Origin of the sequence: Bradyrhizobium arachidis (assembly GCF_015291705.1) — a bacterium.
In the GTDB taxonomy this organism is placed as follows: domain Bacteria; phylum Pseudomonadota; class Alphaproteobacteria; order Rhizobiales; family Xanthobacteraceae; genus Bradyrhizobium; species Bradyrhizobium arachidis.
The window spans coordinates 4,440,245-4,665,053 of record NZ_CP030050.1 but is presented as its reverse complement, the minus strand read 5'-3'; the positions used below and the strand labels follow the sequence as shown (position 1 = coordinate 4,665,053).

The following is a 224,809-nucleotide window of genomic DNA, read 5'->3' as shown; positions in this document are numbered from 1 at the left end:
CTCGCCCATCACGAAGCCATCGCGGTCCTTGTCGTAGGGACGCGAGGCCTTCTCGGGCGTGTCGTTGAAGCTGGTCGACAGTGCACGCGCGGCATTGAAGCCGGCAATGCCGATGCGGCTGATCGGCGATTCGGCGCCGCCTGCGACCATCACGTCGGCATCGCCCAGCGCGATCAGGCGGGCGGCATCGCCGACCGCATGCGCGCCGGTCGAGCAGGCCGTGACCACGGAATGGTTCGGTCCCTTCAGCCCGTGGGCGATCGAGACGTAGCCGGAGGCGAGATTGATCAGGCGGCCCGGAATGAAGAACGGCGACACCCGGCGCGGTCCGCGCTCCTTCAAGAGGATCGCGGTGTCGGCGATGCCGTTGAGGCCACCGATGCCGGACCCGATCATGGTGCCGGTCGCGCACTTGTCCTCTTCGGTCTCGGGATGCCAGTTGGCATCGTCGAGCGCCTGGCCGGCCGCGGCCATGCCGAAGATGATGAAGTCGTCGACCTTGCGCTGGTCCTTCGGCTCCATCCATTTGTCGGGATTGAAGGTGTCGTTGCTGCCGTCGCCGCGCACGACGGTGCAAGCGTATTTGGTCTGCAGATCGGAGACATCGAAGCTCTCGATCGGCCGCGCACCGCTCTCACCGTTGAGGATGCGTTTCCAGGTCGGCTCGACGCCGCAGCCGAGTGGCGAGACCATGCCGAGACCCGTGACGACAACCCGCCTCATATCCGAAAACTCCGCATCGAAAGATTCACGGCCAATAACAAGAAACCGGCTGACCGCTGGCAAGCGGCCCGTCCGGTTTCAATGTTGTCCCCGCGAAAATGAAGAGCCTTAGCTCTTCGCGTTCTTCTCGAGAAACTTCGTGGCGTCGCCGACGGTGAGAATCGTCTCCGCGGCGTCGTCCGGAATCTCGCAACCAAATTCTTCTTCGAACGCCATCACCAGCTCGACGGTGTCCAGACTGTCGGCGCCGAGGTCGTCGATGAAGCTCGCGTTGTCGACAACCTTCTCGGGCTCAACACCAAGGTGTTCGACCACGATCTTCTTAACCCGCTCGCCAATGTCACTCATTGCTTAACCTCGTGTTGTTCCCTGTAGACCCGACCCCCCGGGACGATACGAGCCGTCGTGGTCGTGTTACTGCCTTCGCTTACGAACTTTGATTTGGCCCCATCCAAACCGATGCTGGGCCCGGCGAACGACGGCCAAGGCACCGCATCGCCAATATACAGGGTTTCAAAAACCTGCAATGGCGTTCTTTGCCCATCCGTTGAAGGTCCGGTTATCATACTTCAACTGCCTTGACTACAAGCCTCATTTCGCTCCGGAAACGGCCGTTTGCCGCATCCCGCACCGCCCGCGTGGGCAGTGCGGGACGAGGGTTTCAGATCATGGCCATGCCGCCATTGACGTGGATGGTCTGGCCGGTGACGTAGGCTGCTTCGTTCGAACTCAGGTAAACGGCGGCGGCCGCAATGTCCTCGGGCGTCCCGAGGCGAGCAGCCGGAACCTTGGTCAGAATCGTCTCTCGCTGCTTGTCGTTGAGCGCGTCGGTCATCGGCGTCTTGATGAAGCCGGGCGCGATGCAGTTCGCGGTCACGCCGCGCTTGGCGTATTCGGCGCCCAGCGTCTTGATCATGCCGATCAGGCCAGCCTTGGACGCGGTGTAGTTGCCCTGTCCGGGATTGCCGGTGACGCCGACCACCGAGGTGATGGCGATGATGCGGCCGAAGCGCTTACGCATCATCAATTTGGTCGCGGCGCGCGCCAGGCGGAAGGTCGCGGTCAGATTGACGTTGATGACCTCCTCCCAGTCCTCATCGCGGAGCTGGACGAAGAGATTGTCGCGGGTGATGCCGGCATTGGCGATCAGGATGTCGACCTGCCCCATCGCAGCTTCGGCGGCAGGCACCAGCGCCTCGACCTCGTCGGCCTTGGAGAGGTTGCAGGGCAATACATGGGTGCGCTCGCCGAGCTTGCCGGCAAGCTCATCCAGCACTTCCTTCCGCGTCCCCGAAATCGCAACGGTGGCGCCCTGCGCATGCAGCGCCTGCGCGATCGCGCCGCCGATGCCGCCGGTCGCGCCGGTGACGAGCGCCTTCTTGCCAGTCAGATCGAACATCGAAAACTCCTCCAAAGCACGATCCGGAAAAGTGCGTAGCGGTTTTCCGGCAAGATCGTGCGCAACCTTAAGCCTGCTTCGCAGCGGCCAATGCATCCTTGGCGGCGGCAATGTCGTTGGGACCGCCGACCGCAACGCCAACGGCACCGTCGGCAATGCGCTTGACGAGTCCGGTCAGAACCTTGCCCGCGCCGATCTCGAAGAAGCGCGTGACGCCCTGCCCTGCCATATAGGCAACCGACTCGCGCCAGCGCACCGTGCCGGTGACCTGCTCGATCAGGCGGCGACGGATCTCGTCGGGATCGGTGATGGCGCTCGCCAGCACGTTCGACACCAGGGGCGCAGCCGGCGCCGTGATCGTGACCTTGGCCAGCGCCTCGGCCATGGCGTCGGCGGCAGGCTGCATCAGCTTGCAGTGGAACGGCGCGGACACCGGCAGCAACATGGCGCGCTTGGCGCCCTTGGTCTTGGCGATCTCGACGGCGCGGTCGACCGCAGCCTTGTCGCCGGAGACCACCACCTGGCCGCCGCCATTGTCGTTGGCCGCCTGGCAGACCTGCCCCTGCGCAGCCTCGCCCGCGACCTCAATGGCCGCCTCATAGTCGAGGCCAAGCAGCGCGGCCATCGCGCCAACGCCGACAGGAACGGCTTTTTGCATTGCGAGACCGCGGGTGCGAAGCAGCCGCGCGGTGTCGGGGACCGTCAGGCTGCCAGCCGCGGCCAGCGCCGAATATTCACCGAGCGAGTGGCCGGCGACGAAGGCCGCATCCCGCCCGACGGAAAACCCGGCTTCGGCCTCCAGCACGCGCAGGGTGGCGATCGACACCGCCATCAGCGCCGGCTGGGCGTTCTCGGTGAGCTGGAGGGTTTCGGCCGGGCCATCCCAGATGGTCGTCGTCAGCTTCTCGCCAAGCGCGGCATCGACCTCGTCGAACACGGCGCGCGCCACCGGAAACGCATCGGCCAGGGCCTTGCCCATGCCAACGGCCTGGGACCCCTGCCCCGGAAATGTGAATGCTGCCGTCATCGGCGCTCCCTGCTTGTCGGGCGTGATCACTTGCGAGAACCGGCAGCCGATTACGCGCGGCCTTGGGCCATGGTTCCGGATCACGCTCCAAAGGGGGCCGTAGACCCGTCTAGGGCCGGAATGTCAAGCCAAGATAGGAATTTCGGCCGGCATTCACCTGGGGATGCGGCCCCTAGAATCCACCATTGGTCTGGTTGGCATCGACCGCCGCCCCCGCCTGCGCGCGGCGCGCGCTGTTGACCAGCTGACCCGGACGGTCGTCCCGGTCGGGTTTCGCGGTCGCGAGCCGCAGCACCGCGGCGTAGCCGGGCTGCACCTCCATGCGGCCGGCATGCCGGCTCGCGGTCAGCAGGCGATGCACCTTCGGCAGATAGTAGCAGGGCACGTAGAACAGCAGATGATGCTCGAGGTGATAGTTGACGTAGTACGGCGCGATGAACAGGCGCTCGAGGAAGTTTGCATGCGTGGTGCGGGTGTTGCGCAGGGGATCGCTGCTGTCAGGCACGACGGCGTGCTCGGCGATGTTGCGGATGCGGGTGATGACCATCATCCAGGTCAGCAGCGGCACCAGCCATAGCAGCGGATAGGCCCACCACACGCCGGCCGTCGCGCACGCCGCAAACATCGCGGCGTTGACGAGGCATTGCGGGCCGAGCTTCTCCCAGAAATGCGCGGCGCGCTGGCGCCACGGCCAATCCTTCGGTCCCAGCGCGTTGAGGAGTTGCGCCTTGCGCTGCTGATAGCCGGTCTGCCCGGTGATGTCGCGAATGAACTTGCGACGATAGCTGAGCTTCGTGATGGGAAACGGCGCCGACAGCACGAGATCAGGATCGTCCTCCTGCTGCGTGCGCGCGTGGTGCTGGAGATGATAGCGCCGATAGCTGCGCGTCTCGGCAAAGAGCGGATAGGCGCAGAGCCACTGGCTCAGCGCCAGATTGGTCCTCTCGTCGGCAGACAGGCAGCCATGCGCGCCGTCATGCATGAGGATCGCAAGGCCCAGCTGGCGCGAGCCGATAATCGCGACCGCGAAGATGTAAGTGAGCGGATTGGGCCACCACGCCACGAGCGCAATCGCACCGATGATAAGCGCCCAGGCGTGCGCGATCAGCGCGACGCCCTTCCACGTCACGCGCTGGCGCACGTCGGCAAGTTGATCGTCGGTCAGGAAATCGCGGGCACGCATGCGAAGTGCGGTCATGGACTAGCCCTCTTCGTTGGAATTGCCGAATGCACCGCGCTCGTCGACGAGACGCAGGCGCGCGGTGTCGTTTGTCGATTTTGCCTGCTCGCCGAGCACGCGCAGCATCTCGGCGCAGAGCGCGTCGGGCGAGCGGCCCATCGCGTAGCCTTCGAGGATGACGCCGATGGCGACGGCCCAGAACCGCCGCGAGCTTTCGTCGGGCGCACGCAATGAACGCCAGCCGTGGCGGGCAACCTGGCCCGCATAGGCGCGCGTGCCTTCGCTGTGCAGGCGCTCGATGGTGCGCTCGACCAAAGGCGCGAGATCCTGGCGCCGCCGCGTCAGTGTCAGGGCTTCGGCGAAGAAGGCGATCGAATCGCTTGCCGTCACGGTCTCGGCGAGCGCGTAGGTGTATTCCGCCGGCGTGCGGGCCTTCTGAGCAGCCTGCTCGGTCGCGCGCGCGAGATACAGGAGATCGCGGCAGGCGCATTCGACGAACAGCGCCTCCTTGGTGCGGAAGTAATAGGTGATCTGGCTCGGGAACGCGTTCGCGGCCTCCGCGATGTCGGTGATCGAGGCTCCTGACAGCCCCCGCTCCCGGAACAGCGGGCTCGCCGCGTCCAGGAGGAGCGACCGCATCTTGCGGCCGGCCGAGCGTGTCGCGCGCACCGCGTGCTTGGGGTCGCCGGCCGCCTCTATCGGTTCAGGGACAGACTTTTTGGCCATGAAAATCTCTCGCTCGATTTATTTGTATGACATACAAACAAATAATTCAAGCCGGAATGTGGTATGCGGAGGTGGGTTAGACCGGAACCGCACCGGAACCATCCGGGCCGAAAAGGTGACCGGCAACCTTGCAAAGCCGGCCAAAATCCGTATAAGCGCGCCATCCGCAGACCCCGGCCGGGAGCTGAACGGACGGTCTCAGCAAATCATTCGTGATTTTGGTGTGGCAGGGCCAGTCGGCCCGTCGTCCCGTGTTTCCGCCTTCTGAGCTTCATCCCAGAGTCCTTTCCGAAGGCCTCTTAAGGGCTTGACGCCGGGCGATGCGCCAACACGAGGAAAGGACCATCATGGCTCTCTATGAGCATGTCTTTCTCGCGCGTCAGGACGCGAGCACGCAGCAGGTCGAAGAGCTGACTGCGCAGATGACCGGGATCGTCGAAGGTCTCGGCGGCAAGGTCACCAAGACCGAGAATTGGGGCGTTCGCTCCCTCACCTACCGCATGAACAAGAACCGCAAGGCGCACTTCGTGCTGCTCAACATCGACGCGCCGGCTGCGGCGATCGCCGAGATCGAGCGCCAGGAGCGCATCAGCGAAGACGTGATCCGCTATCTCAGCGTTCGCGTCGAGGAGCTTGAGGAAGGCCCGTCCGCGATGATGCGCAAGGCCGATCGCGATCGCGAGCGTGATGACCGTGGCGGCGGCTTCCGTGACCGCGAAGGTGGCGGCTTCCGTGGCGACCGCGAGGGTGGTTTCCGTGGCGGCGATCGCGACGGCGGCTTCCGCGGTGATCGCGGCCCGCGCCGTCCGCGCGAAGAAGCTGAAACCACGACGGATGGGGAGTAAGATCAATGGCTGAAGCTGGTGCACGCCGTCCGTTTTTCCGTCGTCGCAAGAGCTGCCCGTTCACGGGCGCCAATGCGCCGAAGATCGACTACAAGGACTCCAAGCTGTTGATGCGTTACGTCTCCGAGCGCGGCAAGATCGTGCCGAGCCGCATCACCGCCGTGTCCGCGAAGAAGCAGCGTGAGCTCGCCCGCGCCATCAAGCGCGCGCGGTTCCTGGGCCTCCTGCCCTACGTCATTCGCTAAGACGAATTCGGCCGGCGGCGCCACCGCCGCCGGTCGCACTCTTTGATCTCATAAGGCTTCCGGGTCGTCCGGTCGCCGATGGTTGGGGCGAGACGCCTCTAACCGCTCGAAGGGAGCGGGACAGCTGATGATGGCCTTTGGACTGATAGCCCTGATCGCCGGCGCTGCGTCGGCCCTGATGTTCGCCTCGATCGTGTCGGGCGCGCTGATCTCGCTCGTCCTGGTTTGCCTTGCTCCCCTGCCGCTCATGCTGGCTGCGATCGCCTGGGGCCCGCTCTGCGGCGCGATTGGCGGTCTCGCCGCCATGCTCGTCATCGGCGGTGCGCTCAGCATGCCTCTGGCCCTGGGTTACGGTCTTGCGATCGCGTTGCCGGCCTGGTGGCTCGGGCATCTCGCCATGCTTGGACGGTCCGTCACTGGCGGTACGACGGTGGCCGATGCGGCTGCCGTCGAGGTCGAATGGTATCCGCTCGGGCGTATCCTGCTGTGGATCGCGGCACTGGCGACGCTTCTCACCGCAGGATCTCTGCTGTCGCTCGGGACTGACGCGTCGGCAATCGGCGACGCGATGCGCCGCGGCTTCGCCAGGATCTTCTCGCTGGTGGGCGATACGACCGTCACTGAGAGCGATCCCCGCGTCAGCCTGATGGTCGCCGTGACGCCGGTTCTGGTTGCGGCCTCGCAGATGACGACGCTCACCCTCAATCTCTGGCTTGCCGCGAAAGTCGCGGCTGTTTCAGGCAAGCTGCATCGGCCCTGGCCGGACCTCAGCAGCACGAGCTTGCCACCAATGACGCTCGTGGCGCTCTGTGTCGCGCTTGCCTTCAGCTTCTCCGGCGGAATGGCCGGCATCCTGGGTGTCATCGTCACGACCGTGCTGATGGTGGCCTATGCGCTGATCGGCCTTGCCGTTCTGCACACCATCACACGCGACCTCGCCAATCGCGGATTCTGGCTCGCTGCTGCATACGCCATCATCTTCATGTTCAGCGTGAGCCTCGTCCTGCTGACCGCCCTCGGCCTCGCGGACGCGGTGTTCGGCTTCCGCGAGCGCTACTTGCGCAGTCGCCAGCCGCCGCCTTTGCCGACCCCTTAAGTCCACCCCTGTAACCCAGAACTCAAACAGCACTTCAAAAGGAGAACGAATATGGAAGTCATTCTGCTGGAACGCGTCAACAAGCTCGGCCAGATGGGCGAAGTCGTGAAGGTTCGCGACGGCTATGCCCGCAATTTCCTGCTCAAGCGCGGCAAGGCGCTGCGCGCCACCGCCGACAACCGCGCCAAGTACGATGGCATGAAGGCTGATCTCGAGGCCCGCAACCTCGCCTCGAAGGCCGAGGCGTCCAAGGTCGCCGAGAAGATCGAGGGCAAGAACATCATCGTGATCCGTCAGGCGTCGGAAGCCGGTCAGCTGTTCGGCTCGGTCACGGTGCGTGACGTCGTCATGGCGTTCGAAGCCGACGGCGTTTCGCTGGCCCGCCCGCAGGTGCAGCTCGATGCGCCGATCAAGACCATCGGCAAGCACTCGATCACCGTCGCCGTCCACCCCGAGGTCGAGGTCGAGGTCACCGTCACGGTTGCACGCAGCCAGGACGAGGCCGAGCGCATCAACCGCGGCGAGGACATCTCGACCCGCAACGAGGACCGCGATGCGGCCGCCGAGGCGATTGCCGCCGCCGGCGAGTTCTTCGATCCGGAAGCCCAGCACGACGAGGCCGAGCCGGCCCCGGCTGCGGAAGAGAAGTAAGCAACAACTCGTCATGCGCGGGCTTGACCCGCGCATCCATCGAAAGAGTTTTGCTCAAGCGATGGATTGCCGGGTCAAGCCCGGCAATGACGGCGGAGAGTGGATCAGCCCGGTCGCCTCAGGCGGCCGGGCTTTTCGTTTTGGCGGCGACATCCTCGCTGAGCATCGCGATCGAGGCGAGCGCCGTTGCCGTATGCTTCTCGACGCCGTCGCTGACACAGAACACGTCGGCGGCGACCACCGAGACCTGGCGGCCCGGCTTGATCACCCTCGCCCGGCAGATCAGCTTGTCGCCGACTGCAGGCGACAACAAATTCAGCTTGTATTCAGCCGTCAGCGCCGGCTGGCCGCGCGACGTCGCCGCGGCGATGGTCGTGGCGTTGTCGACCAGGAAGGCGGTGACGCCGCCGTGAAAGAAGCCGTGCTGCTGCAGCAGCTCCGGCCGGCGGTCCACGGCAATCGTGCAGGTGCCGCGCGACAATTCGGACAGCTCGGCGCCGACCAGATTCATAAAACCCTGCCGGCCGACATTGGCGTGGATGCGCGCGGCGATCGGCTCAAATTCGGGATCTGCTTCGGCTCGCATGAGGCCTCTCCTTAGTCCTGGTTGATGCGCTCGGGTGGCACCAGCGCACGGATGGCGCAGGCGATCAGCGCATCGGCCTCGCCGCGGGGATCGGTGCGATCGCGCCCCGACAGGAAGGCGCGGCAAAAGATCTGTGCCGGCCCGATGAGCTGGCTCACGAACATCACCGGCGTCATCGGCAGCAGCTCGCCGCCGGCGACCAGCGGCGCGCGCCAGCGCTCGATGGCTTCGGCAAGGCGTGCATTCTGCGCCCGCTGGGCGTCGCGCACGCCCTCGCCCCATTCGCTGCGCGAGATCTCGAACAGGTAGCGCGCCTCGCGCCGGCTGGTGACGACCCAGTCGAGATGCGCGCGGATCAGCCGATCGATGCCCTGCCTGGCGTCAGGCTCGGGATCGAGCGCGGCCAGCACCGCGGCGTGATAGTGCCCGAGCACCTCCAGGAACAGCGCGCCGGCGAGCTCCTTCTTCGAGCCGAAGACATGGAAGAAGCTGCCATTCGACGCGCGCGCGCGGGCACGGATCGCGGCGACCGTCGCAGCTTCGAAGCCGACGCGGTCGAACACGAACAACCCGGCCGCCAACAGGTCATCACGCACACCCGCCGCCATCCGCGCCTCCTAGAGCTATACTCTAGAGCAACACTCTAATCGCGGTCAAGACAATGCGGACGTCGCGATGACGCGACCTCCGCAGATCGATCGGGAATTTCAGCTGTATTAGCGCGAGATCGGCGGCGCTGGCGTGCCGGAGGATTCCGCCGGCGGCGCCGCAGCAGTCGCAGGCGATGCCGCCTCCTGCGGCTTGGAGGCAGGTTCAGGACTCGCGGGCCTGGGAGCCGCCTCTTCCACCGGCTTGGGCGCGGCCGGTTCAGCGGGCTTCGCCGCGGCGGCAGGCGGAGCTGGAGTCACCTGCGGCACCGGATCGGGCCGAAGCGCCGGTGCGTCGCCGCCACGCGGCTTGACCTTGGCACTCTCAGGCTTTGGCTCGGCGGCTTTCTCCGACGCCTTGCCGTCGGGCTTGGTGTCAGGCTCGACCTTGCTGCTCTCCGGCTTGGACTCGGGCCTCGGCTCGCTCTTCTTCTCTTCAGTGGTGGGCGCAGCTGCGTCGACCTTCGGTGCTTCCTCGATCCCGGGCTTGCTGCGACGCTTGCCCTTGCGGCCCTCGGGCAATGCCTGTCCCTCAGGCTTCGCGCCCTCCTCGTTCGGACGCGCCGCGCGCTTCTGCCGACCCTCGGCAGGCGGAGCCGCGCCCTCGCCCTCCGGCTTGGCCGCTTCCTGGGAGCGCTGGCGGCGGCCCTGATGCTCCGGCGACTGGCCCGGCGCGGTGTTGGCGTCCTTCTCCTTGGCGCCGTCCTTCTTGCCGTCCTTGGCCTGGTAGCGGGTATCGGTGGCGCCGTTGGAGACGAGGTAGGAGGCGAGGATGCCCGCCATGTCCGAGCTCGTGGTGTAGTGCTGGCGCAAGAAGCCCGGCAGCGAGCCGGGCGCGACGGACTTCAACAGGCCGCGCGGGCTCTTGTGGCACGCATTGCAGGTCTGCGCGAAGATCTGGGACGGACTTTTGCCGGCCTCGAGGTTCGTCGCCTGCGCAAGAACGGTATCGGTCGCGCCGAAGCCGATCAGAAGCAATACCGTCGCGAGGCTGAGCGCTCGGCTCGACATTCCCATCATCTCCATTGAATTCCGAGAGGTGCAGCCGGCGGCGGGCGCGGCGGCGGGTCACCTTTTAGCGGATTGAGCCGCGAATGGAAGCAGGCCCCACCCGCAAGGATGTGGTTAAGCGGTTTTGGAATATCGGCTTTGAACCCGGCGCAATAGTGCGGCCGGAACATCCTCCCCATGTTTTACATGCAAACGCATAGGAACCAGAGCGGGACCTGAGCGTCAGATGTGAAGACCGGGTTAGTCGCATCTCTTCGGGTTCGCTCGAGAGGAAGGTGTCGATGGACCGATTGTTGCGTAGATTCCTGTCTCATTTCATCCGCCGCGGGTCGCTGAAGGTGACCAGCGCAAGCGGATCGAAGTTCACCTTTGGCGACGGCTCGGGCGAGCCGGTCGCGGTGCGTTTCGTCACCGCCGAGGCCGAGCGGAAAATCCTCATCAATCCCGAGCTCGGGCTTGGCGAGGCCTATATGGACGGCGAGTTCGTCGTCGAGCGCGGCACCATAGCTGATGCGCTCGCGATCCTGCTCGATCAACCCGACCTATTGCCGCAGTGGGCAAAACCCTGGTGGCACCTGCGCTATCTGACGCGGCACCTGAAGCAGTTCAATCCGCGCTCGCGCGCCCGCAGCAACGTTGCACATCATTACGATCTCGACGCGCGGCTCTATTCGCTCTTCCTCGATGCCGACAAGCAATATAGCTGCGCCTATTTCGAGACGCAGGACGCCACGCTCGACGATGCGCAGCTCGCCAAGAAGCGGCACATTGCCGCAAAGCTGGTCGTTGGAAGCGGCCAGCGCGTGCTCGACATCGGCTCCGGCTGGGGCGGGCTCGGGCTCTACCTCGCCGAGATCGCCGGCGCCGACGTCACCGGCGTCACGCTGTCGACCGAGCAGCTGCAGATTGCCAATACGCGTGCGGCCGAGAAAGGCCTGAGCCGATCGGCGCGCTTCCTGCTCGAGGACTACCGCGACATCGACGGGCCGTTCGACCGCATCGTGTCGGTTGGCATGTTCGAGCATGTCGGCGCGAGGTTCTACGACACCTATTTCCAGCGCTGCGCCGAGCTCCTGAGCGAGGACGGCGTCATGCTCCTGCACTCGATCGGGCGGTCGCAAGGGCCGGACTCGACCAATCCCTGGATCGCCAAATACATCTTCCCGGGCGGCTACATCCCCGCTTTGTCGGAGGTGCTGCCGGCGATCGAGCGCGCTGGTCTGCTGGTCTGCGACATCGAGATCCTGCGCCTGCATTATGCCGATACGCTGAAGGCCTGGCGGGAGCGCTTCATGGCGCGGCGCGAGGAGGCCGTGCAGCTCTACGACGAACGCTTCGCGCTGATGTGGGAGTTTTACCTGGCAGCGTGCGAGATGACGTTCCGCAAGCAGGCCATGATGAACTTCCAGATCCAGCTCACCAAGCGCCAAGGCGTGGTGCCGATCACCCGGGACTACATCACACGCGAGGAAGCCCGCCTGCGGGCGATCGAAAGTGGCGCCAAGCCCAGGCTGAAGCTGGCCGGTGAATGAGTTTTGGTGAATGAGTTCTAGTGACGCAGGGTTGAGACCGGCGAGGACCGGAGAGAGGCCGCTAACGTCAGTTGCGCCCGCAGTTCCGCGATGATCTCGGGTGCGACCGGCTGGCGGCGGATGTCGGGGCGTTCGGCGTGCTGCATGGCGGCGATCAGGCCTGACAGCCAGAGCCGGCTACCGGCCTCGCTTCGCCACTGATGGTGCTGCCGTTCTGGCCGCATCGCTTGCCTCTCCCTGATGGCGGGTCAAAGATAACCCCCTGCCCGCCTGCCTGTTCCGGCTCTACCCCGAAAGAATCCGGGGAGATGTGATCTGTTTCACATAAGTCTGGTCGGGTCCGGCCTAGACCGTCGCCATGAGCAAAGAGACCCGAACCTCATTCGACGTGCAGGACGACCTCCGCACCGATTACGCCCTGATCGCCACCGGCGTCGGAGCGGCCCTGGTTGCGCTGGTGTACCTCCTGCTGGTTTGAACCCGAGCCGAAGGCTCCCGGCCAGCCGCGTTCGGTACGCGTCTGAATAGGTCTGCGCCCTCTCCCATAAGGTTCACGTCATCCGGATTTTTCCGTGGCGCGGCTGCGACTGCCGCCGGGCGGGGCGGAGTTCCGCAAAATCCGTCAAGCACGGCGCATGCTGCGGCCGCTAATCATCCACCGCTTTTAAGATCGGTTGATAGCGGCGAGCTTTCGCTTCCGCTTTGGGCCGCGGCGGCGCTTTATCCCGGGCCCCGCATCCGCCCAAGAAAATTGCTAAGCACGTCCGACCATGGCCCTGACTGATTCGAACGTCCTCAAACTCGCGCCCGAGCCCGGAACGCCCGCCTATCGGAGCGCGCCGCACAATATCGAGGCGGAACAGAGCCTTCTGGGCGCGATCCTGGTCAACAACGATGCCTTCTACCGCGTCTCCGACTTCCTGGAGGCGAAGCATTTCTTCGAGCCGCTGCACCAGACCATCTTCGAGACCGCCGGCAGCCTGATCCGGATGGGCAAGATCGCGACGCCCGTGACGCTGAAGACGTTCCTGCCCGCCGACACTGACGTTGGCGGCATGACCATCGGGCAATATCTGGCGCGGCTCGCGGCCGAAGCCACCACCATCATCAATGCTCAGGACTATGGCCGCACCGTCTACGACCTGTCGCTCAGGCGCGACCTGATCGGTATCGGCGAGGACATGGTCAATGTCGCCTATGACGCGCCGGTCGACTTCCAGCCGCGGGCGCAGATCGAGGACGCCGAGCGAAAGCTTTACGAGCTCGCCGAATCCGGCCGCTACGATGGCGGCTTCCAGAAATTCTCGCAGGCACTGGCTGTCGCGGTCGATCTCGCTGCAAAGGCGTTCCAGCGCGACGGCAAGCTGTCCGGCATCTCGACGGGCATGCGCGACCTCGACACCAAGATGGGCGGCCTGCAGCACTCCGACCTCATCATCGTCGCGGGCCGTCCCGGCATGGGCAAGACCTCGCTGGCGACCAACATTGCCTACAATGTCGCACGAGCCTACGTCCCGGAACTCCAGGCCGACGGCACCACGAAGGCCGCCAATGGCGGCGTCATCGGCTTCTTCTCCTGCGAAATGTCGGCCGACCAGCTCGCCACGCGTATCGTGGCCGAGCGCACCGGCGTTCCCTCCTCCCACATCCGCCGCGGCGGCATCTCGGAAGCCGATTTCGACAAGATCCGGGAGGTCTCGATCGAGCTGCAATCGCTGCCGTTCTATGTCGACGCGACCGGCGGCCTGTCGATCGCGCAGTTGATGGCACGCGCGCGCCGGCTGAAGCGCCAGAAGGGCCTCGATCTGCTCGTGATCGACTACATCCAGCTGCTCTCGGGCTCGGGCAAGCGCGCCAGCGACAGCCGCGTGCAGGAAATCACGGAGATCACGACCAGCCTCAAGGCGCTGGCCAAGGAGCTCAACGTTCCCGTGATCGCGCTGTCCCAGCTCTCGCGCCAGGTCGAATCCCGCGACGACAAGCGGCCGCAGCTCTCCGACTTGCGTGAATCCGGATCAATCGAGCAGGACGCCGACGTCGTCCTGTTCGTTTATCGCGAGGAATATTACCTCGCGATGAAGGAGCCCCGCCCAGGCACGCCTGAGCATGAGAAGTGGCAGCTAGACATGAGTCTTGCGCACGGAAAAGCCGAGGTCATCATCGGCAAGCAGCGCCACGGCCCGACAGGCACCGTCGATTTGGCGTTCGAAGCCTCGGTCACGCGGTTCGGCGACCTCGCGCCTGACAGTCAGCTGCCGGCTCGCGGCGGCAACGACTACTGAGTTCCTTGAACCGGACCTGCCTCTTGCGTAAAACGGCGCCATGACAATGGCGTCCGACCCGAAAATGATCCCGCAATCAGGCCTTCTCTCCGCGGAGGCCAACCAGGCTGCCGCGCTCGCAGCCTATGGCGGCGTGCTCACCGTCGATCTCGACGCGATCATTGCCAATTGGCGCAAGCTCGAGAAGACGGCGGTGCCGGCCGAATGCTCGGCGGTGATCAAGGCCGACGCCTATGGCTGCGGCGCCGAACAGGTTGCGCGCGCCCTGAGCAAGGCCGGCTGCAAGACCTTCTTCGTCGCCACCATCGAGGAAGCGCGCAAGGTGCGGGAAGCCGTGCCGGAGGCCGCGCTCTACGTGCTCGGCGGCTACTTCCAGAACACCGGCGAGCACTACGCCAACATCAACTGCCGGCCTGTCATCGGCGATCTCAACGAGCTCGCCGAATGGGACGTGTTCTGCCGCCGCACCGGCTGGAGCGGCGGCGTCGCTGTTCACTTCGACACCGGGATGAACCGGCTCGGACTGACGCTGTCAGAAGCGCAGGCCATCATCCCCCGCATCAATGCCGGCGACCACGGCATCACGCTGGTGATGAGTCATCTGGTCTCGGCCGAGCAGCTCAACAGCCCGGTCAACGCAAAACAGCTCGCGGCCTTCCGCGGCATCGCCAGCGAATTCTCCGGCGTGCCGGCGGCGCTCGCCAATTCCTCCGGCATCTTCCTCGGCGCTCCCTTCCAGTTCGACATGGTGCGGCCGGGCGCGGCGCTCTACGGCGTCAATCCGACGCCGGAGGCCGACAATCCGATGCAGCCGGTCGTGGATCTCAAGGCGCGCATCGTGCAGGTCCGCAATGTCGAGCGCGGCGACAGCGTCGGCTATGGCGGCACCTGGACCGCGCGGCGGCCGACGAAACTGGCGATCGTCGCGGTCGGTTATGCCGACGGTTATTTCCGCGCCGCTAGCTCCAATGACGGCACCCGGGGCGCCGAGGTGATCGTGGCGGGCAAGCGCTGCCCGGTCGCGGGCCGCGTCTCCATGGACCTGATCGCGATCGACATCACCGATCTGCCGCCGAACGCGGCGCGGCGCGGCCACATGGTGACGCTGCTCGGCGAAGGCATCACCGTCGACGAACTCGCGCATCATTTCGGCACGATCGGTTATGAGGTGCTGACCAGCCTCGGCCACCGCTATGCCCGCGTCTACAAGGGCGGCAACGTGGTGGAGCCGCTGACAAAGCCCGAGCCCGCGCCGACGACCGAGCAGCCGCCCTCGGCGCCGCCGATCGAGCAGCCGACAAGTCCGCCGCCACTGCCGAGCTAACAAACGCGCGCTCGTGCCCCGGACGCAGCGCAGTGCGCCGCCTTTCGCGGCGTCGTGTGCTGCAGAGCCCGGGCCCATCTCTCAACGGGGTACCGTGTCGCTTTCTGGGTCCCGGCTCGCGCTACGCGCGTCCGGGACACGAGAGTTACTTCTTCCGGCTGTCGAGCGCCGCCTTGCAGGTGGCGCTGAGCTGATCGCGCTTGGCCTCGAGGCAGGCGATGACCTTGCCGCCGCCCGGCGCGATGCCGGCGCAGAATTTGTCATAGTCCGCCTTGCACGCACCGCGCGGATCGGACGATTGTGCCGAAGCGACGCCGGAGAACGCGACGGCGAGGACGATGGCGGCAAAGCTCAACTTGGACATTGTATCTCCGGTGACGGAAGGCAGGAGCCGGTAGCTCTACATGAAGATTGCGACATTCAACATCAACAACATCAACCGCCGCCTGCCCAATCTGTTGGCCTGGATGCGCGCAGCGAAGCCCGATGTCGTCGCGCTTCAGGAATTGAAGGCAAGTGATGGCGAATTTCCGGCGGCCGCGATCGAAAAGGCCGGCTATGGCGCAGTGTGGTGTGGGCAGAAAACCTGGAACGGCGTCGCCATCCTCGCCCGCAACGCCGAGCCAGTGCTGACGCGCGACCGCCTGCCGGGAAAAGCGGGGGATTATGAAGCCCGCTATATCGAGGCCGCGGTGCGCGGGATCATCGTCACGAGCATTTACTTGCCCAACGGCAATCCGCAGCCGGGTCCGAAATTCGACTACAAGCTCGACTGGTTCGCACGGCTCAAGCGCCACGCCAAAACCTTCATCAAGCAGGATCTGCCCGTGGTGCTCGCCGGCGACTACAATGTCGCGCCGACGGAGATCGACATCTATCCGACCCGCTCATGGGACAAGGATGCCCTGATCCAGCCGAAGAGCCGCGCGGCCTTTGCCTCGCTCATCGCGCAAGGCTGGTGCGATGCGATCCGCGAACTGCATCCGGACAGGCGCATCTACACGTTCTGGGATTACAAGCGAAACCGCTGGCCGCGCGATGCGGGCCTGCGGCTCGATCATCTCCTCCTCAGCCCTGCGCTCGTCTCACGCATGGCGAAGGCCGGTGTCGACAAGAAGGTGCGCGGCGAGGAAGGTGCGAGCGATCATGCGCCGGCGTGGGTGGTGCTGAAATAAGCGAGGTGCTGTAGGGTGGGCAAAGGCGCGCCAGCGCCGTGCCCACCATCAAGCATTGGTGGGCACGCTTCGCTTTGCCCACCCTACGAGATCTCGCCAGGTTAGCGGCCGTAATAATCCTGCACCGTGTCCCACGCCGCCTTCTGCAGCAGCTCCACCGTCGGCGCATCAAGCCCCATCGTGTAGGAATTGCCGACCGGCGAGCGTCCCGTCAGCGCGGCCAGTGTCACGCAGGTTGCGAGATACGTGCCGGCGGGACTCGGATGCCGTTTGTCGGGCGCATAGAGATTGAGCTCGGGCTGGATCTTGCGGACGCGGGCGAAGGCAAGACCTGCGGGAATGACCAGCGCATCGTTGGCATTGCCGGCGCTCGTGTAGGCCTCGGCCAGCGCCTCCGTCATCTCAGGCTTGTCGGCGTAGGCCCAGGACATGAAAAACACCGGCCGCATGCCATGGGCACGGACGATCTCGCTGTCCTTGCTGGCGAAGGTCGTGAACGCGTCCTTCAGCTGCGGATGGATCGGGCACTGGCTGCAATCCATCATCACGACGGCGTCGTACTGCTTGCCCGGCTTGTTGAAGACCACGTTGTTCTGGTCGTCGAAGGAATACGCACCGAGACCGCCGGGTCGCAGCAGATTGTCCATGTCGTGCCAGTCGAGGCCGGAGCCGCCGATCGTCGCCATGGTGTTGCGATAGGCCGCCTTGTTCTCGGCATCGGCTGCCCGCTCCATGAAGGAGAGATGCCCGGGCATGCCGTTGTTGTAATAGAAGAAGCTGTTGCCGACGAACAGCGCGGCCTTGGGGAAGTCTGGCCCGAGCGAGGTGACCTTCGGCTTGGTCTGTGCCTGCGCATTGAGGCCGGCCACAACGGCCAGACACATTGCGAGCATTGCTCGCGCAATAAGACGCATCATGGCTTCCTCCCTTTTTCTCGGGCCGGAACCAGATCAGCTTTTCAAGACGGCCTCAAGGGGACGGACGTGCAGCAGATATGCGCAAGCCTCCGTGCTCAATGCTCACCACAAATTCTTACCGTCGATCATGTTGACCGGCACGGCGTCGAGATCGAAATCGTCGAACAGGCGCGCATTGACCGCGACCTTGGGATTGTCGAAATCGGGCTTGCCGCTCGACTAGTCCGGCGACTCCGAATAGGTGCCGCAGCCGCAACTCGCGCAGAAATGATGTTTGACCGTGCGGCTGCCCCAGAGATAGGTCGCGACGTTGTCAGCCGGTGACAGCAGGCGAAACTGCGCCGGCGTGTAATAGGCCCACAGCGCGCCGCGCTTGGCGCAAAGCGAGCAGGTGCAGCGGGTGACGCTGACGGGCGCCTCCGTCACCTCGAATACCGTCTCACCGCAATGACAGCTTGCCTCGATCGGCATGACCCGCTCCCCGTTTTGTCAGGAGATGGTCGTAGCCGGCCCCTGCTGCCAACATGCTGTCAGCAGCAAACCCTGCCCGGAAAGTTCAGTTGGCGGACAGCCGCTTGGCGTTCGCGGCCACATGCTCGCGGTAACGCTGGATGATGGCCGCCGGCGTTGCCCCAGCGAGCAGGTTGGCTGCCGCCTCGAAGGCCGCGGCGATCTTCTCGCTCACCATCAGCACGGCCTCCTGCCCGGCCGCCTCATCGCCATGGCTGAGCTTCTCGCAGCGCAGCCGCACCACTTCGCTCGCCTCAAATGCGAGCATCGCGCCGGCGTACCAGGGAAAGCCGTTGTCGGATCCGCCGAGCACCGCATGGCGGTCGAGCGCGGAGAAGGAGTGGTGATCGGGCATCGCGGACCTCAAATTCTTTGAGCGAACGCTCCGATCAATACGCTTCAAATTCTAAGGATCAGGCCGGGGAACCGGTCGGATTGGGCAGGCCTGAGACATCAGCCATTAACCAAGGCCCTTGACGCCATCGCTCTGGTTAGCCTACTGGTCTGACCAAGATCAGACCAAAGCGAGACGGGGATGGAGCTCAAGCGCGCCACCGAAGGCGAAAAAGGGTTCGAGAAGGTGTTCGCCTTCTTGCGCGAGCGCCTGCTTGCGGGCTCGCTCAAGCCCGGCGACCGCCTGATCTCCGAGCGCGAGCTCGCAACCCTGCTTGGCGTCAGCCGGCCAATCGTCCGCGAGGCGCTGCGCGCCCTGACGGTGCTCGGCATCGTCGAGATCCGCGACCGCATCGGCACCGTCGTGACCCGGCCGGACGTTTCGGTGCTGAACGACTTCTTCACCTTCGCGCTGGCCCAGCAAGCGGACATGCTCGACGACGTCATGCAGGCGCGCGTCGCGATCGAATGCCAGGCGATCCGCCTCGCCTGCGAGCGAGCCAACATTGCCGATTTCGAGCGCCTGCAGCGCGCACTCGCGAAGATCGGCGAGACGATCGACGAAGCCGATGCCGGCGGCATGGCCGACTTCGAATTCCACCGCGCTATCGTCGTGGCGTCACATTCGGAAACGCTTTCCGTTTTGCACAGCTCGATGGCGGGCCTGTTGACGCATTCGCATCGCAGCCGCCGCGAGCTGGTGCAGGCCTTCCCGTCGATGAAAAACTATCTGATCGACGACCACCGCCGCATCTTCGAAGCGGTGATCGCGCGCGATCCCGAGCGGGCGGATACGACGCTGCGCAAGCATTTTGCCATCGGCGACGAATACCGGCGGCGCGCCATCGTCGGCGACATCGACAAGAGCGCCTCAGGCTGATCGCGGACAAGCCAAGAAACTTACCAAAAAACGGATCGATAACATGGGACGGAACGACAAGGGCAATGTGGGCTTCATCGGCATCGGCACGATGGGCCGCGAGATGGTGCGCAACCTGCTGATGGCCGGCCACGAGGTTCGCACCTTCGATCTCAATGAGACTGCATTGGCCGACAGCGCCAAGGAGGGTGCGGTTCGCGCTAAGAGCCCCGCCGATGCCGCTGAAGGTGCCGACATCGTCATCACCATGCTGCCCGACACACCGCATGTCGAGGCGACCATTTACGGCGAACAAGGCCTGCTCAAATCTCCCCCGCCCGGCAAGCTGATCGTCGACATGAGCACGATCTCGCCGGTCGCGGTCCGCAAAATCCACGCCGACCTGCAGAAGGTCAGTGTCGGCTTCATCGACGCACCGGTCTCGGGGGGCCCCGTCGGCGCCAAGAACGCCGCGCTCTCGATCATGGCTGGCGGCGATGCTGACGCGTTCGCCAAGGCCGAGCCGTTCTTCCGTGCGATGGGCACGACCATCACGCATGTCGGCGCATCCGGCGCCGGACAAACGGTCAAGCTCTGCAATCAGCTGATCTGCGGCATCAACATCCAGGCGATCTGCGAGGCGCTGGCACTGGGGCGCGCCTCGGGCATTGATCTCAATCTGCTGCGCCGGGTGCTGCTTGGCGGCTCCGCCGCCTCCTGGATGCTCGACAAGCTCGGCCCTTCGATGATCGCGGGCGACGTCTCCGCCGGCTTCCGCATCGATCTGCAGCTCAAGGACCTACGCCTGGTGCAGGAGCACGCGCAGGCTCTCAACGTGCCCCTGCCCGGCACCGCGCTGGTCACCAGCCAATATGTCGACGCCCGCGCCCATGGCGAAGGCAGCAACGGCAACCAGGCGCTGTTCCGCGTCTACGACCGCATGACCAACCAGACGACCGGTTGAAGCTGATACGATGAGCCTCCAACTCGACTTTCCCGCAGTGATGGAGCGTTGGCCAAGTTTCCTGGCTGGCGCTGCGCTGACGCTCGAGTTGGCTTTCTTCGCGACCCTGCTCGGCGCTCTGATCGGCACGCTCGCAGCTGTCGGCCGCGGCTCGCGGAGCTCGTTGATCGCCGGAGCGTGCAAAGTTTACGTCGAGGCGATCCGCAACACGCCGCTGCTGGTGCAGATCTTCCTGGTCTATTTCGGCCTTGCCAGCCTGGGCCTGAAATTCTCCGCCTTCACGGTGGCGGTGGCGGCGCTGACCATCAATGTCGGGGCCTACACCGCCGAGATCATGCGCGCCGGCTTCGAGGCGATCCCGCGCGGACAGATCGAGGCGGCCGAAGGCCTGGCGCTGTCGCGCCTGCAGATCTACTGGCACATCATCCTGCTGCCGGCCGTCGAGAAGGTCTATCCGGCCCTGACCAGCCAGTTCGTGCTGCTGATGCTGGCCTCCTCGGTGTGCTCGCAGATCTCGGCGGAGGAGCTCACGGCCGTCGCCAACTACATCCAGTCGGACACCTATCGCGCGTTCGAGACCTACATCATCGTCGCCGTGCTCTACGTCATCCTGTCGCTGGTGATGCGCGCGGGCTTCTGGGGCCTCGGCCTCGTGCTGTTTCCGCGCCGTCGCCGGCTCGGCACGCCGCTGTGAGATGACCATGGGCGGACATCTCAACATCAATCATCTGATATTCCTCGGCCAGGGCGCGCTGTGGACCATTGGCCTCTCGGTGATCGCGCTCATCGGCGGCGGCATCGTCGGCTTCGTGATCGCGCTGGCGCGGATCTCACCGCTCAAACCGGTGCGGATCGCCAGCGCCGTCTATGTCCAGCTCGTCCAGGGCACGCCGCTGCTCGTCATCCTGTTCCTCGGCTATTTCGGCCTTGCCGCGATCGGCCTCAAGGTCTCGCCGCTCACGGCCGCCGGCGCATCGCTGACGCTCTATGTCGCCGCCTATCTCGGCGAGATCTGGCGCGGCTGCATCCAGTCTGTGCCGAAGCCGCAATGGGAGGCAGCCGAGGGCCTCGCGCTGACCCGGACCCAGCGCATGATCAAGGTGATCCTGCCCCAGGCGATCCGCATCGCGACGCCGCCGACCGTCGGCTTCATGGTGCAGATCATCAAGAACACCTCGCTCGCCTCCGTCGTCGGCTTCGTCGAGCTGATGCGCTCGGGCCAGATCGTCAACAACTCGCTGTTCGAGCCGTTCGCCATCTACGCCATCATCGCCGTCACCTATTTCGCCATGTGCTATCCGCTGTCGCTGTTCAGCCAGAGGCTGGAGCGGCGGATGGGGCGCGGCAGGTCCAACCTCGCACCGGCCTGACATGCAGCAAAACGCCCTCTCCTCCGAACCAATCGTGTCGCTCCGCGACGTGCAGAAGAGCTTTGGGCCGCTCCGGGTGCTCGACGGCGTCTCCTTCGCCGTCGAGCGCGGCGAGGTGCTGGCACTGATCGGCCGCTCCGGCTCCGGCAAGAGCACGGCGCTGCGCTGCATCGACCGCTTCGAGAAGGTCGATGGCGGCGAGATCGTCGTGTGCGGACATCGGGTCGACCGTCCCGACGTCGACCTGCGCGCGCTGCGCCAGGACGTCGGCATCGTGTTCCAGAGCTATAATCTGTTTCCGCACCTCACGATCGAGCAGAACATCACGCTTGCCCCCTGCGCGGTGAAGGGCATGGCTTCTGCGCAGGCCAGGGACCTCGCGCGGAAAGTGCTGGCGCAGGTCGGGCTCGAGGAGAAGCTGCATGCCTATCCCGAACAGCTCTCCGGCGGTCAGCAGCAGCGCGCGGCCATTGCTCGCTCGCTGGCGATGCAGCCGAAGGTCATGCTGTTCGACGAGGTCACCTCCGCGCTCGATCCCGAGCTTACCGCCGAAGTGCTGAAGGTGATCGAACAATTGGCGGCGGATGGCATGACCATGGTGATGGTCACCCACGAGATGGGCTTTGCCAAGGGAATCGCCGACCGCATCGTGTTCATGCATCGCGGCAAGGTCCACGAGACCGGACCCGCCTCGATCCTGACGTCGCCGACCACCCCCGAACTCACGCAATTCGTGGGGACGGGAAACTTAAAATCATAACAGGGAGAGGAGAACCAAGAATGACAAACAAGGCGTTGCTGGGCACCGCCGCGGCTTTGTGCGGCCTCATCATGATGGCGGCCACGCCGGCATCGGCCGACCTGCTCGACGACATCACGCAGGCAAAGAAGATCCGCATCTCGACCGATCTCGCCATCCCGCCTTCTGGCATGATGGATTCGAGCATGAATCCGACCGGCTCCGACGTCGAAGTCGCCCAGCTGCTCGCCAAGGACTGGGGGCTCGAGCTCGAATTCATCCAGACCACCGGTGCGACCCGCATCCCCAACGTCCTCACCGGCAAGGCCGACATCATCATCTCGACCCTGTCGGTGACGGCCGAGCGCGCCAAGGTCATCGACTTCACCAAGCGCTATGCGACGCTGCAATCCGACGTCGGCTGCCTGAAGTCGTCGACCGTGAAGGACTGGCCGGACCTGAAGGACAAGTCCATCGGCGTCTCGCGCGGCACCACGCAGGACACCACCCTGTCCAACATGAAGGACAAGGACCTCAAGATCGCTCGCTACGACGACGACGCCACCATGGTGACCGCGGCCGTGTCCGGCCAGGTCGACTGCGTCGCCTCGTCGGCGACGATCATCAACCAGATCGGCGTGAAGAACCCCTCGCGCGTGTTCGAGTCCCGGATTCCGCTGGCGACCTTCGACCTCGCGATCGGCCTGAAGAAGGGCGAGCAGCGGCTGATGGACAAGCTCAACGCCTGGATCACCGAGAACGTCAAGAACGGCAAGCTCAACGCGATCTACAGGAAATTCCACGGCGTCGAGCTGCCGCCGGACATGCGCAGCTGAACCAGAGAGACTCCGTGACAGCCGCTGTTCGGCTGTCACGGCCAATACAAAATCAAGAAGGACATCACATGCGTCTCGTCATCGGATCCGACCACGCCGGCTGGCCGCTCAAGCAGACCGTCATCGACCACATCCGCAAGCTCGGCCACGACATCGTCGACGTCGGCTCTTATGACGACAAGCCGGTGGACTTCCCCGACATCGCGCGGGCCGTGGCGCAGAAGGTGACCTCGGGCGAAGCCGCACGCGGCATCATGGTGTGCGGCACCGGCGTCGGCGCCTCGATCGCCGCCAACAAGATGAAGGGCATCCGCGCCGCGGTCTGCCACGACGTCCACTCCGCCCATCAGAGCGTCGAGCATGACGACGTCAACGTCATGTGCATCGGCGCGCAGATCGTCGGCGCCTGGCTCGCCGTAGACCTCGTCTCATCCTATCTCTCGGCCGAATTCTCCACCGACGAGGATTTCCGCCGCCGCGTCGAGAAGCTGCGCGTCATGGACGAGCAAGGCTGACGTCCCCTCATGATCCTGGTGTTCGGGTCGCTCAACATCGATCTGGTCGCGCAGGTCCCGGTCATTCCCGGCGCCGGACGGACGGTGCTCGCGCCGTCCTACCAAACGCATTTCGGCGGCAAGGGCGCCAACCAGGCCGTCGCCGCCGCACGGATTGCGGGGCCGGGACAGGTCCGCATGGCGGGCTGCGTCGGCCGGGACGGGTTCGGCGACAGCGCGATCGAGAACCTCAAGTCAAACGGTGTCGACACCGGTCTCATCGTCAGGGCCGACGAGCCGACCGGCTGCGCCTTCATCACGGTCGATCAGGCCGGCGAGAATGCGATCACGGTGGCGAGCGGCGCCAACATGGCCGCGAATGCCGCAGACCTGCCCGCCGCGCTGTTTGGCACTGACGTGGTGCTGGTGCTTCAGATGGAGGTGCCCTTTGCACAGGCGCTGCAAGCCGCGTGGCGAACGACATCGGCCTCCGGCACCGTCATCTGGAACCTCGCGCCTGTCCCGGACAAGATGACGCGCGAGATGGTGTCCGACCTTCTCGGCATCACCGACTATCTCCTCCTCAACGAGCACGAGGCCATGGACGCCGCAGTCGCCATCGGCCTCGCGCCGTCCGGTTACGAAGCTGCAGCCACGGACCTGGCCAGGACGGGTGACCTCACCTGCATCGTCACCGCCGGCGCTCAGGGCGCCTTGGCTGTGGCAGCGGACGGAACCCGTTTGCACGCGCCCGCCCCGCGCATCACGCCAGTGGACACGACCGGGGCCGGCGACACTTTTGTCGGCGCGTTTGCGGCGATGGTCCACGAGGAGGTTCCACTGCAAACCGCGCTCCAGGTCGGATGCGAAGCGGCGGCCCAGAAGTGCCTCGTGCCGGGCGCTCAGGCTGGCATGCCGATGCGGGCGAAGATTCCGTCTCTCGCTTAGCGTCGTCCGCGGCTACAGTGCTCCGATTCCCGGAGCCCCCGCCCTTGGCCTTTCTTTTCGTCCTCACCGTCGGCCTGATCGCCGGCACCATCTCAGGCATCGTCGGCACGGGGTCGTCGATCATGCTGATGCCGGTGCTGGTCTATGCCTACGGGCCGAAGGAGGCGGTGCCGATCATGGCGGTCGCCTCCGTGATGGCGAACTTTTCGCGGATCCTGGCGTGGTGGCGCGAGGTCGACTGGCGAGCCTGCATGGCCTATTCGGTGACGGGAATTCCGGCCGCCGCGCTCGGCGCGCGCACGCTGCTGGCGCTGCCCTCGCATGCCGTGGATCTCGCCATCGGCAGTTTCCTGATTGCGATGGTACCGGTGCGGCACGCCCTGGCGCGGCATGACCTCAAGGCCAATCTCTGGCATCTCGCGATCGGCGGCGCGGTCATCGGCTATCTCACCGGCATCGTGGTCTCGACCGGTCCGCTCAGCGTGCCGCTGTTCCTGTTCTACGGCCTGTCCAAGGGCGCCTTCCTCGCCACCGAAGCGGCCTCCTCGCTCGGCCTTTACTTTGCGAAGTCCGTGACCTTCGAACGGTTCGGCGCGCTCACCAGTGACGTCTTCATCAAGGGCCTGATCGCCGGCGCCTCGCTGATGTCAGGCGCCTTCATCGCCAAGCGTTTCGTGCTGCACCTGAAGCCCGAGATGTTCCGCCTTCTGATGGACGCGATCATGATCGCGGCCGGGCTCTCGATGCTCTGGAACGCGGCGCAGTCGTAAGCAGCCCTCAGGCGGCAAATTCCGGCGCGATCGACGGGCTCTCCGCAATGACACGCCTCTCGGGCACGGCTTGTCCCTCGATCCATTGCAGCACGGCCTCGAGCGGCTGTGGCCGGTGATAGAGATAGCCCTGCCCCAGCGTCACGCCCATCTCGCGCATCGCCTGCGCCTGCTCGGCCCGCTCGATGCCTTCGGCGACGAGCGTCAGCCCCAGCGTGCCGGCGAGCGATGCAATGACGCCGACGATCGCCTTGTCTTCCGCACTATCAGGGATCTCGCTGATGAAGGCCTTGTCGATCTTGACCTTGTCCAGCGGGAAGCGCCTGAGATGTGCGAGCGAGCTGTAGCCGGTGCCGAAATCGTCCAGCGCGATGGTGGCACCTAAGCGCCGCAACCGGTGCAGCGTCTCGGAGGCGCTGGCGATGTTGTTGATCAGCGAGCCCTCGGTGATCTCGAGCTCCAGCGACGATGGCGCGACATCGAAGCGCGCGCAGGTGGCGCGCAGCTCGGCGGCGAGCGAATGGTCGGCGAGCTCGGACGGCGGCAGGTTGATCGCGATCCGGATCTGCGGCTTGCGAGCGGCGGCCAGAAGCTGCAGCGCCCGGCAGGCATCGGTCAGCACATAGCGCGTCAGCCGCGCATTGTTGCCGCTGCGCTCGATCAGCGGCAGGAATTCGCCGGGGCCGATCACGCCATGTTCAGGGTGGCGCCAGCGGATGAGCGCCTCGAGCCCGACGACGGCCTGGCTCTCGAGGTCGACCTGGCTTTGATACCAGACCTCGAACTGCCCCTCGGCGAAGCCTGCGGGAACGGCGAGTTCGAGATCCCTGCGGCGGCGATAGTCGCGCTGAAGCGCTTCGTCCAGCACGGCGACGGTGCCGGGCGCCTTGCTCTTGGCATGGTAGAGCGCAATGTCGGCAAGCGCCGGCAAATGCGACAATTCGGGGTCGCCGGCGCGGCGCACGGCAAGGCCGATGCTGGCGCGCGGCACCACCTGCTTGTCGTGCAGCCGGATTGGCTCGGAGATCGCGTCCAGCAATTGGCGCGCAAACGCCTGCGCGGTCGCCTGGTTGCTGACCTCGGGACGGATCACGACGAACTCGTCGCCGCCGAGCCGCGCCACCCAGTCTTGCGGCTCGACTGCCGTACGAAGGCGCTCGGAGATGTGGACCAGGAACTTGTCGCCGGCATCGTGGCCAAAGGTGTCGTTGATGCCCTTGAAGTCGTCGAGATCGATGAAGCAGAACGCGATCAGCGAGTCCGGCGAACCGGCATCCTTGCTCAGCGTCACCAGGTGCTCGGACAGCGAGCGGCGATTGGGCAGGCCCGTCAGCGGATCGTGCGCGGCCATGTGCCCGAGCCGGTCGAGCGCGCCCGCCGTCGTGTGCTGCATGGCATTGAAGGCGCGGGCGAGCTGGCCGAATTCATTGGAGGATTTGACCTCCGCCGGATAGGCGCGGCCGTCCTGCTTGCTGCGCTGGATCGCCGACATCATCGCCGCCAGCGGCTTGCCGATGAAGATGTTGGCGGAGATCCGCATCGCGATCAGGGTGGCAAGCGTTGCGAGCAGGCCAACGACCAGCAGCAGCACCAGTCGGCTGCCTGCATCCGCATACAGCGCCGCATGCGAATAGGCGATCGCGATACGGCCGGCCTGCACCGACATGTTGCCGTTGCTGTAGCGGATCGGACGCGAGACCTCCGCAACCCCCTGCTCCGAGGGACGCGCCACCACGCGGGCAATCGCAACGCCGGTGTCGTCATAGACGGCTGCCGCCGCGATGGTCTCGTCGTGCATGATCTCGTTCAGAACGCCCGTGACCTGGTCGTAACGCATCTTCCAGAGCGGCTCGGCGATCAGCTCGGCCCGGCTCTCGGCGACGCGGGCAATGCGGGCGTCGAGCTGCCGGATCTGCGACCAGAAGCTCGAAGCCTGGACGCCGGCGGAGGCGAGCAATTGCACCAGCAGCAGAACCGGCACGGTGGCCCAGATCATCGCGCGGACGACCGAGCGCAGACGCGGCGGCACGGCCTGCGCTCTGCGGTCCGGATCGGTCATGTCGTCTTCGTTTCGCATCAATCAGCGGTGCCTTCCAGCGGCGCCAGCGACGAGATCAGCGCGTCGATCGAGAAGTCATACTGGCCACAGCGTCCAGGCTTCGCCCTGAACCGCGTGAAGTCGATGCGGTCGAAGGCGCGCACTCTGATGAGGTCGCCGACCGAAGCCAGATTGTTGCGCGTGATCGCAGATGTCTTGACCTCGACGTGCGGCGACGCGGCCGCAAAATCGCAGCCATCGGCGTAGTCGCGCAGGAGAACGATCGACCAGCCGCCGAGCAGGAAATGGCCGCCGTCGCTCAGGAGCAGGCGGCCCGCCTTGATCTCGCGCAGCGCGTCGTCGGACCAGTTGAGGCCGGCCACCTGGATGTTCCGGCCGGGCGTGAGGCCCGCAGCGATCGCCGCGCGCAGCGCGCCGAGCGCCATCGGATCGTTTCCGGCCCAGATGCCGGCCGGCCTGATCTCCTTGCGCGAGGCCCAGCCCAGATAGTTCGCTGTGACTTGCTCGGCCTCGGACTGCGTCCAGTTGGCGAACAGCATCCGGTCCACCACGACATCGGGCGCAGCCTCGACGGCGAGCTTGAGGCCGGCATTGCGGGCGATCGAGGACGGGGTGATCTCGTCACCGCCGATGCCGAGAATGTGGATCTTGCCGTCCGGGCTCTGCCATTTCTCGGCACGCGCGGTGGCGATCAGCGCGTTCGCCATCCGCGCCCCCGCGGTCTGAAGATCGGTCGTGATATCGCCGAGCCAGGTCTTGAGCTTCTGGCGCGGCGGGCCAAGGCGGGCCGCGTCATCGCCGATCAGCGTGTTCGAGAGCAGCAGCGTCTTGACGCCGGCGGCCTCGGCCGCCTCCAGGATCGGAACGGCGGCGGATTCCTCGTTCGAGAGGATGAGGAAATCGGGCTTGTCGGCGCGCGCGACCACGCCGAACCCCAGTTCCTGCATGGTGCGGTAATTCCGCTCGCTGGTCAGCACCTCGATATGCGCGTCGAGCTTGCGGCCGGCAGCCTGCATGGTCTGCGCGACCATGTCCCAATAGACCTCGCCGGTCTTGCCGGGGTTGACGAAAACGATGTTGAGACGCTTGGCGTCCGCCGCGACAGCACCGCCAGGCGGCATGAGAACGCCGCAGGCCATGCCCATCGCGAGCAATATGCGCAAGACCACAGTCATTTGTTTCGCCACCCCGTCTTGGTTCCGAAACTGGACTTGCGTCCGCTAACATTTGGCAAAGTCCGGCCTGGAGCCGCAGCGCAGAGCTAACAAAGGGTGTATCGAACGCGTTGAATTGCCATATTCGGGGGCGGCAGGGTTCGCTCTCTGCCCTCCGTTCCGTGCTATCAGCAGACCCGAAACCCCTCCGACTCGCTGTCCCCATGGCCAAGAACACGCTTTCCTTCGTCTGCCAGAACTGCGGCGCGGCCTATAACCGCTGGCAGGGCAAGTGCGAGTCTTGCGGCGAGTGGAATACGCTCGCGGAAGAAGACACCAGCGGCAGCGTCCCGGTGTCGATCCGCTCCAAGCGCAAGGGCCGGACGTTCGCCCTGGAGAGCCTTGCCGGCAAGAGCCCGGACGCGCCGCGCCTGTCGTCTGGGATGACTGAGCTCGACCGCGTCACCGGCGGCGGCTTCGTCCGCGGCTCAGTGCTCTTGGTCGGCGGCGATCCCGGTATCGGCAAGTCGACGCTGTTGACGCAGGCGACCAGCATGATGGCGCGCGCCGGCCACCGCATCGTCTACATCTCCGGCGAAGAAGCCATCGCCCAGGTGCGCCTGCGCGCCGAGCGGCTCGGGCTGTCGGATGCGCCGGTGCAGCTCGCGGCAGAAACATCGGTGGAAGACATCGTCTCGACGCTGTCGGAAGGCGCTGTCCCCCGGCTGATCGTGATCGACTCGATCCAGACCATGTGGACCGACACGGTGGAATCCGCGCCCGGCACGGTGACGCAGGTGCGCGCCTCGGCGCAGGCCCTCATTCGTTTCGCGAAGAAGACCGGCGCTGCCATCATCCTGGTCGGCCACGTCACCAAGGACGGCCAGATCGCGGGCCCTCGCGTCGTCGAGCACATGGTCGATGCCGTGATGTCGTTCGAGGGCGAAGGCTCGCAACAATTCCGCATCCTGCGCGCGGTGAAGAACCGTTTCGGCCCGACCGACGAGATCGGCGTGTTCGAGATGACCGGCCTTGGCCTGCGCGAAGTCACCAACCCCTCCGAGCTGTTCCTGTCCGAGCGTGACCTCGGCACGCCCGGCACCGCAGTCTTTGCGGGCATCGAGGGCACGAGGCCCGTCCTGGTCGAATTGCAGGCGCTTGTGGCCCCGACCTCACTCGGCACCCCACGGCGCGCCGTGGTCGGCTGGGACCAGAGCCGGCTCTCCATGGTGCTGGCGGTGCTGGAGGCCCATTGCGGGGTCAAGCTGTCCGGCCACGACGTCTATCTGAACGTCGCGGGCGGCCTGCGCATCCACGAGCCGGCGGCCGACATGGCCGCCGCGGCCGCGCTGGTATCGTCCCTGGTTAATGCGCAGTTACCCACCGATGCCGTCTATTTCGGCGAAATTTCGCTCTCCGGCGTGATCCGTCCGGTGGCACAGACCCCGGCCCGGCTCAAGGAAGCCGTCAAGCTCGGCTTCAAGCGCGCCGTACTGCCCGAATCGGCCCGGGGCGGCGATGCCGGCGGTGACGCCGGATTGTCGCTGAACGCGGTCAACAGCCTCACGACGCTGGTGGCCGAAATCGCCGCCAAGGGCTCCCGCCGCGGCGATCAGAGCGTTCCGGCGGAGAAAAATGCCACACCGGCAAGATTCCGCCGTGGAGAGGGTTAGCTGGAGGTGACGTTCCCCGCCCCCGCCGCTATACAGCCGTCACAAAAGCAGCATGGGATTGCGTGGTTGCGGCCTTGCCGGGAATGCCGTCTGGCCCTCACTTAGGGCCACGGCCAAGCACCGATTCGCTGAGCACCTTTGAAGTACGAGCGGACCAGACCAGCCGATGCCAGTAACACTCCTCGACCTGATCCTGCTCGGTGTGATGCTGATCTCGGGCCTGCTCGCCATGGTCCGCGGTTTCATGCGCGAAATCCTGTCGATCGCAGCCTGGGGCACCGCGGCGATCGTGACGCTGTACTCGTTCTCGAAGCTGCTGCCGACGGCCAAGACCTATTTCAACAACGACACGGTGGCGAGCGTGGTGGTGGTTGCCGGCGTGTTCGTCGGCACCCTGGTCATCGTTTCCGTGATCACGGTCCGGATCTCCGACATGATCCTGGATTCGCGCATTGGCGCGCTGGACCGTACCCTGGGGTTCCTGTTTGGCCTCGCTCGCGGGCTTTTGATCGTCGTGGTCGCGTTCCTGTTCTTCACCTGGCTGGTGCCGGACAAGCAGCGCCCCGACTGGGTCACGGGGGCCAAGTCCCGCGTGGTGCTCCAGGGAACCGGCGACTGGCTGATGTCCCTCTTGCCTGATGACCCCGAGAACACCATCTTGAAGAGATTCAAGAAAAACAAACCAGATGATGATCAAGCTGATTCCGAGCAGCAGCCTTCGGGCAGTGGCGACGGATACAGTAAACCGGCTCGTGACAGTTTGAAGAAGCTGATCGAGAAACCTGCGGCGCGTTGATTAGGCCCTAAAGAGAGGCGCGGACGAGATGCGACACCCTGACCAGGACGCCCACACTGAACTCGATCCCGGCTCCGCCGCGCTAGAGCTTCAGGACGACCTGGAGGGAGATACGCTTCGCGAGGAATGCGGCGTATTCGGCATCTATGGACATCCGGACGCCGCCGCCATCACCGCACTGGGCCTCCATGCCCTCCAGCACCGCGGCCAGGAAGCCGCCGGCATCGTCTCCTATGACGGCAGCCGCTTTCACTCGGAACGCCGCCTCGGTCTCGTCGGCGACACCTTCTCCCGCCGCGAGGTGATCGAGCGCCTGCCCGGCAACATGGCAGTCGGCCATGTCCGCTATTCCACCACCGGCGCCACCATCCTGCGCAACGTGCAGCCGCTGTTCGCCGAGCTCAATGCCGGCGGTCTCGCGGTCGCCCACAACGGCAACCTCACCAACGGCCTGACGCTGCGCCGCGAGCTCGTGAAGCACGGCGCGATGATGCAGTCGACCACCGACACCGAGGTGATCCTGCATCTGGTCGCGCGCTCCAAGCGCGCCCGCTTCATCGAGCGCTATATTGACGCGCTGCGCGAGATCGAGGGCGCCTATGCGCTGGTCTCGCTGACCAACAAGAAGCTGGTCGGCGCGCGCGACCCGCGCGGCATCCGCCCGCTGGTGCTCGGCGAGCTCGACGGCTGCCCGATCCTGACCTCGGAGACCTGCGCGCTCGACATCATCGGCGCGCGCTTCATCCGCGACATCGAGCCGGGCGAAGTCATCGTGTTCGACGAGAACGGCCAGGACATCCACAAGCCGTTCCCGCCGATGGCGCCGCGCCCCTGCATCTTCGAATACATCTATTTCTCCCGGCCGGATTCCATCGTCCACGGCCGCTCGGTCTACGAGGTGCGCAAGGCCTTCGGCGCGCAGCTCGCGCGCGAGAGCCACGTGCCGATCGACGTCGTCGTGCCGGTGCCGGATTCCGGCGTGCCCGCCGCGGTCGGCTACAGCCAGCATTCCGGCGTGCCGTTCGAGCTCGGCATCATCCGCAACCACTATGTCGGCCGCACCTTCATCCAGCCGACGCAGGCGATCCGCGAGTCCGGCGTGCGCATGAAGCACTCGGCCAATCGCGCCGCGATCGAAGGCAAGCGCATCATCCTGATCGACGACTCCCTGGTGCGCGGCACGACCTCGAAGAAGATCGTGCGCATGATGCGCGATGCCGGCGCCAAGGAAGTGCATTTCCGCCTTGCTTCGCCGCCGATCCTCTACCCCGACTACTACGGCATCGACCTGCCCGATCGCGGCGGCCTCCTGGCCGCGACGCATTCGCTGGAGGAGATGCGCGAGATCATCGGTGCCGACTCGCTCGCCTTCCTGTCGATCGACGGCATGTACCGCGCCATGGGCGAGCCCGGCCGCGACCCCGCCAATCCGAAATTCTCGGACCATTGCTTCACCGGGGCCTATCCGACCCACCTCACCGACCAGACCCAGACCGAGCCGCAGCCGCGGCAATTGTCGCTGCTGGCGGAGGCGAGCTGACGCTGAAAGCGTCATCCCGGGGCGATGCGAAGCATCGAACCCGGGATCTCGAGATTCCGGGTCTGGTGCTTCGCACCATCCCGGAATGACAGGTGCGGATGGGGGCTTGTCCCGGCCGTTCACGCCTGTAAAACCCCGCCATGACAAAGCCCCTCGCCAACCACATCGCTCTCGTCACCGGCGCCTCGCGCGGCATCGGTTACGCCACCGCCAAGGCGCTGGCCAAAGCCGGCGCGCATATCGTGGCGACGGCGCGCACGCAGGGCGGGCTGGAAGAGCTTGACGACGAGATCCGGAAGCTGGGCGGCAGCGCCACGCTGGTGCCGCTCAACCTCACCGATTCCGACGGCATCGCGCGGTTAGGCGCTGGCCTGCACGAGCGCTACGGCAAGCTCGACATCCTCGTCGGCAATGCCGGCGTGCTCGGCCCCTCCTCGCCCATCGGCCATATCGAGCTGAAGACCTTCAACGACGTCATGGCCGTCAACGTCTCCGCCAACTTCCAGCTGATCCGCTGCATGGAGCCGCTGCTCAGGCAATCCGATGCCGGCCGCGCCGTGTTCATCACCTCGGGCGCCGCCAACAAGGCAACCGCCTATGTCAGCCCCTACGCCGCCTCCAAGGCCGCGCTGGAAACGCTGGCGCGCGCCTGGGCGCAGGAGACCGCGAACACGCCTATCCGCATCAACCTGTTCAATCCCGGGCCGATCCGTACCCGCATGCGCGCCACCCTGATGCCCGGCGAAGACCCTGAGACGCTCGACACACCCGAGCAGGTCGCCGAATTCATCGTGCCGCTATGCGCCCCCGACTGGACCGAGACCGGCAAGTTCTACGACTACAAAACCCGCACCCTGATGAGCTTCCGCCCGCCGGCCTGATTGACTCAAGTGCCTCCCCGCGATTGACTGCCCGCGCCTAGACGGCAGCAAGCCGCAGGCCAAAAAAGGGAGGTCGCCATGACACCATGGCATCGCGCAGGGCTTTCGCGTGCGCTCGCAAATGTCTCTCACGCTTTTTCCATCCTGATCGCAGCCATTGCGTTCGTTCTTCCGGGCGTTGCGATTGCCGGCGATGTCCCGACCTTCGCGGTCGATCCCTCCTGGCCAAAGCAGCTGCCGAACAACTGGATCCTCGGCCAGGTCGGCGGCATCACCGTCGATTGGCAGGGCCACATCTGGGTCATCCATCGCCCGCGCTCGCTCACCGACGATGAGAAAGGCGCGAGCCTCAATCCGCCGCGCTCCAAGTGCTGCGTCTCGGCGCCGCCCGTGCTCGAGTTCGACAGCGACGGCAACCTCCTGCGCTCATGGGGCGGTCCGGGCGAAGGCTATGAATGGGTCGGCCGCGAGCACGGCATCGAGGTCGACGAACGCGGCTTCGTCTGGGTCGGCGGCAATGCCGACAACGACAACGCGATCCTGAAGTTCACGCTGGACGGCAAGTTCGTCGCGCAGATAGGCAAGATCGCGCCGAGCCTCGGCAGCAACGACACGACGCAGCTCGGCAAGCCCGCCGAAACCGCGCTCGACAAGGAGGCGAACGAGATCTACGTCGCCGACGGTTACGGCAACCGCCGCGTCATCGTGTTCGATGCGACGACGCTCGCCTACAAGCGGCACTGGGGCGCCTACGGCAACAAGCCCGATGACGCCAAGCAGGCGGCGTACGATCCCAAGGCGCCGGTGTCGCAGCAATTCGGCAACCCCGTCCATTGCGTGAAGCTCGCGAATGACGGCCTCGTCTATGTCTGCGATCGCATCAACAACCGTATCCAGGTGTTCAAGAAGGACGGCACCTTCGTGAAGGAGTTCTTCTTCGAGAAGAACACGCTCGGCAATGGCGCGGTGTGGGACATCGCGATCTGGCCCGATCCGAAGCAGACTTATCTGCTCAGCGCCGACGGCGAGAACAACGAGATCAGGGTCATCAAGCGCGACGACGGCAGTGTCGTCGGCAGCTTCGGCCATAACGGCCGCAATGCCGGGCAATTCCACTGGGTGCATGCGATGGCGGTCGACGCCAAGGGTAACGTCTATACCGCCGAGGTCGATACCGGAAAACGCATCCAGAAATTCAAGCTGACCTCGGACGCGCTCAAATAGCGTCTCAACGCATTTTGCCCAAAAGTTAACCGACGGATGACGCTACGACGCAGCGTCATCCGGCTTTAGGCGCATTGCCGGGACCTGCGGGACACGGTAGAGCGATCAGCCGGAACAAGGCTCCGCAAGAGAGCCGTCCGCATATTTGACAATGGAGGAAACCTTTTATGACGACGACGTTCGCGCGCCGCTCCGCGGCCCTTCTGGCCTGCGCCGCTTTCGGTTTTGCCACATCCGCCTACGCCCAGGACAAGACTGTCACGATCGGCGTGCTCAATGACATGTCCAGTCTCTACGCCGACATCGGTGGCCCCAACTCCGTGGTGGCAGTCAAGATGGCGGTGGAGGATTCCGGCCTGGCTGCCAAGGGCTGGAAGATCGAAGTCGTCAGCGGCGACCACCAGAACAAGCCGGACATCGGCGTGAACATCGCGCGGCAGTGGATCGACACCCAGAAGGTCGACATGATCACCGACACGCCGAACTCCGGAGTAGCTCTGGCGGTCAGCAACGTCGCCAAGGAAAAGAACGTCGTCCTGCTCAACAATGGCGGCGCCAGCGCCGACCTCACCGGCAAGGCGTGCAACGCCAACACCATCTCCTACACCTACGACACCTACATGCTCGCCAACGGCACCGGCAAGGCGCTGACCAAGGCCGGCGGCGACACCTGGTTCTTCCTGACCGCCGACTATGCGTTCGGCGCCGCGCTCGAGCGTGACACCAGCGCGGTCGTCACCGCGAATGGCGGCAAGGTGCTCGGTGGTGTCAAGCATCCGCTCAACACGTCCGACTTCTCCTCGTTCCTGCTGCAGGCGCAGAACTCCAAGGCGAAGATCGTCGGGCTCGCCAATGCCGGCGGCGACACCACCAACTCGATCAAGCAGGCGGCCGAGTTCGGCATCGTCGAAGGCGGCCAGAAGCTCGCCGCGCTCCTGCTGTTCATCAACGACGTTCACTCGCTCGGCCTCAAGACCGCGCACGGCCTCACCTTCACCGAATCGTTCTACTGGGACCTCAACGAGGGCACGCGCGCCTTCTCGAAGCGTTTCCAGGATAAAACCGCCAACAAGGCGATGCCGTCGATGACGCAGGCCGGCAACTATGCCGGCGTGCTGCATTACCTCAAGGCACTCGAAGCGCTCGGCGGCAACCCGCATGACGGCGCCAAGGTCGTCGCCAAGATGAAGGAAATCCCGACCGACGATCCGCTGTTCGGCAAGGGCCCGCTGCGCGAGGACGGCCGCCGCATCATCCCGGCCTATCTGTTCGAGGTGAAGAAGCCGGAGGAGTCGAAGGGGCCGTGGGACTATTACAAACTGGTCGCGACCATCTCGGCTGAAGACGCGGCCAAGCCGCTCAAGGACAGCGAGTGCCCGCTGGTGAAGAAATAGCCCAATCGACGCTGCCGTAGGGTGGGCAAAGGCGCGTAAGCGCCGTGCCCACCTTCTCTACGCGACTACGCGAAGTGGTGGGCACGCTTCGCTTTGCCCACCCTACGGGACCGTCTTCGTGGCATTCAGCGCCCGCATCGCAATCATCACGCACACCACCATCAGCGCCGCCGCCAACAGAAATGGTGCTCCGGGCAGATGCAGCGGCGCGCTGGCGCCGATGAAGTAGGAGAACGTCAGCGTGAACAGGAACGGGCCGACGAGCTGCGAGACACTCTGCACGCTCGCGGTTGCGCCCTGCAGCTGGCCCTGCTGATCGGGCGCGACCAGCCGTGTCATCAACGATTGCATGGCGGCGCCCGAAATGCCCCATAGCGACATCACGGGAATGCCGATCCAGAACAACGGCCCGGTCGGCGCGGCGCCGAAGATCACGAAGCCGATCGCGCCACAGCACAGGCCGAGCACCAGCGCTTTGCGCTCGCCAAGCACGCCCACGATCGGGCCGATGGCGAGCCCCTGCACCACCATGGCGCAGATGCCGACCATCGCGAGCGTCAATCCGACCGTCTTGGAATCCCAGCCGTAGCGATAGGTCGCATACAGCACGAAGGTCGAGGGCAGCACGACATGCGCGACCTGCGCGATGAAATTGACGATCGACAGTCCGGCCAGCGCCGCATTGGACCGCAGCAGATGCAGCGCTCCGACCGGATTGGCGCTTCTCCAATGGAACGGCGCGCGCTTCTCGGGCACCAGGGATTCCGGCAGGACGAACAGCCCGTAGAGCGCATTGGCGAAGCTCAGGGCCGCCGCCGCCCAGAACGGCAGCCGCGGATCGATATCGCCGAGCAGGCCGCCGAGCGCCGGACCGAGGATGAAACCGGCGCCGAAGGCAGCGCCAATCCTGCCGAAGATTGCCGCGCGGCGCTCTGGCGGCGTGATGTCGGCGATATAGGCAAACGCGGTCGAGATGCTGGCCGACGTGATGCCGGAGATGACGCGGCCGATGAACAGCCAGGTCAGGGACGGCGCCAGCGCCATCAGCACATAATCGGCGGCGAGCCCGAAATTCGACAACAGCACCACCGGTCGCCGCCCGAAGCGATCGGAGAGTGCGCCGAGCACCGGCGAGAACACGAACTGCATCAGCGCCCAGGCGGTGCCGAACAGGCCGAAGATGCGGGCCGCATGCGCGGTGTCGTTGTCGACGAAGCCCTCGATCAGCTTTGGCAGGACCGGCATGATCACGCCGAGCGCGACCATGTCCAAGAGGATGGTGACGAAGATGAAGGCGACCGCGCCGCGCCGGACCGGCGCTGTGCCCTGCGCCACCGCCTCGCCGGCGCCGTCGCTCATGACGGCCGCTTGCGCTTGTGCGCGAAGGGATTGGCTTTCTCGCGCAGGGTGATGCGCACCGGCGTGCCCGGCAGCTCGAACGTCTCGCGCATGGAATTGGTCAAATAGCGCAGATAGGACTGCGGCACGGCATCGGCGCGCGAGCAGAACAGCACGAAGCTCGGCGGACGCGCCTTGTTCTGCGTGATGTAGTTCAGCTTCAGCCTGCGGCCGGACACCGCGGGCGGCGGATTGGCCTGGATCGCCTGCTCGAACCAGCGATTGAGCGCCGAGGTCGGCACGCGCCTGTTCCAGACCGCATAGGCGTCCTGGATCGCCTGCATCAGGCGGTCGATGCCCTCACCCATCAGGCCGGAAACGGCGACGATCGGCACGCCCTTGACCTGCGGCAGCCAGTGATCGGCATCGCGGCGCAGGCCCGAGATCGCGCCGCCGCCCTTGGTCTCCATCAGGTCCCATTTGTTGACGGCGAGCACGACGGCGCGGCCCTCGCGCTCGATCAGATCGGCGATGCGCAGGTCCTGCTCCTCGAAGCGGTTCTGCGAGTCCATCATCAACACGACGACTTCGGCAAAGCGCACCGCGCGCAGCGCATCCGCGACCGAGAGCTTTTCCAGCTTCTCCTCGATGCGCGAGCGCCGGCGTAGACCCGCGGTATCGAACACGCGGAATTCGCGGCCCTTCCAGTTGATCTCGACCGCGATCGAATCGCGCGTGGTGCCGGCCTCCGGGCTGGTCAACAAACGTTCTTCGCCGAGCAGATGGTTGATCAGCGTCGACTTGCCAGCATTGGGCCGGCCGACGATGGCGACCCGGATCGGGCGCGTCGCGGCTTCTTCTTCCGAGAGCGGCGCGTCGTCCTCATCCTCATCTTCCTCGACAGGCTCCGGCATCAACTTGGCAAGCTCGTCGTAAAGCTCGCCCATGCCCTCGCCATGCTCGGCGGAGATCTGGATGGGATCGCCCAGACCAAGCGCGAACGCTTCCATCGCACCGGCATCGCCATGCTTGCCTTCGCTCTTGTTGGCGACGAGCACCACCGGCTTGTTGGCCTTGCGGGCGAAATCGGCGAAGGCGCGATCGGTGGGCGTGAGGCCGATGCGGGCGTCGATCACGAAGAACAGCGCGTCGGCCTGCGCGATCGCGGTCTCGGTCTGCTCCTGCATCCGCGCGGTCAGCGAACCCTTGGCACCCTCGTCGAGGCCGGCGGTATCGATGATGGTGAACTGGAGGTCGCCGAGCCTGGCCTCACCCTCGCGGCGGTCACGGGTGACGCCCGGCAGATCATCGACGAGCGCGAGCTTCTGTCCGACCAGGCGGTTGAACAGCGTCGACTTGCCGACATTGGGCCGGCCGATGATGGCGATCGTGAAGGACATCGGTCATTCGTGCGCTGCCGGGGCTGCGCCTGTCAATGCAATGGAGGTAATTGTTTGAGCATGATCTTTTCGGAAAACCGCTTCACACTTTTCCGGATCATGCTCTAGCGCGAGAAGCTGCCGCTCGGCAGCGGCGCCGGGAAGCCACCCTGCGACTGCTGCTGCGTGGTCTGGGCCGATTGTGCCGGCTGCTGTTGAACGGTCTGGTCCGGTGGCGGCGCGGTGGTGCGCTTGCGGACGATTTTCTGCTTGGGCGGGGGCGCGGCGGTGGGCGGCGCAGCTTCCGGCTGGGCCTCGCCATCGACCTCGCCGGCGGGCGCCTCAGCCGGTGCGGCCGCGGCCGCGGCCGCCGGATGCTTGCTCTTCTTCGCCTTGGCGCCCTTGGCCGGTTCGGGCGGCGGCGGCTCGGTCGGCAAGGCCGCAACGGCACCCGCGTTCGGATCGGGCTGTTGCTGGGCGCCCTTGTACAGCTCCTTCGGGACGCCCTGCTCGAGGCCCGGGACACCTTCCGGGAACACCGGTTTGCGGTCACCCGGCAGCTTCTTCTTGGTGTCGAGGAAGTCGAGCATGTCGCTTGGATCGAAGCTGGAGCAGCCGCCCAGGACACCTGTGAAGGCGATCAGGACGGCGGCTGCGATCAAGCGTGGCGTGCGGCGCATCTTGTGTCTCGTTACGTCAGAGGTCCGTCGTCAGCTTTTGGCGACGGGCGGCAGCAGAGCCTGGAGCGCCTCGGCGCGCGAGCGCAGGCCGGGCGGCGTTTCGCCGTCTTCGGCAATCGTATCGAGCCATTTGCGCGCGGCGGTCGCGTCGTTGTTGCGCCAGGCCGACAGCGCCAGCATCTCGCGCGCGCTGTGGCGGAACGTCGATTTGGGCGCGGCCGAAGCCTCCAGCCGCTGCTGCATGTCGGCGTAGGACGCGCTGTCGAGCAGCAAGCCGGCGGCGCGAATCTTGGCCAGATCCTGCCACTCGCCACCCACACTGCGGTCGGCGGCGATGTCGTCATACATCTTCGCGGCTGCCTTGGGATCGCGGGGGGCGGCCTCGGCCGCGGCGCGCAGTCTCGACAGGGTGCGATAGCCCGACGGCGCCTTGGCGGCGAGCTCGGTGAAGGCGGCTTCGGCCTCGGCGTGCTTGTTCTGGTCGGACAGCTCGACAGCCTTCTCGAAGGCGGCGCCGGCCTCGGCGGCCTTCTTGGCCTCCAGGTACTGATAGCCGCGCCAGCCGCCGACGGCGGCCACGATGAGCACCATCAGGGCGATGAAGTAGATCGAATATTTATCCCACAGCTTCTTGAGCTGTTCGCGACGTACTTCCTCGTCGACTTCGTCAAATAATTCAGACACTTATGCCAATCCCATGCCCGTCCGGGTGCGCGCGCCAGTGCGTCCGCGTCAGGAATCCCGTCCCCGTGTGGCGGCGAGGTACCCTAACGATATGGCGGTGGCAAGGCAAAGCCAGCCCGATCAAGGCGTTAACTACCCCGCAGGAGCCCGGAAGACCGCCTGCCCGGCTCAGGCTCCCGGGAGCTCCCGCAGCTGCCGCTTCAGCACCTTGCCATTGGCATTGCGCGGCAGCGGCTCGGCGGTGATCGCCATGGTCTCGGGGACCTTGTAGTCGGACAGCCGTTCCGCGCACCAGGCCCGCAAGGCGTCGGCAGCCACGGGCGCGCGTGTCACCACGACGGCATGGACGCGCTCGCCCAGCACCGGGCACGCTTTGGCGATGATCGCGCTCTCGACCACCGCGGGGTGGCCGGCCAGCACAGACTCGACCTCGGCGGAATAGATCTTCAGCCCGCCGCGGTTGATCATGTCCTTCTGCCGGTCGAACACGCGGACGAAGCCTTCGGCGTCGACCGAGCCGAGATCGCCGGAGTGCCAGAATCCGGCGGTGAAGCTCTCCGCCGTCGCCTTCGGATTGTTCCAGTAACCTTTGATGACCGAGGCGCTCTGGATCCAGAGCTCGCCGATCTCGCCGGGCGGCAGCTCGCGCCCGTCCGTCCCCATCGCGACGATGCGCGCACCGGGGCACGGCAGGCCGACGCTATCGATGTGGCTCGCGGTCAGCTCGCCCGGCATGATCGTCGACGGCGACGTCGTCTCAGTGGCGCCGTAGCAGTTCGCAAGCTTCAGACCGGGGATCGTCGCCTTGAGCTTCTCGATGGTCGCGACCGGCATCGGCGCGCCGCCGAAGCCGCCGATGCGCCAGCTCGAGAGATCATAGCTGTCGAAATCGGGCTGGAGCAGGCAGAGATTGTACATCGCCGGCACCATCACCGTGTAGGTGACGCGCTCGCGCGCGGCGAGCTTGAGATACTCTGCGGCCTTGAACTCCGGCATGATGATCAGCGCGCCGCCGCAGCGGATCATCGTCGTGATGTTGGCGACGACGCCGGTGACATGGCCGAGCGGCACCGCCGCGATCGAACGGTCCGTTTCCGTCAATTGCAGGCAGGACACGAACACCATCGAGGAATGCACGATGTTGCAATGGGCGAGCATCGCGCCCTTCGGCTTGCCCGTCGTGCCCGAGGTGTAGAGGATCATCGCGGTGTCCTCTTCGCCCAGCTCGACAGGCGCCGGTGCCGGAGGATTGTCCGCCAGCATGCCAAAACGCGACAGGGCCGGATCGCTGTCGATGGCGATGCGGTGGATCACATCGGGGACATCCGATGCATCGGGCAGCCGGTCGGCAAGTCCTGCCTCATGGATCAGGATCCTGGCGCCGCAGTCGGCGAGCACATAGGCGATCTCGGGTTTCTGCTGGCGCGTGCTCAGCAGCACCGTGACGAGGCCCTCATGCGCGGCGGCAAACAGCAGCAGCGGAAACTCGATGCGGTTGCCGAGCAGGATCGCAACGCGATCGCCGCGTTGCAGGCCGAGCTTGCGGAAACCCGCCGCGATCCGCGCGGCCTGCTCTACCGCCTGCCGCCAGCTCAGGCGGACGTCGCCTGCGATCAGCGCTTCGCCAGCGGCATTGCGTGCGCAGGCGTCCGCAATCATGGCCCACAAGCTCGCCGGACGGTCGCAGAACGCCGGCACCGCCCGATCGCCAAAGCGCGCCTCGAGACGCATCGGCGGGATCTGAGATTGCCACCAGTCCATCGGAATGCCTCGGCTTGTTGCTCTTGTTATCTTCCGCGCACGGACGTGCAGGCCGTGTCTTGTGCCGATCGGCTACACCCCCACGACGGGAACACCGATCACCACCGGATGGAACGCAAACGCCAGAGCCAGATAGGCAACGACGCCCACAGCAACAGCGATCAGATCGTTGGTGACGCCGCCCACCGGGATCGGCGGCCCGCCAGCGTCCTTGCGATGCTTGAGCGAAATGCGGTCATACACCGCCCAGCCCAGGAACGAGCCGAACAGGATGATGGAGCCGAGATCGCCATTGGCGAGCAGATGCGCTGCCGCCCACAGTTTGATGCCCGCCAGCATCGGATGCTTCAGCGTCGCATAAATGCGGCCGCGCAGGTAGGAGGCGACCACCAGGATGACCGCGGGCAGCATCAGCGCGAGGGTTATGTGCTTGAGCGCCTTCGGCGGATACCAGACGTCGATCCAGCCGGAGCTACGATAATGGGCAAAGCCCCAGATGATCAGCGCCAGCCCCGCAAGCGAAACGACGGAGTAAAGGAGCTTGTAGGTCCCCTCGCCCAGCCTCACGATGGCTTGCGCGCGCGCCTCGCGTTTCGTGGTGAAAACATGGGCCGCGAAAAACAGCACCAGCCCCAGGATCATGACCAGCAGACCCACGACATCCTCCCCTCGTCCAACGCCCCCGCCCATGGCGTATCATCGATTGGCCGCCGGTCGCAACTGACGCGCTATTTGCCGAGCTCCCGATTGTCGACGTAGCGGATCGCGATCGGCCGGCCCGCCAGCGCGCCGCCGAGGCCGCTGGTAAATTTCAGCGGCAGACAGGCTTTCAGCGATGAATTGATCGCGTTGAGGTAGGTCGTTCGGATGTCGGCGGGGACGCCCGCGGTCGCGTATGTCAGGCGCGGCGGGCCGATCAGGCCGCCGGCCTTGTTGAAGCTGAAGCGCACCGACATCTGCATGCCCGCCCGCGCATTATCGGAGGGCGGCAACCAGCAGCTGCGCAGCTCGGCGAAGAGGTCGCCGATCGTGTCGAGGTCGTGATCCGGCCTTTGATATTTGGCGCGATCGGCGTCGGACGGAACGCTCTCGACCGTGAGCTGGAGATTCTGGCCGTACGGATAGTCGATCTCGGGAATGCAGGGGCCGGGCTCGAGCGGGCTGCAATAAGACGGCGTACAGGGCCGGCCGTCGAGCACGCTGCACGGCTCGTGCGAAAACGGGATCGGATTGATCTGGCGCGGCCGCGCGTCGGCGGCGATCGTCGACATCGCCAGCAGGAACAGAACGAGGATGCCGCGCCACATGATGCGAGCTCGCGATGTCACACGAGTTGAAGGTGGCATTGCCTCTGACAAGGTCAAGCCTGCGGACGTTCACATGCTTGCGTTCGAGCACGCTGTCGTCGCCCGGCTTGACCGGGCGACCCAGTACGCCGTGACGGCAATGATTGAATCGATGGGCTGCGGCGTACTGGATTCCCCGCCTTCGCGGGGAATGACAGTGGGGCGTTTGGCCAGTGGCGCGCGACGGCGCCCTACCCCTTCTTCTTGACGTCCTTGACGTTGGTGAACTCGATGCCCTCGGCGCGCTCCCTGGTGTAGCCGAGATAGAACTCGTTCCGCGCCAGGTACACGGGATCGCCGTCGACATCATCGGCGATACTGGACGTGTTGGCGGCGATGAAGGTATCGAGCTTCTTGCGGTCCTCGGAGGAGACCCAGCGCGCGAGCTGGAACTCGCTGACCTCGAACTCGACCGGCAGCGAATATTCGGCTTCGAGGCGCGCCTTCAGCACATCGAGCTGCAGCGCGCCGACCACGCCGACCAGTGCCGGCGCGCCGTCGCGCGGGCGGAACACCTGGACCACGCCCTCCTCCGACATCTGCTGGAGCGCTTCCTTCAGCTTCTTCGCCTTCATGGCGTCGGTGAGCCGCACGCGGCGAACGATTTCCGGAGCGAAGCTCGGCACGCCCACGAAGTTGAAATCCTCGCCCTCGGTCAAGGTATCGCCGATGCGCAGCGTGCCGTGATTGGGAATGCCAACGACGTCGCCGGCAAAGGCCTCGTCCGCGACCGAACGGTCCTGAGCGAAGAAGAATTGCGGGCTCGACAGCGGCATGCTCTTGCCGGTGCGCACCAGCTTCGCCTTCATGCCGCGGCTGAGCTTGCCGGAACAGAGGCGCGCGAAGGCGATGCGGTCGCGGTGGTTCGGATCCATGTTGGCCTGGATCTTGAACACGAAGGCGCTCATGCGCGGATCTGTCGCCTCGACCTTGCGCTGGTCGCTGTCCTGCGCGCGCGGCTCGGGCGCGAACTTGCCGAGTCCTTCCAGGAGGTCGCCGACGCCGAAATTGCGCAGCGCGCTGCCGAAATAGACCGGCGTCAGATGGCCCTCGCGGAACGCTTCCAGCTCGAACGGCTTTGAGGCTTCCGTGACGAGCTCGAGCTCGTCCTTCACCGCGGAGGCGTCGAGATTGGCGTTGAGCTTGGCGAGTTCGGCGATCTCGATCTGCTGCGCCGCGCCAGTCTTGGCGCCGCCGCCTTCGAGCAGGCGGACGCCGCCATTGATGACGTCGTAGGTGCCAAGGAAGTCGCGGCCGCGGCCGACCGGCCAGGTCATCGGCGTGGTGTCGAGCGCCAGCGTCTTCTCGATCTCGTCGAGCAGCTCGAACACGTCGCGGCTCTCGCGGTCCATCTTGTTGATGAAGGTGATGATCGGGATGTCGCGCAACCGGCACACCTCGAACAGCTTGCGCGTGCGCGCCTCGATACCCTTGGCAGCGTCGATCACCATGACGGCGGAATCGACCGCGGTGAGCGTGCGATAGGTGTCTTCCGAAAAGTCCTCGTGGCCCGGCGTGTCCAACAGGTTGAACACGAGGCCCTCGAACTCGAAGGTCATGACCGAGGTCACGACCGAGATGCCGCGCTCGCGCTCGATCTTCATCCAGTCCGAGCGCGTGTTGCGACGCTCGCCCTTGGCCTTGACCTGGCCGGCGAGGTTGATGGCGCCGCCGAACAGAAGGAGCTTTTCGGTCAGCGTGGTCTTGCCGGCGTCAGGGTGGGAGATGATCGCAAAGGTCCGTCGTCGCGCCACTTCAGCGGCAAGCGGGGAACGGGCCGGCGATTCGGCTGAGGTGGTGGCGATGTCGGACATGGCGGGAGCGTTTGGCAGGGAAAATGGGCCTGATCAAGCCTGATTTGGTGATTGCGGAGCTCTTCGGCCAGCCCCATATCGCCATTTGGGAGGGACGGCCCTCCTTTTCACAATCAATCGCCAGCGGGGACGACCCTGCCTTGAATGGAGGGTCGTCATGGCCTGGAGCATCCTGTTCGTCGCCGGTCTTCTCGAGATCACGTGGGCGATCGGGCTGAAATACACCGAGGGTTTCACCAGGCTTGTTCCCTCCGTCGTCACGCTCGCGGCGATGGCCGGCAGCGTCATCCTGCTGGGACTTGCCCTCAAATCGCTGCCCGTCGGCACCGCCTATGCGGTCTGGACCGGGATCGGCGCGGTCGGCACCGCCACGCTCGGCATGTTCCTGTTTGGCGAGCCCGCCACCGCCTTCCGCCTCGCCAGCATCGGGCTGATCGTTGCCGGCATCGTCGGGCTGAAGCTCGTCACCTGAAGAGCTGGACCGCCCACCAGCTCAGCGCAGCGACGATCGCGGAGGCCGGGATCGTGATCACCCAGGCATAGACGATCGAGCTCGCCACGTTCCAGCGCACCGCAGAGACGCGGCGGGCCGCGCCGACGCCGACGATGGCGCCGGTGATGGTGTGGGTGGTCGAGACGGGAACGCCGAGGAAGGTCGCCATGAACAGGGTCGCGGCGCCCCCGGTCTCCGCGCAAAACCCCTGCATCGGCGTCAGCTTGGTGATGCGCAGCCCCATGGTGCGGACGATGCGCCAGCCACCCATCAGCGTGCCCAGCGCCATCGCCGCCTGGCACGACAGCACCACCCAGAACGGCACCGAGAATTCGGTGCCGAGATGGCCCTGCGAATAGAGCAGTACGGCAATGATGCCCATGGTCTTCTGCGCGTCGTTGCCGCCATGGCCGAGCGAATAGAGCGAGGCGGAGGCGAATTGCAGGATGCGGAAGGCGCGATCGACCGCGAACGGCGTCGAGCGCACCGAGAGCCAGGACACGATCGCAACCAACAACATCGCGAGAACGAAGCCGACCAACGGCGACAGCACGATCGCCAGCACCGTCTTGGAGAGACCGCTCCACACCGCCGCCGAAATCCCCGCCTTGGCCATGCCGCCCCCGACGAGGCCGCCGATCAGCGCATGCGACGAGGAGGACGGGATGCCGAGCGCCCAGGTCACGAGGTTCCAGACGATGGCGCCGATGAGAGCCGCGAAGATCACCTGGGCATCGACGATCGAGGGATCGATGATGCCGGTGCCGATGGTCTGGGCGACATGCAGGCCAAACACCATGAAGGCGATGAAATTGAAGAAGGCGGCCCAGAGCACGGCGAACTGCGGCCGCAGCACGCGGGTCGACACGATGGTCGCGATCGAATTGGCGGCGTCGTGCAGGCCGTTCAGGAAATCGAACAGCAGTGCGACGGCGATCAGTCCGACCAGGACGGGAAGACCCAACGCGGCATCCACGGCGGCCCTGCCTTACTCTTCGCGCATGATCTGAGCGGAAAACCGCTGCACACTTTTCCGGATCATGCGCTAGACCTGCTCGATGACGATGCTGTTGATCTCGTTCGCGACGTCGTCGAAGCGATCGGCCACCTTTTCGAGGTGGTCGTAGATCTCGACGCCGACGATGAAATCCATCGCGCTGCCATCGCGATGCTTGAGGAACAATTCCTTCAGCCCGATGTCGTGGAGGTCATCGACGCGCCCCTCGAGCTTCGTCAGCTCCTCCGTGATGGCGGTCAGCATCGCGACGTTCGGCCCGATCGATTGCAACAGCGGCAGTGCGCGTCCGACCAGATTGGCGCATTCGATCAGAAGCCCGCCGATCTCGCGCATCGGCGGCTCGAAGGCGCGGACCTCAAACAGCATCACCGCCTTTGCGGTCTGCTGCATCTGGTCGATGGCGTCGTCCATCGAGGTGATGAGGTTCTTGATGTCGCCGCGATCGAACGGCGTGATGAACGTGCGTCGCACCGCCGTCAGCACCTCGCGGGTAACGTTGTCGGCCTCGTTCTCGAACTGGCTGACCCGCTGGCAATAGACCGGCGTCTCCTCGCCGCCATTGAGCACGCCCTGGAGCGCAAACGCGCCCTGAATCACAGTCTGGGCATGGCGGTCGAACAGTTCGAAAAAGCGCTCTTCCCTGGGAAGCAGAGCGCGAAACCAACGCATCATGGGGTCGCTACCGGCTCGAAATGGCCCGGCCCGAACGAGCCGTCACAAAACTGTCATAGACCATTTCGACGCCGCGCGCGTGTCTTCTCACGCCCGCGGCGCCGGATCATCCACCGCTTTAGCGTACCAATGAAATTGATGCGATATCAATGATTTAGAGCGAGCGCCGGAAGTAATGGGCGATTTCGCCAATGACGCCGCGGCGGAAGGTGAGCACGCAGATCACGAAGATCGAGCCCTGAATCACTGTCACCCACTGGCCGAAGCCCGCCAGGTATTGCTGCATGGCGATGATCGCGAAGGCACCAACCACCGGGCCGAAGATGGTGCCGAGACCGCCGACCAGCGTCATCAGCACGACTTCGCCCGACATCGACCAGTGCACGTCCGTGAGCGAGGCGTTCTGGGCCACGAACACCTTCAGCGATCCGGCAAAGCCCGCCAGCGTCCCGGACAGCACGAACGCCAGGAACTTGTACTGGTCGGTGCGATAGCCGAGCGAGATCGCGCGCGGCTCGTTCTCGCGGATCGACTTCAGCACCTCGCCGAATGGCGAGTTGATGATGCGGTAGATCAGCAGGAAGCCGGCGAGGAAGCCGACCAGCACAACGTAATAGAGCACCGTCGGCTTCGACAGATCGAGCACGCCGAACATGCGTCCCTGCGGAATGCCCTGGATGCCGTCCTCACCATGGGTGAACGGCGCCTGGAGATAGATGAAGTACAAGAGCTGCGACAGCGCCAGCGTGATCATCGAGAAGTAGATGCCCTGGCGGCGGATCGAGATGTATCCGGTAATGATCGAGAGCCCGAACGCCGCCGCGATACCGACGAGGATGCCGAGCTCCGGCGGCAGCGCCCACACCTTCAGTGCATGCGCGCTGCAATACCCGGCCGTGCCCAGAAACATCGCGTGTCCGAACGACAGCAGTCCGCCGTAGCCGATCAGCAGGTTGAAGGCGCAGGCCAGCAGCGCGAAGCACAGCGCCTGCATCACGAAGAACGGATAGACCCCTGTGAAGGGCACCGACGCCAGCAGCAGCGCCATCACCACGAAGACGATCATCTCGTCGCGCACCGCGCGCGGGGTTACCGAAAGCGTGTCGTCCGTCAAGGCTGTCATCTCAGGCCGCCCTTCCCGTCAATCCCGTTGGCTTCACCAAGAGCACCAGCACCATCAGCACGAACACGACGGTGTTGGAGGCCTCGGGGTAGAAATATTTGGTCAGGCCCTCGATCACACCGAGCGCGAAGCCCGTGATGATGGAGCCCATGATCGATCCCATGCCGCCGATCACGACCACCGCGAACACCACGATGATGAGGTCGGCGCCCATCAGCGGCCGCACCTGGTTGATCGGCGCCGAAAGCACGCCGGCGAGCGCGGCAAGGCCGACGCCGAGACCGTAGGTCAGCGTGATCATGCGCGGCACGTTGATGCCGAAGGCGCGCACCAGCGTCGGATTCTCGGTGGCGGCGCGCAGGTAAGCGCCGAGCCGCGTCTTCTCGATCAGGAACCAGGTGGCCAGACACACCACCAGCGAGAAGATGACCACCCAGCCGCGATAGACGGGCAAGAACATGAAGCCGAGATTCATGCCGCCCTTGAGCTGGTCCGGAATGGCGTAAGGCAGGCCGGAGGAGCCGAAATAGTTCTGGAACACGCCCTGCACGATCAGCGCGATGCCGAAGGTCAGGAGCAGGCCGTAGAGGTGATCGAGCCCGGTCAGCCATTGCAGCATGGTCCGTTCCAGGATCATGCCGAAGATGCCGACGATGATGGGGGCCAGCAGCAAGGCCCACCAGTAATTGATGCCGCCGAGGTTGAGCAGGAAGTAGGCGACGAAGGCGCCCATCATGTAGAGCGCGCCATGGGCGAAATTGATGATGTTGAGCATGCCGAAGATCACGGCAAGCCCGAGACTGAGCAGCGCGTAGAACGAGCCGTTGATCAGTCCCACCAGTAGCTGAGCGTAAAGAGCCTGCATCGATCCCGCACCCGGTCCCTTCGGCGTTCCCCTGAAAGTCGCCCGCAGGCCATTAAGGCCTGCGGGCCGTTATCTTACTTCTTCAACAGCGCGCACTTGCTCTCGGAGAGCGGCGTGAAGGCCTGGTCGCCCGGCACCGTGCCGACGAGCTTGTAGAAGTCCCACGGTCCCTTGGATTCGGAGGGCTTCTTCACCTCGAACAGATAGGCGTTGTGGATGGTGCGGCCATTGGGCTGGATCTCGCCCTTGCCGAACAGATCGTCCTCGGTCGGCATCGACTTCATCTTCTCGACGACCTTGACGCCGTCATGCGAATTGCCGCCGAGCGCTTCCAGCGCCTTGAGGTAGTGGCGCACGCCCGCATAGACGCCCGCCTGCACCATGGTCGGCGGAGCGTTGTTCTTCATCTTGTCGGCGAACCGCTTGGAGAAGGCACGGGTCTTGTCGTCCATGTCCCAATAGAAGGTCTCGGTGAAGTTGAGGCCCTGCGCAGTCTCGAGGCCGATCGCCTTGACGTCGGTGAGGAACAACAGCAGCGCCGCGAGCTTCTGGCCGCCCTTGACGATGCCGAATTCGGCCGCCTGCTTGATCGAGTTGGTGGTGTCGCCGCCGGCATTGGCAAGGCCGATGATCTTGGCCTTGGAGGCTTGGGCCTGGAGCAGGAAGGACGAGAAGTCCGGCGTGTTCAGCGGATGCTTGACGCCGCCGACGACCTTGCCGCCGTTGGCGGTGATGACGGCGGTGGTGTCGCGCTCGAGCGCTGCGCCGAACGCGTAGTCGGCGGTCAGGAAGAACCAGGTGTCGCCACCGGCCTTCACCAGCGCCTGGCCCGTGGTGTGGGCCAGCATGTAGGTGTCGTAGGTCCAGTGCACGGTGTTGGGCGAGCACTGCGCGTTGGTGAGGTCGGAGGTCGCAGCACCCGAGTTGATGTAGACGCCGTTCTTCTCCTTGACGACGTTGTTGACGGCGAGCGCCACGCCTGAATTCGGCACGTCGACGATGACGTCGACCTTGTCGACGTCGAACCACTGCCGCGCGATCGCGGTGCCGATGTCGGGCTTGTTCTGGTGATCGCCGGAGATGATGTCGATCTTCCAGCCCTTCGCCGCAAGACCAGAATCTTCAACGGCCATCTGCGCGGCGAGCGTCGAGCCGGGACCGCCGAGATCGGCATAGAGGCCCGACTGATCGGACAGCGCGCCGATCTTGACGGTCTTGTCCTGCGCAAATGCGACGCCTGTTGCGGCGAAGGTGAGCGCGGTGGTCAGCAGCAATGACGCAATCGACCTGGTCTTCATGCAACGTTCCTTTTGAATTTTTCTCGTTGGCCGTTCTTCGGTTTGAGCACGATCTCTTCGGAAAACCGCTACACACTTTGTGCTAACGCGGCTCTCCCCATCCTGATCATGCTCTAGACACCGAGATAGGTGTGGAGCTTGTCCATGTTGGCGGCAAGCTCCGAATTGGAAAATCCGTCAATGATCTTGCCGTGTTCGACCACGTAGTAGCGGTCGGCGACGGTGGAGGCGAAGCGGAAGTTTTGCTCGACGAGGAGGATCGTAAACCCCTCCTTCTTGAGCCGCGCAATGGTGTGACCGATCTGCTGGATGATGACGGGCGCAAGACCTTCCGTCGGCTCGTCCAGCATCAGGAAGCTCGCGCCGGTGCGCAGGATGCGCGCGATCGCGAGCATCTGCTGCTCGCCGCCGGACAGCTTGGTGCCCTGGCTGTTCAGCCGCTCCTTCAGGTTCGGAAACAGATCGAATATCTGCTCGAGCGGCAGTCCGCCGGCGCGGACCACCGGCGGCAGCAACAAATTCTCCCGCACGTCGAGGCTGGAGAATATCCCCCGCTCTTCCGGACAGAACGCGATGCCCATGCGGGCGATCTTGTCGGAGGTCGCGCGGATGATGTCCTGGTTGTTGAATTTGATCGAGCCGGCGCGCTTGCCGATGATGCCCATGATCGACTTCAGCGTGGTGGTCTTGCCGGCGCCGTTGCGCCCGAGCAGGGTGACCACCTCGCCGGCATTCACGTCGAAGTTGATCCCGTGCAGGATGTGGGACTCGCCGTACCAGGCTTCGAGGTTGCGGACCTGGAGGATGTTGCCGCCGGTTGCGGCCTTTGCCGGAGCTTCGGCCATCGCAGTCTCAGGCATGACCGGCTCCCAGATAGGCTTCCTTGACGCGCTCGTCCTTGGTGAGCTCGGCATAATGGCCCTGCGCCAGTACCTGCCCGCGCGTCAGCACGGTGATGATGTCGGAAAGGTTGGCGACGACGCTCAAATTATGCTCGACCATCAGGATGGTGTATTTCGCGGAGATGCGCTTGATCAGCGCCGCGATCTTGTCGATGTCCTCGTGGCCCATGCCGGCCATCGGCTCGTCCAGCAACATCATCTCGGGGTCGAGCGCGAGCGTGGTTGCGATCTCAAGTGCGCGCTTGCGCCCATAGGGCATCTCGACCGCGGGCGTATTGGCAAACTCGCTGAGGCCGACATCGTTCAACAGCTCGCGGGCGCGGTCGTTGAAGCGGTTGAGCACGGACTTCGAGCGCCAGAAATCGAACGAGGAGCCGTGCTGGCGCTGGAGCGCGACTCGGACGTTCTCCAGTGCGGTGAGATGCGGAAATACCGCCGAGATCTGGAACGAACGAACGAGGCCCATGCGGGCCACGTCGGCCGGCGCCATCGCGGTGATGTCCTGGCCCTTGTACAGGATTTTCCCGGCAGACGGTTTCAGGAACTTGGTCAAAAGATTGAAGCACGTCGTCTTGCCGGCACCGTTCGGGCCGATCAGCGCGTGAATGCTCCCACGGCGGACTTTGAGCGCAACATCGCGGACGGCGAAGAAGCCCGCGAACTCCTTGGTCAAGCCTTCCGTTTCGAGAATGAACTCATCGGCCAAACAGATTTCCCCCTGCCCGCACGACGCGCTGGTCGCGCGTGGCTGTCCTTGTTTACTTCGGCTTTCCGGAGGCCTTGGAGCCTGTCCCGGAACGCCGCCTCCGGGCGCGGAATATGCCGGAGGTGACGGGGGTTAGTCAAGGCGGAAAGCTGAGCAGATCAGGCCTCCGGCTAAGATACAAATGCTCCCTTAGTCGGAGATGTTTTGATGCCGCCTGCCCGGCCTCCCGGTTCGCGAAAGCTCCGGTCATCAAGCCGTCGTTAACGGTCTTTCGTTCCCCGCGCCAGCCTTCATAGAAAATTTTCCCGCAACATGGATCATGTGCGGGCTTTTACATGCCGGGAATATTGTTTTGGATTTCTCAAGTGCTGCTCCCTCCGTCGTCAAGTCGATCCGGCAGCGTGATCTCCTGAACACGTGGCTGCGACTTTATGCGCGCGAGCAGATGGTGCCGGCAATCTGGGAGTATCAGCCGGCCAGACTCGAGGACGAGCTGTCCGATCTCATCTATTACACGGTGGACAGCTCAGCTCCGACGCCGCGGCTGACCATCCAGAGCGAAGGCACTCGCATCTCGCGCGCCTACGGACATACCGGCAAGGGCGTTCTGCTCGACGACTATATCGGGCCACGACTCGTGCCGTTCGTGATGCCGATCTATTACGAATGCGTCGCGCGCGGACTTCCGGTCTACAGCGTTGCCGATGTCGACGACATCTACGGCCGCGTCGTAGCCTATGAGCGCCTGCTGCTGCCGTTCCAGACCGACGGCAAGATCTGCCACGTCATCGCCTCGCTCAAGACCTTCTGCGAGGACGGCGGCTTCGAGATCAAGAATCTGATGCGCGGAAATGACGCGCTGCCACGCCCGAAGCTGCGCGCGGTGATCGACTGCGACCTGTTTCATCGTGCCCCCGGCCGCATCGCGGCGGCCGACGTGGTCGAGTTCGTCGATCAGCCCGGCGTCACCACCGAGATCATCGAGCTGAACTGACGCCCAGAGAGATCGGGCGTCGACCTATTTGGTCTTGACGTCCTTGGCATAGATGTCCGGCTTGAAGCCGACCAGCAGCTTGCCGCCGATCTCCAGCACCGGCCGCTTGATCATCGATGGTTGCGCTAGCATCAACGCCAGCGCCTTCTTCTCGGTGAGGCCTTCCTTGTCGGAATCGGGCAACTTCTTGAAAGTCGTGCCGGCGCGATTGAGCAGCGTCTCCCAGCCGACCTTGTCGCTCCACTGCTTGAGCTTGTCCTTCTCGACGCCCACCATCTTGTAGTCATGGAATTCATACGCGACGCCGTGGGTATCGAGCCAGGCGCGCGCCTTCTTCATGGTGTCGCAGTTCTTGATGCCATAGATGATGTTGGGCAAGACGTCCCCCGCGCATGCGTCGTATCGTGACCACGGCGTTGTACGAAACTCCGCGTCGCGCCACAATATTGCGAACGACGCCAACTCGCCCAACGGACATCCTATGCACGTCACCCACGATTCCGCAGCGGCCGCCTCGCCGACCATCGACTTCAACAGCTTCCTCGCGGTCGACATCCGTGTCGGCACCATCGTCGACGCAAAGCCGTTCCCGGAGGCGCGCAAGCCGGCCTTTCGGCTGTGGATCGATTTCGGACCTGTGATTGGCGTGCGCAAGAGCTCGGCGCAGATCACCGAAAACCACCCGCTCGAGACGCTGGTCGGACAACAGGTCGCAGCCGTCGTCAATTTCCCGCCGCGCCAGATCGGGCCGGTCGTCTCCGAAGTGCTGACGCTCGGTTTCCCTGATGCCGACGGCAAGGTGGTGCTGGTGCAGCCGAGCAAGCCAGTGCCGAACGGCGGGCGGCTGTTTTAGCAGCCGGGCCAGGTCGTCGACTCTCCGCGTTCGCAACCGAATAATCCTCCTCTTTTCCCGGCTCTGGCGGGTCGGACTTGACCAAAATGCAGCTTGGCAATAAAGATGACTGATCGATCGTTTTTTTATTTTGATCGACCTTTTTTGGATCAAACCCCGCCGACAGCTAAAACGATCGATCAGTCAGTTATTTACGGACGGTCAAGATGCCCAAGATCAGCGACAAGCAGCGCGAAGGCCGGCGGCAGCAGATTCTGGAGGCTGCCCTCGCCTGCTTCGCCGAGGACGGTTTCCACCAGACCGGCATGGCCGACATCGTGAAGCGGTCGGGGCTGAGCCACGGCGCGGTCTATCTCTACTTCCAGAGCAAGGACGATCTGATCGAGGCGCTGGCCGACGACCGGCATCGCCGCGAGGCCGTTCTCAACTCTGTCGCGCAAGGATCGGGCGATCCGATCGAGGGCCTGCGCGCGCTGGTGCGCGTCTACGCGCAATGGCTCACCGACCCTGCCGGCGAAGCGCGGCGACGCGTCGGCATCCATGGCTGGGCCGAAGCGCTGCGCAACCGCCGCGTCCGTATCAGCGTCGTCGAAGGCATCGACATGCCGCGTGCCCTGATCGTGGCACTGGTCGAACGCGGCCAGCACGACGGGCTGATCAAGCGCGATCTCGGCGCCGACGCGATCGCGCGTGTGCTGATCGCAATCTTCCAGGGCTTTGTGCTGCAGAAGTGCTGGGGCGAGGATTTTGACGTCGAGGCCTGCATGGCGGCCGTTGCTGGCGTGATCGATGGCTTCCGCACCACGAAGCCGGACGTGAAGCGACGGACCAGAGCATGACCGATGTCCTGGATTCATGAACTCCTCGCCGGCGCCGGCGTCGGTCTGGTCGCAGGGTTGGCATCGGGCTTCACCGGCACGAGCCCGGGTGGCGGCCTCGTGATCTTCTCCGTGCTGCTGCTCGGGGCCGAGCAACACGTTGCCCAGGGCACATCGCTGATCACGCAAATCCCCCCAACCGGCCTCGCCGGCGCGCGCCGCTACTGGCAGAGCGGCAATCGCAGTCCGCTGCAATGGATCATTTGGATCGGCGCTGGATTTCTGGTCGGCGGCGTGGGCGGCGGCTATGCCGCGGCGTCGGTTTCGGACTCTGTTCTGCAATGGACTTACGTGGTCTATCTCGTCGCGTTGATCGCGCTTTTGATCCTGCGCCGCGAGCGCAAGGACGACGGCATCAAGGCCGGTGACGGCAATGAACTGCCCTGGCTGCCACTGCTCCTCATCGGCATGCTCGCCGGATTTTCCTCCGGCTTCATGGGCATCGGCGGCGGGCTCGCGATCACCGTCGGCCTCGCCGCGGGCCTGCGCGTGTCGCAACATCAGGCGCAACTTGTCAGCCTGATTTTCTCGGTGATCCCGACCAACATTCCGGCAGCCTGGATCTACTGGAGCAAAGGGCTGATGGTCGGCTGGCCGGCCATCATCGGCATCGTTGCCGGCCTGTGGATCGGCACCGACCTCGGCGCGCGCATGGCCAACGGCGTCAGCAAATCGGCGCTGCGCCGGGCCATGATCGCCCTCGTCTCGCTGATGGCGCTCTACATGGCGTACAAGGCGCTGAGCTGACCTCACGGCCGCTTCGGAATGTTCAGCCCGCGCTGCACCGCCGGGCGCGCCAGCCCGCGTTCAAGCCAGGCGCCGACCGACTTGAATTGATTGAACTCGACGAGATCGCCGGCGCCGTAAAAGCCGATGAGATTGCGCACCCAGCCCAGCATGGAGATGTCGGCGATGGTGTAATCATCGTCCATGAACCACTGCCGGCCGGAGAGATGCGTCTCCATCACGTCAAGCAGACGCTTGGCCTCGCTGACGTAACGATCGCGCGGTCGCTTGTCCTCAAAATCCTTGCCGGCGAATTTGTGGAAGAAGCCGACTTGGCCGAACATCGGCCCGATGCCGCCCATCTGAAAATGCACCCACTGAATGGTCTGGTAGCGGCGCGCGGCGTCCTGCGGCAGCAGCTTGCCGGTCTTCTCCGCGAGATATTGCAGGATGGCACCGGACTCGAACAGCGGCAGCGGCCTGCCGCCGGGGCCATTGGGATCGAGGATCGCCGGGATCTTGCCGTTCGGATTGAGCGAGAGAAACTCCGCCGTCTTCTGGTCGTCCTTGCCGAAGTCGACGAGATGCACCTCGTATGGCAGCCCAATCTCCTCCAGCATGATCGAGACCTTGACGCCGTTCGGCGTCGGCAGCGAATAGAGCTGGAGCAGCTCGGGATGCTCGGCCGGCCAGCGCTTGGTGATGGGAAAGGCGGACAGATCGGACATCGGGACCCCGGCTGCGTTCGTGAGACGCCGCCTAATCTAGGCGAGACGGCGAACGGCGCAAGGCCGGGCAGTTGGCCGGATCATAATGGTCGGAGCAAATGGCTGGTTGCGTACACCACGTCGTGCTGCGCGCGCCGCTCGATGAAGAGCTGCCCGGTGACGAGAAGCGCCCCGGTGAAGACGAGCGCGAGCATCGCGGTCGCGAATTGACTGGCATCATTCATCGCGAGGAATTCTCCATAATCGGTTCGCACAGGGAACGCGGTCCGACCACAGACAGTTCCTATATGCGTCAAATAAATTGCCGCTTTTTCCCGATCGATGGCCGTGCCGCGAGGCGTCTCAATAATTGATCTCCATCCGCAACCCGCGCGGATCGACCTCCTCGCCACCCACACGCTGCGTGCTGTCGCGTGCCGCGACCGCACAGGCGCAGGCGTCGATCAGATCGTCACGGCCGATGCCGGTGCCATGCCGCTGCGTCAGCCATTTTGGCAGGCGGGTGAAGCCGCGTTGCGCCAGGAGCGCGATGCGTTGCTCGCGGCCTTCCGCAGATGTCTTCCTGGCAAGCCGCACGCGGCCAGCGAGATTCCAGAAAATCAATTCCGGATGCGCTTCGCCGATCGCCGCCTGCCGCGCCGGCGTGATGATCGCATCGACGTCCCTGATCTTGTCCCTGATGTTCCAGAGCTGCGCCGACACACCCCTGCCCTTGCCCTCATGCTCCCAGTAGTGGCGATTGGCCGTCGCCATGTCGGGAAACGTCCAGAGGTCACGGCGCGCGCCGAGAAACACGGCGGGGCCAACGAGCTCGCGTGCGCGCAAATCGCAGGCCCGGTAGCCGCTCGGCTTCAATCCGATCGGCATGTCGATCATCGCGCGCGCATGCGGCATCGCGAGCAACCGCGTCAGACCGGGTGAGTAATCGAAGCCGTGCTCGCCGCGCTCGTCGATCCAGGCTGCGACCCAGCCAAAGCGAAACCCGTCGAGGCCGAGATAGTTGGACACGTCATACCGAATGAATTCGCGGTCAGCCTCCGACGGCCTGATAGGCCAGGCGCTTGAATTCGAAGAAGAACGGATTCCAGAAACCCATGTAGCGCTGGGCCATCAGCACGCCGGCGGTGTTGGCCTCCGGGCAGATCCACCAATGAGTGCCGGCGAGGCCGCCCCATTGGAATTCGCCAACGGAATTTGGCGGATCAAAGGGCGTCGGCGCGAAGGTGACAGCGCCGCCGAGACCAAAGCCCTTGCCGGGGATCGGCCCGAGATTGGCAAAGCGGATGGTCTGCCCCGATGGCAACTGGTTCGTCATCATGAGCCGCAGCGTGTCGGGCTTGAGCAGCGCATCCGAGCCCGGCAGCAGCGCGCGGACCAGCGCCAGCATGTCAGGCAAGGTCGAGACCAGACCACCGCCGCCCGACAGCCGCGGGAACGGCTGCCGATAGGCCTGCGGGTAAGGCAGATTGTCGGCCCGCGTCAGGCCCGGCTTCATGGGATCGAGCACGTCGGCGCCGTTGTAGAGCGCCACCAGCCTGCCCTGCTGCGCCTCCGGCACATGGAAGCCGGTATCGGTCATGCCCAGGGCATCGAAAATGCGCGCCTTAAGGAAGGCATCGAGGGATTTGCCCGACACCACCTCCACGACGCGGCCGAGCACGTCGGTCGCCACCGAATATTCCCAACCAGCGCCGGGATGATAGGACAGCGGCAGATCGGCGAGCTTGTCGATCATGTCGGCGAGCGGCGTCAGCGGATTGAGCACGCGCGCTTCGTTATAGCCCTTGAACAGCACCGTACCGGGATCGAAGATGCCGTAGCTGAGGCCGGAGGTATGGGTCAGAAGCTGGCGGATCGTGATCGGACTTTTTGCCGGCTCGACATCGGCAAGGCTCGTCGCGCCCTGCTTGAGCACCTTGCGGTTGCCAAGCTGCGGCAGGCATTTCTCGATCGGGTCATCGAGCCCGATGCGGCCTTCCTCGACCAGCAGCATGATCGCGCAGGTGACGAAGATCTTGGTGTTGGAAAACGCACGGAAGATGTGGTCGGGACGCAACACAGTGTTCGCCTCGCGATCGGCGAAGCCGACGCACTGCTGGTCGACGACCTCCCGGCCGCGCAGCACCGCCCAGGATACTCCGGGAATGATCTCCTGATCGACGTAGCGCTGCATCGCAGTCCGCGCGGCGGAAAAATCGGGTGTCCTGGCGTCCATGTGTCCCCCCAATGATGGTTGGGGATGGATATAGCGCGCTTTCGCTGGAAATGAAGACCGCCCCTGAAGGGCGATCATCCCTGCTTCATCAGCGCGGTGACGTGGAGCTGTCGCCGGATGCGCATGCCCTGCCGCTGGTACAGCGCGATGGCCGAGGTGTTGTTCGAAAACACGTGCAGGAACGGAATCTCGCCGCGCGCCTCGATCCGGCGCGCGACCGCCGCAAGCAGCGCCTGCGCATAGCCGCGCCCGCGATAGTCGGGATGCACGCAGACGGCCGTCATCTCCACGAACTTTCCCGGCTTCATCCGCTCGCCGGTCATCGCGACCAGCTCGTTGCCGGCGCGGATGCCGAGGAATGTGCCGAGCTGGTGCGTCCGCGCGGCGAAAGGCCCGGGCTTGGTCAGTTCCGTCAGTGCCATCATGGCGGGAACGTCAGCAGCTCCCAGCGTGACGATCTCGGCATCGCGCAGCGGGCTGTCGGCGGGCGAGCCGATCATCTGCTCGCCGGTCTCGGCGAGCACGACCTTGAAGCCGGCGGGAACGTCGACCGGCTCGGGCGTGAACAGCGCGGCGACCTGCGAGCCCGACATCAAATCACCGAGCGCGGCGAAGCTCGCTTCCGACATGTCCACCATGTCGGCGAACGGCGTCATGTCCTGGGGATAGCGCAGCGCGCGCGCACCGCCCTCCGCCAGATGCTTCTGGCTCGTCGTCAGCGCGCTCCAGATCGGGCGATCCAGCAGCGCCTCATCGCGGTCAGACACCGGACCCTAGTCCTTGTCGAAGCTGACGATGACGGCGGCATTGGCGATGAGGATGGGGTCGTTGGCCACTTCCGTGGCCGAGGGAATCTCCAGCCCGCCCTTGACCGCGGTGACGGTCACGGTGCCGTAAGGCAGCTCCTTGGCAACGGCCTCCTTGTCCACGGCCTCCGGATTGGGCACGCCGATCGTGACATCGACGAACATGTCGTTCGCGGTCTTGCCGATCATCCGGAAAAACCCGAGGCTCGAATGCCGGATGGCATCGGACACCGCGCGCTTCGCTGCCTTGGTGGCGTCCCTGCCGTGAACGTCGACGCCCATGCCCATCTCGGTAACGCAGCGAACACGTGTCATGTTCATTCCTGTCAGTGCTGGAGTTCAGAGGGGCTGACCTTCTGCGATCCGCGCCTCCCGCACAAGCGCCTTTTCGCGCAGGAAATATGCACTGCGGTCCTCCTCCTGCGCGTTCACGACCGCGCGAATGCGCAGCAAATCCTTGCGCGCGACGAGGCCCACCACACGATGACTAGCGCGATCGACCACCGGCAAACGCCCGAGATCGGAGGCCACCATGAGATCGGCGACCCGGCCCAGCACGTCGTCGGGATGTGCCACCACGGCCGATGTGTCCGAGACGACGTCGTCGAGCGTTGCGGCGTGGTGATCGCCCTCGGTGCGCCAGCGCAGCACGTCAGCACGGGTCACCATGCCGGTGAGCCGTCCGTCGGCGGCGACCACGGGATAGGATTTGTGACGGCGCTGATCCGAGGTGAAGAACGTGACCGCTTCGTCGATAGGCATGTCGACGGGCAGCGTGTCGACTTTCGTGACCATGACATCGGCGGTGCGCATCAGCTCGAACGGATCGATCGCGTATTCGCGGGTGATGTGCTGGCCGCGGCGCGCGATCTTCTCGGTCAGGATCGATCGCTTCAGCAACAGCACCGTGACGGCGTGCGCCGCCCCGGTCGCCGCCAGCAACGGCAGCAGCATGTCGATATTGCCGGTCAGCTCGATGGCGAACATCACGCCGGTCAGCGGCGAGCGCATCGTGCCGCCCATCATCGCGGCCATGCCGACCAGCGCCCAGAATGATGCGCCACCGGGAAGCACAAGTCCCTCCATCCAGCCCGCCGTGCCGCCGAGGATGAGCAGCGGCGCCAGCACGCCGCCTGATGTGCCCGAACTCAGTGCGATCACCCAGATCGCGGATTTCACCAGCAAGAGCCGGATCGCCTCGTCGCGCACCATGTGGCCGGAGAGCAGATCGGCGATGACGTCATAGCCGACGCCAAGCGCGCGCGGATCAATGAGACCGCCGAGGCCAACGACGAGGCCGCCGAGCATCGGCCACCACATCCAGTGCACCGGCAGATGGTCGAACAGGTCTTCGATGGCGTAGAGCAGCCGCGTCATCAGTCCGGATTGCAGGCCGGCAACGACGCCGACGCCGATCGCGGCAGCCAGCCCCCACCATGGCAGGTCCGGCCGTTCCGCGAATGGAAACAATGGCCCTGCCCCGAACAACAACGGACGCCAGGCGGCCGAGATCACAGCGCCGGTCACCACAGGCAGGAAGCTGCGCGGTTTCCATTCGAACAGCAATAGCTCGACGGCGAGCAGGACCGCCGCGATCGGCGTGCCGAAGATCGCCGTCATCCCGGCCGCCGCGCCCGCGACCAGCAGCGTCTTGCGCTCAGCGGCGGTGAGATGAAAACACTGCGCGAAGATCGAGCCGATCGCTCCGCCGGTCATGATGATCGGCCCCTCGGCGCCGAACGGCCCGCCGCTTCCGATCGACACCGCCGAGGACAGCGGCTTCAGGATCGCGACCTTCGGCTGCATCCGGCTGCCGCCGATCAGGATCGCCTCGATCGCCTCGGGGATGCCGTGGCCGCGGATCTTCTCCGATCCGAACCGCGCCATCAGGCCGATGACGAGACCGCCGAGCGCCGGTGCCAGCACCATCCAGAGCCCCGGATGGGCGTTCGCCAGCGAGACGTTCTCGGTGCTGACATGGCCGAACCAGACCAGGTTGGTCACGAGCGCGATCAGCTTCAGCAGCACCCAGGCGGCCCCTGCCCCAAGGCTGCCGACCACCAGGGCCATGCCGATCAGGACCAGCACACGGCGGTCGGCGGTGAAGTCTCCGGGCTTGCCGCGAGGACGCGGGAGCCCGCCGGTGATGTCCAGGGTCTGGCGCATGAATTGCTCTATTCGGGAGGATTGCTCGCGCCAGCCAATATATCGTGGCACGATATATATCAAGGAATGGCAGGTATTCGCCGGCCTCTAGATCGGGCAGACCCTAAATCCCGGAAAGTGAGGCAAAAATCCCGTTGTGGCACATCCTTCGAGACGCCCGCTTTGCGGGCTCCTCAGGATGAGGTTCGTGTTCGTGGCGAGATGTCAAACCCTCATGGTGAGGAGCCCGCAAAGCGGGCGTCTCGAACCATGGAAGGCCGAGTCCCTCGCGGCCTACTTCTCCCGCGCCCGCAGCTCGTCGACGAGCACGCGCACGTTCTCCGAATAGTCGACCGGGATCGAGACCAGATGCACGCCGCCCGCCTTGAAGGCGGCGTCCAGCGTCGGACCAAAGCTGTCGATGCTCTCGATCCGATGTCCCTTCGCGCCATAGGCCTTGGCGTAGAGGACAAAATCCGGATTGCCGAACGTCATGCCGTAATCGGCGAAATGATCGACGGCCTGCTTCCAGCGGATCATGCCGTAGGCGTTGTCCTCGAGCACCAGCACGACCAGATTGAGCTTGAGGCGGACGGCCGTCTCCATCTCCTGGCTGTTCATCATGAAGCCGCCGTCGCCGGCGACCGCGAGCACGCGGCGGTCGGGATAGAGCATGGCCGCCATCATCGCCGACGGCAGGCCGGCGCCCATGGTCGCCAGCGCGTTGTCGAGCAGCAGCGTGTTGGCGACGCGGGTGCGGTAGTTGCGCGCGAACCAGATCTTGTACATGCCGTTGTCGAGCGCGACGATGCCGTTCTCGGGGATGACCTGGCGGATGTCGTGCACGATGCGCTGCGGCGTCGGCGGCCAGCGCGCCTCGGTGGCACGGTCGGCGATGTGATTGAGAATCTCTTCGCGGAGCGGCAGCAACGCCGCCGCCTGCGGCAGCTTGCCTTCGAGCCGATCGGCGAGCAGCTCCAGGCTCGGGCCGACATCGCCGACGACCTCGGCATCCGGAAAATAGACCAGCTCGACACTCGCCGGCGTGTAGCTGACGTGAATGACCTTCGGCCCCGACGGCCCCATGATGAAGGGCGGCTTCTCGACGGGGTCGTGGCCGATCGCGACGATCAGGTCGGCGGCGTCGATGGCGTCGTGGACGTAGTCGCGTTCGGACAGCGCCGCAGTGCCCATGTAGAGATTGGTGCCGCCGGGCACGGTGCCCTTCCCCATCTGCGTGGTGAAGAAGGGAATGCCAGTCCGCCGCACGAAGCTGGCGATGCCGTGGGTCGAACGCGGCCGGCTGGTAGCAGCGCCCATCATCACCAGCGGGCGCTTTGCTGCCAAGATCATCTCGGCGGCACGGTCGAGCGCGCCGCGATGGGCGACCGGGATCTCGATCGGATGAACCGGGATTACGGGGGCCGCAGGCACTTCGTCGCCGGCGATGTCCTCGGGCAATTCGAGATGCACCGGTCCGGGCCGCTCCTCCATCGCCACGCGAAACGCGTCGCGCACCACGGTCGGGATCGAGGAGGCGCTGACGATCTGCCGCGACAGTTTTGTCAGCGGCTTCATGGTCGCGACCACGTCCACGATCTGGAAGCGCGCCTGCCGGCTGCTCATGATCGGCTTCTGGCCGGTGATCAGGATCATCGGCATCCCGCCGAGATGCGCGTAGGCCGCGCCGGTGGACAGGTTGAGCGCGCCGGGGCCGAGGGTCGAGAGACACACGCCGGGCTTGCCGGTCAGCCGCCCATGCGTCGCGGCCATGAAGGCGGCGGCCTGCTCGTGGCGGGTGAGGATCAACTGGATCTTCGAGGTGCGGAGCGATTCGACGAGATCGAGATTTTCCTCGCCGGGCACGCCAAAAATGCGATCGACACCCTCGTTCTCCAGCGCCGCGACAAACAGGTCCGATCCCTTCACTTTTTGGTCCTGCTTGCTCATGTCGCCTCCGCTTGCTGCTGTGCTCCCGTGTTCCACGGAAGCGATCGCATGGTAGCGGTCTGGGGCATATGCACAACTCACAATGAAGCGTGATCCGTCTTGCGTCGTGCATTCCTGCACGCGCTTCGCAGGATGGGTAGAGCGAAGCGAAACCCATCAACGCTTTCTCCGCGCCGAACCATGATGGGTTTCGCAAGTGCTCTACCCATCCTACGGCCTCCCAGACACGCCTTCGCATCCCCGCGGCGCATTTCGCCCGAGCTTTGCCTCGATGCCTCACCCTCAATTGAAAGAGGGCGCAGGGAAGACCGGGTGCCGGCCGGGCACCCACGGTCCACTGTGCGAAAGGTGGCAACAAAGATCTGCACAGCGGCATACAGGTGAAGCCAAACATCCGGCCTTCCCTGCGCAGTGGTTGGAACGGCTTATGTCGTGCTCTCCCCGGGGAGCGATGCACTATTGCCCCCGTCGCCTTGCGGATGGCTGATGCGCGTATCCGGTTGGACAGCACACATCACCGCAAGACTTGACGCACAGACCCCGGGCGCCAGGACCACACGATTTTGCCGTACGTGAACCACATCTGTCGCAGGCGCGAGGTCTTCGCTCACGGTTGCCCGCCCTGCGAAGCTTTTCGCGCCGATGTGGCCCACGCCCACCGCCGCCCGGCCCACGTTTGTGACGATCGCGATACGCCCCTCTTCCTTGGGCCGGGTTGCCGCGACACATACGCCGTTTCCGAATTTCGGTAAAGTGGAATGTTTTTGGCGCGCGGCGTTGACCGATGGTTTGGGTGTTTTGCCCGACGGGCAACGCAATATCTCGTAGCCCTAGGTCTTGCAGCCCCTCACAGCTTCGCCGCGGCAAAGATGCCGGATATCCAGTCGAGAAAGACGCGCAGGCGCAGCGCTAGCTGACGATTTTGCGGATAGAGCGCGGAGAGCGGCGTCGGCGACGGCGGATAATCGGCGAGCACCTCGACCAGCGCGCCGCTGGCGAGATCATCGGCGAAGCGATAGCGGGGCGCCTGCGCAAGGCCGAAGCCGAGCCGCACGAGATCGGCCATGGTGTCGGAATTGTTCACGCGCACCCGGCTCGGCAGCACGACATGACGCAGCGCGCCGGCGACGGAAAATTCCAGCGGCAGCACGTCGCCGGTGCGCGAAGAGAGGAAGGCGACCATCTGATGCCCGTCGAGCGCATCCGGCGTCGCCGGCATGCCGTGGCGTGCGAGATAGGCCGGGCTCGCCACCGTGATCTCCGCGACCGTGCCGAGACGGCGCAGGATCATGCCGCTGTCGTCGGGCTGGCCCGACCGGATCACGCAATCGATGCCTTCGCGCACGAGATCGACCAAGCGGTCGCCCTGCCCGATCTGCAATTCGAGCTGCGGATGGCGCGCCAGGAATTCCGGCAGATGCGGCAGGATGAAGGTGCGGGTCAGCAAGGGATGCGCGTCGATGCGGAGCAGGCCGCGGGGTTGCGCATCCCGCATCGCGGCTTCCGCCTCCTCGACCTCGGCGAGGATGGCGACGCAGCGGCGATAAAAATCCTCGCCGTCGAGCGTCGGCGTGACGTGCCGCGTCGTCCGCTCCAGCAGGCGCGCACCGAGGCGCGCTTCGAGCCCGCGCAAGACCTCGCTCGCCGTTGAGCGGGGAATGCCGAGGTCGGCAGCCGCAGCCGTAAAGCTCTGGCGCTCGACGAGGCGGACGAACAGGCGCATGGCGTCAAAGCGGTCCATGGTCGATTGTTCACCACAACCGACAAGTGATGGCAAGTATTGGGTGATTATCCGGTCACAGCGACCAGCTATTCTCGCCCTCATCAACATCGAGGAGAGCCGCCATGACCAACCAACATCAGCGCTCCGCCATCGTCACCGGAGGCTCCCGCGGCATCGGCGCGGCGATCGCCCGCCGGCTGGCGCAGGACGGGATTGCGGTTGCGATCAACTATGCCAGCGGCCGCGATGCCGCCGATGCGCTCGTGGCCGAGATCGAGGCCGCAGACGGACGCGCCATCGCCGTGCAGGCAGACCTCGCCGATCCGGCAACGCCGGCGCGGCTGTTCGATGCGGCCGAGCAGGCCTTCGGCGGCGTCGACATCCTCGTCAACAATGCCGGCATCATGGAGCTCGGCCCGCTCGCCGAGGTGACCGACGAAGCGTTCGCGCGACAGACGTCGATCAACCTCGACAGCGTGTTCCGCTCCTTGCGCGAAGCAGCGCGGCGGCTGCGCGAGGGCGGCCGCATCGTCAGCTTCTCCTCCAGCGTCATCGGCCTCTACCAGCCCGGCTACGGCGTCTACGCCGCGACCAAGGCCGCGATCGAAGCCATGACGCACATCCTCGCCAAGGAGCTCGGCGGCCGGCAGATCACCGTCAACGCTGTCGCGCCCGGCCCGGTCGAAACCCGGCTGTTCCTGGAGGGCAAGAGCGAGCAGCAGGTGCGCGCCATCGCCGCCATGAACCCGTTCGGCCGCCTCGGCCAGCCCGACGACATCGCAGGCATCGTCGCCTTCCTCGCCGGCCGCGACAGCGGCTGGGTCAACGGCCAGATCATCCGCGCCAATGGCGGCGTGATCTGACCACCACACACAAAAGAGAGAACCATCATGCCGTTCGTCAACATCAAGATCCCGCAGGCCGCGCTGTCGCGGAGCCAGAAGACGGAGATCGTGCATAACCTCACCGCGCTGTTCGTCCATTATTTCGGCGAAGCGGCGCGGCCGCACACGATGGTGCTGATCGAGGAGGTGCCCGACGGCGGCTACGGCCGCGCCGACGAGGTGTTCGTGGTTCCCGAGGCGTATCGCGCCGGCGACGTCGTTACTTCAGCTTCAGACTGAGCTCGGTGCCGCCCTTGAGCGGCAGCGTCATCGAGACGAAGCCGTTCTCGGGATCGCGGATGAAGTCGAGATAATCAGGTTCGGCGTTGTCGTTCATGACATAGCGGCCGACCTGAAGCTGCGGCACCACGATCTCGATCACCTCGCGCGCGAGCGAGGGACCTCCTTCGCCCGGCCAGCCGTCGATCAGGACAAAGTCGACGGGGCCGCCGAGATCGCGCAGCGTCTGCCGCGAATCGCCTTGTCGGATCTCGGCATAGTCGGCAAGACCCGCCTCGGCGAGATTGCGCCTCGCGGTCTCGACCTTGGCCGGCACGATCTCCGAGCCGATCACGGTGCCGCCGCCATTGTCGCGGATGGCGGCCGCGAAATACAGCGTGGACATGCCGACCGATGTCGCGAACTCCGCCACGCGCTTGGCGCGCAGGCCGCGGCAAAGCAGGTAGATCAGTTCGCCCTGCTCGGGATGGATCGAAAAGCCCTGCTCGGCATAGGCGTGGGGATCGCGGCTGCCAGAGGCGCCGCGCGGCCCGCCGCCCGATGGCCGCTGCCGCGCGCCTTGCAGGCGCGCGATGACGGCGTTGACGCGCGGGTCCTGGATTGGGCTGTGAGGCCGATCGTTCATCTGCGGCCTCACTTGCCGAGGATTTCCGCCGCGGCACGATCCAGGATCGCAGCGATCCGGCGTGCTTCGGCGGAGTCGCTGCCGTGCTTGGTGCGCAGCGCGCGCTTGAGATTGTGGCGGGCACGGTGCAATTCGTCCGAGGCATCCGCGTCGAGATCGCTGATGCCGGCAAAGGCCTCGCGCACCTCGTCCATGCGGCGTCCGATCCGCGACAGCGCCTGAAGGATGGCGTCAGCGGTCGCGCGGTTCTCGGCCAGATGCGCCTCGCCCTGCGGCGTGATGCTGTAGAGCTTTCGGCCGCCATCCTGCTCGACGCGCGCGTGGCCGACCTCCTCAAGATAGGTCAGCGCCGGATAGATCACGCCCGGGCTCGGCGTGTAGAAGCCGTCGGAGCGCTCCTCGATGATCTTGATCAGCTCGTATCCGTGCCCGGGATTTTCGGCGAGCAGCGCCAGGATGACGAGCTGGAGGTCCTGCGAGGACAGCCGCCGCGCGCCGGGGAAATCATCCCCGCCGCGCCCGAAAAAACCGTGCCCGCCGCGGCCGAAGCGCCGACCGCCGCCATGCCGGCCCATGGCGAAGTGGGCGAAGTGCCCGAAGTGGAAATCTCTGTGGTCTCGTCCGTGGCGCATATCGTACGTCCTTTTGTAAAACATATCTTACGATATAGTTTGCGATAGTCCAGCCGCAACCCACAAATCCGTGATCGGCCGCCGCAACGCGCCGGTCCCGCCGAGGCCGGCGTGGCCGCTCGCGATTACTCCGCGGCTTGGCTGTGAGGAACGCCCTGCTCGACCTCGAGCTGGAGAATGTCGTTGAAGCGGTTGAAGGCACCGCAGAGCGCGATGCGCCAGGTCAACTCGACGATCTGGGCTTCTGAAAAATGCGCACGAAGACGGCCGAAGATCTCGTCGCGCGTCCTGTTCCAGTTGTTGGTGACGGCGATGGAATATTCGACGACGAGCTTGTCGAGTTCATCGAGCTCGGGATGATCCTTGTAGTCGAGAAGGTGAGCGGCGCCCTGCTCCGAAACGCCCTGTACCGCCAGCTTTGGCGCGTGGTGCGAGACGCAGTAATCGCATTTGTTGAGCAGCGAGACCGTGACCAGTGCCAGCTCGAGATGGCGCTTCGATATGTTGCCTTCCTCGGCGAGATCGACCAGCAGCGACCACATGTGCTTGAAGATCGGCGCGCGGTGGGCCATGACGCCGGCCTGGTTCTCGAACGCACCGTAGGTCGTCATCTTGTCCCACAGCGGCCTCAGCATCTCCGGCAGATCGTCCCTGGCCTTGATTGAAACGCGCGACATGGCAATTCATCCTTCGTTGGAACGCGCATCCTGCCATAACGGCTCGCCTCGCGTATCGGACGCGATCGCATGACACCCAGGACATTTGAAGCACGCTGCCTCCGCCTGCCCGCCGTCACCAGGGTGGTGCAGTGGGAAGGCACGTCCGTGTTCAAGGTTGGCGGCAAGATGTTCGCGCTCGGCGGCGGCTTTGCCGCGCGCTCCGGCGGCTACATGTTCAAGGTCTCGAACATGGCCTACGCGATGCTGATCGAGCATGGCCTGGCACGCCCGGCGCCTTATCTGGCGCGGGCGAAATGGGTGCAGCTCGTCAGCAACAACGCGCTGCCGGATGCCGAGCTCGCGGCGTATCTGGCGCAGGCCCATGCCTTGATCGTCGCAAGGCTCTCGAAGAAGCTGCGCAAGGAGCTTGGGCTTGCGTCGCCGCAGACCGGGCCCGCATGACGATCTCCGCGTGCAGCCGACCGGCCACGCCCGGCGACATTGAGCTTTCATCCTTCCCCGATATACTGACCATCGTGGATTCGAATTAGGAAGCCGGCGTGGCGATTGATCTGAAGGCGGTCGAGCAACTCGCTACCGATCAATCTTCGCTCAAGGCGGCCGCCGGACTCGCCAAGCCTGCCAAATGGTCCGGCGTCGGCGGAAGCCAGGATGGCGCGCTGATCTGGGGTGAATGCGCAGGCTCCGGCGCCAACCCGTACCGGGTGATGGCCGATCTCCGCGACCTCGGCAACAAGTGCACCTGCCCGTCGCGCAAATTCCCCTGCAAGCATGTGCTCGGCCTGTTGTGGCTGAACGCGGAATCGATCGTGCCGTTTGCGCCCGCCGAGACGCCGGCCTGGGTCAGCGACTGGCTGGGCCGCCGGCGCGGCACATCCGCCGCCAAACCGGCAGGCGCCGCCGCTCCGGCCGGCGAGAAGGATTTGCGCGCCGCGCGCACTGCCGAACCTGAAGCCGCCGAAGACCCGAAGGATGCAGCACGGCGCGAGGCACAGGCAGCCAAACGCAACGAGGAGACCGAGCGCGCCATCCTCGATGCGCTTGACGCACTCGAGCAATGGATCGGCGATCAACTCCGCCTGGGCTTGTCCGGCTTCATCGACGATGCGACCGCGCGATGCCGGCGCATCGCCGCGCGGCTGGTCGACGGCAAGGCCGCGGTGCTGGCCGGACGGATCGACGAATTGCCGGCGCGCCTGCTTGCGCTTGCCGCAGGCGACCGTCCGCGCGGCGCGGTCGTTGAGCTTGGCAAGCTGGTTCTCTTGGCCCGCGCCTTCCGCGCGGCGCCACGCGATGCCGAGATCCGGCGCGCTGTCGCATCGTCGGAGACACGCGAGACGGTGCTGGCCGATCCGCAAGCGCCGCACGTGAACGGACACTGGGAAGTGCTGGCTGAGCAAGTGCAGACGCGGCGCGACGGTCTGGTTTCGCAAACCACATGGCTGCTCAATCTCGGCGCGGCCGGGCCACGATTTGCGATGCTGCTCGACTTCTTCCCGGCGAGTGCCGGACGGCGCGGCTCGGTGTTTACGCCCGGCGAACGCTTCCAGGCGGAACTCGTCTTCTATCCGTCGCAGCAGCCGCTGCGCGCCCTGCTGGTGCGGCGCGACGCTGCGGAGGAGACCCTCACGCACGAATGGCCCGCGCCGGATGAGACGCTCTCCCACGCATTGACGCGCCCTCTGCTGGCAGAGCCCTGGACAATCGATGTTCCGCTGCTGCTGCCGCAGGGACGGATCGCGCGCGATGATGCTGGGCACGCATGGTGGCGCTCTGCGGACGGCACCGACACCTTGCCTATCACCGGCAGCGCGGCGGGTTTGCTGGCCGGCACAGAGCTGACGCGCACAGCTGCGATCTGGTCGGGCAATCGCCTCACGATCCTCGCCGCGCAGACCCCCTGGGGCAGGATCGCCGGCCATGACTGAAGCGATCAGAGCTGAAGCGATCACAGCCGAAGCGATCTTCGAGGCCATGGGCGCGGTCGTGACGCGCTGGACCATGGGCTCGGCCGCCGCATCCGCCGCGTCGTTCTGGAACGCCGAGCTTGGCGACGATCCCGTCGAGGCCGAGCTGCGACTGCTCGCTTTGTCGGGGCAGTTCCTCGGTGCGACCGTGACGACCGAGCCGTCGTCGGCGCTGCGCGTATTGCCCGACATTCCCGCGCTCGCGCTGCCGACTGTGCCAGAGACATTGCGGCCGCTGGTGCGCCGGATCCTTGCGGCGAGCAAGGATGCGGCTTCCAGAACCGAAACCGTCCATTTCCTCGCCGCGCGCGGCTGGACGACGCATCCTGCCGACTGGATGCCGGACGCGAACGACGATGATGCGCCCGACGTCTATGCCGCCTGGCGCGATTGGGCCGCATTCACCGCAGCGGGTGCGACGACGCGGCGACAGACCGGCGACCAGCTCACCGCGGAGAATTGGGAAGACTTCTGGCCGGCCGCGCGCAAGGCCGCATTGATCGGGCTCAGGCGGCGCGATCCATCTGCGGCACGGGTGCTGCTCGAAGCAAAACTCGGCGGCGAGAATGCCGATGCGCGGCTGCGCCTGTTGTCGCTGCTGTCGGAGCGATTGTCCGGCGACGACGCTGCCTTTCTCGAGGAGCTCGCGGCCAGCGATCGCGCGCCGAAGATCAAGGCGCTTGCAACATCCATGCTTGCACGTCTCGGACATGGTCCTGCGGCGGGCGAGGATGTTGCGGAGCTCGCCGGCTTCTTCTCGGTGAAGATGAAGGGGCTGCTGCGCCGCTCCCACGTGATCCACATCGAAACTCCGAAGACACCGGCGCAGTGGCAGCGGCGGAAAGCCCTGCTCGACGGCACCGATCTGATGTCATTCTCGGGCACGCTCGGTCTCAGCCCGCAGGATCTGATCGCCGCGTGGGACTGGAACGTGGACCCGGCAGCCGACGCGGGGCTGATCAAGTTGATTTTGGAGACCGGTACCGATGCGCAGCTCGAGCAGGCAGCCGGAATCGTCAGCCAACACGATGCAACCGGTCTCATCGTGGCGCTCGCACCCCGACTTGCGCCCGCCGAGCGGGCGAGGTTTGCGGCAGCGGGTTTGCGCACACACGGCATCGGCTTCGAGATGGCGCAGGTGATCGCCGGCGCTGCCGCGCGCCTCGACGATCCGCTGTCGGCGCCTGCCGGCGCCAAGCTGCTGGCCGAGCTTCAGCGCGATGATGCAAAGCCGTCCGATCATGTTGCGGAACTTCATGCGCTGGGGTTGCTGGCCTCGCGCACGGCGGCGCAGCAGACCCTGCAGCGCCTGACCGGCGCAGGCCTGCTGCAGGGCGACCCGCGCCTCGACACGCTGCGGCTCAACGCCGCTTTGGACGATGATGGAGAAAACCCATGAGCGAGAAACTGCGGTTGCCCGCCGAGGAAAGCTTTGCGGCCGAGCTGAAGGCGCTTGCGGCCGGCGACGGCCATCGTCCGCCGGGCTGGGCCCTGTCGCCGCGCCAGGTCGTGACCTATCTGATGGGCGGCAAGGCAGCCGACGGCACGGCGATCACGCCCAAATATGTCGGCGACAAGCGGCTGATCGAGACCGCCGTCGCGACGCTGGCAACCGACCGCGCGCTGCTGCTGCTCGGCGTACCCGGCACGGCCAAGTCGTGGGTCTCCGAGCATCTTGCCGCCGGCATCACCGGCGACTCCACGCTCGTGATCCAGTGCACCGCCGGGACCGACGAGAACCAGATCCGCTATGGCTGGAATTACGCCCAGTTGCTCGCTCACGGGCCGAGCCGCGACGCGCTGGTGCCGACTCCGCTGATGCGCGCGATGGAGGGCGGCAAGCTCTGCCGGTTCGAGGAGCTGACGCGGATGGGCAGCGACGTGCAGGATACGCTGATCACCGTGCTGTCCGAGAAGATGATGCCGATCCCGGAGCTCAACACCGCCGTCTATGCGCAGCGTGGCTTCAACATCATCGCGACCGCCAACAATCGCGACAAGGGCGTCAACGAGCTGTCCTCCGCGCTCAAGCGCCGCTTCAACGTCGTCGTGCTGCCGCTGCCCGACAGCGCTGCGGAAGAAGTGTCGATCGTCGTCAAGCGCGTCAGTGAGATGGCGCAGAACCTCGATCTGCCGGCACCGAAGAACGTCGCCGAAGAAGTCGCGCGAGTGGTCGCGATCTTCCGCGAGCTGCGTTCGGGCTCGACCGAGGACGGCAAGGTCGCGCTGAAATCTCCGTCCGGCGGCCTGTCGACAGCCGAGGCGATCGCGGTCATGGTCGGTGGCATCAGCCAGGCGACCTTCTTCAACGACGGCAAGCTGACGCCGGAAACGCTGGCCAGCAACATGATCGGCGCGGTGGTCAAGGATCCTGTACAGGATACGGCCGTGCTCGGCGAATATCTCGAGACCGTGCTGAAGAAGAAGCGCGGCTTTGAAGGCTATTACGCCTCGCTGACCGATCTGATCTGACACCATGGCCGGCGATGTTCACCTGTTCGGCATCCGGCACCATGGGCCCGGATCGGCCCGGCGGCTGGTGGAAGCGCTCGATGCGCTGAAGCCGATCGCGGTGCTGATCGAAGGGCCGTCGGATGCTTCCGAGCTGCTGCCCATGCTTGCCGACCCTGATATGGTGACGCCGGTGGCGCTACTGACCTATGCCGAAGACAATCCGGCAAATGCGAGCTTCTTTCCCTTTGCGGAGTATTCGCCGGAATATCAGGCCACGCGCTGGGCGGTGCGTCACCGCGCAGCACTGCGGTTCATCGACCTGCCGGCATCCGACCGGCTGGGCGTCGCGGCAAGCGAGATCGCGGAGGAGACCGCGACGAAGGCCGATGACGATCCCATCAGCTATGACCCGATCGGGGCACTCGCGACCGCCGCCGGCTATGACGACGGCGAGTCCTGGTGGTCCGATGTCATCGAGGAAAATCCCGCATCGGGGCCCGTGTTCACCGCCGTTGCGGATGCGATGACGGCATTGCGCGCCGAGGCAAAACTGCTCACCGCCCGAGAGGCCGCGCGCGAAGCCCATATGCGGATCGAGATCGCCAAGGCAACGAAGGAGTACGGTGGTGCTATCGCGGTCGTCTGCGGCGCCTGGCACGTGCCGGCGCTGGCCGAGCGTCGCAGCCTTGCGGCCGACCGCGAAGTGCTCAAGGCCCGGCCGAAGACGAAGATCAAGGCGACCTGGGCGCCGTGGACGGCCCCGCGCCTGTCGCGCGCGAGCGGCTATGGCGCGGGCGTGGTCGCGCCCGGCTGGTGCGCGCATCTCTGGGATACCCGCGACGGCGACCGGGCCTCCCTTTGGCTCGCCAAGGTAACGCGCGTGCTACGCGAGCGCGGTCATTTCGTCTCGACTGCTTCGGTGATCGAGGCGCAGCGTCTTGGCGTCGCGCTCGCGGCACTACGCGAGCGGCCCTCGCCCGGATTCGAGGAGCTGCGCGAGGCAGCGATCGCCTGCCTGTGCAACGGCGAGCGCGCCATGTGGAACGACGTCGCGGCCGAGCTCCTGGTCGGCGCGGGTGTCGGATCGATCCCGTCGGCGACACCGCTGGCGCCGCTCCTGGAAGATCTCCAGCGCCAGCAAAAGGCAACGCGGCTGAAGCCGGAAGCGCTCGAGCGGCCGCTGACGCTCGATCTGCGCAGCGAAAGCGGGCTGATGCGTTCAACGCTGCTGCATCGTCTGGGCGCGCTCGATGTGCCATGGGGACGATTGACGGACGCTGGCCGCAGCCGCGGCACGTTCCGCGAGAACTGGCAATTGCGCTGGGAGCCCGAATTCGCGGTGCGGCTGGTCGAGAACCTGCTCTATGGCTCCACCATCGCGGAAGCAGCCGCCGGCCGCCTGATCGAGGCGATGGGCAAGGAGGCGGACCTCGGCGCCCTCGCGAGCCTTGTGCGCAACGCCATGATCGCCGATCTGCCGCGCGCCACCGAGTCCGGCATCGCTGCCCTAGAGACCAAGGCAGCCCTCACCAGCGACGGCCAGTCGCTGCTCGGCGCACTGCCGCCGATGGCCGACATCCTGCGCTACGGCGAGGCGCGCGCCGGCACCGTCGAGCATCTGAAGGCCCTGATGCCGCGGATCGTGGTGCAGGCAGCGCTCGCTTTGCCCTACGCCGCGCGCAACCTGGACGTTCCGGCAGCAAGCAAGCTGCGCGGTGCCATCCTCGCAGCCGATGCCGCGATTCAACTGGCCCAGCTCGAAGCTGACATCGTCGCCAAATGGCGCGAGGCGTTGACGGCCGTTCTGCACGATGACCAGACCACCCGGCTGATTGCCGGCACCGCCGCGCGGTTGCTCTATGAAGCCGAGTTGCTGGCCGCCGATCACACCACCGACCTGCTCGCGCGAATGCTGTCGCCCGGCACGCCGGTTCCCGAGGCCGCGGGTTTCTTCGAAGGCTTCTTCGAGGGCGCAGGTCAGCGGCTGATCCACGACGCGGCGTTGCGCGGCGCGGTGGACGGCTGGCTGCTGTCACTCGACGATGAAGCCTTTACCGGCAGCCTGCCGCTGTTCCGCCGAGTCTTCTCGGCACTGGACCGCAACGAGCGCAGGCGCTTGATGGATGCCTTGTTTGCGCGGAGCGCTGGTGGCGCGAAGGGATATCGGCTCATCCCGGATGCGGCAGCCATCTGGCCGCAGCACGCGGCCCGCGTGATTGCACTGCTCAACTCCGGAGCTCCACGATGAGCCAGACAGACGAGCGCAACCGCCGCTGGACGCTGGCTCTCGGCGTCGATGTCGACGACGCGGGAAACACGATCACGCTGTCAGACAGCGATCGCCGCATGTCGGAGGCCCTGACCGCGCTCTACGGCAACGGCGACGACGCGCCGAAGAAAGGCCGCGGCGGTCTCGGTGGCTCGGCACCGCGCGTCGCCAAGTGGCTCGGCGATATCAGGGAGTTCTTCCCTGCCCCCGTGGTGCAGGTGATCCAGAAAGACGCCTTCGAGCGCAAAGGACTGCGCCAGATGCTGCTCGAGCCCGAATTTCTCGCAACCGTCGAAGCGGACGTGAACCTGATCGCAGACCTCGTCGCGCTGCGCGTCGTGATGCCGGAGAAGACCAAGGACACCGCACGAATTGTGATCGCAAAGGTGGTGGCCGAGCTGATGGAGCGGCTCGAGCGGCGCACAGCTGACGCGATCCGCGGCGCGCTGAACCGTTCGCTGCGCACCAATCGCCCGCGCTTCGCCGACATCGACTGGCCGCGCACCATCAAGGCCAATCTGCGCCATTACCAGCCGGAGCATCGCACCGTGGTACCGGAACGGCTGATCGGATTCCTGCGCCAGCAACGCCGCATCGTCGATCTCGACGAGGTGATGCTGTGCGTCGACCAATCGGGATCGATGGCAACCTCCGTCGTCTATGCTTCGATCTTCGCGGCGGTCATGGCCTCGCTGCCGGTGGTCGCGACCAAGCTCGTCTGCTTCGACACCGCGATCGTGGACCTGACGGAAGAGCTCGCCGATCCCGTCGAAGTGCTGTTCGGCGTCCAGCTCGGCGGCGGCACCGACATCAACAGCGCGGTCGCCTACTGCGAGGAGCGCATCGAGCGGCCGTCCAAGGCGCATCTGATCCTGATCACTGACCTCTACGAAGGCGGCAATGCGGATGCGCTGGTTGACCGGCTGGCCCGGCTTGCAACGCGCGGGATCAACGTGATCGTGCTTCTGGCCCTGACCGACACCGGCCGCCCCTCGTACGACCCCGTACTGTCTGCGAGGGTCGCCAGCCTCGGCATTCCCGTCTTTGCCTGCACGCCGGATCAGTTTCCAGATCTGATGGCGACAGCGCTGAAGCGCGAGGACATCGCCGACTGGGCCGCCGACCGGGATATCAAGCTGATCCGGCCCGTAAGCTGATGTGAAGACGACGCAAAGCCTCTCCAGAACGTGATGGGATGATCCTCATCCTCCCACTGGCGCCATGCTGCACCGCAACTAGCTCAATGGAAAGTCCATTCCAGATGGAGACCTTCCATGACCAAATCCAGCACGGCATCCGCCAAAACCCATCGCTATGAGCTCATGCATGGCGAAGACGCCGACTTCGTCGCCTATCAACGCCGGCGCGAAGACGGCAAGTGGCAGACCTTCGCGACGTGGATGATTCCGCGCGCGCCCTGCTAGATCGGGGACGCGCTCGTCTTTCATCCTCGCGTCGGAGGCGGCATTCGCCTCGGGCCGCCCTCACCTGGCGCGTTAATTAGCGCTTCTTTGCGTCGTCCGCTTGCGTCGCGCGCAGTAGATTGTCGCGCAAGCGGCTCACCGTCTGCTGCACCACTGGAAACTCGTCGCCGAGGCCGGTCGCCTCGATCAGGGACCCGCCGAGATCCTGCTCAATCAGCTTGCGCCCCGCCGGCGTTAGGCTCAGGCGCACCTGCCGTTCGTCGGCGGGATCGCGGTGCCGCTTGATCAGCCCCATCTGCTCGAGCTTCTTCAGGATCGGCGTCAGCGTGTTGGATTCCAGAAACAGCTTCTCGCCGAGCGCGCTGACGGTCAGCTCGTCCTGGTCCGACAGCGCCACCATCGCGATGTACTGGGTGTAGGTCAGCCCGACCTTGTCCAGCAGCGGCTTGTAGGCGCGGCCGAAGGCGAGATTGGCCGAATAGACCGCAAAGCACAGGAAATTCGACAGTTTTCGCCGCTTTTCTGCGGCTTTGGGGGTACGGGCCACGGGGAACCTCCGCAATTCGTGATCTCGCAACCCATATAAATCGCATCCGATTAAATCGGAAGAGCTTGACCGGTCCGGGCATCGGGTTTATTTCAACGCGTATCCGATTAGATCGGATCCGATCTATATTGACCCGAAAGGAATTCCGCCATGTCGACCGCTGCCAAGCTCCTCTTCACCGGCAAGACCCACGTCACCTCCGGCTCCGACGGTACCGCGCACTCCAGCGACGGGTCGCTCGACATCAAGCTGGCGCAGCCGCATCCCGCCGCCGAAAACCTGTTCGCCGCCGCCTGGTCGGCCTGCTACCTCGGTGCGCTCGGGCTCGCCGCCGCGCAGCGCAAGGTCAAGCTGCCGAGCGAGCCCTCGGTCGACACCACGATCGACCTCAACAATGCGAACGGCGCCTTCTTCCTGCGCGCCCGGCTCGATGTCAGCGTACCCGGCGTCGACCACACGGTTGCGCAGGAGCTGATCGAGGCCGCGCACGGCATCTGCCCCTACTCCAAGGCAGTTCACGGCAACATCGAAGTGACGACGACACTCGTCTGACACACCACGACGCGGCCCGGCCTGCGCCGGCCGGGCCCGCGCGGTTCAATTCATCCCGTCAACATCAGGAGCCGACCATGGGCCATCGCCTTTCCTCAGCCGTGCGTGTCCTTGCCAGCGCGGCTGTGCTCACCGCCAATCTTCTCACCCTGCCCGCGGCGGCGCAGCCGTCCGGCGTCACGCGCACGGATTTGCAGCGCCACGATCTCAGCGCGTCCGGTCGCGAGGCTGTGCAGGTCCGCGTCGACCTCGCCCCCGGCGTGGCGTTCGGACGGCACACCCATCCGGGCGAAGAGATCATCTACGTGCTGGCGGGCGCCATCGAATACGATGTCGAGGGCAAGCCGCCGGTGACCTTGAAGGCCGGCGACGTGCTGTTCATCCCGGCCGGCACGGTGCATGCCGCGAAGAACGTCGGCGCGGTGCCTGCGAGCGAGCTTGCGACCTATATCGTCGCGAAGGACAAGCCGCTGCTGACGCTGACAAAGTAACTCCGATTGACTGGAAAACGATATCTGACTAAAGTCAGATATCATGCTCGACCCCGTCTCACGCGTCCGCCGCTTCAACCGTGCCGTCACCTCCGCCGTCGGCGCCCTCGACACCTCGTTCCTGGGTCGCGGGCGCGCGCTCGGGGCCGCACGCGTGCTCAACGCAATCGGGCACGGGCGTTCGGATGTCGCTGAGATCCGCGACTATCTCGGCCTCGATTCCGGGCTCATGAGCCGGCTGCTGCGCAGCCTCGAGGACGAGGGACTGGTCGAGACCAATGCCCACGCGGACGATGCACGCCGGCGCGTCGCCACACTGACGCGCGCGGGCCGGCGCGAGTTCGCAGCATATGAAGCGCTGTCGAACACGCAGGCCGAGGGCTTCCTCGCCCGGCATTCGCAGCGCGAGGCGCTGCTCGCGGCGATGGACCTGATCGCCTCAGCCCTGACGCAGGAGCGCGTCACGCTGGACGAGATGGATCCGCAGAGCCAGGAGGCGCGCTACTGCCTCGGCGAGTACTATGCCGAGCTCGGCCGCCGCTTCAAGCAGGGCTTTGATGTCTCGCTGTCGCGCGATCCCGACGCAAAAGACATGCGCCGCCCGCACGGCAGCTTCATCGTCGCGATGTCGGACACGCTGCCGATCGGCTGCGTCGGCCTGAAGGGAACCGATCATGGCTACGCCGAGATCAAGCGTCTCTGGGTTGCCCCCGCTGCGCGCGGTTTGGGGCTCGGCCGGCGCTTGATGGACGCAGCCGAGGCCACAGCGTGCGAGCTCGGCATCGCGCTGCTGCGGTTAGATACCAACAGCGCGCTGCCCGAGGCCGGCCAGCTCTACCGCACCACCGGCTGGCGCGAGATCCCGCGTTTCAACGACGATCCCTATCCGGACCTGTTCTTCGAGAAGCGGCTTTAGGTCGTCCGCGTCGGGCGCACCACGATCTCGTTGACGTCGACGTCTTCGGGCTGCTCGATCGCAAAGCGTACCGCGCGGGCGATCGCGCCCGGCTGGAGCGCAATGGCCCGATAGGTCTTCATCGCCTCGGCGGCTGCGAGATCGGTGATGGTGCTGGCGAGCTCGCTTTCGACCACGCCGGGATGGATGCAGGTGACGCGGATGTTGCCGTGCTCCTGCCGCAAGCCATCCGAGATCGCCCGCACCGCGTATTTGGTGGCGCAATAGACCGCCGCGGTTGGCGATACGCTCAGCGCGCCGATCGAGGCGATGTTGATCACATGACCCGAACCGCGCGCCACCATCTCAGGCAGCACGGCCGCGATGCCGTACAGCACGCCCTTGATGTTGACGTCGACCATCCGGTCCCACTCCTCGACCTTCAGCGAAGCCATCAGCGACAGCGGCATGACGCCGGCATTGTTGATGATGACGTCCACCCGCCCCCAGACGCCGCGCGCGGCATTGGCAAAGGCGGCGACGCTGGCGCGGTCGGTCACATCGAGCGGATGCGCGAGCGCCGTTCCACCCGCAGCGTTCAGCTCGGCTGCGAGATCCTTCAGACGATCAACGCGACGCGCACCCAGCAAGACCTTTGCGCCGGCCGCGGCGAGTTCGCGGGCGATGCCTGCACCGATGCCGCTGGAGGCGCCGGTGATGAGAACGACTTTATCGACGGGCATGTGGTCCTTCCTCGTGATTAATGGCGCCGAAGATGGACCGGAGCCACCGTCGTGATAAGACGACGATCCCTAACCAGTCCGGCAAGCTCATCTAACCAATGGAACCTGACCTCAACGCCCTCGCCGTCTTCGCGCTGGTTGCCGAAGAGCGGAGCTTTCGGGCTGCCGCCGACCGTCTCGGCGTGACGCGTTCGGCCGTGAGCCAGACCATCCAGCGGCTGGAGCAAACCCTCGGCATCGCGCTCGTGCAGCGCACGACGCGCAGCGTCAGCCTGACCGAGGCCGGCGAGCGGCTGCATGCGGAAATCGCCCCTGCCCTCGCCGACATGCGCGCCGCGCTCGGCAACACCGAAGCATTGCAGGGACAGCCGCGCGGACTCTTGCGGCTCGCGGTCTCCTCGATTGCCGAGCATTTCCTATCGGGGCCTTTTCTTGCCGGCTTCACCGCTGCCCACCCCGACGTGCAGCTCGACGTCACCGTGACCGATGCGGAGTTCGACATCGTCGCCGCCGGCTATGACGCCGGCGTCCGCCTCGGCGAGGTGATCGAGCAGGACATGATCGCGGTGCCGATCGCCGGCGACGAACGCCAGCTCGCGGTCTGCGCGCCGTCCTTCCGCGACCGCTTCGGCGTTCCCTCGCACCCGTCCGAGCTTCCATCCTTTCGCTGCATCGGCTGGCGTCCGGCGCCGAACGTCGTGCCCTATCGCTGGGAGTTTGCGGAAGGCGGCAAGGAGTTCAGCGTCGCGGTCGCGCCCGAGATCACCACCAACGACATGGCGCTGATGATCAAGCTGGCGGTGGCCGGTGCCGGCATCACCTTCGGCATGGAGGCGAGCTTTCGCCCTGCGATCGCACGCGGCGAGCTGGTGCCGATCCTGGAGGACTATTGCCCGTTCTTCGCCGGCTTCTATCTCTATTATCCGAGCCGCCGCAACCTTGCGCCAAAGCTGCGCGCGCTGATCGAGCACGTGCAGCGGCGCGCGTGAGCCGAAGGAATGTGCCATGACCGGAGCCGACCTCGCAGGCATCTACCGCGCCTACATCGGCTGCCTGAACCGGCAGGACTGGCCGGCGCTCGGGCAGTTCGTGCATGACGACGTCGCCCACAACGCGCGACCGCTCGGGCTCTCCGGTTATCGCGCGATGCTTGAGCAGGATTTTCGGGAGATCCCAGATCTGCGATTCAACATCGAGATGCTGATCTCCGATCCGCCTCGCATCGCTGCCCGGCTGAAGTTCGATTGCACGCCGGTCGGGACGTTCCTCGGGTTCGCCGTCAATGGCAGGCGCGTGTCCTTTTGCGAGAACGTGTTCTACGAATTTCGCGACGGAAAGATTCGGCAGGTCTGGTCGGTGATCGACAAGACGGCGATCGAGGCGCAGCTCTGACGCTGCGCCTCGACGGTCGCCATCACGCCGCCGCCGGCGCCGCCTCGCCTTGCGGCTTGGCAAAGGGGCGGAACGTCATCGCCATCAGGAACGCACCTAGGCCCATCGCCCAGGAGGCGATGTAGAGCCAGGCGTAACTGGAGAACGCGTCGTAGATCAGGCCGCCGGCCAGCGGGCCGGTCGCCATGCCGAGGCTGCCGGCCATCGCGGTGCCGCCGATCACGGTGCCCATCATCCGCAGCGGAAAGTTTTCGCGGGCGAGCACGGCATAGAGCGGCATCGTGCCGGCATAGATGAATCCGAACACGGCGCCGACCGCGTAGAACGTCGCGAGCTGATGCGCGAAGACATAGGCGAGCGCGCCGAACGCCTGGAGCAGCAGCCCCGAGACCAGCACGCGCTTGGCGCCGAAGCGGTCACCCATCAGGCCGAAGGCGATGCGGCCGCCCATGCCGGCAAGCCCCTCGACGCTGTAGATCGTCACCGCCGCGATCAGCGGGATGCCGCAGCTCACGGCATAGGACACGGTGTGGATGATCGGGCCGGAATGGGTGGCGCAGCAGAAGAAATTGGTCGCGAGCAGGATCAGGAACTGCGGCGAGCGCAGCGCCTCGGCCATCGACATCTCCGCCTGCGCGGTCCCCTCACCCATCGGCGCCGCCGCGGCCTGCGCGAGCGCAGGCGGACGGCGCACCAGCAGCGAGACCGGGATCATGATGGCGCCGACCACCAGCGCCACGATCTGCATCGAGGTGCGCCAGTCATGGCCGGAGACGAGCCAGGCCGCGAAGGGCGACATCGTCATCGGCGCCATGCCCATGCCGGCCGATACCAGCGACACCGCGAGGCTGCGGTGCGTGTCGAACCAGCCGGTGACGGTCGCCATCATCGGCGCGAAGATCGCGGCGCAGGAGGCCCCGACCAGGAGGCCGAACACGAACTGGAACACGACGAGCGAGGTCGCGTGGCTCGCGGCAAACAGGCTCAGCGCCAGCACCGTCGATCCCGTCAGCACCACCGGACGCGGCCCGAACCTGTCCGTCGCCGTGCCCCAGGCCATGCTGGTGCAGGCCATCGCCAGAAAGCCGATCGTCATCGCGCTGGAGATGCCGGTCACCGACCAGCCGGTGTCCTTGGTGATCGGCTGCAGGAACACCGGCAGCGAGAACATGCCGCCGATCGCGACGCAGCCGAGCAAGCCGCCGGCGGCGACGATCACCCAGCGATAGGAGGAAGCGTTCATTTTGGTCTCCCGTCAGATCTGTCTGGGTGGAAGACGAATGGGAACCGCGCGGGCCGACAGAGTAGCGCGATTTTTTGCGGCAGGCTCTCTGGCGGCGCGAATTTCGCCCCCGCACATCAAAAATGTCGAAAACAACCCCATGCACAGTAGCCGGCCGCAGCGGGATCAATGACTTACGAGACCCATCGCTTGCGATGGCCAAGAATCGCTATGCATCGCGATGCCAGCAAGCAATTTGACACGTCGGGCAAAACACCGGCATGATGTCATCATCCCGCCAGCATAGTCGCAGCACGTTTGGACGCCCGCCGATCATGGCGCGCAGTTGCCGATCCATGCGCGTTCGATGCACTGATTTTGAACGGACCTTTCACATGCCAAAGATCGACATCGCCACCGTGCCGGCCCGCAACGGCTCGGGCTATCCGGCACCCTTCGACGCGCCATGCGCCGAGCGCATCCGCAAGAGGCTCGGCAATGCCGGGGGCCTGTCGGATTTCGGCGTCAACCTGATGCGCCTGCCGCCGGGCAACTGGTCCAGCCAGCGGCACTGGCATTCGCATGAGGACGAGTTCGTCTACGTGCTCGAAGGCGAGGTGGTGCTGGTCGAGGACGAAGGCGAAACCGTGCTGCGCGCAGGCGACTGCGCCGCCTTCCCGAAAGGCAGCGGCAACGGCCATCACATGATCAACCGCTCGGATGCGGTGGCGGTCTATCTCGAAGTCGGCTCGCGCGCGCCCGACGACCTCACGACCTGCTCCGACATCGACATGATGAGCGCCAATGCCGACGGCCGCTTCGTGCACAAGGACGGCACGCCCTATCCGGACTAGGGCGCGCACCTGTAAACGTGACTCATGAGCGGACTAATAGCGTGATCTCACGCAGGCAACGCTCCGGGCATAAGCCGACCCAAACCACCTGCCTCGTTTCACAACGGAGCGCCAAAGCCTATCTTGCGGCAAGCCATCCACAAGCGATGCAAATCATCGTCCGATGGAGCGTCCGAATGGTCCATGCCGGTTTCGATGCAGTCTTTCTTCAGTGCTCTGTATTGCGGCGATCCGTAGAAATAGAGACCTACAAGCATTGCGAGGGCCAAGCCTACCCCCATCATGGCGCGCCGCATTAGACTTCGCCGTCAGTCATGAGCTTCCTCGTCGTAGCTTCGTGAAGAACCGTCAGCGCGGACCGCTTGCAACTCCAAGGCCGGGAAAGTGGCGGCCTTCTGAATACGGTCCTCCACCCATATGCAATCACACGGGTAATTCTGGCGATTGGGCAGCCATAAATGTTCTGGCCACACCCGCTCAATCATCATGATCGGGCCGCCGCTCTTGTGGACTACGAGGTTTCCGGGTCTGAGGCGCACGAAGACGAACCTACTCGAATTGCATCAACGCGATCTTTCCTCGGTGAGCCAGCAACTGCGGCGTTCGCTTAGGGCATTGGCAACCATGTGTGTCCGCTAAGGGTCGGAAGCAGTCCTCAACCCGACCCGCGGCAGGTCAGCTGAGAGCTACAAGCGGACGTCATCCGTCCTGAGGGTTGGGTTTACCGGGCTCGAAAGTAATGGACACTGCACGCGCCCGGATCAAGCCGCTAAGGCCGTAGCAGGGCTCAAGCGCGATCTCGATGGCCGATAATGCCGCCTTCGAACCGAGGCGAGTGCTTTCGCGATGGCATTCGAAACCACCACCATATGAGTGATTTTCGTTGAATGAGTTCGGCAAACTCAAGCTTTGGCAGCGCGCAGTATGGAAGGCAGCCCGCTGCCAAATCCGACCAGACCACTATTAGCCGGAGACAGACGGCTCTCGCATGGGGGGCATCCGCCACACGAGAACCGCCGAGCCCCGCAGCATTTGAACTTATGTCCAATCTTTACCGCGCAACGCATCCGGCCTTACGCCAAGCAGGTCGATGGTTTCGTTGCCGTACTGCAGGAGGGTTCCACCGTGATGGTCGTAAGATAGCGACAGGAAAGCACGGTTGAGGAGTTGCAGCTGATCGACCTTAGGATCGAAGTCGGTGATGACCGCGCTGTTGTGGGCCGCCGTGATGTCATGGTTGAACATTGTCCTGTGACCACGTGGTGCCAACAGGCAGTCCTCCGGGTTTACGAGGTCCTCAAGGTTGAACACAAAAGTATCAGCGCCGGCACCGCCGGTCATCGTCATGTGGCCAGGTGCTGCCACCAATGTGTCGTCCAGGTTTCCGCCCGTCAGTGTATCCTCACCTGGAGATCCGACTATGAGTTGAGCCTGACCGCTCACTGCATCGGCCCCGGTCGGATCCACCCCGCCAAGCGCGCCGGAGTGCCGCTCTGTTGATATGAACGCATCGGCCTGCATGGCGGTCGTGCCTGTCGTATCGCGTTTGATGATGTCCGAGAGGGTGGTCGATTTGATCTCCTGCAGTGTTTGCGGATCAAAGCCCTGGTTCTCGAAATAGAGCCGGTCCCCGTCGCGTAATGCCGTGAACTGGTCAGCGATAATCTTGCCGAAGGTCGGACCGATTGCGGCCCCCGACGTGTGAGCCTCTGCCAGACCGCCTGTCCAAAGATCGATGGCATCGACCGTTCCGTAGGCCTGCCTCAGTGCTGAAGCCGTGTCCGAATCCGAGGTGATCTGGTTGAAGCTTGTGTAGGGAGCAAGCCCCAAAGCCGCCCGCGTTTCGTTCAATGTTCCGAGGCCTAGATCGTGAGCGCGCTGAATGTTGGTAGCGGCCAGATCGACAGCATCCGGAGGATCACTCAGGAGGCTTCTGAGATCCTCTATGATATGTGTGTCGAGCGGTTGCGCGATATCGCTGGAAAGATGTCGCAACAATCCATCGGCACCGCCATTGGCAGCGAACGCCGCCGGTGATTCGAAGAAGGTGTCCGCCAGCGATTGTTCCGAGGTGGTCGCGCCCAGATTGTTAATGCCATTGATGTCGCTCGAGACGATAGAGTGTCCGAAGCGATAGGCCGCACCTTCAAACTCCTCAGTGATGCTGGCGTTAACGTTCGGATCGTAACCGTGATAGGCCGGAATGGCAGCCGATCCCAACAAATGCGGCAGGAACTCATTATATGTGATGTTGACCATTTCCGCGGTGGTGATCGCCTTGGCGGTCTCGTACAAGCGGTCGCCGCTCCAGTGCGGGTGCTCTTGGTGCAGTTTATCGACTTGGTAATTGTGTTCACGGACAAACAAAGTCTGCAGAGCAGTCAGATCGGGATTCTCTTGCGCCCGCACATCCCCCGCCGCAAAGGCGGGTCCCTGCGCGGTCATAACGATGGGCAGATTGTCGCCGGCCGATACCTTCATGTGACCATCCGCGGTGCGAAGGCTGGCTGCAGTCGCGGTGTCGGAACCATACACTTGGGAGCCATCAAGCCAGCCGGTCACCGTGTTAATGGCAGTTGCGGGGTGTCCGAGCACTCCGGTCGCCGGATCGATCGCCACCCGCGTCAAAGGAATTACGGTGCCTTGAGGTAGGCTGTCACCCGCCGGCACGGGTATTGAAATATCCGCTGTATTGGTTCCGCTCTTTTCCAGGTCGAGGTCATGATCGACAAACTGACCCCATGCGTACATCATCCCGGATAGCGCCACGCCGTTGACCTCAAGATGCGTGTCGGGACCGTTCGCCACCGCGATGTTACTGATTTCGCGTGGGTTTGGACCAGGCTGCATGGCGTCAAAGCCGTCGGCGAAATTTGCCGGCCCCACGCGCGCAAAGTCTGTGTTTGCCTGATTTAGGGCCGCGTCGGAAAGATTGTTATTTGAACCGTCGATAGTACGGAATCGGAGCGCCATGGGTACCCTCCCTGAGAGCAAAGTCCCCAGCTTGCGCTATAAACTGCTTGATTCATTGTGTTGCTCGTGCGGTTGTTAAGCGACAATGTGAAAGCATTTTCGGGGATTCTTGGGCGGTACCACAATTTTTGTGACCTATCCGGTTGTCCGATTCCGAACGCGCGCGTCTGCAATGGCCCTCAACGCAGCATTAAAAGCGGCCATCATCACATGTCTCACATGGGTCAGAATGCGAACAACTCAGAGCGAGTAAATCTAATCCGCTCAAGCTCACAAAGCGGATCTCAATGGGGAGCGTTGCAACTTCGCTGACGGGCCATAAGCGGATAACCGATCAGCTTTCCGATTTTGGTCGCCCAACCAATTTGATGCCACCGGGATTTTCGACCGATGCTAGTCCTCTTATCCTGTTGAACTCTTCGCGAAACTGGTTTCCGGCTTCTGTCCATCTCCCAAAGCGAGTATTGATGTTTTCCATCAAACCAAAAAGCCGCAAGCGCTTCAATTGCATGTCAAAATCGGCGGCCTAGATCGCTGCGTGCTTGCTTCCGCTCCACGCCGGATAGCCGACGTTCGGATGAGCACCGAACACAGACAGCCTCGGACCAACTCCAGCCCGCGGCGGCCCAGCCGCCCGTCAGGAACGAACCGGCTGTCCGATTCCAAGAAGATTGCCTTCGCTGTCGCGGAACCACGCGCCTCGCTCACCGATACCCTTGCTGGGATAATTCCCGGCGATCTCGGCGATGCCATCAACGGTCTTCAGACCGGGCAAATCATATTCCTCGAACTTAACTCCCCGCGCGCGAAGCTCGCGCACGGTTGCATCGATATCCTCCACCTCCCAGCCCATCTGCGTGTGCGTGCCGGATTGCACTCCGGCCGAGATGAATATCGCAAACTCACCGGTTGCGCAGACGTAGCGCAGTCCACCTTCGCGCTGTTCAACCGGATCGAGGCCGAGTTTTTCGGAATAGAACGCACGTGCCCGATCCAGATCCTTGGCAGGAAGACGGGTAGCCACCTTCGCTTTCCCCAGCATGCTTCTCTCCTTCTGGATTCAACAAGGGTCGGGCGCGACTCAAGCTTCGCGTTACGAACCCCCGCGCCCTAGTTCTCCAGCCCCTGCCTCCCGATCCAGTCGTTGACCAGTTTCGCGACATCGTCCGAGTTGCGGTCCATCATCAGCATGTGGGTGTTGCCCTTGATGCCCATCTTGGGCAACTCGAACGTATCGACCTTGCCGCCCGCAGCGGCGATCGCCTGTCCCCATTTGGTCGGGTTGACCACCAGCTTCGACCATACCGGGACCTTGTCGAGGAAATCGCCCCACACGATCAGATGTGGCACGCCCTTGAGCTTCGCGGCATCCGCCTTGGTGGGATCAGGTGCGCCTGACGGCTCGATCGTGATCAGCGCCTTGACCTTGTCGGGCGCATTGAGCGCCGCGGTGAAGCCGAAATTGCCGCCCTGGCTGTGAACGATGACGATGCACGGGCAGACCTTCTGCACCAGCGCGTCATAGGCTTTTTGCGTGGCGGCGTCGTTGGTGGCCCAGCGCGGGATGCCCTGCTTGGCGAACTGGTCGAATGCCTCGATCGGGAATTGCTCGCCCTCGAACGCCTCGCGCTTGCCGCCGACCTCGTAGCTCGGCCCGATCCGGAACAGCTCCCAGGCCTCCTTCTTCGGCCGGAAGAACGGCTCGCTCTTGAAGATCTCAGGGTAGCGCGCCCAGGAGGCGCGGCCGCGCTCGACCGCATCGGACACGTAGACGTCATAGCCGGCATTGAGGAAGAACTGCTGCCAGCCCGGCTTGCCGTCGGGCTTGGTTTCCCAGGTGACGCCGGAGAGACCGCCGCCATGCCAGAGCAGCAGCGGCAGCTTCGATTTCGGCTGCGCGAGCCTGACGAACTGGACATACATCTGCTCGACCTCGAACTCGCCGTTCGGATCGACCTTGATCGGCGGCGCGCCGGGCGAGAACACGATCTCCTTGGATGGAAGTCCGTTCAGCGTCTCGGTGTGCCCGCCGATGTGGAAGCTGCCGACCTCCTTGACGAGATAATCGGCTGCAGCCGGCGTTGCCGCGGTGATGGTTGCCGCCAGTGCGATTGCGATCGTGCGCATGAAGTTGTCCTCCGCTTCCCGCTCTTGTTGTTGGCGGCAACGTTAGGCCACGCGACGATGCAGGGCAATTGCCAGACCGCGATTTGACTCGCCCGGCAAAAAACAGCGGGATGATGTCATCATCCCGCCGACGCCATCGCATCATCCCAGCTGTGCCCTTCTGGCGCGCCATGCGCTGACGGTGAGCCAGACGGCCGAGACCAGAAAATAGACCGCACCGACCGCGGCATAACCCGTGACAGTCGCGATCGATGGCGACATCGGCGTCGTGGCCTGGAAGATGAAGAACGCGCCAGCGAGCGCCGACTGGCCGCCACTGAGCACCATGGCCCATTGCGCGCCAAAACTTTTCCAGCGCCGCACGGCTGTCCCCAGCTGGAGCAATCCGGACAAGATCGCCCAGGCGCCGAACACGCCCAGGACCCAGTTCATGCTCATCTGCAACGCCAAGAGGACCGCGATCGCGGTCGCAAGGCTGACCACGACGTTCAGCATCTGCGTGCGGTTTTGATCGAGCCCGCCGCTGCGCAGGCCATCCACAAAGTTGGCCACGGCGTCCCATGCCGGATAGAGCACGAGCAAGACGCCGGCGATCGCGGCAGACGACGGTCCGACCGCAAACGCGGCAACGACCCAGGCGACGGAGAACGCCGCTCGCAGGAAGTAGTATTGCTTCAGCCATTGCTCGCGGTCGGCACGAACCAGATCCAGTTGATGTTGCACCATTGCAGTCGCTCCTTTACCTACTAGTTGGTAGTTTCCGTGCGCAGCAAGACGCCCTCACCCCGCTCGCCCTCGGGGTGCTGTGATCGTCTCGCCGGTGTCTTCAGTGCCTGGTCGAGAGCCGCTCCAGCAGCGGGCCGGTGATCACACCGAACATCTTTGGATCGCCGTAAGCGCGTGCCGACAGCATCGCGCCGTGAATAGTCGCCATGAATCCTTCAGCTTCGACCTTGGCTGAGTTGGACAGATGAAGCCGCCCCTTCCGCTTGCCGCGCTCCATCACCGATGTCAGCCAGGACGCGAGCGCACGGAAGTGCGCGCGGACTTCGAGCGCCACCTCCTCCGGCAGGATCGGAAGCTCGCTGGCCAGCAGCGCACAGACGCAGAATGGCGCCGTCGCGTCCGTGATGCACGCCTCCCAGTACCCGACGTAGCTCTTGAGCTGGTCGCGCGGATCCGGGATGTTGCGCTCCAGGGCAGCCAGTCCGGCCTCCGCTTCTTCGCGGTAACGCGACACGAGGGTGCGGACCAGATCGACCTTGCTGGCGAAATGGTGGTGGATGCTCGGCTTGCGGATGCCGACGACATCGGCGATGTCGGCATAGCTGAAGCCGTTATAGCCGCCCGCGATGATCAGGCTGCGCGCGCAGGCCAGGATGTCGTCGGCGGTCGAGGAAACGTTGGTCATGGCGGATAAACTACCTTCCAGTTGGTAGAGCGTCAAGAATGGGGTGCTTCAACCATCCGTGAGTGCTAAAGCGCGATGAGATTGGGATGAATCGTCATCGCGCTTTAGGTTGTCGTTTGAGCATGATCTCCGCGCAAACGCGTTCCGCGTTTGTCGCGAGGGAAAACCGCTGCGCACTTTCCGGATCATGCTCTAGGAGCCCTGCATGACCATTCGTCCGATCGTCCGTTATCCCGACCGCCGCCTCACAGTCCCTGCCCGCCCCGTCACCGCGTTCGACGAGGCCTTGCGCGAGCTTGCCGGCGATTTGCTCGAGACGATGCGCGCCGCGCCGGGCATCGGCATCACCGCCCCGCATATCGGCGTGCCCCTGCGCGTCGTCGTGCTCGAGCTCGACGCCACAGCGGGGCCTCAGACTTACGTCAATCCGGCGATCGAATGGGCCTCGCCCGAGATGATCATGCACAAGGAAGGCAGCGTCTCGATGCCCGGCGTCAACGACGAGGTGCAGCGCCACGCCCGCGTGCGGATCAGCTATTGGGATCTCGACGGCAACATGCAGACCGAGGAGTCCGAAGCCTTGCGCGCCGTCTGCCACCAGCACGAGATCGACCAGCTCGACGGCATGTTCTGGATCCAGCGGCTATCGCGGCTGAAGCGCGAGCGGCTGGTGAAGAAGTTCGAGAAGCTGTCGCGGGGTTCATAGGGCCTACCGAACCGTGCCGATCCCCGCCAGGATCAGATCGATACCGGCGAGAAACTGCGCGCGATCGTCGTGGTCGCGCAGCTGCGCCGCCATCTGTCGCACGAATGGATACTTCGCGGGATCGAGTGCCTCCCACTGCGCGGCGACGGAGGCGAGAAAGGCGGACCGATCTGTATCAGGGGCATGAACGCGTGCGTTGGCGGCATTCTGCCCGGCAACGCCGAGAATGTAGTGCACGAGCGCCGACGCCGAATCGAACTGGGCGGCCGGGGGCACACCGAGCGCCTGGAGCCGTCCGCCGATGCTCTCGATGATCTCCAGCATCGCGGGCCGCCACGGCTCGCGGAAGAGCTGCGCGCCGACCCAGGGATGGACATCGATCGCGTCGAACACGCCGAGCGCGACCGACCGGATTGCCTCGCGCGGCCGGGCGCCACCGCCCACCTCGGACATGACACGCGCGATGACCTCGTCGGTCGCCGCCGCAAGCAGCTCGCTCTTGTCGGCGACGTGCCAATAGATCGCGCCGCTTCCTGTTGCGAGATGCGCAGCGAGCGCACGGACGGTCAGGGCTCCCTCGCCGCCGGCGTCGAGAATTTCGATTGCGGCCGCGATGATCCGCTCCCGCGACAGAGCGTCAGTGCGCCGTTCAACTCGGTGAGTCTTCTTCGCCATCAACGGCACCTTGACATGACTGGAACAGCGTTCCAATACTATGGAACGGTGTTCCATAAACATTCGTAAAGGACCCCGATGACGCCCCCCGTCACGATCGTCGGCGCAGGCCTCGGCGGCCTCACCCTCGCCCGCGTGCTGCACCTGCATGGCATTCTCGTCACTCTCTACGAAGCCGAGGCTTCCGCGATGGCGCGGACGCAAGGCGGGATGCTCGACATCCACGACGACAGCGGACAGCTCGCGCTGAAGGCGGCAGGACTGTTCGAGGAATTCCGCAGCCTCATTCACGAAGGCGGACAGGCCTCTCGCGTGCTCGACCAGCACGGCAAAGTGCTGCTCGACGAGCCCGACGATGGCACGGGCGGACGGCCCGAGGTGCGTCGCGGCGCCCTGCGGCGCATGCTTCTGGACTCCCTGCCCGCGGAAACGATCCGATGGGGCAAGAAGCTCGCGAGCGTCGCCGCGCATGGCGACGGACGGCATGAGCTGACATTCGCAGACGGGTCGCACGTGAGCACCGAACTGCTTGTGGGCGCAGATGGCGCCTGGTCGAAGGTCCGGGCGCTGCTGTCGAGCGCGACGCCGGATTATGTCGGCACGTCGTTCATCGAGACCTATCTGCGCGATGCCGACGCGCAGCACGCTGCGTCAGCCGAGGCCGTCGGCGGCGGCGGAATGTTTGCGAACGCACCCGGCAAGGGCATCTTCGCGCATCGCGAGCCCGACAGCGTGCTGCACGCCTACATCGCGCTGAACCGCCCGGCTGAATGGTTCACCGCGATCGATTTCACCGATGCTCCTGGCGCGACGGCGCACATCGCGGCTGAATTCGAGGGCTGGGCGCCGGCGCTCACGGCGTTGATGACCGATGCCGACACGCCGCCGGTGCTACGCATGCTCCACACACTCCCGAACGACCATCGCTGGGACCGCGCGCGTGGGGTGACGCTGCTCGGCGATGCCGCGCATTTGATGTCACCGGCCGGCGACGGCGCGAACCTCGCGATGCTCGATGGTGCGGAGCTCGGCAAGGCCATCGCCGCGCACCCCGCCGACATCGAAGCGGCGCTGGCAACTTACGAAGCCGCGCTATTCCCCCGCAGCCAGTCAGCCGCGATAGGCGCGCACCAGATCCTGGAGCTCTGCCTCGGCGACCGCGCGCCGCACAGCCTGGTGGACTTCTTCACCGGGATGCGGGAGAGGATGCCGGAATGATCCATTCTCGTGATGATGACCGGCATGACCCGCGCACCGGCCATGATCGCAACATGCTTTCCCTGTGAAGGAGCGATGGTAGGTTTCGCTTCGCTCTACCCATCCTACATGGCGAACTACTTGGCGAAGCTCACGCCCTCTTCCCGCCCCGCTTGGTGATCGGCGCGTTGCGACGCTCGCGTTTTCCGCGCGCGATCTCGGTCGCCAGGGCATCCAGCTTCGGCTCCCAGAAATTCCTGAACTGGCCGATCCACGCATCCACCGCGCGAAGCCCGGCAATGTCGACCGAATAGAGCCGTCGCTGCGCCTCCGCGCGGACGATGGCAAAGCCGCTCTCGCGCAGCACCTTGAGGTGCTGCGACACGGCCGCCTGCGTGATGCCGAACTCGGCCCCGATCACCTCAACGACCTCGCCGGACGCCATTTCGCCTGATACCAGCAGCTCGAGGATGCGGCGGCGCACGGGATCGGCGAGGACCTCGAAGGCGTGCATCAGCTTCCTGTGCCCGGATGGGCGATGCCGGGCGGCATCTCGCCGCGATAGAACGCGATGGTGCGATCCGAGCGCTGCTTCGCTTCGGCCGGATCGACACCGCTTGCGACATGCGCCGCGCGCCAGTACTCGCCGCTCATCGTCATGAAGTCCTTGCCCGCGGGAGAGCCCATCCATGCCTCGGCCGTCTCGTGGTCGACCGACGCCCCGGTCGCAACATATCGCTCGAGCCCCGCAAGGGCGAGGTCCCAGCCGATCCCCACCGCGCCCGGACCGAACTGATTCCAATGATCCTCGATGATCGCGGTGTGCTCAAGCGTCAAACGCGCCTGGCCCCGTTCGGCTGCGAGCTGGACGTCGATCCAGCTCACCCCGCCGCCGAATTCCCATGTCGCTGCAAAGTGGCTCGGCGGCGTGCACGCGGTGATGGTGCCGCCGGCATTGCCCTTGAGCTGATACCGTCCGCCAATCTTGAGATCGCCCTCGACCGGCAGGAACCAGCGCGGAATACGCTCCCGGCTGGTCACGGCGTCCCAGAGATCGTCGACGCTGGTGTCGTACAGGCGCGTCAGCGTCACCGCACTCGCCGCCTTGCCATCTTTCTCGAAATTCCTCACCGAACGCGTCACAAGCCCCAACACCCGGGCGACGTCGATCTCCATTGCGAGCCTCCTTGCCGTTTGCGCAGGACGATGAATATCGGCTCACACTAATATAAGTCAATACTGATATTTAGGAGACCGTAGGATGGGTAGGACCGTAGGATGGGTAGAGCGAAGCGAAACCCATCGCTTTCCCCGTGGAGGAGCGATGATGGGTTTCGCTGCGCTCTACCCATCCTACAAGCTCGGCGTTCGGCAGCTACTTCAGCGGCAGGAACAGCTCGGCGACCGTCTCGTGCTCCGGCACGTCAGGGAAGAAGCTCAGCCGCTGGCAATAGAGCGGGAAGTCGCGCGCTTCCTCGCCGCTGGCCGGAAGCCAGTCGCGATAGAGATAGAGCGCGGCGGGCTCCAGATTGTCGGTGTAGCCGACGACGCGCAGCACGGCGCAGCGTCCGCCGGGGATCTCGCCGGCCTTGATGTCTTCGCCATTCGCCACGATCGGCTGATCGGTCCCGGCACAGAGGTCCGCGCTGTAATCGGCCGGCTGCGCCGGTCGCCGTTCGGATCGCCAGACATTGAAGGTCGGGCTCGTGCTGGGGTGCAGGCCCGCGGACTTGCGCCAGGCGATGAAGCGCTGGATGGTGGTGCCGAGCATCGCCGGGTCGCCGCGGTGTTCCATGATCGCCACCTTGATGGTGGGCACGTCGCGGATCGTCACGTCGTCAGGGGTAAAGGTCGTCTGCATGAGCTTGCTCCTCGCAATATCGAGAGGCCCGAAGGCCGCAAGCCACGGTTCCCACACCGGCGATTTCCGGAACGAAGACGGCGACTGCCCGAACCGTTGCCGAAAGGCGCGGGCGAAGGCATCCGGTGCATCGTAGCCGGCGTCCATCGCGATGTCAGTGACGCTCAGGGCGTCGCTGTAAGCCAGCCGGTAGGAAGCGCGCTTCATACGGGCGAGCTGGACATAGCGATGCACCGACAACCCGAAGGTTGCCGAAAACTGCCGGTGGAAATGGAATTTCGAGAAGGCCGCAACGCAGCTGAGGCTGTCCAGGTCCAGATCCGTGTCGAGATGCCGGTCGATATGCTCCAGCACCCTGCGCATCCGAGCCTGATAGTTTTGCAGCGCCGCCGTCATCGTCCCTCCTCCGTGGCGGGTGCAGTTAGCCGGTGACGGCCCTGGCGTGCTCGACCGATCTTGCGGTTTGGTACCCCTACCCGCCCGCCATCAACTCCTTCGCCAGCGCCATGTACGCCGGCAGCGTCACCGGATCGTTGGCGGCGTTGCCCGCCGTGGGGTGCGAGGCGTAGCGTGCGATCACCATCTCGGCCTTGGGATCGACATAGATGCCCTGGCCGTGAACGCCGCGCGCCATATAGGCGCCGTGGGCGTTGTGCGTGACCCACCATTGATTGCGATAGGAGGCGCCGGGCAGCGTGGTGTAGCCGGCCGGCTTGAACTTTTCGGGATCGCCGCCGCGCGCGATGTCCTCGACCACCTGCGACGGCACGATCTGCCGGCCGTTGAAGCGACCGTGGTTGCGCATGGTCTCGCCGAAGCGGGCGAGATCGCGGAGCGTCGTGGACAGACCACCGCCGCCGCTCTCGGTGCCGATGCGGTCGACGTGATAATGCGCATCCTCCTCGGCGCCGATCCGGGTCCAGATCCGCTCGGAGAGCAGGTCCGACAGCGTCATGCCGCTGGCGCGCCTGACGATCCAGGCGAGCACGTCGGTGTTGACGGTCTTGTAGGCAAAGGCCTTGCCGTGCTCGCCCTGCTTCTTCTGCGCGACGAGGAAATCGAAAATGGTGGTCGGGCCATCATAATCAGCCGGGATCGGCGCCATGCCGTTGGCGCGCCGCAGGCCCCAGACGTGCGAGTTCTTGTCGGTGTAGACTTCGGTGTATTCGAGCCCCGTGGTCATATCCATGACCTCGTGCACGCGCGCGTCGCCAAACCCGCTCGCCTTCAGCTCCGGCACATAGTCGGTGACCGGCGCCTGCGGATCGATCCGGCCCTCCGCGACCAGCATGCCCGCGAGCACGCCGGTGAACGACTTCGTCACCGACATCGCGATATGCGGCTTGTGCGGCTTCAGCGCGCCAAAATAGCGCTCATAGATCAGCCTGCCTCGATGCAGCACCGCGATGCCGTCGGTGTACGTCTCCTCCAGCATTTTTGCGAAGGTCATGGGCCGGCCGTCCATCGTGGTTGAGGCTGAGCCGCCGATGTCATGGTCCACGCGCGGCAGCACGGATGCAGGCCCTGCCCCACGCCAGACATTCACCGTCGGCACCAGCTGACGCACATTGCTCCACGCCCAGCGCAGCTCGGGGAAGCTGCGGAACGAGCCGTTCTGGAAGGTGATGGTGCGGTCGGGAGATGGCGGGAAGCCGCGCATCCAGCCGAGGGTTTCGGGGTCGGTCTCGGTCGCGGTGGCGGGCGCTTGGGTCGCAGCAGACATGATCACGGGCTCCGGAGGGAATGCCGATGTCGTAGCATAGGAGAGCACGAGGTTAGATCCTGCGTTTGTGCAAGGGGACCTGCACGACGATCAGAGGCGACGTGAGAGCGGCTTGCGGGCGGATGCAGCGGCAGTAAGACCTGACGGAGCGACCCGATGACCGATAGCGCGACGGCGAACCTTCCTTCGAGAGACTTCGGAACAACGGCGAGGTTTTACGGAGCTTGGGCTTCGAACAGACCTGGCGCGACGATGAGTGGATGATCCTGAAGCGGGGCGATCTGACGCTGGCGTTCTTCCCGCATGCCGATCTCGCCCCTGCGACGAGCTGGTTCAGCTGTTGTCTCCGGTTGGATGACGTCAACGCATTCTTCGAGGCCGTTTTCGCCGCCGGTGTGCCCGAAATGACGACCGGCTGACGTTCACAGCTGGCGTGCAATCAATCGGAGACTTTCGCGTCCGAACCGCGCAGTTGACCTTGCCTTCTATCGAGGCGTTGAGCGGTCCGGTAGCGGCCGGGCGACATGCCATGATGTCGATGAAAGAGTTTTGAGAACGCCGCCGCTGTCTCGTAACCGACCTGGCTCGCGATCCGTGCGATGGGCTCATCGGTGGTTTCGAGCAGGAATGCCGCTTCCGCCATCCGGCGTTCGATCACGTAACGGTGCATGGACTGGCCGACGAGCTTGGTGAAGCGGGCCGAAAATACCGAGCGGCCGAGCCCCACGCGTTGCCCGAGGTCGCTCAGCGTCCAGGGCCGCTCCGGGTTTTCGTGGATCAATCTGAGCGCCGGTCCGATATGCGGGTCCGATATGGCCCCGAGCCAGCCGCCCTGTCCGGGACTGAGAGACGCGATCCAGCTTCGGAGCACCTCGACAAACAGCACTTCCGTCAAGCGTGAAAGCGCGACGCGCTGGCCAGGACGCTCGAGCGCGGACTCACTCACCATGCGGCGCAGGATGGCTTCGAGCCAGCCCCCGTCCGCCGTCGGCTTCAGCAGAAGCACGGGCGGAAGTAATTCCAGCACGCTGTCGAACGAGGGCCGCGACACGGTGAAATTGCCGCAGATCATGGTCGAGGACGGCTTTGCACGGCCGCCGTGACGAACGACGCCCAGACGTGCTGACGATCGATCGAGGTCCACGATCTGCAAAGGCTTGGCCCGGCGATCCGAATAAAACCCATGGGGCTCGCCGCGCGTGATCACGACAAAGTCGCCCTCTGTCATCTGGATTTCCTGTCCCTGTTCGAGCGCGAGGGTCGCCGAGCCCCGGCTGAGATAGTGAAACAGGGCATAGGGGCGCGCCGGCAGCTCCAGATTCCAGGGATGGCCGAGCTCGAAATGAAACAGCAACGTCCCGCCGAGACGAACGCGATCGAGCACCTGGGCGAGGATGTCCATGACGCCGAAGTTAGTCCGGTGGACGATCGGACACAACATCCGGACGATTGATCCCTATAGTCCGAGAGGACCGCAAACTAGTTCATGTCGCGGCGGGCCGACGTCACGGGCAGCAACCATTTCGCCAACGGCGGATGGAAAAGACCGCGACCTAGCTGGAAACGCCTGTCCATTCCCTCAGGACTCATTCCGTCCGACATGCCAACAGGAACGATCAATGCTAAATTTCCTCCTCTCAGCCGTCACCGTACTCCTGGCCGGAACGACATTGGCCGGCTCCGCTTCTTCCGCCGAACTGCCCAAGGGAGCAGCCCACAACATCGTGCTCGTGCACGGCGCTTTCGTGGACCAGACGAGCTGGCAGCCCGTTGCCGACATTCTCACGAAGAAGGGCTACAACGTCACGCTCGTCGAAAATCCGCTCACCTCGCTCACAGCTGACGTCGATGCCACCAAGCAGGCGCTCGCGAAACAGGACGGCAAGACCGTGCTGGTCGGCCATTCCTGGGGCGGCGTGGTGATCACGCAAGCCGGCAATGATCCCAAGGTCTCGGCGCTGGTCTACGTCTCCGCCTTCGCGCCCGATGTCGGCGAATCCCTGGCATCGCTGTCAAAGGCCGGCCCGCCGACCGAAGGCGGCAACGCGATCCATCCCGACGCGAAGGGCAATCTGTACATCGATCCCAAGGTGTTTCCGTCGGCGGTCGCGGCTGACCTTCCGCCGGAGATCGCCGAGCACCTGGCCAAATCGCAGCTTCCATTGAGTGTCGCTGCGTTCGAGGCTCCCGTGACCATTGCGGCCTGGCGTGACAAGCCGACCTTCGATGTCATCACCACGAAGGACAAGGTCATCGCGCCCGAGGCCCAGAAGTCGTTCGCAGCCAGGATGAAGGCTCAGGTGACGGACGTTGCCGGCAGCCATGCCTCGCTCGTCGTCCATGCCAAGGAAGTCGCCGAGGTCATCGAAAAGGCAACGCTCGTGAAATGACGATGCCGCTCCCGGCACCTTTCACGCCGGGAGCGCGCACGTTCTCTTCGGGCAAATGCGGAACGCCCAGACCGCGATCACGAAAAGCTGGCGAAGCCGCAGAAGCGCGAGCGCCGTACTGGAGAAGGCCTCGGTCACTGCGCCACGCCGATCCCCCACCCAATTATCTCATGCCAAGCATCCGGAGGATGACATGACTAAACGCGACATCGCGAGCCAGGACGCCACTACGCTCGAAACGGCGCCAACCCGTTACATTGAAGGCCACGGAATCCGCTTCGCGTATCGCCGTCTCGGCCCCGCGACCGGAACTCCGCTGGTTCTTCTGCAGCACTTCTCGGGCAACATCGACGCTTGGGACCCCGCCGTCGTCAACGCGCTGGCCACCGATCGCCCCGTGATCGCCTTTGACAACGCCGGGGTCGGCCGCTCGACCGGTCAAACGCCCGACAACGTCGAGGCGATGGCGCGCGACGCCATCAATTTCGTCGACTTGCTCGACCTCTCCAAAGTGGACCTGCTCGGCTTTTCCCTCGGCGGCTGCGTCGCTCAGCAGATCGCTGCCGAGCACGGACAGCTGGTCCGCAAGCTCATACTCGTCGGTACTGCGCCGAAAGGTGGCGAGGAACACCTGTTGGCGGTTCTGCAGGACGCATTCTCCAAAACCGATGCGCCGGACCCACGGCTGCCGCTATTTTTCACGACTTCACCTGCCAGCCAGTCCTCCGGCCTTGCCTTCCTGAAAAGAGCAAAGGTCCGTCAGGACGATCGGGACACCGATAACGGCAGCGCTGTCACCGATCCGCAGGCCAAGGCGCTGATCACCTGGTGCGCCACACCCGACCCCGGACACGCCATCCTGCGCGCCATCCGCCAACCCACTCTTGTGGTCAGCGGCAGCCACGACACCATGCTCCCCGCGAGCAACGCCTACGCAATGTCTAGGGAACTCAGCAATGCTCAGCTGGTCCTCTATCCCGATTCAGGGCACGGCGCGCTGTTTCAGCACCACGAGATGTTCGTCAGCCACGTCCGGACTTTCCTGGATGCCCAACCCGTGGCCGCATGACACGAGGCGCGCTCCGACGGGATCAGGCGCACCTTATCCATGAGAGTTGTTACAGAGGACAAAATGACAATCGCCAAAATCGAAGTGGATCGCTTCAGCCTCACGAGCTCAAAATCATTCGACACTATTGTGGCGGCGCTCAAATCGGCAGTCGGGCAACCCAACATGATCGAATTTTTCAAGGAAACGAGGGCGACAAATTCCTTCCCGGATTTGGAGCGCGTTGTACGAAGCGGCCTCGGCCGAACGGACCTTATGCTCTTCGCGGAATTTGACCTGGGCGACATTCTGCGTCGCGAAGCCGGATCCAAGACGCCTAAAATCATACGGCTAGTGATCGGCAATCCACTCATCATGAAGGAAATGGTCAAGCACGTGCCCGATTCTGGATCTTACGCTCCGGTCACAGTGCTCATCGATGAGCGCCCCGATGGCGTGCACATCTCTTACGACAAAATGGAGAGCTTTCTGCTGCCTTATGGCAATTCGGACGCACTCTCCGTCGCCCGAAATCTCGACGCGAAAATCACAACCTTGCTCCGAGAATGCGCAAGCTGAGTGCCATCGAAGGCAGCGCTCGCGAAGTGACGAACCTGCTCCCGTCGCCCTGGCGTCGGGAGCAGCCCCACGTTTGCCCGGAGGACAATGGTAGGTCGCTTGCAAGATGACCTTCCTACGCACCGGCGTTAAAGGCCAGTAGATCGTAGGATGGGTGGAGCGCAGCGATACCCATCAATTTCGTTTTGCAAGCGCGATGGGTTTCGCTGCGCTCCACCCATCCTACGGGCTTACTGCTTGAAGCAATGCTCGCGGTGCCACTTCAAAAAATGCGGATGAGGTCGATCCGACGGCCTTCTTGGCTCAAGTGCACGACCGGTCTTGTTGATGACCGATCGAACTCCTTCCAGATCGTTTGTCTGGCGTGAGATCAAGATTTCCAGATCATCGGCCAAGCTGATCAAACCACGATCGAACATCCAATGGGCGGTACCGGACAAAGCGATCCCGTTACTCACGATGTCCGGCCCGCTTGCTTCGACAGGGCGAATGTGCGCCGCCGCGACTTCCGCACGCCCCATTCCGTTGATGAGCTTCAGCCCGGTTATGGCGCAGCGCTCGTCGTAGGCGCGCAGTACGATCCGGCGAAAAACGCGATCGCGCAGAACTCTGGATACTGTAAGGCTGACGCGATCTCGTTGCTGCTCAAATATGAACGGCGCCTGTTCCTCGTTGAGTTGGGACAATCGAACATCGCTATCAACTCGGGGCAGTAGCGGCGCGCCTTCTGCGAACCCGAGTTGAGATATTCTATTAAAATCGTCTGGCGAGATTGGGCGGACCGCCGCCTGAGCGCGTCCCGAAATGCGCCCCTGCTCGTTCAAGACGCCGCGTTCAACGGGACCAGTTGCGCTGTTGAAAGGAACAGGATTCGCAAAATCGAGGTAGCTTCCTGGCTCAATCAGCGCGAGATACATTCCCGGAGCACCTGGGTCGGGAACGACCTGCTGAACCCGAGCAATCGCAAAGTAGCCGCGCGTCTCGGCTACCTTGCTCGGTTCGTAATAGATAATCCAATCGCCGATGCAGGCTTGAACGCGCCGCAGGTACTGACTTGGAAACTGGTATCGTTCAGCTGGGCTGTCATCGTAGATCGAGTCCAATCGATGGATGAATACCCCCAATCCCATAATAGTGCCGGCGTCTTTCCAAGAAGTAACTGCCCAACTCAGCTCATAAGATGGGCGTAGAGCGAAACGAAAGCTATCAGTTTTTTCATTCGACGCGCGATGGGTTTCGCTCCGCTCTACCCATCCTACGCACTGCTTCATTATTGCCAAATACGTTGTTATCTTTTGTCGAAAGAAACTTCGACTGACCAGTTAACCGAGGCCCGCTCGAATGAACAGCTTGAACAATCTGGAGTGCGTGACCCTCTTCGTTGACGATCTCGCGCGCACGAGGACATTCTACGAGACCGTGTTCGATGCGAGGCCAATCTATTCCGATGCCGTATGCAGCGTGATCGGGCTCGGTGGCGTCATGATCAACTTGCTCCAGGAGACGCAGGCGCTGCAGCTCGTGGAGCCGGTGGTGCCGGCTGCTTCAAGCGCCGGACCTCGCATGCTCATGACCATTCGCGTCGCCGATGTCGATGAAGCGTGCGCGAGGCTTCGGCAAAGCGGCGTAGACCTGGTGAACGGCCCCATCGATCGTCCCTGGGGTCGTCGCACCGCCGCCTTTTCCGACCCATCCGGTCATATGTGGGAGATCGCGCAGGAGATCCCCTCCTAGAATCCGCCGGCCAAAGCGGTTCTCACGGGCGACTAGCGGAGCGATGGCATCAATGGGGTCAATCGACCAATAGCGCCGAGATCCCCTACTCCCACTCAATCGTCCCGGGCGGCTTGCTGGTCACGTCGTACACCACCCGGTTCACGCCCTTCACCTCGTTGATGATGCGCGTGGCGGTCTCGCCTAAGAACTTCATGTCGAACTGGTAGAAGTCCGCGGTCATGCCGTCGGTGGAGGTGACGGCGCGCAGGCCAACCACATAATCGTAAGTGCGGCCGTCGCCCATGACGCCGACGGTCTTCACCGGGAGCAGCACCGCAAAGGCCTGCCAGATCTCGTCGTAGAGGCCGTGCTTGCGGATCTGGTCGATGTAGACGGCATCGGCCTTGCGCAGGATGTCGAGCTTGTCTCTGGTGATGTCGCCGGGGCAGCGGATGGCGAGGCCCGGGCCCGGGAACGGGTGGCGGCCGACGAAGATTTCGGGAAGACCCAGCTCGCGCCCGAGCTTGCGCACCTCGTCCTTGAACAGCTCGCGCAAGGGCTCGACGAGCTTCATGTTCATGCGCTCAGGCAAACCGCCGACATTGTGGTGCGACTTGATCGTCACCGAAGGTCCGCCGGTGAAGGAAACGCTCTCGATCACGTCGGGGTAGAGCGTGCCTTGCGCGAGGAAGTCGGCGCCGCCGATCTTCTTGGCTTCAGCCTCGAACACCTCGATGAAGAGGCGGCCGATGGTCTTGCGCTTCTTCTCGGGGTCGGTGACGCCTTCGAGCTCGCCCAAGAACTGCTTTGACGCATCCACGTGCACGAGCGGGATGTTGTAGTGGTGGCGGAACAGGTCGACGACGGTCTTGGCTTCATCGAGGCGCAAGAGGCCGTGATCGACGAACACGCAGGTGAGCTGGTCGCCGATGGCCTCGTGGATCAAGACGGCCGCGACGGCGGAGTCGACGCCGCCGGAGAGGCCGCAGATCACCTTGCCCTTGCCAACCTGCTGGCGGATTTTTGCGATCTCCTCCTCGCGGAAGGCGCGCATGGTCCAGTCGCCGGTGAGGCCAGCGATCTTGCGGACGAAATTGCGGATCAGCTTGGCGCCGTCTGGCGTGTGCACCACTTCGGGGTGGAACATCAGGCCGTAGTACTTGCGCTTCTCGTCCTGGATGATCGCGAACGGCGCGTTCGGCGACGTGCCGGCGACCGAGAAGCCCGGCGGCATCTTGGTGATGCGGTCGCCATGGCTCATCCAGACCTGGTTCTTGCTGCCCGATGACCAGACGTCCGCGAACAGCTGGCTCTGCGCCTTCACCTCGACATCGGCGCGGCCGAATTCGCGGTGATGGCCGCCCTCGACCTCGCCCCCGAGCTGCGCCGCCATGGTCATCTGGCCGTAGCAGATGCCCATCACGGGCACGCCGGAATCGAAGATGGCCTGCGGGGCGCGGGGCGAGCCGGCCTCGTGCACCGATTCAGGGCCGCCGGAGAGGATCACCGCTTTCGGCTTCATCTCGGCGAAGGCGGCTTCGGCCTTGTTGAACGGGACGATCTCGCAATAGACGCCGTCCTCGCGCACGCGACGCGCGATCAGCTGCGTCACCTGGCTGCCGAAGTCGACGATGAGAATCTTGTCGTGCGCCGAGGCCACCGAGGGCGTCGACGCGGAGCGGTCGTTCTGTGCTGCTGTCATGGCAAGCAGATACGCGACCACGCCTCTGCCCGCAACCGCGCTGGCTCGCGCGCCCACATGCTTCTTTGGGCATGGACAAATCGATATAGGTAAGTATTATTGACCTAATTGCCCCACTCCTCAAACTGGGGCCAACCAGGGAGATCGCCATGTCACAGCATCATCAGCCGTCAGCGCTCGCCGCGCTCGGCCGGACCTGGGTCGAGGCCTGGAACGCACGCGACCTCGAGCGGGTGCTCACGCTCTATGACGAGGCGGCCGTGATGACCTCGGACCGCATCCCGGCGATGGGGTTCGATGCCAGCGGCACCGTGCGGGGCAAGGAAAGCTTGCGGGCCTATTGGGGCAAGGCGCTCGCCCTGCTGCCGGAGCTGCATTTCTCGCTGATCGATGTCTTCGTCAGCCCTGATAGCGTGGTGGTGTTTTACGAGAACGAGCGCGGGAAGAAGATCTGCGAATATCTGCGGGTGAATGATGCCGGGCTGATCGTGCAGGGGTCGGCGAACCATTTGGCGCATTAGTCGCTGCTCTTTTGGCACGGCGATTTCACGTTTTCCCCGTCATCCCCGCGCGAGCGCATAGCGCTCGTCGCTGGAGGTGCGAGGCATGGGACGCAACGCGTCCCATGGGGAGCCTCGAAGGATGCACGGCCCGGATGCAGCCGGGCTGTCGCCCTTCGAGGGCCGCTGAAGAAGCGGCCACCTCAGGGGGACGGTCAGAGAGTCGGGCGCGCTGCTTCAACAAAGCACTCGTAGGGTGGGCAAAGGCGCGCTTGCGCTGTGCCCATCACGTCTTCCATCATTGCGGAAAGACACCGTGGGCACGCTTCGCTTTGCCCACCCTACGAATTACTGGAATCCAAGGACCGTCCTTCCATGAAACTCCCCGCCTCCCCGTTCACCGTCACCGACTGGAGCAAGGTCGAGGCCACCGTGCATCCCGGCGAGACCGGGCAAGCGCTCTGGCGCACGCTCAACATCGGCGATTTGCGCGTGCGGATGGTCGAGTATTCGCCGGGCTATCTTGCCGATCATTGGTGCGACCGCGGCCACGTGCTCTACGTGCTCAAGGGCGAGCTCGACTCGGAGTTGCGCGACGGGCGCAAATTCAAGCTCACGGCGGGGATGAGCTACCAGGTTTCCGATTTCGGCGATGCCGCGCACCGGTCCTCGACGGCGGTGGGTGCGACGCTCTTCATCGTCGATTGAGACGCGCGAAAACGGCCAATTTGCACCGCAAAATAGCAAAGTCCGCGGACGTGCCGGTTCACGGGTGGTGCCTTGAAGAAGTCTAATTATCTCGCTATATTGTGATCATCGATACTTGGCCGAACGACTGGGCCGCTTCGCCTCGTCTAAGACAGGCGCGCACGCTTCAGATGATTTCTCCAAAACATCGACTCATCAGGGCTATGGGCGCAGCGTTGCGTACCGGCCCACGTGCGTACCGTCTCTAACTAACTAAAGGAAATTTCCCATGGCTATGGGCACCGTGAAGTGGTTCAACACCCAAAAGGGTTATGGTTTCATCCAGCCGGACGACGGCCAGAAGGACGTTTTCGTCCACATCAGCGCCGTCGAGCGCGCTGGCCTCTCCTCCCTCAACGAAGGCCAGAAGGTCTCGTTCGACATCGTCGCCGACCGCCGCAGCGGCAAGTCGTCGGCTGACAATCTCCGCGTCGGCTAATCGCCAGCGCACGCTCTGACCGCGGACGTACCGGCAGAGCACTAGAACTCGAAAGCCCCGCGACCGGGATCCGGTCCGCGGGGCTTTTGTTTTCCCTGTCATTCCGGGGCTCGCGAAGCGAGAGCCCGGAATCCATGGACCCGCGGAGACCGCCGCACGATGGATTCCGGGCTCGCGCTACGCGCGCCCCGGAATGACAACGTTGATCATCCCGTTTTTCGCAGCACCGACACAAAAAAGCCGTCCGTGCCCGTGCGCCGCGGCGTCATCAGCCAGCCCTCGGCCGACTGCAGCGCGGCCTCGGCAAAGGCCTCAGCCTTGTCCCAGAGCACGCTGGCGGTCTGCTCGGGCGGAACGACCGCAAACTCTGGATGGCGTTCAACGAACGCCCTGACCTGCTCGCCATTCTCCTCCGCCAGCACCGAGCAGGTGATGTAGGCGATGCGGCCGCCCTGCTTCACCAGGGGAACCGCACGCTCCAGCACCTCGGCCTGGTCGCGCAGACGAATCTCCAGCGCGCCCGGCCGCATGCGCCATTTGGCGTCGGGGTTGCGGCGCCAGGTTCCGGTTCCCGTGCAGGGCGCGTCGATCACGACGAGGTCGGCGCTGGCTTGGATGTCCGAGAGCGGATCGGCCTCGCCCTTGGGCGTGCGGACATCGGCATTGTGGACCCCAGCGCGCGACAGCCGCTCGTGGATCGGCACGAGCTGGCGTTTGTCGCGATCCGTGGCAATGAGGCGGCCCTTGCCCTGCATCAGGGCGGCGAGCGCCAGCGTCTTGCCGCCGGCGCCAGCGCAGAGATCGATCACCTGCTCGCCCGGTTTTGCCGCGGTGAACTGGGCCGCAAGCTGCGATCCCTCATCCTGAACTTCAACGCCGCCCTTGATGAAATCCTCCTCCGCCTGGATGCCGGGATTGCGCGCATCGGCCGAAAGCTCGATGCGCAAACCCGTTGCCGACCACGGCGCAGGCTTCGCGTGAAGATGAGCCAGCGCGCGCAGCACCTTGTCGCGATTGGATTTTAACGTGTTGACGCGCAGATCGAGCGGCGCCCGGCTCGCCATCGCGGCTGCCTCCGCGGCGCGGTCCTCGCCGAACACTTTTGCAAGGTGCGGGTCGAGCCACTCGGGATAGTCGCCGACGACCGCAGGCGGGGCGTCCTTGAGGGAGCGCGAGGCCAGCGCGGCCTGCTCGGCATCGGTCAGCGGCGTCGGCGCAAAGCGGCTGCCGTCGAACATCGCGGCCATGGTGGCCGAGTCCATGTCGCGTTCGAGGCGGAGCATGCCGATCAGCCTGGCACGCGCGGTGTCGGCGTCCATGAGATAGGCGCTCGAGGCGTATCGGCGCAGCACGTCCCAGACGAGGCCGGCGATCGCGGCGCGGTCGCCGGAGCCGGCGAAGCGGTGCGCGGTGCCCCACTCCTTCAGCGCCTTGGCCGCGGGCACGCGGTCCTTCTCGATGGTGTCGATCAGTTCAATGGCTGCGGACAGCCGGGCGGCGGGAGTCATTTGAATCTTTCAGTTCAGGATTGAATGTCTTTGCGCATGATCTTGTCGGAAAACCGGTCTTCCACTTTGCGCCAACGCGGCCCTCCGGGTCCGGATCGTGCGGGCACCTAGATCAGCAACAGCATCTTCAGCGCGAAATAGATCCACATCGCCAGCAGCACCAGCACGCCGGCGAGCCAGATCGTGGAGCGCCGGCCGAGGTCGTTCGAAGAGACGAAAACGCCGGCATGGACAAAGCGCGTCACCACGAACACCCAGGACATCAGCACGATGAAGAGATCGGCGTGCCGGAGCGGCAGCGCCAGCGCGATCAGCGCGTAGAACAGCACCGGCAGCTCGAACTGGTTGCGATAGCAATTGGCGATCTGTGTGGTGCCCTTGGGCCAGTTCGGCTCGCCCAGCGCAATGTCGCGGATTTTGGTCTCGCCCGAGACCAGCGATTGCCGGCGCGCCAGCGCCATGCCGATCAGCAGCGCGAAGGTGAGACCGACCTGCACGAAGACAGGCAGCAAGACCATTTGAATGGACATCGGAACTTTCCCGTAGAGCGGAGGGCCGCGGACCGTCATTAGCCGCGACTTCTGGCGCTGACAATCAACGAGTTGAACCGGCGTTCCCGATGAGGCGACCAACCACCGATTGTTAAAGCGATTTCGTCCCGTTTGGGCACAAGGCGAGAGACCGCCATGACTACCCCGTTCAACCAGATCGCCGGCTTGATCACCTCATGGGGTGAATCCGCGGACGGCCAGCTCGGCATCCTGATGTCGGCGCTGGCAGGTGTCGCCGCGGCGCTCGCGGTTGCGCTGGCGATGACGGTGTATTTCCGCCTCTCCTACCGGACCTGGCGCGACGTCGCCAAGCATGGCCTGGCGACGCTTGCCGCCATCGCCCTCGTCGCCTTTGCCGCCTACGACATGCGCCACGCGGCGCTGGCCTATCTCGGCCTCAATCCGTCGAAGCCCGCGGTCGAGTTCGAGATCCGGATGCCCCGGGAGACGCTGACGACGGCATCCGACAGCCAGATCGAGCTGCACACCGACCGCAACCAGACGCTGGCGCTGGTCGACGGCGTGCGCGACCTCACCGACGGACGCGCGGTGCTGCGCGGCGCGGTTGCGCTCAACCACCGCACGGCCGACCGCGTGCTGGTCGTGAACCTGCCCGGCAGAGGCATCTTCGAATTCCGCCTCCGCCTGCCCGCAGAGCCGCATCGCTCCGCAGAATTCGGCCCCTGGCACCTCGTCGATAGCGTCGCCTCGACGGTCGCCGGCAACGTCGCTCCGCAGGACGCCTACACGATCCGCTACCGCGTGCTCTGATCATGCTCCGAACGACATATTGCGTCCTCGCCGCGCTTGCTCTCGCCACACTGCTTTGCCCGCGTATGCCGGTGATCGCCGCGCCGGCCGACATCGCCACCTGCGATCGGCTGGCCGCCCATCCCACCGACCCGGACAGGCCTGCCGACGTGAAAGGCAATCTCGAGATCGCCGATGCCGACATCGCCGCCGCGCTGAAGGCCTGCACGGCGGCCGCTACGTCGGCGGATGCTCCGCGCCGCATCTGGATGGAGCTCGGCCGCGCCTACGAGTTCGCCCGGCAGCCGGCGCAGGCGGCAGGCGCCTATCGCAAGGCGGCCGACGCCGGCAGCTCGTCCGCAATGGCCGGGCTCGGCGCGCTCTTGCTCAACGGCAACGGCATCAAGAAGAACATCGCCGAAGGACGGGCACTGACCGAGAAGGCGGCGAATGCCGGCGATGTCGAAGGCATGATCAATCTCGGCTCGCTCTACGGCGGCGCTGTCGGCGGAAAGACCGATTTCGCGATGGCACGCAAATGGTACGCCAGGGCGATCGAAGCAAATTCCAGCGAGGCCATGTATCAGCTGGGCTTGATGACGCAGGACGGCGATGGCGGCCCGAAGGACGATGTCGCGGCCAGGGCGCTGTTCGAAAAGGCGGCCGCGCTCGATCACGCCGACGCGCTGGAGCGGTTAGGCGCCTATGCCGAAGCCGGCCGCGCGGGCGAGAAGGATGCCAAGGCCGCGATCGACTATTACAAGCGCGCTGCCGCGCTGGGCAACGAAGATGCCGGCAAGGCGCTGGAACGGCTGCGCTGTCCGTTCGGCATCAGGGATCGCGACGGCAAATCCGTCGGACGGATTTGTTTTGACGGCTGATGAGGGGACAGCGTGTTTTAAACTTTGTTCGTTGCGATGCATGCGTGCGCCGTCATCGTTTCGACGCGTGACGATCTGTATGCTCATCGCATGTCCGAATTTCGCCTGACGCAGATTTCCGACACGCATCTTGGCCAGCGCTTTCCAGGCCTGATCGCCAACTTCCAGGCGATCAGCGCGCACATCGACGCTGACAGGCCCGATCTCGTCGTCAACACCGGCGACGTCTCCTTCGACGGGCCGAGCAGCCGCGACGATGTCGCATTCGCCAAGAGCCTGCACGCCGCCCTGCCCGTCGCCTGCCGCTATCTGCCCGGCAATCACGACATCGGCGACAATCCGACCGCGATCGGGCCTGCGCCGAAACCGCCGGTCGCGGAAGCGCATCGCCGGCAATTCTGCGACATCATCGGCGAAGACCATTGGTCGTTCGAAGCGGCCGGCTGGCGCTTCATCGGTCTCAACTCGCTGGTGATGAATTCAGGGCTCGCCTTCGAGGCCCAGCAGTTCGACTGGCTCGCCTCCGAGATCGCGCGCGTCAATGGCAGGCCGGTCGCGCTGTTCCTGCACAAGCCCGTGTTTCTCCACCTGCCCGACGACCCCGAGACGCCGGAGACCTCGATCCGCTACGTGCCGCAGCCGGCGCGTGCGCGTCTGATCGAGATGTTTGCACATGTCGACCTGCGCCTGATCGCCAGCGGCCACGTGCACCAGCGCCGCGACTTCACCTATCGTCATACGCGCCACGTCTGGGCGCCTTCGGCCGGCTTCAGGATCAACGATGCACGCCAGGACCGCATCGCGATCAAGGAAGTTGGACTCGTGGAATATCGCTTCCGGCCCGACAGTGTTGAGGTCCGCCACGTCCGCGCAGCGGGCCAGGTCGATATCGACATTGAGGAGCTGTTCGCCCAGATGGGCGGCGAGCACTAGCCCAATTCGCGGGCACTAATCCCTATCAAAATACCTCATTGCATCCTGAGTGAGCTAAAATTGGCTAAAATGGTCTAATGACAACGTTGTCATTTCAACATATCGTCGGTTCAGCGGTCGGCGAGCCGCGGAGGAAGCGACGATGCAGTTCTTGTCCCGGTGGGATAGCCAACGCCTTTCGACGACGACACGGGGTATTCCCCTGGCCGATGGCCTGGCCACCGACGACATCGGCCGTCAGCGCTGGTCCCCTTCGCGCGGCGACCTTGCGCTGCCCGCCCTCACCCTCGATGAAGCCGCCTTCGCGTCCAACCGTGACCTCTTCCTGAAATGGTGCGCGAGCGCCGACGTCAGCGTCGCGCCTCACGCCAAGACCCCGATGTCGCCGGAGCTCGCCCGCTCGCTGCGCGAGGCCGGCGCCTGGGGCACGACGGTCGCCAACATCCAGCAGGCCGCCGTGCTGCTTGCGAACGGCGAACGGCGCCTGCTGCTGGCCAACGAGATCGGCGGGCTCGCGGCCGGCCGGCGGCTCGGCGCGTTGCTGAGCGCCTATCCCGATGTCGAGCTTCATGCCTTCGCGGATTCACCGGCCGCCGTCGCGGCACTGGCGGAAGCCGCGCGGATCGCGGACCGCAGCGAATTGTCGGTGCTGGTCGAGCTCGGCGCCGGTCGCGCCGGCGCGCGCAACCGTGCCGCGATCGAGGCAACGATTGCGGCGGTGCTTGCCGCCGATCGGCTGGTGCTCGGCGGCATCGCCACGTACGAAGGCGCGGTCGCAACGCCGGATGCCGACGCGACGATGCGCGCGATCGCGGCGCTGATGGAGCGCACCGTCGAGTCCTTCGCCTTGGCGCGCGCCACCGTCCCACAGCGGCCACTGATCATAAGCGCCGGCGGCTCCGCCTATTTCGACATCGTGGCCCGCGCGCTCGCACCCGTCGCGCGGGCTGACGGCAACGCCATGGTCCTGCTCCGCTCCGGCGCGCTGTTCTTTGCCGATCACGGCATCTATGCCCGCGCTTTCGCCGAGTTCGACCGGCGCGGCGGTCTCGTCATCGACAACGCGCGCCACTCGGCGGCCGAAGGCTTTCGGCCCGCGCTGACGCTGTGGGCCGAGGTGCTGTCGCGCCCCGAGGACGGACTTGCGATCGCCGGCTTTGGCATGCGCGATGCCTCGTTCGACCAGGGACTGCCGGTGCCGCTGCGCGTCTTCCGCGACGGCGTCGAGCAGCAAGGGCTTGCCGCTACGCTCACGGTGACGCACCTCAACGACCAGCATGCGTTCCTGTCGGTGGCTTCCGACAGCGCGCTTGCAGTCGGCGACGTCATCGCCTTCGGCATCTCGCATCCCTGCACCTGCCTCGACCGCTGGCGCGTCATCTTCGGTCTCGACGCCGACGGCGTCGTGACGCGCGCCCTCCCCACCCAGTTCGGCTGAGAGCGGCGCATGAATTTCCTGCCGCTCTGGCGCTACCAGAATCAGCTCATCGACGGGGCCATCGTCACGCTGGAGCTGACGGTGATCTCGGCACTCGCCGGGCTCGTGATCGGCATCGCCGGCGCGGTCGCGCTGAAGGGGCGCATCACGACGCTGCGCTGGCTGGTGCGGGGTTACATCGAGCTGTTCCGCAACACGCCGTCGCTGATCCAGATCTTCATCGTCTTCTTCGTGCTGCCGAACTTCGGCCTGAAGCTGCCGGCCTTCGAGGCCGCCGCCGTCGCGCTCTCGCTCTATTTCGGCGCGTACTCGGTCGAGATCATCCGCGCGGGGCTCGATTCCATTCCGCGCAGCCAGGTCGAGGCGGGACAGTGCCTCGGCCTGTCAGGCTGGCAGGTGTTCCGCCACATCATCCTGCCGCCGGCGCTGCGCAATGCCTATCCGGCTGTGACCAGCCAGTTCGTGCTGCTGCTGCTCGGCACCTCGCTCGCCTCGCAGGTCGCCGCCGACGAGCTGTTTCATGTCGCGGGCTTCATCGAAAGCCGCACCTATCGCAGCTTCGAGGTCTATGCGGTGATCTGCGCGGTCTATTTCGCGATGGCGATGTCGTTCAAGGCGCTGTTCGCCATCATCGGCATGACCGCCTTCCGCTGGCCGCGGCGGCGCTGAGGGACAAGCGATGCGATCCTTCTCCCTCATCGACTTCGTCTCGCTGTTCACCGCGCTGCGCTGGACCGTCGCGCTCGTCGTGCTCGCGCTCGCCTTCGGCGCGCCATTGGCGCTCGGGCTCGCCGCGGGCCGCATCAGCCGGTTCGCCGGCCTGCGCTGGGCGATGGCGGCGTGCATCCAGGTGATCCAGAGCGTGCCGCTGCTTGGCCTGTTGTTCTTCTTCTATTTCGGCATGCCCGTTTTCCTCGGCATCCAGGTGCCGGCGCTGGTCGCCGTCACCGTCGCCTACACGCTCTACACGGCCGCCTTCCTCGGCGAGATCTGGCGCGGCGGACTGGAGGCCGTGAAACAGGCGCAATGGGAGGCTGGCGCCTGCCTCGGCCTCTCGGCCTGGCAGCAGTTCCGCCACATCATCGCGCCGCAGGCGCTGCGGCTGTCGCTGCCGCCGACCGTCGGCTTCCTGGTGCAACTGATCAAGGGCACCTCGCTCGCCTCGATCCTCGGCTTCGTCGAGCTCGCCCGCGCCGGACAGGTGGTGAGCGCGGCGACGTTCCAGCCGCTGCTCACCTACGCGCTGGTTGCCGCGATCTATTTCGCGCTGTGCCTGCCACTCACGCTCTGGTCCCGCTCCCTGGAGGCCCGCCTCGATGGCTCTCGTTGAAATCCGCGACGTGCACAAGACATTCGGCAAGGTCGAGGTGCTCAAGGGCGTCTCGCTCGATGTCGAGGAAGGCGAGATCGTCACGATCATCGGCCGCTCCGGCTCAGGCAAGTCCACGCTGCTCCGCTGCATCAATGCGCTCGAGAGCGTCGATTCCGGTGAGATCCGGGTCGAGGGCCAGAAGGTCCACACCCGGATGCCTGATCTGAAGAAATTCCGTCAGCGCGTCGGCATCGTGTTCCAGGCCTTCAATCTGTTTCCGCATCTGAAGGTCGAGCGCAACATCACGCTGGCTCCGCTGCTCACCGGCCGCATCGACAAGGCGAAAGCCCGCGCACTCGCCGAGGACGTGCTGACCCGCGTCGGCCTCGCCGACAAGATCGATGCCTGGCCGGAGCAGCTCTCCGGCGGCCAGCAGCAGCGCGTTGCGATCGCCCGCTGTCTCGCCATGGCCCCCCACCTGATGCTGTTCGACGAAGTGACCTCGGCGCTCGATCCCGAGCTCGTCGGCGAGGTCCTGAAGGTGATGGAGGCGATGGCCAAGCAAGGCATGACCATGATCCTGGTCACGCACGAGATGGGCTTTGCCCGCAACGTCGCCAACCGCATCGTCTTCATGCATCAGGGCCGCGTGTGGGAACAGGGATCGCCGGCAAAGCTGTTCGCCAATCCTGAAACCCCCGAGCTCGCAAGCTTCATCGCATCCGCCAAGTGAAAACCTTCCCCTTCAAGGAGAGAGTCATGAGACAACTGAAGTCCCTCTTCACCATCGCAGCAACGGCGCTCGCCGTCCTCGCCGCGCCGAACCTTGCCAAGGCCGACAAGCTCCAGGACGTGCTCGGCGCCGGCAAGCTGCGCGTCGGCATCCTCACCGATGCCGCCCCCTGGGGCTTCAAGGACGACAAGGGCGAGATCGCAGGTCTCGACGCCGACCTTGCAAAACTCATCGCCGCCGACATGGGCGTGAAGCTCGAGCTGGTGCCGGTGACAGGCGCCGCGCGCATCCCGAGCCTGCTCTCGGACAAGATCGACATGCTGATCGCGGGCCTCGGCGCAACGCCCGAGCGCGCTCAGCAGGTGATGTTCTCACAGCCCTATGCGGTGGTGAATCTCGGCGTCTATGGCGCCAAATCGCTTCCCGCCGCGACCGGCAAGAAACCGGACAATCTCGACGGCCGCAGCGTTGCGGTCGCCAAGGGCTCGACGCTCGACATCTGGCTCACCGACAATGCGCCGAAGGTGAAGCTGGTGCGCTTCGAGGACACCCCGGCCGCGATCGCAGCCTACCTCGCCGGACAGGCCGACACGTTCGCCGAGAACAGCGCCATTGCGCTGAAGGTGCAGGACCAGAACCCGACCAAGGAGGTCGAGCTGAAGTTCCTGATCCGGCAGTCCCCGGCCCATGTCGGCGTGCGCCAGGGCGAGCAGAACCTGCTCAACTGGATCAACACCGACATCTTCTTCAACAAGCTCAACGGCAAGCTCGGCGCACTTCAGCTGAAATGGTTCAAGGAAGAGCAGACGCTGCCGACACTCTGAACCGACATGCTCCCGCGTTCGTCGCGGGAGCACTCACCTTCACGAGGAGAATTGAGATGATCAAACGTTACGTCGTCGGCTCGCGCATGAGCCAGGCCGTCGCCGCCGGCGGCATGGTGCACATCGCAGGCCAGGTTGCCGATGACCGCAAGGCGGGCATCGTGTCGCAGACCCAGCAGGTGCTCGCCAAGATCGACGCGCTGCTGAAGGAGGCTGGCTCCGACCGCTCCAGGCTGATCGCGGTCAACGTCTTCCTGCCGCACATCATCGACTTCGACACCATGAACTCGGTCTACGACGCCTGGATCGATCCAGCCAATCCGCCGGCGCGCGCCTGTGTCGAAGCCCGCCTCGCCGATCCCGATTTGCGCGTCGAGATGACCGCAGTCGCACTGCTCTAAGCCCTTCTTCCAACCTTCGGCCGGCGCTGGCTTCGGCGCGGCCCCGAGGCAAGCCATGCATACCGGACTGTTTCACGACATCGACTTCGAGAAGGACCAGAAATGGTCGGGCCATCTCGGCATTCCCTTCTCGATCGACCGCTCTCCCTACTTCCAGCTCAAGATCCCGATCTTCCGGATCAAGAACGGTGCTGGACCAAAGCTGCTGTTGATGGCCGGCAATCACGGCGACGAGTATGAGGGCGAGATCACGCTGACGCGGCTGTATCGCCGGCTCGATGCGAAAGCGATCAAGGGCGAGATCACCATCCTGCCCTTTGCCAATTTGCCCGCCGTGATGGCGGCGCGCCGCCGCTCGCCGCTCGACGAAGGCAATCTCAACCGCGCCTTCCCGGGCGATGCCGGGGGCACGCCGACATTCCGCCTCGCCCACTTCCTCGAGCACGAGCTGTTTCCGCGGCATGATGTCGTGTTCGACATCCATTCCGGCGGCACGTCGATGGCGCATGTGCCTTGCGCACTGATCGAGCGGCAGGGACCGCCGGAGATGTTCGGCCATGCGCTGCGGCTGATGGAAGGATTGGGCATGCCGTTCGCCTTCGTCGCCGAGAACGGCGCGGCAGCGCCGACCTCGATGGCGGCGGCCGCGCGCGCGGGCGCGATCGGACTGTCGGGCGAATTCGGCGGCGGCGGCACCGTCACGCCGCAGACCATGGCGCTCACCGCGCGCGCCGTCGACCGCCTGCTGCTCGCGCTCGGCCTCGTCCAGGCGCCGGTGCTGGGGCCGCACGCGCCGGTCGAGCGCGCCACTGAACTGCTGGCCCTGCAGAGCCATGCCCAGGCGGTGTTCGCGATGCGCCGCGGCTGGTTCGAGCCCGCGGTCATGGTCGGCGCGCGGGTGGCAGCCGGCGATATCGCCGGCTGGTATCACGACTTCGAGCGTCCCGAGCTGCCCGAAGAGGTACTGCGCTTCCCCGCTGACGGCATCGTGATCTCGCAGCGCCTGCACACCGACAGCCAGAGCGGCGACTGTCTCGTGCAGGTTGGCCGTGCGCTGTCGCGCGACGAGGTGACGCGCTGAGCTTTGGAGAGACCACCGACTTCGACTACCTTCGGGATTCGATGACCGATCCGGCAAAGCCAGGCTATGACGACGTGGTGCGCATTCCGGCGCCGCCCGGCCGCAGCAATGCGACCGGGCGGCCGCCGCGCATCGAGGAGGTTGCGGAGCGCGCCGGCGTCGCGCCGATCACGGTGTCGCGGGTGCTGCGCCACCCCGAAAAGGTCAATCGCGAGACCCGCGAGCGCATCCTGGAGGTGATCGAGGCCACCGGCTATGCCTCCAACCCGCATGCGCGCGCGCTACGGTCCGGCCGGTCGAACGTGGTCGTCGCCTTCGTCTCCAACATCCTCAGCCAGCAGTTCGGCCTTGCGGTGCGCAGCTTTGCCGCAACGCTGGAGCCGGAGGGTTTTGAGGTGCTGGTCGGCCAGACCTCCTACTCCTATGCCAAGGAGGTCGCGATGATCCAGTCGCTGCGCGGCATCCGCCCGGCAGCGGTGATGTTCACCGGCGTGATCGAGCTCGAGGAGAACCGCACAGCGCTGGCCGAGCTCGGCATTCCCGTGATCGAGACCTGGGCGTATCCGCGCGATCCCATCGACATGCTGGTCGGCCTGCCCAATGCCGATGCCGGCGCCATGGCGGCGCGCAGGCTGGCCGAGGCCGGCCATCGCCGCCTCGCCTTCATCGGCCGCAGCAGCGGCCGTGGCGCGCTGCGCCGTGACGGCTTTCGCATGGCGGCGGCACGGCTTGGCCTCGAGATCGTCCACGAGATCGGTGTCGGCGAGATCACGGGCCTCGTCGACGGCCGCGCCGCCTTCACCGCCCTGCTCGACCGCGGCGGCAAGGTCGATGCCGTGTTCTGCGCCAACGACCTGCTCGCGACCGGCGCGCTGATCGAGGCCCGCGCCCGCGGCCTGTCGGTGCCGCGCGATCTGGCCGTGCTCGGCTTCGGCGACAACGACGTCGCCGATCAGATCACGCCCGGCCTCACCACCATCTCGTTCGATGCGGCTGCGCTGGGGCGTATTGCGGGCGAACTGCTTCTGGCGCGGCTATCCGGCACGCCGTCAGCCGAGCAGCGGCTCGCGGTCGATCTGTTCCTGGTCGAGCGCGGCAGCGTCTGAGCGCGGGATTAAGCGACGCTCTTGAGATCCTGCTGGATCGCGGCGAGCAGGGATTGCAGCGCCTCGCTGTTCACGGGCTTCGCCACCGCGTCATCGGCCGGCAGATCGCTCGCGACCTTGGGTGCCCTGACCGGACGTTTCGGGAATGGCGGCGGTGGCACCGGCATCGCAGGCTGGCTGAAATCGCCCTCCTCGCTATGCACGAACTTGCCGTGGATCACGTCGTCGTGGCGGCCCATCACGAACATGGCCACCCAATAGCCGGCAGCCAATAGGATTACGCAGAAAACACTGATCTCTAACATCGCTACACCTAAAATATGCGCGATGATTCAATGCCTTCGCCCTGGCGTCAATGAACCGACGGTCACACCTGCGGCTTTTGCGGGCAGGTGTGGCCGATTGGTGACTCTTTGTTAACCATTGATGTCCGGCATATGACGCCGGTGCAACAACTACAGCTTGTCGGGTCCGACCCGCACCAGCTGCTTGCCGAAATTGGCGCCCTTCAGGAGGCCAATGAAGGCGCCGGGGGCGCTCTCCAGGCCCTCGGTGACGAACTCCTTGTACTTGACCTTGCCGTCGCGAACCCACCCCGACATGTCGCGCAGGAAGTCGCCATGGCGGGAGGCGAAATCGGAGACGATGAAGCCGCGGAAGGTCAGCCGCTTGGTCAGCGTCGCGCGCATCATCGATGCCGCCCATTTCGGCGGCTTGGCCTCGGTGTCGTTGTAATGCGCGATCAGGCCGCAGACCGGCACGCGCGCGAACGGATTGAGCAGCGGGAACACCGCTTCGAACACCCCGCCGCCGACATTCTCGAAATAGACGTCGATGCCCTTCGGGCAGGCGAACTTCAGCTTGGCCGGAAAATCGGTCTCGCGATGATCGAGGCACTCGTCGAAGCCGAGCTCCTTCACCACGTAATCGCACTTGTCCTTGCCGCCGGCAATGCCGACCGCGCGTGCGCCCTTGATCTTGGCGATCTGCCCCACGGCCGAGCCGACCGCGCCCGAGGCGCCAGCAACGACGACGGTCTCGCCTTCTTGCGGCTTGCCGATGTCGAGCAGGCCGGTGTAGGCGGTCATGCCGGGCATGCCGAGCACGCCAATGGAGGTCGAGATCGGACCGAGCCTGGGATCGACCTTGATCAGGCCCTTGCCATTCGAGATCGCGTTCGTCTGCCAGCCGGTGCGTGCGCGGACGATGTCGCCCTTGGCGAAGTCCGGGTTGTTGGAGGCGACGACTTCGCTCACCGCCTCGCCTTCCATCACGCCGCCGACCGGCACCGGCGCGGCGTAGGACGGCCCCTCGCTCATGCGCCCGCGCATATAGGGATCGAGCGAGAGCCAGATCGTGCGCAGCAGGACTTCGCCGGCACCGGGCGTCGGCACCGCGAATTCCTCCAGACGAAAATCAGACAGTTTTGGTTCGCCGACGGGACGCGCGGCGAGAACGATGCGCTTGGCTTGGGACATGATGTTTCCTCCGGATTGTACTTCGACGCGAACGGAAGCGGAGGGAGGTAGCTACGTCAATACAAAAGCGGTGGAGCCACACACACGCTGTCGTCGCCCGACTTGATCGGGCGACCCAGTATTCCAGCGGCAGTTGTGGTTGAGCCGAAAAGCCGCGGCGTACTGGATGCCCCGGTCAAGCCGGGGCATGACACCATCGTTGAGGCAACCGCGCCGAAACTCACGCGCTCGCACACAGCTCTCGTGTCCCGGACGCGCGCCGGCACGCAGTGACGCTGCGCAGAGCCGGGACTCAGAAAGCGAAACGACGGATGCAGAGACACGGGCCCCGGCTCTGCAGCGCATCACCAAAGAGGTGCTGCGCTGCGTCCGGGGCACGAGAGCGAAGGCGGCTGGCGCCACCGTTCCCTAGAATTTTAAGCAGCGAATTAAGACCGTGATCAGCCCACCAGCCTAGGCTGTACCAGGGAGATCGCCTCGCCTTTGCCGTGCACAGCCGCCTCGGCAACGAGATCAACAGGCAAAAAAGAAATTGGACAGGAAATGACATCGCTGAGGCAGCAGATCGGGCAGACGGGTCTCGCAGCCCCGAAGAGCACGGCATGGCAAATCGCGTTCGTCATAGCCGGCTTGCCGATCATCTTCTTCGTGATCGGCCCCACGCTCCTTGCGTGGCTGTCAGGCAGGTCCACGGACCTTTTTACAACGGCGGGCGGTCTTGCAGCTCTGGTGCTCATCCTCCTGCCGACATGGATCGCGCTCTTTCTCAATCAGCGCCATGTCCTGCTGATCTGTTTGTCAAATCTCGTCTGCGTCTTGATCGGCGTCCTCGGCGCGGCCGACATGCCCGTTTTCAGCTGGATCGGTCTCGGCAGCGAAGCGTGGTGGTCAGTCCTGGGGTGGCAATTCGCACTCATCTGGTCGTTCATCAACAGCAACAGACCGGCCGCGGCGGAGCGCGATCCGTCCGCCCCGCCGGTCCCATCACTGACAACGATCAGCCCATGACCTTGCGTCGGCGTAACTAGCCGCCACCCGGATAGTTCGGCGCCTCGCGCGTGATGGTGACGTCGTGGACGTGGCTCTCGCGCAGGCCGGCACCGGTGATGCGGACGAACTGCGCCTTGTCGTGCAGCTCCTTCATGTCCTTGGCGCCGACATAGCCCATGGCGGCGCGGAGGCCACCGGCGAGCTGGTGCATGACGTTGCCGACCGGCCCCTTGTAGGGCACCTGGCCCTCGATGCCCTCAGGCACGAGCTTGAGCGAATCCTTGATGTCCTGCTGGAAGTAGCGGTCGGCAGAGCCGCGCGCCATCGCGCCGACCGAGCCCATGCCGCGATAGGCCTTGTAGGAACGGCCCTGCCACAGGAACACTTCGCCCGGCGTCTCGTCGGTTCCGGCGAGCAGCGAGCCGACCATGGCGATGTCGGCACCGGCAGCGAGCGCCTTGGCGAGATCGCCGGAGAACTTGATGCCGCCGTCGGCGATGACGGGAATGTCGGCCTTCTTGGCCGCTTCCACCGCGTCCATGATCGCGGTGAGCTGCGGAACGCCGACGCCGGCGACGATACGCGTGGTGCAGATCGAGCCCGGACCGATGCCGACCTTGATGCAGTCCGCGCCGGAATCGATCAGCGCCTGCGCGCCGTCGGTGGTGGCGACGTTGCCGGCAACGACTTGCACCGAATTGGACAGGCGCTTGATGCGGTTCACCGCATGCAGCACGTGACGGGAATGGCCATGCGCGGTGTCGACCACGACGAGATCGACGCCGGCATCGATCAGCCGCTCGGTGCGCTCGAAGCCGGTGTCGCCGACGGTGGTGGCGGCGGCGACGCGCAGGCGCCCTTGCGCGTCCTTGCAGGCGAGCGGATGGGCGACCGCCTTCTCCATGTCCTTGACGGTGATCAGGCCGACGCAGCGATATTGCTCGTCGACCACCAGCAGCTTCTCGATGCGGTGCTTGTGCAGCATCCGCCGCGCTTCATCCTGGCTGACATTCTCGCGCACCGTGACGAGGTTCTCGTGCGTCATCAGCTCGGAGACTTTTTGCCGGCGGTCGGTGGCAAAGCGCACGTCGCGATTGGTGAGGATGCCGACCAGCTTGCCCGGCGTGGACTTGCCGGCGCCGGTGACGACGGGAATGCCGGAGATGCCGTGGTCGCTCATCAGCTTGAGCGCATCGTCGAGCGTGGCCTCGGGGCTGATGGTGAGCGGGTTCACCACCATGCCCGACTCGTAGCGCTTGACCTGCCGCACCTGGGCGGCCTGCCCTTCGGGATCGAAATTGCGGTGGATGACGCCGAGGCCGCCGGCCTGCGCCATGGCGATCGCCATGCGGGCTTCGGTGACGGTGTCCATGGCGGAGGCCATGATCGGGATGTTGAGCGGAATGGCGCGGGTGACGCGGGAGCGGATGTCGACCTCGCCCGGCATGACGTCGGACAGGCCCGGCTTCAACAGCACGTCGTCGAACGTAAAGGCTTCGCGGATGCCTTGAAGTTGCACCGTGGCCATCTGCCAACTCCTTCCTGCGGCCGTGCCGCAAATGCTTATGGATGAGCGCCACCCTCGGCGTACCTTGCGGCATCGCCGGAGAATCGGAGCCCATCGGTGGGGTTGACGCCGGTCGATAGCACGGCCGCGTGACGAATCAAAGCAATTCGGACCGGCGGCCAGCCATGCACAGGCTTTTTGAGTAAATTCGGCGTGGATAGGCTCGCCGGCGGGGCCCACCCACCGTCCTTCCGGGGCGCGACCTAGCGCGAGCCCGGAATCCATCCCGCAGCGGTCCCTGCGGTCCGATGGATTCCGGGCTCGCGCCACGTGGCGCGCCCCGGAACGACGAAGGAGCGAGCACAGCATTTAGGTGCTATGCGTTGATCCGCAATGGTCGCCGCCGGGCGGCGGTGTTAAGCCGCAAGTCCACCCTCTCTTCTGATTTTCATTACCAATCTGTCATGGTCGACAAGCAACGCGTCATTCCGCTGATCGTGGCCACTGCTCTCTTCATGGAGAACATGGACTCGACCGTCATCGCGACCTCGCTGCCGGCGATCGCGGCCGATATCGGCACCAGCCCCCTGACGCTCAAGCTCGCCATCACGTCCTACCTCTTGTCGCTGGCGGTGTTCATCCCGGCGAGCGGCTGGACCGCCGACCGGTTCGGCGCGCGCATGGTGTTCGCGATCGCGGTCGGCGTGTTCATGGTCGGCTCGATCGGCTGCGCGCTCTCGACCTCGGTCACCGATTTCGTGTTCGCGCGCATCCTCCAGGGCATGGGCGGGGCGATGATGACGCCGGTCGGGCGCCTCGTGCTGCTGCGCTCGGTCGACAAGAGCGCGCTCGTCAACGCCATGGCCTGGGTGACGATCCCTGCCCTCATCGGCCCCGTGATCGGGCCGCCGCTCGGCGGCTTCATCACCACTTATGCCTCGTGGCACTGGATCTTCCTGATCAACATCCCGATCGGGCTGCTCGGCATCTTCATGGCGCTGAAGTTCATCGATCCCATCAAGAGCGAGACGCAGGAGCCGTTCGATCTCTACGGTATGGTGCTTGCCGGCATCGGCCTTGCCGGCATCGCGTTCGGCCTCTCCGTCGCCGGGCTCAACCTGCTGCCCTGGAGCACGGTGGCGGCGCTGATCGTCGGCGGCGCGATCTCGATGACCCTCTACGTCATCCACGCCCGGCGGACGGGATCCCCGGTGCTCGACTTCTCGCTGCTGAAGCTGCCGACGCTGCGGGCGGCCATTTTCGGCGGCTTCATGTTCCGGCTCGGCATCGGCGCGCTGCCCTTCCTGCTCCCGCTCTTGATGCAGATCGGTTTTGGCCTGTCGCCGTTCCATTCCGGCCTCGTCACTTTCGCCTCCTCATTGGGGGCGATGGGCATGAAGACGCTGGCGGGCCGCATCATCCGCGCCTTCGGCTTCCGCAACCTGATGACGGCGAACGCGATCATCAGCGCGTTCTTCCTCGGCGTCTGCGCGCTGTTCACCGTAACGACGCCGCTCCTGATCATCATGGTGATCCTGGTGGTCGGCGGCTTCTTCCGCTCGCTGGAGTTCACCGCGATCAACACGGTCGCCTATGCCGACGTCGAGACCGCGCAGATGAGCCGGGCCACCACGCTCGTCAGCGTCAACCAGCAGCTCGCGGTCTCCGCCGGCGTCGCCGTCGGCGCCGCCAGCGTGGAGACGACGATGTGGCTCAGCCATGTCAGCGAGATCAACGCCACCGTGTTCGCACCCGCCTTCGTCGTGGTGGCGCTGACCTCGGCGGCCTCGAGCTGGTTCTTCTGGCAGATGCCGGCCGATGCCGGTCACGAGATCTCCGGCCGCAAGGCCACGGAGATCGCGAGCCGCAAGGGTGCGGGCAAGGGCGCGGCCAAGGCTGCCGTCAAGGCCGCGACCGAGGATACCCAGGACGTGCGCGACCAGCGGCTGGGGTGAGCAACGCACCAACGAGAAGAGCGATGGCCCAAGGGCCATCGCTCTCTTGATCGTCCACGACCCTCTCGGGTCGCTCGAAGCGCGTCAGTTCAGCGTGATGCGATAGAGCGCGACGCCCAATCCCAACGGCTTCGCTGGCGAGCCTGCGGTCGAGCTGTGGAGCTGAAGCTCGCCGTTGACCGCGGTCGCGGTATAGTCCTCGATCAGCTGCAGGCTCGGATCCGGTGCGCCGCTGGTATTGCCGGAGTGAGCGTTGGCGTAGTCGATGAAGTTCTTGAGGTTGCTCGTGGTCGCATCGACCTGGTAGCGCTGGACCCTCACCGGCCCGCTGTAGCCAACCGTCTTGAAGATGTTCGAGACGGAAATGGAGAAGTTCTCCGCCGTGCCGGTTCGGGTGTTGGCGTCGTTGTTGAAGACCAGATACGGGTCGAAATTGTAGACCATGACATTGGTCGAGCTCTGGTCGCTGGTGACGAACGCATTGAGGTGCGACCCCGAGGTCGGCGTCACCGTGACCTGATTGCGCAGCCCCGTCATCAGATTGTACATCTTGAACACGTTGGTGTGCGGCTTCGGCAGGAAGGTGTAGGAAGTTCCGCTGCCATAAGTGTGCAGCAGGCTGGCCGTGCCGAGGGCCGAAGGAGCGGCCGGCCCGCCATAGACGAGCCGATCTTCGACCGTGAGGAAGGATCCCATCGTCACGCCCTGGGCCAGCGCCTCCGGCAGGAACGCGGCAACCCATGCTGCTCCTTTGTGCGACCAGTTGACGTCGCCGTTCGAGCAGCTGGACGGTCCCCATTCCGACAGGAAGAGCGGCACGTTCTGCATGTTGTACGCATTCAGCTTGGCCCTGTAGGCATTGGTCATCTGCTCGAACAGGGCGAACGGCTGAGTGACGTCATCGCAGGCGTGCTCGACCGTGTTGGTGCGGAGGGTTTCGACCGAGCCGTAGTAATGGAACGAGAAGTGATTGAGCGGCATGTTGAACTTCGCGCCGTACGGCAGAGCGGACGGATTGAAAACCTGCTCGATGAACTGCTCTTCCAGCGAGGGGCCCGTTCCCTGCGGTCTCACAATCAGATTCCAGCCGGCCATTGCAGGGCCCGCGATCTCGATGGTCTTGCCGTTATAGGCACTGTTCTGGCCAAGCTCGGCGTTCACCGCGGTGATCGCGTCGGCGAAGATCTTCTGCACGGGCAGGAGATTGCGGCCCAGACGGCGCGCGTCGCCATTGTTGGGAAATCCCAATTGCGGATTGTCCTCGTCGGTGATCGCGTAGGCCTGTGACGTCGAGCTGAAGCTGTACGTTGCCGGGTTCATCCACCACAGCCAGCGTTTCCAGGGGCCAAGATCCGGAGGAGCACACGTCGAGCCGTTGCACACCGGGTAGTCAGCCGCGATGTCGATCTCGTTGCTGACCTCGAAGACTGCCGTTTGCGCGACGCCCGTGAACGCCCTGGTCGCGATGTAGCGGACGAGTGCCTTGGCGTAATCCTTGTAATGATCAATGATTTTCGGGCTGTTGGCGTTGTTCGGATCGATGCGCCGGTCGCCCCACGTCTCCGGCTCGCCGTACTGAATAAAGCTTATCGGCATGTGCGAGGCGACCGCCATGTGGGGTGAAAGATTGGCCTTGAGCAGCCAGTCGAGCTGCCACGCCAGCGGGAAGCAGTCGCCCGCGCTAAAGGTGGGAGGGGTGGCGGCGTCGTTGCCGCCGAAATTTCCCTGGGCGTCGATGTCGCAATATTCATCGGTCAGCAGCAGGCGGGCCCGCTTCGTGCCGATGCCCGCGAGCAGCGGCAGCATCTGATCGGTGAGCGTATCGGGGTAACCGCTCACGGAGCCCGGCGCGTTGCCGCTCTGGAAGATGTTCTTGAGGGTCGGCAGCACGTTGCCGCCGCCTTGCGGAAGCGTCGAAGCCGTGTCGATCGAGATGGTCGCGTCCGCCGCGGCGATCTGAATCTGGCCCAGACTCAGCGCGGTCGCGGCAAGAGCCGCGAGAACAAGACGACGATGCTGCCGGCCCGCTGGACGGCCCGGATTGTTCAGGATGTGCATGCTATTCCCCAGAAACAGGATTGCCCGCTTAGATTGCGGCAAACAGCATCATCACCCTCGATCGCTACAGGATTATGATAACATAACATATGTAATGATATTCGCGGGTAAGGGCTTGCGAGATGCGCATCGTCGCAGTCAGCGAAGCGCACTCCGACCGGCAAAGACGCTGCAGAAACGGGACGGATTTCCGAAAATTCCAGGCCAAACAACAATACTGGCTGCGCCAAATATCATATCGAGCGCAAGCTGCATCAAACTGTCGTATTTCGCGTGATAGACGGTGCCCCGTCGGGACGAATTGGGGATGTTGCGCGTGAACAGGCTGTCCAGGGACATCATCAAATCGACCTTCCTGAGGGTGCACCGGGTTGCGCTGAGCGGCGGCCTCGTCGTGCTGCCGAACCATTACTACACGCCGATCGCCGACGTACGCGAGCTGGAGCGGACGAAGGACAAATGGGCGAAGCGGTCGCCGATGACCGGAATAGACGCCGACATCGCGCGGCAGGCCTCGCGCCTGCAGGAGATCGTCAAGCCGTTCGAGCCCGAATACCGCGGCAACAGCACCTACCAGGAAGGCGCGGCCAGGGGCTTCGGGCCGGGCTTCGGCTATGTCGAGGCGCAAGCCCTGCACGGCGTGCTGCGCTGGCTCAAGCCCAAGCGCGTGATCGAGGTCGGGTCAGGCGTGTCGACACATTGCGCGACGAAGGCGCTGGCGATGAACGCGTCGGAGGGGCATCCCGGCAAACATACCTGCATCGAACCGTATCCGAGCGATTATCTGAAGAGCTCGCCCGAGATCGAGCTGGTGGCCAGCAAGGTGGAGGAGCTCGACCCCGCCACGTTCGATCAGCTCGGGGACGGCGATTTCCTGTTCATCGACACATCGCATGTGGTCCGGCCGGTTGGCGACGTCGCTCACCTGTATCTCGAGATCATTCCGCGCATCAAGCCGGGCTGTGTGATCCACATCCACGACATCTATTTCCCCTACTCGTTCCAGCGCGATCTCCTGGACGCGCTGTTCCAGGGCGCCGAGACGACCGTGCTCCAGGCGCTGCTGACCAACAACGACCGGCTGGAGATCCTGTTCTGCCTCAGCATGCTGCACTATGACGCGCAGGACGTGCTGAAGGAGGTCTTCCCGGAATATGTGCCGATCCCCGACGTCAACGGCTTGAACGTGCCCAATACGACGGGACATTTTCCGTCGTCGATCTATCTGCGCGTGCGCGGGTAAGTGGTGGCGCCGGCCATGGCCGGTGCCCTGGCTCGTTGCCGCGAGTGGACGCGCCCGACGATCGGGCGCGCGCCAAGTTCGCGCAGGCTGTCAGGCATGCGCGGCCAGTTGGGACTGATTGGCCGCATCCTGAGCCGCGGTGATGAGCGTGCCGCCGTGGCCGTCGGACGTCAGCACGAAGCTCGTGGCAGCGTATTGACCCAGCAACGTCAACGACGCGATATGCGGGCCATCGGAGACGGTGAGATGGCCGCCGCTGTTGCTGGCATTCGCTGAATAGCCAAGCGTCGCGCCCCCGCTGCTGAAGGCGATATCGGAAAGGTCGATGCGGTCACCTTGGCCAAATCCCGTGATCGAGCCGGCGAACCCATCGGAATTGTCGAGCTGAAGCGTCGCACCGCCCGGCGCGAAGGCTAACTTGGCGGTGGAAGCGGACGGGATCTCGAGCGTCGTGCCTGCTGCGATCGTGGTCACCGGCTGATTGGCGGCGTAGACTTGCACCTTCTCGCCATTCACATCGCTCCACCCGATCGCGAACCCGCCATCCTGCGACGCGAGAAGCTGGGGATGAACCTGATCCTGGGTCGCCTGCACGTTGATCGCGACTTCGCTGCCGACAGGAGACTGCTGATACGCGTCGAACAGCTGCGCCTTGACGACGGTTCCACCGGTGCTGCTGGCGCCCTGCCACATGATGGCGAAATTGCCGTCAGCCAGCGCGGTTACCTTCGGCTGGGATTCAACAAACGCGTCGATGGGAACGATCATCGCATCGATACGAATCTGATATCCGATCTTGGTTCCGCCGGCATCGAATTGCTGTGCCATGATCACGTCCGTGACCGCCGCACCGTTGTAGCGCTCCTCTTCCCACGTGACGACGAATCCGCCCGTAGATAATACGGCCACGTTCGGGTTGCTCGTGAACGCGTACCCGATCGTCGAATTGACCGCGATTTCCGCGCCGATCTTGTTGCCCTGTGCATCGAATATCTGGGCCACGAAACCCGGTCGTTTGACCTCCTCAGGGGGTGTTCCGACAGGATTGATCTGAAGAGTGAGCTGATTCCAGACGGCAACGAAGCTACCATCTGCAAACCGGGCCAGGGCCGGCGAACTCCCGCCACTCTTGTCCAGGACGGCATCGACCTGGTTGCCGATCATCGTCCCGTTCGTATCGAACGTCTGCGACCTCAAGATCGCATCTCCGTTCAGCGTATCACGATGAACCCACGTTACGACGAGACTGCCGTCGGCCAGAGCTGCCACGGAAGGCGTTGGGAGCTGAACTTGAAGGCCCGGATAGCCGAGATTGAATCCCAGTTGGCCTGATTCAGTTTCGACGTGAAATGGCGCTCCCGCCGGCAAGCCGTTCGGAGCGAAAAGCTGGATTTCGACGCCGGCGTATGGAACGCCCAAGCCAGGGTAAGAAGCCGCCCACGCCACCGCGAATCCTCCATTCGCCAATGCCGTAACGGAAGGATGCGCTCCCGGAGCGGCGAGCAACGGGAATGGCATTTGCGCGACGGTTTCCGCGCCAACCTTCGTACCGTCTGGGGCAAGGATCTGGGCATGAACCGTCGATCCATCCAGCCAGGCGATCGCGAAATTGCCGCCGGTCAATTCGGCCACGGCCGCGCCGTTGACGCTCGCGGCTTGAAGTTCTGGTCCGGCGGTCAGTACGGCCGGAGCAACCGGCCCAACCTGAATCCCGGAGAACAAGACCGCGAAGATGCCGGAGAAGTCAGGCCCTCTGCCCATTCCATCGACAATGACGGAGCCGTTCTGGTCACCACGCACGAAGGACAGGCCGCTCACCGGCAGATCGGTGGCACCGACCGTGTAGCTGAACACCATTTTGGTGGGATCGCCGAGCGCCGCGGTTGCGGCCGCGTCATAGACCGCGATGCCGCCGTCGTTGAGCGTGAACGTCAGTCCGTCGCCGGTGACCGTCACGGCGCGGCTCATGGTCACCGTGAAGACCACGGTGTCGCCCACGTGCTCCACGCCATTTGAAGGCGAGGCGACAACGGAGGTCACGATCGTCGGCGGCGTCTCGACCTGGATCCCGGCGAACGAGGCCGTGAACATGCCCGAAAAATCGGGGCCCCTGCCCATTCCATCGACGATGACAGTGCCGTTCTGGTCGCCACGCACGAACGAAAGGCCATAGACCGGCAGATCGGCCGCGCCGACCGTGTAGTTGAACACCATCTTGGCGGGATCGCCGAGCGCCGCGGTTGCAGCCGCGTCATAGACCGCGACCCCGCCATCGTTGAGCGTAAATGTCAGTGTTTGGCCTGTGACCGTCACGGCGCGACTCATGGTCACCGTGAATGTCATGGTGTCGCCCACATGTTCTACGCCGTCTGTCGGCGAGGCCACGACGGAGGTCACCGTCGTCGGTGGCGTCGCGACCTGGATGGCCGCGAACGAGGCCGCGAACGTGCCGGACAAGTCAGGGCCAACTCCAGCCGCATCGACGATCTGCGAGCCGTTCTGGTCGCCGCGCACGAAGGACAAACCGTTCACCGGCAGATCGGATGCGCCAACCGTGTAGCTGAACACCAGCTTGGCCGGATCGCCGAGCGCGGCTGTCGCGGCTGCGTCATAGATTGCGATGCCGCCATCGTTGAGCGTCAATGTCGGCGTGCCGCCGGTGATCGTCACCGCGCGGTTCATGGCGATGGTGAAGGTTACGGTGTCGCCGGGATGTACCAAACCGTACGCCTGCGACGCGGTGACGGAAACGACTCTGGTCGGTCCGGTGTTAATCAATACCGATAGCGAGTTGGTAGCGGAGTTGGGCACCACCAGGTCAGGCCGACCATCGCCGTTCAAGTCGGCCGCCACAACAGGCTGGTTACCCTGCCCGACCGCATAAGTCCCTCCCGGGCCGAAGGTGCCATCGCCATTGCCCAGTTGGTTGGAAACGTAGCTCTGGCCATAAACTGAGGACGCAGCGTCCGGCCGGCCGTCACCGTTCAAGTCCAGCAGCACTTGAGAGTCGGGGAAATTGATCGGCGCCGGGTGTATGCCGCCCGGCCCGTCAACGAGGTGTGTCGCTACGGTGAAGGTGCCGTCGCCATTGCCGAGGAACAGCATGTTACCGCCGCCGACATCAGGGCGGCCGTCTCCATTCACATCGCCTATCGTAACGTAGGGATTGACATATGGTGTTGTGTAGTCGTGCTGCGCCTGGAACGTACCATCTCCGTTGCCGAGCAGGATCGATACCTTATAGTCCCACTGCCCAGCCGCGAGGTCGGGCCGACCGTCTCCATTCAGATCTCCAACCGCCAGCGAAAGCACTCCGGCGTCGCCCTGGTACTGGTTTAAGATTGTTCGCGGCGCTCCAAAGCTGCCATCGCCGTTATTCAGCATGAGCGTGACGCCGTAGAACTGGTTCAATTCCACCACATCGGACCGGCCATCTCCGTTCAAGTCGGCCAGCACAATGGAAGTCGATGCTCCTGGCGACGCGTAACTTATCGGCGACCGAAATGTGCCATCGCCATTGCCGATCAGGACAACCGTCCCACCATTTAGTCCGCCTTCCACGATATCGAGCCGGCCGTCGCCGTTGACATCGCCGACGGCGACGGCGTTCGGAGCATTTCCGGCCGCGTAGGCCGTCTGAGCCTGGAACGTACCGTCACCATTGCCGAGCAACACCGAAACGGTGTTTGACCCTCTGTTCGCGCTCACGAGGTCCGGCCGGCCGTCACCGTTCACGTCGCCGATCGCAACGGATTGCGGCGACGTCGCGGTCGCGTAGCTCGTCTGTGTGCCGAAGGTGGGCGGCGATGTAGCCATCACAAGGTCTCCCCGGATTGATCGGACTCACCGAGTATCCATTCCACTTGTGGTTGCCTACGCTTTGGCCTTACCACCGGATCACGGCGGCGGGATCATCGCGTTGCATCGCTACAGAATTATGATATTATTAACATAACATGAGATGAGACGGGCGGCACTGACGCTCGCAAAGCGTCTCGGCCGCTACTCTCCGCCCGCCCCACGAAATCCCGTCGCGAGCACGTAGCGCTCCGAGGAATCCTGCCGGCTCGCCGCCGGCTTCACGTGACGCACCGTCGCAAAGTCGCGCTTGAGCTGGGCGAGCAGATCGGCGTCGGCGCCGCTCTGGAAGGTTTTTGCCAGGAACGTGCCACCGGGCTTGAGCACGTCGCAGGCGAAGGCAGCCGCCGTCTCGACGAGGCCGACGATGCGGAGCTGGTCGGTCTTGCGATGGCCGGTGGTGTTGGCGGCCATGTCGGACATCACGATATCGGCGCCGCCGCCAAGCATCGCGGTGAGCTTGTCGGGTGCGTCATTGTCCATGAAATCGAGCTGGGCGAAGTCGACGCCGGGAATCTCGGGCATTTCCAACAGGTCGATCGCGACCACCTTGCCCTTGCCTTCCGTCGAGCCGACGCGCTTGGCGGCGATCTGGCTCCAGCCGCCGGGCGCGGCGCCAAGGTCGACCACGGCCATGCCTGATTTCAGCAGCCGGAACTTGTCGTCGATCTCGAGCAGCTTGAACGCGGCGCGCGAGCGATAGCCTGCCGCCTTGGCCTTCGCGACATAGGGATCGTTGAGCTGCCGCTCCAGCCACAGCTTGGACGACAATTTGCGCTTGCCGCCGGTCTTGACCTGGACGTGCAAGCGGCCGGTGGTGTCTTTCGCCATCTCACCAGCTCCGAATCGCGCCGTCCTCGCGCATCATCTCGACCAGCATGCCCTCGCGCAGGCCCCGGTCGGCGACGCGCAGGCGCGGCAGCGGGAAAGCGCGCCTGATCGCATCGAGGATGGCGCAGCCGGCCAGCACGAGATCGGCGCGCTCGACGCTGATGCAGCTGTTGTTGGCGCGCTCCTCGTAGCTCATGCCGAGCAGCTTGTTGATGGTCGCGGTGATGTCGGCGTCGTTCATCCAGATGCTGTCGATGCGGCGGCGGTCGTAGCGCGGCAGGTTGAGATGGATGCCGGCGAGCGTCGTCACCGTGCCCGAGGTGCCGAGCAGGTGCATATCCGTGAGGTCGCGGCCATGCTGTTCCGCGAATGGCGCGACGTGGCTGGCCACCTCCCGCTCCATCGCGTCGTAAATCCCTGGCGTCACATCGCGGCCGCCGAATTGTTCGGCGAGCGTGACCACCCCGTACGGGATCGACATCCAGGCCTTGATGCGCGGCTCCGGATTCTCCGGGTCCCGCTCGATCCGCACCAGCTCGGTCGAGCCGCCGCCGATATCGAACAGGATCGCGCCCCTGCCCTTGGGATCGACCAGCGGCGAGCAGCCGAGCACGGCGAGCGCCGCCTCGGTCTCGCGGTCGATCACCTCGAGCTCGATGCCGGTCTCGGCAGCGACGCGGCTGCGGAAGCCTTCCGCGTTCGAGGCGGCACGGCAGGCCTCGGTCGCGATCAGCCGCAGCCGCCGCGCCTTGCGCAGATTGATCTTGTCGCGGCAGATGCTGAGCGCGGCGATGGCGCGCTCGATCGCGGCCTCGCTGATGCACCCGGTCGCCGAAACCCCCTCGCCGAGCCGGATGATGCGCGAGAAGGAATCGACCACGCGAAAGCCATCGGGGGTCGGACAGGCGATCAGCAGCCTGCAATTGTTGGTGCCGAGGTCCAGCGCCGCGTAGACGCCGGTTCCGGCGGCCTGCGCGGGGACGGCGGGCTCGGTGGCCAATGCCACCGCCGCCATCGACCCCTCCAGCTCACCGTGCGGCACATGGCCGTCGCGGAGCCGCGTATGGTCATTCATACAAACTGTCTTTCCACGACCACAGGGGGCCGAGCCGGAATTGCTTTTTCGCCTGAAACATTAGCAGCGCGGCCGGCCTGCGCAACATCGCATCACATGGGACCATGCCCATTCGTGCGTTGTCGTGAACGGGTCCGTGGGCTATCTGAAAGGGGGGCCGGCCCCCCCTCAGGCGCCCCGCGAAATCGCGCAAATGCCGGCTTTTCAGGTCATTTCCATGCAAGAACACACCAAATCCTCCACGCTCGAAAACGCTATTGCACTGCAAAAATACGGCGTCGGGCAGCCGGTCCGCCGCAAGGAAGACGACACGCTGGTGCGCGGCAAGGGTCGCTATACCGACGATTTCAACCTGCCCGGCCAGGCCTATGCCGTGGTGGTCCGCTCGACCCATGCCCATGGCGTCATCCGCGGCATCGGCATCGACGCCGCCAAGGCGATGCCGGGCGTGCTCGGGGTGTGGACCGGAACCGACCTCGATGCCGCCGGCTATGGTCCCTTCACCTGCGGCCTGCCGCTGAAGAGCCGCGACGGCTCGCCCCTGCTCCAGACCAACCGCCAGCCGCTGGCGACCGACAAGGTCCGCTTTGTCGGCGATCCCGTCGCCTTCGTGGTCGCGGAGACGCTGGCGCAGGCGCGCGACGCCGCCGAGGCAGTCGAGCTCGATATCGAGCCGCTGCCGGCGGTGACCGACCCCGAGGAAGCCGCCCAGCTCGGCGCACCGCAGCTTTACGACCACATCCCGAACAACGTCGCGCTCGACTACCACTATGGCGACATGGACAAGGTCAATGCCGCCTTCGCCAGCGCCGCCCATGTCACCAGGATCGACATCGAGAACACCCGCGTCGCCGTCGTCTCGATGGAGCCGCGCGTGGGGCTCGCCTCCTACGACAAGACAACCGAGCGCTACACCATCCAGATGCCGACGCAGGGCGTTGCGGGCAACCGCGCCAACCTCGCCAAGAACCTGAAGGTGCCGAACGGGAAGGTGCGCATCCTCACCGCCAATGTCGGCGGCTCCTTCGGCATGAAGAACGTCAACTATCCCGAATACATGTGCATCCTGTACGCGGCGAAGTCGCTGGGGCGCCCGGTGAAGTGGCTGGACGAGCGCTCGACCAGCTTCCTCTCGGACAGCCACGGCCGCGCGCAGAAAATCCATGCCGAGCTCGCGCTCGACGCCGAGGGGCATTTCCTCGCGGCAAAACTCTCCGGATACGGCAATCTCGGCGCCTACATCACCGGCGTTGCGCCGGGGCCGCTCTCGCTCAACACCGGCAAGAACTTCTCCAGCGTCTACCGCACGCCGCTGATGGGCGTCGACATCAAGACGGTGCTGACCAACACCACGCTGATGGGCGCCTATCGCGGCGCCGGCCGGCCCGAGGCGAATTACTACATGGAGCGGCTGATCGACCGCGCCGCCGACGAGATGGGCATCAACCGCCTGACGATGCGTAAGCGCAACTTCATCAAGCCGAACCAGATGCCCTTCCCCGCCTCCTCCGGCGTCACCTATGACAGCGGCGACTTCCAGGCCGTGTTCAACAAGGCGCTCGAAATCTCCGACCACGAGAATTTCGCCAAGCGCAAGAAGGAAAGCAGGAAGGCCGGCAAGCTGCGCGGCATCGCGGTCGGCTCCTATCTCGAGGTCACCGCGCCGCCGAGCGTCGAGCTCGGCAAGATCGTGTTCGATCCTGACGGCACCGTGCAGCTGATCACCGGCACGCTCGATTACGGCCAGGGCCACGCCACCCCGTTCGCGCAGGTGCTGTGCGACCAGCTCGGGGTGCCCTTCGAGAACGTCAAGCTGGTGCAGGGCGACAGCGACATCGTCCACACCGGTAATGGCACCGGCGGCTCGCGCTCGATCACCGCAAGCGGCATGGCGATCGTGGGCGCTGCCAAGCTCGTCATCGAAAAGGGCAAGCGCGCCGCTGCGCACATGCTAGAAGCGTCCGAAGCCGACATCGAATTCGCCGACGGCAGTTTCACCATCGCCGGCACCGACCGCAGCATCGACATCATGGAGCTCGCCAGGAAGCTGCATGACGGCAAGGTGCCCGAGGGCGTGCCTGACAGTCTCGACGTCGACCACACCAGCGAGCCGGTGCCGTCGGCCTTCCCGAACGGCTGCCACGTCGCTGAAGTCGAGGTCGATCCGGACACCGGGGTAGTGCAGATCGTGCGCTACAGCGCGGTCAACGATTTCGGCACGGTGATCAACCCGTTGCTGGTCGCGGGCCAGCTGCATGGCGGCGTGGTCCAGGGCATCGGCCAGGCGCTGATGGAGCACATCCGCTACGACGACAGCGGCCAACCGATCACGGGCTCGCTGATGGACTACGCCCTGCCCCGCGCCGAGGACGTGCCGAACATGACGGTCGGCGATCACCCGGTGCCCGCCACGACCAATCCGCTCGGCAGCAAGGGCTGCGGAGAAGCCGGCTGCGCCGGCAGCCTGTCGACGGTGGTGAACGCGGTGCTCGATGCGCTCTCCGACTACGGCATCAAGCACATCGACATGCCGCTGACCCCGGAGCGCGTGTGGCGCGCGATCCAGGATGCGAAAGGCAAGGCGGCCTAGGGGAGTTCCGCGACCCCGATAACGCCGGCGGCTTCGACCGGCATTTCGAAAGAGATCAGTTGATCGCCGTTTCGGCGGCGATCAACTCTTTTCCCTCGGTGGTCGTGATCGTTAGCCGTATCTTTTCCCCGCTGCGGCCGTCGGCAATCGCTGCCGCAATGCGATTTCCGTTGCTCGGATCGGCGCTCACGGCCCCGCTGAACAGAGTCGTGTCACCTCGTTTCAACGTGACAAGCAACGGGATGGCCGGTTCGATGCTGAAGAACTCGAGAACGGCGCGAGACGCCTCGGCCGAGAAATTGATCAGGATCTTCTCGTTCGCATGCGTCACGTTGCTCATGCCGACGGTCGGGCTGTAGGTTTCCGGAATCGACACCTCGCTGCGTGCGGGAAAGTCTGCGCTGTGGAAAAACTGGTCTGACACGCCCGCCCATAATTCGACGTAGGGCCGCCACTCGCTCGGATCCTTCCGGGCATCGGTTTCGCCGGTCAGCGAAGGAAACCCCCACGTCCACATTTTCAAGCCCCGCGTGAGGGTATTGTCCGCAATGCGAATAATGCCTTCTGCGTTGTCGTGGTTGATGACGCCCCAGAAATTCCCGCCCTGCATATCTGGTGCAGCATAGGCGATGCCCATCGTTGGCCAGTTCTTGAAGTAGCGCAGGTTCTCGAAACGCCACCTGCCCATACCCGCGCTCTCGTCGCCGTCTGCCAGACTGGCCGACCAGGCAGGCGTCGTGTAGGTCCGGATCGGCGCGATGATTTCGGCGCCGCCCGTTGCCCTCAGATTTTTCGGCTCCGATCCCGGAGCGAGCGTCGTGCACGTCCAGTACTCGTATTGAACAGCCCTGTCGTTCGGATTCCTCAGCACCACGCGCGCATCGAGTGCGGCTCGATCGGCCTTCAGCGTAACGTAGTAGTTCGCCTCGATGCCGGTCGCGCCCCTGAACTTGCTGGGCCGCGCGGAATAGTCGAAGTCATCCTGGAACGACATCACGATCGTGACTTCGTCGGTGCCCTCCTTCACCACCCGGAAAGCCCACGGCTTCAGCCACGTCTTGCCATGCTCGGCATCCGGGAACGTTGGGAAGATTCCGCCGTACACCATCAGCCAGTCGTAGTAGAAATTTCCGGCCTTCATGCCGTAGGGCACTCCGACTTCCGTTCGATAAAGCTGCTCGTGGCCGGTCGGCTTGTAGACCATGGAAAGAATACGCCCTCCGAATTCGGGCACGAGCGTTACCTTCAGATATCGGTTCTCGAGCACGTAGGATTTGAAATTGCGTTCGACGATCGTGCTCTTGTCGAGCGATCCGCTGACAAAGCCATTCTCCGCATCGACGGCGAACTTGACGGTGCTCCACGTCGTCGTCTGCTCGCTGAGTGACACACGATCGGGCACCGGCGCAGCGGCATGCGCGACGCAAAGCGCACAGAGCGACAAAAGGAGCGCTATTCCGAAACGAACGAGGGCGCGCAAGACCACCTCAACTGGCATTCACGCCGCCGCCTGCTCGCGCGGCTGGTAGATCGCGGTGTGCTGGCAATGCGCAATCGGGGTCGTGCCGTTGGCAACGACCAGCGCGTCGAGCTCGACGAAGCGGTGGCCTTTCTTCTCGTAATTCGCGGTGACTTTCGCCCGCGCGGTGATCTCGTCACCCGTTTGCGCGGCGGACAGCAGCTGCATGCGGCTGCCGACATGGATCCATGGGCCCAAAATCGTGTTGTCCACCAGCACGCGGTTCATCACGCGCTGGATCAGGCCGGGGTGGCCGAGCCCGTCGCGCGCGAAGACCGGGTCGGTCTCCCTGATGTCGGCGAGATAATCGGCCGCGTCCTGCCCGGCCCAGCGGCGCGGCGTCGTGCCCAGCCATTTGCCGGTCTCGAACGTCGCGGGGCTGACCGGCTTGCGCTCGGCCACCACGGGGACATCGACATAGTCGCCTAATGACACCGCTGGAGCTGCCGCCGGCAGCGAGGCCGTCCCCGTCGCGCAAAGCTCGGTGCGGCTGAAGACCTCGATCGTGAGCAGGCCGTTATGCTCGGTCGCATCGACATCGGCAGTCTCGCCGTCATAGACCGGCTTGATGAAGCGGGCCTCGACCAGCCCGCGGGAGAAGAAATCGCGGCCCCAGCGGGCGATCGGCACGTGCATCATGTAGGCGAAGACGTCGACGCCCGGGACCAGCCCGCCGGAAAAGCCGAAGCGGCGCGCCACCGTATCGTCATGCATCTTGTTTTCGGACTGTTTTGCGGTGTTGTAGGCCTCGACGCGCCAGGTTTCGAGCCGGTTCGGCATGGGGTCATCTTCCCTGTGTTTTTGTTGTTTCGGGGCCGATCGTAGGCCCCCGGGAACAGCGGTCAATCCCCTCGCCTTTGGGGCCCGAATGGGGTACCACGCGGCCAATGACTGACACCCCCACCCGCATCTATGTCGACGCCGACGCCTGTCCGGTGAAGGACGAGATTTATCGCGTCGCGCTCCGGCATAAGGTGCCTGTGAGCGTGGTCGCCGGCAACTTTATCCGCGTGCCGCAGGACCCGATGATCGAGCGTATCGCCGCCGGCACCGGCATGGACGCGGCCGACGACTGGATCGCGGAGCGGGCAAAGCCCGGCGACGTGGTCGTGACATCAGACATTCCGCTCGCTAGCCGCTGCGTCAAGGCGGGCGCCGACGTGATCGCGCCGAACGGGAAACCGTTCACCGAGGAATCGATCGGGATGACGCTGGCGCTCCGCAACCTGATGACGGATCTGCGCTCGGCCGGCGAAGTCACCGGCGGTCCGCGATCGTTCGCGCCGCGCGACCGTTCCGCCTTCCTCTCGGCGCTCGACCAGACGCTGCGCCGGATCCAGCGCCGCCGCACTGACGCGGCCGCCACGAGCCAGAATCTGAGTCAAGGCTGATCATGGCGCCGCCGCTGATTCAACTGAAAGACATCAAGCTCACCTTCGGCGGCACGCCGCTGCTGTCGGGCGTCGAGCTCAACGTCGCGCCGTCCGAGCGCGTCTGCCTGATCGGCCGCAACGGTTCGGGCAAGTCGACACTGCTGAAGATCGCGGCCGGCCAGATCGAGCCCGATAGCGGCACGCGTTTCGTCCAGCCCGGAGCCACTGTGCGCTATCTGCCGCAGGAGCCGGATTTCGGCGACCACAAGACCACGCTCGCTTATGTCGAGTCTGGGCTCGCCCCCGGCGACGACCAGCACCAGGCACGCTACCTGCTGGAGCAACTCGGCCTCACCGGCGAGGAGAACCCGCACAATCTCTCCGGCGGCGAGGCCCGCCGCGCGGCGCTGGCCTACGTGCTCGCGCCCTCGCCCGATATCCTGCTGCTGGACGAGCCGACCAACCATCTCGATCTCGCCACCATCGAATGGCTGGAGCAGGAACTCGACTCCAGGCGCAGCGCGCTGGTGATCATCAGCCACGACCGCCGCTTCCTGACCAATCTGTCGCGCTCGACCGCCTGGCTCGACCGCGGCAAGATCAAGCAGATCGACCGCGGCTTTGCCTCGTTCGAGAGCTGGCGCGACGAGGTGCTGGCCGAGGAAGAGCGCGACCAGCACAAGCTCGACCGCAAGATCGTGGACGAGGAGCATTGGCTGCGCCACGGCGTCTCCGGCCGGCGCAAGCGCAACGTCAAGCGTCTCGCCAATCTGCACGCGCTGCGCGACCAGCGCCGCAACTATCGCGGCACCGCCGGCGCCGCCAGTCTCGCCGCGGCGGAAGCCGAGCAATCCGGCAAGCTGGTGATCGAGGCCAAGGGCATCACCAAGGCCTATGGCGAGCGCAAGATCGTCGAGAACTTTTCGACCCGCATCCAGCGCGGCGACCGGCTCGGCATCATCGGCCCGAACGGCGCCGGCAAGACCACGCTGGTCAATTTGCTCATCGGCGGGGCGGAGCCTGATTCCGGCATCGTGCGGCTCGGCGCCAATCTGGAGACGGCCACGCTCGACCAGCACCGAGAAAGCCTCGATCCCAAATCGACGCTGGCCGAAGCGCTGACCGGTGGCCGTGGCGATCAGATCATGGTCGGCGGCAAGCCGAAACACGTCGTCGGCTACATGAAGGACTTCCTGTTCGCCCAGGAGCAGCGCGGGACGCCGGTGGAGGTGCTCTCCGGCGGCGAGCGTGGCCGTCTGATGCTGGCCCGCGCATTGGCAAAGCCGTCGAACCTCCTGGTGCTGGACGAGCCGACCAACGATCTCGACCTTGAGACGCTCGACGTGCTCGAGGAGATGCTCGGCGATTACGAGGGCACGGTCATCCTGATCAGCCACGACCGTGACTTCCTTGACCGCGTCGTCACCTCCGTGATCGCGCCCGAGGGCAACGGCAAGTGGATCGAATATGCCGGCGGCTACAGCGACATGCTGAGCCAGCGCGGCGCGGATCTAAAGCGCGAGACGGCGAAGGCGCAGCCTGTTGCAGAAAAGAAAGAGGAGCGCGCCCCTGCTCCGTCGTCCGCGCCCAAGCGCAAGCTCAGCTTCAACGAGAAGCATGCGCTGGAAACATTGCCGAAGAGGATGGACACGCTTCAGGCTGGTATTGCAAAATTGCAGCGCGTGCTCGACGATCCCAACCTCTACGCCAAGGATCGCAAGACATTCGACGACACGTCGGCTGCGATCGCCAAGGCGCATGAAGAACTGTCCGCCGCCGAAGAGCGCTGGCTCGAACTGGAAATGCTTCGCGAAGAAATAGAGCAGGCTTGAATCGTAGGATGGGTAGAGCGCAGCGAAACCCATCCTACGGGTCCGGAAATAGAGAGATCATATGACCACTCCCCTCGCCGCCAAGATCGCCCGCGAATACGGCACGCCCTGCGCCGTCATCGACATGGACAAGGTCGAGCGCAACATCGCGCGCATCCAGAAGGCCTGCGATGATGCCGGTGTCGCCAATCGCCCGCACATCAAGACCCACAAGAACCCGACCATCGCCAAGATGCAGGTCGCGGCCGGCGCCAAGGGTATCACCTGCCAGAAGATCGGCGAGGCCGAGATCATGGCCAATGCCGGCATCGACGACATCCTGATCAGCTACAATCTGCTGGGCGAGGAAAAGATGGCGCGGCTCGGCGCGCTGAATGCCAAGACCAACATGACGGTCGCCGCCGACAATTCGACCGTGGTGGCCGGCCTGCCGAAGGCCGCCGCAGCTTCCGGCCGCCCGCTCTCGGTGGTGGTCGAATGCGACACGGGCCGCAAGCGCGCGGGCGTCGAGACGCCCGCGGAAGCGATCGCGCTGGCACACGAGATCGCGGGGTCGAAGGGGCTCGAATTTGCCGGCTTCATGCTCTACCCGACCGAGACAGGCTGGGGCGATGCGCAGAAGTTTTTCGACGAAGCGCTCGCCGGCGTGCGCGCGCACGGGCTCGATGCAAAAATCGTCTCGACTGGCGGCACGCCGAACCTCGTCAACCTCGGCAAGCTCAAGGGCGGCACCGAGCACCGCTTCGGCACCTACATCTACAACGACCGCATGCAGGTCGCCGCCGGCTCGGCCACCTGGGATGACTGTGCTCTGCACGTCTATTCGACCGTGGTGAGCCGCGCCGCGCCCGAGCGCGGCATCCTTGACGCCGGCTCGAAGACGCTGACCACGGACACCGGCGGCCTCGACGGCCACGGCCTGATCCTGGAGCACCCCGAAGCCAAAATCGCGAAGTTCGCCGAGGAGCACGGCTTCCTCGACCTCTCCCGCAGCAATACGCGCCCGAACGTCGGCGACGTCGTCCGCATCGTGCCGAACCACGTCTGCGTCGTCGTCAACATGATGGACGAGGTGGTGATGGTGCGCGGCGAGGAGATCATCGGCACCCTGCCGGTGGCCGCGCGGGGGAAGCTGCGGTAGGGCTGCGCTGCGGTAGGGTGGGCAAAGCGAAGCGTGCCCACGACTTCTCGTCGCAATTTCGAAAGATGGTGGGCACGGCGCTTCGCGCCTTTGCCCACCCTACGATTTCTTGAGCCAGCTTAGCACCCCCCTGCCCGCGGCCGCCCCTGTCGCGAACGACGCCTGCAGCAGATAGCCGCCGGTCGGGGCTTCCCAATCCAGCATCTCGCCGGCGGCGAACACGCCGGGTATTCTGCGCAGCATGAACTGGTCGTCGAGCTCGTCGAAAGCGACCCCGCCGGCGGTCGAGATGGCGCGGTCGATCGGGGCGACGCCGGTGAGCTGAACCGGAATCGCGTTCACCAGATGCGCAAGCTCCGGCGGCGAGAACGAGGCCAGTTGCCGCCCCGACGCAATGGCTGCCTCCTGCATCAGGCCGATACCGACGGGTGATAGTTGCGCCGCCTTGCGCAGGAAGTTTGCAAGGGACTGCTTGCCGCGCGTGCCTGACAGGCGCGTGGTCAGCCCGGCGGCGTCGAGGTCCGGCCGCAATGCGATAGTCAGCTTCGCCTGCCCGAGGCCCAACACCGCCTCGCGCAATTCGGCCGACAGCGCGTAGATCGCGCCGCCCTCGATGCCACCGCGCGTGATCATCGCCTCGCCGCGCACGGTGTGCGCGCCGATCGTCAGCGCCACGCCCTTGAGCGGCTGGCCCTCGAAACGGCCGCGGAACAATTCGGACCATGCGACCGTGAAGCCGGAATTGGCCGGCCGCAGCTTTGAGATAGCGATGCCTTTCGCCGCGAGGATATCGACCCAGCCACCGTCCGATCCGAGCCGCGGCCAGCTTGCGCCGCCGAGGGCCAGGACGGTGGCGCCAGCCCCGATGGCGACCGTGCCGTCAGGTGTTTGAAACTGGAGCCGCCCCTCAGCATCCCAGCCGGTCCAGCGATGCCGAAAGGCAAACCGGACGCCGGCGCTATCGAGCCGCCGCAGCCAAGCGCGCAGCAAGGGCGAGGCCTTGAACGCCTTTGGAAACACCCGCCCGCTGCTGCCGACGAAGGTCGGCTCGCCCAGCTCTTCGCTCCAGGCGCGCAGCGCGTCGGGCGGAAAGGCGTCGATCGCGGCTTGCAGCTTCGGCGCGGCCTCGCGATAGCGCGCCATGAACTCCCGCAGCGGTTCGCTGTGCGTGAGATTGAGCCCACCCCGGCCTGCCATCAGGAATTTGCGGCCCGCTGACGGCATCGCGTCGTAGACGGTGACGCGGGCGCCGTCCTGCGCCAGCACCTCGGCCGCCATCAGCCCGGCGGGACCGGCACCGATGACGGCGACGTCAGTCAGAGCTTGATCCCCGCCCGTGCCGCGGCTTGCGCCACGTATTTCTGCGTCTGCTCGAACGCGCCCTGCAACGCCCTGGCCTTCGACATGTCGCTGATCTCCGCGAAATGCGCGGCGATCGCATCGGGCGTCCACTCGGACTCCGGCAGGTTGATGCCTTCACTCTCGATGATCTTGATCACGGCGAAGGAGCCGGCACCGGCGCCCATGATGGTGCGGGTCGGCGCGTCCTCGCTCAGCATGTACTCGACGGCGGGCGTGATCGCGTTCGGCTTCATCAGCTGCAGCGCCTGCGGCGGCAGCAGCTCTTCGGTCATGCGGGTCGCCGCGGTCGGCGAGATGATGTTGACGCGGATGTTGTTCTTGCGGCCTTCCTCGGCGAGCACGTTCATCAAGCCGACCATGCCGGATTTCGCCGCGCCGTAATTGGCCTGGCCGAAATTGCCGTAGAGGCCGGAGGACGAGGTGGTCAGCACGATGCGGCCGTAGTTGCGGTCGCGCATGCCGGCCCAGGCCGCCTTGCAGCAATAGAACGTGCCGACGAGGTGCACGTCGAGCACCTTCTGGAAATCGGCCGCTTCCATCTTGCCGAACGACTTGTCGCGCAGGATGCCGGCATTGGCGCACATCAGGTCGACGCTGCCCCACTCCTTGGTGGCGCGCTCGACCATCGCGGTGACCTGCTCGAAGTTCGAGACGTCGGCGCCGTCGGCCATCGCGGTGCCGCCGGCTTTGCGGATCTCCTCGACCACGGCTTCCGCCGGCGAGAGCGAGCCCCCGGTGCCGTCACGCGCGCCGCCGAAATCGTTGACCACGACCTTTGCGCCGCGGCTGGCGAGCGCCAGCGCATGCGCCTTGCCGAGACCATTGCCCGCGCCGGTGACGATGGCGACGCGTCCGTCGAACCTGATTGCCATTGTGCTTCCTTTCTTCCTTCTCCCCTTGCGGGAGAAGGTGGCGCGCAAGCGCCGGATGAGGGGTTGTCTCGGCAGATGAGCGAGTGGAGAGAGACCCCTCACCCGGCTTCATCTCGCTCCGCTCGATTTCGCCACCCTCTCCCGCAGGGGGAGAGGGCGCACCGAGCGTGGATTATGCAGCTTTTGAGCAGCGATGGGTTGCCGGGTCAAGCCCGGCAACGACGCCTCAAGTCAGGCGAAATAGATCAGGCCGAGCCAGTCAGCGACCAGCGCCGGCTTGTCCTCGCCTTCGATCTCGACCGTCACGTTGGTGCGGGACTGGAGCTCATTGGGCTTGCGCAGCTTGGCTTCCGCCAGCACGAAACGGCCGCGGACGCGCTTGCCCGAGCGCACCGGCGAGATGAAGCGCAGCTTGTCGAAACCGTAGTTCACGCCCATCGTGGTGCCCGCGATCACAGGCATCACCTCGTAGGACATGATCGACAGCAGCGACATCGTCAGGAAACCGTGCGCGATGGTGGTGCCGAACGCGGTCTCCTTCTTGGCGCGCTCCGGATCGACATGGATGAACTGGTGATCCTCGATCACGTCGGCATAGGTGTCGATGCGGGGTTGATCGACCAGGTGCCATGACGATACGCCGATCTCCTTGCCGACCATGGCCTGATAGGCCTCCAGCGTAATCGGCGGCTTCTTCCAGACTTCGTTCATTACTAGCTCCTCATGCCGTCATTCCGGGGCGATGCGGAGCATCGAGCCCGGAATCCGTCGCGCCGCAGAACCTGGTGCGAAATGGATTCCGGGCTCGCGCTTCGCGCGCCCCGGAATGACGAAATCTCACTTAAGTTTCGCCCCGTGTTTTCGGCAGCTCGGGAAAATCCTCCTCGCGGAATTCCCGGCCGCGCAGCGGATCGCTCCGGTCATCGTCGCGTTCCAGCCGTCGTAGCTGCACCCGGCGGATTTTGCCAGAGATCGTCTTCGGCAGCTCGGTGACGATCTCGAGCCGGCGGATGCGTTTGAACGGTGCAAGGCGCGTGTGCAGGTGCTGGAAGATGGAGAGCGCCGTCTCCGGCGAGCGTTCCGCGCCCGAGGTCAGCAGCACGAAGGCCTTGGGGATCGCGAGCCGAATGGGATCGGGGCTCGGGACCACCGCGGCTTCCGCGACGAGCTCATGCTCGAGCAGCACACTCTCCAGCTCGAACGGGCTGATGCGATAGTCGGACGATTTGAACACGTCGTCGGAGCGACCGACGAAAGTGAGATAGCCGTCCTCGTCAGCGAAGACAACGTCGCCGCTGCGATAGAGCGCGCCCTCTGCGCCCGACAGTTTTCCGTCGTCGCCTTGATAGCCCTGCATCAGGCCGGCCGGACGGTCCGCGCCGAGCAGCAGCGCCACTTCGCCCTCCCTGGCCGGATGACCATCGGCATCGCTGACCTGCACGCGATAGCCGGGCAGCGGGCGGCCCATCGAGCCGACCTTGATAGGCTGCCCCGGCGAGTTGCCGGCAAGCGCGGTGGTTTCGGTCTGGCCGTAGCCGTCGCGGATGGTGAGGCCCCAGGCCGCCTGCACCTGGTCGATCACTTCAGGATTGAGCGGCTCGCCTGCGCCGCAGACTTCGCGAAGGACCACCTTGAACGAGGACAGGTTCTCCTGGATGAACAGCCGCCACACCGTCGGCGGCGCGCACAGCGTGGTGACGCCGCAGCGGCCGATGGTGGCGAGCAGTCCTTTGGCATCGAAACGCGGCTGGTTGACCACGAACACGGTGGCGCCCGCATTCCACGGCGCGAAGAAGCAGCTCCAGGCGTGCTTGGCCCAGCCGGGTGACGAGATGTTGAGATGGACGTCGCCGGGCTTGAGCCCGATCCAGTACATGGTGGAGAGATGCCCGACCGGATAGCTGCGCTGGCTGTGCCGCACGAGCTTTGGCTTTGCTGTGGTGCCCGAGGTGAAATAGAGCAGCATCGGGTCGTCGGCGTTGGTCGGGCCGTCGGGCGTAAAACTCTCGGGCGCTTTCGCCGCCTCGTCATAGGCAAGCCAGCCATCCGAGGCAGCGCCGACCACGATGCGCACGACATTCTCGGCGCCAAGGCTTGCGAATTTCGCGACCTGATCTTCGGCCGCCACCACCGCCTTGGCCTTGCCGCGATCGAGCCGATCGCGCAGTTCTTCGGCGGTGAGCAGCGTGGTTGCGGGAATCACGACGACGCCGAGCTTGATCGCCGCCAGCATCGTCTCCCACAGCGGAACCACATTGCCGAGCAGCAGCAGGAGATGATCGCCGCGCCTCAAACCCTGCGCGCGGAGGAAATTTGCGACCTGGTTGGAGCGCTGCGAGAGCGCCGCGAAGGACAGCTTGGTCTGCTTGTCCTGCGCGGCATCGACGATCCAGAGCGCGGGGCGATCCTTGGCGTCGGCATCCTTCGCGAGCTCGTCGAACCAGTCGAGCGCCCAGTTGAAGGGAACTGGATCGGGCCAGCGGAAGCCTTTGACCGCTGTCTCGTAATCCGTGCGGTTATGAAGCAGAAACGCGCGCGCTTCCTGAAATGTCGTCATGGTCCGGGCCCGTCGAATTGATCTTCGAGCGTAGCCCGGATGGAGCGAAGCGCAATCCGGGGCCGGTCGCGCCATTCGAGGGAACCGTCCCGGATTTCGCTTCGCTCCATCCGGGCTACGGGCAAAGCCTCGCTATTTTCCAGCGAGGCTGCGAACGTGCTTGATAATTCCGGAAAAATCCACCCCGCCCTGGCCGGCTGCGTCGAAAGACTGATAGATCTCCTGCGCATGCTTGCCGAGCGGCGTCGCGGCGCCCGCGGCCTTGGCAGCGTCCTGCGCCAGGGTCAGGTCCTTCACCATTAGCGCCGAGGCAAAGCCCGGCTTGTAGTCGTTGTTCGCCGGCGAGGTCGGCACCGGGCCCGGAACCGGGCAATAGGTCGTCAGCGACCAGCACTGGCCCGACGAGGTCGAGGCAACGTCGAACAGCGCCTGGTGCGAGAGGCCCAGCTTTTCGCCGAGCGCAAATGCCTCGCTCACCGCGATCATGGAAATGCCGAGGATCATGTTGTTGCAGATCTTGGCGGCCTGCCCCGCGCCGGCGCCGCCGCAATGGACGATCTTCTTGCCCATCTTCTCCAGCACAGGCTTTGCCGCCGCGAACGCGCCCTCCTCGCCGCCGCACATGAAGGTCAGCGTCGCGCCCTTGGCGCCGCCGGTGCCGCCGGAGACCGGCGCATCGACCGAGAGCACGCCGTTCTTGGCCGCGAGCGCGTGCGCCTGCCGCGCGCTCTCGACGTCGATGGTGGAGCTGTCGATGATCAGCGCGCCCTTGGTCATGGCAGGAACGACCTCGTTCCAGACGCCGAGCACGTGCTTACCTGCGGGGAGCATGGTGACGACGACATCGGCGCCCTTCACGGCTCCGGCCGCGCTGTCGGCGATGCCGGCGCCGTCAGCCTTTGCCTGGTTGCGGGAGGCCTCGACCAGGTCGAACGCCACCACCTTGTGGCCGGCCTTGACGAGGTTGGCCGCCATTGGGCCGCCCATGTTGCCGAGACCGATGAATGCGATCGTGGCCATTGTCGTTTCCTCCGCTGTCGCGTTGTTAGTTGAACTTCAGCTCATCACTGCCGATCTCGGCGAGATACGGCGCCAGCATCTCTGGCGTGACATCCTCGATCCGCGGCGGCGACCAGGTCGGATTGCGGTCCTTGTCGATCACGGCGGCGCGCACGCCCTCGCGGAAATCGTCGCTGCGGAAGACCTCGCATGCGGCGCGATATTCGCGCACCAGGCACTCTTCCAGGCTCGACGCTGTACGCGCGAGCCGCAAGAGCTTCAGCGTCACTACCATCCCGCGCGGCGATTTTTCGTTGAGCGTCTTCAGCGTGGCCAGCGCAAACTCCGAGCCGTCGCGCTTGAGCGCGGCAAAAATGTCTTCCATGCGATCGAAGCCGAACAGCGCGTCAATGATCGGCTCCTTGGCGGCGACCGGCCCCGCAGTCTCGCCGGTCGCAAAACCGTTGATGAGCTTGGTGACGTCGGCAGCCGTCGCGCCCCGGCGAACCTTGGTCAGCGCCTCGCGCAGCTCCGGCCACTTGGCGGCCAGCACCACGGCGTCCGCAAATTTGGCGTGGATCGCATCGGGGCCGTTCATGGTCTGGCCGGTCAGGCCAAAATAGGTGCCGATCTCGCCGGGCGAGCGCGACAGCAACCAGGTGCCGCCGACATCGGGGAAGAAGCCGAGCCCGACCTCGGGCATTGCCAGCTTGGTGCGATCGGTGACGACACGATGGCTAGCATGGCCCGACAGCCCGACGCCGCCGCCCATCACGAGGCCGTCCATGAACGCGACATACGGCTTCGGATATTTCGCGATCCGCGCATTCATGACGTATTCCTGGCGCCAGAACCGCGCGCCGAGATCGCCGCCTTCGCGCGAGCTCTCCCAGAGGCCGCGGATGTCGCCGCCGGCACAGAGGCCGCGCTCGCCGGAGCCTTCGAGGATGATCACTGCGACTTCAGGATCAGTCTCGAACCTATCGAGCGCCGCGTCGATGCCCTCGGACATCTCCAGCGTCATCGCGTTGATCGCCTTGGGGCGGTTGAGCCGGATCACGCCCGCCGCGCCCTCGCGGCGAACGATGAGATCGCCCTCCCCCACTGCACTCATCGCGCGCCCTCGATCAGTTTGCGCGCCACGATGAGCCGCATGATTTCATTGGTGCCTTCGAGGATCTGGTGCACGCGCAGATCGCGCACGATCTTCTCGATGCCGTATTCGCTGAGATAGCCGTAGCCGCCGTGAAGCTGGAGCGCGTGGTTGGCGACCTCGAAACCGACATCGGTGCCGAAGCGTTTCGCCATCGCGCACAGCATGGTGGCGTCGGGGTCCTTGCGGTCCAGCGCCGCCGCAGCGCGCCACAGGAACGTGCGCGCGGCCTCGAGCTCGATCGCCATGTCGGCAAGGCGGAATTGCAACGCCTGGAATTCGTCGAGGCGCTTTCCAAAGGCCTTGCGCTCCTTCATGTAGACGCGCGCCTTGTCGAGCGCAGTTTGGGCGCCACCCAGAGAACACGCCGTGATGTTGAGGCGACCGCCGTCGAGGCCCGCCATCGCGATCTTGAAGCCGACGCCCTCTTCGCTCAGGCGATTGGCGACCGGGACACGAGCGTTCTCGAACATCACCGCGCGGGTCGGCTGCGCGTTCCAGCCCATCTTGCGCTCATTGGCGCCAAAGGACACGCCCGGCGTCTTGCCATCAATCACAAGCGTCGAGATGCCGCCGGGGCCATCGCCACCGGTGCGGACCATGGCGACCAGCAGATCGGTGCCGCCGGCCCCAGAGATGAACTGCTTCTGGCCGCTCAGGACGTAATGATCGCCGTCGCGCACGGCGCGGGTGCGAAGCGCCGCCGCGTCCGAGCCGGCGCCCGGCTCGGTCAGGCAGTAGCTTGCGATCAGCTCCATGCTGCACAGTTTCGGCAGCCATTGGTGGCGCTGGGTGTCGCTGCCGTAGGCATCGATCATCCAGCTCGCCATGTTGTGGATGGAGATGAAGGCCGAGGTGGTCGGGCACCCCGTCGCCAGCGCCTCGAAGATCAGCGCCGCGTCGAACCGACTCATGGCGGAGCCGCCGACATCGTCGCGGATGTAGATGCCGCCCATGCCGAGGCTTGCTGCCTCGCGCATCACGTCGACGGGAAAGTGCTTCTCCTCGTCCCAGCGCAGCGCGTGCGGCGCGATCTTCTCCGCCGCAAACGCCAATGCCATATCGCGAACCGCGACCTGATCCTCGTTCAGAGCGAACTGCATACTCGGCTGCTCACTGTTCTCGTCATTGCGAGGAGCGGAGCGACGAAGCAATCCAGAGTCTTTCCGCGGTGACAGTCTGGATTGCTTCGCTGCGCTCGCAATGACGGGCTGGGCTACAGCCTTACTTCATCAGCGGGATCGAAAACTCCGCGCCTTCCTTGACGCCGGACGGCCAGCGCGAGGTCACCGTCTTGGTTTTGGTGTAGAAGCGGACCGAGTCCGGGCCGTGCTGGTTGAGATCGCCGAAGCCGGACTTCTTCCAGCCGCCGAAGGTGTAATAGGCGATCGGCACCGGGATCGGCACATTGATGCCGACCATGCCGACATTCACCTTGGCCGCAAAGTCGCGGGCGGCGTCGCCGTCGCGGGTGAAGATGGCAACGCCGTTGCCGTAGTCATGCTCGGACGGCAGCGCCAGCGCTTCCTTGTAGTCGTGCGCGCGCACGACCGAGAGCACCGGGCCAAAAATCTCTTCCTTGTAGATCCGCATGTCCTTGGTGACGTTGTCGAACAGCGAACCGCCGAGATAGAAGCCGTTCTCGTAGCCCTGCATCTTGAAGCCGCGGCCGTCGACGGCGAGCGTCGCGCCTTCCTTGATGCCGATGTCGATGTAGCTCTTGACCTTCTCGACCGCCTCGCGCGTGACCAGCGGACCGTAATCGGCCGACGGGTCGATCGAGGTACCGATCTTCAAGGATTCGACGCGCGGGATCAGCTTTTCCATCAGGCGATCCGCGGTGGCCTTGCCGACAGGCACCGCGACGGAGACGGCCATGCAGCGCTCGCCGGCCGAGCCGTAGCCGGCGCCGATCAGCGCGTCCACGGCCTGGTCCATATCGGCGTCGGGCATGACGATGGCGTGGTTCTTGGCGCCGCCAAAGCACTGGCAGCGCTTGCCGGTCTGGGCGGCGCGCTCATAGATGTACTGCGCGATCGGCGTGGAGCCGACGAATCCGACGGCCTTGATATCGGGGTCATCAAGGATGGCGTCGACCGCTTCCTTGTCGCCGTTGACGACGTTGAGGATGCCGGCCGGCAGGCCCGCCTCGATCATCAGCTCGGCGAGCAGCATCGGCACGCCAGGATCGCGTTCCGACGGCTTGAGGATGAAGGCATTGCCGCAGGCGATGGCGGGCGCGAACTTCCACATCGGGATCATGGCCGGGAAGTTGAACGGCGTGATGCCGGCAACGACGCCGAGCGGCTGGCGCATGGAGTAGATGTCGATGCCGGGGCCTGCGCCCTCGGTGTACTCGCCCTTCATCAGGTGCGGGATGCCGCAGGCGAATTCCGCGACCTCGAGGCCGCGCTGGATGTCACCCTTCGCATCGGGAACGGTCTTGCCGTGCTCGCGGGCGAGAAGCTCGGCGAGCTTGTCGTAATCGCGCTGCACCAGCTCGACGAATTTCATCATGACGCGGGCGCGGCGCTGCGGGTTGGTCGCGGCCCACTCGGGCTGCGCTGCGCGCGCGTTCTCGACGGCGGCGCGGACCTCGGCCTTGGACGCCAGCGCGACCTTGGCCTGGACGTCACCGGTCATCGGCTCGAAGACGTCGGCGGTGCGGCCGGAGGTGCCCTTCACTTCCTTGCCACCGATGAAATGTCCGACTGAACGCATGGAATGATCTCCTTGAGGGCGAGCTTGAACGCTTTGACAAATCCTATTGACCTGCATTTTATAGGATTCAAGTCTGAGATATTGCACCATAGATGTGCGAAAATGCTGGATCAAGGTAGCATCGACTGGGACGACTTTCGCTTCGTGCTGGCCATCGTGCGGGGCGGCTCGGTGTCGGCTGCGGCAAAACAGCTCGGCGTCGATCATGCAACCGTGATCCGCCGTGTGGACCGGCTGGAAAAGCACCTCTCGGCCAAGCTGTTCGACCGGCGCAAGACCGGCTACCTCCTGACCGAGGCCGGCCAGCGCGTCGCCGACAGCGCGGAAGCGATGGAATCGACCATCGTCGCCAACCAGGAGCAGGTCGGCGGCTCCGTGGCCCGGCTGACCGGCACGGTGCGGATCGGCGCGCCCGACGGCTTCGGCACCGCATTCCTGGCGCCGCGGATGGCGCCGTTCGCGGACCGCTATCCCGACCTCGATCTGCAACTTGTGGCGACCGCGCGGCTGTTCAGCCTCTCCAAGCGCGAAGCCGATATCGCCATCAGCCTCACCATGCCGAAGGAAGGCCGCATCGTCGGCCGCAAGCTGCTGGATTACCGCCTCGGGCTTTACGCCGCCCCCGCCTATCTCGACCGCTTCCCGACAATCGCCTCGCGGCAGGACCTGCCGCAGCACCGTTTCGTCGGCTACATCGAGGAGCTACTGTTCACGCCCGAGCTCGACTATCTGCCGCAGGTGTCGCCGCGGATCTCGGCCCGCTTCCGCAGCGCCAATCTGATCGCGCAGCTCAATGCCACCCTCGCCGGCTTCGGCATTGCGGTGCTGCCGCACTTCATGGCGGCCGACTATCCGCAGCTCGTGGCGGTGCTGCCGGAGGAGATCTCGATCACGCGGACGTTCTGGATGCTGATGCACGCGGACAGCAAGGACCTCGCGCGGATCCGGGCGGTTGCGGATTACATCGGCGAGATCGTGGAGCGCGAGCGAGCGTTGTTTGCGGGGCGATAGCACAGCTTCCGTAGGGTGGGCAAAGGCGCAAAGCGCCGTGCCCACCATCTCTCTCCGACAATGACGAAGTCGTGGGCACGCTTCGCTTTGCCCACCCTACGGCATCTCGGCCTAGCTCTGCTTCGCTTTCTTCGGCGCCGTCACCTTCGGCTCGCGCTTCGCGCCCTCGAGCGCGCTGTCCTTGCCCGCCTTCAGCACCTCGTCCGACAGTTCGCTGGAGCCGGCGATGCGCGCCAGCAGCATGGTGCCCGCCATCGTCGCCAGCGTCGCGATCGCCTGCTTGCGCGCTGCCTTGCGCGGCTGGTTCTGGATGTAGCTGGTCATCATCTCGATCATCTCATCGAGCTTGCCGGCGAAGGCTTTGCGCGTCTTCGGGCTCTCACGGGCGATCTCGGCGCCGAGCGCGGGGATCGAGCAGCCATGGCCGGGATTGTCGCGATGCAGCGCGGAGAGATAGGTCTCGACGATCTGGGCCAGTTGCTTCTCCGGCGCGGCCTGATCGGACTGCTTGCGCCAATGCTCCATCGAGCGGTCCATGGCATAGGCGAAGGCCTCGATCACCAGCGCCTCGCGGGAGTCGAAATGCGCGTAGAAGCCGCCATGGGTCAGGCCCGCCTCCTTCATGAGATCGGCGACGCCGATGCCATGGGCGCCCTTCTCGCGCAGCCGCACCGAGGCCTTCTTCACGATCCGGTCGTGGGTTTCCTGCTTGTGTTCCCGGGAATAGCGCATGCGGATCTCATTGGATGTCGAAGATCATCTCATAACACAGAAATGAACCAGGCGGTGCATTAATTCGTGTTTAGACATTCCCGATCATCGAAAAGGTTGCAGTCGCATGGACCGCGAGCGCGCCCTTGCCGTCGCGCACAAAACCCTCGGTGTAGCTGGTCTGGCGGCCCAGCTTGATGATCTTGCCTTCGGCCGAGATCAGCCCGGACCGGACCGACAGCGGGCGGAGGAACGTCATCTTCAGGTCGAGGGTCACGGACGATTGGCCAGCCTCCAGACGTGTCGAAATGGCGCAGCCCATGGCGGTGTCGATCAGCGCCGCCGCCGTCGCGCCATGCAGCAGCCCGATGGTATTTTCCAGATCCTCGCGCGGCTCCAGTTCCATGACGATCCGCCCCGGTTCGACCACGGCCATGACGAAGCCGATCAGCTTTGCGAAGGGCGGCGGCGGCAGCCGGCCATCACGGATGCCCAGCATGGCGTCCATGCCGGACAGCCCCATCGCCACTTTCGCAACCGGCGCCGGCACCTGCCAGTCCACCACGCGCTCGCGCCGCTGCGCCGGCGAAAACAGGTCGAGTTGCTCAAGTTCGGTCATGGCGGCCTCTTTGAATGATGCACGTCATACTATGCCACGGACTTCGCACTGGCAACTCTGCCCTGCCCGCTTGACAAGAAGGGCGTTTCGGCCCGGAAGTGATGCCGACGTGCGCGCCTCGCGCCTGTCCACGAAACCTTCGAGATGCCAAGATGGAAATGCTCAACAATCACTGCGGCGTGACGCGCGATGCGCGCGGCGTCGTTCATGTCGCGATCTGCAACGCCGGCTCGCTCAACATCCTGGGCTCGCCCGTGACCGACGCGGTGCACGAAGGCCTGCAGCAGCTCTCGTCCGACCGCAGCATCCGCGTCCTGGTCCTGCGCGGCCAGAGCGAGAAGAGCATGATCGGGGGCGCCGACATCAAGGAGATGGCCAAGCTCGACCAGAAGTCAGCCGAGGCCTTCATCAGCCGCCTGCGCGATCTGTGCGAGGCTGTGCGCCAGTTCCCCGCCCCCGTGATTGCGCGGATGCCCGGCTGGTGCCTCGGTGGCGGGCTCGAGGTCGCAGCCGCCTGCGACTTCCGCATCTCCGCGCATGATGCGCATTTCGGCATGCCGGAGGTGCGCGTCGGCATCCCCTCGGTGATCCACGCGGCGCTGTTGCCGCGCCTGATCGGCTGGGCCCGCGCGCGCTGGCTGGTGATGACGGCGGAGAACATCGACGCGCCAACCGCGCTGGCGTGGGGGCTAATTGATAAGGTCGCACCGGAAGGTGGGCTGGACGCCGCCGTGGAGCACCTGGTGAATGCCCTGCTCGAATGCGGCCCGGAGGCGCTGCGCTCGCAGAAGGCGCTGCTGCGGCAATGGGAGGAATTGCCGCTGACGGAATCGGTGAATTTGAGCGTCAAGGTCTTTGGTGAGTCGTTCCTGACGGACGAGCCGACGCGGCTGATGCAGGCGTTTGTCGACCGGAAGCGGTAGGTTTTCCTGCGGTAGTGAGCCGTCACCGCTCCAAAGGCGGTGTCATGCCCCGCGAAGGCGGGGCATCCAGTACGCCGCGGCCCGTCGGCTCAATCACGACTGCCTCGGAGTACTGGATCGCCCGCCTTCGCGGGCGATGACGGCGGTATGCGGAACGACCACCGCGCCCCACTCCCCAATCGAACGACCAAATCTCATCCGACCCACGACATTTTCTCATCCCTCGCGCGGTTGCATTTTTTGCGTCGCATCATATGATGGTCATAATCTTATTCATCATCGCCAGGGAGTTTTGTCATGGCCGAAGCCGCCGATCCCGTCGTCATCGTCTCCGCCGCCCGCACCCCGCTCGGCCGCTTCATGGGCGAGCTGTCGCCGCTTGCCGCGCACAAGCTCGGCTCGCATGTGATTGGCGCCGCGCTGGAGCGCGCCAAGCTTGCGCCGGAGAAGGTCGATGAGGTCTTCATGGGCTGCGTCCTGCCGGCCGGTCAGGGCCAGGCGCCGGCGCGGCAGGCCGCGCGTGCAGCCGGTCTGCCCGATGCCACCGGCGCCACCACCGTGAACAAGGTCTGCGGCTCCGGCATGAAGGCGACCATGCTGGCGCACGACATCATTCGCGCCGGCTCGGCCGAGATCGTCGTCTCCGGCGGCATGGAGAGCATGAGCAACGCGCCCTATCTCCTCGCCAAGGCCCGCGGCGGCTATCGCGCGGGGCACGACCGCATCATCGACCACATGATGATGGATGGCCTCGAAGACGCCTACGAGACCGGCCGCTCCATGGGCGATTTCGGCGAAGCCACCGCCGAGGCCTACCAGTTCACCCGCAAGGACCAGGACGCCTATGCGATGGAGACGCTCAGCCGCGCCCGCAAGGCGGTCGAGGGCGGCGCCTTCAAGGCCGAGATCGCGCCGATCACGCTGGCCGAGAAGGCCGGCCCGCGCATCATCGCCAACGACGAGCATCCGCTGAAGGTCGATCCGGCAAAAATCCCCGGGCTGAAGGCGGCGTTCCGCGCCAACGGCACGATCACGCCGGCCGCCTCCTCCGCCAATGCCGACGGCGCCGCCGCGCTGGTGCTGACCAAGCGCTCGCTGGCCGATCGCAATGGCCTGCCTGCCATCGCCGAGATCAAGGGCCACGCTACCCACAGCCAGGAACCGCAATGGTTCACCACCGCGCCGATCCCGGCGATCCGCAAGTTGCTCGAGAAGGTCGGCTGGGCTGCCTCCGACGTCGACCTGTTCGAGATCAACGAGGCCTTCGCCGTGGTGGCAATGGCGGCGCAGCGCGACCTCGGCATTCCCCGCGACAAGCTCAACATCAACGGCGGCGCGTGCGCGCTCGGCCATCCCATCGGCGCCACTGGCGCGCGGCTGATCGTGACGCTGCTGCATGCGCTCGAGGCCAACAATCTCAAGCGCGGCGTCGCGGCGCTCTGCATCGGTGGCGGCGAAGCCACCGCGATCGCGGTGGAGCGGCTGACGCACTAAAGCGCGATGAGATCAGGATGAATCGTCGCGCTTTAGGTTATGGTTTGAGCATGATCTTTTCGGAAAACCGCTGCGCACTTTTCCGGATCATGCTCTAACGCCTGATGTCCTGAATCTCCGATGTCCTGAATTGAGGGAAGTCTGTCATTTCAGACTTCCCTCTTCCGTGCCAGACTGCAACGATGACGCAGGTCTCCCAAAGCCTGCCAACCAAGATTGAGGCCCAATGATCTCGAACTGGCTCGCGGCGGCACTCGGCCGCCGCAACATCCACTACGGCTGGGTGATGGTCGGCGTCACCTTCCTCACCGCGCTGATCAGCGCCGGCACGGTCGGTGCGCCCGGCGTGTTCATCGTCCCGCTTCAGAAGGAATTCGGCTGGAGCACGGCGGAGATCTCCTCCGCGCTGTCGATCCGCTTCATCCTGTTCGGGCTGATGGCGCCGTTCGCGGCGGCGCTGCTCAACCGCTACGGCCTGCGCAACGTCACGCTGGCGGCGCAGCTGATCGTGGTCTCGGCGCTGGTCGCTTCGCTCGGCATGACGCAGGTCTGGCAGCTGATCGCGCTGTGGGGCGTCGTGATCGGCATCGGCACCGGCATGACCGCGCTGGTGCTGGGCGCCACCATCGCAACGCGCTGGTTTGCAGCAAGACGTGGCCTCGTCGTCGGCATCATGACCGCGAGCGTCGCCACCGGCCAGCTCGTGTTCCTGCCGTTGCTGGCAAGCCTCACCGAACGCTACGGCTGGCGGCTTGCGCTCGGCTTCGTCTGCATCGCGCTCGGCGTCTCCGCCCTCGCCGTGCTGCTCGCGATGCGCGATCGGCCGAGCGACGTGGGCCTGCGCCCGTTCGGCGACGAAGGCACGGCACCCCTGCCCGCCCCGCCGGTCAACCACGGCTCGATCACGGGCGTGGCGCTCGGCACGCTGCGCGATGCCTCGAAGTCGAGTGCATTCTGGATCCTGTTCGCGACCTTCTTTGTCTGCGGCGCCTCCACCAACGGCCTCGTCCAGGTGCACCTGATCCCGATGTGCCTCGATTTCGGCATCCCGCAGGTGCAGGCGGCGAGCCTGCTGGCTGCGATGGGCATCTTCGACTTCTTCGGCACCATCATGTCGGGCTGGCTCTCGGACCGCTACGACAACCGCTATCTGCTGTTCTGGTATTACGGCCTGCGCGGGCTCTCGCTGATCTTCCTCCCCTTCAGCGATTTCTCGTTCTACGGCCTGTCCGTCTTCGCGATGTTCTATGGGCTCGACTGGATCGCGACGGTGCCGCCGACGGTGCGTCTCACGGCGCAGAAGTTCGGACCCGAGCGCGCCAATCTGGTGTTCGGCTGGATCTTTGCCGGTCACCAGCTCGGCGCCGGCACCGCTGCGTTCGGCGCCGGCTTCTCGCGGACGGTCTATCAGAGCTATCTGCCTGCGTTCTTCATCGCCGGCGCGCTCTGCGTGTTCGCTTCGCTGATCGTGCTGGCGCTGTCGCGGCAACCGAAGGCCGAGCCGAAGCCCGCGATGGCCTAGTACCTGATCGTGGTGGTGACGCCGAACACTGCGGCGTCACCGATCCGCGAGAGGCCGGTCGGATCGTTCGGATTCGGGATGCCACCGGAGGGGCGCCACACGTACTGGAAGTAAGGTGCAATCAGCCAGCCCGGCTTGATGTGCGCCTCGTAGATCATCTCGAGCAGGGTCTCGTTGCTGCGCACCGGCCCCGCAACGCCGGTGTAGAAATTCGTATCGACATCGAGATTGCGCGCGGTGTTCGAGATCCGCATATAGGCCATCGCCACGCCGAAGCGGTCGAGCGGACGGCCCGGCGTGAAGCCGACGAAGCCGATGCCGCCGTCGAGATAGAGATCGATCAGGTTGCGGTCCGGCGGGCTGTAGGCGATGCGGCCGAACGCGGTGACACCCGGGAGCGAGGCCGAGGTCGTGTTGTCCTTGACCTCCGGTGGGCGGTAGAGCACCTGCTCGATGACGGCGAAGATGCCGTAATTGCCGCGGAGCCTTGCCGGAATGCCGCTGCCATCTGGGTCGGCGATCGACTGCCCTTCCACCGTGAAGCGCTGGCTGTCGAACGAACCATAATGCTTCCACGCGCCCGGCGTGAAATTGCCGGCAAGCGGACGCCCGCCGATATCGATGTCGTAGTTGAAGCGCACCTGCCCGATCACCCAGGGCGGATCGTTGACGCGGAAGGCAAGGCCGTGATGATCGCGCAGCTGCGGATCCTGATCGCCCGGGCCGGACGGATCGCCGTTGAAGACCGCGCCGAACAGCGTGACCTGGTCCGACAGCGTGGCCTTGACGCGGATGCCGGGCACCGCGATCGGCGGCGCCGGGCCGCCGGCCGGAAGGTTGCTCGCCTTGATCGCCGGCCAGCCGAAGGTGCCGTTGATGAAGAGGTCGTCGGTCTGGCTGTCGAAGAACTCGACGTCGGCGGCCTGCTGACCGGCCCTAATGTTGAGGCGGTCGTTGAAAAAACTCTGCTCGAAATAGGCGTTGTAGAGCCGCTGGTCCGGCAGCGCCTCGATCTCGCTGATGGTCGCGAGATTCACCACGTAGTTGCGCGAGAGCCCCTGGCCGTAGATCACGAAGCCGTTGGCGTAGAAGCGGCCGCCGGTCCAGCCGACCAGCTTGTCGAGATCGGCATCGACCGACAGGTCGAGGCGGCCGAAATGGATGGCGCCGCGCTTCACGCCGCCGGAGACGTTGGCAATGTTGTCCGCGATGTAGGTGGCGCCGAAGTTGAGGCCCTTGTTGGCGAGACCGTCATGCCACTCGTTGAACCATTTCGGAAACAGCCATTCGGCCGCGCTCTCGTCCTTGGCGCCGGCGAACGCGTCCGTGCTCGCCAGGGCGAGCGCAATGGCGGCGACGCCTTGCAGCAGCAATCTGTGGGCAGTCCCGATCACGGCAGGCTATTTTTTGAAGATGCCTGTGCGCCGCATGAACAGATAGGCCGCACCGACCGAGCAGATCATCATCGCCGCAGCCCAGAGAAACCCCTCTTCGACATCGGTGAGCGGCAGGCCCTTGGTGTTCATGCCGAAGATGCCGGTAATCAGCGTCGGCGGCAGCAATAGCGAGGTCACGATCGAGAGCGTGTGGAGGTGGCGGTTGCTCTCCTCCTCGTTCTTGAAGCGCAGCTCCTCCTCGAGCAGGCGGCTGCGTTCGCGCAGCTCGACGATGTCGTGGTCGAGGCCGTCGAGCCGCTGCGCCAGCTTGCCGGCATGGATGCGCAGCGCGGGTGCGAGGTGGTCGGTGTTCTTCTGGTCGAGGCGGTGGAACAGCACGCGCAATCCGGTGAGCTGGCGATGCAGCCTGACGCAGGTCCGGCGCAGCCGGCCGAGATTGCGGCGCATGTCCGATTTAACATCGTCCGCGAGGATCTTTTCCTCGATGTCGTCGATCTCCTGGCCGAGCTTGTCGGCCATCCGGTCGAGCGTGTCGGCAACCTCGTCGACGATCTTTTCCAGGAGATGGGCGACGTTGTCGACGCGGTAGCCGCCTTCGAGCACGCGGCGCGTCGCGTCCGCCGAGCACAGCGCCTGATGACGGCCGGAGACCAAGAGATGCTCGGTCATGGCAAAGCGCAGGAACGCGGTTTCCTCCGTCGCGCTGTCGATCTCGCGCACGAGGTCGGAGAACACGCCGTAGACGCAATGGTCGATGACGTGGAGCTGCTGGAACGTGTCGTTCGACAGCAGCAGCTCGCGCGCGAGCGGCGGCAGCGGCGATGCCGCGATCCACGGCCGCACGCGACCATCTGTCAGGTTGAAATGCAGCCAGAGCCGGCCATCATGGCTGGACTCGATCGGCTGGTCGATCGGCAGCGCCTCGGCGCTGCCGTCGGCGTGCAGGCGAAACGCCCAGACCAGGCCCGGAATGGCCGGCTCGGTGTTCTCTATCGCGCTGACAAGCTTTGCCGGCTCAGCCATGGCCAACCCCAACCGTCAACAGATGCCCCGCTCCGGAAGATGGCTGACGGCATCTTCCGGACCCACGGGTACTCAATTACGGCTTTGTTACAGTTTGATGATAGCGAGCCGCCCTACTCGGCGGCCAGCCCGGTCGCGGCGGCTTCGGCTTCCTTGACGTAGTCGTGCACGACGCGGCCGAACGGCAGCGTCAGGTCGGCGATGTAATGGTGCGCGCCGAGGCAGCGGCGAACCGGGAAGTCGGCGACCGGCGCATTGACATGCGGCACCAGATGCAGCCGGCCGGGTCCCATCCAGGAGCCCTTCGGCACGATGTCGATCAGGTTAATCGCAACGAGCTGGCAGACTTCGAGCCGGCCGTCGACGCCGGGGATCATCTTCAGATTAACTTGCGTCTTCGACAGCGTGGCGCGGGTAAGATCGCCGTTGCCGGCCATGCTCTCGTGCTTGTAGCCCATCGTGCCCATGGCGACGAGCTGGCCGGCATATTCCAGCGTGCCGGTCAGCGTGTCCTTGACGATCTCGAGCTTGGGATGGGCGTACTTCTTGGGAAAGCCCCAGATCTCGCGGCCGGCGGCGATCGGCGGATCATCGTCCAGATACATCTGCGAGACGAAGTTGACCTCCTCGCCGTTGAGGCGCGCGGGGATGACGAGGCCGGACTCGGTGTAGCTGCCGAACCCGGAGGAGTCCGGCATCTTGATCCATTCGTAATGCACGATCGGCTGGTCGATCGGCTCCAGCGGCTCAGGCAGACCGGCGCGGATCAGGTCCGGATCGGTCTCGTAGGTGATGACCAGAAATTCGCGATTGACGAAGCGGTACGGGCCGGCCGGATAGCTCGGTCCCGCGGCCGGCATCGACGGAAGTCTCAGCACGTCTTCCCTGCGCATCTTGATCTCCTGTGTGATGCCTCTGTGACGTCCGCGCGCCGGTTCGCGGATATTATGCAAATTGCTAGCCGCCGTCATTGACTGCGATGTGAAGGATTTCCGTCAGCCGCGCGACCTGCCGCCATTCCCGCTGCGGCCAGCATGCATGCGGACGATGCATCGGCGCCGCAATTGTCATCAGGTCGTCACCACCGGACGCAATCGTTTGGAATAGGCAGGAGGCATCGCCCATGGACGCCCGTACGTCGCAACCGACACATTCGACCCACCAGCCCCCTTCGCGCGGCTGGCGGCCCGAGCGCTGCGACCGCGTCGCGCTGGTGCTGCAAGGCGGCGGCGCACTCGGTGCCTACCAGGCCGGCGTCTACCAGGCGCTGCACGAGGCCGGCATCGAGCCCGACTGGGTCTGCGGCGTTTCGATCGGTGCAATCAATTCCGCCATCATCGCCGGCAACAAGCCGGAGAAGCGGCTGGAGGCGCTGCGCATCTTCTGGGAGCGCATCACCAACCGCAAGATCTGGCACTACACCCCCGATGGCGACGTCTTCCGCCAATGGCGCAATCTCTACAGCGCCTGGATGACGTCGGCGATGGGTCAGCCCGGCTTCTTCACCCCGCACCAGGTCAATCCCTGGTTCAGCCCGGTCGGCGCCAGGACCGCGACCAGCTATTACGACACGATGCCGCTGAAGGAGAGCCTGCTCGAGCTCGTCGACTTCGACCTCATCAACGAGAAGAAGGTCCGCTTCGCGGTCGGCGCGGTCAACGTGCTCTCCGGCAACTTCATCTATTTCGACAACGCCCATGACGAGATTGAGCCGGAGCACATCATGGCCTCCGGCGCCCTGCCCCCGGCGCTGCCGATGGTGCGGATCGGCACCGATCATTTCTGGGACGGCGGCATCGTCTCCAATACGCCGCTGCAGCATCTGCTCGACCAGGAGGACGCGCTCAACTCGCTGGTGTTCCAAGTCGACCTGTTCAGCGCCCGCGGCGTGCTGCCGCGCTCGATCCAGGACGTGATGGCCCGCCACAAGGACATCATGTATTCCTCGCGCACGCGCCACAACACCGACGTCTACCGCCGCACCCACAATCTCAAGGTCCTGCTCTACAAGGCCCTGGCGAAGATCCCGGACGAGCAGCTGTCCGACGAGGACCGCCAGCTCAAGGCGAGCCTGCGCAACATGCCAGAGATCGCGATCCTGCATCTGATCTACCAGCAGAAGGCCTATGAGGGCGACGCCAAGGACCACGAGTTCTCGGGCACCTCGATGCGCGAGCACTGGACCTCTGGCTACGAGGACACCAAGCGCACCCTGAAGCGCCGCGACTGGATCAAGATGCCCGAGGAAGGCATGGGCCTCGTGGTGCACGACGTGCACCGGGAGACGGAGAGCGCGTGAAGAGCGCACCTCGCACGAGGCGCCCCAAACAAAAACTTCAAAAACAACCCCATGCACAGTAGCCAGGCATGGCGGATCAATGACTTGCCCGTTCCGCAAGCGGATTTGACACGTCGGGCAAAACACCGGCATATTGGCATCATCGCAGGACTGCGCGGGACGCCTCTGCCCAGGCTTCAACGGACACGTCGCGGCGTATCATCGCGCGACGCGCAAACACCGGGCTCATGCACCAAAGATCGGTAAGCTGCGCTAGGTCCTAGCGGCACGCCAGCGAAGCCTTGGGCCTCAAACTCACTGCAACCCTCACGCACTGCGCCGGTCGCGACCGCCTGCAATCTCCGCTGCGCAGCTTCGTCAATGGTGCTGACGGTAATTCCCCGGAATTGCCGTTGCGCCTGCCCCGGTCTGGGATGCGTCATTCAACGCATCCACTTCGAGACAGACGGCTGCCCGCAGCCGCATCGTACATGGGGTCTGGAGATGATCATGCGCAACATAGCGTCAGTGATGACAATCGTGATCTCGTTGAGCGCGCCGGCTTTGGCCCAGAAGGCCGAGATTGACGCGAACAATGCGAAATGGATCGAACTGTTCAACAAGGGCGATTTTGCCGGGATTGCGTCCCTCTACACCGCCGACGCGATCGCATTCCCGCCCGGCTCCGCGATGGTGCAGGGCCGAACAGCCATCGAGGCCATGTGGAAAGGCATGGCAGAACAAGCGACCGATCCGAAGCTCACAACGGTGGATGTCAAACCGCTTGGGCCTTCCGCGGCACGCGAGATCGGCACGTTCGTCCTGAAGACAAAGGGATCGGCACCGCAGGAAATCACCGGCAAATATGTCGTTGTGTGGGAGAAAGTCGGAGACGACTGGAAGCTCGCCACCGACATCTGGAACGATGGCAAATAGCCGTCTTACGCTTTGCAGGTCCGCTCTGCGCCGCAAGGCATGACAACCTACTGCGAATGTTCGACTGCGATTGCCGTGCGCCGGAAGGATCGCGGCCGTGCCCGGGGATGGCGCGTTGGATCAAAACCGGCGCACCTATTCTTTCGCCGTTGTCATTCGAGACGCCGGCGCTATCGTGCGTATGCGGCACAGCCGCGACATTCATCCGATAATTCTAGTGATGGGAGAATCGCATGAAATTCATAACCACCTGGAGCGTACCCCAAGGCACCTTCAATGCAGCCGTCGCCCGCTTTCTGGAGACCGGAGGCGCGCCACCCGAGGGCGTCAAGATGCTGGGGCGTTGGCATGGCATGAATGGACAGGGATTTGCGATCTCTGAATCGAGTGATCCAAAAGCCATGTATCGTTGGCTCACGCAATGGTCTGACCTGCTCCCATTGACCGTTACGCCTTGCCTCGAGGACGGAGACGCGGGCGAGGTGATGGCGTCGCTCCCCAAACGGTGACCACAAGCGTTGATCATCGATGCACACGTCGCTGCCGCCGCCGAAACCGGCGGTAGTGACGTGCTCGCCAGTGACGACGTCTCAGGACATCATGACCGGGCTTATTGTGTGCTGATGGATAGCGCGTTCCTTCGCAACCGGCTGCAAGTCCCGGGCGTTCGTCGTTGCCCGTCGCCACTCACTTAGGGATGCTCGTTCGCTCCCCTCGGTGAAATAGATGACCCTTGACGATCATTGTGAATGTAACTGCGATGCATAACCAGAGCAGCAGGCTCACCGCCCCGCCGATGAGCAGGCCACGAAAGACGCGTATCCCGTCATCCTCGTCAACGTGCTTCGGGTGCTTGTGACGCGTATGGCGATCGCGTATCGGATCGATTTCACCCATCCGCAATGCAAGGATCGTCCGGTCAAGCACTTCAAGAGGGAATTCTGCCTACCTCCTTCGAGGTACCTCATTCCCGCGATGACAAATGTCGCCCGCTTCACGCGGCCACGGCGAAATTGCGCTCGCGCGGCGCTTCGAACGCCGGCAGCGCGGTCATGTCGTGGAGAAAGACGCGGTCCAGCGTCAGCAGGTCCCGCGTCCCCATAGGTCCTCGCCGTATGGGATTGCCAGATCTTCTCGAACAGCGTTCGCGGCGTGCCCTACTCGCCTGTGATGCCAAGCGCGCGGACAAGCTCGCCCCGCGCCTTGTAGTCGATGTCGATCTGGCGCTTGAAGTCATCCTGGGTGCCGCCCATGGCGACCATGCCCTGCTTGTCGAGCCAGGTACGCATCGTCTCGGTCACCAGGATCGCGTTGATCTCCTTGTTCAGAGCCGCGATCACCGGCGCGGGCGCCTGCTTCGGCAGCATCAGCCCGATATAGCTGATGATCTTGAAGCCGGGATAGGTCTCGCTGATGGCCGGCACGTCCGGCAACGACGGATAGCGCTGCTCCGACGTGACACCAAGCAGCTTGATCTGGCCAGCGGTTGCCAGCGGCTCCACGGCCGTCGGTGCGCCGAAGATCAGCGGTATCTGCCCGGCCAGGAGGTCGCTCACGGAGGCCGCCGTTCCCTTATAGGGAATGTGGGTCATGGTGAAGCCGCCGGACTTCTGCAGCATCTCACCGGCGAGGCGATGCGGCGTCGACGCGCCGGCGCTGCCAAAGCTCAGCGCTTGCGGCTTCTGCTTGCCGAAAGCGACGAGCTCGGCGACGGAATTGGCCGGCACATCCTTCGCCGCGGCCAGCAACAGCGGTGACCAGGCGACGCTGACGACCGGCTCCATCGCTCTCGAAAGATCAAAATGGTTGCTGGTGGCGAGGTGCGGATCGATGGTGAGCATCGCATCCGTCACCATCAGCACCGTGTATCCATCCGGCTCCGCCCGCGCCGCCGCCTGCGCGGCGATCATGCCGTTGGCACCGGTCTTGTTCTCGATGACGACGGAGATCTTGAAGGTGTCGCCGAGCTGCTTGCCGATGATCCGCGCAAGCGCATCAGCCTGTCCGCCCGCGGAATAGCCGACCAGCATCGTGATCGTCCGCGCGGGATAGGCTTGTGCCCTTGCGGGCTCAACCATCGCAACCAGCCCAAGCAGCGCGATCGCGCTTGCCGGAATACGCGCCTTCCGTTGAAGCAGCATACGGGACATCATGATCCCTTCCCTCCCTGTTTGCAGATGGTGGCTCAGCCACTCTTCTTTTTATGCAGGCATGTTCGCGGACACGCCGAATATGCCGGCGGCGCGGAGATCGGCGATCTCGGGCGCCGAATATCCGGCCGCGCCGAGGATCTCGTCAGCGTGTTCGCCGACGCGAGGCGGCTGGCGTTCGAGGCTCGGCCGGTCGCGCGCGTCGCCGAACTCGACGGGCAGCGCCGGAATTCCAACCAGCGGCCCGCCGCCAAATCCGGCGATCGCCGTTGCCAGCAGTCCGCCATTGGCCAAGAGATGCGGATCGACCGACAGCTCATCCGGCCGTCCCACCCGCGAATACGCCACGCGGGCCGTTTCGCATTTGGCGAGAATCTCCTCGAGGGGCAGTCGCGTAATCCGCCGCTCCAGCTCGGGCAGCATCCATTCGCGCGCTTCGCATCGATTGGCGTTGCCGAGGAGCCTCGGATCGTCGCGCCAATCGCCGAAGCCGAACGCGTCGCAGAAGCGTTGCCAGTGCCCGTCGGAGGTGCATCCGATGAAGACCTGGCCGCCATCCGAGGCCGTGAAGACGTCGTACACGCCCCAGGCATTCTTGCGGGCCGGCATTGGCGGCATCGGGCCGCCGATCACGGCGCTGCCGACGACGAGCGCGCCGAGCATGAAGGTCGCGCTCTCGAACAGCGAGCTTGAGACCTTCTGGCCCATGCCGGTGAGGTCGCGTTCGCGCAGCGCCGACAAGGCCGCCACGACGCCGAAGACGCCGCCGAGGATGTCGATCACGGGCGCGCCCGCGCGCAGCGGCCGGCCGGGCGGGCCCGTCATATAGGCAAGGCCGGATTGCATCTGCACGACTTCGTCGAGCGCGCCGCGATTTTCGTAAGGGCCTTTCAGGAAGCCCTTCATCGACAGGTACACGAGCCGCGGGTTGACCTTGCGCAGATCGTCCCAGCTGCACTTCAGCCGCTCGATCGTCCCGGGTCCGAAATTCTCCAGCACAATATCGGCATCCCTGACCAGCCGATGCACGATCGCCTGCCCCTCCTCGCGCTTCAGATCGATCGCGATCGAGCGCTTGTTGCGGTTGTAGGTTGCGAAGAAGCCGGCGGCGAAGCCCGGCAACCGGCGGGTCGGGTCGCCATCGACGGGCTCGATCTTCACGACGTCGGCGCCGAGATCGGCAAACAGGACGCCCGCGCACGGCCCCATGATGGTGTGGCCGAAATCCAGCACCTTCAGTCCGGCGAGCGGCTTTGCGGAGGTCATGCGCCCGCCCTCCGCCGCAACGCTGCGAGCGTGCCCGATCGTAGCGCGGCGCTTGGCAGCCGGTGCCCGACGATCCGCTCGGCAAGACGTCCCGCCTCGATCAGCGCCTCGATGTCGAGACCGGTCGCGATGCCCATTTCCTCGCACAGCAGCGCCAGCTCTTCGGTGGCGATGTTGCCGGGCGCCCCCGGCTGGCCGGCGAACGGACAGCCGCCGAGCCCCGCCACCGCGGCATCGAACGCAGTGACGCCAAGCCGCAGCCCCTCATAGGCGCAGGCGATGCCCTGGCCGCGGGTATCGTGCAGATGCACGGCGATCCATAAGTTATCCCAGCGGTCGCGTACGGCGCCGACGGCCGCGGCGACCCGTCGTGGGGTGGCCCAGCCCATCGAATCCGCAAGCGACACCTCGCGCACCTCGATGCCGGCCTCGCGCGCGATGGCGAGACCGTCGGACACCGTCTCGACCACCTTGGCAGCCGGCACGTCCCCGCCAAAATTGCAGCCGAACGCGGCCATGATGATGATCTTGGCAATCGGTACGCCCGCCTGCCGGTGTGCGCGCACATAGTTTCGCATCGCCTCGATCTGCCCGGCGCGATCACGATTGAGATTGCGACGTGCGAACGGCTCGGAGGCGCTCAGCGAGATGAAGCCTGCAAGCGTGAGCTTTTCCTTGAACGCCAAGGCGCGCTGCAGACCGCTGTCGTTGAACCAGAGCGCCGAGTATGCGACGTCTGCACGTGGGTTGAATCCCGCCACCACCGCCTCGGCGTCGGTCCAGCCCGGCACGTGCTTGGGATTGACGAAGGAGGCAACCTGAATGCGCGAAAGACCGGTCGCCGAAAGCGCGTCGATCAAGGCGATCTTGTCCGCGGTCGCGATCGGCCCCGGCTCGATCTGAAAGCCCTCGCGCGGCCCCTCCTCGGTGATGACGATCCTGTTCGGCAGATCCATGCCGCGACGCTCCCGGAGCCGTTCTTGTGGGTTCTGGCCGGAGCTTGCCGGCGGCCGAGACATCTGACAAATATAATATGAAGATCATCGTGTTCTGATTATTAGATCGATAGGAGGACGTGCGTTGGCGCTCGGATTGCGGCAGATCAGATATTTCATCGCGATCGCCGACGCCGGCGTGCTGTCGCGGGCGGCCGAGACCCTCAACATCGCGCAGTCCGCGCTCAGCCATCACGTTGCGGCGCTCGAAGCCGATCTCGGCGTGAAGCTGCTGGAACGGCGGCCACGCGGCGTCGCCCTGACCGCGGCCGGCCGCCGTCTCTACGAACATGGCAGCGCGGTGCTTGCGAGCCTCGGCAAGGCCGAGGAGGACGTGCGGAGCTTCAACGAGGCGGCAACCGGACCGGTGAGCCTCGGCCTCAGCCACACCGCGATCTCGATGGTCGCGCTCGATCTCATGAAGGCGGTCCGCAAGCACTCCCCCGGCGTGCATCTGAGCGTCGTCGAAGCGCTGTCACCGGCGCTGATCGAGCGCGTCCTCTCCGGCACGGTCGATCTCGCGCTGGCGTACAATCCGCCGCGGGATGCCCGCCTCGACGTAGCCTGGCTGCACGAGGAAGACCTCTACCTCGTCGGGCATCCGAGCCTGATCGGCCGATCCTCCACGCCGATCGCCCTCTCCGCCATTCCGCAGAGGAGCGTGCTCGGGCTGACGCCGATTCCGGCATCGCGCGCCATCATCCAGACCCAGGTGCTGCGCAACCAGATTATCCCGAGCGAAACACTCGAGGTCGATTCGCTGTCGGCGCTGCGCATGGCGCTCGAAGCCGGCCTCGGATGCGCGATCCTGTCCCGCGCAACTGTCCTTGCGGACATCGCGGCGGAGAAATATCACGCGCGCCGCATCGTCGATCCGCCCCTCTCGCGTTCGCTTGGACTCGTGGCTCTCGCGGACCGGCCGCAGACCAAGGCCTTCCTCGAGGTTCGCAAGACCGTGACGGAGGTCGTCCGAGCGGCCGTCGACGAACGGCGATGGCCAGCAAAGACGAGCGAACGGCAAAAGCGACGGCGTGGTGCTGCGGCCTGATCGTTGATTGCGAAATCGCACGACTGATGCTCTCTCTGCCAATGCGCGAGATGGCGAGCGCCTGCGGCACCGAGCTAAACTATGGGCGCGCCACGAGGCTCCAGCGCCACGCCAAGAATACAACACGCCATGGAGACGAGAATGCTCAAAGTCGTACAGGCCTTCGACCGAAAAGAGATCGCCGAGCTCGCCAGCGACGACGCCGCAGCGCTGGAAGCGAAGTACGAGACTGCTCGAAGGGTGCTCGCGGACCGAAGGGCCTGGCTGAAACCGCATCAGCGGATCGCCATCCTCCACAAGCTCGCCGATCTCGTTGCCGAGAAGCGGCAGGATTTCGGCCTTCTGATCGCGCGCGAAGGCGGCAAGCCGCTGACGGATGCATTGATCGAGACGGATCGGGCGATCGACGGCATCCGCTCGGCGGCCGACTTTCTGCGCACCCGCGCCGGGGTCGAGATCCCCATGGGCCTGACGCCCGCGAGCGAGGCCCGGCGGGCATGGACCATCAAGGAGCCGATCGGCATCGTCGCGGCGATTTCGGCCTTCAACCATCCGCTCAACCTGATCGTTCACCAGCTCGCCCCGGCGATCGCGACCGGCTGCCCGGTGATCGTCAAGCCGGCGGGCACGACGCCGCTGTGCTGCGTGGAACTGGTGAAGCTCATTCACAAGGCGGGCATGCCGGAAGGCTGGGTTCAGACCTTCCTCCCGGAAGATCACAGCCTTCCGGAAAAATTTGCGACCGACCCGCGCGTCGCCTTCCTCAGCTTCATCGGCTCGGCGCGTGTCGGCTGGCACCTGCGATCGGTCATCACTCCCGGCGCGCGCTGCGCGCTGGAGCACGGCGGCGTCGCTCCCCTCATCATCGACCGCAGCGCCGATCTCGAGAAGATCATCGAGCCGGTCGTCAAGGGCGGATATTACCACGCCGGCCAGGTCTGCGTGTCGGTCCAGCGCATCTACGTCCATTCTGCGCTTCAGAAGGAATTCATCGACAGGATGGCGGCGCGGGTCGAGGCCCTGAAGGTGGGGGATCCAACGCTTGCCGAGACCGAAGTCGGGCCGCTGATCACGCCAAACGAGGTCGCGCGTGTCGAAAGCTGGATCGCCGAGGCAACCTCGGCCGGGACGCGCCAGATCGGCGGCGGACGGTTGAGCGAGACGACGCTCAAGCCCTCGATCCTCGTTTCACCGCCCCGCAATGCGAAGGTCTCGACGCTCGAAGTGTTCGGGCCGGTGACCTGCATCTACCCGTTCGATCACATCGACGACGCGATCGCCGAGGCCAACTCGCTGCCCGTCTCGTTCCAGTCCGCCATCTTCACGCGCGATCTCGCCTCAGCCCTGGATGCGGCAGAGCGCCTCGACGCGGCGGCGGTGATGATCAACGACCATACGGCGTTCCGCACCGACTGGATGCCTTTCGCCGGCCGCCGCGTCTCCGGACACGGTGTCGGCGGCATTCCCTACACGATGCACGAGATGACCGCGGAGAAGATGATCGTGTTCAAGTGAACGCTCGTCACCAGCGCGGACGACCGGCTCTGTCCTCCGCCGGTGTGTGGCCGCGACCTGTTCAGCAATCGGCTGTTACAAACCGGAAGGACACCGCGACTGGAGAGAGGACCGCCGCCAGGTGCTCGGGGAGTGTCAACGACCGGGTTCGAGGCGACGGTCCTCAGGCGCGAGAACTTGGGGAAATTCCAGGGCCTGAGGCGAACGATAACGGCCGCGGTGCCGCTCCGCCAAGCGGAGAAGGATTGCTGCGTATGGAGAATTGTTGCGCATGAGCAGCGATCGAGGCCGAGCGATCGAAGTCACTTCGAAATCACTTGGCCTCCTTGTTCAATTCGATTGCGACCTCCGACATCCAGGAGCCCGGCGCTTCCATCAGGAAGGACTGATGATTGCTCTTGGTCTGGATCGTCACCAGCGCGGCCACGGTGTTGCCCTCGATACGCGCCTCGATCAGGCCGTCCTTGTTGGTGCCGTAGACCTTGCCGCCCTGCCGGTATTCGCTCTCGAACCAGTTTCCGGACAGCTCCGTCCCGCTCTGTTCGATGTTCGCGGACAGAACCATCTTGTACGCATCGCTGGCGCAGCGCAGGTCAAGCGTCAACGACCGGCCCGGCTTCGTGACGTTGTAGGCGACCTTGCAGCGGACCTTCTCACGCGGGCCATCCGACGGCTTCATCGTGCCGATGCCCGACCACGCGCCGGCGAGGCTATCGAACACCGGCTCTGCGCGTAACGGGCCGATGCCGGCGAGCGCGAGGCAGGCGGCGCCAATGCCGATGCGCGCCGCCGAAAACTTGAAAAACATTCTGCCAATCCTGATCCATAAAGTCCGCCCGCGTCCTAGGCCCCGATGACCGCAGGATGTTGACGAAGATATTTAGAAATGTTGCGGAGATTGCCTGAACGTTGCCGGGCAAGGTGCGTCAATCGGTGATGAAGCCGATATCGCCGTGGTGGCCTCCCGCCGGCCCCGTTCGGCCGTAGATGCGACTGATGTTGCCGATCAGATTGGCTTGCGGGTCGCTCGCGGCGACGAAGCCGTCGTCCGGCCGCGACAGCTCTCTCGGGCTCACGGCGCGGACGAGGTAAGGCGTCACGAGAACGACGAGCTCGGTCTGATTGTTGACGAAGTCCTGGCTGCGGAACAGCGCGCCGAGCAGCGGCACCTGCATGAGACCGGGCAAGCCATTCACGGCGCGCTTCGTCTGGTCCTGAATGAGGCCCGCGATGGCCATGCTCCCGCCGGAGGGAATCTCCAGCGTGCTCTCGGCCCGGCGCGTCTTGATCGACGGGACGGTCAGGGAGTTGGTGGTCGTATCGCTCACGGCCTGGGACAGGGTTATCGAATTCTCGTTGGAGAGGTCCGACACTTCGGTGGTCAAATGCAGGCTGATGCGGCCTTCCGCCAGCACCACCGGCGTGAAGCTCAACGACATGCCGAATTTCTTGAAGCTGATTTGCGTGGTGCAGACATGGGTGGTGGGGTCGCAGGAATAGCCTGCGGGAACGGGAAACTCGCCGCCGGAGATGAAGGTCGCGGCCTCTCCCGAGATCGCCGTCAGGGTCGGCTCCGCCAGGGTGCGCACGACGCCCGCCTTCTCCATCGCCCTCAGCGTGGCCGTCGTTCCGCCGGCGGACAGCGACACGTTGTTGCCGTCGACAAGGTTCTTGCCATAGGCCGTGAAGGGATTGGCGTTCGTCAGGCTGACGACCGACGTGCCCGAACTGAGGCTCGTGCTGAGATCGACGCCAAGCTGCTTCACGATCTCGCGCGAGACCTCGGCAACCGTCACCTTCAGCATCACCTGGTCGCGCCCCCGGACCGTAATCGAGTTGACGACCTTGTCAGCCCCGCCCGTGAGGCGCGCGGCGATGTCGTTGGCCTGCTGGGCTTCGAGGGGCGTCGCGGCGATGCCGGTCAAGATGACCCCATCGCCGACGCCGTCGATCTGGATGTAGGCCGCCGGAAGCGCCTGCTTCAGCGCGGCGCGGACACCGTTCAGGTCGCGCTTGACGGCAATGTCATAGGCAACGATCGGCTGGCCGGCCGCATCGAAGAACACCACGTTCGTCTGCCCGACAGCCGCGCCGATGATGTAGGCGCGCTGCGCCGATCGCAGCACGACGTTGGCGATCTTGGGGTCGGCGACCAGCACATCCTTCGTATCGCGCGAAAGATCGATCACGAAAGACTTTCCGACGCCAAGGGACATGAACTTCGCATCTAGCTGGCCGGCCGCCTCTCCTCGCCTCGGCGGTCGGTCGTCTGCCGCCCCGGCCGCAGACGACAGTCCGCAGCAAGCGGCGGCCAGGACAAGCAGTGCCGAAAGCCGGTGCCGGGAAACACGCGGCGATGGCCTGGCGCCAAACGTAACCATTGTCCTCAACGTCGTGTCTCCTGAAAGACGCCACGGGGCCCTCACGGTCGGCAAGGGCGCCCATGGCGGTCGATGCGGCTTGAACGAAGCGGGCCAGGCGTTCAGGCGCGTCCAAAACAACGGAAACAAAATTGAGGACGGCGATACACGCCGGAAAAAGATGCCTAAATCCAGCCCGAATGCCGTTAGACTCGCCCGCCCCAAACGTGGACAATGGCCGAAAGCGCTTCGCGCGCGCAGTGCACACCAAGATGCGCCAGAGGAAACAAGATGCCGGCTGCCTTCCCGTCCTCCATACCCGCCATCCCCACCGCCCCCTTGACCGCCGAAATGCGCGATGCGCTGCGCGCGATCGTGGGCGACAAGGGCCTGATCGAGGATGACCACGGCAAGCAGCCTTTCGTGACGGACTGGCGCGGCCTGCTGGTCGGCGGTGCCGGCGCGGTCGTGCGTCCCGGCAGCACCGCGGAAGTCTCGCAAGTGGTGCGGCTGTGCCATGAGCACGGCGTCGCCATCGTGCCGCAGGGCGGCAACACCGGCCTGATGGGCGGAGCCACGCCCTGGCCCGCGCACACCGGCATCGTGCTGTCGCTCGGCCGCATGAACCGCGTGCTGGAGGTCGATCCCGTCGGTTATGCGATGACGGTGGAGGCCGGCTGCGTGCTCCAGACGCTTCAGGAGACCGCCAGCCAGCACGACAGGTTCCTGCCGCTCAGCCTCGGCGCACAGGGCTCGTGCATGATCGGCGGTAACCTCTCGACCAATGCCGGCGGCGTGCAGGTGCTGCGCTATGGCAATGCCCGCAATCTCGTGCTGGGCCTCGAGGTCGTCCTGGCTAATGGCGACGTCTGGGACGGACTGCGCGCGCTCAAGAAGGACAACACCGGCTACGACTTGAAACACCTCTTCATGGGCGCCGAAGGCACGCTCGGCATCATCACCAAGGCCGTGCTCAAGCTGTGGCCGGCGCCGAAGGACGTCTGCACGGCATGGCTGGCGATCCGCGATCCGCGCGCGGCATTGGAGATCCTGTCAGACGCGCATGCGGCGTCCGAGGACAATGTCGGCTCCTGCGAGCTGATGAGCCGCAGCGCCATCGACATGGTGCTGCGCCATATTCCCGGCACGCAGGACCCGCTGAAGGCGGAGACCCCATGGTACCTCCTGCTCGAATGGTCGTCGTCGCGCCCGCGCCAGGACGGCGCTGACGGCATGTCCGAGAAGCTGGAGCAGTTCCTCGCCGATCAGCTCGAGGCCGGCCGCGTGCGCGACGCGGCGATCGCAAGCACGGTCGGTCAGTCCCGCAACATGTGGCGCATCCGCGAGAGCGTCGCCGAGGCCTCGCGGGCCGAAGGTCCGGGGCTCAGCTACGACGTCTCGGTGGCGATCTCCAAAATTCCTGATTTCATCGACAAGGGGCTCAAGGCCGTGCTCGACATTCTTCCGAGCATTCGCCCCTACCCGCTCGGGCACATCGGCGACGGCAATCTGCATTTCTCGTTCATGGGACCCAAGGGCATGGATCAGCAGACGCTGAACCAATACACGGCCGCGATCACGCGGGCAGTGAACGACCTCATCACCTCGATGGGCGGCTCGATCTCGGCGGAGCACGGCATCGGCGTCGACAAGCTCGACGAGCTCAGCCACTACCGCTCGAAGACCGAGCTCGACATAATGCGCACCATCAAGCGCGCGCTCGATCCGCAGAACATCATGAATCCCGGCAAGGTGCTCCGGCTGTGATGACGCCGGGCACCCGCCATTGTCTCAGCCGCGCGGGTTGACGATGGTGTAGCCCCGCAAGGAGCGTGCGTGCATGCGCGTGGTGTGCCCGCCGGAATTGGCGTCATACGCCATCCACATGTCGCCTCCGAGGTGCTGCTCCAGGACGAAGACATGCCCGCGCCTCGCCGCGACCATCCCCGGCGCCGGCGCCGTGCGCGGGAAGCGCAGCCAGTTCGAGGCGGGATTCAGTTCCGGCACGACACGACCGAACACGCGTAGCGACGCGCCGCAGCCGCAGAACGATGAGGGGCAGCCGGCCGGTCGGCCGCCGACGATGCGCTCGCCGGACGCGACGATCGTGGTGGCGGTGTTGCCTGCATCGGTCAATGTCATTTGGGTTGAGCGATAGGCTTGCAACGAATGCCTGGGTGCCCGCTCGCGGCGGGTTTGCGAATACGAGAAGTCGCAGGGCATGGTGACGTTGCATTCAGACGCCTGGAGAGCGCGATAAGGCCGCGCTTCCGAGGCCGCGGAAGTGACGATAACGATGATGAACGCAGAAACAACTTGTTTGATCATTGCAGGACTCTGAGTTGGAGGGTCCTGCCCCGCTCGGGAGAGATCAATAAAGGTTTGGCCGAAATGGGCCTAAAGGGCGGCGGAAAAACCGCTTCAACTTGGGCACTTAACTTAGATTATGTTCAAACTGTCCGGTTCGCGGCGCAGTTTTGAAAGTGCCGTGGATCGAGCTCGAGCTGCGGCGAGGCGGAAGAGCTCCGCGCCGAAGCCGACAGTGCAAGGACCGACCGCAGCGCGGATGCTGCGGTGTGTTCGTGACAAGCGGATGCCCGCCCCTACTGCATCATCGTGGCCGCGATCTTCTCCGCCGACATCAGCACCGGAAAATTGGTGTTGGCGCACGGCACGACCGGAAAGATCGAGGCGTCGACGACGCGGAGGCCCTGGATGCCTTTGACGCGGCCTTGGCTGTCGACCACCGCCATCGGATCGTCCGCCCGGCCCATGCGGCATGAGCAGGAGGCGTGCCACACACCGATCGTCGCCTTGCGCACGAAGGCTTCGAGCGCCTCGTCGTCGTTGATCACCTGGTCGAAGGTGAATCCTTCCACCACGAAATTGTCGATCATGTAGTGACGCAGTGCCGCCGGCCCGTCCATCAGCGTCGCGGCGATCTTGGTCAAAATCCTGTTCTTGTTATTGACCACGCCGATCTTGCGGACCTTGTCGGTATAGGCAGCCGGGAACGGCTTGTCCGTCACCTTCTTGACGATGTCGCTCATCTGAATGGCCGCCATCTTGCGGAAGCCGCTCATCAGGCGATCGAGATCGCGGCGGTCGGACAGCAGATTGAACTCGACGATCGGCTCAGCTGAGGGATCACGCGAAGCGAGCTTGACCTGCCCGGTCTCGGAATAGGTCTTGTTGACGAAAGTCAGCAGCGAGCCGATCTGCTCGCCGACGGCGTGCCAGGCCGATTTGCTGAGCAGGACGACAAACATGTCCCCCTTCGGCACGCCTTCGAGCCCGGACGAATAACGCAGGCCAAGCTGCATGTGGCGCCTGGTGTGCTCGTTCATGCGCGCGCCGCGGCGGACGAAGGACGACAGCGAGATCGAGGGATGATCCATCAGGCGCTGGCCGACGCCGGCAAGGCCCATCAGGACGGGAATGCCTAAGTCCTTGAGATGGCCGACCGGGCCGATGCCGGCGCGCAGCAGATGCGCGGGCGAATGGATGGCGCCGCTGGAGAGGATGATCTCGCGTCCCCGAAACTCCTGCTCGCGTCCGTCGACCAGCGCCTTCACGCCGACGCATTGCGTGCCTTCGAACAGCAGCTCTCGCACCTGCGTGTTGGTGGAGATGGTGAGGTTGGCGCGCTGGCGCGTGCCGCGATCGAGATAGCCCATTGCGGCCGAGACGCGCTGTTCGGCCTGGTTGGAATGCGTCACCGGGAAATAGCCGTCGACGAACTCGCCGTTCTGGTCGGCGACGAATTGATGGCCGGCCTGCTGGAAGGCGTCGGCGAAGGCCTGCGAATGCCGCGTCCAGTGCTCCCTGGGAATGCGGCGCACGGGAATTCGGCCATCCTTGCCGTGATACGGGCCGTCGAAATCGAGGTCACGCTCGACTTTCTTGAAGAACGGCAGCACGTCCTTCCACGTCCACCCCTCGGCGCCGCGCGCGTGCCATTCGTCGTAATCGGTCGGCGCGCCGCGATTGGCCATCTGGCCGTTGATCGACGAGCCGCCGCCGAGCACGCGCGCCTGCTCGTATTTGCGCAAGGGCGGACGCGCTTCGTTGGGATTGTTGTGACTGACGACCTGGGTGGTCACCTTGAGCTCGGTCCAGTGGAAGCGTGGGTCGAAATAGGCTGTGCCCGGATAACTGTCCCTGATCTCGGCCGGCTCGTTGCCGGGCGGCGTGTCCTGCCCGGCTTCGCACAGCAGGACCTTGTTGGCGCTCCTGGCGGAGAGCCGGTGGGCCAGCACGGACCCCGCCGAGCCGCCGCCCACGATGATGTAGTCGTACACGATTGGCGCTTCCTCTTGTTCTTGTTTCAGGGAGGATAGCGCGGGATTGCGACGCGATGGAAGGCTTGATTGCGTCGCCATCGACCCGTCATCCTGAGGCGCCCGCGCAGCGGGCCTCGAAGGATGCACGGCCCCGATGCAGCCGGGCCGTCGTCGTTCGAGGCTCGTCCTGCGTCGCAGGACGAGCGCCTCAGGATGACGGTGATGGAGTTTGTGCCTCAGCCGCGTCTACGGCCTGATCGTCATGTTCTCCGGTGGCCCGGCTTTGCGCAAGGGCTCGGCCAGCCGCGCGAACTCGCACAACAGCGACCGCGTCTTGCGGGGATCGATGATCTCCTCGACCCAGAACTTTTCGGCCGAGCGGAACGGCGAGCGCAGCTTGTTCAGCCGCGACTCGATCTCCTTCAGCTTCTCCGCCTTGTCCTCGGCCGCATCAATGTCGGCGCGGTAGGCGGCCTCGATGCCGCCTTCGAGCGGCAGCGAGCCCCAATAGGCCGACGGCCAGGCGTAGCGGATCGAGAAGCGGTCGGCGGGTTGATGCACCACGCCGGCAACCCCGAAGGCGTTGCGCAGGATCACGGTGCACCAGGGCACAGTGGTCTGGTTGACCGCGGCCATGGCGCGGACGCCGTGGCGGATGGTCGCCGCCTTCTCGGCGTCGAGGCCGATCATGAAGCCGGGGCAGTCCATGAGATAGACGACCGGCAGATGGAAAGTTTCCGCGAAGTCGACCCAGCGCACCACCTTCTGGCAGGCATCCGCGGTCCAGGAGCCGCCATAGTGAAAGCTGTCGCTGGCGAGCACCATCACCGCCCGGCCCTCGAGCCGGGCGAGACCGACGATGATCGGCTTGCCAAAATTCTTGGCGACCTCGAAGAACGAGCCCTTGTCGACGACCGACTCGATGATCGGCCGCATCTTGTAGACCTGCTTGCGGTTGCGCGGCACCGCGTTCATCAGCGCTTCGTCGCCACGTTCAGGATTGTCGGTGCAGGGCAAGGTCGGCGGCAACTCGTAGACCGACGACGGCAGATAAGAGAGGAAGCGCCGCGCGCAGGCGAACGCCTCCTCCTCGGTGTCGACCGCATGATCGACCGCGCCGGCGCGAGTCTGGATGTCAGCGCCGCCGAGCTCTTCCTTCGAGAGGTCCTGCCCCAGCGCCTTCACCACCGGCGGCCCCGCGACGAACATCGCGGACTTCCGCGTCATGATGGAATAGTGGCTGGCGGCAAGACGCGCCGCACCGAGGCCTGCGACCGAACCGAGACCGAGCGCGACCACCGGCACCCGCGACAGGTTCTCCGTCGTGAAGCGATACCAGCGCGTGCCGCCGATACCGCCCGGCAAATTCGCCGCGCCCTTGGTCTCGATGGTCTTGACCGAGCCGCCGCCGCCGGACCCTTCGATGATCCGGATGATGGGCAGACGGAAGTCGTGCGCCATCTCCTCTGCCATCAAGGGCTTTGCGGAAATGGAGGCATCCGCAGATCCGCCGCGCACGGTGAAATCGTCGCCGACGACCACAACAGTGCGGCCGTCGACGCGGGCGCGGCCGAACACGCAGTTCGCCGGCGTCAGTTTCTTCAGATCGCCGCTGGAATCGTACTCACCGATGCCGGAGACGGCACCGATCTCGTGGAAGCTGCCCTTGTCGATCAGTTTGTCGATGCGCTCCCGAACAGTCAGCCGGCCCTGGTCATGCTGTCGCTTGACCTTGTCAACGCCGCCCATCTCCCGCGCGAAGGCTTCGCGCCGGGCGAGCTCGTCGAGTTCCGGCTTCCAGTTCATTCACTCCCTCCGAATGGATCGGCTTGTTATTGTTGTGCACGGCCATGGCGACCGGTTTGCGTGAGATACGGTTAGCGAACGCGTCGCCTTCCGCGCCCTCCATCAGGCTGCCGAGCGAGCGGCCGAGTGCGAGCATCAGCGGCGCGACTTCGGCATGCAGACGCTCTTCGTCATACATCGCAGACAGAAGCCCGATCGTGATGACGACAAAGGTCTGATATTGCGGCGACCAGATCGGTACCGCGAGACCATTGATGTGCGGGCTCCACAAGCCGCAGGCCACGACATAGCCGCGCTCGCGCAGCGACTGACGGTTGGCCTCGATCCGGGGCCTCAGGATCTTCACAGCCTCGGGCGCTTCGCGCTCCATCTCCGCGATGAAGGCGTCGCCGACTTCAGGTGCCAGCGCCGCCGTATAGGCCGCGCCCGCGGCGGTCGACGCCATCGAGATGCGGCTGCCGGTGCCCTCGTGCAGGCCGAGCGCCGCGGCCGAGCGCGCGAACTGAAGATAGACGAGATGGAAGCGATCGGGGACGACGAAGCCGACCGTGCCTGGCAGCTGCTCGGCGACTTCCTGGAGCCGCTGGCGGATCATGCTACGCAGCTGCGCGCCCTTCATCATCGAGGCGCTCATCGCCACCGCGCTCGGGCCGATGCGATATTTCTGATCGCGCGGCAGATAGACCAGCTGGCCCATGCGGGTCAGCGTATGCGTGAGCCGCGACACCGTCGATCGCGGCAGACCGCAGCGATTCGAAATCTCGAGATTGCCGAGCCTCGCCTCGTGGCCCTCGAAGCATCGCAACACGTCGAACGCGCGCGACACCACCTGGATGACATCGCCCTCGCCGGCGTCGCCAGCGAGCGCACCTTGCCTACTCAACCGCTCCGATCGTCGTCCCATGTTCCCTACCGTCTGTTCCGCTCTGCGGAATTAAATTCCACTTGCAGACGACGCTACCTCAGGCATTTTGCGACGACAACAAAAAGGCGATGGCATGCCAGAAATTAAGATCGTCACGGAGGTCGCGGGACGAATCTGCGCAACTCCCGTGCAAGTTGGAGGAACCGTTGCGGATGGCGACGACGTTGTGGTGGTCGAGGCGATGAAGATGGAGATCCCAGTACCCTCACCTGCGAGCGGCACGATCACATCGCTCCTCGTCAAGCTCGACGATCTCGTTGCCGAAGGACAGGCGATCGCGATCGTCGCGAGTTAATGCGCATACGTCGCAGCCATGGTTGCGCAATCTTTGCGTCGTCATCCTTGGGCGCGCGACAATCTGTCTGCACAATTCCTGTGGTCGCGGTACGGCGTTGCCATTGCCTGATCGCGGTGACATGATCTGTTCAAACAAAAATCTGTTTCAAACAAAGTAAGAAGATCCTCGCGCGAAAGCGGGGATCATTGGAGGGAAACATGTTTCGTGGGCTGATCGTGCTCGCGCCTGCCTTGGTTGCGGGCATTTCTTTTGCGTCTACACGCTATGCGTTCGCCGAAGACATCAAGCTGCCGGCGACATTGACCTTCACCGCCTATGACACCGGCACTGCCGGCTTCAACATCGCGGTCGGCGTCGGCAAGATGATGAAGGACAAGTATAGCACCGACGTGCGCGTGCTCCCCGCCGGCAACGATGTTGCGCGGCTTGCACCGCTGCGTGCCAAGCGCGCGGCGTCATCCGCGATGGGATCTGGCACCTATTTCGCGCAGGAAGGCGTGTTCGAGTTCGGCGCAAAGGAATGGGGCCCGCAGCCGCTCCAGATCATGCTCTCGAGCGTCGATTGCAATTGCGGTTCGCTTGGCGTCGCAGCCGATACCGGCGTGAAAGAACTGAAAGACCTGAAAGGCAAGCGCGTCGGCTTCGTCGTCGGCTCGCCCGCGCTGAACCAGAACTCGCTCGCGGTGCTCGCCTTCGCCGGCCTGACGCAGAAGGACGTCAAGGCCGTCGAGTTCGCCAGCTACGGCGCGATGTGGAAAGGCTTGATCAACAACGACGTCGATGCCGCCTTCGGCACCACCATCACCGGCCCCGCCAAGGAAGCCGAGACCTCGCCACGCGGCCTGATCTGGCCGCCGTTGCCCGCCAAGGACAAGGAAGGCTGGGCGCGGATGCAGAAGGTCGGCTCGTTCTTCTTCCCGCAAGTCGCGACCTGCGGCGCCGGCATCTCGCCGGAGAAGCCGGTCGAGCTCGGCAACTACCCCTACCCGATCTTCGTCGCCTACGCCACGCAACCGGCCGATCAGGTCTATGCGATGACGAAAGCGATGATCGTGAACTACGATGCCTACAAGGACTCCGCGCCCGGCGCCGGCGGCCTCGCCGCCGACCGCCAGACCAAGAACTGGGTGGTGCCCGTGCACCCCGGCGCGGTGAAGGCGCTGAAAGAAGCCGGACAATGGTCTGATGCGCAGGAGGCGCACAACAACAAGCTGTTCAAGCGCCAGGAGGTGCTCGCTGCGGCTTGGGCGGAGTACGGCAAGTCCAATCCGCCGTCGGATGACAAGGCCTTCCTCGACGGCTGGATGAAGGCGCGCGCCGCGGCGCTGGCGAAAGCCGACATGCCGAACGGGTTCGAGGACTAGTCCACCAGCTGTTACCAGCCCACGCGCGGGGTCGATGATGTCTTCTGCTTCCACCTCCACCGGCCCCAAGGACGAGACCAAGCGGATCGTGTTCGACGATCCGCACGGTGCCGCCGGCAACATGCAGGAGGCCGAGGTCACCCGCGTGCGCACGTTGCGCGGCGCCTGGCGCTGGACGCTGATCGTCGCGACCGCGGCGACCATCCTGCTCTGCATCAACCAGCAATTCTCGCTGCGCTTCTTCATCGGCTACACCCAGCTCAACACGGAGTATTTCTATCTCCTGATCGCCCTGATGCTGCCCTTCACCTTCCTGATCTTCCCGGGCACCGAGCGCGCGCCGCTCGACCGCATTCCCTGGTACGACCTCGTCTTCTTCGTCGTGACCTTCGCTGCGGCATTGCTGCTGATGTCGAACGTGCGCAAGGCCGCCGAGGCCGGCTGGGAATTCGGCGGCGCGCCGAACACCGTGATCGCCGCGGGCCTCGTGATGTGGGCGATGCTGATGGAGGCGCTTCGCCGCACCGGCGGCTGGAGCCTGCTGCTGAGCGTGCTGCCCTTCACCGTCTATCCCCTGTTCGCGGAAGCCGGCTGGCTCGGGCCGTTCCGCGGCACGCAGTCCACGATCGAACAGGCCACCGCCTATCACGTGCTCTCGGGCGAGAGCCTGCTCGGCATTCCCATTCAGGCCTTTGCCGACACCGTGATCGGCTTCCTGGTTCGGTACCGCGCTGATGATGACCGGCGCTGGAAAGTTCTTCATCAACCTCGCCTTCGCGCTGTGCGGGACCTTCCGCGGCGGCGCGGCGAAGGTCTGCATCTTTGCGAGCGGCCTGCTCGGCATGATGTCCGGCTCGATCATCTCCAACGTGCTGACCGCCGGCACCATGACCATCCCCGTCATGAAGAAGAGCGGCTTTCGCGCCTCCTATGCCGGCGCGATCGAGGCCTGCGCCTCCACCGGTGCCGTGCTGGCACCGCCGGTGATGGGCGCGACCGCTTTCGTCATCGCGCAGTTCCTCAATGTCAGCTACGCCGACGTCGCGGTCGCCGCGATCATCCCGGCGGCGCTCTATTATGTCGGCCTGTTCATGCAGGTCGATGCCTATGCCGCCCGTCACGGGTTGAAGGGCATTCCGCGCGCCGAGCTGCCGCGGATCATGGATACGATCAAGGACGGCTGGTACTACGTCTTCGTCATCGCGCTCCTGATCGTGATGCTGCTCTATTTCAAGCGAGAGAGTCACGCGCCGTTCTATGCGACCGCGCTGCTGCTCGTGCTCAACCAGTTCTTCTCCAAGGACACCCGCTGGACGCTCGCGACCATCGGCAAGTTCCTCGAGGTCAACGGCCGCACCTTCGTCGAGCTGGTCGGCATCCTCGCGGGCTGCGGTCTCCTGATCGGCGCGTTCTCGATGACCGGTGTGGTATCGAGCCTTGCCAATGACCTCTTGCACATCGCCGGCGACAATCCGTTCCTGCTGCTCGGCATGTGCGCCCTCACCAGCCTGATCCTCGGCCTCGGGCTGACGACGACGGCCTGCTACATCTTCCTCGCCATCCTGGTCGCGCCGGCGCTGGAGAAGCTTGGGCTCAACAAGATGGCCGTGCACATGTTCATCTTCTACTGGGGCATGCTGTCCTCGATCACCCCGCCGGTCGCGATCGCCTCCTTCGCGGCCGCAGGCATTGCTGGCTCGCCGGCGATGAAGACCGGATGGGAATCGATGTGGGTCGGCAGCATCATCTATTTCATCCCGTTCTTCTTCGTGCTCAATCCGGCGCTGGTGCTGCAGGGCCCGAGCCCCTATCTCGCCGGCCTCGGCCTGATGGGGCTCGCCGCATTCGGCACGATGTTCATCTGCGGCGGCATCCAGGGCTACCAGTCCTTCGTCGGCGACTTGCGCGGGACCGGCGCACTGGAATGGCCGATCCGCGTGCTGCTTGTCATCGGCGGCTTCGTGGTCGCCACGCCAGGCGGCGGGATCATGCCGCTGTCGCAGATGCAGGTGACGCTGCTCGGCCTTGCCATCCTGGTACCCACGGTGTTGATCGCCCTGCTGCTCGTCCGGCGACAGGCCACCGTGCCTGACGGGTTGCGCGCGCCCTGATTGCGTTGCACAACAGGGGCGATGAAACCGCTCTCGCCTCTCGCTTCCGCCTGGACCCGTTCGAAACCGCCTTTGCTGCGGTTTCTGGACAATTGCCTCAATGAATTCTCTGCCGAAACTTCGGGCAACGTCGCCAACTACATTCCTGAGCTGAGCAAGGCCGACCCTGCCTATTTCGGCATCAGCCTCGCTACGCTGGACGGCCATATCTACGAGGTCGGCGACAGCCAGGTGCCCTTCACCATCCAGTCGATGTCGAAGCCGTTCGTGTTCGCGCTGGCGCTGGATCTTTTGGGCGCGAGCAAGGTCGAGAGCGCCATCGGCGTCGAGCCGTCGGGCGATCCCTTCAACTCGATCCGGCTCAACTCCGAGAACCACCCGTTCAACCCGATGGTCAATGCCGGCGCGATCGCCTGCACCGGACTGATCTACGACAGCAGGGGCACTGACGCCTTCGAGCAGATCCGCGCCGCGCTCGGCCGTTTTGCGGGACGCGACCTCGCCGTGGACGAGGCTGTCTACACCTCGGAAAGCCAGACCGGCGACCGCAACCGCGCGATCGGCTATCTGCTCAAGACCAATGCGGTGATCTCCGGCAATGTCGCGGCCGTGCTCGACGTCTATTTCCGGCAATGCGCGGTGCTGGTCACCGCGCGCGACATCGCGGTGATGGCGGCGACGCTCGCCAATCGCGGCGTCAACCCGGTGACGGGCGAGCAGGTGCTGACGCCGTACGCGATCTCTCGCACACTCTCTGTCATGACGTCGTCGGGCATGTATGACTATGCCGGCGAATGGATCTACCGGATCGGCATTCCCGCCAAGAGTGGCGTCGGCGGCGGCATTCTGGCCGCCCTCCCTGCCCGCCTCGGGCTCGGTAGCTACTCGCCAAGGCTCGACAAGCACGGCAACAGCGTGCGCGGCATCAAGGTCTGCGAGGCACTATCCTCGCATTACGATTTGCACATGCTCAACCGCAGTGACGACGCGCGCAACGTGGTCATTGCCGACTACGACATCGGCAAGAGCCCGTCCCGCCGCGTCCGCCGGCCGCAGGAGCGCGAGATCCTCGCAGCTCACGAGCAGGAGGTACGGATCATCGAGCTGGTCGGCACGCTGTCGCTGTCGGCGGTCGACTACGTCTCGCGACGGCTGGCGGGGCGGCCGCGGCCGCAAATCGTGATCTTCGACCTGCACCGCGTCACCTCCACCACCCGCGCCGGCGCGCGGCTGGTGGCAGAGGCGTTCGAGGAGCTCGCGGTGCTGAACGTCACGGTGGTGCTGTCGGGCGTCAGGCGCGCCTCCAGGGAATGGAATACGCTGCGGGAGTGGACCGCGGAGCTGAAGAACGTCCGCGACTTCTACCTGCTCGACACCGCGATCGAATGGGCGGAAGACCAGATCGTCTACCGCTATGGCGGCTCGATCGATTTCCACGAAACCACCGAGCTGGACGAGCAGCCGCTGCTGGCCGGGCTCAGCGCGGAAGAGCTGACCGACCTCGCCTCGATCTGCACGATCCGGACATTTCAGTCAGGCGCGAAGATCATCACCGCAGGCGATCCCGCCGACGCGCTATTCTTTCTGCGCAGCGGCGCGGTGCACGTCACCCTGCCCGACGGCGTACGGCTGGCGACGCTCACGGCCGGCATGGCGTTCGGCGAGATGGCGCTGATCGAGACCACACGCTCCGCCGACGTGTTCGCGGATATGGCGGCGACCGCGTTCGAAGTGCCGCTGAAGGACTTTGAGCGCTTCCGCAAGCAGCACCCGCGCGCCAGCGAGCGCGTCATGCGCAACCTCGCGCAACTGCTCGCCGACCGCCTGATCGTCGCCAATGCCAAGGTGGATATCCTGACGTCGACCTGAGCGCGGCTGAGGTTCATTCACAAGCGGTCGTCGTGCCCGGGCTTGTCCCGGGCATCGACGGTTCTTCGTGCCGCATGGCAAGGCGTGGATGGCCGGGACAAGCCCGGCCATGATGCCGGAGCTCCCAGCTCTCGCTTGCACTAGCGGCTTGCCGCTTCGCCCAGCCGCCGCTTGATCTTCGCCGCGCTTGCCTCGAGCAATTTGGATGGCTGCTGGCCGGTCGCGGCGCACAGGCAGGCCCAGTAGTAGATGACATCGCCGAGCTCATCGACGAGGCCGGCCTTGTCGAGCCAGTCATCACGCAGCAACTTCTTGATGTGGTCGGCGACCTCGCCGGATTCGCCGGCAAGGCCGAGGCCGAGATAGGACAGCCGCTCGTTGGACGGATGCTCATTGACTTTCGCAATGCTCGCGGCCCAGACCGCATATTCATCGATCGTCATGAGCATCCCTCGCTGCGGGTTTGGATCAGCCCACCACTTCGGTGACGGGCTGGAGATCGATCTCGAACGTCTCCAGGAATTTTGAAGTCATGATGTAGAAGCCGACCGAGAGCTGCAATTCGACCAGCGCGGCCGGCGTCAGTTTCGACGCGATCGCCTTGAAGGTGGCGTCCGTCGGCTTCCTCAGCCTGACGATCTCGTCGGTGAAGGCAAGCGCGGCGCGCTGCACCTCGTTGAAGCAGGTCGCAGCCTGCCAGTTCTCGAGCGCCTCGTTCTGCTCGTCGGTGACGCCGACATTCTTGCCGATGCGCTTGTGCGCGACGATCTCGTACGGCGCCTCGCACAGGATGCCGGTGCGCGTGATCGCGAGCTCGCGCACGACCGGATCGAGCTCGCCCTTGTGGCGGATCGCGCCGCCGAGGCGGCAGTACTGCTCAAAATAGCTCGGCGAATGCGCCATCATCCGGAAGATGTTGGCATGGCGGTTCTTGTCGAGGATTTCGCGGGTGCGGTCGGATGCATTGATTGGATCGCTGTAGAGGATGCGGGCCATGATTTTCCTGAAGATTTCCCTGAGCCTTTGATGCTTTTTGTCGTTAGCGGCGAAAATTCCCCAAAACTCTATTCTTGCGCGACCGCAGGAGCAACATCATCGAGTCAAATTGCCGCCGCATTGCTGATCGACCTTGGCACAGTCGATATTCGCCGCGTGGGGACAAATCGCGGCGGATACTCGCAAGGGGTGTTCCGAGTAAAAACAATTGACCGTCGATTGCGCAGCGCGCGCAACGATGAGTCACGCCCAAGTCTAGGGAGAAAAAGGCATGAAGGAAGCCATCAAGGGGGCGGCCTCGGGAGCGCTCGCGCATATGCTGGCGGTGACGGCGATGCTCGTCATCGCCAGCATATTGTTCTACGGGCGTTAGTTGCGTTGAGTTTGAGCGTTTTCGTCGTTCCGGGGTGGCGTCTCGCACAGCGCCAGACCCAGAATCCCGTTCCAGGTTCGGTCCCCATGACCGCCCCCGAATGACGAATCAGGCTAAGGCCTCGTTCCGACGAAAGCGGGATGGGGCTTTAGTCTCGTAGCCCGGACGGAGCGCAGCGCAATCCGGGCTACGACGTCCAATCCCACTATTTCTGTTTTGCAAAGAACGGCACGAGTTTTCCGGCGAACGGCTTGAAGCTCGCGACGACCTCGTCGCCGATGGCGAGATCGTTCTCGCCATGCGCCATCATGCGGAAGCCTTCCGCGCAATCGACCAAGAGGATGTTGTAGGGCACGTGCGCGCGCGTCTCGGGCGTGGCGGCGCGGCAGACGAGAGAGGTCGCGTACACCCTGCCCTTGCCGCTGGCGCGTTGCTCGCACGGGTCGGCAGCTCCGCAGGCCGCGCAGAAGGCACGGTGGAAATACTGGACGTGGCCGCACGCGGTGCATGTCTGATAGGTGATGGCCTCTTCGCCCTTGGTCCAATCGGCCAGACTCATCGCACCCGCTCCAGGAACATGCTGACATGGGACGACAGCACGCCGCCGTCGCCGTGCAAGAGCGCGATCGAGCCGTCGCGAACCTGGCGATTCGCCGCCCGTCCCGTCATCTGCAAATGCGCCTCGACCAGATGCGCCATGGCGCCGCCGACGCCGCAATGTCCGTAGCTGAGCAGGCCGCCATGGGTGTTCAGCGGCATCGCGCCGTCCCGGCCGAAATGGCCTGATCGCACGCGGGCGGCCGCCTCGCCGCGGCCGGCAAGGCCGAGGTCTTCCAGCAGCATCGCGAGCGTGATGGTAAAGCTGTCGTAGATCGCGGCGTAGCGCACGTCGGAGATCGCAAGGCCCGTGGCCTCCTTGGCGCGCGCGATGGAGATTTCGGCGCCGAGCTCGCTGAGCGCCGGCGCGACCGTGACATGCTGATGGGTATGCGCCTGGGCGCAGCCGCGGATGCGGACGCCAGCATCGCCGGTCCGCTCGCGGCTGATGATGAAGGCGGCGCCGCCGTCGGAGACCGGACAGCAGTCCAGCAGCTTGAGCGGCATCGCCACGGGCTTGGAAGCCAGGACGTCGGCAACCGTGATGGGATCGTGGAATTGCGCGCCGGGATGCGTGCAGGCGTGGGCGCGCATCAGCACGGCGAATTCGGCGAGGTCCTCCTCGGTGACGCCGTATTCGTGCATGTAGCGCGTGGCGACGAGACCGTAATAGGCGGGAATGGTCGGGCCGAGCGGCACCTCGTAGTCGGGATGACCGACCTGCGCCAACGCCTGGATCGAGGCATCGCGGCTCTGCCCGGTCAGGCGGTTCTCGCCGGCGACGACGAGCACGTTGCGTGCGACGCCGGCCTCAACGAGGTGATGGGCGAGCATGGTCATCGCAAGGCCCGTTGCGCCGCCGACCTGGACCGCATGGGCGTAGGATGGACGAATGCCAAAATGCTCGGCGAACACGGTCGCCAGCATGATGTGCGGTGAGACTGTGGAGTAGCCGCAGAGGATGCCGTCGATCTCGGCGCGCTGGAGGCCGGCATCGTCGAGCGCGGCTTGCGCAGCCTTGCTCATCAGGTCGAGCGAGGATGAGCCTTCGTGCTTGCCGAAAGGTGTGAGGCCGACGCCGGTGATGAAGGTCATGGTGTCACCTCTCCACTGTCATTCCGGGGCGCGCGTAGCGCGAGCCCGGAATCCATACTCACGATGGTGGTTATGGATTCCGGGCTCGCGCCAAGTGGCGCGCCCCGGAATGACCGATGAAAGAGTTTGCGCCATCTCTTCCCCCTACTCCGGCGCCGAGCGCGTCACGCCGTCGCGAACCATCGCGGCGATCTCATCAGCGGAGTAGCCGATCTCGCGCAGAATCTCCGCGCCGTGCTCGTTGAGCCGCGGCGCCAGCCGCACCGGCTCGGCCTCGGTCTCCGACCAGCTTGCCGTCACCTTCATGCTGCGGATCGGGCCTTCGGTCGGATGGGTCACGACCGGGAAGAAGCCGGTCGCCTCGAGATGTGGATCATGCAGGATCGATGCGAGGTCGTGCATCGGCATCACGGGCACGTCGGCCTTGGTCAGAAGATCGATCCACTCGGCGGTCGTGCGCGTCTCGAAGATGCGGGCGAGCTCGGCGTAGACGACGTCGATATTGGCGGCACGGCCGGCGAAGGTCGCGAATTTGGGATTGGCGCGCAGATCGTCGCGTCCCGTGGCGTTGAAGAAATTCTCCCACTGCTTGTCGTTGTAGACGATGACGCTGAGATAGCCGTCGGAGGTCTTGTACGGCCTGCGGTCGCGCGAGAGGTGGCGGGCGTAGCCGCCCTTGTCGAGCGGCGGCTCATAGGTGAGCCCGCCCATGTGGTCGCCCATGACGAAGCCCGCCATGGTCTCGAACATCGGGATGTCAACGCGCTGGCCGCGGCCGGTGCGGTCGCGGTGCACGAGGCTGGCGCAGATCGCGCCGACCGCGGTAAGGCCGACGATGCGGTCGACCAGCGCGTTCGGCACGTAGCGCGGCACGCCGTCGCCGGTCTGCGCCATCAGCGCCGGCAGCGCAGTGGCGCCCTGGATCAGATCGTCATAAGCGGGCTTTGCGGCATAGGGCCCGTCCTGGCCGAAGCCGAACACGCCGGCATAGACGAGGCGCGGATTGATCTTGGAGACGACGTCGTAGCCGAGCTGAAGCCGCGCCATCGCCTGCGGGCGGACGTTGTAGACGAGAACGTCGGCATCTTTCAGCAGCCGCAGCACGGCCTCGCGGCCCGCGGGCTTCTTCAGATCGAGGCAGATCGAGCGCTTGCTGCGGTTGGTGTTGAGGAACACCGGGCCCATCCCGGCATGGCGGGTCGGGCCGATCAGGCGGGTGACGTCGCCGTCGAGCGATTCCACCTTGATGACGTCGGCACCGTAGTCGCCGAGCATCTGGGTCGCATAGGGCCCCATCAGCACGGTGGTCATGTCGACGACCTTGATGCCCTTCAGCGGCCCCATGCGTTCGCTCCCGATTGCGCGGGCTCTCTGAAAGCGGCCCAGCGATTTCGGTCCAGCTAAAGGCAGCGGCGCCGCGCGCGCAAGGGCGGCCGGCGTATGGCCGCATGCGCAGGCCGGCGCGCCCGCTATTTCTTCTGGCGGGATTCGCGGATCTTGATGAGGCGGTCGAGCTCTTCGTTCTGCTGGTTGATGCGGTCGGCGATCCGCGACTCGTTCTGCTCGCCGGAGGCGGCCGCGGCCTGCTCGATCAGCTGACGGATATTGTCCTCGATGATCGCGATGCGGTCGTTGAGTGCTTCGAGAGAAATTGAATCTTCGTAGCCATTGCTCATGATGCTTTTCCGCAAATCAATCAGGAGCGTTAAGGTGGACAAAGCGAAGCGTGCCCACCTTGATTTAGCGCAAGGAAAATGGTGGGCACGGCGCTTTCGCGCCTTTGCCCACCCTGCGCGAGCTTACTTCAGCGGCTCCAGCACGGAGACGTAGTTGGCGACCGCCGCGCCACCCATGTTGAAGATGCCGCCGAGCTTGGCGTTCTTGAGCTGCATGCCCTCGGGCGCCTGGCCGGCGAGCTGCATCGCGGTCATCACATGCATGGAGACCCCGGTGGCGCCGATCGGGTGGCCCTTGGCCTTCAGGCCGCCGGACGGGTTGACCGGCAGCTTGCCGTCCTTGAGCGTCCAGCCCTCCTTGATGGCGCGGGCGCCCTGCCCCTTCGGTGTCAGGCCCATCGCTTCGTACTCGATCAGCTCGGCGACGGTGAAGCAGTCATGGGTCTCGACGAAGGAGAGATCGGACAGCTGCACGCCCGCCTTCTCCAATGCACGCTGCCAGGCAATCGTGCAGCCCTCGAACTGGAGGATGTCGCGCTTGGACATCGGAAGGAAGTCCTGGGCATGCGCGGTGGCGCGGAAGCCGATCGACTTAGCCATGCCCTTGGCGGTCTCGGCATCGGCCAAAACCAGCGCAGCGGCGCCGTCGGACACCAGCGAGCAGTCAGTCCGCTTCAGGGGGCCGGCGACATACGGGTTCTTCTCGCTCTCGGCGCGGCAGAAGTCGAAGCCGAAGTCCTTGCGCATCTGGGCGAAGGGATTGGCGACGCCGTTCCTGTGGTTCTTGGCCGCGATCAGCGCCAGCGCATCGGACTGGTCGCCGTATTTCTGGAAATAGGAGCTGGCGATCTTGCCGAACACGCCGGCAAAGCCGCCGACGGTGTCGCCGTCCTCGGGCAGATAGGACGCCTTGAGCAGGTTCTTGCCGATCTCAGGTCCCGGCGTACGGGTCATCTGCTCGACGCCGACAACCAGTACGATCTTGGCGGCCCCTGCGGCGATCGCGCGCAGGCCCTGGTGCACGGCGGCGGAGCCGGTGGCGCAGGCGTTCTCGACGCGGGTCGCGGGCTTGAAGCGCAGCTTCGGGTCGGCCTGGAGCACCAGCGAGGCGGTAAAATCCTGCGGCGAGAAGCCGGCGTTGAAATGGCCGAGCACGATCTCGTCGACGTCGGAGGCCGAAATGCCGGCATCGGCCAGCGCCTCATTGGCGACGCGGGTGACGAGGCTTTCGACGGTTTCGGTGTCGAACTTGCCGAACGGCGTATGCGCCCATCCGACGATGCTGGCGGTCATGGTCTCTTCTCCCTGGGGTCTCTTAGCCTGAGCTAAGTCTTAGCCCAGGGATGGCAAGACTTCACGCGGCTTTCAGGGCCTGGAGGGTGCGCTGGCAGATGGCAGTTATGCCGGCCCAGTTCCCCGCCCTGATCTCGGCCGTCGGACACAGCCAGGAACCGCCGACCGCGACCACATTGGGCTCGGCGAGCCAGGTCGCCGCATTGGCCTCGCCGACCCCGCCGGTCGGGCAGAACCGCACGTTCGGGAACGGCCCGCCAAGGGCGCGCAGGCCCTTGATGCCGCCGGCCTGCTCGGCCGGGAAGAATTTTGCCACGTCGAAACCGTGCGACAGCGCCAGCATCAGCTCGGAGGCGGTGGCGATGCCCGGCGCGAACGGCAAGGAGCTATGGGCGGCGGCCGCGAGGAGATCGGGGGTCAGGCCCGGGCTGATGCCGAAGGCGACGCCGAGCTTCTCGACACGGGTGAAGTCGGCTGGATTGAGGATCGTGCCGATGCCGACGACCGCCTCGGGGACCTCGGCCATCATCGCCCGCGCCGCCTCGATCGCAACGGGGGTACGCAGCGTCACCTCCAGCGTGCGGACGCCGCCGGCCACCAGCGCACGCGCCAGCGGCACGGCGTCCTGGATCCGCTCGATGGTGAGGACGGGAATGACGGTCGCGGCCTTGAACAGCGCGACGAGGTGGTTCTGTTGGGCAGCAGTGGGCATCTTGAGGATCTTTTCGTTTCACTTGGTCGCTTGACGCGTGGTCGCCGGCCGGTGCCGCTTCTTCGGCGGCATGGCATAGCCCGGAATGATGGCGCCGGGATAGCAGATCACGAGGCTGGCGAGGCGATGCCCGGCCTGGGCGGCCTCGACCGGCTCGGCGCCGGCCAGCCGGGCGGCGATATAGGCCGCGGCGAAGCTGTCGCCGGCGGCGGTGGTGTCGACGACCGGCTTGGTCATGGGTTCGGCACGGACCTCGTGGGTTCCGCCGGGGAAACGCAGGATGCTCACCGGCTCGGCGAGGCGGAACACCAGCTCGGGCGTCGGGATGCGCGCCATCAGCTGCTCGTGGCTCTCGCCGGGATAGAGCGCGAGCAGATCCTCGGTCGAGGTCAGCACGATGTCGGCGGCCGCAAACGCCGTGGCAAACACCTCGCGCGCGACGTCGCGATCGGGCCAGCCGCGTGCGCGGAAGTTGGTGTCGAACACGAAGCGGGTGCCGAGCAGGCGCGCGCGCTTGATCGCCGCAAACAGGCGCTCGCGACCAGGGGCGTCGTAGATCGAGAGCGTGATCGCGGAGAGATAGACGATATCGTAGCTCATCAGCGAGTTGAGCAGCTCGTCGGTCTCCGGCAGGTTCATCAGCTGGCGCGCGGCCGCACTGTCACGCCAGTGGAAGAACTGGCGCTCGCCCTTGGCATCCGTCTGGATCATGTAGAGGCCGGGCAGCTTGCCCGGCAGCCGCGCGACGCGGCGGGTGCCGACGCCCTCCGCGTTCCAGGCCGCGATCATCTCGTCGCTGAGCGCGTCGTCGCCAAGCGCGGTGAGATAGTCGACCTTGATCTCGAGCCGCGCCAGATACACCGCCGTATTGAGGGTATCGCCGCCGAGGCCGCGCGAGTACAGGCCGCCGCCCTGCCCGGCCTGCCCACCTTGAGCCTGCCGGAGCTCGACCATGCATTCACCGATGCAAGCAACGCTCGCCATCGTCATATCCACGCTGTTCATCGGTTAGATCAGGCGACGAAATTGCCGCCGAGCTCGTCTTCGATGTGAATGCGGATGATGTCGTCGAAGGACTTTTCCTCGGTGGTGAAACCGAGCTCGCGCGCACGCTTGGCCTCGAAGTTGCGCGGCCAGCCGCCGACGATACCGACGATGAACGGATCAAGCTCGTGCTTGATGCGCGCGGCGACCTTGTCGCCGGCGACGCGCCTCAGCGCCGCGATCTGCTCGCCGACCGTGGCCGAGAAGCCGGGCATGGTCAGGTTGCGGCGCGGGCCGACCTTGGCGAGATCCATGGTGCCGGCATGAAGCAGGAAGCCGACGGCGGAGCGCGGCGTGGCGTGCCAGTGGCGGACGTCCTCGGACACCGGAAGGATCGCCTCCTTGCCGGCGAGCGGCTCGCGCAGGATGTTGGAGAAGAAGCCCGATGCCGCCTTGTTGGGCAGGCCGGGCCGGATGCAGATGGTCGGCAGGCGGATGCCGATGCCGTCGAGGAAACCGCGGCGCGAATAGTCGGCAAGGAGCAATTCTCCGATCGCCTTCTGGGTGCCGTAGCTGAGCAGCGGGGTGTGGAAGAACTCGTCACCGATGGCGTCCGGGAACGGGGCGCCGAACACCGCGATCGAGGACGTGAACACCACGCGCGGCTTGTAGCCGCCGCCAACCAAGCGAATGGCGTCGAGCAGCATCCGCGTGCCGTCGAGATTGATGCGGTAGCCCTTGTCGAAATCGAGCTCGGCCTCGCCCGAGACGATCGCGGCGAGATGGAAGATCACGTCCGGCCGGCCGGCGATCAGCTTCTCGGCCGCGCCGGGGACGGCGAAATCGCCCGAGACGGTCTCGACGGGGAAGCCGGCCTTCTCCGGCTTCTTCGGCTCGACCACGTCATGCATGGTCAATTTGGTGATGTCGCTCTTGCCGAGCCGGCCGTCGCGCAGCAGCCGTTCACACAATTTACGGCCGACCATGCCGGCGGCGCCCAGAACCAGAATGTGCAAGAGCCTACTCCTTCTTATTGCCGGAGCGCGTCAGGCTAGACGCGCTCTCATGACGGCCCCGCTGGTCATTCCTTCACGGCGCCGGTCATCGCCGAGACATAATGCTCCACGAAGAAGGCGTAAAGGATGACGAGCGGCAGCGAGCCGGCCAGCGCTCCCGCCATCAGCGACCCCCAGCGATAGATGTCGCCGTCCACGAACTCGTTGACGATCGCGACCGGCACCGTCTTGTTGCTGGTCGATTGCAGGAAGGTCAACGCGTAGATGAACTCGTTCCAGCACAGCGTGAAGCAGAAGATGAAGGCCGAGATCAGGCCGGGGATCGCGAGCGGCAGCACGATCTTGATCAGGATCTGCCAGCGGCTCGCCCCGTCGATCAGCGCGCATTCCTCGAGCTCGAACGGGATGGTCTTGAAATAGCCCATCAACAGCCAGGTCGAGAACGGGATCAGGATGGTCGGATAGGTCAGGATCAGCGCCAGCGGCGAATCGAACAGGCCGTACTGGAACACGACGGTGGCGAGCGGAATGAAAAGGATCGACGGCGGCACCAGATAGGCGAGGAAGATCAGCCCGCCGACGAGATTGGCACCCTTGTAGCGCAAGCGCACAATGGCGTAGGCCGCGAGTACAGATGCGATGATCGAAAGCACCGTCGCACAGACGGCAACGTACATCGTGTTCCAGAGCCAGTGCGGGTAGTAGCTCTCGAACAGCAACTTGTGGAAGTGCTTGAACGTCGGATTCCAGGTCCAGAACGGATTGTACCTGTCGAGATCAAGCAGTTGATCGTCGGGTTTCACCGACGTCAGCGCCATCCAGTAGAACGGGAACAGCAGGACGATGACGATGATCGCGAGCGGCAGATAGAGCGTCACGATCCGGCGGGGCACCGACTGCAGGTAGCTCATGCCTTCGCTGTGGTCGGCCGTAGGCGCCGAGCCCGACAGCACATTCTTGAGATCGATGGATCTGGTAGGCAGGTCAGTCATTGCTCTCTCCCTGCTGCCATTTCCGGCGCTGCAACCCGAACCAGGACACCATGATCGCGGCAAGCAGGAACGGGATCATCGCACTGGAGATCGCGGCGCCCTCGCCCAGCTGCCCGGCGATGATCGCGCGCTGGTACGACAGGGTCGCCATCAGATGGGTGGCGTTGACCGGGCCGCCGCGGGTCATGGCCCAGATCAGCTGGAAGTCGGTGAAGGTGAACAACACCGAGAAGGTCATCACGACAGCGATGATCGGCGTCAGCAGCGGATAGGTGATGTACCGGAAATTCTGCCAGCGCGTGGCGCCGTCGAGCGTTGCTGCTTCATAGAGCGACGGCGACACTGTCTGCAGGCCTGCAAGCAGCGTGATCGCCACGAAGGGCACGCCGCGCCAGATATTGGCGAAGATCACGCAAATGCGCGCCCAGGTCGTGTCACCAAGGAAGTTGATGTTCTGGTTGATCAAGCCGAGGTGCTTCAGCGACCAGGAGATGATCGAGAATTGCGAGTCGAAGATCCACCAGAAGGCGAGCGCCGACAGCACCGTCGGCACGATGAAGGGGATCAGGACCATCGCGCGCAACATCGCCTTGAACGGCATGTTCTCGTTCAGCAGCAGCGCGAGATAAAGCCCGATCGCGAATTTGAGGGCGCTGGCGACGAAGGTGTAGAGCAGCGTGTTGAACACCGACAGCCAGAAGATGGAATCATCCCACAGCCACTCATAGTTCTCCGTCGCGATGAAGTGCCCCACCCTGCCGATGCGGGTGTCCGTGAAGGACAGCCAGATGCCGAGCCCCAGCGGATAGGCCAGGAAGAAGATCAGGAACGCCATGGCCGGCACCATGAACCAGAAGCCGAGCCAGTTGCGATTGTGTTTGAGCTGGGTCCAGGCGCTGTCCTCGCTCATCTGAGGCTTGGCCCGGGGAATTGCGACATCAGCCATGCCCGATATCCCTGATCGAAATGTTGACGAGCGGGCGGCCGGGATGGCCGCCCGCCCCGTGACCGTCAGCGATAGATGCGCTTCAGCTGGCGCTCGGCTTCCGCCATCGCACCCTTGGTATCCTTGGCGCCGGTGCAGTAGTTGGCGAACATGTCGACGACGATGAAGTCGGCGATCGCGGTCGCCGCCTTCTCACCGACCGTGCCGATGCCGGACGCCGGCAGCGTGCGCTTGGAGGCCTGCGAGAACACGTAGTTCTTCGGATCCGCGGTCCAGATCGGCGCCGACTCGTAGGCGTTCAGGGTCTGCGTGAGATAGCCCTGTGCGCCGTCCAGCCACTTCTCGTAGTTCTCCTTCTCCAGCATGAAGGCAACGAAGGCCTTCGCCGCGTTCGGATATTTGGTGAAGTTGAAGGCGAGGATCGGCAGCGCAAGCTGCAGCTCGGTGGGCTTGCCGACCGGGCCGACGGGCCAGAGCGCGTGATAGGTGTCCTCGGCAAGCTCCTTCTTGGACGCATCGGTCTTGGCGGCCACGTAGATCGAGATGCCGTTCGCCGTGCAATAGAGCTCGCCGGCGAGGTACGCCTTATTGTTGGAGGAGTCGTTCCAGGACGGGGTGCCCGGGATGAAGCTGTCGTAGAGCGCCTTGCAATATTCCAGCGCCTTCGCCGTTTCCGGCGAATTGATGATGATCTTGTCGTTCTGGTCGACCGTGTAGGCCCCGTGGCCCCACAGCACCCAGTGCAGCCAGGAATTGCCGTCGCCCGAGGCGTGACCGAGCGCGAAGCCGGCAGGCGTGTTGTTGGCCTTGAGGGCCTTGCACATCTCGAGGAAGCCCGGGAAGTCCTTCGGGAATTCCTTGAAGCCGGCCTTGTCGAGCGCCGACTTGCGGTAGGTCATGTAACCGCCGTTGGTCGCGACGGGAATGCCGAGCCAGTCGTCGCCGAGCTTGCAGGTCTTGGCGGCCGCATCGGTCCAGCCGCCATATTTCTTGCCGAGATAATCGGCGACGTCGTTCATCTTCAGCACTTTGGTGGGGAACAGCTGCGGCAGCGTGTGCAGACCCCAGGCGAGATCGAGGCCCGAGCCGGTATTGGCCGCAACCGAAGCCTTCGGCTGCACGTCCTCGAAGGACTCGCTGAACACGTTCATCTCGGTGCCGGTCGCGGTCTTGAACGCCGCCACCATCGCGTTGAACGCATCGTCTTCCGCCGGCACGAAGCGCTTCCACCGCATCACGGTCAGCTTGGCGCCCGGCTCCGCCTTCCAGGGCGCGCTCTGCGCCCAGGCCTTGGCGAAGTCGAACAGTGCCGGACCGGTCAGCATGCCGGTCGCGGCCAGAGCCGTTCCGCCTTGAAGCAGAGTCCGGCGGGTAAAGTCTTGCATGTCGTCCTCCCTGTGATTCTTTTTTGTTGTCTTAGTCTTTGTTGTCTTAGTCTTCTACGCGTTGAGGCGTTTGCCTGTCGCGTCGTCGAACAGATGAACCAGCGACGGATCTGGCTTCAGCCGGACCTTGTCGCCCGGGTTGAACTGGTGGCGCTCGCGGAACACCGCGACGACCTGCTCGCCGCCGACCTTGGCGAACACCTGCGTCTCCGAGCCGGTCGGCTCGACGACGATGATCTCGGCCTCGGCGCCGTCATCGGCGATGGTGAAGTGCTCGGGCCGCACGCCGTAGACCGCGGGACGGCCATCGGACGCAGCGGGTGCGTTCTTGAGCGGCAGCTTGACGCCGTTCGGCCCCTCGAAGGTCGCAACGCCGTTGACGCGCACATGGCCCTTCAGGAAGTTCATGGCGGGCGAGCCGATGAAGCCGGCGACGAACTGATTGTCCGGTTTGTCGTAGAGCTCGAGCGGCGTGCCCATCTGCTCGACGATGCCATCGTGCATGACGACGATCTTGTCGGCCATGGTCATGGCCTCGATCTGGTCGTGGGTGACGTAGACGGTGGTCGTCTTCAACCGCTGGTGCAGCTCCTTGATCTCGGTGCGCATGGCGACGCGCAGCTTGGCATCGAGGTTCGACAACGGCTCGTCGAACAGGAACACTTGCGGGTCGCGCACGATGGCGCGGCCCATGGCGACGCGCTGGCGCTGGCCGCCGGAGAGCTGGCGCGGATAGCGGTCGAGCAGCGGCGACAGCGCGAGGATCTCCGCGGCGCGCTTGACGCGCTTGTTGATCTCGTCGGAGCTGGCGTTCCGCAGCTTCAGCGAGAAGCCCATGTTGTCGGCGACCGTCATGTGCGGATAGAGCGCGTAGTTCTGGAACACCATCGCAATGTCCCGCTCCTTGGGCTGGACATTGTTGACGACGCGGTCGCCGATCGAGATCGTGCCGGAGGTGATGTTCTCGAGACCGGCGAGCATGCGAAGCAGCGTCGACTTGCCGCAGCCGGAGGGGCCAACCAGGACAACGAACTGTCCGTCCTCGATCGGGATCGTCACGCCGTGCAGGACTTCAAAATTGCCGAACGATTTCCGCACGTCGCGGATTTGCACAGACGACATCTAGCTCCCTCCTCGAAAGTCCACGACGCCTCTAGCGCCGCGACCGTCTTGTTTTTCAGACTTCGCCAACCCGAAGCCCGAACTTAGCAGGCTATATTGTCGGCAGTTTGTGCGGTTTTGGCAATTTGTCTTTGGTTAGTCGTTGCTGGTAGCGCTGTCAACGATCCTTTGGTTTCGACATTGGCTATGCTAAGAGCAGCAAATGGGTCGAAAACGCACCAAGTCAGGCAAAATCCGGCTGGCCGAAGTCGCCGAGCTTGCCGGCGTCAGCCCGATCACCGCGTCCCGCTTCTTCCGTAATCCGGAGGCGCTGTCGATCGCCAAGCGGACGCGGGTCGAGAGCGCGGCCAAGGAGCTCGGCTACGTGCCGAACCTGGCGGCACGGGCGCTCGCCTCGCAGCGCACCGAAGTGATCGGCGTCCTGATCCCATCGCTCACCAACAACGTGTTCTCGGACGTGCTGCGCGGCATCTATGACGCCTCCGAGGGCAGCCGCTACTCGATCCAGTTGTCCAACACGCGCTACAGCATCCTCCAGGAGGAGAAGCTGCTGCGCCTGTTTCTGGCGCAGAAGCCGGCCGGGCTGATCGTGACCGGCATCGACCAGACTGCGGAATCGCGCGCGATGCTGGAGGCGGCCGACTGCCCGATCGTGCAGATCATGGAGATCGGGCCCAATCCGGTCGACATGATGATCGGCTTTTCGCACTACGATGCAGCCCGCGCGGCGATCGCGCACCTGTTCGCGCAAGGCCACCGCAAGATCGGCTTCGTCGGCGCGCGCATGGATCCCAGGGTGCAGCGGCGGCTGGACGGATATGTCTCGGCCATGAAGGATGCCGGCCTGTTCGAGCAGCGCCTCGTCGTCACCACGGCGACACCGACCTCGGTGACGCTCGGCGGCGCCCTGTTCACCGATCTCCTGGCGCGAGAGCCCGGCCTCGACGCGGTGTTCTGCGCCAATGACGACCTCGCACTCGGCGTGCTGTTCGAATGCCGGCGAAGGGAGATCGCGGTGCCCGAGCAGATCGCGATCGTCGGCTTCAACGACCTCGAATTCATGGCCTCCGCCGTCCCTACGCTCACCAGCGTGCGCACCAACCGCTACGAGATGGGCAGGACCGCCGCCACCATGCTGATCGACGCGATCGACGGGCGGCGGCCGGAGCAGCCGGTGCTCGATCTCGGCTTCAAGGTGATCGAGCGGCAAAGCTCGTCGGCGCGGCGTTCGGACAATCGGCCAGCCACATCTGGCGGGGGCGCGGCGAACAAAATGGTAGCGTTACCAAGCAGCCATGACTAGTATCGGACTTGTGAGGAAACGACCCGCCAACGGGCAGGCCCACCATCGCTCACACCGTTGGGCATCGCACAAGCCGACACCACAAAACGGACGCCAGTGCGTTTGCATTGCAGGAGAAACCAATGACAAAAAAGCCAACCAATGGGCATGCAGGCGCCGGTAACGGCACCCGCCGCCACCTCCGCTCGCAGGAATGGTTCAACAACCCGCATAATCCAGGCATGACCGCGCTCTACATGGAGCGCTACTTGAACTACGGCCTCACCCGCGCCGAGCTGCAGTCCGGCAAGCCGATCATCGGCATCGCCCAGACCGGCAACGACCTCTCCCCCTGCAACCGCCACCACATCGAGCTGGCGCACCGCGTCCGTGAAGGCATCCGCGAGGCCGGCGGCATCGCGATGGAATTCCCGACCCACCCCATTCAGGAGACCGGCAAGCGCCCGACCGCGGCGCTCGACCGCAACCTCGCCTATCTTGGCCTCGTCGAGATCCTCTACGGCTATCCGCTCGATGGCGTGGTGCTGACCACCGGCTGCGACAAGACCACGCCGGCCTGCATGATGGCCGCGGCGACCGTGAACCTGCCCGCCATCGTGCTGTCGGGCGGCCCGATGCTGAACGGCTGGCACGCCGGCGAGCGCACCGGTTCCGGCACCATCGTCTGGAAATCGCGCGAGCGGCTTGCCGCCGGCGAGATCGACTATGAAGAGTTCATGGAGATCGTGGCGTCCTCGGCGCCGTCGGTCGGCCACTGCAACACCATGGGCACCGCCTCGACCATGAACGGCCTCGCCGAAGCACTCGGCTTCTCGCTACCGGGCTGCGCGGCGATCCCCGCCCCCTATCGCGAGCGCGGCCAGATCGCCTATGAAACCGGCAAGCGCATCGTCGAGATGGTCTGGGAAGACCTGAAGCCCTCGGACATCCTGACCCGCAAGGCGTTCGAGAACTGCATCGTGATCAATTCGGCGATCGGCGGCTCGACCAATGCGCCGATCCACATCAATGCCCTGGCCCGCCACATCGGCGTCGAGCTGTCGATCGACGACTGGCAGAAGCACGGTCACGACGTGCCGCTGCTGGTCAACATGCAGCCGGCCGGCTTCTATCTCGGCGAGGAATTCCACCGCGCCGGCGGCGTGCCGGCCGTGGTGCGCGAATTGATGAAGCACAAGCGCATCCACGAGGACGCGATCACCGTGAACGGCCGCGGCATCGGCGAGAACTGCAAGGATGCGCCCAAGCCCGACAACGACGTGATCTGGGCCTACGACAAGCCGCTGGTGAAGGACGCCGGCTTCCTGGTGCTGAAGGGCAATCTGTTCGATTCCGCGATCATGAAGACCTCGGTCATATCAAAGGAATTCCGCGATCGCTATCTCAGCAACCCGAAGGACCCTAGCGCATTCGAGGGCCGCGCCATCGTGTTCGAGGGTCCCGAGGATTATCACGAGCGGATCGACGATGCCTCGCTCGACATCGACGAGCACTGCGTGCTGTTCATCCGCGGCACCGGGCCGATCGGCTACCCCGGTGGCGCCGAGGTCGTGAACATGCAGCCCCCGGCGGCGCTGATCAAACGCGGCATCCTGTCCCTGCCCTGCATCGGCGACGGCCGGCAGTCCGGCACCTCGGGCTCGCCCTCGATCCTGAACGCCTCGCCGGAAGCCGCCGCCAATGGCGGCCTCGCGATCCTCAAGACCGGCGACAAGGTGCGCATCGACCTCAACAAGGGCAGCGCCAACATTCTGATCTCGGATGAGGAGCTGAAGAAGCGCCACGCCGAGCTCAAGGCCAATGGCGGCTTCAAGCATCCGCCGAACCAGACGCCGTGGCAGGAGATCTACCGCAACACCGTCGGCCAGCAATCGACCGGCGCCTGCATGGAGCTCGCCACGCGCTATCAGAACGTCGCCGGCACGTTTGGCGTGGCGCGGGATAATCACTGACACTGTCATTCCGAGGCGCGACGAAGTCGCGAACCCGGAATCCATTGACCCACCGACGCTGCGGCCCGATGGATTCTCAGATGCGCAAGTGCGCATCGTAGTTCGCGCCAAGAGGCGCGCCCCGGAATGACGACAGAAAATTCAGAGGAGAGAAAAAATGGCAGACCGCCTCAAGGGAAAGCGCGCCGTCGTCACGGCTGCGGCAGCAGGCATCGGGCGCGCATGCGCGATCGCCTTCGCGCGTGAAGGCGCAACCGTCATCGCCACCGACATCAACGAGGCCGGCATCGCTGGCTTGACCAAGGAAGGCATCGCGGAGGTCGCCAAGCTCGACGTCCGCAACACCGCCGACGTCAACGCCTTTGCAAAACGCATCGGCAAGATCGACATCCTGCTCAACGCGGCCGGCTTCGTGCACCACGGCACCATCCTGGAGTGCTCGGAGGAGGATTTTGACTTCTCGTTCGATCTCAACGTTAAGTCGATGCACCGGACCATCAAGGCCTTCCTGCCCGACATGATCGCGGGCGGCGGCGGCAGCATCGTCAACATCTCGTCCTGCGCGGCCTTGCGGCCGCCGGCGAACCGCTACGTCTACAGCTCGTCGAAGGCGGCGGTGTCGCTGCTGTCGCGCGCGGTCGCACTCGACTTCATCACCAAGGGCATCCGCTGCAACTCGATCTGCCCCGGCACCGTCGAGACCCCCTCGATGCTCGACCGCGCCGCCGCGCAGGGACCGCAGGGCAAGGAAATGTTCATCTCGCGCCAGAAGATGGGCCGGCTCGGCACCGCCGAGGAGATCGCATCGATGGCGGTCTATCTCGGCAGCGACGAGAGCGCCTTCACCACCGGCGTCGACCTCGTCGTCGACGGCGGCTACATGCTCTGACACCTGGGGCACCCGGCATGAACAAGATCGATCTCAATGGCCGCGTTGCCGTCGTCACCGGCGGCGCGCAGGGCTTTGGCCGCGCCATCACCGAGCGCTTCGTCGCCTCCGGTGCCAAGGTCGCGATCTGGGATTTTGACGCGGCGCTGGCCGAGAAGACCGCGAGAGAGATCGGCGACAACGTCCGCGTCTTCAAGGTCGACGTCACCGATCCCGTGGCCGTCGAGCAGGCCCGCGACGCGACGCTCAAAGCCTTCGGCAAGATCGACATCCTCGTCAACAATGCCGGCATCGCCGGCGTAAACAAGCCGGTCTGGGAGACTGATCTCGAGGAATGGCGCAAGGTCCTGCGCATCAACCTCGACGGCCCCTTCATCGTGAGCAAGGCGATCGTGCCTGTCATGCTCAAGCAGAAATACGGGCGGATTGTGAACATCGCCTCGATCGCCGGCAAGGAAGGCAATCCGAACGCCTCGCATTATTCGGCGTCCAAGGCCGGCCTGATCGCGCTGACCAAATCGCTCGGCAAGGAGCTCGCCGCGCATGACATCCTGGTGAATGCGGTGACGCCGGCCGCGGCGAAGACCGCGATCTTCGACCAGATGACGCAGCAGCATATCGACTTCATGCTGTCGAAGATCCCGAAAGCGCGCTTCGTGCAGGTGGAAGAGCTCGCCGCGATGGTGAGCTGGCTCGCATCCGAAGATTGTGCCTTCTCCACCGGCGCGGTGTTTGATATTTCGGGTGGACGGGCGACCTACTGAGGCATGGACCTGAGACATGGGCCGCCCGAGGGGGCGGACCATGCAATTTCGGCGACGAGACTTCGTGAAGCTCGCAGCGGGCGCGCTGCCGCTGCTGTCGCACCCAGCCCTCGCGCAGCTCGCGCCCAACCCGCCGAGCATCCGCCCGCCCTCGCCGGCCGAGCGCGGCGCCATGGCGCGGCTCGCGCGCAGCTTCATGGACAAATACGACGTGCCGGCGCTGTCGTTTGCGATCGGCTATGCCGGCACTGTCGTCCACGAGGATGCGTTCGGTCTTGCGGATCGCGAGCGCAACGAGACCGTGACGCCGCGGCATCTGTTCCGGATCGCCAGCGTCAGCAAGATGATCACCTCGGTCACGATCTTCCGCCTGATCGAGGAGAACCGCCTCAAGCTGACCGATCGCGTGTTCGGCCCGGGCGCGCTGCTCGGCACCGATTACGGGCAGCCGCCCTACTCTGCCGGCATCGACCAGATCACGCTCGAGCATCTGTTGACCCACACCGGCGGCGGCTGGAGCAACGACAATCGCGATCCCATGTTCACCCATCCGCGGATGGATCATGCCGAGCTGATCGCCTGGACACTCGCCAACCGGCCGCTAGACCGGCCGCCGGGCCAGCATTACGCCTACTCCAATTTCAGCTATTGCGTGCTGGGGCGCGTCATCGAGAAGCTCACCGGCCAGCTCTATGCCGAGCATGTCCGCGGCGAGGTGCTGGCGCGCTGCGGCGTCACCGACATGACGATAGCGGGCAACACGCGCGACCAGCGCCAGGCCGGCGAAGTCGCCTATTACGGCCAGGGCGAAAGCCCCTACGACATGAAAGTGAGGCGGATGGATTCCCATGGCGGCTGGATCGCGACACCGTCGGATCTCGTCCAGTTCCTGATGCATGTCGACGGCTACACGAGGCCCGCGAACATCCTGCGGCCGCGCACCATCCAGGTCATGACCAGCGCGCCCAGCTACAGCCCGGACTATGCCAAGGGCTTCTGTGTCAACAAATTCGGCAATTGGTGGCACAATGGCAGTCTGCCGGGCACGAGCACGATCGCCGTGCGCACCCATGGCGGCTTCTGCTGGGCCGCCTTCACCAACACCAGACGCGGGAATTCCAACATGGATGGCGATCTTGACGATCTCAACTGGAGCATGGCGCGCCAGGTCGGCGAATGGCGGGTGGCCTGAGCCATGATCCGGGAAGGCGGATGCCTGTGCGGCGCGGTGCGGTTCAAGGCGGAGGGCGAGCCGCTTAACGTCCGCATCTGCCATTGCCGCTTGTGCCAGAAGGCGATGGGCTCGCCGTTCTTCGCCCGCGCGCAGTTCGACCAGCGCGCACTAACGGTCGAGGGCGAGACCGAGCGCTATGCGTCGTCCGAGAATATCGACCGCGTCTTCTGCAAGCGCTGCGGCACGCGCCTGTTCTCCTGGCGGCGCAACGGCACGCTCGCCGGTGTCTCGCTCACCACGTTCGACGATCGCAACGCCTTCACGCCGACCGAGCACATCTGGGTGAGCGAAAAGCTCGCCTGGCTGAAGCTCGATGACGGTCTGGTGCAATATCAGGGGACCATCCCGACCTGATGTCAGGGCCGGCTTGAAGCAGACGCGTTCGCCGGCGGAGCACGTTCGCCCGTCGTGGTCGCGATCCAGATTCCGGCAAACACCGCGACGATACCGGCCGCGAGATTCCACCGCAGCGGTTCGTGCAGCAACCAGGCGCCGACCAGCGAGGCCGTGATCGGGTTGACCGTCACCGAGATGGCGACGCGCGTCGGCGTCGTCCGCTCCAGCGCGAAGGCCCAGAGATAGAAGGTCAGCGCCGCGCCGAACGCTCCGAGATATGAGGCCGCCAACCATTGCGGCGCGCCGAAGCTTGCGACCGGCGCAAAGCTGCCGCGGACATACGAGAGCAGGATGAGGCAGGCCGCGCCCGCCGCCATGCTCATCGTGGTGAAGGCGATCGGGCTGGAGCGGCGGATCAGCGGCTTCGACCAGATGCCGTAGAGCGCCATGCATAGCGCAGCTGACATCATCAGGAGATCGCCGCGCCAGGCGGCCGGCGGGGCCGAGGTCAGGTCGGTGAGCAGCGCAACCGCAACGCCCAGCGTCGCGATCACGACACCGATCGATTTGCGCCAGGTCAGGGCTTCGGCACCGAGTGCGGCCCCGATTACAAGCGACAGCAGCGGAAGCGTCGACAGTGCGAGCGCGCCGCGCGCGGCGGTCGTGAAGATCAGCGAGGCGTTGAACAGGATCGGGAACACGGCGAAGAACAGAATGCCGAGGGCGAAGGCGGCCGCCCAGTCGCCACGCCCCGGCCAGCGGTCACCGCGCAGCAGCGTCAGCGGCAGCAGCAGGAGAAAGCCGATGCCGAACCGGAACGAGCCGATCGCGAGCGGGTCGATGCTGCCCACGAGGTAGCGCGTGGCCCCGATCGAGGTGCCCCCAAGGCCGCTCGACAGCACCGCGGCCAGAACGCCAAAAGTCTCGCCCACGCTCCCTCCCCCAACTGCTTTGCGGGCCAGCATATGAGGCGCGCCGAAACAGGGAATGGAATTTCCTTCATGCCAGGATAAGTTTTCATCATGACTGCACCTGTTCTCGATCCCGACCTGCTGAAGGCGTTTGTCGCCATTGCCGAGCATCGCTCGTTCACACGCGCTGCCGCGACGCTCCACCGCACGCAATCGGCGGTGAGCGTCCAGATCAAGCGCCTGGAGGAGCGGCTTGGTGCAAGGCTGTTTCAACGCACCAGGGCGGGCGTCTTGCTGACCACAGCAGGCGACGAACTCCTCGTCTATGCGCGGCGGCTTCTCGACCTCAATGCGGAAGCAATCGATGCGCTCCACGCACGCAAGCGCGAAGCCGTGGTCCGCCTCGGCGTGATGGAGGATTACGGCACGATCATCATTCCACCCTTGCTCGCGCGCTTTGCCAAAAACCATCCGGACGTCAGGGTCGAGATCGAGACCGGGCTGACCGCGACCATGCCGGCAAGGCTCGGCGAGGGCTATGACCTCGTCATTGCCATGCACCCGGAAGGACAAGGCGCCGGCGAGCTGCTGCGGCGCGAGCAGGCGGTGTGGGCGGCAGCCGCGTCCTATCCAGTCAGAGCGCGCGATACGCTGCCGGTCGCACTCTATCCACCAGGCTGCCTGTTTCGGCAATGGGCCGCGGAGGCCCTCGATGCCGCCGGCCGGTCCTGGCGGCTCGCCTTTGTCAGCCGGACGCTGGCGGCGGTGGAAGCGATCGCGGCGCAGGGCCTTGCGATCACGGTCGTGAAAGCCGGCACCCTGCCTCCTCGCCTGCGCGCCGTGTCGGACGGCCTGCCGCCGCTGCCGGGAGCGGACATCCGCCTCCACCGCGCGCGCAACCTGTCGCGTGCGGGCGGCCTGCTGGCGGATCATCTACAGCTTGGGATTTCGCAACTGGCGTCCCATATCCTGACCTGACGCGTTGCCTCACCACCGGATTGGCCGGGTTGGCTGCAAGGCCATGAGGTACAAACCGGGACGGACGAGCCGTGAACGTTTCCTTCTATGACATTTCGGTGTGGGTGCTGCCGCTGGTGCTCGCCATCACCTTCCACGAGGCCGCGCACGCCTTCGTCGCGCACCGTCTCGGCGACAACACGGCCGCGCAGCTCGGCCGCGTCAGCTTCAACCCGATCAGGCACATCGACCCGTTCGGCACGCTGATCCTGCCGGCGATGCTGCTGTTTGCGCATTCGCCGTTCCTGTTCGGCTATGCCAAGCCGGTGCCGGTCAATTTCCGCAAGCTCAACCATCCGAGGCTCGACATGGTCTGGGTGGCGCTGGCTGGCCCTGCCACCAACATCCTGCTGGCGCTGGCGGCGGCGCTTGCCCTGCACGCCCTGCCCTTCGCGCCGGCCGGCGCGGCGCAATGGATCTTCGACAACCTCAAGAATGCGCTCCTGATCAACGCGATCCTGGCGGTGTTCAACATGATGCCGATCCCGCCGCTCGACGGCGGCCGCGTCGCGGTCGGGCTGCTGCCGCGACCGCTCGCTTTGCCCCTGGCCCGGCTCGAGCCGTTCGGTATGTTGATCCTGATCGGCCTCTTGATTCTGCTGCCGCTGGCGGGCTCGCAGTTCGGTCTAAATCTTGATGTTATCTCAGCAATACTGCGGACGTTGACCGGTTATGTGATTCAGGCTGTTCTCTTCCTGACCGGCAATGCGTAGTTGACTGGACACCCGAACACCGGCCGAAGGGCCAGAGGCCGACTTGGTCAAAGCTGCCGATATGTTGATCGCGCGTCGCGCGGACACCCGTGCCCGCGCCGATTTTGCCACCTGGAAGATGATGGCCAAGCTCAACGGGGCGTCCGCGCTGCCTCCAGACGCCCAGGAGTTCCTCGCCAGCTACAAGAACCTGCTGGCGCAGATGAGCGAGGGCGAGGCCACCGAGGCCACCATCGGCGCGATCTACAAGGCCTACTATGCCGAGATGGGCGGTGCGGGAACCGCGCCCGACGTCCGCCCCCGCCAAGCCGAGCCGGCCGCGGACAATGTTACCGCTTTCCGGCGCCCGCCGCCGAAACCGAAAAAGGCCAACTTCTTCGGTTCGACCGCGGCCAGCGGAACCCAGAAGCGGCCGTTGCCGGTGGCGCTGATCTTCATCTGCCTGGTCGTGGTCTATGTCGGGATCCGGCTCTACTGGCGCTGACGGGCCAAGATCCGAGCCAGGCTATTTCGGCTTCTTGAAGTTCACGGGCAGGCTGAAGGCGAACTGATCGTCCGTGAGCTCGGCCGGCGGAACCGGCACCGGATCGGAGCGGCGGACCATCGAGACGGCCTCGTTATCGAAAGCCGGATCGCCCGAGGACTCCGTGACATCGACCGAGACCACATTGCCGCGCCGGTTCAACACTAGGCTGAGCTTGACCGTCGTCGTCTTGCTCTTGTCCTTGGGATAGCGCTTGTGAAGCTCGAAATAGGCGCTGATCCGCTTGCCCCACTCCGCGGTCAACCTCCGGATGTCCTTGCCGATGCCCTGATGGGGGGCGGCAGCCTTTTCATCCTCGCGCGCGGTCTCGTTCAACGCCTGCTTGGCCGACTCGACCGAGTTCGGCGCCTCCTCGACGGCCTGGGTTTCGACCTTGGCGACCTTCGTGGTGTCCTCGACCGGCTTCTTGGAGTCGTTCTCGGTCACGAGCCTGTCAGGGTCCTCGGCCTCCTGCGGCATCTCCTTCGGGAGATCGGTCTCCTTGACCTCGGCCTTCTGTTCCATCTGCTGCGGCTGAAACTGCGAGGCCTCGCTGTCCGGACCCGGCGGCAGATCCGTCTCCGGCAGCTTCGGCGAGGTCATTTCGACGGCAAATTCCGCGCCGTTGGCCCCGAGGCCATCGTCGCCGTCGTCCGCCCGCAAGTTCGCCAGCGCCAGCGCGGCGCCGCCAAGATGAAGGGCAAGTGCCGCCACCGCGGCCAGAACCCAGAGCCGCCGCGGCGTTTTCACCTCGGTCACAGGATCGGACATCGCGCCGTACTCAAGGTTGGGGCGCCGCTTGCGACGGCCCAGCCGCCGCAGCAGGCGCTTCGAGTGCCACCAGCTTGACACGAGAATAGCCGCCGGCACGCAGGATCTCCATGACGGCCATCAACTCGCCGTAGGGCACGGCGCGGTCGGCCCGCAAGAACACGTATTTGTCCTTGCTCATCTCGGACATCCCGTCGAGGGAGCCGATCAGCTCGGTCCGCTTGACCGGGTTCTCCCCGATCGCCAGCGTCAGATCGGGCTTGATGCTGACATAGGTCGGCTTGTCCGGCTTCTTCTGCGGCATCGCGCTCGAGGTCGGCAAGTCGATCGGCAGATCGACGGTCGAGAGCGGCGCTGCGACCATGAAGATGATCAGCAGCACCAGGATGACGTCGATGAACGGCGTGACGTTGATGTCATGCGTTTCCGCGAAATCGTCGTCGTCATCGTTGTCTGCGAGCGAAACGCCCATGGTTCACTCCGCTGCGCGTGAATGCGCGCTGCCGTGGCTGCGATCGAGGTCGCGCGACAGCAGCCGCGCCGCCGCGCCCGAGGCACGGCTGACGAGCTCGAGATAGCCCTTCGTCATGCGCGAGAAGTGATTGTAGATGATGACGGCGGGAATGGCGGCGACGAGACCGATCGCGGTGGCGAGCAGCGCTTCGGCGATGCCGGGCGCGACGACGGCGAGGTTCGTGGTCTGCGACTTCGAGATGCCGATGAAGCTGTTCATGATGCCCCAGACCGTGCCGAACAGGCCGACGAAGGGCGACGTCGAGCCGATGGTCGCGAGCACGCCCATGCCGACGCGGATCCGCCGTGCCTCCGCGCGCACGATCTCCTGGAAGCTCGAGGCCGCGCGCTCCTTAATGCCGGCATCGCTGGACAGGCCGGCAGACATCCGCGCCTCGCGCAACGCCGCCGCCAGGAAGGACGGCAGGATGCCCCCCTTGGCGCCAAGCGCCATCTGGGCTTCCGCGAGCGAGCGGGCCTCCGCGACCTTCTTCAGCGCCGAACGAAGCTTGCTTGATGCGACCGACAGCTCGATCGACTTGGCGATCAGGACGGTCCAGGTCATCAGCGAGGCGAAGGCGAGCCCGATCATCACCGCCTTCACGATAACGTCCGCCGACATGAACATGACCCAGGGCGACAATTCCTTCATAGCCGGCGCGATGCCCGCTGCCGTCTCAGACTTTACGGCCGCCGGCGCGGTGGCTGCGGGAGCCGCAGGCGCCGCAGCTACCGGAGCAGCCGCGGGGGCCGGAGCAGCCACTGGGGCCGGACTGGTCGCAGCCGGCTGCGCCGTCGCTTGGGCCGGGGCCGCCGGCGGGGTCTGGGCGGAAACAGGAGATGCGAGCCAGGCGGCCGTCAGGACGACAGCTGCGGCAAGGCTTGCTTGGAAGGACATGGTCTTCATACTTCGGCCCAGTAGCGAATGAGGTTGTGATAGATACCCGTCAATTTGACCGTTTCGGGATCGTCACGCCCGAGCCGATCCACCAGCGCCTGAATCGCGGTGTCGAGGTCATAGATCATGGTACGGGCTTGATCGTCCCGTATCATGCTCTGAAGCCAGAAGAAAGACGCAACCCGCGTTCCCCTCGTCACGGGCGTCACGAGATGAAGGCTGGTCGAGGGATAGAGCACGCAGTCGCCGGCTGGCAACTTGACTTCGTGCGAACCGTAGGTGTCCTCGATCACAAGTTCGCCACCGTCATATTCTTCCGGCTCGGCGAGAAACAGCGTGACCGACAGGTCGGTGCGGATGCGAAGGCCGGTCATCCGGTCGCCGCGGATCGCATTGTCGACATGCAGCCCGAAATGATGGCCGCTGTCCGCCGCATAGCGGTTGAACAGCGGCGGGAAGATCTGGAGCGGGATCGCCGCCGCGATGAAGCGCGGGTTCGAGGTCAGCGCCGAGATGATGCGGTGGCCGAGCTTGCGCGCGACCTCGCTATCGGGGGGCAATTGCTCGTTGCGCTTCACCATGGCCGATTGTGCGCCCGCGGTCGAGCGGCCGTCCTCCCACGCGCTGGCGTCCATGATGCGGCGGAAATCCGCCACATCATCCTTGCTGAGAACGCCAGGCAGGCAGGTCAACATGATCAGAACTTCGCCGTTGTCACGAGGTAGAATGCCCTGCCCGGCGCGACCGCCACGAACGGCACGGCGCTACGATAGAGCGTGTCGTAGTACAGCTTGTTGGTGAGGTTCTGGGCGTAGAACTTCATGGTCCAGTTCTTGTCGATCTTCTTCTCGACGAACGCGTCGAAGCGCCAATAGCTCGGCAGCTCGTTGCCGGTGTTGGCCGCGAACGTGCCGCCATAGACCTTCGAGCGGTACACCGCCTGCCCGCCGAGCTCCCAGCCGCCGTCGAACTTGTACTTGGTCAGCATGCTGAACGACTGGTGGGCGATGTTGGCAAGCTGCAGGCCGATGTTGGAGGCGATGCCGCTCTGCGTGACCTTCGACTGCATCAACACCAGGCCGCCGAAGATGCTCCAGCGATCCGTGATCTTGCCTTCCGCCTCGATGTCGATGCCCTGGATCCGGTAGGCCGCGCCCGAAGTCAGCAGGTTGTTGACGGTCTCGCGGGCGTTGTCCTTCGTGGTCTGGAACAATGCACCGCTGACCAGCAGGTGGCGATCCACCAGCTCCCACTTGGTGCCGACCTCGACCGCCTTGTTGCGCTCGGGGCCCAGCAAAATGGCCGTGTTGGCCGGAACGCCACCGTAATCGGTGGCGGTCGCGTCGAGCTCCGACCCGAACGGATTGGCCGAGGTCGCGTAGGCCGCGTAGACGCTGCCGATCGACATCGGCTTGTAGACCACGCCGACGTTGTAATTGACGAGATCGTTGTTCTGCTTGAGGTAGGCCGTGTTCGTCGACGAGCTCTGGCTGTAACCGTCATAGCGCACGCCGCCATTGACGATGATCGTGTCCTGCCAGTTCGCGGTGTCCATGACGTAGACGCTGCTGGTGTTGACGCCATAGCGCGTCGGATTGCCCGTCAGCGACGGCGAGCTGAAGCCGGAGAGATAAGTGTACTGGGGAGAATAGACGTTGACGCCCGAGATCGCCCCGCTGCTCGTGAAGGGCGAGCCGGCGAGTTCCGACGAGAGACCCGCGTAACGGTCGATCGAAATGTCCTCATTGGTATATTCGACGCCGAACACCGCCGTGTGCTTGACCCCGCCGGTGTCGAGCTTGAACGTCGCCTCGTTCTGGTTGGCCCACACATCCACCCCCTGGTAGCGGCTCTGTGCGCTCGCCGTCGTGGTCCAGAGCAGCGGATTGAGGCTGGTCGTGATCGGATTCTGCGGCAGCGTGCCGATATAGTTCAGCAGCGAGTGCTCGCCGCGCACCTTGCTGCTCAGCGTGATGGCCTCGTTGACCTTGTACTCGACCGTGCCGGTGCCGAAATCCTGGCGCGCGGTCTGGAAGTCGCGGTTGAGGAAGCCGTACCAGACCCCGCGCGGAATGCCCGCCGAGGTCACCGGCACGTTGCCCTGCTTGTAATAGGGCACGCCGAAATCCGGCAGGCCGCTGAGATCGGTGTGGACGTAGTTCGTCGTGATCTTGATGTCGTTGGTCGGGGTATACTTCGTGGAGAGGAACGTACCCCAGCGATTATCGGTCACGTAGTCGCGTCCGGCAATGTTGGCGTCCTGGAACAGGCCGCCGGTGCGCACCGAGAACGTCGGGTCGACGACCTGGTTGACGTCGATCGTGACGCGCTTGGTCCTGTCGGTACCGAACTCGGTATCCATGCGCTGGAAATTGACGTCGCCCGCCTGCTTGGTGACGATGTTGATGGCGCCGCCGGCGGTGCCGCGGCCGGCATAGGATGATGCAGGACCGCGCAGAATCTCGATCTGCTCGGTGAAGAAGTTCTCGCGGATGGAAACCGCGGGATCGCGGATGCCGTCGATGAAGACGTCGTTGCGCGCGTCGAAGCCGCGGATGAAGAAGCGATCGCCGAACGCGTTGCCGCCCTCTCCCGAGCCCAGTGTCACGCCGGCGGTCGAGCGCCCGATCTCCTTCAGTGTCGTGGCGTTCTTGTCCTCGAGCACTTCCTTGCTGAGCACCGTGATGGTCTTCGGCGTGTTCAGCATCGGTTCGGGAAATTTTCCCGAAGCCTGGACATGGTCGACCTTGTAGGGCGCCGCCGGATCGGCATAGGGATTCCGGTCGACTTCACCGGCCGGGCCCGAGGGCGCGGCAGCCTGCTGCGCCTGCTGGCGCTGCGCGGCGCGGCGAAGCGCGTTGCGCGCCCGGACCTGCTCCGGCGTGGGCTTCGAAGCCGCTGGACGCGGACGCTGAACCGGAGCATCGACGGTGACCGGCGGCAGGTTCGACTGCTGCGCTTCCGCGCCGGTCGACACCGTCGCCGCCGCGATCAGGCTCGCGACCGCCGAGACCTTCTTGCCGGAAATGCCCGCGGACTTCTCATCCGCCGCGTCGAACGCTACGACCGAACGCAGCGATTTCGGTGCGACCACCTGCCCCATTACAACACGCCCCATCTTCTTGTTCGCTCACTCACTTCGACGAGCGATGGGCTGTTGGTATCGGCGGCAAAATAGCGGGTCAATGCGGGCAAGCCGCGAGAACCCTTGAATACGTCAAGATCAAAACGATTCTAAACTGTAGTTTGAAACGGTTCTAAACAGAGATTGGACTCGTTCTAAAACAAGCGCGAAAAGCACGTCGCGATCGGCATCGCGCACACGGCTTCAGTCGCTGCTCGGCGGCTTCATCAGCGAGAACAATTCGTCGACGTTTTTCTGCGCGATCGCGCGGACACGATCGGTGTTGTCCAGCCCGGCGATGTTGACGCCATTAACGACGGCTTTGATCTCGTCGCGGAAGTCGGTGAGGAAGCGCAAGGGATCGCGCTGTTCGTTGGCGACTCGCGCGATCAACCCCGTGATCAAGATCTGACACGCGATCAGCTTGCCGTTCAATTCGTCCATCCTGCGCTCCCTTGTGGCGGCGCCGATATGGACGATGCCGATTTTCCTGACAACCGAAACGGTCTGCGCGGGATTTAGAACCGTTCTTGGGTTCGGCTGCGCCGGACTTCCACCCGTCCCATGCTGCTCTCGTCCACACCATGTCCGAGCATTGCACAAAGTTTGCACGCTGATCGTTCTCAGGGAAAATGCAGCACTGCACACCGTAGTGCCACGGTGCTGCCTAAGCCGTGCAAAGCTTTCCAATTGTTTAGGATTCTGCACCGATAGTGCTGTTTACACTGGAACTTGGCGTGTATTATACAAGCGCGCTGGAACCCTACGATTGCCCCATAATTCGTTTAAATAGGGCACAAGAGCCGACACGAGACGATATGCAAAAGTCCCGGCCGATCCTCTGGATTCTGATCATCGCGGCCGTGGCCTCCGCGGGTTACTATGGTTGGCAGAAATACGGCTCGCCCGACGCCGGAAAAGCCCAGACAGCGCAGAAAGGTCCGCCGCGCGCGCCCGCCGTTCCCGTCAGCGTCGCGCCGGTCCAGAAGGCCGATTTCCCGGTCTATCTGACCGGTCTCGGCACGGTCCAGGGTTTCAACACCGTCCAGGTCCGCACCCGGGTCGACGGCCAGATCGACAAGCTCGAGTTCAAAGAGGGCCAGATCGTCAAGGAAGGCGACCTTCTGATCTCGATCGATCCCCGTCCCTATCAAGCCGCGCTCGACCAGGCTAAGGCCAAGAAAGCGCAGGACGAGGCTAATCTCGCCAACGCCAATCTCGAGCTCCAGCGCGCCATGAAGCTCGGCGAATTCGCGACCGCGCAGCGCGTCGACACCCAGCGTTCCACCGTCGCCCAACTCACCGCGCAGATCGCCGCCGACGAGGCCGCGATCGCCAACGCCCAGACCCAGCTCGACTACACGCAGGTCAAGTCACCGTTCACCGGCGTCGCGGGCCTGCGCCAGGTCGACATCGGCAACATCGTCAACGCCTCCTCGCAGACCGGCATCGTCATGATCTCGCAGGTCGAGCCGATCTCGGTGATCTTCACCGCGCCGGAGGACCAGCTGCCCTATATCAGCGAGGGCCAGAAGGCCGGCGCGCTCAAGGTGATCGCCTTCACGACCGACGGCAAGAAGACGCTGGCCGAGGGCAAGCTCGCGGTCATCAACAACCAGGTCGACACGAGCAGCGGGACTATTCGGCTCAAAGCGGTGTTCGACAACAAGGACCACGCGCTGTGGCCGGGCCAGTCGGTGTCGACACGCCTTTTGGTCCGCACCCTGAAGGATGCGACCGTGGTCCCGGATGACGCGGTTCAGCACTCCACCAACGGCCTCTACGCCTATACCGTCAACCAGGACAGCAAGGCCGAAGTGCACAAGATCAAGGTCAGCTACGGCATCGACGGACGTTCGGTCGTTGACGAAGGCTTGAGCCCCGGCCAGCAGGTCATCACCGGCGGTCAATTCAAGGTGCAGCCCGGAAGCCTCGTCTCGACGACGGTGGCGAGCTCGGATCCGGCCCAGAACAAGGTACGACAGGAATGACCGAGGGCGGGATTTCGGCACCTTTCATCCGTTATCCCATCGGCACCTCGCTGCTGATGGCCGGCATTCTGTTTGTCGGTCTTGTCGCCTACCCCCTGCTGCCGGTCGCGCCGCTGCCGCAGGTGGACTTCCCGACCATCCAGATCACCGCCAATTTGCCGGGCGGCAGCCCCGAGACCATGGCCTCGTCGGTGGCCCAGCCGCTGGAGCGCCAGTTCGCGCAGATTCCAGGCATCGCCCAGATGACCTCGACGAGTTATCTCGGCACCGCCTCGATCACCATCCAGTTCGACCTCAACCGCAGCATCGACGGCGCCGCCAACGACGTGCAGGGCGCGATCAACGCCGCCAGCGGCCAGCTGCCGAAGAACCTGCCCTCGCCGCCGACCTACCGCAAGGTCAACCCGGCCGACGCGCCGATCCTGCTGCTGTCGGCAACGTCCGAGACGCTGCCCCTGACCAGTGTCAGCGACGCGGTTGACGCCCAGCTCGCCCAGCAGATCAGCCAGCTCTCGGGCGTCGCCCAGGTCTTCATCGGCGGCCAGCAGAAACCCTCGATCCGCATCCAGGTCGATCCGGCAAAGCTGGTGGCCAAGGGCCTGTCGATGGAGGACGTGCGCAGCCAGATCGCGATCACCACGGTCGACAGCCCCAAGGGCAATATCGACGGCGAGAAGCGCGCCTACACGATCTACGCCAACGACCAGCTCACCCAGTCCAAGGACTGGAACGACGTCATCATCGCCTATCGCAACGGCGGTCCATTGCGCATACGCGACATCGGCCAGGCGGTCAGCGGCGCCGAGGACGCCAAGCAGGCGGCCTGGGCCAACGGTAAGCGCGGCGTGTTCCTGGTGATCTTCAAGCAGCCGGGTGCCAACGTCATCGAGACCGTCGACCGGATCAAGGCAACCCTGCCCCGGCTCGTGGCGGCGATCCCGCCCGCGATCAAGATCGAGCTCATCAGCGACCGCACCACCACCATCCGCGCCGCGGTCGAGGACGTGCAATTCACGCTGCTCTTGACCATTGCCCTCGTGGTCATGGTCATCTTCATCTTCCTGCGCAGCTTCTGGGCGACCGTCATTCCCACCATCACGGTTCCACTGGCGCTACTCGGCGCCTGCGCGCTGATGTGGGTGGCCGGCTATTCGCTCGACAATCTGTCGCTGATGGCGCTCACCATCGCGGTCGGATTCGTCGTCGACGACGCCATCGTGATGCTGGAAAACATCACGCGCTACATCGAGGAAGGCGAATCGCCGATGGCGGCGGCCTTCCGCGGTTCCAAGGAAATCGGCTTCACCATCGTGTCGATCAGCATCTCGCTGGTCGCGGTGCTGATCCCGCTGCTCCTGATGGGCGGCATCATCGGCCGCCTGTTCCGCGAATTCGCCGTCGTGCTGGCGATGACGATCTTCGTCTCGATGTTCGTGTCGCTGACGCTGACGCCGATGATGGCCTCGCGCTTCCTGCGCGCCCATGGCGAGGTGACCCACGGCAAGTTCTACCAGTGGAGCGAGCGCGCCTTCGACGCCATGCTGCGCGGCTACGAATATGGGCTCGACCATGCGCTGGCCTGGCGGCGCACCACGCTCGTGATCTTCTTCGCCACGCTCGGTCTCTCGGTCTACCTCTTTGTGCTGATCCCGAAGGGCTTCTTCCCGCAGCAGGACGTCGGCCTGATCACCGCGACCTCGGAAGCCTCGCAGGACATTTCGTTCAAGGAGATGCAGCGGCGCCAGGTCGAGCTCGGCAAGATCGTAATGGAAGACCCCGACGTCGCCACGATCGCGATGAACATCGGCGGTAGCGGCCGCGCCGGCAACAACGGCAACATGTTCATCACCCTGAAGCCGCGCAACGACCGCAAGGCATCGGCTCAGGAGATCATCGCCCGGCTGCGTCCCAAGCTTGAGAAAGTGTCGGGCGCCCGCCTCTATATGCAGGCGGCGCAGGACGTGCGTCTCGGCGGCCGGCCGACGCGTACGCAGTTCGAGTTCACCCTGCAGGACGCCGATCTTGCCGAGCTCAACGACTGGGCGCCGAAGATCCTCGCCAAGATGCAGACGCTGCCGCAGCTGCGCGACGTCGCGACCGACCAGCAGACGCAGGGCACCACGGTCCAGCTCAAGATCAACCGCGACACCGCCTCGCGCTACGGCATCCAGCCGCAGCTGATCGACGACACGCTGTATGACGCGTTCGGACAGCGACAGGTGACGCAGTATTTCACCCAGCTCAACACCTACAAGGTGATCCTCGAGATCCTGCCGGAGATGCAGGGCAGCCTCGACAGCCTGAACAAGCTCTATCTGAAATCGCCGCTGACCGGCGACCAGGTGCCGCTGTCGACCTTTGCGACCTGGACCACCGATCCGGTCCGCCCGCTCTCGATCAGCCACCAGGGCCAGTTCCCGGCGATCACGATCAGCTTCAACCTCGCCCAGGGCGTTGCGCTCGGCCAGGCCACCGAGGCCGTGCAGAAGGCGATGGCCGATCTCGGCGCGCCGCCGACGCTCAATTCGAGCTTCCAGGGCACCGCGCAGGCGTTCCAGCAATCGCTCGGCACCGTGCCGCTGTTGATCCTCGCCGCGCTCGTCGTGGTCTATCTGATCCTCGGCATCCTCTACGAGAGCTACATCCATCCGATCACGATTCTGTCGACCCTGCCCTCAGCCGGCGTCGGCGCGCTCGCGATCCTGATGGCGGCAGGCTTCGACTTCAGCCTCATCGCCTTGATCGGAATCATCCTTCTGATCGGCATCGTGAAGAAGAACGGCATCATGATGGTCGACTTCGCCATCGCGGCCGAGCGCGACGAGCACAAGACGCCGGAGGAATCGATCCGGCAGGCCGCGCTGCTCCGCTTCCGCCCGATCATGATGACGACGATGGCAGCATTGCTCGGCGGCGTGCCCCTGATGCTCGGCCACGGCACCGGCGCCGAGATCCGCCAGCCGCTCGGCTACGCCATGGTCGGCGGCCTGATCGTCAGCCAGGCGCTGACACTGTTCACGACGCCTGTCGTCTATCTCTATCTCGACGAGCTCAACAACTGGTTCTCCGGCTGGGGCCGTTCGGGTGACGGCGAAGGCCACGAGGCGCACGAGCACGGCACCGTCAAGGAAGCCGCCGAGTAGGCTTGCGAGCAGCCTTGCGCCGCGGCTCCCGCGACGCTACAGCGAGGCCCTCGGTTCACGCCAACGCGGTTTCGCCATGCTCATGCAATCCAGACTTGTCGCCCTCGCTGCTGCTGTCCTGTTGTCGACCAGCGCCGCGTACGCCCAGCAAGGCGCCAAGAAGAACGCAGCTCCCGCGCCGGCCGCCGCCGCACAGCCCGCTCCTGCCCCGACGCAGCAACCGGCAGAAAGCTCCCCCGGACAGCCGGGCTGGATCGTCCGCTGCACCAGCGCCAGCCGCGATGCACCGCTCGAATGCGCGATGGAGCAGAACGCGGTGCTAACCAAGACCGGCCAGACCGTCGTCCTCGTCAATATCCGCATCGCACCCGACACCCGCACGCCGATCGCGCTGCTGCAATTGCCGCTCGGCCTCAACCTGCCTGTCGGGGCCAAGCTCCAGGTCGACGAGGGCAAGTCGTTCGACCTCCAGATCCAGACCTGCGAGAACCGCGGCTGCTACGCCTCGACGCCGATCGCGGCCGACCTGCTCGCCGCCCTGCGCTCCGGCAAGCAGCTCAAGGTCTCCTTCCAGAACATGGCCAAGGAGACCATCGCGATCCCGATGCCGCTGAACGATTTCGCGGCGGCCTACGACAAGATCAAATAACGGGATTCGCTAAAGCGCGATGAGATCAGGATGGAGCGTCATCGCGCTTTAGCTTGTTGTTTGCGCATGTTCTTTTCGGAAAACCGCTGCGCACTTTTCCGGATCATGCTTCAGGGCTGAGATCGCTCAATCCACGCCGAGATAGGCCTTCTGCACCTGCGGGTCTTCCGCGAGCGCAGCGGCCGTGCCCGACAGCACGCTCTTGCCGACCTGGAGCACTGTCGCAAAGTCCGAGACCTCCAGCGCGAGCTCGATCGACTGCTCGGCGAGCAGGATGGTGAGGCCCTCGCGATGCAGGCGGCCGAAGGTTTCGTACATGGATTCGACCACCGCCGGCGCGAGGCCGAGCGAGGGCTCGTCCAGCATCAACAGCTTCGGATCACTCATCAGCGCGCGGCCGACCGCAAGCATCTGCCGCTCGCCGCCGGACATGGTGCCGGCGCGCTGGTTGCGGCGCTCTTTCAGGCGCGGGAAGATCTCGTAGACGCGTTCGAGCAGCGCGGCCTGGCGCGACTTGTCGTGCAGCGGCGTTGCGCCGAGCACGAGGTTGTTTTCGACGCTCTGCTGCACGAACAGGCGCCAGCCTTCCGGCGAGAGCGCGAGGCCCTTGCGCACGATCGCAAAAGCCTTCTGGCCGGCGATCTCCTCGCCGCGAAAGCTGATCTTGCCGGAATGCACGGGAATGAGGCCCGCGATCGCGTTCAGCGTCGTGGTCTTGCCACCGCCGTTGGAGCCGAGCAGCGCGACGACGCTCCCCTCCGGCACCTCCAGCGACACGTCGGAGACGCCGATGAGGTCGCCGTAGCGCACTTCGAGGTGCTCGATCTTGAGAAGTGCTCCGCTCATAGGTCCGGCCCGCCCATCAGCTCGACCGGCGTGTGGCCGGCGGCGGCCTTGGCCGCGCGGGTGCCGAGATAGGCCGCGATCACCGCCGGGTTCGACGTGACCTCGCGCGGCGAGCCGCGGGCGATCTCCTTGCCCTGATGAAACACCATCACGCGGCTCGCCAGCGACATGATCACTTCCATGATGTGCTCGACGATGACGAGCGTGATGCCGGAGCGGTGGATGTCGCGGACGAGATCGATCGCGAGCTTCACCTCGTTGGCGTTGAGGCCGGCCATGGCCTCGTCGAGCAGCAGCACTTTCGGCTCGGTTGCCAGCGCGCGGGCGATCTCCAGCCGCTTGCGGCCGGGGGTGCCGAGCGAGCGCGCCGGCGCATCCGCAAGACGGCTCATGCCGACGCGCTCCAGCACGGCGCGCGCCTTGGACTCGGCTTCCTTGCGATGCGAGGTGCGGAGGAACGCGCCGATCATGACGTTCTCGAGCACCGTCATGCCCTCGAACGTCTGCGGCACCTGGAAGGTGCGGGCAAGACCGAGGCCGGCGCGCTGCTCCGGCGTGAAGTCGGTGATGTCGCTCCCCGCGAACAGGACGCGGCCGGAGGTGGCCGCGAGGTCGCCGGTGAGGCAGTTGAAGAAGGTGGATTTTCCGGCACCGTTCGGGCCGATCAGGCCGAGAATGTCGCCCTGCTCCAGCGTGACGGAGGCATCGTCCACCGCCTTGAAGCTGCCGAACGCCTTGGTGATTCCGCGCGCCTCAAGGAGCATGGCTCGCTCCCTTCTCAGTCTTGCGCTTGCTCCGTCCCGTGAACAGGCTGAGCAGGCCGCCGGGCTGGAAGCGCGCAATCAGCACGATGATCGCGCCATAGACCACGAAGGTGAGCCCGGCACCCTTGCCGCCGAGCCAGCTATTGGAGATCTCCTCTAGCGGCACCAGGATCGCAGCTCCCACCAGCGGACCGAACAGCAGCCCTGCCCCGCCGAGCGCCGCCATGATCAGGATCTTCACCGAGATCAGGATGCCGAGCCCGGACTCCGGATCGACGAAGCCGAACATCATCGCATAGAGCGCGCCGGCGACGCTCGTCAGTGCCGCGCTCAGCATGTAGGCGTAAAGCTTGGTGCGGCTGGCAGGCGCGCCGAGTGAGCGCGCGGCGCGTTCGGAATCCTTGATCGCGCGCAGGTAAAATCCCATCCGGCTGTTGGTCATCCACCAGGTGATCAGCAGCGTGATCACGAGGACGGCGAGGAAGAGATAATAATACGGCAGCGACGACAGGAAGGAGAGATCGAAGATGTTGCGCGGCACGGCTGGCCCCGAGAGACCGACGGCCGCGCCCAGCCATTCGGTGTTGGTGACGATCAGCCGCATCGTCTCGGCCACCGCGATCGTCGCCATGCTGAAATAATGGCCTGAGAGCCGCAGCGTCGGCACGCCGACGATCGCGGCGAGCCCGACCGCCAGCACGATGCCGCCGGGAATGCCGAACAGCGGCGACAGGCCGAATTTGGCGTAAGACCCCATCGCGGCATAGGCGCCGCAGCCGAAGAACACGACATGGCCGACCGAGACCTGCCCGGCATAGCCGCCGACGATGTTCCAGGCGGATGCGGCGATGGCATAGAGCAGCACCAGCGCGCCGAGGCGCTGCTGGAACGGCGAGGACAGCAGCAGCGGATAGGCGATCGCGAAGGCCGCGACGGCCGAGAGCCAGATCCAGCGCCGCATCACATCTTCCCCATCAGGACTTACCCATCAAGCCTTGCGGCCGGAACCAGAGGAAGAACAGGAACAGGACATAGACGACGATGTCCTTGTACACCGCGCCGATCAGATAGCCGGAGAGCGACTCGATGACGCCGATCAGAAGGCCTGCGACGAGCGCGCCCGGCACGCTGCCGAAGCCGCCGAGCGACACCGTGACGAAGGCGACGATGCCGAGCGTCTCGCCGACGGTCGGCACGATGTAGAAGAAGTTCGCGATCAGCGCGCCGGCGAGCCCCGTGGCGCCCGCAGCGATCGCCCAGGCGATCGCCTGCATGCTGTCGGGCCGGATGCCCATGAGCTGGGCCGCGGTCTGGTCCTCCGCCACCGCCAGCATCTTCGAACCGAGCGAGGTGCGCGTCAGCAAGAGATGCAGGCCGAGCGTCACCAGCAGAGCGACTACACCGGCCAGCAGCCGCGAGGCCTCGATGCGCAGGCCAGCGAATGCATAGGTGCCGCCGACGATGTTCGGCGGCATCGACAGGAAATTGGCGCCGAACCACCAGAACACGGAATAGCGCAGCAGCAGCGCGAGCCCGAAGGTGCCGAGGATCTGGGCCAGCATCGGCCCCTTCATGATGTCGCGGATCAGGCCGAAATAGACCACGACGCCGAGCGTCGCCAGCACCAGCATCGCCAGCGGCGCGCCGACGATGGGCCCTCCCCCCATCAGCGTGTAGACGACATAAGCGACGTACATGCCGAGCATGACAAAATCGCCATGCGCGAAATTGACGATGTTCATCATGCCCCACACCAGCGTGAGGCCGGAAGAAAACAGGGCGTAGACGGCGCCAAGCAGAAGCCCGCCGACGATCACCTGCACGAGGACGAAGGACATGAGCCGCGTTGCTCTGATCAAATCATTTGGGAAACGGCGGGACGCGCGGCCCCGCCTTCAAGAACGTTCACCAGCCCTTGTAGGGCAGCACCGGCGGCTTCTCGGCATTGGCCTTCGGCCACACCGCGACATAGTTCTCGCCGTCCTGGAGCTGGATGATGGCGCCGGAGGCGAGGATGTTCTGGCCCTTGTCGTCGAACTTGACGCCCTTGTAGCCGATCATGAGCTGCTCGGGCTTCAGGTCCGTCGCCTTCAGCGCGGCCTGGATCTTGGCAGGCTCGGTCGAGCCGGCGCGGTCGATGGCGTCGGCCAGCACGAAGAAGCCCTGCATCTGCCGCGCCACCGTGTCGTCCATGTCCTCGCCGCTCTTCTTCTTGTACATGTCGGCGATGATGGCCGACGGCGAACCCGAGGGACCAACGACCCAGGACGAGCGGTTGAAGACGCCTTGCGAGATCTTGCCGACCGCCTTGGTGAAGGACGGATCGGAATAGCCGGCATCGTCGGCGAGCAGCACGGCCGGCTTGTAGTCAAGCGACTGCATGGTCTTGGCGAACAGGATCGCGTCCGACGTGTAGCTGATCATGATGACGACGTCGGGCTTCTTGTCCTTGAGCTGGAGCACCTGCCCTTGCAGGTCGGTCGCGTTGACGGGATAGGCGACGTCCAGCGCGATCGGCTGGCCCTTGTCCTTGAAGGCCCCGGTGATCGTGTTCGCGACCGAGGTGCCATATTCGGTGTTGTCGTGAACGATCGCGACGTTCTCGGTCTTGGCCCCCTGCGCCTTGAGGTCGGCGAGGAAGTCGACATAGATCTTGGCGAAGTCGGTCGCGATCGGCGTGGTCCGGAAGAACCATTTGAAGCCGCGCTCGGTGAGATTGGCGGCAACCGACTCCGAATTCAGGAAGGGAACGCCGTATTTCTCGGCGATCGCGCTCGAGGTCAGCGTCACGCCGGACTGATAGGAGCCGAACACGGCCGCGACCTTCTCTTCCGTGATCAGACGCAGCGCCTGGTTCTGGCCGGTTGCCGGGTTGCCCTGGTTGTCGGCGATGATCACCTCGACCTTGGCGCCGCCGAGGCCGGCAAGGCCTGCGTTCTTCGCCAGCGGGAAATTGCCGAGCTCGGGATGGGCGTTGTTGATGATGTCGGTTGCGACATCGAGCGCCGCCTTGGCATGCGCGCCGATCGAGGCAGTGCCGCCGGACATCGGCATGATCACGCCGATCTTGACGACCTTGTCCTGCGCTTGCGCGACGGACGTCAGCGCAAGCGACATCGCGGCTACGCAAAGCAGCCCGGTGACATGCTTCAAATTCATGAAATCAGACCTCCCAAAGGGTTTCCCCGACCAAGGCTTTTTGCAAGCTGTGGCAAAGCGCCCGCTTCCGTTTGTTTATGCCTGGCCGTGGGAGGATGGCATGACGGCCGGGTACCGGCAAGGTGCAACGGGGTGCTACGGTGTTGCCTGCGGAGCAATCCGCATTCTATCTGGCGTCGCTCGATCTGAACTCGACAACCGCCACGTGACGGCGGCAGCCGCCGCGGCAGTTTCGGCGCCGTCGCTGCAGCACAACAAGCACCAGGCACCGTGACGCCGCGTTCGCTGCGGCCCGTTCCGCGACTCGCGGGACGACCTGCGCCTCACCGCGACAAGCTTTCCGGGACAAGTCGTCGCGCCTGTCCATCCGGCGACAGCTTGAGTCCGCCCCTCCGGCAATGTAAAGTTGCATTTTTTCGGGAGGTTCATTTGAGCACAAGACTTTCATTGCTTTGCGTTCACGGCGTCGGCCATTCCGAGATCGACGCCGAGTTTCGAAAATCATGGTCCGAGGCGATCATACGCGCGGTCCAGTCCGTCGATCAGAGCCTCAACCCGGCCATCGACTTCCTCTCCTATGACGAGCTGTTCGACAAGAACCCGCCGAACCTTGTTACCTACGGCGTCGCGCTGGCAAAGCTGCTGGCGAGCGCGACTGTCCACGGAATCGGAGATCTCGTTGCGGGCACGCGCAGCCTCGAAGATGTCCCGACCCTGATCAGGTGGACCGCGGGCATGGTCGCCCAGTGGTCGGTGGATGAGCAGTTGCAGACCACGCTGCGCAACACCGTTCTCGACAAGCTGAAGAGCGGCAACTACGACGTCGTCCTCGCTCACAGCCTCGGCTCGCTGATCTGCTACGACACGTTCGTGCGCAATCCGAATGCGATCAAGGACAAGGTGTTCGTCACGTTCGGCTCGCAGATCGGCAATCCCGCCGTGCGCGACATCTTCGCCGGCCGCATTAAGGACCTTCCCTGCCGGAAATGGTACCACCTGTTCAACCAGGAGGATCGCGTCCTCACCTACCCGCTCGAGATCGCCGCGGACAATTTCCAGCAGGTGCTGACGCCGTTCGACGTCCCCAACGACGTCTTGAACCACAACGCGACCTGGTACCTCTCGCGTCCCGAGACCGTCGCCACCGTCTGGCACGACGTGGTCCCGGTGCCGACATCGCGCTCGATCGTCGGCGCCGCGCGCGAGGTCGCGCGCATCGACGCAAGGCCGACCCGCCGCGCCCTCTTGATCGGCATCAACGACTATCCCGATCCCGCCAACCGGCTCGAAGGCTGCGTCAACGACGTGTTCCTGATGAGCTCGGTGCTCCAGGAAAGCGGCTTCAAGGCCGACGAGATCCGCGTCGTGCTCAACGAGCGTGCGACGACGCAAGGCATCATGGAGCGGCTGCACTGGCTGCTCGACGGCGTGCGCAAGGACGACGAGCGCATGCTGTTCTACTCGGGCCACGGCGCCCAGATGCCCAGATACAGTCCGGCCGGCACGCCGGATCGCGTCGACGAGTGCCTGGTGCCCTACGATTTCGACTGGACGCCCGAGCACGCCATCCTGGACCGCCAGTTCGCCCAGCTCTACTCGCAGCTGCCGTATGACAGCTATTTCGTCGCCATGCTCGATTGCTGCCATTCCGGCGGCATGACGCGCGACGGCGGTCCGCGCATCCGTGGCCTGACGCCGCCCGACGATATCCGTCACCGGGCGCTGCGATGGGAGGCGAGCGAAGGCATGTGGGTGCCGCGCGACTTCAAGCCGCTGAACGAGAGCCTGAGCAAGCGCAGGAACGGCGCCGACTATGTCGGCCGCAACGGCGCGACGCAGCGGCTCGGGCGCGGCATGGCGCTCCGCACCAAACCCGACAAGGACTACAACAAGATACGAGCCGAGCTCGGACATCACGGCCCTTATCTGCCGATCCTGCTCGAGGCCTGCCAGGAGGAGCAGCTTTCCTACGAATATCGCGACGGCGTGACGTCGTACGGCGCCTATACGTTCTGCATGGCGAAGGCGTTGCGGGAGCAGCGCGGTCGCGGCACGAACCCCTCGTTCCAGGAATTGAGCGATCTGGTCACGGCCAAGCTCCGCCGCCTCAAATACAGCCAGACCCCCAACCTCGTCGGCGCCAGGGAGCAGCTCAAGGCGAAAATCCCATGGAGCATGACGGAGCCAGCTCGGAGCGAGAGACGCGCGCCGAGAAAGCGCACCGTCAAGCGCGGCCGGAAGCGGCCCAGCTGATCCGCCACGCCAGGCGAGGCATGCGCCGGCACAGGACGTTCGTCGGGCAACGCCTGCCCGACGGTCGCCTCAACCGGCAGCCCTGCGCTACGGTGAGTGCGCCTGAAGCAGCGTCGTGAAGCCGCCATAGATCATGCGCTTGCCGTCGAACGGCATGTCGCCGCCCTTGAGCCGCGCATCCGCCATCACCTTCTTGTTGACGGCATCGCGGGTCTCGCGGTCGCGGTAGATGATCCAGGAGAACACGACCACCTCGTCCTCCTTCGCCATCACCGCGCGCGGAAACGAGGTCAGCTCGCCAAACGGCACATCGTCGCCGATGCACTCGATATAATCGAGCGCGCCGTGCTCCATCCAGACCGCACAGGCCGTTCGCGCCAGCGCCTTGTAGGCCTCGATCTTGTCCTTGGGCACGGCCAGCACGAAGCCATCGACATAGGGCATTTCGGATCTCCTTGGGTTGTGTGTCCCAAGGACGACGGAGCGGGTGACAATCCGACCGGGCCGAGATGAGGCAAACCGTCGCGAGCGTCTCGCGATCGGCAGCGGGGTCAAACAAAAGCTGGGAGCGCGCCTGGAACTGGCTGGGGAACCTGGATTC

Annotated in this window: 215 protein-coding genes, 1 tRNA gene and 2 pseudogenes (2 of these 218 cut by a window edge); 98 read left to right on the top strand and 120 right to left on the bottom strand. The window is 64.8% G+C overall.

From position 1 onward, the window contains the following. The 6 genes from fabF to WN72_RS21490 form a co-directional block, all read right to left on the bottom strand. A protein-coding gene (gene fabF / locus WN72_RS21515) for a beta-ketoacyl-ACP synthase II (RefSeq protein ID WP_092216659.1) crosses the window boundary here: on the bottom strand, positions 1–723 show its 5' portion. It extends 543 nt beyond the left edge of the window; only the first 723 of its 1,266 coding nucleotides appear in the window; its start codon is at positions 721–723; its stop codon lies beyond the left edge, outside the window. A gap of 108 nt (positions 724–831) precedes the next feature. Continuing rightward, entirely contained in the window at positions 832–1,071 is a 240-nt protein-coding gene (locus WN72_RS21510) for an acyl carrier protein (RefSeq protein ID WP_008551805.1), read from the bottom strand. 313 nt (positions 1,072–1,384) lie between these two features. Next, positions 1,385–2,122: a 3-oxoacyl-[acyl-carrier-protein] reductase gene (gene fabG, locus WN72_RS21505; RefSeq protein ID WP_027557576.1), complete on the bottom strand. Its 738-nt coding sequence runs from the start codon at positions 2,120–2,122 to the stop codon at positions 1,385–1,387. A gap of 67 nt (positions 2,123–2,189) precedes the next feature. Then, positions 2,190–3,149 (bottom strand): ACP S-malonyltransferase, encoded by a 960-nt coding sequence (gene fabD, locus WN72_RS21500; RefSeq protein WP_027557575.1) that lies wholly within the window; start codon positions 3,147–3,149, stop codon positions 2,190–2,192. A 172-nt stretch (positions 3,150–3,321) separates the two neighbouring features. Next, a complete protein-coding gene (locus tag WN72_RS21495; protein ID WP_092216660.1) occupies positions 3,322–4,347 on the bottom strand; it encodes a fatty acid desaturase family protein in 1,026 nt (341 codons plus the stop codon). Positions 4,348–4,350: 3 nt separating this feature from the next. Next, entirely contained in the window at positions 4,351–5,055 is a 705-nt protein-coding gene (locus WN72_RS21490) for a TetR/AcrR family transcriptional regulator C-terminal domain-containing protein (RefSeq protein ID WP_092216661.1), read from the bottom strand. 347 nt (positions 5,056–5,402) lie between these two features. Between WN72_RS21490 and rpsF the strand changes: the two genes are divergently transcribed. The 4 genes from rpsF to rplI all read left to right on the top strand — a co-directional run bounded on the left by rpsF (position 5,403) and on the right by rplI (position 7,892). Continuing rightward, the gene (rpsF, locus tag WN72_RS21485) at positions 5,403–5,900 is read left to right on the top strand and encodes a 30S ribosomal protein S6 (protein WP_027557572.1); all 498 of its coding nucleotides are present in this window, start codon (positions 5,403–5,405) and stop codon (positions 5,898–5,900) included. Positions 5,901–5,905: 5 nt separating this feature from the next. Next, positions 5,906–6,145 (top strand): 30S ribosomal protein S18, encoded by a 240-nt coding sequence (rpsR, locus tag WN72_RS21480; protein WP_007592020.1) that lies wholly within the window; start codon positions 5,906–5,908, stop codon positions 6,143–6,145. Positions 6,146–6,272: 127 nt separating this feature from the next. Then, on the top strand, positions 6,273–7,241 hold the full coding sequence (locus WN72_RS21475) for a DUF2232 domain-containing protein (RefSeq protein ID WP_092216662.1): 969 nt from the start codon (positions 6,273–6,275) through the stop codon (positions 7,239–7,241). A gap of 51 nt (positions 7,242–7,292) precedes the next feature. After that, positions 7,293–7,892 carry a 50S ribosomal protein L9 gene (rplI, locus tag WN72_RS21470; protein ID WP_027557570.1) on the top strand — a complete coding sequence of 200 codons (600 nt, stop codon included), beginning with the start codon at positions 7,293–7,295 and terminating at the stop codon, positions 7,890–7,892. Positions 7,893–8,010: 118 nt separating this feature from the next. Here rplI and WN72_RS21465 read toward each other — a convergent pair whose 3' ends face one another. From WN72_RS21465 to WN72_RS21455, 3 genes are all read right to left on the bottom strand, one after another. Then, positions 8,011–8,478, bottom strand: coding sequence for a PaaI family thioesterase (locus WN72_RS21465; RefSeq protein WP_092216663.1), 468 nt, complete (start codon positions 8,476–8,478; stop codon positions 8,011–8,013). A gap of 11 nt (positions 8,479–8,489) precedes the next feature. Further along, on the bottom strand, positions 8,490–9,086 hold the full coding sequence (locus WN72_RS21460) for a TetR/AcrR family transcriptional regulator (protein WP_092216664.1): 597 nt from the start codon (positions 9,084–9,086) through the stop codon (positions 8,490–8,492). Positions 9,087–9,194: 108 nt separating this feature from the next. Next, positions 9,195–10,136: a hypothetical protein gene (locus WN72_RS21455; RefSeq protein ID WP_167380868.1), complete on the bottom strand. Its 942-nt coding sequence runs from the start codon at positions 10,134–10,136 to the stop codon at positions 9,195–9,197. A gap of 281 nt (positions 10,137–10,417) precedes the next feature. Here WN72_RS21455 and WN72_RS21450 point away from each other — a divergent pair, with 281 nt between their 5' ends. The 3 genes from WN72_RS21450 (at position 10,418) to alr (ending at position 15,274) form a co-directional block, all read left to right on the top strand. After that, the gene (locus WN72_RS21450; RefSeq protein WP_167380869.1) at positions 10,418–11,668 is read left to right on the top strand and encodes a cyclopropane fatty acid synthase; all 1,251 of its coding nucleotides are present in this window, start codon (positions 10,418–10,420) and stop codon (positions 11,666–11,668) included. Positions 11,669–12,438: 770 nt separating this feature from the next. Further along, positions 12,439–13,950 carry a replicative DNA helicase gene (locus WN72_RS21445; protein ID WP_027557564.1) on the top strand — a complete coding sequence of 504 codons (1,512 nt, stop codon included), beginning with the start codon at positions 12,439–12,441 and terminating at the stop codon, positions 13,948–13,950. A gap of 40 nt (positions 13,951–13,990) precedes the next feature. Next, positions 13,991–15,274 carry an alanine racemase gene (gene alr, locus WN72_RS21440; protein ID WP_092216666.1) on the top strand — a complete coding sequence of 428 codons (1,284 nt, stop codon included), beginning with the start codon at positions 13,991–13,993 and terminating at the stop codon, positions 15,272–15,274. Between the two features lie 145 nt (positions 15,275–15,419). Here the strand turns inward: alr and WN72_RS21435 are convergent, their stop codons facing one another. Continuing rightward, positions 15,420–15,638, bottom strand: a complete 219-nt coding sequence (locus tag WN72_RS21435; protein ID WP_027557562.1) for a cysteine rich repeat-containing protein — start codon at positions 15,636–15,638, stop codon at positions 15,420–15,422. A 40-nt stretch (positions 15,639–15,678) separates the two neighbouring features. Between WN72_RS21435 and WN72_RS21430 the strand changes: the two genes are divergently transcribed. Further along, positions 15,679–16,449 carry an exodeoxyribonuclease III gene (locus tag WN72_RS21430; protein WP_092216667.1) on the top strand — a complete coding sequence of 257 codons (771 nt, stop codon included), beginning with the start codon at positions 15,679–15,681 and terminating at the stop codon, positions 16,447–16,449. Positions 16,450–16,550: 101 nt separating this feature from the next. Here WN72_RS21430 and WN72_RS21425 read toward each other — a convergent pair whose 3' ends face one another. The 3 genes and pseudogenes from WN72_RS21425 to WN72_RS21415 form a co-directional block, all read right to left on the bottom strand. Further along, a complete protein-coding gene (locus WN72_RS21425) occupies positions 16,551–17,366 on the bottom strand; it encodes an SGNH/GDSL hydrolase family protein (protein WP_027557560.1) in 816 nt (271 codons plus the stop codon). 102 nt (positions 17,367–17,468) lie between these two features. Next, a pseudogene (locus WN72_RS21420) lies at positions 17,469–17,837 on the bottom strand (GFA family protein). An 85-nt stretch (positions 17,838–17,922) separates the two neighbouring features. Then, complete coding sequence (locus WN72_RS21415; protein ID WP_027557558.1) at positions 17,923–18,231, bottom strand: hypothetical protein; 309 nt, start codon at positions 18,229–18,231, stop codon at positions 17,923–17,925. Positions 18,232–18,411: 180 nt separating this feature from the next. Between WN72_RS21415 and WN72_RS21410 the strand changes: the two genes are divergently transcribed. The 9 genes from WN72_RS21410 to WN72_RS21370 all read left to right on the top strand — a co-directional run bounded on the left by WN72_RS21410 (position 18,412) and on the right by WN72_RS21370 (position 25,249). Further along, entirely contained in the window at positions 18,412–19,149 is a 738-nt protein-coding gene (locus WN72_RS21410) for a FadR/GntR family transcriptional regulator (protein WP_092216668.1), read from the top strand. Between the two features lie 43 nt (positions 19,150–19,192). Next, the gene (locus tag WN72_RS21405) at positions 19,193–20,092 is read left to right on the top strand and encodes an NAD(P)-dependent oxidoreductase (protein WP_092216669.1); all 900 of its coding nucleotides are present in this window, start codon (positions 19,193–19,195) and stop codon (positions 20,090–20,092) included. 10 nt (positions 20,093–20,102) lie between these two features. Next, positions 20,103–20,786 carry an amino acid ABC transporter permease gene (locus WN72_RS21400; RefSeq protein WP_027557555.1) on the top strand — a complete coding sequence of 228 codons (684 nt, stop codon included), beginning with the start codon at positions 20,103–20,105 and terminating at the stop codon, positions 20,784–20,786. A 7-nt stretch (positions 20,787–20,793) separates the two neighbouring features. Beyond that, a complete protein-coding gene (locus WN72_RS21395) occupies positions 20,794–21,462 on the top strand; it encodes an amino acid ABC transporter permease (RefSeq protein ID WP_167380870.1) in 669 nt (222 codons plus the stop codon). Between the two features lies 1 nt (position 21,463). Further along, positions 21,464–22,222, top strand: coding sequence for an amino acid ABC transporter ATP-binding protein (locus WN72_RS21390; RefSeq protein ID WP_027557553.1), 759 nt, complete (start codon positions 21,464–21,466; stop codon positions 22,220–22,222). Between the two features lie 20 nt (positions 22,223–22,242). Then, positions 22,243–23,037 (top strand): transporter substrate-binding domain-containing protein, encoded by a 795-nt coding sequence (locus WN72_RS21385; protein WP_027557552.1) that lies wholly within the window; start codon positions 22,243–22,245, stop codon positions 23,035–23,037. A 68-nt stretch (positions 23,038–23,105) separates the two neighbouring features. Further along, the gene (gene rpiB / locus WN72_RS21380; RefSeq protein WP_018646068.1) at positions 23,106–23,552 is read left to right on the top strand and encodes a ribose 5-phosphate isomerase B; all 447 of its coding nucleotides are present in this window, start codon (positions 23,106–23,108) and stop codon (positions 23,550–23,552) included. Between the two features lie 9 nt (positions 23,553–23,561). Beyond that, entirely contained in the window at positions 23,562–24,479 is a 918-nt protein-coding gene (locus tag WN72_RS21375) for a ribokinase (protein WP_092216671.1), read from the top strand. Between the two features lie 44 nt (positions 24,480–24,523). Beyond that, positions 24,524–25,249 carry a sulfite exporter TauE/SafE family protein gene (locus WN72_RS21370; protein ID WP_092216672.1) on the top strand — a complete coding sequence of 242 codons (726 nt, stop codon included), beginning with the start codon at positions 24,524–24,526 and terminating at the stop codon, positions 25,247–25,249. Between the two features lie 7 nt (positions 25,250–25,256). Here WN72_RS21370 and WN72_RS21365 read toward each other — a convergent pair whose 3' ends face one another. Together WN72_RS21365 and WN72_RS21360 are read right to left on the bottom strand one after the other, a co-directional pair. Continuing rightward, positions 25,257–27,326 carry a putative bifunctional diguanylate cyclase/phosphodiesterase gene (locus WN72_RS21365; RefSeq protein ID WP_092216673.1) on the bottom strand — a complete coding sequence of 690 codons (2,070 nt, stop codon included), beginning with the start codon at positions 27,324–27,326 and terminating at the stop codon, positions 25,257–25,259. Beyond that, positions 27,326–28,483 (bottom strand): ABC transporter substrate-binding protein, encoded by a 1,158-nt coding sequence (locus WN72_RS21360; protein WP_167380871.1) that lies wholly within the window; start codon positions 28,481–28,483, stop codon positions 27,326–27,328. The genes WN72_RS21365 and WN72_RS21360 overlap by 1 nt, the downstream gene beginning before the upstream one ends. A gap of 203 nt (positions 28,484–28,686) precedes the next feature. Here WN72_RS21360 and radA point away from each other — a divergent pair, with 203 nt between their 5' ends. The 6 genes from radA (at position 28,687) to WN72_RS21330 (ending at position 35,970) form a co-directional block, all read left to right on the top strand. Next, positions 28,687–30,135: a DNA repair protein RadA gene (gene radA, locus WN72_RS21355; RefSeq protein ID WP_027557547.1), complete on the top strand. Its 1,449-nt coding sequence runs from the start codon at positions 28,687–28,689 to the stop codon at positions 30,133–30,135. Positions 30,136–30,301: 166 nt separating this feature from the next. Then, the gene (locus WN72_RS21350) at positions 30,302–30,931 is read left to right on the top strand and encodes a CvpA family protein (protein WP_092216675.1); all 630 of its coding nucleotides are present in this window, start codon (positions 30,302–30,304) and stop codon (positions 30,929–30,931) included. A 28-nt stretch (positions 30,932–30,959) separates the two neighbouring features. After that, on the top strand, positions 30,960–32,471 hold the full coding sequence (gene purF / locus WN72_RS21345; protein WP_027557545.1) for an amidophosphoribosyltransferase: 1,512 nt from the start codon (positions 30,960–30,962) through the stop codon (positions 32,469–32,471). 140 nt (positions 32,472–32,611) lie between these two features. Next, complete coding sequence (locus tag WN72_RS21340) at positions 32,612–33,352, top strand: SDR family NAD(P)-dependent oxidoreductase (protein WP_092216676.1); 741 nt, start codon at positions 32,612–32,614, stop codon at positions 33,350–33,352. Between the two features lie 78 nt (positions 33,353–33,430). Further along, positions 33,431–34,576 (top strand): NHL repeat-containing protein, encoded by a 1,146-nt coding sequence (locus WN72_RS21335; RefSeq protein WP_027557543.1) that lies wholly within the window; start codon positions 33,431–33,433, stop codon positions 34,574–34,576. 167 nt (positions 34,577–34,743) lie between these two features. Then, complete coding sequence (locus WN72_RS21330) at positions 34,744–35,970, top strand: ABC transporter substrate-binding protein (RefSeq protein WP_027557542.1); 1,227 nt, start codon at positions 34,744–34,746, stop codon at positions 35,968–35,970. A 102-nt stretch (positions 35,971–36,072) separates the two neighbouring features. Here the strand turns inward: WN72_RS21330 and WN72_RS21325 are convergent, their stop codons facing one another. The 8 genes from WN72_RS21325 to WN72_RS21290 all read right to left on the bottom strand — a co-directional run bounded on the left by WN72_RS21325 (position 36,073) and on the right by WN72_RS21290 (position 44,972). Further along, positions 36,073–37,329, bottom strand: a complete 1,257-nt coding sequence (locus tag WN72_RS21325) for a TCR/Tet family MFS transporter (protein WP_027557541.1) — start codon at positions 37,327–37,329, stop codon at positions 36,073–36,075. After that, complete coding sequence (der, locus tag WN72_RS21320) at positions 37,326–38,708, bottom strand: ribosome biogenesis GTPase Der (RefSeq protein WP_027557540.1); 1,383 nt, start codon at positions 38,706–38,708, stop codon at positions 37,326–37,328. Before der ends, WN72_RS21325 begins: the two co-directional genes overlap by 4 nt. 104 nt (positions 38,709–38,812) lie before the next feature. Further along, entirely contained in the window at positions 38,813–39,367 is a 555-nt protein-coding gene (locus tag WN72_RS21315; RefSeq protein ID WP_092216677.1) for a hypothetical protein, read from the bottom strand. Positions 39,368–39,397: 30 nt separating this feature from the next. After that, complete coding sequence (locus WN72_RS21310) at positions 39,398–40,051, bottom strand: tetratricopeptide repeat protein (RefSeq protein WP_027557538.1); 654 nt, start codon at positions 40,049–40,051, stop codon at positions 39,398–39,400. 168 nt (positions 40,052–40,219) lie between these two features. Further along, positions 40,220–41,812 carry a class I adenylate-forming enzyme family protein gene (locus WN72_RS21305; protein ID WP_092216678.1) on the bottom strand — a complete coding sequence of 531 codons (1,593 nt, stop codon included), beginning with the start codon at positions 41,810–41,812 and terminating at the stop codon, positions 40,220–40,222. Between the two features lie 72 nt (positions 41,813–41,884). After that, complete coding sequence (locus WN72_RS21300) at positions 41,885–42,469, bottom strand: NnrU family protein (RefSeq protein WP_092216679.1); 585 nt, start codon at positions 42,467–42,469, stop codon at positions 41,885–41,887. 71 nt (positions 42,470–42,540) lie between these two features. Then, complete coding sequence (locus WN72_RS21295) at positions 42,541–43,119, bottom strand: hypothetical protein (RefSeq protein WP_092216680.1); 579 nt, start codon at positions 43,117–43,119, stop codon at positions 42,541–42,543. Positions 43,120–43,349: 230 nt separating this feature from the next. Further along, positions 43,350–44,972, bottom strand: coding sequence for a peptide chain release factor 3 (locus tag WN72_RS21290; protein ID WP_092216681.1), 1,623 nt, complete (start codon positions 44,970–44,972; stop codon positions 43,350–43,352). Between the two features lie 157 nt (positions 44,973–45,129). Between WN72_RS21290 and sugE the strand changes: the two genes are divergently transcribed. Continuing rightward, positions 45,130–45,444 carry a quaternary ammonium compound efflux SMR transporter SugE gene (gene sugE, locus WN72_RS21285; protein ID WP_092216682.1) on the top strand — a complete coding sequence of 105 codons (315 nt, stop codon included), beginning with the start codon at positions 45,130–45,132 and terminating at the stop codon, positions 45,442–45,444. Here the strand turns inward: sugE and WN72_RS21280 are convergent. The 7 genes from WN72_RS21280 to WN72_RS21250 all read right to left on the bottom strand — a co-directional run bounded on the left by WN72_RS21280 (position 45,437) and on the right by WN72_RS21250 (position 52,049). Next, positions 45,437–46,441 (bottom strand): inorganic phosphate transporter, encoded by a 1,005-nt coding sequence (locus WN72_RS21280; protein ID WP_092216683.1) that lies wholly within the window; start codon positions 46,439–46,441, stop codon positions 45,437–45,439. The two genes, sugE and WN72_RS21280, sit on opposite strands and share 8 nt — an antisense overlap. A gap of 69 nt (positions 46,442–46,510) precedes the next feature. After that, complete coding sequence (locus WN72_RS21275; RefSeq protein WP_092216684.1) at positions 46,511–47,155, bottom strand: DUF47 domain-containing protein; 645 nt, start codon at positions 47,153–47,155, stop codon at positions 46,511–46,513. 154 nt (positions 47,156–47,309) lie between these two features. After that, complete coding sequence (locus WN72_RS21270; RefSeq protein WP_092216685.1) at positions 47,310–48,278, bottom strand: branched-chain amino acid ABC transporter permease; 969 nt, start codon at positions 48,276–48,278, stop codon at positions 47,310–47,312. A gap of 1 nt (position 48,279) precedes the next feature. Next, positions 48,280–49,143: a branched-chain amino acid ABC transporter permease gene (locus WN72_RS21265; RefSeq protein ID WP_027557529.1), complete on the bottom strand. Its 864-nt coding sequence runs from the start codon at positions 49,141–49,143 to the stop codon at positions 48,280–48,282. 74 nt (positions 49,144–49,217) lie between these two features. After that, positions 49,218–50,441: an ABC transporter substrate-binding protein gene (locus WN72_RS21260; protein WP_027557528.1), complete on the bottom strand. Its 1,224-nt coding sequence runs from the start codon at positions 50,439–50,441 to the stop codon at positions 49,218–49,220. 113 nt (positions 50,442–50,554) lie between these two features. Continuing rightward, a complete protein-coding gene (locus WN72_RS21255; RefSeq protein WP_027557527.1) occupies positions 50,555–51,301 on the bottom strand; it encodes an ABC transporter ATP-binding protein in 747 nt (248 codons plus the stop codon). Beyond that, the gene (locus tag WN72_RS21250) at positions 51,294–52,049 is read right to left on the bottom strand and encodes an ABC transporter ATP-binding protein (protein WP_027557526.1); all 756 of its coding nucleotides are present in this window, start codon (positions 52,047–52,049) and stop codon (positions 51,294–51,296) included. Before WN72_RS21250 ends, WN72_RS21255 begins: the two co-directional genes overlap by 8 nt. A gap of 319 nt (positions 52,050–52,368) precedes the next feature. Between WN72_RS21250 and WN72_RS21245 the strand changes: the two genes are divergently transcribed. Beyond that, positions 52,369–53,043: a hypothetical protein gene (locus WN72_RS21245; protein ID WP_027557525.1), complete on the top strand. Its 675-nt coding sequence runs from the start codon at positions 52,369–52,371 to the stop codon at positions 53,041–53,043. Between the two features lie 24 nt (positions 53,044–53,067). On the opposite strand, the gene WN72_RS21240 is transcribed toward WN72_RS21245, so the two are convergent. Beyond that, positions 53,068–53,421 (bottom strand): ArsC family reductase, encoded by a 354-nt coding sequence (locus WN72_RS21240; protein ID WP_092216687.1) that lies wholly within the window; start codon positions 53,419–53,421, stop codon positions 53,068–53,070. A 103-nt stretch (positions 53,422–53,524) separates the two neighbouring features. On the opposite strand from WN72_RS21240, the gene WN72_RS21235 reads away from it, so the two are divergent. The 3 genes from WN72_RS21235 to WN72_RS21225 all read left to right on the top strand — a co-directional run bounded on the left by WN72_RS21235 (position 53,525) and on the right by WN72_RS21225 (position 55,521). After that, a complete protein-coding gene (locus tag WN72_RS21235) occupies positions 53,525–53,896 on the top strand; it encodes a tRNA-binding protein (protein ID WP_027557523.1) in 372 nt (123 codons plus the stop codon). A 206-nt stretch (positions 53,897–54,102) separates the two neighbouring features. After that, positions 54,103–54,735: a TetR/AcrR family transcriptional regulator gene (locus WN72_RS21230; RefSeq protein WP_092216688.1), complete on the top strand. Its 633-nt coding sequence runs from the start codon at positions 54,103–54,105 to the stop codon at positions 54,733–54,735. A 3-nt stretch (positions 54,736–54,738) separates the two neighbouring features. Continuing rightward, complete coding sequence (locus WN72_RS21225; protein WP_092216689.1) at positions 54,739–55,521, top strand: sulfite exporter TauE/SafE family protein; 783 nt, start codon at positions 54,739–54,741, stop codon at positions 55,519–55,521. A 2-nt stretch (positions 55,522–55,523) separates the two neighbouring features. Here WN72_RS21225 and WN72_RS21220 read toward each other — a convergent pair whose 3' ends face one another. The 9 genes from WN72_RS21220 to WN72_RS21180 all read right to left on the bottom strand — a co-directional run bounded on the left by WN72_RS21220 (position 55,524) and on the right by WN72_RS21180 (position 65,085). Further along, positions 55,524–56,228, bottom strand: coding sequence for a glutathione S-transferase family protein (locus WN72_RS21220; protein ID WP_027557520.1), 705 nt, complete (start codon positions 56,226–56,228; stop codon positions 55,524–55,526). An 80-nt stretch (positions 56,229–56,308) separates the two neighbouring features. Continuing rightward, positions 56,309–56,452, bottom strand: coding sequence for a hypothetical protein (locus tag WN72_RS21215; RefSeq protein WP_167336515.1), 144 nt, complete (start codon positions 56,450–56,452; stop codon positions 56,309–56,311). A gap of 118 nt (positions 56,453–56,570) precedes the next feature. Next, positions 56,571–57,236, bottom strand: a complete 666-nt coding sequence (locus WN72_RS21210; RefSeq protein ID WP_027557519.1) for a DUF429 domain-containing protein — start codon at positions 57,234–57,236, stop codon at positions 56,571–56,573. A gap of 22 nt (positions 57,237–57,258) precedes the next feature. Beyond that, positions 57,259–58,443: a serine hydrolase domain-containing protein gene (locus WN72_RS21205; RefSeq protein WP_027557518.1), complete on the bottom strand. Its 1,185-nt coding sequence runs from the start codon at positions 58,441–58,443 to the stop codon at positions 57,259–57,261. Positions 58,444–58,517: 74 nt separating this feature from the next. After that, positions 58,518–59,210, bottom strand: coding sequence for a GNAT family N-acetyltransferase (locus WN72_RS21200; protein WP_027557517.1), 693 nt, complete (start codon positions 59,208–59,210; stop codon positions 58,518–58,520). Between the two features lie 6 nt (positions 59,211–59,216). Beyond that, positions 59,217–59,564 carry a Lin0512 family protein gene (locus WN72_RS21195; RefSeq protein ID WP_018646107.1) on the bottom strand — a complete coding sequence of 116 codons (348 nt, stop codon included), beginning with the start codon at positions 59,562–59,564 and terminating at the stop codon, positions 59,217–59,219. A gap of 24 nt (positions 59,565–59,588) precedes the next feature. Then, positions 59,589–61,415: a chloride channel protein gene (locus WN72_RS21190; protein ID WP_092216690.1), complete on the bottom strand. Its 1,827-nt coding sequence runs from the start codon at positions 61,413–61,415 to the stop codon at positions 59,589–59,591. 273 nt (positions 61,416–61,688) lie between these two features. Beyond that, complete coding sequence (locus WN72_RS21185; protein WP_092216691.1) at positions 61,689–63,344, bottom strand: acetolactate synthase large subunit; 1,656 nt, start codon at positions 63,342–63,344, stop codon at positions 61,689–61,691. An 847-nt stretch (positions 63,345–64,191) separates the two neighbouring features. Further along, positions 64,192–65,085, bottom strand: coding sequence for a LysR family transcriptional regulator (locus WN72_RS21180; RefSeq protein ID WP_092216693.1), 894 nt, complete (start codon positions 65,083–65,085; stop codon positions 64,192–64,194). Between the two features lie 104 nt (positions 65,086–65,189). Between WN72_RS21180 and WN72_RS21175 the strand changes: the two genes are divergently transcribed. Further along, positions 65,190–65,930, top strand: a complete 741-nt coding sequence (locus WN72_RS21175) for an SDR family oxidoreductase (RefSeq protein ID WP_027557514.1) — start codon at positions 65,190–65,192, stop codon at positions 65,928–65,930. 27 nt (positions 65,931–65,957) lie between these two features. Further along, positions 65,958–66,191: a tautomerase family protein gene (locus tag WN72_RS21170; RefSeq protein ID WP_027557513.1), complete on the top strand. Its 234-nt coding sequence runs from the start codon at positions 65,958–65,960 to the stop codon at positions 66,189–66,191. Here WN72_RS21170 and WN72_RS21165 read toward each other — a convergent pair. From WN72_RS21165 to WN72_RS21155, 3 genes are all read right to left on the bottom strand, one after another. Next, positions 66,172–66,816, bottom strand: a complete 645-nt coding sequence (locus tag WN72_RS21165; RefSeq protein WP_027557512.1) for an O-methyltransferase — start codon at positions 66,814–66,816, stop codon at positions 66,172–66,174. The two genes, WN72_RS21170 and WN72_RS21165, sit on opposite strands and share 20 nt — an antisense overlap. Positions 66,817–66,824: 8 nt before the next feature. Then, the gene (locus WN72_RS21160; protein ID WP_027557511.1) at positions 66,825–67,448 is read right to left on the bottom strand and encodes a PadR family transcriptional regulator; all 624 of its coding nucleotides are present in this window, start codon (positions 67,446–67,448) and stop codon (positions 66,825–66,827) included. A gap of 125 nt (positions 67,449–67,573) precedes the next feature. After that, positions 67,574–68,125, bottom strand: a complete 552-nt coding sequence (locus WN72_RS21155) for a carboxymuconolactone decarboxylase family protein (protein ID WP_027557510.1) — start codon at positions 68,123–68,125, stop codon at positions 67,574–67,576. 69 nt (positions 68,126–68,194) lie between these two features. On the opposite strand from WN72_RS21155, the gene WN72_RS21150 reads away from it, so the two are divergent. The 7 genes from WN72_RS21150 (at position 68,195) to WN72_RS21120 (ending at position 76,242) form a co-directional block, all read left to right on the top strand. Continuing rightward, on the top strand, positions 68,195–68,569 hold the full coding sequence (locus WN72_RS21150) for an MmcQ/YjbR family DNA-binding protein (protein ID WP_027557509.1): 375 nt from the start codon (positions 68,195–68,197) through the stop codon (positions 68,567–68,569). 266 nt (positions 68,570–68,835) lie between these two features. Then, on the top strand, positions 68,836–70,056 hold the full coding sequence (locus tag WN72_RS21145) for an SWIM zinc finger family protein (protein WP_244553777.1): 1,221 nt from the start codon (positions 68,836–68,838) through the stop codon (positions 70,054–70,056). Further along, a complete protein-coding gene (locus WN72_RS21140) occupies positions 70,049–71,494 on the top strand; it encodes a DUF5691 domain-containing protein (RefSeq protein WP_092216695.1) in 1,446 nt (481 codons plus the stop codon). The genes WN72_RS21145 and WN72_RS21140 overlap by 8 nt, the downstream gene beginning before the upstream one ends. Further along, positions 71,491–72,567 (top strand): ATP-binding protein, encoded by a 1,077-nt coding sequence (locus tag WN72_RS21135; RefSeq protein ID WP_092216696.1) that lies wholly within the window; start codon positions 71,491–71,493, stop codon positions 72,565–72,567. The genes WN72_RS21140 and WN72_RS21135 overlap by 4 nt, the downstream gene beginning before the upstream one ends. A 4-nt stretch (positions 72,568–72,571) precedes the next feature. Beyond that, a complete protein-coding gene (locus tag WN72_RS21130) occupies positions 72,572–74,797 on the top strand; it encodes a DUF5682 family protein (RefSeq protein ID WP_092216697.1) in 2,226 nt (741 codons plus the stop codon). Continuing rightward, positions 74,794–75,975, top strand: coding sequence for a VWA domain-containing protein (locus WN72_RS21125; RefSeq protein ID WP_092216698.1), 1,182 nt, complete (start codon positions 74,794–74,796; stop codon positions 75,973–75,975). The genes WN72_RS21130 and WN72_RS21125 overlap by 4 nt, the downstream gene beginning before the upstream one ends. 117 nt (positions 75,976–76,092) lie before the next feature. Continuing rightward, positions 76,093–76,242 carry a hypothetical protein gene (locus WN72_RS21120; protein ID WP_092216699.1) on the top strand — a complete coding sequence of 50 codons (150 nt, stop codon included), beginning with the start codon at positions 76,093–76,095 and terminating at the stop codon, positions 76,240–76,242. 76 nt (positions 76,243–76,318) lie between these two features. On the opposite strand, the gene WN72_RS21115 is transcribed toward WN72_RS21120, so the two are convergent. Then, complete coding sequence (locus WN72_RS21115) at positions 76,319–76,789, bottom strand: MarR family winged helix-turn-helix transcriptional regulator (protein WP_027557504.1); 471 nt, start codon at positions 76,787–76,789, stop codon at positions 76,319–76,321. Positions 76,790–76,939: 150 nt separating this feature from the next. Between WN72_RS21115 and WN72_RS21110 the strand changes: the two genes are divergently transcribed. The 3 genes from WN72_RS21110 (at position 76,940) to WN72_RS21100 (ending at position 78,748) form a co-directional block, all read left to right on the top strand. Continuing rightward, positions 76,940–77,341: an Ohr family peroxiredoxin gene (locus tag WN72_RS21110; protein WP_092216700.1), complete on the top strand. Its 402-nt coding sequence runs from the start codon at positions 76,940–76,942 to the stop codon at positions 77,339–77,341. Positions 77,342–77,418: 77 nt separating this feature from the next. Next, the gene (locus WN72_RS21105) at positions 77,419–77,832 is read left to right on the top strand and encodes a cupin domain-containing protein (protein WP_027557502.1); all 414 of its coding nucleotides are present in this window, start codon (positions 77,419–77,421) and stop codon (positions 77,830–77,832) included. A gap of 43 nt (positions 77,833–77,875) precedes the next feature. Next, positions 77,876–78,748 carry a bifunctional helix-turn-helix transcriptional regulator/GNAT family N-acetyltransferase gene (locus WN72_RS21100; RefSeq protein ID WP_092216701.1) on the top strand — a complete coding sequence of 291 codons (873 nt, stop codon included), beginning with the start codon at positions 77,876–77,878 and terminating at the stop codon, positions 78,746–78,748. Here the strand turns inward: WN72_RS21100 and WN72_RS21095 are convergent. Continuing rightward, complete coding sequence (locus WN72_RS21095) at positions 78,745–79,470, bottom strand: SDR family oxidoreductase (RefSeq protein ID WP_092216702.1); 726 nt, start codon at positions 79,468–79,470, stop codon at positions 78,745–78,747. The two genes, WN72_RS21100 and WN72_RS21095, sit on opposite strands and share 4 nt — an antisense overlap. Positions 79,471–79,568: 98 nt before the next feature. On the opposite strand from WN72_RS21095, the gene WN72_RS21090 reads away from it, so the two are divergent. Together WN72_RS21090 and WN72_RS21085 are read left to right on the top strand one after the other, a co-directional pair. After that, positions 79,569–80,459: a LysR family transcriptional regulator gene (locus tag WN72_RS21090; RefSeq protein WP_092216703.1), complete on the top strand. Its 891-nt coding sequence runs from the start codon at positions 79,569–79,571 to the stop codon at positions 80,457–80,459. A 16-nt stretch (positions 80,460–80,475) separates the two neighbouring features. After that, on the top strand, positions 80,476–80,862 hold the full coding sequence (locus WN72_RS21085) for an ester cyclase (RefSeq protein ID WP_092216704.1): 387 nt from the start codon (positions 80,476–80,478) through the stop codon (positions 80,860–80,862). Positions 80,863–80,884: 22 nt separating this feature from the next. Here the strand turns inward: WN72_RS21085 and WN72_RS21080 are convergent, their stop codons facing one another. Further along, positions 80,885–82,105: an MFS transporter gene (locus WN72_RS21080; RefSeq protein WP_092216705.1), complete on the bottom strand. Its 1,221-nt coding sequence runs from the start codon at positions 82,103–82,105 to the stop codon at positions 80,885–80,887. A gap of 374 nt (positions 82,106–82,479) precedes the next feature. Here WN72_RS21080 and WN72_RS21075 point away from each other — a divergent pair, with 374 nt between their 5' ends. Continuing rightward, positions 82,480–82,938 carry a cupin domain-containing protein gene (locus WN72_RS21075; RefSeq protein ID WP_092216706.1) on the top strand — a complete coding sequence of 153 codons (459 nt, stop codon included), beginning with the start codon at positions 82,480–82,482 and terminating at the stop codon, positions 82,936–82,938. A gap of 1,038 nt (positions 82,939–83,976) precedes the next feature. Here WN72_RS21075 and WN72_RS21070 read toward each other — a convergent pair. From WN72_RS21070 to WN72_RS21050, 5 genes are all read right to left on the bottom strand, one after another. Beyond that, on the bottom strand, positions 83,977–85,911 hold the full coding sequence (locus tag WN72_RS21070; protein ID WP_092216707.1) for a peroxidase family protein: 1,935 nt from the start codon (positions 85,909–85,911) through the stop codon (positions 83,977–83,979). Positions 85,912–86,548: 637 nt separating this feature from the next. Further along, the gene (locus tag WN72_RS21065) at positions 86,549–86,953 is read right to left on the bottom strand and encodes a VOC family protein (RefSeq protein WP_027557494.1); all 405 of its coding nucleotides are present in this window, start codon (positions 86,951–86,953) and stop codon (positions 86,549–86,551) included. A 68-nt stretch (positions 86,954–87,021) separates the two neighbouring features. Further along, complete coding sequence (locus WN72_RS21060) at positions 87,022–88,038, bottom strand: alpha/beta hydrolase (RefSeq protein WP_092216708.1); 1,017 nt, start codon at positions 88,036–88,038, stop codon at positions 87,022–87,024. 141 nt (positions 88,039–88,179) lie between these two features. Next, positions 88,180–88,764, bottom strand: coding sequence for a DUF308 domain-containing protein (locus tag WN72_RS21055; protein ID WP_092216709.1), 585 nt, complete (start codon positions 88,762–88,764; stop codon positions 88,180–88,182). Between the two features lie 100 nt (positions 88,765–88,864). Next, the gene (locus WN72_RS21050) at positions 88,865–89,449 is read right to left on the bottom strand and encodes a TetR/AcrR family transcriptional regulator (RefSeq protein ID WP_027557491.1); all 585 of its coding nucleotides are present in this window, start codon (positions 89,447–89,449) and stop codon (positions 88,865–88,867) included. 205 nt (positions 89,450–89,654) lie between these two features. Between WN72_RS21050 and WN72_RS21045 the strand changes: the two genes are divergently transcribed. Continuing rightward, on the top strand, positions 89,655–90,155 hold the full coding sequence (locus WN72_RS21045; protein WP_092216710.1) for a peptide deformylase: 501 nt from the start codon (positions 89,655–89,657) through the stop codon (positions 90,153–90,155). Positions 90,156–90,158: 3 nt separating this feature from the next. On the opposite strand, the gene WN72_RS21040 is transcribed toward WN72_RS21045, so the two are convergent. Further along, the gene (locus WN72_RS21040) at positions 90,159–90,980 is read right to left on the bottom strand and encodes a TetR/AcrR family transcriptional regulator (RefSeq protein WP_347337479.1); all 822 of its coding nucleotides are present in this window, start codon (positions 90,978–90,980) and stop codon (positions 90,159–90,161) included. Between WN72_RS21040 and WN72_RS21035 the strand changes: the two genes are divergently transcribed. Then, positions 90,909–92,048, top strand: coding sequence for an FAD-dependent oxidoreductase (locus tag WN72_RS21035; protein WP_092216712.1), 1,140 nt, complete (start codon positions 90,909–90,911; stop codon positions 92,046–92,048). The genes WN72_RS21040 and WN72_RS21035 overlap by 72 nt on opposite strands. Before the next feature lie 130 nt (positions 92,049–92,178). Here the strand turns inward: WN72_RS21035 and WN72_RS21030 are convergent, their stop codons facing one another. The 4 genes from WN72_RS21030 to WN72_RS21015 all read right to left on the bottom strand — a co-directional run bounded on the left by WN72_RS21030 (position 92,179) and on the right by WN72_RS21015 (position 95,611). Then, entirely contained in the window at positions 92,179–92,541 is a 363-nt protein-coding gene (locus tag WN72_RS21030) for an ArsR/SmtB family transcription factor (protein WP_027557487.1), read from the bottom strand. Then, the gene (locus tag WN72_RS21025; protein ID WP_092216713.1) at positions 92,541–93,203 is read right to left on the bottom strand and encodes an SRPBCC family protein; all 663 of its coding nucleotides are present in this window, start codon (positions 93,201–93,203) and stop codon (positions 92,541–92,543) included. The genes WN72_RS21030 and WN72_RS21025 overlap by 1 nt, the downstream gene beginning before the upstream one ends. Positions 93,204–93,402: 199 nt before the next feature. Next, positions 93,403–94,284 carry an AraC family transcriptional regulator gene (locus WN72_RS21020; RefSeq protein WP_092216714.1) on the bottom strand — a complete coding sequence of 294 codons (882 nt, stop codon included), beginning with the start codon at positions 94,282–94,284 and terminating at the stop codon, positions 93,403–93,405. Between the two features lie 76 nt (positions 94,285–94,360). After that, positions 94,361–95,611: a serine hydrolase domain-containing protein gene (locus WN72_RS21015; protein ID WP_092216715.1), complete on the bottom strand. Its 1,251-nt coding sequence runs from the start codon at positions 95,609–95,611 to the stop codon at positions 94,361–94,363. 260 nt (positions 95,612–95,871) lie between these two features. On the opposite strand from WN72_RS21015, the gene WN72_RS46515 reads away from it, so the two are divergent. Continuing rightward, complete coding sequence (locus WN72_RS46515; protein ID WP_208617500.1) at positions 95,872–96,030, top strand: VOC family protein; 159 nt, start codon at positions 95,872–95,874, stop codon at positions 96,028–96,030. A gap of 20 nt (positions 96,031–96,050) precedes the next feature. Here the strand turns inward: WN72_RS46515 and WN72_RS21005 are convergent, their stop codons facing one another. Next, positions 96,051–97,013, bottom strand: coding sequence for an AraC family transcriptional regulator (locus WN72_RS21005; protein ID WP_167380872.1), 963 nt, complete (start codon positions 97,011–97,013; stop codon positions 96,051–96,053). Between the two features lie 217 nt (positions 97,014–97,230). Between WN72_RS21005 and WN72_RS21000 the strand changes: the two genes are divergently transcribed. From WN72_RS21000 to WN72_RS20990, 3 genes are all read left to right on the top strand, one after another. Further along, positions 97,231–98,001 (top strand): alpha/beta hydrolase, encoded by a 771-nt coding sequence (locus WN72_RS21000; RefSeq protein WP_092216717.1) that lies wholly within the window; start codon positions 97,231–97,233, stop codon positions 97,999–98,001. A 193-nt stretch (positions 98,002–98,194) separates the two neighbouring features. Further along, positions 98,195–99,070, top strand: coding sequence for an alpha/beta fold hydrolase (locus WN72_RS20995; protein ID WP_092216718.1), 876 nt, complete (start codon positions 98,195–98,197; stop codon positions 99,068–99,070). A 63-nt stretch (positions 99,071–99,133) separates the two neighbouring features. After that, a complete protein-coding gene (locus WN72_RS20990; protein WP_092216769.1) occupies positions 99,134–99,628 on the top strand; it encodes a DUF302 domain-containing protein in 495 nt (164 codons plus the stop codon). A 230-nt stretch (positions 99,629–99,858) separates the two neighbouring features. On the opposite strand, the gene WN72_RS20985 is transcribed toward WN72_RS20990, so the two are convergent. Then, a complete protein-coding gene (locus tag WN72_RS20985; RefSeq protein WP_092216719.1) occupies positions 99,859–100,758 on the bottom strand; it encodes an HNH endonuclease in 900 nt (299 codons plus the stop codon). A gap of 211 nt (positions 100,759–100,969) precedes the next feature. On the opposite strand from WN72_RS20985, the gene WN72_RS20980 reads away from it, so the two are divergent. Beyond that, a complete protein-coding gene (locus WN72_RS20980; RefSeq protein WP_027557476.1) occupies positions 100,970–101,362 on the top strand; it encodes a VOC family protein in 393 nt (130 codons plus the stop codon). An 85-nt stretch (positions 101,363–101,447) separates the two neighbouring features. Here the strand turns inward: WN72_RS20980 and guaA are convergent, their stop codons facing one another. After that, positions 101,448–103,046, bottom strand: coding sequence for a glutamine-hydrolyzing GMP synthase (gene guaA, locus WN72_RS20975; RefSeq protein WP_027557475.1), 1,599 nt, complete (start codon positions 103,044–103,046; stop codon positions 101,448–101,450). 149 nt (positions 103,047–103,195) lie between these two features. Here guaA and WN72_RS20970 point away from each other — a divergent pair, with 149 nt between their 5' ends. The 3 genes from WN72_RS20970 to WN72_RS20960 all read left to right on the top strand — a co-directional run bounded on the left by WN72_RS20970 (position 103,196) and on the right by WN72_RS20960 (position 104,732). Beyond that, positions 103,196–103,567: a nuclear transport factor 2 family protein gene (locus WN72_RS20970; RefSeq protein ID WP_092216721.1), complete on the top strand. Its 372-nt coding sequence runs from the start codon at positions 103,196–103,198 to the stop codon at positions 103,565–103,567. Between the two features lie 354 nt (positions 103,568–103,921). Next, the gene (locus WN72_RS20965) at positions 103,922–104,254 is read left to right on the top strand and encodes a DHCW motif cupin fold protein (protein WP_027557473.1); all 333 of its coding nucleotides are present in this window, start codon (positions 103,922–103,924) and stop codon (positions 104,252–104,254) included. 268 nt (positions 104,255–104,522) lie between these two features. Further along, positions 104,523–104,732, top strand: a complete 210-nt coding sequence (locus tag WN72_RS20960; protein ID WP_008141931.1) for a cold-shock protein — start codon at positions 104,523–104,525, stop codon at positions 104,730–104,732. Positions 104,733–104,938: 206 nt separating this feature from the next. Here WN72_RS20960 and WN72_RS20955 read toward each other — a convergent pair whose 3' ends face one another. Next, positions 104,939–106,240 (bottom strand): RsmB/NOP family class I SAM-dependent RNA methyltransferase, encoded by a 1,302-nt coding sequence (locus WN72_RS20955; RefSeq protein ID WP_027557472.1) that lies wholly within the window; start codon positions 106,238–106,240, stop codon positions 104,939–104,941. A 107-nt stretch (positions 106,241–106,347) separates the two neighbouring features. Then, positions 106,348–106,770, bottom strand: a complete 423-nt coding sequence (locus WN72_RS20950; protein WP_092216770.1) for an MAPEG family protein — start codon at positions 106,768–106,770, stop codon at positions 106,348–106,350. A gap of 156 nt (positions 106,771–106,926) precedes the next feature. Here WN72_RS20950 and WN72_RS20945 point away from each other — a divergent pair, with 156 nt between their 5' ends. The 11 genes from WN72_RS20945 to WN72_RS20895 all read left to right on the top strand — a co-directional run bounded on the left by WN72_RS20945 (position 106,927) and on the right by WN72_RS20895 (position 116,250). Further along, positions 106,927–107,562, top strand: coding sequence for an acriflavin resistance protein (locus tag WN72_RS20945; protein ID WP_092216722.1), 636 nt, complete (start codon positions 106,927–106,929; stop codon positions 107,560–107,562). Positions 107,563–107,564: 2 nt separating this feature from the next. Then, positions 107,565–108,422 carry a tetratricopeptide repeat protein gene (locus WN72_RS20940; protein WP_244553778.1) on the top strand — a complete coding sequence of 286 codons (858 nt, stop codon included), beginning with the start codon at positions 107,565–107,567 and terminating at the stop codon, positions 108,420–108,422. A 90-nt stretch (positions 108,423–108,512) separates the two neighbouring features. After that, positions 108,513–109,355 (top strand): metallophosphoesterase family protein, encoded by an 843-nt coding sequence (locus WN72_RS20935; RefSeq protein ID WP_092216771.1) that lies wholly within the window; start codon positions 108,513–108,515, stop codon positions 109,353–109,355. Between the two features lie 142 nt (positions 109,356–109,497). Beyond that, positions 109,498–110,793: an alanine racemase gene (locus WN72_RS20930; RefSeq protein WP_092216724.1), complete on the top strand. Its 1,296-nt coding sequence runs from the start codon at positions 109,498–109,500 to the stop codon at positions 110,791–110,793. A gap of 9 nt (positions 110,794–110,802) precedes the next feature. Then, the gene (locus tag WN72_RS20925; RefSeq protein WP_092216725.1) at positions 110,803–111,462 is read left to right on the top strand and encodes an amino acid ABC transporter permease; all 660 of its coding nucleotides are present in this window, start codon (positions 110,803–110,805) and stop codon (positions 111,460–111,462) included. Between the two features lie 10 nt (positions 111,463–111,472). Continuing rightward, on the top strand, positions 111,473–112,123 hold the full coding sequence (locus WN72_RS20920; RefSeq protein WP_027557465.1) for an amino acid ABC transporter permease: 651 nt from the start codon (positions 111,473–111,475) through the stop codon (positions 112,121–112,123). Then, positions 112,110–112,838, top strand: coding sequence for an amino acid ABC transporter ATP-binding protein (locus WN72_RS20915; RefSeq protein ID WP_092216726.1), 729 nt, complete (start codon positions 112,110–112,112; stop codon positions 112,836–112,838). The genes WN72_RS20920 and WN72_RS20915 overlap by 14 nt, the downstream gene beginning before the upstream one ends. 26 nt (positions 112,839–112,864) lie before the next feature. After that, on the top strand, positions 112,865–113,662 hold the full coding sequence (locus WN72_RS20910; RefSeq protein WP_027557463.1) for a transporter substrate-binding domain-containing protein: 798 nt from the start codon (positions 112,865–112,867) through the stop codon (positions 113,660–113,662). Between the two features lie 56 nt (positions 113,663–113,718). Next, on the top strand, positions 113,719–114,063 hold the full coding sequence (locus tag WN72_RS20905; protein ID WP_092216727.1) for a RidA family protein: 345 nt from the start codon (positions 113,719–113,721) through the stop codon (positions 114,061–114,063). 55 nt (positions 114,064–114,118) lie between these two features. Then, the gene (locus WN72_RS20900; protein WP_092216728.1) at positions 114,119–115,144 is read left to right on the top strand and encodes a succinylglutamate desuccinylase/aspartoacylase family protein; all 1,026 of its coding nucleotides are present in this window, start codon (positions 114,119–114,121) and stop codon (positions 115,142–115,144) included. 41 nt (positions 115,145–115,185) lie between these two features. Continuing rightward, positions 115,186–116,250: a LacI family DNA-binding transcriptional regulator gene (locus tag WN72_RS20895; RefSeq protein WP_027557460.1), complete on the top strand. Its 1,065-nt coding sequence runs from the start codon at positions 115,186–115,188 to the stop codon at positions 116,248–116,250. An 8-nt stretch (positions 116,251–116,258) separates the two neighbouring features. Here WN72_RS20895 and WN72_RS20890 read toward each other — a convergent pair whose 3' ends face one another. Continuing rightward, positions 116,259–116,555 (bottom strand): hypothetical protein, encoded by a 297-nt coding sequence (locus WN72_RS20890; RefSeq protein WP_092216729.1) that lies wholly within the window; start codon positions 116,553–116,555, stop codon positions 116,259–116,261. 150 nt (positions 116,556–116,705) lie between these two features. Further along, positions 116,706–117,728 (bottom strand): NADP-dependent oxidoreductase, encoded by a 1,023-nt coding sequence (locus tag WN72_RS20885; RefSeq protein WP_092216730.1) that lies wholly within the window; start codon positions 117,726–117,728, stop codon positions 116,706–116,708. A 543-nt stretch (positions 117,729–118,271) separates the two neighbouring features. Between WN72_RS20885 and WN72_RS20880 the strand changes: the two genes are divergently transcribed. Then, positions 118,272–118,736 (top strand): hypothetical protein, encoded by a 465-nt coding sequence (locus WN72_RS20880; RefSeq protein ID WP_092216731.1) that lies wholly within the window; start codon positions 118,272–118,274, stop codon positions 118,734–118,736. A 16-nt stretch (positions 118,737–118,752) separates the two neighbouring features. Here the strand turns inward: WN72_RS20880 and guaB are convergent, their stop codons facing one another. Then, on the bottom strand, positions 118,753–120,246 hold the full coding sequence (guaB, locus tag WN72_RS20875; protein WP_027557456.1) for an IMP dehydrogenase: 1,494 nt from the start codon (positions 120,244–120,246) through the stop codon (positions 118,753–118,755). A gap of 443 nt (positions 120,247–120,689) precedes the next feature. Here guaB and WN72_RS20870 point away from each other — a divergent pair, with 443 nt between their 5' ends. Continuing rightward, complete coding sequence (locus WN72_RS20870) at positions 120,690–122,180, top strand: MFS transporter (protein ID WP_027557455.1); 1,491 nt, start codon at positions 120,690–120,692, stop codon at positions 122,178–122,180. 84 nt (positions 122,181–122,264) lie between these two features. Here the strand turns inward: WN72_RS20870 and WN72_RS20865 are convergent, their stop codons facing one another. After that, positions 122,265–124,238 carry a hypothetical protein gene (locus WN72_RS20865; protein WP_092216732.1) on the bottom strand — a complete coding sequence of 658 codons (1,974 nt, stop codon included), beginning with the start codon at positions 124,236–124,238 and terminating at the stop codon, positions 122,265–122,267. Positions 124,239–124,554: 316 nt separating this feature from the next. On the opposite strand from WN72_RS20865, the gene WN72_RS20860 reads away from it, so the two are divergent. Next, positions 124,555–125,481: a class I SAM-dependent methyltransferase gene (locus WN72_RS20860; protein WP_167380873.1), complete on the top strand. Its 927-nt coding sequence runs from the start codon at positions 124,555–124,557 to the stop codon at positions 125,479–125,481. A gap of 90 nt (positions 125,482–125,571) precedes the next feature. Here the strand turns inward: WN72_RS20860 and WN72_RS20855 are convergent, their stop codons facing one another. From WN72_RS20855 to WN72_RS20845, 3 genes are all read right to left on the bottom strand, one after another. Further along, complete coding sequence (locus tag WN72_RS20855; RefSeq protein ID WP_092216734.1) at positions 125,572–129,297, bottom strand: FG-GAP repeat domain-containing protein; 3,726 nt, start codon at positions 129,295–129,297, stop codon at positions 125,572–125,574. Positions 129,298–129,483: 186 nt separating this feature from the next. After that, entirely contained in the window at positions 129,484–130,170 is a 687-nt protein-coding gene (locus WN72_RS20850) for an RlmE family RNA methyltransferase (protein WP_092216735.1), read from the bottom strand. Position 130,171: 1 nt separating this feature from the next. Beyond that, positions 130,172–131,245, bottom strand: coding sequence for a Ppx/GppA phosphatase family protein (locus WN72_RS20845; RefSeq protein WP_092216736.1), 1,074 nt, complete (start codon positions 131,243–131,245; stop codon positions 130,172–130,174). Positions 131,246–131,462: 217 nt separating this feature from the next. Here WN72_RS20845 and WN72_RS20840 point away from each other — a divergent pair, with 217 nt between their 5' ends. Continuing rightward, positions 131,463–133,835, top strand: a complete 2,373-nt coding sequence (locus WN72_RS20840) for a xanthine dehydrogenase family protein molybdopterin-binding subunit (protein WP_092216772.1) — start codon at positions 131,463–131,465, stop codon at positions 133,833–133,835. Between the two features lie 55 nt (positions 133,836–133,890). Here the strand turns inward: WN72_RS20840 and WN72_RS20835 are convergent, their stop codons facing one another. Continuing rightward, positions 133,891–135,333 carry a DUF5107 domain-containing protein gene (locus tag WN72_RS20835; RefSeq protein WP_092216737.1) on the bottom strand — a complete coding sequence of 481 codons (1,443 nt, stop codon included), beginning with the start codon at positions 135,331–135,333 and terminating at the stop codon, positions 133,891–133,893. Continuing rightward, complete coding sequence (locus WN72_RS20830; protein ID WP_092216738.1) at positions 135,334–136,134, bottom strand: hypothetical protein; 801 nt, start codon at positions 136,132–136,134, stop codon at positions 135,334–135,336. Between the two features lie 107 nt (positions 136,135–136,241). On the opposite strand from WN72_RS20830, the gene WN72_RS20825 reads away from it, so the two are divergent. From WN72_RS20825 to WN72_RS20815, 3 genes are all read left to right on the top strand, one after another. After that, positions 136,242–136,745: a YaiI/YqxD family protein gene (locus WN72_RS20825; RefSeq protein ID WP_027557448.1), complete on the top strand. Its 504-nt coding sequence runs from the start codon at positions 136,242–136,244 to the stop codon at positions 136,743–136,745. Positions 136,746–136,747: 2 nt separating this feature from the next. Further along, positions 136,748–138,559: an ABC-F family ATP-binding cassette domain-containing protein gene (locus tag WN72_RS20820; protein ID WP_092216739.1), complete on the top strand. Its 1,812-nt coding sequence runs from the start codon at positions 136,748–136,750 to the stop codon at positions 138,557–138,559. 61 nt (positions 138,560–138,620) lie between these two features. Continuing rightward, positions 138,621–139,700 (top strand): D-TA family PLP-dependent enzyme, encoded by a 1,080-nt coding sequence (locus WN72_RS20815; protein ID WP_092216740.1) that lies wholly within the window; start codon positions 138,621–138,623, stop codon positions 139,698–139,700. 99 nt (positions 139,701–139,799) lie between these two features. On the opposite strand, the gene WN72_RS20810 is transcribed toward WN72_RS20815, so the two are convergent. The 8 genes from WN72_RS20810 to WN72_RS20775 form a co-directional block, all read right to left on the bottom strand. Beyond that, positions 139,800–140,978 (bottom strand): BaiN/RdsA family NAD(P)/FAD-dependent oxidoreductase, encoded by a 1,179-nt coding sequence (locus tag WN72_RS20810; RefSeq protein ID WP_244553779.1) that lies wholly within the window; start codon positions 140,976–140,978, stop codon positions 139,800–139,802. 38 nt (positions 140,979–141,016) lie between these two features. Further along, positions 141,017–141,934 carry an SDR family NAD(P)-dependent oxidoreductase gene (locus tag WN72_RS20805; RefSeq protein WP_092216742.1) on the bottom strand — a complete coding sequence of 306 codons (918 nt, stop codon included), beginning with the start codon at positions 141,932–141,934 and terminating at the stop codon, positions 141,017–141,019. A gap of 231 nt (positions 141,935–142,165) precedes the next feature. Beyond that, positions 142,166–142,645, bottom strand: a complete 480-nt coding sequence (locus WN72_RS20800; protein WP_027557443.1) for a MaoC family dehydratase — start codon at positions 142,643–142,645, stop codon at positions 142,166–142,168. 130 nt (positions 142,646–142,775) lie between these two features. Next, entirely contained in the window at positions 142,776–144,491 is a 1,716-nt protein-coding gene (locus WN72_RS20795; RefSeq protein WP_092216743.1) for an AMP-binding protein, read from the bottom strand. Between the two features lie 132 nt (positions 144,492–144,623). Beyond that, positions 144,624–145,511 carry a 3-hydroxyisobutyrate dehydrogenase gene (mmsB, locus tag WN72_RS20790; RefSeq protein WP_092216744.1) on the bottom strand — a complete coding sequence of 296 codons (888 nt, stop codon included), beginning with the start codon at positions 145,509–145,511 and terminating at the stop codon, positions 144,624–144,626. A 25-nt stretch (positions 145,512–145,536) separates the two neighbouring features. Beyond that, a complete protein-coding gene (locus tag WN72_RS20785) occupies positions 145,537–146,604 on the bottom strand; it encodes an enoyl-CoA hydratase/isomerase family protein (protein ID WP_092216745.1) in 1,068 nt (355 codons plus the stop codon). Continuing rightward, on the bottom strand, positions 146,601–147,746 hold the full coding sequence (locus WN72_RS20780; protein ID WP_092216746.1) for an isobutyryl-CoA dehydrogenase: 1,146 nt from the start codon (positions 147,744–147,746) through the stop codon (positions 146,601–146,603). The genes WN72_RS20785 and WN72_RS20780 overlap by 4 nt, the downstream gene beginning before the upstream one ends. Before the next feature lie 121 nt (positions 147,747–147,867). Further along, positions 147,868–149,364, bottom strand: a complete 1,497-nt coding sequence (locus WN72_RS20775; RefSeq protein WP_092216747.1) for a CoA-acylating methylmalonate-semialdehyde dehydrogenase — start codon at positions 149,362–149,364, stop codon at positions 147,868–147,870. Between the two features lie 102 nt (positions 149,365–149,466). Between WN72_RS20775 and WN72_RS20770 the strand changes: the two genes are divergently transcribed. Next, positions 149,467–150,375, top strand: coding sequence for a LysR family transcriptional regulator (locus WN72_RS20770; protein ID WP_092216748.1), 909 nt, complete (start codon positions 149,467–149,469; stop codon positions 150,373–150,375). Positions 150,376–150,486: 111 nt separating this feature from the next. On the opposite strand, the gene WN72_RS20765 is transcribed toward WN72_RS20770, so the two are convergent. Together WN72_RS20765 and WN72_RS20760 are read right to left on the bottom strand one after the other, a co-directional pair. Next, a complete protein-coding gene (locus tag WN72_RS20765; protein WP_027557436.1) occupies positions 150,487–151,107 on the bottom strand; it encodes a TetR/AcrR family transcriptional regulator in 621 nt (206 codons plus the stop codon). 70 nt (positions 151,108–151,177) lie between these two features. Then, positions 151,178–151,705 (bottom strand): PaaI family thioesterase, encoded by a 528-nt coding sequence (locus WN72_RS20760; protein ID WP_027557435.1) that lies wholly within the window; start codon positions 151,703–151,705, stop codon positions 151,178–151,180. 152 nt (positions 151,706–151,857) lie between these two features. Here WN72_RS20760 and WN72_RS20755 point away from each other — a divergent pair, with 152 nt between their 5' ends. From WN72_RS20755 to WN72_RS20745, 3 genes are all read left to right on the top strand, one after another. Continuing rightward, a complete protein-coding gene (locus WN72_RS20755) occupies positions 151,858–152,628 on the top strand; it encodes an enoyl-CoA hydratase (RefSeq protein ID WP_092216749.1) in 771 nt (256 codons plus the stop codon). Between the two features lie 297 nt (positions 152,629–152,925). Then, positions 152,926–154,122, top strand: coding sequence for an acetyl-CoA C-acyltransferase (locus tag WN72_RS20750; RefSeq protein WP_092216751.1), 1,197 nt, complete (start codon positions 152,926–152,928; stop codon positions 154,120–154,122). Between the two features lie 226 nt (positions 154,123–154,348). Beyond that, positions 154,349–155,644, top strand: a complete 1,296-nt coding sequence (locus tag WN72_RS20745) for an MFS transporter (RefSeq protein WP_027557432.1) — start codon at positions 154,349–154,351, stop codon at positions 155,642–155,644. Here WN72_RS20745 and WN72_RS20740 read toward each other — a convergent pair. The 3 genes from WN72_RS20740 to WN72_RS20730 form a co-directional block, all read right to left on the bottom strand. Further along, complete coding sequence (locus WN72_RS20740) at positions 155,641–157,038, bottom strand: carbohydrate porin (protein WP_092216752.1); 1,398 nt, start codon at positions 157,036–157,038, stop codon at positions 155,641–155,643. The genes WN72_RS20745 and WN72_RS20740 overlap by 4 nt on opposite strands. Before the next feature lie 6 nt (positions 157,039–157,044). After that, a complete protein-coding gene (locus WN72_RS20735) occupies positions 157,045–158,064 on the bottom strand; it encodes a transporter (RefSeq protein WP_092216753.1) in 1,020 nt (339 codons plus the stop codon). A gap of 113 nt (positions 158,065–158,177) precedes the next feature. After that, positions 158,178–158,957: an acetoacetate decarboxylase gene (locus WN72_RS20730; protein ID WP_092216773.1), complete on the bottom strand. Its 780-nt coding sequence runs from the start codon at positions 158,955–158,957 to the stop codon at positions 158,178–158,180. 230 nt (positions 158,958–159,187) lie between these two features. Here WN72_RS20730 and WN72_RS20725 point away from each other — a divergent pair, with 230 nt between their 5' ends. From WN72_RS20725 to WN72_RS20715, 3 genes are all read left to right on the top strand, one after another. Continuing rightward, positions 159,188–160,363: a patatin-like phospholipase family protein gene (locus tag WN72_RS20725; RefSeq protein WP_092216754.1), complete on the top strand. Its 1,176-nt coding sequence runs from the start codon at positions 159,188–159,190 to the stop codon at positions 160,361–160,363. Positions 160,364–160,846: 483 nt separating this feature from the next. Then, positions 160,847–161,278: a YybH family protein gene (locus WN72_RS20720; protein WP_027557427.1), complete on the top strand. Its 432-nt coding sequence runs from the start codon at positions 160,847–160,849 to the stop codon at positions 161,276–161,278. Between the two features lie 233 nt (positions 161,279–161,511). After that, positions 161,512–161,787 carry a DUF3303 domain-containing protein gene (locus WN72_RS20715; RefSeq protein ID WP_092216755.1) on the top strand — a complete coding sequence of 92 codons (276 nt, stop codon included), beginning with the start codon at positions 161,512–161,514 and terminating at the stop codon, positions 161,785–161,787. A 648-nt stretch (positions 161,788–162,435) separates the two neighbouring features. Here WN72_RS20715 and WN72_RS20710 read toward each other — a convergent pair. Genes WN72_RS20710 through WN72_RS20700 form a run of 3 tightly spaced genes read right to left on the bottom strand, consistent with a single transcriptional unit; the run spans position 162,436 to position 165,650 of the window. Beyond that, the gene (locus WN72_RS20710) at positions 162,436–163,431 is read right to left on the bottom strand and encodes a Bug family tripartite tricarboxylate transporter substrate binding protein (RefSeq protein WP_092216756.1); all 996 of its coding nucleotides are present in this window, start codon (positions 163,429–163,431) and stop codon (positions 162,436–162,438) included. A 48-nt stretch (positions 163,432–163,479) separates the two neighbouring features. Further along, positions 163,480–164,694, bottom strand: coding sequence for a CaiB/BaiF CoA transferase family protein (locus WN72_RS20705; protein WP_092216757.1), 1,215 nt, complete (start codon positions 164,692–164,694; stop codon positions 163,480–163,482). Then, positions 164,691–165,650, bottom strand: a complete 960-nt coding sequence (locus WN72_RS20700; RefSeq protein ID WP_092216758.1) for a hydroxymethylglutaryl-CoA lyase — start codon at positions 165,648–165,650, stop codon at positions 164,691–164,693. Before WN72_RS20700 ends, WN72_RS20705 begins: the two co-directional genes overlap by 4 nt. A gap of 124 nt (positions 165,651–165,774) precedes the next feature. On the opposite strand from WN72_RS20700, the gene WN72_RS20695 reads away from it, so the two are divergent. Continuing rightward, entirely contained in the window at positions 165,775–166,737 is a 963-nt protein-coding gene (locus WN72_RS20695) for a LysR family transcriptional regulator (protein WP_092216759.1), read from the top strand. 141 nt (positions 166,738–166,878) lie between these two features. Further along, positions 166,879–168,252, top strand: a complete 1,374-nt coding sequence (locus tag WN72_RS20690) for an aldehyde dehydrogenase family protein (protein WP_092216760.1) — start codon at positions 166,879–166,881, stop codon at positions 168,250–168,252. Positions 168,253–168,565: 313 nt separating this feature from the next. Here the strand turns inward: WN72_RS20690 and WN72_RS20685 are convergent, their stop codons facing one another. Further along, on the bottom strand, positions 168,566–169,060 hold the full coding sequence (locus WN72_RS20685) for a hypothetical protein (protein WP_092216761.1): 495 nt from the start codon (positions 169,058–169,060) through the stop codon (positions 168,566–168,568). Positions 169,061–169,178: 118 nt separating this feature from the next. Further along, positions 169,179–170,633 (bottom strand): type II and III secretion system protein family protein, encoded by a 1,455-nt coding sequence (locus WN72_RS20680; protein WP_027557420.1) that lies wholly within the window; start codon positions 170,631–170,633, stop codon positions 169,179–169,181. Positions 170,634–170,903: 270 nt separating this feature from the next. On the opposite strand from WN72_RS20680, the gene WN72_RS20675 reads away from it, so the two are divergent. After that, positions 170,904–172,379, top strand: coding sequence for an FAD-binding oxidoreductase (locus WN72_RS20675; protein WP_027557419.1), 1,476 nt, complete (start codon positions 170,904–170,906; stop codon positions 172,377–172,379). A gap of 24 nt (positions 172,380–172,403) precedes the next feature. On the opposite strand, the gene WN72_RS20670 is transcribed toward WN72_RS20675, so the two are convergent. The 4 genes from WN72_RS20670 to WN72_RS20655 all read right to left on the bottom strand — a co-directional run bounded on the left by WN72_RS20670 (position 172,404) and on the right by WN72_RS20655 (position 177,605). Beyond that, the gene (locus WN72_RS20670) at positions 172,404–172,754 is read right to left on the bottom strand and encodes a hypothetical protein (RefSeq protein WP_347337480.1); all 351 of its coding nucleotides are present in this window, start codon (positions 172,752–172,754) and stop codon (positions 172,404–172,406) included. 461 nt (positions 172,755–173,215) lie between these two features. Further along, the gene (locus WN72_RS20665) at positions 173,216–174,913 is read right to left on the bottom strand and encodes a GMC family oxidoreductase (protein WP_092216764.1); all 1,698 of its coding nucleotides are present in this window, start codon (positions 174,911–174,913) and stop codon (positions 173,216–173,218) included. 228 nt (positions 174,914–175,141) lie between these two features. After that, positions 175,142–176,701, bottom strand: a complete 1,560-nt coding sequence (locus WN72_RS20660) for an acyl-CoA carboxylase subunit beta (protein WP_027557416.1) — start codon at positions 176,699–176,701, stop codon at positions 175,142–175,144. After that, on the bottom strand, positions 176,631–177,605 hold the full coding sequence (locus WN72_RS20655; protein WP_027557415.1) for an IclR family transcriptional regulator: 975 nt from the start codon (positions 177,603–177,605) through the stop codon (positions 176,631–176,633). Before WN72_RS20655 ends, WN72_RS20660 begins: the two co-directional genes overlap by 71 nt. A 94-nt stretch (positions 177,606–177,699) precedes the next feature. On the opposite strand from WN72_RS20655, the gene WN72_RS20650 reads away from it, so the two are divergent. The 4 genes and pseudogenes from WN72_RS20650 (at position 177,700) to glsA (ending at position 183,268) form a co-directional block, all read left to right on the top strand. Beyond that, entirely contained in the window at positions 177,700–177,921 is a 222-nt protein-coding gene (locus WN72_RS20650) for an acyl-CoA carboxylase biotin carboxyl carrier protein subunit (protein ID WP_027557414.1), read from the top strand. A gap of 200 nt (positions 177,922–178,121) precedes the next feature. Continuing rightward, the gene (locus tag WN72_RS20645; protein WP_027557413.1) at positions 178,122–179,288 is read left to right on the top strand and encodes a TAXI family TRAP transporter solute-binding subunit; all 1,167 of its coding nucleotides are present in this window, start codon (positions 178,122–178,124) and stop codon (positions 179,286–179,288) included. Between the two features lie 37 nt (positions 179,289–179,325). Next, positions 179,326–181,399: pseudogene (locus tag WN72_RS20640) on the top strand (TRAP transporter permease). 21 nt (positions 181,400–181,420) lie between these two features. Then, complete coding sequence (gene glsA / locus WN72_RS20635; protein WP_092216518.1) at positions 181,421–183,268, top strand: glutaminase A; 1,848 nt, start codon at positions 181,421–181,423, stop codon at positions 183,266–183,268. Between the two features lie 140 nt (positions 183,269–183,408). On the opposite strand, the gene WN72_RS20630 is transcribed toward glsA, so the two are convergent. The 14 genes from WN72_RS20630 to WN72_RS20565 all read right to left on the bottom strand — a co-directional run bounded on the left by WN72_RS20630 (position 183,409) and on the right by WN72_RS20565 (position 196,455). Next, on the bottom strand, positions 183,409–183,711 hold the full coding sequence (locus WN72_RS20630) for a nucleoside triphosphate pyrophosphohydrolase family protein (RefSeq protein ID WP_167380852.1): 303 nt from the start codon (positions 183,709–183,711) through the stop codon (positions 183,409–183,411). Positions 183,712–183,736: 25 nt separating this feature from the next. Continuing rightward, a complete protein-coding gene (locus tag WN72_RS20625) occupies positions 183,737–184,264 on the bottom strand; it encodes a carboxymuconolactone decarboxylase family protein (protein ID WP_092216516.1) in 528 nt (175 codons plus the stop codon). 578 nt (positions 184,265–184,842) lie between these two features. After that, a complete protein-coding gene (locus tag WN72_RS20620; protein WP_092216515.1) occupies positions 184,843–185,196 on the bottom strand; it encodes a Zn-ribbon domain-containing OB-fold protein in 354 nt (117 codons plus the stop codon). Next, the gene (locus WN72_RS20615; protein WP_092216514.1) at positions 185,193–186,329 is read right to left on the bottom strand and encodes a thiolase family protein; all 1,137 of its coding nucleotides are present in this window, start codon (positions 186,327–186,329) and stop codon (positions 185,193–185,195) included. The genes WN72_RS20620 and WN72_RS20615 overlap by 4 nt, the downstream gene beginning before the upstream one ends. 144 nt (positions 186,330–186,473) lie before the next feature. Then, positions 186,474–187,673 carry a CaiB/BaiF CoA transferase family protein gene (locus WN72_RS20610; protein WP_092216513.1) on the bottom strand — a complete coding sequence of 400 codons (1,200 nt, stop codon included), beginning with the start codon at positions 187,671–187,673 and terminating at the stop codon, positions 186,474–186,476. A 125-nt stretch (positions 187,674–187,798) separates the two neighbouring features. Beyond that, positions 187,799–188,005 (bottom strand): hypothetical protein, encoded by a 207-nt coding sequence (locus tag WN72_RS20605; protein ID WP_027557405.1) that lies wholly within the window; start codon positions 188,003–188,005, stop codon positions 187,799–187,801. Positions 188,006–188,128: 123 nt separating this feature from the next. Continuing rightward, positions 188,129–189,298, bottom strand: a complete 1,170-nt coding sequence (locus WN72_RS20600; RefSeq protein WP_092216512.1) for an acetyl-CoA acetyltransferase — start codon at positions 189,296–189,298, stop codon at positions 188,129–188,131. Between the two features lie 61 nt (positions 189,299–189,359). Then, positions 189,360–190,010, bottom strand: a complete 651-nt coding sequence (gene eda, locus WN72_RS20595) for a bifunctional 4-hydroxy-2-oxoglutarate aldolase/2-dehydro-3-deoxy-phosphogluconate aldolase (protein WP_027557403.1) — start codon at positions 190,008–190,010, stop codon at positions 189,360–189,362. Positions 190,011–190,028: 18 nt separating this feature from the next. Continuing rightward, entirely contained in the window at positions 190,029–190,994 is a 966-nt protein-coding gene (locus tag WN72_RS20590; RefSeq protein ID WP_167380851.1) for a sugar kinase, read from the bottom strand. A 29-nt stretch (positions 190,995–191,023) separates the two neighbouring features. Continuing rightward, positions 191,024–192,010 carry a D-erythronate dehydrogenase gene (denD, locus tag WN72_RS20585; RefSeq protein ID WP_092216510.1) on the bottom strand — a complete coding sequence of 329 codons (987 nt, stop codon included), beginning with the start codon at positions 192,008–192,010 and terminating at the stop codon, positions 191,024–191,026. A 65-nt stretch (positions 192,011–192,075) separates the two neighbouring features. Next, positions 192,076–193,002, bottom strand: coding sequence for a carbohydrate ABC transporter permease (locus tag WN72_RS20580; RefSeq protein ID WP_027557400.1), 927 nt, complete (start codon positions 193,000–193,002; stop codon positions 192,076–192,078). Continuing rightward, positions 192,995–193,912, bottom strand: coding sequence for a carbohydrate ABC transporter permease (locus WN72_RS20575; protein ID WP_181411695.1), 918 nt, complete (start codon positions 193,910–193,912; stop codon positions 192,995–192,997). Before WN72_RS20575 ends, WN72_RS20580 begins: the two co-directional genes overlap by 8 nt. A gap of 101 nt (positions 193,913–194,013) precedes the next feature. Continuing rightward, entirely contained in the window at positions 194,014–195,333 is a 1,320-nt protein-coding gene (locus WN72_RS20570) for an ABC transporter substrate-binding protein (RefSeq protein ID WP_027557398.1), read from the bottom strand. Positions 195,334–195,387: 54 nt separating this feature from the next. Next, complete coding sequence (locus tag WN72_RS20565) at positions 195,388–196,455, bottom strand: ABC transporter ATP-binding protein (RefSeq protein WP_027557397.1); 1,068 nt, start codon at positions 196,453–196,455, stop codon at positions 195,388–195,390. 202 nt (positions 196,456–196,657) lie between these two features. Here WN72_RS20565 and gntR point away from each other — a divergent pair, with 202 nt between their 5' ends. From gntR to WN72_RS20535, 6 genes are all read left to right on the top strand, one after another. After that, complete coding sequence (gene gntR, locus WN72_RS20560; RefSeq protein WP_092216509.1) at positions 196,658–197,758, top strand: HTH-type transcriptional regulator GntR; 1,101 nt, start codon at positions 196,658–196,660, stop codon at positions 197,756–197,758. Positions 197,759–197,880: 122 nt separating this feature from the next. Then, positions 197,881–199,710, top strand: coding sequence for an IlvD/Edd family dehydratase (locus WN72_RS20555; RefSeq protein WP_027557395.1), 1,830 nt, complete (start codon positions 197,881–197,883; stop codon positions 199,708–199,710). A gap of 157 nt (positions 199,711–199,867) precedes the next feature. Continuing rightward, the gene (locus WN72_RS20550) at positions 199,868–200,599 is read left to right on the top strand and encodes an SDR family oxidoreductase (protein WP_027557394.1); all 732 of its coding nucleotides are present in this window, start codon (positions 199,868–199,870) and stop codon (positions 200,597–200,599) included. Between the two features lie 17 nt (positions 200,600–200,616). Then, positions 200,617–201,363, top strand: a complete 747-nt coding sequence (locus tag WN72_RS20545; protein WP_092216508.1) for an SDR family NAD(P)-dependent oxidoreductase — start codon at positions 200,617–200,619, stop codon at positions 201,361–201,363. 64 nt (positions 201,364–201,427) lie between these two features. Beyond that, positions 201,428–202,555 carry a serine hydrolase domain-containing protein gene (locus WN72_RS20540; protein WP_231164345.1) on the top strand — a complete coding sequence of 376 codons (1,128 nt, stop codon included), beginning with the start codon at positions 201,428–201,430 and terminating at the stop codon, positions 202,553–202,555. Between the two features lie 3 nt (positions 202,556–202,558). Next, entirely contained in the window at positions 202,559–202,951 is a 393-nt protein-coding gene (locus tag WN72_RS20535) for a GFA family protein (RefSeq protein ID WP_092216507.1), read from the top strand. A 2-nt stretch (positions 202,952–202,953) separates the two neighbouring features. On the opposite strand, the gene WN72_RS20530 is transcribed toward WN72_RS20535, so the two are convergent. Further along, positions 202,954–203,865, bottom strand: coding sequence for a DMT family transporter (locus tag WN72_RS20530; RefSeq protein WP_092216506.1), 912 nt, complete (start codon positions 203,863–203,865; stop codon positions 202,954–202,956). A gap of 90 nt (positions 203,866–203,955) precedes the next feature. On the opposite strand from WN72_RS20530, the gene WN72_RS20525 reads away from it, so the two are divergent. The 3 genes from WN72_RS20525 to WN72_RS20515 all read left to right on the top strand — a co-directional run bounded on the left by WN72_RS20525 (position 203,956) and on the right by WN72_RS20515 (position 206,058). Continuing rightward, positions 203,956–204,822, top strand: a complete 867-nt coding sequence (locus WN72_RS20525; RefSeq protein ID WP_092216505.1) for a LysR substrate-binding domain-containing protein — start codon at positions 203,956–203,958, stop codon at positions 204,820–204,822. Between the two features lie 71 nt (positions 204,823–204,893). Continuing rightward, the gene (locus WN72_RS20520; RefSeq protein ID WP_027557388.1) at positions 204,894–205,574 is read left to right on the top strand and encodes a site-2 protease family protein; all 681 of its coding nucleotides are present in this window, start codon (positions 204,894–204,896) and stop codon (positions 205,572–205,574) included. Positions 205,575–205,635: 61 nt separating this feature from the next. Next, positions 205,636–206,058, top strand: coding sequence for a hypothetical protein (locus WN72_RS20515; protein WP_092216525.1), 423 nt, complete (start codon positions 205,636–205,638; stop codon positions 206,056–206,058). A gap of 21 nt (positions 206,059–206,079) precedes the next feature. Here WN72_RS20515 and tolA read toward each other — a convergent pair whose 3' ends face one another. The 6 genes from tolA to WN72_RS20485 form a co-directional block, all read right to left on the bottom strand. Continuing rightward, on the bottom strand, positions 206,080–206,868 hold the full coding sequence (gene tolA / locus WN72_RS20510; protein WP_027557386.1) for a cell envelope integrity protein TolA: 789 nt from the start codon (positions 206,866–206,868) through the stop codon (positions 206,080–206,082). 10 nt (positions 206,869–206,878) lie between these two features. Next, positions 206,879–207,340 carry a TonB system transport protein ExbD gene (gene exbD / locus WN72_RS20505; protein WP_027557385.1) on the bottom strand — a complete coding sequence of 154 codons (462 nt, stop codon included), beginning with the start codon at positions 207,338–207,340 and terminating at the stop codon, positions 206,879–206,881. 3 nt (positions 207,341–207,343) lie between these two features. Then, the gene (gene exbB / locus WN72_RS20500) at positions 207,344–208,288 is read right to left on the bottom strand and encodes a tonB-system energizer ExbB (protein WP_027557384.1); all 945 of its coding nucleotides are present in this window, start codon (positions 208,286–208,288) and stop codon (positions 207,344–207,346) included. Further along, entirely contained in the window at positions 208,285–208,974 is a 690-nt protein-coding gene (locus WN72_RS20495; protein ID WP_027557383.1) for a Fe2+-dependent dioxygenase, read from the bottom strand. The genes exbB and WN72_RS20495 overlap by 4 nt, the downstream gene beginning before the upstream one ends. A gap of 2 nt (positions 208,975–208,976) precedes the next feature. Continuing rightward, the gene (locus WN72_RS20490) at positions 208,977–211,382 is read right to left on the bottom strand and encodes a TonB-dependent receptor (protein ID WP_092216504.1); all 2,406 of its coding nucleotides are present in this window, start codon (positions 211,380–211,382) and stop codon (positions 208,977–208,979) included. Positions 211,383–211,607: 225 nt separating this feature from the next. Continuing rightward, the gene (locus tag WN72_RS20485) at positions 211,608–211,847 is read right to left on the bottom strand and encodes a hypothetical protein (RefSeq protein WP_027557381.1); all 240 of its coding nucleotides are present in this window, start codon (positions 211,845–211,847) and stop codon (positions 211,608–211,610) included. Positions 211,848–212,221: 374 nt separating this feature from the next. Between WN72_RS20485 and WN72_RS20480 the strand changes: the two genes are divergently transcribed. The 3 genes from WN72_RS20480 (at position 212,222) to WN72_RS20470 (ending at position 217,186) form a co-directional block, all read left to right on the top strand. Further along, positions 212,222–213,394, top strand: a complete 1,173-nt coding sequence (locus WN72_RS20480) for an efflux RND transporter periplasmic adaptor subunit (protein ID WP_027557380.1) — start codon at positions 212,222–212,224, stop codon at positions 213,392–213,394. Continuing rightward, positions 213,391–216,537 (top strand): efflux RND transporter permease subunit, encoded by a 3,147-nt coding sequence (locus WN72_RS20475; RefSeq protein ID WP_092216503.1) that lies wholly within the window; start codon positions 213,391–213,393, stop codon positions 216,535–216,537. Before WN72_RS20480 ends, WN72_RS20475 begins: the two co-directional genes overlap by 4 nt. Before the next feature lie 76 nt (positions 216,538–216,613). Next, on the top strand, positions 216,614–217,186 hold the full coding sequence (locus tag WN72_RS20470) for an invasion associated locus B family protein (RefSeq protein WP_027557378.1): 573 nt from the start codon (positions 216,614–216,616) through the stop codon (positions 217,184–217,186). 126 nt (positions 217,187–217,312) lie between these two features. On the opposite strand, the gene WN72_RS20465 is transcribed toward WN72_RS20470, so the two are convergent. From WN72_RS20465 to WN72_RS20445, 5 genes are all read right to left on the bottom strand, one after another. After that, the gene (locus WN72_RS20465) at positions 217,313–218,032 is read right to left on the bottom strand and encodes an ABC transporter ATP-binding protein (RefSeq protein WP_027557377.1); all 720 of its coding nucleotides are present in this window, start codon (positions 218,030–218,032) and stop codon (positions 217,313–217,315) included. After that, entirely contained in the window at positions 218,029–218,796 is a 768-nt protein-coding gene (locus WN72_RS20460) for an ABC transporter ATP-binding protein (protein ID WP_027557376.1), read from the bottom strand. Before WN72_RS20460 ends, WN72_RS20465 begins: the two co-directional genes overlap by 4 nt. Beyond that, a complete protein-coding gene (locus WN72_RS20455) occupies positions 218,786–219,757 on the bottom strand; it encodes a branched-chain amino acid ABC transporter permease (RefSeq protein WP_092216502.1) in 972 nt (323 codons plus the stop codon). Before WN72_RS20455 ends, WN72_RS20460 begins: the two co-directional genes overlap by 11 nt. Positions 219,758–219,770: 13 nt before the next feature. Further along, positions 219,771–220,634: a branched-chain amino acid ABC transporter permease gene (locus WN72_RS20450; protein WP_092216501.1), complete on the bottom strand. Its 864-nt coding sequence runs from the start codon at positions 220,632–220,634 to the stop codon at positions 219,771–219,773. 67 nt (positions 220,635–220,701) lie between these two features. After that, positions 220,702–221,955 carry an ABC transporter substrate-binding protein gene (locus WN72_RS20445; RefSeq protein ID WP_092216500.1) on the bottom strand — a complete coding sequence of 418 codons (1,254 nt, stop codon included), beginning with the start codon at positions 221,953–221,955 and terminating at the stop codon, positions 220,702–220,704. A gap of 429 nt (positions 221,956–222,384) precedes the next feature. Between WN72_RS20445 and WN72_RS20440 the strand changes: the two genes are divergently transcribed. Further along, positions 222,385–224,208 (top strand): caspase family protein, encoded by a 1,824-nt coding sequence (locus WN72_RS20440; RefSeq protein WP_092216499.1) that lies wholly within the window; start codon positions 222,385–222,387, stop codon positions 224,206–224,208. 87 nt (positions 224,209–224,295) lie between these two features. Here the strand turns inward: WN72_RS20440 and WN72_RS20435 are convergent, their stop codons facing one another. Together WN72_RS20435 and WN72_RS20430 are read right to left on the bottom strand one after the other, a co-directional pair. After that, positions 224,296–224,652 (bottom strand): DUF1428 domain-containing protein, encoded by a 357-nt coding sequence (locus WN72_RS20435; protein ID WP_092216498.1) that lies wholly within the window; start codon positions 224,650–224,652, stop codon positions 224,296–224,298. 137 nt (positions 224,653–224,789) lie between these two features. Further along, positions 224,790–224,809 (bottom strand) — tRNA-Gln (locus tag WN72_RS20430); it runs 54 nt beyond the window's last position.

Bases quoted from the DNA above. Each gene is read 5' to 3' on its own strand.
- WN72_RS21475 (WP_092216662.1), top strand. From the start codon at position 6,273: ATGATGGCCTTTGGACTGATAGCCCTGATCGCCGGCGCTGCGTCGGCC.
- WN72_RS20455 (WP_092216502.1), bottom strand. From the start codon at position 219,757: ATGCGGCGCTGGATCTGGCTCTCGGCCGTCGCGGCCTTCGCGATCGCC.
- WN72_RS20955 (WP_027557472.1), bottom strand. From the start codon at position 106,240: ATGACTCCCGCCGCCCGGCTGTCCGCAGCCATTGAACTGATCGACACC.
- WN72_RS20535 (WP_092216507.1), top strand. From the start codon at position 202,559: ATGATCCGGGAAGGCGGATGCCTGTGCGGCGCGGTGCGGTTCAAGGCG.
- WN72_RS21255 (WP_027557527.1), bottom strand. From the start codon at position 51,301: ATGCCTGAGACTGCGATGGCCGAAGCTCCGGCAAAGGCCGCAACCGGC.
- radA (WP_027557547.1), top strand. From the start codon at position 28,687: ATGGCCAAGAACACGCTTTCCTTCGTCTGCCAGAACTGCGGCGCGGCC.
- WN72_RS20715 (WP_092216755.1), top strand. From the start codon at position 161,512: ATGAAATTCATAACCACCTGGAGCGTACCCCAAGGCACCTTCAATGCA.
- WN72_RS21435 (WP_027557562.1), bottom strand. From the start codon at position 15,638: ATGTCCAAGTTGAGCTTTGCCGCCATCGTCCTCGCCGTCGCGTTCTCC.
- WN72_RS20940 (WP_244553778.1), top strand. From the start codon at position 107,565: ATGCTCCGAACGACATATTGCGTCCTCGCCGCGCTTGCTCTCGCCACA.
- WN72_RS20930 (WP_092216724.1), top strand. From the start codon at position 109,498: ATGCAGTTCTTGTCCCGGTGGGATAGCCAACGCCTTTCGACGACGACA.
- WN72_RS20750 (WP_092216751.1), top strand. From the start codon at position 152,926: ATGGCCGAAGCCGCCGATCCCGTCGTCATCGTCTCCGCCGCCCGCACC.
- WN72_RS21140 (WP_092216695.1), top strand. From the start codon at position 70,049: ATGACTGAAGCGATCAGAGCTGAAGCGATCACAGCCGAAGCGATCTTC.
- WN72_RS21315 (WP_092216677.1), bottom strand. From the start codon at position 39,367: ATGCGCCGCACGCCACGCTTGATCGCAGCCGCCGTCCTGATCGCCTTC.
- WN72_RS21015 (WP_092216715.1), bottom strand. From the start codon at position 95,611: ATGTCTGCTGCGACCCAAGCGCCCGCCACCGCGACCGAGACCGACCCC.
- WN72_RS20725 (WP_092216754.1), top strand. From the start codon at position 159,188: ATGGACGCCCGTACGTCGCAACCGACACATTCGACCCACCAGCCCCCT.
- WN72_RS21035 (WP_092216712.1), top strand. From the start codon at position 90,909: ATGACGCCCCCCGTCACGATCGTCGGCGCAGGCCTCGGCGGCCTCACC.
- WN72_RS21450 (WP_167380869.1), top strand. From the start codon at position 10,418: ATGGACCGATTGTTGCGTAGATTCCTGTCTCATTTCATCCGCCGCGGG.
- WN72_RS20550 (WP_027557394.1), top strand. From the start codon at position 199,868: ATGGCAGACCGCCTCAAGGGAAAGCGCGCCGTCGTCACGGCTGCGGCA.
- WN72_RS20450 (WP_092216501.1), bottom strand. From the start codon at position 220,634: ATGTCCTTCGTCCTCGTGCAGGTGATCGTCGGCGGGCTTCTGCTTGGC.
- WN72_RS21335 (WP_027557543.1), top strand. From the start codon at position 33,431: ATGACACCATGGCATCGCGCAGGGCTTTCGCGTGCGCTCGCAAATGTC.
- WN72_RS20575 (WP_181411695.1), bottom strand. From the start codon at position 193,912: ATGAGCGAGGACAGCGCCTGGACCCAGCTCAAACACAATCGCAACTGG.
- WN72_RS21105 (WP_027557502.1), top strand. From the start codon at position 77,419: ATGGGCCATCGCCTTTCCTCAGCCGTGCGTGTCCTTGCCAGCGCGGCT.
- WN72_RS20760 (WP_027557435.1), bottom strand. From the start codon at position 151,705: ATGACCGAACTTGAGCAACTCGACCTGTTTTCGCCGGCGCAGCGGCGC.
- WN72_RS20475 (WP_092216503.1), top strand. From the start codon at position 213,391: ATGACCGAGGGCGGGATTTCGGCACCTTTCATCCGTTATCCCATCGGC.
- WN72_RS21400 (WP_027557555.1), top strand. From the start codon at position 20,103: ATGAGCCTCCAACTCGACTTTCCCGCAGTGATGGAGCGTTGGCCAAGT.
- WN72_RS20745 (WP_027557432.1), top strand. From the start codon at position 154,349: ATGATCTCGAACTGGCTCGCGGCGGCACTCGGCCGCCGCAACATCCAC.
- WN72_RS20675 (WP_027557419.1), top strand. From the start codon at position 170,904: ATGCCGGCTGCCTTCCCGTCCTCCATACCCGCCATCCCCACCGCCCCC.
- WN72_RS21405 (WP_092216669.1), top strand. From the start codon at position 19,193: ATGGGACGGAACGACAAGGGCAATGTGGGCTTCATCGGCATCGGCACG.
- WN72_RS21465 (WP_092216663.1), bottom strand. From the start codon at position 8,478: ATGCGAGCCGAAGCAGATCCCGAATTTGAGCCGATCGCCGCGCGCATC.
- WN72_RS20870 (WP_027557455.1), top strand. From the start codon at position 120,690: ATGGTCGACAAGCAACGCGTCATTCCGCTGATCGTGGCCACTGCTCTC.
- tolA (WP_027557386.1), bottom strand. From the start codon at position 206,868: ATGTCCGATCCTGTGACCGAGGTGAAAACGCCGCGGCGGCTCTGGGTT.
- WN72_RS20830 (WP_092216738.1), bottom strand. From the start codon at position 136,134: ATGCCGAACCGGCTCGAAACCTGGCGCGTCGAGGCCTACAACACCGCA.
- WN72_RS20900 (WP_092216728.1), top strand. From the start codon at position 114,119: ATGCATACCGGACTGTTTCACGACATCGACTTCGAGAAGGACCAGAAA.
- WN72_RS20615 (WP_092216514.1), bottom strand. From the start codon at position 186,329: ATGACCTTCATCACCGGCGTCGGCCTCACACCTTTCGGCAAGCACGAA.
- WN72_RS20700 (WP_092216758.1), bottom strand. From the start codon at position 165,650: ATGGATCTGCCGAACAGGATCGTCATCACCGAGGAGGGGCCGCGCGAG.
- WN72_RS21245 (WP_027557525.1), top strand. From the start codon at position 52,369: ATGTGCGGGCTTTTACATGCCGGGAATATTGTTTTGGATTTCTCAAGT.
- WN72_RS20970 (WP_092216721.1), top strand. From the start codon at position 103,196: ATGTCACAGCATCATCAGCCGTCAGCGCTCGCCGCGCTCGGCCGGACC.
- WN72_RS21175 (WP_027557514.1), top strand. From the start codon at position 65,190: ATGACCAACCAACATCAGCGCTCCGCCATCGTCACCGGAGGCTCCCGC.
- guaA (WP_027557475.1), bottom strand. From the start codon at position 103,046: ATGACAGCAGCACAGAACGACCGCTCCGCGTCGACGCCCTCGGTGGCC.
- WN72_RS20915 (WP_092216726.1), top strand. From the start codon at position 112,110: ATGGCTCTCGTTGAAATCCGCGACGTGCACAAGACATTCGGCAAGGTC.
- WN72_RS20465 (WP_027557377.1), bottom strand. From the start codon at position 218,032: ATGAGCGGAGCACTTCTCAAGATCGAGCACCTCGAAGTGCGCTACGGC.
- WN72_RS21330 (WP_027557542.1), top strand. From the start codon at position 34,744: ATGACGACGACGTTCGCGCGCCGCTCCGCGGCCCTTCTGGCCTGCGCC.
- WN72_RS21120 (WP_092216699.1), top strand. From the start codon at position 76,093: ATGACCAAATCCAGCACGGCATCCGCCAAAACCCATCGCTATGAGCTC.
- WN72_RS20730 (WP_092216773.1), bottom strand. From the start codon at position 158,957: ATGCGCAGGGAAGACGTGCTGAGACTTCCGTCGATGCCGGCCGCGGGA.
- WN72_RS21050 (WP_027557491.1), bottom strand. From the start codon at position 89,449: ATGACCAACGTTTCCTCGACCGCCGACGACATCCTGGCCTGCGCGCGC.
- WN72_RS21005 (WP_167380872.1), bottom strand. From the start codon at position 97,013: ATGGACATCCTCGCCCAGGTGCTCGATCGCGTTCGTCTCGGCGGGACG.
- WN72_RS20845 (WP_092216736.1), bottom strand. From the start codon at position 131,245: ATGAATGACCATACGCGGCTCCGCGACGGCCATGTGCCGCACGGTGAG.
- WN72_RS21220 (WP_027557520.1), bottom strand. From the start codon at position 56,228: ATGTCCGATCTGTCCGCCTTTCCCATCACCAAGCGCTGGCCGGCCGAG.
- WN72_RS20890 (WP_092216729.1), bottom strand. From the start codon at position 116,555: ATGTTAGAGATCAGTGTTTTCTGCGTAATCCTATTGGCTGCCGGCTAT.
- WN72_RS21165 (WP_027557512.1), bottom strand. From the start codon at position 66,816: ATGAACGATCGGCCTCACAGCCCAATCCAGGACCCGCGCGTCAACGCC.
- rpiB (WP_018646068.1), top strand. From the start codon at position 23,106: ATGCGTCTCGTCATCGGATCCGACCACGCCGGCTGGCCGCTCAAGCAG.
- rpsR (WP_007592020.1), top strand. From the start codon at position 5,906: ATGGCTGAAGCTGGTGCACGCCGTCCGTTTTTCCGTCGTCGCAAGAGC.
- WN72_RS20705 (WP_092216757.1), bottom strand. From the start codon at position 164,694: ATGACCTCCGCAAAGCCGCTCGCCGGACTGAAGGTGCTGGATTTCGGC.
- WN72_RS21260 (WP_027557528.1), bottom strand. From the start codon at position 50,441: ATGAAGACCAGGTCGATTGCGTCATTGCTGCTGACCACCGCGCTCACC.
- WN72_RS21055 (WP_092216709.1), bottom strand. From the start codon at position 88,764: ATGGTGCAACATCAACTGGATCTGGTTCGTGCCGACCGCGAGCAATGG.
- WN72_RS20625 (WP_092216516.1), bottom strand. From the start codon at position 184,264: ATGGCCCGCATCCTCTACAGCGATCCAATCAATGCATCCGACCGCACC.
- WN72_RS20735 (WP_092216753.1), bottom strand. From the start codon at position 158,064: ATGGCTGAGCCGGCAAAGCTTGTCAGCGCGATAGAGAACACCGAGCCG.
- WN72_RS21180 (WP_092216693.1), bottom strand. From the start codon at position 65,085: ATGGACCGCTTTGACGCCATGCGCCTGTTCGTCCGCCTCGTCGAGCGC.
- gntR (WP_092216509.1), top strand. From the start codon at position 196,658: ATGGGTCGAAAACGCACCAAGTCAGGCAAAATCCGGCTGGCCGAAGTC.
- WN72_RS21430 (WP_092216667.1), top strand. From the start codon at position 15,679: ATGAAGATTGCGACATTCAACATCAACAACATCAACCGCCGCCTGCCC.
- WN72_RS20945 (WP_092216722.1), top strand. From the start codon at position 106,927: ATGACTACCCCGTTCAACCAGATCGCCGGCTTGATCACCTCATGGGGT.
- WN72_RS20605 (WP_027557405.1), bottom strand. From the start codon at position 188,005: ATGAGCAATGGCTACGAAGATTCAATTTCTCTCGAAGCACTCAACGAC.
- WN72_RS20685 (WP_092216761.1), bottom strand. From the start codon at position 169,060: ATGTTTTTCAAGTTTTCGGCGGCGCGCATCGGCATTGGCGCCGCCTGC.
- WN72_RS21170 (WP_027557513.1), top strand. From the start codon at position 65,958: ATGCCGTTCGTCAACATCAAGATCCCGCAGGCCGCGCTGTCGCGGAGC.
- WN72_RS20865 (WP_092216732.1), bottom strand. From the start codon at position 124,238: ATGCACATCCTGAACAATCCGGGCCGTCCAGCGGGCCGGCAGCATCGT.
- WN72_RS20650 (WP_027557414.1), top strand. From the start codon at position 177,700: ATGCCAGAAATTAAGATCGTCACGGAGGTCGCGGGACGAATCTGCGCA.
- WN72_RS20920 (WP_027557465.1), top strand. From the start codon at position 111,473: ATGCGATCCTTCTCCCTCATCGACTTCGTCTCGCTGTTCACCGCGCTG.
- WN72_RS20775 (WP_092216747.1), bottom strand. From the start codon at position 149,364: ATGCGTTCAGTCGGACATTTCATCGGTGGCAAGGAAGTGAAGGGCACC.
- WN72_RS20805 (WP_092216742.1), bottom strand. From the start codon at position 141,934: ATGGCAATCAGGTTCGACGGACGCGTCGCCATCGTCACCGGCGCGGGC.
- alr (WP_092216666.1), top strand. From the start codon at position 13,991: ATGACAATGGCGTCCGACCCGAAAATGATCCCGCAATCAGGCCTTCTC.
- WN72_RS21195 (WP_018646107.1), bottom strand. From the start codon at position 59,564: ATGACACGTGTTCGCTGCGTTACCGAGATGGGCATGGGCGTCGACGTT.
- rplI (WP_027557570.1), top strand. From the start codon at position 7,293: ATGGAAGTCATTCTGCTGGAACGCGTCAACAAGCTCGGCCAGATGGGC.
- WN72_RS21385 (WP_027557552.1), top strand. From the start codon at position 22,243: ATGACAAACAAGGCGTTGCTGGGCACCGCCGCGGCTTTGTGCGGCCTC.
- WN72_RS20545 (WP_092216508.1), top strand. From the start codon at position 200,617: ATGAACAAGATCGATCTCAATGGCCGCGTTGCCGTCGTCACCGGCGGC.
- WN72_RS21455 (WP_167380868.1), bottom strand. From the start codon at position 10,136: ATGTCGAGCCGAGCGCTCAGCCTCGCGACGGTATTGCTTCTGATCGGC.
- WN72_RS21235 (WP_027557523.1), top strand. From the start codon at position 53,525: ATGCACGTCACCCACGATTCCGCAGCGGCCGCCTCGCCGACCATCGAC.
- WN72_RS21340 (WP_092216676.1), top strand. From the start codon at position 32,612: ATGACAAAGCCCCTCGCCAACCACATCGCTCTCGTCACCGGCGCCTCG.
- purF (WP_027557545.1), top strand. From the start codon at position 30,960: ATGCGACACCCTGACCAGGACGCCCACACTGAACTCGATCCCGGCTCC.
- WN72_RS21030 (WP_027557487.1), bottom strand. From the start codon at position 92,541: ATGCACGCCTTCGAGGTCCTCGCCGATCCCGTGCGCCGCCGCATCCTC.
- WN72_RS21160 (WP_027557511.1), bottom strand. From the start codon at position 67,448: ATGCGCCACGGACGAGACCACAGAGATTTCCACTTCGGGCACTTCGCC.
- WN72_RS20435 (WP_092216498.1), bottom strand. From the start codon at position 224,652: ATGCCCTATGTCGATGGCTTCGTGCTGGCCGTGCCCAAGGACAAGATC.
- WN72_RS21205 (WP_027557518.1), bottom strand. From the start codon at position 58,443: ATGGACGCCAGGACACCCGATTTTTCCGCCGCGCGGACTGCGATGCAG.
- WN72_RS20960 (WP_008141931.1), top strand. From the start codon at position 104,523: ATGGCTATGGGCACCGTGAAGTGGTTCAACACCCAAAAGGGTTATGGT.
- WN72_RS21150 (WP_027557509.1), top strand. From the start codon at position 68,195: ATGACACCCAGGACATTTGAAGCACGCTGCCTCCGCCTGCCCGCCGTC.
- WN72_RS21290 (WP_092216681.1), bottom strand. From the start codon at position 44,972: ATGTCCGACATCGCCACCACCTCAGCCGAATCGCCGGCCCGTTCCCCG.
- WN72_RS21350 (WP_092216675.1), top strand. From the start codon at position 30,302: ATGCCAGTAACACTCCTCGACCTGATCCTGCTCGGTGTGATGCTGATC.
- WN72_RS21040 (WP_347337479.1), bottom strand. From the start codon at position 90,980: ATGCAGGTGCAGCACGCGGGCGAGGGTGAGGCCGCCGAGGCCTGCGCC.
- WN72_RS21275 (WP_092216684.1), bottom strand. From the start codon at position 47,155: ATGATGCGTTGGTTTCGCGCTCTGCTTCCCAGGGAAGAGCGCTTTTTC.
- WN72_RS20495 (WP_027557383.1), bottom strand. From the start codon at position 208,974: ATGTTGACCTGCCTGCCTGGCGTTCTCAGCAAGGATGATGTGGCGGAT.
- WN72_RS20720 (WP_027557427.1), top strand. From the start codon at position 160,847: ATGATCATGCGCAACATAGCGTCAGTGATGACAATCGTGATCTCGTTG.
- WN72_RS20810 (WP_244553779.1), bottom strand. From the start codon at position 140,978: ATGGCGGCCGAGGTGCTGGCGCAGGACGGCGCCCGCGTCACCGTCTAC.
- WN72_RS46515 (WP_208617500.1), top strand. From the start codon at position 95,872: ATGATCCTGAAGCGGGGCGATCTGACGCTGGCGTTCTTCCCGCATGCC.
- WN72_RS20980 (WP_027557476.1), top strand. From the start codon at position 100,970: ATGAACAGCTTGAACAATCTGGAGTGCGTGACCCTCTTCGTTGACGAT.
- WN72_RS20555 (WP_027557395.1), top strand. From the start codon at position 197,881: ATGACAAAAAAGCCAACCAATGGGCATGCAGGCGCCGGTAACGGCACC.
- WN72_RS20620 (WP_092216515.1), bottom strand. From the start codon at position 185,196: ATGAGTCTGGCCGATTGGACCAAGGGCGAAGAGGCCATCACCTATCAG.
- WN72_RS21000 (WP_092216717.1), top strand. From the start codon at position 97,231: ATGCTAAATTTCCTCCTCTCAGCCGTCACCGTACTCCTGGCCGGAACG.
- WN72_RS20610 (WP_092216513.1), bottom strand. From the start codon at position 187,673: ATGGGGCCGCTGAAGGGCATCAAGGTCGTCGACATGACCACCGTGCTG.
- WN72_RS21360 (WP_167380871.1), bottom strand. From the start codon at position 28,483: ATGACTGTGGTCTTGCGCATATTGCTCGCGATGGGCATGGCCTGCGGC.
- WN72_RS20965 (WP_027557473.1), top strand. From the start codon at position 103,922: ATGAAACTCCCCGCCTCCCCGTTCACCGTCACCGACTGGAGCAAGGTC.
- WN72_RS21075 (WP_092216706.1), top strand. From the start codon at position 82,480: ATGCCAAAGATCGACATCGCCACCGTGCCGGCCCGCAACGGCTCGGGC.
- WN72_RS21215 (WP_167336515.1), bottom strand. From the start codon at position 56,452: ATGAATGATGCCAGTCAATTCGCGACCGCGATGCTCGCGCTCGTCTTC.
- WN72_RS21090 (WP_092216703.1), top strand. From the start codon at position 79,569: ATGGAACCTGACCTCAACGCCCTCGCCGTCTTCGCGCTGGTTGCCGAA.
- WN72_RS21190 (WP_092216690.1), bottom strand. From the start codon at position 61,415: ATGCGCCAGACCCTGGACATCACCGGCGGGCTCCCGCGTCCTCGCGGC.
- WN72_RS20525 (WP_092216505.1), top strand. From the start codon at position 203,956: ATGACTGCACCTGTTCTCGATCCCGACCTGCTGAAGGCGTTTGTCGCC.
- WN72_RS21390 (WP_027557553.1), top strand. From the start codon at position 21,464: ATGCAGCAAAACGCCCTCTCCTCCGAACCAATCGTGTCGCTCCGCGAC.
- sugE (WP_092216682.1), top strand. From the start codon at position 45,130: ATGGCCTGGAGCATCCTGTTCGTCGCCGGTCTTCTCGAGATCACGTGG.
- WN72_RS21080 (WP_092216705.1), bottom strand. From the start codon at position 82,105: ATGAACGCTTCCTCCTATCGCTGGGTGATCGTCGCCGCCGGCGGCTTG.
- WN72_RS20935 (WP_092216771.1), top strand. From the start codon at position 108,513: ATGTCCGAATTTCGCCTGACGCAGATTTCCGACACGCATCTTGGCCAG.
- WN72_RS20755 (WP_092216749.1), top strand. From the start codon at position 151,858: ATGGAAATGCTCAACAATCACTGCGGCGTGACGCGCGATGCGCGCGGC.
- WN72_RS21095 (WP_092216702.1), bottom strand. From the start codon at position 79,470: ATGCCCGTCGATAAAGTCGTTCTCATCACCGGCGCCTCCAGCGGCATC.
- WN72_RS21155 (WP_027557510.1), bottom strand. From the start codon at position 68,125: ATGTCGCGCGTTTCAATCAAGGCCAGGGACGATCTGCCGGAGATGCTG.
- WN72_RS20815 (WP_092216740.1), top strand. From the start codon at position 138,621: ATGACCACTCCCCTCGCCGCCAAGATCGCCCGCGAATACGGCACGCCC.
- glsA (WP_092216518.1), top strand. From the start codon at position 181,421: ATGAAACCGCTCTCGCCTCTCGCTTCCGCCTGGACCCGTTCGAAACCG.
- WN72_RS21395 (WP_167380870.1), top strand. From the start codon at position 20,794: ATGGGCGGACATCTCAACATCAATCATCTGATATTCCTCGGCCAGGGC.
- WN72_RS21145 (WP_244553777.1), top strand. From the start codon at position 68,836: ATGGCCGATCTCCGCGACCTCGGCAACAAGTGCACCTGCCCGTCGCGC.
- WN72_RS20855 (WP_092216734.1), bottom strand. From the start codon at position 129,297: ATGGCTACATCGCCGCCCACCTTCGGCACACAGACGAGCTACGCGACC.
- WN72_RS21230 (WP_092216688.1), top strand. From the start codon at position 54,103: ATGCCCAAGATCAGCGACAAGCAGCGCGAAGGCCGGCGGCAGCAGATT.
- WN72_RS21305 (WP_092216678.1), bottom strand. From the start codon at position 41,812: ATGGACTGGTGGCAATCTCAGATCCCGCCGATGCGTCTCGAGGCGCGC.
- WN72_RS21410 (WP_092216668.1), top strand. From the start codon at position 18,412: ATGGAGCTCAAGCGCGCCACCGAAGGCGAAAAAGGGTTCGAGAAGGTG.
- WN72_RS20895 (WP_027557460.1), top strand. From the start codon at position 115,186: ATGACCGATCCGGCAAAGCCAGGCTATGACGACGTGGTGCGCATTCCG.
- WN72_RS21085 (WP_092216704.1), top strand. From the start codon at position 80,476: ATGACCGGAGCCGACCTCGCAGGCATCTACCGCGCCTACATCGGCTGC.
- WN72_RS21065 (WP_027557494.1), bottom strand. From the start codon at position 86,953: ATGCTGGGGAAAGCGAAGGTGGCTACCCGTCTTCCTGCCAAGGATCTG.
- exbD (WP_027557385.1), bottom strand. From the start codon at position 207,340: ATGGGCGTTTCGCTCGCAGACAACGATGACGACGACGATTTCGCGGAA.
- WN72_RS21445 (WP_027557564.1), top strand. From the start codon at position 12,439: ATGGCCCTGACTGATTCGAACGTCCTCAAACTCGCGCCCGAGCCCGGA.
- WN72_RS20580 (WP_027557400.1), bottom strand. From the start codon at position 193,002: ATGACTGACCTGCCTACCAGATCCATCGATCTCAAGAATGTGCTGTCG.
- WN72_RS21020 (WP_092216714.1), bottom strand. From the start codon at position 94,284: ATGACGGCGGCGCTGCAAAACTATCAGGCTCGGATGCGCAGGGTGCTG.
- WN72_RS20655 (WP_027557415.1), bottom strand. From the start codon at position 177,605: ATGGGACGACGATCGGAGCGGTTGAGTAGGCAAGGTGCGCTCGCTGGC.
- WN72_RS21045 (WP_092216710.1), top strand. From the start codon at position 89,655: ATGACCATTCGTCCGATCGTCCGTTATCCCGACCGCCGCCTCACAGTC.
- WN72_RS21270 (WP_092216685.1), bottom strand. From the start codon at position 48,278: ATGACAGCCTTGACGGACGACACGCTTTCGGTAACCCCGCGCGCGGTG.
- WN72_RS20565 (WP_027557397.1), bottom strand. From the start codon at position 196,455: ATGTCGTCTGTGCAAATCCGCGACGTGCGGAAATCGTTCGGCAATTTT.
- WN72_RS20690 (WP_092216760.1), top strand. From the start codon at position 166,879: ATGCTCAAAGTCGTACAGGCCTTCGACCGAAAAGAGATCGCCGAGCTC.
- WN72_RS20645 (WP_027557413.1), top strand. From the start codon at position 178,122: ATGTTTCGTGGGCTGATCGTGCTCGCGCCTGCCTTGGTTGCGGGCATT.
- WN72_RS21365 (WP_092216673.1), bottom strand. From the start codon at position 27,326: ATGCGAAACGAAGACGACATGACCGATCCGGACCGCAGAGCGCAGGCC.
- WN72_RS21460 (WP_092216664.1), bottom strand. From the start codon at position 9,086: ATGGCGGCGGGTGTGCGTGATGACCTGTTGGCGGCCGGGTTGTTCGTG.
- fabG (WP_027557576.1), bottom strand. From the start codon at position 2,122: ATGTTCGATCTGACTGGCAAGAAGGCGCTCGTCACCGGCGCGACCGGC.
- WN72_RS20445 (WP_092216500.1), bottom strand. From the start codon at position 221,955: ATGAATTTGAAGCATGTCACCGGGCTGCTTTGCGTAGCCGCGATGTCG.
- WN72_RS20490 (WP_092216504.1), bottom strand. From the start codon at position 211,382: ATGGGGCAGGTGGTCGCACCGAAATCGCTGCGTTCGGTCGTAGCGTTC.
- WN72_RS21130 (WP_092216697.1), top strand. From the start codon at position 72,572: ATGGCCGGCGATGTTCACCTGTTCGGCATCCGGCACCATGGGCCCGGA.
- WN72_RS20660 (WP_027557416.1), bottom strand. From the start codon at position 176,701: ATGAACTGGAAGCCGGAACTCGACGAGCTCGCCCGGCGCGAAGCCTTC.
- WN72_RS20925 (WP_092216725.1), top strand. From the start codon at position 110,803: ATGAATTTCCTGCCGCTCTGGCGCTACCAGAATCAGCTCATCGACGGG.
- WN72_RS20485 (WP_027557381.1), bottom strand. From the start codon at position 211,847: ATGGACGAATTGAACGGCAAGCTGATCGCGTGTCAGATCTTGATCACG.
- WN72_RS20995 (WP_092216718.1), top strand. From the start codon at position 98,195: ATGACTAAACGCGACATCGCGAGCCAGGACGCCACTACGCTCGAAACG.
- WN72_RS20825 (WP_027557448.1), top strand. From the start codon at position 136,242: ATGACTGACACCCCCACCCGCATCTATGTCGACGCCGACGCCTGTCCG.
- WN72_RS21225 (WP_092216689.1), top strand. From the start codon at position 54,739: ATGTCCTGGATTCATGAACTCCTCGCCGGCGCCGGCGTCGGTCTGGTC.
- WN72_RS20480 (WP_027557380.1), top strand. From the start codon at position 212,222: ATGCAAAAGTCCCGGCCGATCCTCTGGATTCTGATCATCGCGGCCGTG.
- WN72_RS21265 (WP_027557529.1), bottom strand. From the start codon at position 49,143: ATGCAGGCTCTTTACGCTCAGCTACTGGTGGGACTGATCAACGGCTCG.
- WN72_RS20630 (WP_167380852.1), bottom strand. From the start codon at position 183,711: ATGACGATCGATGAATATGCGGTCTGGGCCGCGAGCATTGCGAAAGTC.
- WN72_RS20800 (WP_027557443.1), bottom strand. From the start codon at position 142,645: ATGAACGAAGTCTGGAAGAAGCCGCCGATTACGCTGGAGGCCTATCAG.
- WN72_RS20470 (WP_027557378.1), top strand. From the start codon at position 216,614: ATGCTCATGCAATCCAGACTTGTCGCCCTCGCTGCTGCTGTCCTGTTG.
- WN72_RS21375 (WP_092216671.1), top strand. From the start codon at position 23,562: ATGATCCTGGTGTTCGGGTCGCTCAACATCGATCTGGTCGCGCAGGTC.
- WN72_RS21100 (WP_092216701.1), top strand. From the start codon at position 77,876: ATGCTCGACCCCGTCTCACGCGTCCGCCGCTTCAACCGTGCCGTCACC.
- WN72_RS20710 (WP_092216756.1), bottom strand. From the start codon at position 163,431: ATGATGTCCCGTATGCTGCTTCAACGGAAGGCGCGTATTCCGGCAAGC.
- WN72_RS20460 (WP_027557376.1), bottom strand. From the start codon at position 218,796: ATGCTCCTTGAGGCGCGCGGAATCACCAAGGCGTTCGGCAGCTTCAAG.
- WN72_RS20820 (WP_092216739.1), top strand. From the start codon at position 136,748: ATGGCGCCGCCGCTGATTCAACTGAAAGACATCAAGCTCACCTTCGGC.
- WN72_RS20670 (WP_347337480.1), bottom strand. From the start codon at position 172,754: ATGACATTGACCGATGCAGGCAACACCGCCACCACGATCGTCGCGTCC.
- WN72_RS20570 (WP_027557398.1), bottom strand. From the start codon at position 195,333: ATGCAAGACTTTACCCGCCGGACTCTGCTTCAAGGCGGAACGGCTCTG.
- guaB (WP_027557456.1), bottom strand. From the start codon at position 120,246: ATGGCCACGGTGCAACTTCAAGGCATCCGCGAAGCCTTTACGTTCGAC.
- WN72_RS20770 (WP_092216748.1), top strand. From the start codon at position 149,467: ATGCTGGATCAAGGTAGCATCGACTGGGACGACTTTCGCTTCGTGCTG.
- WN72_RS21495 (WP_092216660.1), bottom strand. From the start codon at position 4,347: ATGACCGCACTTCGCATGCGTGCCCGCGATTTCCTGACCGACGATCAA.
- WN72_RS21510 (WP_008551805.1), bottom strand. From the start codon at position 1,071: ATGAGTGACATTGGCGAGCGGGTTAAGAAGATCGTGGTCGAACACCTT.
- WN72_RS21125 (WP_092216698.1), top strand. From the start codon at position 74,794: ATGAGCCAGACAGACGAGCGCAACCGCCGCTGGACGCTGGCTCTCGGC.
- WN72_RS20515 (WP_092216525.1), top strand. From the start codon at position 205,636: ATGTTGATCGCGCGTCGCGCGGACACCCGTGCCCGCGCCGATTTTGCC.
- WN72_RS20905 (WP_092216727.1), top strand. From the start codon at position 113,719: ATGATCAAACGTTACGTCGTCGGCTCGCGCATGAGCCAGGCCGTCGCC.
- WN72_RS20785 (WP_092216745.1), bottom strand. From the start codon at position 146,604: ATGAGTGCAGTGGGGGAGGGCGATCTCATCGTTCGCCGCGAGGGCGCG.
- WN72_RS20885 (WP_092216730.1), bottom strand. From the start codon at position 117,728: ATGTCCCAAGCCAAGCGCATCGTTCTCGCCGCGCGTCCCGTCGGCGAA.
- WN72_RS21070 (WP_092216707.1), bottom strand. From the start codon at position 85,911: ATGGCGCTCCGATTCCGTACTATCGACGGTTCAAATAACAATCTTTCC.
- der (WP_027557540.1), bottom strand. From the start codon at position 38,708: ATGTCCTTCACGATCGCCATCATCGGCCGGCCCAATGTCGGCAAGTCG.
- WN72_RS21415 (WP_027557558.1), bottom strand. From the start codon at position 18,231: ATGCCCGATCACCACTCCTTCTCCGCGCTCGACCGCCATGCGGTGCTC.
- WN72_RS20600 (WP_092216512.1), bottom strand. From the start codon at position 189,298: ATGACCGCCAGCATCGTCGGATGGGCGCATACGCCGTTCGGCAAGTTC.
- WN72_RS20765 (WP_027557436.1), bottom strand. From the start codon at position 151,107: ATGCGCTATTCCCGGGAACACAAGCAGGAAACCCACGACCGGATCGTG.
- WN72_RS20795 (WP_092216743.1), bottom strand. From the start codon at position 144,491: ATGACGACATTTCAGGAAGCGCGCGCGTTTCTGCTTCATAACCGCACG.
- WN72_RS20985 (WP_092216719.1), bottom strand. From the start codon at position 100,758: ATGGGATTGGGGGTATTCATCCATCGATTGGACTCGATCTACGATGAC.
- WN72_RS20590 (WP_167380851.1), bottom strand. From the start codon at position 190,994: ATGGCGAGCGTTGCTTGCATCGGTGAATGCATGGTCGAGCTCCGGCAG.
- WN72_RS21490 (WP_092216661.1), bottom strand. From the start codon at position 5,055: ATGGCCAAAAAGTCTGTCCCTGAACCGATAGAGGCGGCCGGCGACCCC.
- WN72_RS20880 (WP_092216731.1), top strand. From the start codon at position 118,272: ATGACATCGCTGAGGCAGCAGATCGGGCAGACGGGTCTCGCAGCCCCG.
- exbB (WP_027557384.1), bottom strand. From the start codon at position 208,288: ATGAAGACCATGTCCTTCCAAGCAAGCCTTGCCGCAGCTGTCGTCCTG.
- WN72_RS20910 (WP_027557463.1), top strand. From the start codon at position 112,865: ATGAGACAACTGAAGTCCCTCTTCACCATCGCAGCAACGGCGCTCGCC.
- WN72_RS21110 (WP_092216700.1), top strand. From the start codon at position 76,940: ATGTCGACCGCTGCCAAGCTCCTCTTCACCGGCAAGACCCACGTCACC.
- WN72_RS21425 (WP_027557560.1), bottom strand. From the start codon at position 17,366: ATGATGCGTCTTATTGCGCGAGCAATGCTCGCAATGTGTCTGGCCGTT.
- WN72_RS20950 (WP_092216770.1), bottom strand. From the start codon at position 106,770: ATGTCCATTCAAATGGTCTTGCTGCCTGTCTTCGTGCAGGTCGGTCTC.
- WN72_RS20780 (WP_092216746.1), bottom strand. From the start codon at position 147,746: ATGCAGTTCGCTCTGAACGAGGATCAGGTCGCGGTTCGCGATATGGCA.
- WN72_RS20840 (WP_092216772.1), top strand. From the start codon at position 131,463: ATGCAAGAACACACCAAATCCTCCACGCTCGAAAACGCTATTGCACTG.
- WN72_RS21325 (WP_027557541.1), bottom strand. From the start codon at position 37,329: ATGAGCGACGGCGCCGGCGAGGCGGTGGCGCAGGGCACAGCGCCGGTC.
- WN72_RS20850 (WP_092216735.1), bottom strand. From the start codon at position 130,170: ATGGCGAAAGACACCACCGGCCGCTTGCACGTCCAGGTCAAGACCGGC.
- WN72_RS20835 (WP_092216737.1), bottom strand. From the start codon at position 135,333: ATGCCAGTTGAGGTGGTCTTGCGCGCCCTCGTTCGTTTCGGAATAGCG.
- WN72_RS21185 (WP_092216691.1), bottom strand. From the start codon at position 63,344: ATGAGCAAGCAGGACCAAAAAGTGAAGGGATCGGACCTGTTTGTCGCG.
- WN72_RS21295 (WP_092216680.1), bottom strand. From the start codon at position 43,119: ATGTGGCGCGGCATCCTCGTTCTGTTCCTGCTGGCGATGTCGACGATC.
- WN72_RS20680 (WP_027557420.1), bottom strand. From the start codon at position 170,633: ATGGTTACGTTTGGCGCCAGGCCATCGCCGCGTGTTTCCCGGCACCGG.
- eda (WP_027557403.1), bottom strand. From the start codon at position 190,010: ATGCCCACTGCTGCCCAACAGAACCACCTCGTCGCGCTGTTCAAGGCC.
- WN72_RS21135 (WP_092216696.1), top strand. From the start codon at position 71,491: ATGAGCGAGAAACTGCGGTTGCCCGCCGAGGAAAGCTTTGCGGCCGAG.
- fabD (WP_027557575.1), bottom strand. From the start codon at position 3,149: ATGACGGCAGCATTCACATTTCCGGGGCAGGGGTCCCAGGCCGTTGGC.
- rpsF (WP_027557572.1), top strand. From the start codon at position 5,403: ATGGCTCTCTATGAGCATGTCTTTCTCGCGCGTCAGGACGCGAGCACG.
- mmsB (WP_092216744.1), bottom strand. From the start codon at position 145,511: ATGGCCACGATCGCATTCATCGGTCTCGGCAACATGGGCGGCCCAATG.
- WN72_RS21025 (WP_092216713.1), bottom strand. From the start codon at position 93,203: ATGGAGATCGACGTCGCCCGGGTGTTGGGGCTTGTGACGCGTTCGGTG.
- WN72_RS21060 (WP_092216708.1), bottom strand. From the start codon at position 88,038: ATGCGCACGATCGCAATCGCACTGGCGGCAACCATCACCGCGGCAACG.
- WN72_RS20990 (WP_092216769.1), top strand. From the start codon at position 99,134: ATGACAATCGCCAAAATCGAAGTGGATCGCTTCAGCCTCACGAGCTCA.